This window comes from Actinospineispora eucalypti (assembly GCF_039543365.1).
Taxonomy (GTDB): Bacteria; Actinomycetota; Actinomycetes; order Mycobacteriales; family Pseudonocardiaceae; genus Pseudonocardia; species Pseudonocardia eucalypti.
This window is the reverse complement of sequence record NZ_BAABJP010000037.1, coordinates 1-168,493: the sequence shown is the minus strand read 5'-3', so window position 1 is coordinate 168,493 and position 168,493 is coordinate 1. Positions and strand designations below refer to the sequence as shown.

Genomic DNA, 168,493 nt, shown 5'->3' with positions numbered 1-168,493 from the left:
AGCCGTTCCAGCCGGGCATGGTCGGTGACGACAACACCGAGGTGGTTTCCGGTCTGCGCGAGGGCCAGCCGATCCTGCTCCCGCAGGCGCAGGTGGCCCCGGGCGGCCAGGCACCCCGCTAACCCGGGCGCCGGGTTTCGCCACCCCGGGTGGCGGACCCGATCAGGCAAGGAGTAGACCCGAAGTCAGACGTCCCCCGGTCGCGGCGGTCAGTCCGACCGAAGCGACCGGGGGTTGGCTTCAACATCACTGAAGTTTGGCTTGGAGGGCATCAATCCATGTCCACAGGACTTGCGGACACCCCCACCTCGGCCGTTGACGAGATCAACAGCATCGCCGAGGTGACGAACGACCAGTGGGCCATCGAGACCGACGCGATCAAGGCGGCGCTGACCGAGTACTTCGGCGCCGACCTCGCCGGCAGCGAGATGGTCCCGCCGAACGACCCGGCCGAGCTCCGCGCGCGCCTGCGCGCGGCCGCACCCCAGCTCACCGGGCTCACCGACCACGTGCGCGAGCTGTTCGCCGGCGGCGCGTGCGGCATCCTCTACAGCAAGCTCGGCCTCGCCCAGCTGGACGTGGACGACCAGCGCAAGGTGATCTACGCGCTGTCTGCGCTGCTCGGCGACGTGGTGTGGACCCACCCGGTGGACAACCGCGTGGTGTGGGACGTGCGGAACCAGGAGATGACCGGGTCGCCCGGCCCCAAGCACTCCAGTTTCTCGGAGAACGACCGCGAGGCGGAGTACCACACCGACGCCTCCTACTCGTCCTTCCCCGACCGGTACTTCCTGCTCTACTCGACGCGTGCGGCCGAGTGCGGTGGCGGGGAGACCTTCCTCACCGACGGCCGGGTGCTCAAGCGGGAGCTGGAGCGCACCGAGGAGGGCCGCGCCGCGGTCCAGGTGCTGTCGAAGACCCGGCTGCCCATGCGGGTCCCCAAGGCGTTCCGCAAGGGCGCGACCGTGGACGAGGCCGGGTACAGCCACGATCTGATCCTCGGCGAGTCGCCGATGTGGAAGTTCCGCAAGGACAAGATCGAGAACGGCCTGGCCAAGTTCCCCGAGCACGCCACGCCCGAGGTGCGCAGCGCGCTGGACGTGCTCTACCGGGAGATGGACGGCCACGCCGACGAGTTCTGCGCGGCGATCCCCACCGACGCGGTGCTGATCGTGGACAACCACCTCGCACTGCACGGTCGGACCGGCTTCACGGACAGCCGCCGGCACCTGCTGCGGGCGCGGTTCCACGCCGCTCCGGCCTCCTAGAAAATCTCTTAGCGCTAAGCAATCTCTCGAACCGGGCCGTACCCCCAGGGGTGCGGCCCGGTTTCGCGTCCCGGCCCCGCGAGGGTTGGCCGTCACCCGCCCGTTCGGGGGTCCGACACGCCGCAGACGGGGCGGCATAGCCCCCGACCGCGCGATGTGGGCCACCTACTTCACCCCGTAGCATCGGATATCCGAGGGTGGCCGTGAAGGCGGTCGCTCCGGAGGCTCACCGAACCGGCTCCGCAAGACCAAGAACTTGAAGAATCAACTACCTGACAGCAAAGGTATTTTCACGCTCAATCGCGTGCAGATGCACTTGCATTCGTCACCGACATCAGGAAAAATTGCCGGCACGGATGGAGATCGACCAGGCGCCGCCGACCGATTCTCCGGGTCCCCCGGGGCACGAGCCTGCGAGCGACGGGAGCAAAGATGTGCAGTGATCGTCACGCCGAGCGGGCAACGCCCGGACGGTCGGGCGCGCACACTCTTCTCCGCCCACCGGAGGGACGTCCGGCATGAAGCGGCGCGCCGAGCGTGACGACCTCACCATGGCCTACATGCGGTACCTGGCCACCTGGCTGCACTCCTGGTCCACGCGGCGGAAGTTCGAGTTCCGCCGGCAGCGGCGCCCCGCCGCCGAAGTAACCCCGGTGCGCCTGCACGTGGTTGTCACCGAACACGACCCGTCGGTCATGCGTTCGGACGAGCCCCGCGCCGCCACCGCATAATCAATTCGACGACATAACTGAGGCCCCGTGATTCCGAGAATCGCGGGGCCTCAGTCGGGTTGCCACTTCGCGCCGGTCGTGTGGCGCGAATAACAGCCTAGTCGATCATGTCGTCGAACTCGCCGGCCTTCGCACCGGCCAGGAAGGCAACCATCTCGCCGCGGGTGAAGTACAGCGTGCCGCCCTCCGGGTCGCGGGAGTTACGGACCGCCAGCTGGCCGTCGGTGAGCTTGGCAACCTGAACGCATTCCCCGCTCGGGTTGCTGCGGGTGCTCTTTCGCCAACCCATGGCCAGGGAAGCCGTCGAGTCAACGTCGCTGTGGGACATCTCTACCCCTCTCCGGGTGTTTCGATCTCGACACCTCATTGGTTTCCCACGAGGCACGAGCACGCTCGGAGATCAAGCGACCCGGCGGCCGTCCAGATCGCCTCCGGCGCGTGCTTCGAGATAACCATAATTGATTTGATAGCTACAGGTGCAAGTGCAACTGACGATGCAGGCGCACGGGACGCTGAACGGTCACCTGGCGTCGCCGACCCGTCACTCGGTGAATTTCGTGCGGGCTCAACTAGCTCCGAACGGTCGTCCACTCGCTGACACAGATGGCCTTTTGCCTGGTCACAGCGGTTATGGAGCACCTCGTGGGAGTCGCGACAAACGGCCCCGGGTCGAAGGTGACCCGGGGCCGTCAGGCGAGCGGTGAGCTACATGCTGCGAATGAGCTTGGCCAGCAGCTTGCGCGTCTCGACCGGCGAAGCCGCCTCGGCGCACAGCCGGTCCATGACCATGAGGTAATTGTCGACGTCGACGCTCTTGTCCAGATAGAGCGCACTGGTCAGCTGTTCCAGATAGGCGACGTCGTTCACGTCCGGGTCGGAGAAACGCAGAATGCTGAATGGCCCGCCGGCCGCCGCGTGCCCGCCGGCCTGGAATGGCACGGCCTGCAGGGTGACATTCGGCAGCTCGGTGAGTTCGACCAGGTGTTCCAATTGGGAACGCATGATGCTGGCCCCGCCGACCGGCCGGCGCAGCGCGGCCTCGTCGACCACGACCCAGACGCGCGGCGCGTCGCCGGCGGTGAGAATCTCTTGGCGCGCCAATCGCAGGTCGACCCGGAGATCGACATCGTCGGGCGGCGCTCCGGGGTGGCCGAGAAGCGTGACCGACCTCGCGTAGTCGGCGGTCTGGAAAAGGCCCGGGACGAACTGAACCTGGTAGCTACGAATTACCGACGCGGCCTGCTCCAGCCCGACATACATTTCGAACCAGGCCGGCAGCACGTCGCTGTACTTGTTCCACCAACCCGGGGAGGACGCCTGCTGGGCCAGCGTCAGAAAGGCCTCGCGCTCGCGTTCGTCCTCGACCCCGTAGAGGGTCAGGAGATCCGCGACGTCGCGCTGCTTGTAACCGACCCGGCCCAGTTCCAGGCGGCTGATCTTCGCGTCGGAAGCACGGATTGAGTAGCCGGCATCCTGCCGGGAGATGCCGCGCGCCTCACGCAACCGGCGCAGCTGCGCACCCAACATGAGCCGCAGAACCGTCGGACCGCCCCGTCGCATCCCGTCGCCCGAACCCGGCCCCAACGGGGACTCGCCCCGCCGAACCACGTCGACCAACCCACCCACCTCCAGGACCGGAGCCCGAGTTCGAAGCGTCCCAAAACCAGCACTATAACAACTGCCAACAGCTGGCAGACTTCAGCAGATCAGTCGACCTGGCCAGGCTCACACCCGGTGCGGCAAAATCCGCGGCCCGGGTGACCTGGATCGTTACCGTACCACTCTTTACCCCTCCGATGGGTGATACCCGCGGCGGTATCCACGGTCGATACCGAACGGTGTCCTAATCCCCTGACCGGCGCCCGGGCCGGCCCGCCCGAGCCGGCCCGCGCGCGGGCTGGGCACCCCCCGAAGCCTGACCGGCAAGAGATCTACCTGCCGCATCGACCCGACCCGGGCGGCCGTCGCGACCCTCGCCCGGCCGCGTCTCCGGCGCCGCCCGCCCCGGTCGCCGCCGGCGCCACCCCGCCCGGGGAACACCCTTGCCCGATAATCCGAACGCGCACGAGTCGCGCTGCGTAGGCCCCCACCCCGACCGGGCGACACCTTGGCACACCGGTGCCGCCTCCCGCACCGGCGTCAGTGAGCGTTTCGCGACGGGTTGACCTGAAACCCGAGCCGGCGGTACAGGGACACGTTGCCGGCCAGCGAGGTCTCCAGGTAGCACGGTATGCCCTGGGCGTCGGCGGCGAGCAGCCCGGGTTCGATCACCGGCGAGGTGGAGCTTCCGCACGGCGGCCCGACGACCTGGACCATGTCCCGCCCGCCCGGCCCGCTCAGAGCCTGACCGCCACCTGGATGCCGTCCGCCATCGGCAGCCGCAGCGCGACGTAGCCGTCCCCGGCCAGGTACTCCAGCAGCGGGCCGTGCACGTCGGCGCCGAAGTTCATCTCCACGTCGTCCACCAGCACCAGCGACCCGGGCCGCAGCGCCGGCTCGACCACCCGCAGCACGTCCAGCCCCAGGTCCGGCCAGCCGTCCAACAACAGCAGATCCACCGGCCCTGGCAGGTCACGCAGGGTCTCCCGGGCGTCCCCCACCCGCAGCTCGATCTCCCCGGCCAGCCCGGCGGCGGCGAAGCTGCGGTTGGCCCGGGCGGCCTTCTCCGGCTGGATCTCGGTGCCGATCACCCGGCCGCCGCCGTTGTCCCGCACCGCGGCGGCCAGGTAGATCGCCGAGATGCCCAGCGACGTCCCGTACTCCACCACCGTGCGGGCCCCGGTCGCTCGGGCCAGCAGGTAGAGCAACCGCCCGCCCTCGGCGGACACCGACATGTAGACGTCCTTCAGCAGGTCGGCCCGGCTGGCCGCGTCCAGGTGCAGCGGAAAGCTCTCGCTGCCGGTCAGGCCGCTGGCGGCGATCGCGTCGAGGTCTCCGCCGCGCTCGGCCTCGAGCAGCCCGCCGAGCACACCAGCGGTGGGCTCCTGATCAAGAGTGGTTGGCATACCGCCACGCTAAGGTCCTCCTTGATTGACGACCAGTGCATTCCTCGTCATGGAGAGTTGTCCAAAGTGGAATCCAAACTGGACCTGAACCTGTTGACCGCGCTGCACGCCCTGGTGGAGCACGGCAGCGTCACCGGCGCCGCCGAACACCTGCACACCTCGCCCCCGGCGATGAGCCGCACCCTCGCCCGGTTGCGCCGGGCCCTGGGTGACCCGGTGCTGGTCCGCGCCGGGCGCGGCATGGTCCCCACGCCCCGGGCGGTCCAGCTGCTGCCCCGGGTGCGCGCGCTGCTGGACGAGGCATCGGCGCTGTTCGTGCCGGCCGTGCCGGTGGACCCGGCCGCCCTGCGACGGGAGTTCGCCGTGCAGGTCGGCGACCTGGTGTTCAGCGGCATCGGCCCCCGGCTGCTGCGGCGGGTACGGGAGGCAGCCCCCGGCGTGACCCTGCGGTTCATGGCGGAGAGCCACGAGGACACCCCCTCGCTGCGCGACGGCAGCGTGGACCTGGAGCTCGGCCGGATCAACGTGCGCGAACCGGAGATCGAGCTGGAGCCGCTGCTCACCGAGGACGGGGTCGGCGTGCTGCGCGCGGGGCATCCCCTGGCCGACGGCCCGGTGGACCTCGCCCGGTTCGCCGCCGCCGACCACATCTCGGTATCCCGCCGGGGCCGGTTGCGCGGCCCGATCGACGAGCTGCTGGCCGGGCACGGGCTGCGCCGCCGGGTGGTGGCCTGCACGCCGACCCTGGCCGGCGGGCTGTTCCTGATCGGACAGAGCGACCTGGTCGGCCTGGCCCCCCGCCGGCTCGGCGCGGCCGCCGTCCGGGCGCTGGGGCTGGGCACCTTCGTGATCCCGCTGGAGCTGCCGGCGGTCGAGGTCAGCATGGCCTGGCACCCCCGGCACTCGGCCGACCCCGAACACGCCTGGTTGCGCGAACAGGTGCGGAGCGTGGTGTCGGAACTCATATGATAACGACTTCCATTATCATGTAAGCTCCGCGTCATGAAGGTGCGCAACTCGCTCCGCTCGCTGAAGAGCAAGCCCGGTTCGCAGGTGGTCCGCCGCCGCGGCCGCGTCTACGTGATCAACAAGAAGAACCCCCGCTTCAAGGCCCGCCAGGGCTGATCCCCACGGCGGCGAGTCGGTGAGCCCGCTCCCGGCTCGCCGCCACTACCGTCCCGAGCATGGCCAGCAAGTTCACCGAGCTGGGGATCGACTGCGCCGATCCCGACGGGCTCGCCCGGTTCTGGTGCTCGGTACTCGACTACGAGGTGCGGGGCGAAGAGGACGGGTTCGTCACGATCGGCTCCCCCGAGGTGCCGGAGGGCCGGAGCCGCCCCGGCCCGGTGCCGCCCACGTTGGCCTTCGCGCGCGTGCCGGAGGGCAAGGCCGTCAAGAACCGGCTCCACCTCGACCTCAGCCCGACCGACCGGGACCAGGCCCAGGAGGTGCGCCGCCTGCTCGACCTGGGTGCGCGGCTCGCCGACGTCGGCCAGGGCGATCAGAGTTGGATCGTCATGGCCGACCCGGAGGGGAACGAGTTCTGCGTCCTCGCCGGTCGCCACCCCTGACGGGACGGGATCTTCGACGGCAGAATCCCAGGCATGCCGCCAGCCGTCGCGGACCAGCCGCAACGCACCATGGGCCTCAATCGCATCGCGCTCGGCGCGGCCTGGCTGGCGGTGGGCGTGGCCGTTCTGGTCAGTCGGCCGGGGCTCACCCGGCCGACGCCGCCGCCCAGTCGATCTCCGGCAGGGTCTCCCCCGTCTCCATCAGCGTCTTGAGGTCGGAGAGCAGGTGCGGCCAGCCGGTGCCGACCATCTCCAACATGGTGCTGCCCGGCTCGAACCCGTCGTGCACCACGGTCAGCTTGACCAGCTCGCCGACCGGCTCGATGTCGAAGCTGACCTTGGAGATCGGTTCGGCGGCCAGCTTCTCCCGTACCTCGTCCTCGATCTCCACCGACTTGGCGAACTCCGGGGTCACCACGTGCCAGGTGAACGCCAGCCGCCGGTAGGGGTCGGCCTCGAGCACCCGCTGCCGGGGGTCGCTGATCCGCACGCCCTTGTTCAGCCAGGTCATCGGTGAACCAGGCTTCCAGTCGGTCTCGAACTCGTTCTCGCCCCAGTAGCGGCGGGTGAACGACGGCTCGGTCAGAGCCTGCCAGAGCTTCTCCGGGCTGGTGTTGATGTAGGTGGTGTAGACGAACTCCGGCTGGCCGGTCATGGCTGGTGCCTCCAGGGCGGTCTTGAGGTCGGCGAGGGCTTGAATCCGCCCCCGGTGGTACTGGTTGATCCAGCGATCGGAGATGGCGTTGATCGGCTCCGGGTTCAGGTAGTGCAGCTTTTCCCGACCCCGTCGCGCGGTGGTGACCAGGTTCGCCGCCTCCAGCAGCGCGAGGTGCTTGCTGACCGACTGCCGGGCCATGTCCAGCCCCGCGCACAGCTCGCGCAGGGTCTGCCCGTTGCGGGCGTTCAGGCTGTCCAGCAGCCGGCGCCGGCTGGGGTCGGCCAGCGCCTTGAACACCTCGTCCATCGCCTTCTCCTCTGAAGTGCAGCCTTCTGGCTGCCTTTTGCAGCATAGGCAGCCGCATGGCTGCATGTCAAACCTCTGATGGAACCGCCGAGTCGCGCTTACGAAACCGCCGACTCGCGGGAGAGGAGGGTGCGGAGGTAGTGGCGGAAGGCGGGGGCGTCGGCTTTTTCGATCACCGTGGCGTTGGGTTCGAGGGTGTGGACGCCCCAGGACATGGCGGAGTATCCCCTGGTCAGTTCGCCGGCGGTTTCCACGTCGACGTGGTAGCGCCCGGCCGAGGTGACCAGCTCGGGGTGCAGGGCCAGCGCGGCGGTGAGCGAGTCGGGGTGGGTGGTGCCGTCGATGCCCACCCGGCGGTCGAACTCCAGCGTGGCCGCGCACACCCGGGTGAAGAAGCGGGCCAGCGGGGTGTCCAGCGCGGCGATCCGGTCCAGCACCGGCTGGTCGAACACCGCGTCGCGCAGCGTCACCGGGTCCCAGGGCAGCACCACCACGTCGAACCCGGCCCGGAACACCGCCCGCGCCGCCTCCGGGTCCACGTAGAAGTTGAACTCGGCGGCGGCGGTGATGTTGCCCCGGCCGTTGTTGGAGCCGCCCATCACGTACAGCTTGCGCACGTTGCCCACGAACTCCGGGTCCTTGAGCATGGCCAGCGCGATGTTGGTCAGCGGGCCGATCGCCACCACGGACAGCTCACCGGAGTGCTCGGCGGCCAGCCGGATCAGCGCGTCCACGGCGTGCTCGGCGGCCGGCGCGGCGGCCGCCAACGACGGGTGGCGGGCGGCCAGCTCGGCGGCCAGGCCGCCGGTGCCGTCACCGTGCACGTCCGAGGCGTCCACCGCCTCGCGCACCAGCGGCCGGCGCGCGCCCAGGTGCACCGGCACCTCGCCGAGCCGGCCGGCCACGAACAGCGTGGCGAAGGCGTTGCGCACCTGCTGGTCGAAGCCCAGGTTGCCGGCCACCATGGTGATCGCCCGCAGGTCGGCCGCCGGGTCGAGCAGGCCGACCAGCAACGCGATGCAGTCGTCCTGGGCGGTATCGGTGTCGATCACCAGGGGAACGGGCACGGATGGCGAGTCTAGGCGGGGTGGACGCGGAACCGGTCCAGGTAGGTCCGCCAGTTCCAGCCGGCGAGGAAGTGCTCGGCCGCCGCGTAGCCGTCGTCGTGCAGCGCGCGAACCTGTTCGGGCGTGATGTTGAAGTCGGTGAACCCGGCGGCGGTGGAGTTCACCGCGATGGTGCGCGCCTCCACCCAGGGCTTGTGCTGGTAGGCCTGGTCGCGGCCGATCACGGCGGTGGTCACCACCCGTTCCAGCAGGCGCACCGGGGCGGGAATGATCCGGCTCAGCCAGCCGGGCAGCAGGCCGTTGTCCCCGCCCGGGATGTCCGGCAGCAGCGTGATGCCGAAGGTCGGCCAGCGCGGCGGCTTCCCGTCCGTGCGGTCCAGGGAGTCGATCGGGAAGTTGGACACCACCCCGCCGTCCACCACGGTGGACCGCCGCCCGGTGTCCGGGTTGGTCAGCGTCACCGGGCGGAACAGCAGTGGCAGCGACATCGACGCGCGCACCGCGTCGGCCACCGACTGGCGGTCCGGGTCCAGCCCGTACACCGCCCGGAAGTCCCAGGGCAGCCGGATCTGCCGGCCCAGCGTGACGTCCGCGCAGGTCACCACCAGCCGGTAGCGCTGCTCGGGCGGCAGCTGGTCGTCGTCCAGCCGCAGGTCACCGAAGGTGTGCACGCCCAGTTCGGCCAGTTCCCGGGCCACCCACTCGCGGGCGTAGTCGCCCCGGTAGAGGCCGTCGTCGGCGAGCAGCGCCAGGCCGGTGCCGACCAGCGGGATCCTATCCAGCGGCACCCGGTCGGCGAACTTCTCGTAATCCATCCGCATCGCGGTCTCGGACAGCGTGTCGCCGGTCAACCCGGCCGCGACCAGCGCCCCGACGATCGCCCCGGCGGACGTCCCGGACACCCGCCACGGCCGGTACCCGGCGTCGGTCAGCGCGGCAACCGCGCCGGCCAGTGCGATGCCCTTGACCCCGCCACCGGAGAGCACCAGGTCCGCCACCAATGATCCACCAGCCACGCCCCGCATCCCACCACACGTAGGGTTTGGGGCATGACCGAGACCCAGGCGCGGCGGGGCCGACCGCCGGGGGCGGACGGGGCGGCGACCCGGGAGCGCATCCTGCGCGCGGCCCGCAACGTGTTCAGCGCGACCGGTTTCGACCGCGCGACCATGGAGGAGATCGCCCGGGAGGCCGGGCTGACCCGCAACGCGATCGCCAACTACTACTCGAACAAGATCGAGCTGCACCGCGCCGCGTTCCGGTCCATCCAGCAGGAGGCGCTGACCGAGATCATGGCCGGAGTGCCCGGCCCGGACCGCCCGGCCACCGAGCGCATCTACGGCCTGTTCGAGGCCGCGATCCGGGTCAACGACACGGACAACACCTTCGTGCGGTTCTGGGTCACCTCGACCCTGGACGCGGTGCACCACCGGGAGCTGCGGGAGCAGTCTCGGCGGCAGTTCAACCAGGTCAGGCAGTACTTCGTCGAGTGCGTCGAGACCGGGCTGCGGCGCGGCGAGCTGAATCCCGAGCTGGTGCCGGCGGACGTCGCCCAGGTGCTGGTGGACCTGGTCTGGGGGCTGGCCCTGGACTCCGGCTTCCAGTCCCCGCCGGAACGGATCCGCCAGGTGCTCGGTGCGTTACGCATGCTGTTGAACGGATCCCTGGTTTCCGGACAGCGTTCGGTTTAAAATGGCACGATGGACACTTCTGGGCTGCCGGTAGCCGTCGTGGGATCCGGTGCGGCCGGGTTGGCCGCCGCGTTCCGCCTGCGGCGGGCCGGCCACCAGGTGCGCCTGTTCGAGCGGAACGACCAGGTCGGCGGGCGGATGCGCACCGTGGTCCGGGACGGATTCATGATCGAGGAAGGGCCGAGTGTGATGGCCCGGAGCTACCGCAGCATCCTCGGCATCGCGGAGCAGGCCGGGCTGGGTTCGGAGATCGTCCCGGCTTCCGGGGTGCTCGGCTTCCCCGGCCGGGACGGCCGGGTGCACTACCTGGACTCGGCCCGGCTGGTGCGCGACGGGCTGCGCACCGAGCTGGTCTCCGCGCGGGCCAAGCTGGGGCTGCTACGGCTGGCGGCGGACCTGGTCCGGTACCGCAAGAAGGCCTCCGTCGAGGATCTGTCACTGCTGTGCGAACTGGACCACCTGTCGGCCGAGGAGTACGGCCGCGCGCGGCTGGGCGAGGAGCTGTTCGACTACCTGGGCGACCCGTGCGTGCGCGCGCTGGTCGGCTGCCCCTCGGCGGACGTGTCGGCGGTGGACCTGCTGTACGTGTTCGGCGCGTTCATGACCGGCGAGCGGTTCGTCGCGTTCCGCGGCGGCATGCGGTCCTACGCCGAGCTGGTCAGCCGCGAGTTCGACACCCGGCTGGGCGCGACCGTTTGCTCGGTCGAGGAGCGGCCGGACGAGGTGGAGCTGACCTGGCGGGACGCCACCGGTGAGCACACCGAGTCGTTCGCCGGCGCGGTCCTGGCCTGCCCCGCCGGGGTCACCGCGGAGATCCACACCGGCCTGGACGCCCAGCGGCGGGAGTTCCTGGCCAACGAGGTGGCCTACTCGTACATCACCGTCTGCAACGTCGCGGTGGACGTGGCGCCGGACATCCGGTCCTGCTACATCTTCCCGCCCGCGCGCGACTACCCACGCCTGCTGGCGATCGCACTGGAGCACAACAAGGTGCCCGGCCGGGCGCCGGCCGGGAAGGGCAGCGTCGGCCTCTACCCCTCCTCGGACTGGTGCCGCGAGCTGTACGAACAGGACGACGAACTGGTCGCCAAGACCCTGATCGAGGCCGCCGAACCGCTGGTCCCCGGGCTGGCCGACCACGCCGAGTTCACTCACGTGACCCGGGCGCACCCATGTGTCATGCAGTCCCGCCCCGGTTACTGGACCGCGATGCGTTCATTCCAGTCGCGGTCCGCCGGGGACCGGCGGGTGCGGCTGGCCGGGGATTACTTCTGCGTTTCCAGCCTGAACACCGCGAGCGCTTCCGGGGAGCGGGCGGCTCGGGAGTTGCTCGGGGCTCTTTAGGGTTTCGGGCGGCGGTTCAAAGATCCGCTTGGACGGCTCGGCGTGGGCTGGTCTGCCGCGGCTGGGGCGCGGCCGTTGCGGCTCGTTCGTGGCGCGGCTCGAGTGGTCTGCCGCGGCTCGCCGGCCGTTGCGTTTTCATGATCAGCAGGCACTCACGGTTGTTTCGGCCGTCCGAAACCGCGCTGAGCGCCTGATGATCATTAATTTCATGGTCATCAGGACACCAGGGTCGCCTGGCGGCCCGGAAAACGACCGCTATGTCCTGATGACCATGAAACAGGCGCCGGAACCGCACCATTCGTCACTCTGGTTGCGCAAGGGAGACACCATAGGGGTTCGATCTTCCGACAACCCCCACCATGTTCCCCTCACGAAACGGAAGTGACAATCGCGCCGCAAGAGAACGCAACCGGCCCCACCCCAGCCGCGGCAGACCAGCCCACGCCGAGCCGTCCAAGCCAATCCCTGAACCGCACCACACGGAATCGCAATGGGCGGCACCCCGGCCACGGCAGACCACCCGAGCCCGCGCCAGGAACGAGCCGCAACCGGCCGGGCCAAGTCGCGGCGGACCACCCCGGCCGGCGCCGTCCAAGCCGGTCTTTGAACCGCCGCCCGAAACCCTCAGCGAGCCCGCAGGAGCTCCGCCAACGACCCGTCCTTGCCGGTCTCGGCCCGCGCCCATTCGGTCAGCTGAGCCAGGTCGGGATCGCTCGACGAGGCAGGTGAAGCGGTCGGCAGCGCGCCGTCGTAGATCACGCCGGCGGTGCCGTCCACCGTCACCACCCGGCCGCCGAGCGAGGTGACCGTGCCCGCGCCCGTACCCACCACGCAGGGCACACCCAGCTCGCGGCACACCACGGCGGCGTGCGAGGTGGACCCGCCCAGCTCGGTGACCACGGCGGTGCACACCGACATGCCGGGCACGTCGTCCGGGTCGGTGGTGGGGCGGGCGAGCACCACGTCGACGCCCTCGTCGGCCTGGTCCTGTGCGTCGTCGGCGTCGGTCACCACGGTGCCGACCGCGACGCCGGGACAGGCCGGTTTCCCGGTCGCCAGGACAGCCGCCGAACGGGCCGCGCGGGCGTCCACCCGGGGCTTGAGCAGCGTCTCCACCTGCTCCGCGGTCACCCGGTCCAGCGCCTCGGCCGGGGTGATCAGGCCCTCCCGGACGAAGGAAACCGCGTGCCGCACGGCCGACTCCGGCGCCCGCTTCGCCGCCCGCGTCTGCAGCAGCCACAACCGGCCGCGCTCCACGGTGAACTCGATGTCCTGCACGTCCCGGCCGTCCAGCTCGAGCCGCCTCGTGGCGTCCATCAGCGCGGCGTGCACCTCGGGCATGGACCCGGCCAGCTCGGCCAGCGGCAGCGCGTCCATCCGCCCGGAGACCACGTCCTCGCCCTGGCCCCGGGGCAGCCACTCGCCGTACACCTCGGCGCCGCCGCCCAGCGGGTCCCGGCTGAACAGCACGCCGGTGCCGGACCGGTCGTCCACGTTGCCGAACACCATGGCCTGCACCGTCACCGCGGTGCCGCCGTCCTCCGGGATGCCCCGGTCACGCCGATACGCGCGAGCCCGCGTCGACTGCCAGGACCGGAACACCGCCGCCACGGCCAGCCGCAGCTGCGCCCACGGGTCGGCCGGCGCGGGCTCGCCCACCACCTTCTCGAACTGCTCGTGGAACCGCCGCCACACGTCCGACGCGTACTCCGGGTCGCCGGACTCCGCCGCGAGGGCGTCGCGCACCGCCTCGGTCATGCCCAGGTTGAGCACCGTGTCCATCATCCCGGGCATGCTGACCGCCGCACCCGACCGCACCGAGACCAGCAGCGGACGATCGCCCGAGCCGAAGGTGCGCCCGGTGACCCGGCCCAGCTCGGCCACCGCCGCCGGCACCTCGGCCCACACGTCGGAAGGCACCGAACCGTCGCCGTCCGCCGGGTCGTAGAACCGCCGGCACACCGCCGTGGTCAGCACGAACGCCGGCGGGACGTCGATCTCCAGCCGGCGCATCCGCTCGACGCTGGCCGCCTTGCCACCCAGCAGCACCCGGTCCGCGCCGGTCCGGCCGTCCAGGGCCAGCAGCGACGGCTGGGACGTAGCGGTCATTCGGCCCGCCCCGCGGCCGCCTCTTCGGCCCGGGACAGCCCGAGCAGCCCGATCAGGTCTTCGTGCAGCTCGAACCAGACCGTGTGGTAGCTGTCGATCAGCGGCCGGGCCAGCCAGCCGTGGTCGCCGGCGCTCACCTTGGCCAGCGCGTCGGCGAACCGGGGCGGGTAGTGCGCCAGCCGGGGCGCGAGGCCGACGATCCGGTCCACCAGCGGCGCGAACCCGGTGTGCAGCTCGCCCAGCCGCGCGACGATCTTCGCGTCGTAGTCGGCGTCGGTGTGGTCGTTCGGGGTCCCGCCGTCCTTCAGCTGCCAGTCGGTGACCAGCTGCTTGAACGCGCTGTTGTGCGTGTCGAACTCGTGGTAGGCCGCCGAGAGCGCGTCCTGGTCCACCCCGGACCGCTCCCGCGCGATCATCCCCCGCAGGTGCGCCCGGCCGTCCGGGGTCAGCTTGAACCGGTCCTTGGCCTCCTCGGCGTGCCCGGCGGCCTGCGCGGCGGCCAGCACCGGGGTAGCCTCCGCCTCGGACAGCCCGGCAGCCGACGCGATCATGTCGGCCTTGGCCCGGCCCTTCAGCCGCAAGGCCTGGAGCACTCGAATCTCGATGGTCAACGCCGACCTCTCCTCATTCCCCGCGGGCGCCGAATGTACCGGATGCTATCCACCGGTCTCAATACTATGAGGTTAGTACGCACCACAAGTACCGCCACTCCGTCGGGACGCCTCAATCTAACGCCATATGGTTATGCTCCCAAGCATGCATCCCGAAGGTTGTTCCGCACTGGTCACCGGCGGGGCGTCCGGGCTCGGCCTGGCCATCGCGCGGCGGTTGATCGACGAGGGCGCGCGGGTGGTGATCTGCGACCTCCCCCGGTCGGACGGCGCCGAGACGGCGCGCCGGATCGGCGCGGTGTTCGCCCCCGCCGACGTCACCGAGGAGGCGGACGTGCGCGCGGCGGTGCGCGCCGCCACCGAGCTCGGCCCGCTGCGGATCGTGGTCAACTGCGCCGGCGTGCCGGACGCCACCAAGGTGCTGGGCCGCGACGGCGCGGCCACCCCGCTGGCCGGTTTCACCCGCACGGTGACGGCGAACCTGATCGGCACGTTCAACGTGATCCGGCTGGCCGCCGAGCCGATGGCCGGCAACCAACCGGTGGACGGCGACCGGGGCGTGATCGTCTGCACCTCCTCGGTGGCCGCCACCGACGGGCAGATCGGCCAGGCCGCGTACACCGCCGCCAAGGCCGGGGTGGCCGGGATGACCCTGCCGATCGCCCGCGAGTTCGCCCAGCACGCGATCCGGGTGGTCACCGTGGCGCCCGGCATGTTCGAGACGCCGCTGCTGCTCGGGCTGCCCGAGGCGGCGCAGCGCTCGCTGGCCCGGCAGGTGCCGCACCCCAGCCGGATGGGCGACCCGGCCGAGTTCGCCGACTGCGTGGCGTTCATCGTGCGCAACCCGATGGTCAACGGCGAGACGATCCGACTGGACGGAGCGATCCGGATGGCCCCCAAGTGAGCGATCTACTAGTAAATGACGAGGACGGGCTGCGCACGATCACGCTGAACCGGCCGGCCAAACGCAACGCGATCACCATGGCGATGTACGCCGGGCTGGCCGACGCGCTGGCCGAGGCCACCGAGAACCCGGACATCCGGGTGGTGCTACTGACCGGCTCCGGCGGCTCGTTCACCGCCGGCAACGACCTGAAGGACATGGCCGCCAACCCGCCGACCGGGGACGACGCGCCGCCACTGCGCTTCCTGGCCGCGCTGCACGCGCTGCGGCCGGTGCTGGTCGCCGAGGTGGACGGGCCGGCGATCGGCGTCGGCACCACCGTGCTGCCGCACTGCGACCTGGCCTACGCGAGTGCGCGCGCGGTCTTCCGGCTGCCCTTCGTGGACCTCGGACTGGTGCCCGAGGCGGCGTCTACGCTGCTGCTCCCCCGCCTGGTCGGGGCGCGGAAGGCGGCCGAGCTGATGCTGTTCGGCGAGCCCTTCGACGCCGCCGAGGCGCTGGGGATGGGCCTGCTGAACGCGGTCGCGCCGGATGCCGAGGCGCTGCGTGAAATGGTGAGCGGCCGGGTGGCGGCGCTGACCGGCAAGCCGTCCGCCGCACTGGCCGCTACCAAGCGACTACTCAGAGATGAACAGGCCGGAACCGTCTCCGAGCGGCTCGAGCTGGACCGGAAGGTGTTTCAGTCGCTGCTCAGAGGGGTGAAACCGCCGGACGCGCACCCCTAGCGCGCGCCCTTTAACAAGTGACACTTGGTAGCGTACCGAGGACCCCGATCCGCGGACGAGGAGCACACCGGTGGCGCGACCCAGAACCGCCCTGATCTCCAAGCGCAGAGCGCTCGAGGTCGCCCTGGAGATCATCGACAAGGAGGGCATCGAGGCGCTCAGCATCCGCCACCTGGCGGACCGCCTGAAGATCAACGGCGCCACGCTCTACCACCATTTCGAGAACAAGGAAGAGATCATCGTCGGCGCGGCCCGGCTCGCGCTGGAGGCCGTGCGCACCCCGCAGAGCCCGGACGAGCCGTGGCGGGTCTGGCTGATGCGCAACGTGCGCAACCTGCGCCAGGCCTTCCGGGACCACCCCGACCTGGTGCCGGTGATGCTGGGCCGCCAGCCGCTGGGCATCGGCGCGGCGCAGCTGGACGCCACGGTCGCCCTGCTCTGGGCGGAGAACGTGCCGGTCGGCGCGATCGCCCCGATGCTGGAGGCGCTCGAGCTGTACGCCATCGGCAGCGCGCTGCACGAGGCGCGGCGGGGCATGTCCACCGAGGTCGTCGACGCGGCGGCCACCCCGTACCTGACCGACGCCGCGGCGCGCAGCGCGCTCACCCCGGACGAGCTGTTCGACCTGGTCTGCGAGCGGATCATCGACAGCGTGGTGCTGGCCGCCGTGGAGCGCGCCGGCTCGACCCAGGCGCCGCCGATACCCAACCCGGCGCCCCAGCCGCACGTCCCGCCGCAGGTGCCCGCGCCGGCCGTCGTGCCGCCGCGCGACGGCACCCGGGCCAGTGCATAGCCCAGCCAACTAGATAGCCACTGCTACCGATTGCCTCAGCAGGCTGTTCGCGACCTGCTGGACCTGGTTGGAAACGGTCCACTAAGATAGCGATTGCTCCGGTCGGTCACTCGGTTCGAAATGAGCGAGCATGACGCACGAGGCCTTCTGCTTCCTCTGTGAAACCTTCGCGCCCACGCTGGACGACGGCCGGTTCCGCTCGCACGACCCGCACCGGCGGTACGGGGACAACGTGGTCGACCTCCGATGCTGCCCCGGCTCGGAGCTTTCGCCGATCCTGACCAGGGGAATCGCCGCGCACCACGCCCTGCGCGGCCCCCGCGTGTCCCCGGAGGCCGCCGCGGCACCCCTCGGCGCCGGCCCGGTCTCAGCCGGCCGGGAAGCCGCCCGCCCGGGGCAGTAGCGCGGGCACCGGCCGCCCGAGCGCACCGGCCAGGAACCCGGCGGTGTCGATCAGTGCGGCGAGGTCCAGACCGGTGCGCAGGCCGCTGCGTTCGAGCAGGTAGACCAGGTCCTCGGTGGCGATGTTGCCGGTAGCCCCGGGCGCGAACGGGCAGCCGCCGATGCCGCCGGTGCTGGCGTCCAGCCGGGTGACCCCCAGGTCCACCGAGGCGACCGCGTTCGCGTAACCGGTGTTGCGAGTGTTGTGGAAGTGCATGCGCAGCGGGGGCGTCCCGTCCCCCAGCTCGGCGCGCAGTTTGTCCACCAGCCCGCGCACCTGGGCCGGCACCGCCACCCCGATGGTGTCGGCCAGGGCCAGCTCGGCCGCTCCGGCCCGCGCCGCGCGCACCCCGAACTCGACCACCCGCGCCGGGTCCACCTCGCCGGAGAACGGGCAGCCGAAGGACACCGCCAGGGTCACCGAACCGGGCAGGTCCCGGCCGGCCGCCTCGGCGACGACCTCCTCGGCCATCTCGATCAGCGCCTCGGCGGAGGCGTTCTGGTTGCGCCGGGCGAACTCGTCGGTCACCGGCACCACCACGTTGATCTCGTCGACGCCGGCGTCCACCGCCCGCGCCAGGCCCCGCCGGTTCAGCACCAACCCGATGTAGGACACCCCGGGGCGGCGGTCCAGCCCCTTCATCACCGCTTCCGCGTCGGCCATCGCCGGCACCGCGTCCGGCCGGACGAAGGAGACCGCCTCGATTCGGCGCGCGCCGGCCGCCGCCGCCCGTTCGATCAGCTCGATCTTCGCCCCGGTGGGCAGCGCCACCGGCTCGTTCTGCAGCCCGTCCCTCGGGCTGACCTCGATGACATCGATCACCGGGCAGTTCCTCCCTCCAATAACCAAACACTGAATGGTAAGGTACTGGACCGTGACGCCGGAACGGACCAAGTACCGCCGTACGCCTTACCTGATCGTCACCCGCGAGCGGGTTGCGCGGAAGGACGTCTACGGCAGCATCGACGACCACGTGGTGCGCCAGGCGCAGCTGCTGCGCGGCGAGCGGGACTCGGACACGGTGATCGTGGCCATGCACCCGATCGGCTCGCCGGCCTACCTGCCACTGTTCCCCGAGCTGGCCCGAACCGGCCTGCACGTGATCGGCTCGGCCAACCGCTACTCGACCGGCGACGCCGCGCTGCAGATGGAGAACGTGCTGCTGGACCTGGCCGCCTGCGTGCGCGACGCGCGGGAGCGGCTGGGCTACCGGAAGGTGGTGCTGGCCGGCTGGAGCGGCGGCGGCTCGCCGATGATGGGCTACCAGGCCGAGGCGGAGCAGCCGAAGATCACCCACACCGCCGCCGGCGAGCCCAGCCCGCTGGCCGAAACCGAGCTGCCCGCCGCCGACGGGGTCCTGCAGCTGGCCGCGCCGCGCAGCCGGCACCGGCTGCTCACCGAGTTCCTGGACGCCTCGATCACCAACGAGCTGGAGCCGGAGCGGGACCGGGACGCCGAGTTCGACCTCTACGACCCGGCCAACCCCAACCAGCCGCCCTACTCGGCCGACTTCCTGGCCGCCTACCGGGAACGCCAGCGCGCCCGGTCCCGCCGGATCACCGATTTCGCCCGGGACAAGCTGGCCGGGTTCGCGGCCGCCGGGCATCCCGAGCGGGAGCACGCCTTCGTCGTGCACGGCACCATGGCCGACCCGCGCTGGCTGGACCCGGCGATCGAGCCGAACGGCCGCAGGCCGGGCTGGAGCTACCTGGGCGACCCCGCCGTGGCCAACCACAGCCCCGGGGCGCTGATGCGGTTCACCACCGCCCGCGGCTGGCTGTCCCAGTGGAGCCTGGATGCCGCGCAGGTGGACGCCGGCGACGCCGCGCCCCGGGTGAGCGCGCCGGTACTGGTGGTCCGCAACGGGTGCGACGACGCCGTCCCGGTCAGCCACCAGCAACAGGTGTTCCAGGCGATCGGCCACCCGGACAAGGAGCTGGCCGAGCTGCCCGAGGCCAACCACTACTTCAGCGGCGCCGACCAGCGCTCCCACCTGGCCACCGCCGCCGACCTGGTGCACGGCTGGATGCACCGGCACGGCTTCATGGACAAACACTGACAAAACCTAACGCTGTTTGGTAGAGTGTCGGCAAGACCTCCCGAAGCCCGGAAAGGCCCGTCCATGAAGCTCAGCCTGATGACCCTCGGCGACCTGGTGACCGACCCGGTGACCGGGTACCGCGAGACCCACGCCGAGCGGCACCGGGGCGTGGTGGAGGCGGCCGCGGCGGCCGACGAGGTCGGCTTCCACGGCGTGCACATCGGCGAACACCACGGGCTGGAGTACACCTTCTCCTCGCCGCCGGTGATGCTGTCGGCGATCGGTGAGCGCACCCGGCGACTGCGGCTGTCCACGGCGGTCACCCTGGCCGCCAACCTGGACCCGGTGCGGGTGGCCGAGGACTACGCCACCGTGGACGTGCTGTCCGGCGGGCGCTGCGAGGTGGTGGTCGGCCGGGGCAACTTCTTCGTGTCCACCTACACCCTGTTCGGGCAGAAGATCGAGGACTCGCACGAGCTGTTCCACGACGCCGTAGAGCTGCTGGTACAGCTGTGGAGCGGCAAGGAGGTCAACTGGCCGGGCTCGGCGCACCGCGCGCCGATCGAGGAGTTCGTGCTCCAGCCGCCGCCGGTCGGCGTGCTGCCGCTGTGGATCGGCGGCGGCGCGTCGGAGTCCACCGCCGAGCTGGCCGCGCGCCTCGGCCTGGACCTGATGCTGCCCAGCGCGTTCGGCAACCCGGAGATGTTCAAGCCGGTGGTGGCCACCTACCGGGAGCGGTTCGCCTCCTACGGCCACCCGCACGAACCGAGGGTCGGCGCCTGCTGGCACGTGAACGTGGGCGAGACCAGCCAGGCCGCGCGAGCCCGCTGGGAGCCCCGCTACCGCGCCTACTTCGAGCTGATGAAGGAGATCATCCCCCGGGTCAACCCGGACCCGCCGGCCTTCATCCGCAAGCCCTTCGACTTCGACTTCCTCACCACCCGGGGTCCCGCGTTGGTAGGTAGTGCCGACGAGGTGGCCGACCGGCTGAACACCTGGTCGGAGATGCTCACCACGGACACCAACCTGCTCTACCTGGACATGGGCGGCCAGCCGGCGGGCGAGTTCCGCGACATGGTCGAACTGATTGGCTCCCGCGTGGTTCCGCAACTGGACTGAGCGCGGTGCCGGTTCTAAAAGACGGCTTGGACGGCCGCGGTTGGGTTGGCCTGCCGCGGCTCAGGTGCGGCCCGTTGCGGTTTACATGGTCACCATGACATCACAGTCGCTCCGGACGCCCCAGAGCGACCACCATGTCATGCTGATCATGGACTGGGCGCCGCTGCCGCACCATCCGTCACTCTGGTTTCACGAGGGGAACACCATGGGGTTCGATCTTGCGCCAACCCCCACCATGTACCCCTCGCGAAACGCAAGTGAAACCAGCCGCCCGCCCCGAACCGAACGCAAGAGGCCGCGCCCGAGCCGCGGCAGACCACCCCACCCGCGGCCGTCCAAGCCGATCTTTAAACCGAGCCCTACCGGGCGTGACCGGGCAGCACGCACGCCGTATCGAGACCGAGCACCCGGTTCAGCCGCCCAAAAGCCAGCCACGACCCGATGCTCATGCTCAGCTCCACGATCTCCCGCTGGTCGTAACTCCCGGTCATCCGAGCCCAGAACTCGTCGTCGAGTCCGTGATGATCGACCGCGTAGCGCTCGGCGTACTCGGCGGCCAGCCGGGTGCGGTCGTCGAGGACGCCCGCGGTGCGCCACCCCGCGACCGCCTCCGCGAAGCCTTCCTCGACCTTCTCCCCGTCCCGTTCGGTCCGCCAGTCCTGACAGAACAGGCAGCCGTTGATCTGGGCGATGCGCAGCCGGGCGGCCTCGAACTCGCGCAGCCCGAGGGTCGAGTCGGCGTAGACCGCCATGGAGAACTTCGAGGCGGCGACCCCGATGCCGGGGACCATCTCGCCCCACACGTACTGGATCGGGTCCTTGCCCTCGGGCACGTCGATGATCATCGTGGTTTTCTCTCCAGCTTCCCGGGGCGGAGCGGGACGTCCAGCGCGTCGTAGAGGCCCGGCGCCGCACCGGCGAGCCAGTCGATGGCGTTCACCAGCCGGCCGACGGCGGTGGCGTTCCCACCGGCCGAGCGGTTCTCCCCCTCGTCGGCCGCCTCGATGGTGACCTCGATGCGCGGGCGGCCCTCGATGATCACCCGGTGCGCCCCGGTGCCGTCCGGCGGCATCGGCCATTCGGGCGCGCAGGACGGGTGGATGCGGGTCACGTGCTCGACCACGATGCGCGGCTCGCCGTCCACTATGCCCTGCACCTCGAACCGCACCGCGCCCTGCGTGCCGGCCTCGAACTCGCCCATCATCGCGGTGCCGACCGTGGCGTCCAGCGAACGCCGGTCGCACGTCTCGCGGATGTCCTCCAGTTCGACGCCGAGTGCACGCGCCATCAGCCGCAGCTGGCCGCCCCACACCATGGTCGGCACCGAGGGCATGAGCATGGGTGGCTGGTAGTCCATCGGCTGGCCCATGCCGACCAGGTAGCGCACGGCGTCGGGCTGGTCGTAGGTGGAGTAGTCGAAGATCTCCTGGCAGCGGATCACCTCGACCACCGTGCCGAGCCCGCTGACCAGCAGCGGCAGCACGTCGTTGGCCCAGCCGGGGTCGACCCCCGAGACGAACAGCGAGCCGCCGCCGGCCGCGATCGCGGCGAGCACCGGGTCGCGCAGCTCCTTCGGCGCGCTCCGGTGGTCGTACAGGGCGTACAGCGACGGGGTGACGACCACCGCGCCGGCCCCGATCGCCCGGCAGATGTCGGCCAGCGCGTCGTCCGGCCGGATGTCCCCGGACGCCGCGTACACCACGGCGCGCGGCTTCCCGGCCAGCACGGCGTCCACGTCGTCGGTGGCGGGCACGCCGAGCCGCCCGTCCAGGCCGGCCAGCTCGCCGGCGTCCCGGCCGACCTTGTCCGGGTTCCGAACGACGACGGCAACGAGTTGCAGCTCCGGGTGGGCGGCAACGGCGCGGATGGCCGCACGGCCGACGTTGCCGGTGCCCCAGACCACGGTGGAGATCACCCGGTCGAGCCTATTGAAGACGCGCCGGAAAAACTAGAACAAGTTTCATTCAAGCCCGAGCAGCCAGGCGGCCGCGGTCGACGTGCCTGCCGTGCGCCGCCTTCGAGGGGCTTTCAGCCGGCGCCCCGCGCCCCGTGAGTGATTTGTGTGGCTATAGCCACACAAATCACTCACGGGCCTCGCGCTCCTTGCGCGCCTGGTAGTGCGGGGAGTGGTGGCCGACGCCCTCGTAGTCCGGCACCTGGGCCGGGGTGTCGTCGGCCAGCAGCTCGGCGGCCTCGCGCTCGTCGGCCTCGGTCAGCGGCTGGGTGTCGTAGGTGAACTCGACCAGCGTGCCGTCCGGGTCGCGGGTGTAGATCGAGTGGATGAACTCGTGCTTGACCTCGGAAACGTGGTAGCCGTGGTCCAGCCAGCGCTGCTTGCACGCCTCCAGACCGCCGATGTCGTGGCAGTCGAAGGCCACGTGGTTCACCCAGTAGGGCAGGCCGTTGCCGATGCCGCCCTGCCAGTCGCCCTCCTCGATCACCACGCCCTGGATGCCGGTCAGGTCCCAGATGGCGAACAGCCCGTTGCCGGTGTCATAGAAGATGTGCTTGGTCCAGCCGCCGACCGGCGTCTGCCGCTTCACCACCTTCTTCAGCGTGAAGCCCATCGCCTCGGTGTAGAACCGGTGGGACCGCTTGACGTTCTTGGCCGCGATGGCCACGTGATGGAACATCGTTACCTCTCCTCTCGGTGGACGGCACCAGGGCGGTCTCCCGGCTCACCGAGGCGACCAGCCGCCCCAGCGGGGAGTAGAACCGCCCGGTACCGAAGGTGCGGTGGTCGGCCGCCGACGGGTAGGTGCACTCGTGCAACAGCCAGTCGTCGGCGCGGAAGGTCTGGTGGACGCGCACCGACAGGTCCAGGTTCACCGCGCGCCCGTCCGCCCACTCGTCTCCGGGATCCACCAGCAGCAGGTCGGCGGCGAAAACCAGCGCGGCCAGGTGCGGCAGGACCAGGTCCGGCAGCTCCTCGGTGATGCGCACCCAGTGCCGGCCGGGTTCCAGGCAGCGCACGTCGATCGGCACCCCGGCCGCTCCCGGGCCACCCAGCAGACCGTGCGGGTCCGGCGCGGACGACGGCTCCACCCGCTGGTAGCGCGGCGCGCGGCCGGGCCGGGCCAGCTGGAACGAGACGGTGGCGGACAGCAGGGGAGTGCGGCCGCAGGTCGCCAGCACCCGGCGGGTGGACAGGTGCTCGTCGTCCCGCAGGCACTCCACGGCCAGCTCCACCGGCCCGTCCGGCGACTGTTCGGCCAGGTGGGCCAGGTGTACGGAGTGGGCGAGACGGTGGCGGGTGTCCACCGTTCCGCCCGCCGCCAGCACGGCGTGCGCGGCTACCAGCCCGGTGGATCGCGGGTCGATCTCCCCGAGCCGCAACCCGCCGAGGAACCCGTCGGCTGAGTCGATCACGATCACCTCTTCCTCAATTAATCTAACAGCATTTGGATCTGGTCACAACGCCCCTCCGAGGGCGTCGGGGGGATCGGCCAGGATGGTCGCCCATGGAGCGATTCATCGAGGTGGAACCGGGCGTGCGGCTGTGGGCCGAGGAGTCCGGGAAACCGGACGGCGAGCCGTTGCTGCTGGTCATGGGGGCCAACGCGGCCGGGTTGGCCTGGCCGGACCCGCTGGTCGCCGCGCTCGGCCGGGAGCACCGGGTGATCCGCTACGACCACCGGGACACCGGCCGGTCCAGCCGGGTGTTCCACGATCAGCCCTACCCGATCACCCGGCTGGCCTCGGACGCGATCGCCGTGCTGGACGGGCTCGGCCTGGCCCGGGCGCACGTGGCCGGCATGTCCCTGGGCGGCACGCTGGTCCAGCTGCTAGTGCTCGACCACCCGGACCGGCTGCTCACCGCCACACTGTGGAGCACGGCGGCGCTGGGTGCCTGGTCCCCCACCGACGGCGAGTCGCGGGCGCTACCCGGTCCGGACCCGGCACTGCTCGAGCTGTGGCAGCACATGGCCGACCCGCGCGACCGGGAGGCCGAGCTGGACTGGCGGGTGGCGCACTGGCGGCTACTGCGCGGGGACGGGCCGTTCGACGCCGACGAGTCCCGCCGGCTGGAGGAACGGATCATCGAGCACTCCGGCGGCCACGAGAACCCCGCCGCCCACGCACTCGCCGATCCTTCAGGCCTCGACCGCGGCCCGGAGCTGGCCAAGGTGCGCACCCCGACCCTGGTCATCGACGCGCGGAAGGACCCGGTGAACCCGCCGCCGCATGCTGAGCACCTGGCTTCGGTCATTTCCGGTGCGCGGCTGGTGGTGGTGCCGGAGTTGGGCCACGCGCTGGGTTCGGATGTTGTGCCGGCGTTGACGGAGGAGATTTTGCGGCATACCCGCCGGTGAGGTGCCGGGTTGGGTTTTCAAGAGCGCTTGGACGGGGAGGGTGGGCAGCGGGCTCGGCCGGGAGGCCGGCCGGCGGTTGCGTGCGGCTCCGGGCGAATCATCGGCTAATCGGCGTTCACCGCGTGGTGCTTCGTCGAGAGTTGGCTGAGTCGCCTTTGATCATGAGAAAAAGGGGACTCAGCCACCACTCGATGACATACGGCTCGGCTAAGGCCCCAGGACGCTGCCGCGCCGACCATCCGAGCCAACCTCAGCGGGAACTTTGATATCAAAGGCACCAATACCATCAAAAAGTGACCCGTGATTAGCCAGCTAGTCGGAAAAGCAACGGGCGGCGCCCGAGCCGCCGGCGCCCGGAACCGCGCCCGTCCAAGCAGATCTTGAAAGCGCTCGGGTGGCGCACAAGGCGACCAGCGCACAGGATCGACCGCAACGACACGGGAGGCGCAGTGGAGAACAGGGTGGCGCTGGTCACCGGGGGCAGCCGGGGCATCGGGCGGGCGATCGCGCTGCGGTTGGCCGCCGACGGGGCGGCGGTGGCGGTCAACTACCGGCGGGACGCGGACGCCGCCGAGGACGTGGTGAGCCGGATCAAGGCGAAGGGCGGCACGGCGAAGGCGTTCGCCGCCTCGGTGGACGACCCGGAGCAGGACCGGGCCATGGTGGACGCGGTGCTCGCCGAGTTCGGCAAGGTGGACATCCTGGTGCACAGCGCCGGCATCGCCAGCCGGGGCCTGCCGGTGACCAGGACCGACCCGGGCGAGCCGCTCAAGGTGATGGCTACGCACGCGTTCGGCGCGCACCACCTGTGCCGGCTGCTCATCCCGCAGATGCGCGAGCAGCCCCGGGGCGACGTGGTGTTCATCTCCAGCGTGGCCGGCATCAACCCGATGCAGAACGGTGCGCCCTACTCGATGGCCAAGGCCGCCCTGGAGTCGCTGGCCGTGACGCTGGGCAAGGAGGAGCTGCGCAACGGCATCCGGGTCAACGTGGTGGCCCCCGGCCTGGTGGAGACCGACATGGGCGACCGGCTGGCCCGGGCGCTGAGCGATGCACCGGACGCGGCGGGGCTGGACCACCTGGCCCCGTTCGGGCGGGTGTGCCAGCCGGAGGACGTGGCCGACACGGTGGCGTTCGTGGTCGGCACCCGGTACGTCAACCTGCAGCGGATCGGCGTGGACGGCGGCGGCTCCCCGACCGCCGCGCTGCGCTAAAGCGCTCGGGCCAGGTCGCAGAGGAAGTCGACGTGGTCGGCCGGGGTGAGCGACGCGCCGAACGGCGGCAGCAGGGCGAGCGTGGCGATGTCCACCCCGGCGTCGGTGTACTCGCGCACCCGGCGGGCGCACTCGGCCGGCGAGCCGATCAGGAAAAGGTCGTGCACCACCTCGTCCGGGATGAGCCGCACCGCCTCGGCCCGGTCGCCGGCTTCCCAGGCCGCCTGCATCGGCGCCAGCGCCTCGCCCCGGCCCAGCCAGCGCTGGTAGTTGGCGTACACCGGCACGGTCAGGTAGGCGGCGATCATCCGCCGGGCGGCCAGCTCGGCACCCTCCCCGGTGCCCGGCACCACGAACACCCTGGCCTGCACGGCCATCGGCTCGGGCAGCGCCCTCGGCACGTCGGCGGCGGCCTTGCGGACGGTGGTCAGGTCGGCGGCGGCCAGGAAGTTCAGCGCGACGCCGTCCGCCTCGGCCGCCGCCAGCCGCTGCATCCGGGGGCCGAGCGCGGCGACCACCAGCGCGGGCGGGCGCTCCGGCGGCCGGGCCAGCTTGAAGTCCTCGATGCCCAGCGCCTCGGCGGACTCGGCGGCGGCCGACGCCCGCTGCCCGGACAGCGCCGCGCGCAGCACCCGCAGCGTGTGCGCCACCCGGGAGTACGGCTTGTCGAACGGGATGCCGTTCCAGCCCTGCACGATCCGGTCCGATCCGGCGCCGATGCCGAACCGGGCCCGCCCGGGTGCCGCCTCGGCCAGTGCGGCCGCCGTGCTCGCCATGATCGACGGCCCCCGGGTGAACGCGGAGACCACCGACACGGAGAGGGTCAGCTCGGGGCGCCACGCGGAGGCCAGCAGCAGCGGGCTGAGCCCGTCCAGCCCGTTCGACTCGCCGGTGGACACCTCACCGATGCCGGCCTCGGCCAGCCGGTCCACCGCCTCCCGGTGCTGGTGCAGCGGCAGCCCGTCGATGGGCAGGGTCACTCCAACCAGGCTCATACCCTCCGACGATAAGGGGCGCCTCCGGAGTTCGCTGGTTACGATCTCGGCCGTGTCAGGCTTGGAGACCGCCGTGGAAGCCGTGCTCGCGCGCACGTGGGGGCACCCCGTCACCGTGCGCGAGGCCAGGCAGCTGGCTGGCGGGGCCAGCCGGGAGATCTGGTCGTTCCTGGTGGAGGGGGACGGGGCCAGGCGGCTGGTGATGCGCCGGGACCCGGAGGGCGCGTTCCACCCGATGGACATCGACCGGGAGGCCGGCGTGCTGGTGGCCGCGCACGAGGCCGGCGTGCCGGTGCCCCGGCCGCACGCGTTCGGCGACGGCGGCGACGAGGTCGGCCGGTCCTACGTGCTGATGGACCACGTGGACGGCGAGACCATCCCCCGCCGGCTGCTGCGTGACCCGGAGTACGCGTCGGCGAGGGCGTCCCTGGCCGCCGAGCTGGGCCGGGTGTTGGCCCGCATCCACGCGATCCCGCTGGAAAAGCTTCCGGACCTGGGCGACGCGGTCGACCCTTTGGATGAACTGGTCGCCATGCACGAGGAGTTCGGCGAGCCCCGGCCGGCACTGGAGGTGGCGTTCCGCTGGCTGGCCGAGAACCGGCCGCCGGCGGCCGGGCCGGCCCTGGTGCACGGGGACTTCCGCAACGGCAACCTGATGGTCGGCCCGGAAGGGCTGCGCGCGGTGCTGGACTGGGAACGGGCCAAGGTCGGCGACCCGGTGGAGGACCTGGGCTGGCTGTGCGTGAAGGCCTGGCGGTTCGGTGCGCCGGCCGCGGTGGGCGGGTTCGGCGACCGGGGCGCGCTGCTGGACGGCTACGCCGAGGTGGCCGGCTGGCGGCCCAGCGACGAGGCGCTGCGCTGGTGGGAGGTGTTCGGCACGGCGAACTGGGCGGTGATCTGCCGCCGGCAGGCGGAACGCCACCTCTCCGGGGCGGAGCGGTCGGTGGAGATGGCGGTGCTCGGCCGTCGGGTCTGCGAGTCGGAGCACGACGTGTTGTTGGCCCTGGGCCTTACCGAAGCCGGGCCCGTGGACGACCCGCTGGAGTCCGTCGAACCGGCGCCGGCCGACCCGCACGACCCGCCGTCGGTGGACGGGCTGCTCGCCGCCACCGCTGATTTCCTGCGGGCAGAGCTGGTGGACGGGCCGGCCGCCGGCGCCGACCAGCGGGTCCGGTTCCACGCCCGGGTGGCCGCCAACGCGCTGGCCATCGCCCGCCGGGAGCTGCGGGTGGGCGGCGCGCAACGGGCGGCGCACGCGGAACGGCTGGCCGCGCTGGGCTGCGCCTCGGACGCCGAGCTGGTGGCCGCGATCCGGTCCGGCTCGCTGGACGGGCGCTGGCCGGAGGTGTTGGACGCGGTGCGTGCGCTCACCATCGCCAAGGTCACCGTGGCGAACCCCCGCTACCTGGCCCATCCCGGCGCCTGACCCGCCGTCGCCCGTTCGCCAGCACCACCGCCACCCACTGCAGCGGGCCGGTGATGATGAGGATGATCAGCCCGAGCAGCCACGCCCGGTGGTAGAGCGAGCCGCCGACCGCCAGCCCGAGCAGGTGAATCGTCATGATCACCGTGTAGACCCGGCGGCGGTGGCGCAGCTCGTCGTCCGCCGGCGGCGCCGCGTCGGTGATCAGCGGCGGCGGGTCTCGGCGACGCGGCCACATGCCCCGACGGTACGCCTGGGCATGACAGTGATCACAGCGTTCCGGCCGTACCGGCGGTTATGTTGAGGCGGTGAGCTCCCCCGCGGTCCGGCTGTACACCGAGTTCGCCCTCGCGCCGATGCGCGCCGCCACGTCGATGATCACCCACTGGACGGCCTACGCCTCGGCGAACCTGCCGGCCACCCCGATGCGGGTGAGCGCGGACCTGGCCCGCTGGGTAGCCGCGACCAGTGTTCGCGAACGCCCGCGCTGGGCGCACGAGGCCACGGTGGCGCGCACCTGGCCGCTGGCCCGGCTGCGCGACTACTCCACGTCGGAGGACGGACAGGTCCCCACCCTGGTGCTGCCGCCCCAGGCCGGCCACGACTCCTGCATCGTCGACTACGCGCCCGGGCAGAGTCAGCTGATCACCCTGCGCGAGGCCGGCCTCACCCGGCTGTTCTGCCTGGACTGGCGGGGCGCCACCGAGCAGACCGCCGACGCCGGCATCGAGGACTACCTGGACCTGCTGAGCGAGACCGTGGACCTGCTGGGCGGCCGGGTGAACCTGGTCGGCGACTGCCAGGGCGGCTGGCTGGCCACCCTGTGGGCGGCGCTGCACCCGGCGAAGGTGAACACGCTGACGATCGCCGGCGCACCGATCGACTTCCACGCCGGCGGGTCGGGGATCCGCGACTGGCTGCGGGTGTTCGGCGCGCTCGGCCGGGCCGCCGGGGCGACCGAGCTGGCCGCCTACCGGGCCATGGTCGACCGGGGCGGAGGCGTGCAGCGTGGCGCCAACCAGGTGCTCGGCTTCAAGCTGCTGGAGCCGGTGGCCGAGCTGGACCGCAACCTGGCCCTGTGGGCGAACATCCGCGACCCCCAGTACGTGTCCCGGCACGTCGAGTTCACCAACTGGTTCGAGTGGATCCAGGACATCCCGGGCCCGTTCTACCTGTGGATCGTGGAGCACCTGTTCGCCGGCAACGAGCTGGTGGCCGGCACGCTGGCCGCCGGCGGCCGCCGGGTGGACCTCGGCGCGATCGACTGCCCGGTATTCCTCATCGCCGGCTCCAAGGACCACATCACCCCGCCCGCCCAGGTCTGGACACTGGCCGACCACATCGGCACAGACCGGGTCACCCGCCGCGAGGTGGACGCCGGCCACCTGGGCCTGTTTATGGGCCACGAAGCCCTCCGCGAAGCCTGGCTCCCCCTCATGCAAGAGGTCCGCGCCCTCTCCACCCCCCTTTAGCTCTGCGTGGAAAAATGCAACACCACGATTCTTCGGGCTGTTGGGCGTGGGTTTAAAGATCAGCGTGGACGGGCCGGCTTGGGCTTCTTCCGGGCCTGGGTGCCGCCCGTCACCTCGGGTCGCGGAGCGTGATCGCCCGCTGTCGGGTTCTCCGGGTTCGGGTCACCGAGTGGTAGCGCAGTCGGCCTGTTTCATGATCAAAAGGCGCCTGGGCTACCGCTCGGCGAGGCCGCCACCCTAGCCCGCCGGCAGGCCTGGACAAGTGCTCACCCTGAGTGACCACTCTGTGACACATGCGGCAGATGTGACCGTGAGGCGGGCGACCGCGCCGCCTCGCCGCGCCGACCGCAAGCTGAGTCCGGTTCGATCATGGCGGCGACCGGACTCACCCTGCGCTCGGCGACGAGCGGCAACCACGTTCGGTGACCGCCCGCCCGCCTACCCACACCCGGGAAAGCCCTGGCCGGCCCGTCCAAGCTGATCTAAAGAAAGTGACATCCGCCGCCGGCCGTCGACAGCGGACCACGCGGCATGTCACGATGACTTGAATTCAAAGTGCGCGAGGGAGCGGGGGAAAGGTCCGGAATGCCCAAGCGGTACGGCGTAAAGGACAAGGACGTGGCCGTCGCGCACATCGTCTCCGGGCTGCTGGACGGCAGCCTGCGCCCGGGCGACCGGATCGACCGCACGGAGATCGCGGCGACCCTGGGCATGAGCCGGGTACCCGTACAGGAGGCGGTCAACCAGCTGGAACGCGACGGCATCGTGAGCATCCCCTACCACCGGGGCGTCTTCCTGGAGCGGTTCGACGCCGACGTGGTGCGCGAGCACTACGAGATCTACGGGATGCTCAGCGGCATCGCCTCCGCGCGCGCCGCCGCCCGGGGCAGCGACCAGCTGAAGGGCCAGCTGCGCGAGCTGGTGGACAAGATGTCCGGCGCACCCGACCAGGCGGAGTTCGAGAACCTGGTCTGGGACTTCCGCCGCGCGATCAACCAGGAGGTGGCCGGGCCGAGGCTGCGCGCCTCGATCGGCACCTTCCAGGGGTTCATGCCCACCGCGTTCTGGCTGGCCTGTGCCGACAACCGCACCAACCACCAGAGCCACATGCTGCCGACGTACGCCGAGGAACTGGCGGCCATCGAGCGCGGCGATGCCGAGGGCGCCAAGGCGATCGTGGTCGAGCGCTGCGCACGAATGGCTGAGACGGTCAACGATGAGCTGCGCCGGCGCGGCGTCTTCGGCTGGGATGGGGGTCCGGAACCGCAGGACCAAGTCCCGAAGGCGAGTGAGTACACCCGATGAGCGAGACCATCGTTGGCGCGGGCGGCACCGTGCGAGCCGTGATCGACGGCGGCGTTGCCGACGTCCGGCTGAACCGGCCGGAGAAGCTGAACGCGCTGAACAACGCCATGTTCGAAGACCTGCTCGAGGTCGGCCTGACCGTCCGCCGGTGGCGGGGCATCCGGGCGGTGGTGCTCTCCGGCGAGGGCCGGGCGTTCTGCGCCGGCCTGGACTACTCGGCGTTCTCCGCGATGGCCGCCGACCAGGACTGGCGGGAGCCGGAGACGGACCGGCGCGAGCTGTTGGACCCGGACGACGACCTGGTCGAGCTGAACCGGGGCCAGCGGGCCGCCTGCGTGTGGGACACCGTCCCCGCGCCGGTGATCGCCGCGATCAACGGGCCGGCGTTCGGCGGCGGGCTGCAGCTGGCGCTCACCTCGAACATCCGCATCGTCGCCCCGGAGGCCACGCTGAGCGTGGCCGAGGTGCGCTGGGGCCTGATCCCGGACATGGCGGGCACCCAGCTGCTGCCCCGGCTGGTCGGCATGGACGTGGCCATGGAGCTGACCCTCACCGGCCGGGTGATCACCGGCGAGGAGGCGGCCCGCAACGGCCTGGCCACCCGGGTGGCGGACAACCCGCGCGAAGAGGCGCTCGCGCTGGCCCGGGAGATCGCCGAGAAGAACCCGGACGCGGTGCGCGCCGCCAAGTCCCTGCTGGACAGCGCCTGGTACCTGACCATCGGCGAGGGCCTGGCCGGCGAACGGCGGGCCATGGCCAAGATCGCCCGCAGCCCCAACCAGCGCGAGGCGGTGGCCGCCCGGCTGGCCAAGCGCAAGCCGGTGTTCTCCGACGACTCAACGCTTTCCGAACTACCGACGTAACAGACCCCCAGGAGAGGATCCGTCATGCCCGAGGCCGTCATCGTCGAGGCCGTGCGCACGCCCATCGGCAAGCGCAACGGCGCACTGTCCGAAATCCACCCGCAGGATCTCTCCGCGCTGGTGCTGAACGCGCTGGTGGAACGCACCGGGGTGGACCCGGCGACCGTCGACGACGTGGTCTGGGGCTGTGTCAGCCAGGTGGGCGACCAGTCCAGCAACATCGGCCGGTACTCGGCGCTGGCCGCCGGCTGGCCGGAGACGGTGCCGGGCATCACGGTCAACCGGGCCTGCGGGTCCAGCCAGGCGGCGATCGCCCAGGCGGCGCACGGGGTGATCGCCGGCCAGTACGACCTGGTGGTGGCCGGCGGCGTGGAGTCGATGAGCCGGGTGCCGCTGGGCGCGGCCCGCACCACCGGCCAGCCGTACGGGCCGAAGGTGGCCGAGCGCTACGACAACTTCCCGTTCAACCAGGGCACCGGCGCCGAGCTGATCGCGCAGAAGTGGGGCCTCTCCCGCAACGACCTGGACAGCTTCAGCTCGCGCTCGCACGCGCGCGCGGCCGCCGCGATCGACGCCGGGGCGTTCAACGGCCAGATCGTGCCGGTTGCCCGGCCCGACGGCGGGGTGTTCGACACCGACGAGGGCCTGCGCCGGGGCACCACCCCGGAGACGCTGGCCAAGCTCAAGCCGTCCTTCAAGGAGGACGGCGTGATCCACGCCGGGAACGCCTCGCAGATCTCCGACGGCGCCGCCGCACTGCTCATCACCACCCCGGAGAAGGCCCGTGACCTGGGCCTGAAGCCGATCGCCCGCTACCGGGCCACGGCGGTCAGCGGTGCCGACCCGATCATGATGCTGACCGGGCCGATCCCGGCCACGGAGAAGCTGCTGGCCCGCACCGGGATCGCCATCGGCGACATCGGCGCGTTCGAGGTGAACGAGGCGTTCGCCCCGGTCCCGATGGCCTGGGCCACCGAGCTGGGTGTGAACACGGACGCGCTGCAGGAGCGGCTCAACCCGCTGGGCGGGGCGATCGCGGTGGGCCACCCGCTGGGCGCCTCCGGCGCCATCCTGATGACCCGGCTGGTGCACCACATGCGGGCCAACGGCATCCAGTACGGCCTGCAGACCATGTGCGAGGGCGGCGGCACCTCGCAGGCCACCCTGGTCGAGCTGATCTGATCCTTTCTTGGTCGCGCACGGGGCCGCCGCCGGAGTGGTTTGGCGGCCCCGTGCGCCGCTTTCAGTCGTTGCTGTTGTTCTGCTCGCAGCTGCCGTTGTGCTTGTCCTTGTTGTGCACGCCGCTGGACAGGATGCCCAGCGCCCCGGTCAGCAGGCTGTTGTTGCACGCCTGGATCGGAGCCTGCACGCCCAGGCCGTTGATGTTGATCAGACCCGACTGCACGTTGGACTTGCGGTCCCTACGGTCCCCGTCGTGGTCGTTGTCGTCGTCGCACTTGTGGCACTTCTTGCCGCCGCGATCGTCGTCGTCTCCGTTGTAGTCACCGGCGAATGCCAGCGGACTGACCGATAACAATGCCGCGACGGTCGCGGCGAGAACGATCCCCACCTTCTTGACCATGTAAAACACCTCGTTCCGGAACTGGGGGAGCTTGGGAGCCGCAGCGAAATTAGCCCAGGAAAATTTGACCGCAAAAGCATTCAGCGGCCCCGTTGGGCGTTACCGAAAATGGCGCGTCTCTCTCGGTGATTATTGCGAGTCCCGAACGACGCAACTGCTCCGTTCGGGGAGCTCCCGACCCCCCTCCCCGGGTCCGCTCCGGGGAGCCCTCGATCGGCGGTGCACCACCCACTCGGCGGCACGCCGACCACTCGCAGCTACGGGAGAGCCATTCGGCTCGGCAAAACGGGTAGTTCTACTGAATCCCTCGGCCGCGGTACCGGCTAGCGTTCGGCCCATGGAATCGAGCGCATCCGGCGGGTCCCCCACGCAACCTCGCCGCGCCTGGGTGGTCCTGTTGTACTTCTACCTGGCCGCACTGGTCGGCCTCGGCTTCGTGATCACCGGGGCGACCAACATGTTGTTCGGCGCCAAGGCGGTGGCCTTTCCCGAACTCGAGGTGGCCTCGTACAACTACGACTCGTCGCTCCGCCGCGACCCGCAGGGCAACATCGTCGCCAGCGACCCGGAGCGGGAGGCGGCCCGGCAGCGGGCGATCGACGACCAGCGCCGGCAGGGCCTGGACGACGTCACCGACGGGATCATCCTGGTCGTGGTCGGCGCGCCGACGTTGATCTGGCACTTCCGCCGGGGCCAGCGCACCGGGCGCGAGCCGAACTAAGCGTAACCTTGCCAAGGCCCGATGACGGCCGTCAGTATGTCGCGATGAACCTGACGCGCCCGCCGTCCGGCAACCGGCTGCTCGTGGTGACACTCTGCTCGATGGCCATCGTCATCGACGGCTACGACCTGATCGTCTACGGCACCGTTGTCCCCACCCTGGTGGGCGGCGGCGCCGAGTGGAAGCTCACGGCAACGCAGGCCGGTCAGATCGGCGCGTACGCGCTGGCCGGCATGCTGATCGGCGCCATCGGCATCGGCACCATCACCGACATCGTCGGCCGCCGGCGCATCATGATCGTCTGCGTGGTGTGGTTCTCCCTGGCCATGGCGCTGACCGCGGCCAGCCCCACGGTCGAGGTGTTCGCGCTGACCCGGTTCCTGGCCGGGCTGGGCCTCGGCGGGGTCATTCCCACGGCGATCGCGCTGACCATCGAGTACGCCCACCCGGACCGGCGCAACGCCACCAACGGCGCGATGTTCTCCGGCTACTCGGTCGGCGGCATCCTGGTCTCGCTGATCGCCATCGCGGTCATCCCCGAGCTGGGCTGGCGGGCGATGTTCTGGATCGGCGCCGGCCTGGGCCTGCTGCTGGCCCCGGCCATGTTCTGGCTGCTGCCCGAGTCGCCCAACTATCTGCTGGCCCGGGGCCGCCGGGAAGAGGCGGTGCGGTTGGCCGAGCGGTACGGCATGCAGCTGACCGAGCTGCCCGAGTCGTCCGCGCGGGAGCAGGGGGCGCTGGGCAAGCTGCGGGCGCTGCTCGGCGCCCGGCTGCGCACCGGCACCCTGCTCTTCTGGCTGGGCACCGGCATCGGCCTGCTGCTGGTGTACGGGTTGAACACCTGGCTGGCCCAGATCATGCGCACCGCCGGGTATCCCCTGGGCGCGTCCCTGGGCTTCCTGCTGGCGCTGAACCTGGGCGCCATCCTGGCCACCCCGCTGCTCGGCGCGCTGGCCGACCGGGTGGGCTCGAAGGTGGTCACCAGCGGGATGTTCCTCACGGCGGCGCTGTGCATCGTGGCGCTGACCGTGCGGTTCCCGGCGCCGGTGCTCTACGTGCTGGTCGCGGTGGCCGGCGCGTGCACCATCGGCACCACGATCCTGGTGAACGCCTACACCGCCACGTTCTACCCGGACCACCTGCGCGCCACCGGCGTCGGCTGGACCCTGGGCGTGGGCCGCCTGGGCGCCATCATCGGCCCGTTGTACGGCGGCCTGGTCATGTCCTCCGGCTGGGGCGTCGACGCCAACTTCTACGCCTTCGCCATCCCCGCCCTCCTAGGCGCCTTCTGCATGCTCCTCATCCCCTCCGCCCGCGTCCAGGAACCTCACGCCGACAAGGTCCCCGACACCACCTGACATATCGCGCCCCCCACCACCCCGTGTCGCTGCTTTTGCCAGGCCGTGTCGCTGCCTCTGCCAGGCCGTGTCGCCACTTTTGCCATGGCGAAACCCGCGACACAGCCTGGTGAAACCCGCGACACGGCACGGTGAAACCCGCGATATGACACGGTGGGGGGCGCGATATGGGGTGGTGGGGGGCGCGATATGGGGGTGGGGGTTAGCGGGGGGCCATGCGGATGGAGCCGTCGAGGCGGATGGTTTGGCCGTTGAGGTAGGAGTTCTCCAGGATGTCGGCGGCGAGTTTGCCGAAGTCGGCGGGGTCGCCCAGGCGCTTGGGGTGCGGGACCGAGGCGGCCAGGCCGTCGCGGATGTCCTCGCGCAGGCGGCCCAGCATGGGGGTGTCGAACACCCCGGGGGCGATCGTGTTCACCCGGATCTGCCAGCTGGCCAGGTCCCGCGCGGCGACCAGGGTGATGCCGTGCACGGCGGCCTTGGACGCGGTGTAGGACGTCTGGCCGATCTGGCCGTCGAACGCGGCTACCGACGCGGTCATCACCACGGCACCCCGGTCCCCGTCCAGCGGCTCGTTGCCGGACATCCGCGCGGCGGCCAGGCGCAGCGCGTTGTAGGTGCCCACCAGGTTGATCCGGAGCACCTCCTCGAAGGTGTCCAGGCCGCCGGGTACGCGCTGCCTGTCGATGATCCGGGTGCGGTCGCCGCCCCGGCCGGCGCAGTGCACCACGGCACGCAGCGGGCCGTTCGCCTCGGCCGCGTCCAGCGCGGCGTTGAACGAGTCGGTGTCGGTCACGTCGGCCGGCACGAAGCTGGCCGCGTCACCCAGGGAAGCGGCGGCCTCCTCACCGGGCGAACCCTTCAGGTCGGCGAGCACCACCTTCGCGCCGCGCGCCACCAGCACCCGCGCGCTGGCCAGCCCCAGCCCGGACGCCCCGCCGGTGACCAGTGCCGAAATCCCGTCGATGCGCATTTCCGCGTCCCCTCTACAGCCCGAGTGACTTGCTGATGATGGTCTTCATGACCTCGCTGGTCCCGCCGTAGATCCGGGTGACCCGCGCGTCGGCGTACATCCGGGCGATCGGGTACTCCAGGATGTAGCCATAACCGCCGAACAGCTGCAGGCAGCGGTCCACCACCCGGCCCTGCAGCTCGGTCAGGTACAGCTTCACCTTGGCCGCGTCGGCCGGGGAGAGCTCGCCGGCCACGTGCTCGGCCAGCGCCCGGTCGGCCATCGCCTGGCCGGCCTCGATCTCGGTGGCCATCGCGGCCAGCTCGAACTTGGTGTTCTGGAACTCGGCCACCGCCTTGCCGAACACCTTGCGTTCTTTCACGTACTCGATCGTGGTGTCCACCGCCGCCCGGGCCATGCCCAGCGAGCCGAGGGCGATGGTGAGGCGCTCCTGGGGCAGGTTGTGGCCCAGGTAGTAGAAGCCCTGGCCCTCATCCCCGAGCCGGTTGGCCACCGGCACCCGGACGTCGGTGAAGGACAGCTCGACGGTGTCCTGCACCTTGAGGCCGATCTTGGCCAGGTTGCGGCCCTTGGTGAACCCGGGCATGCCGTCCTCGACCACCAGCAGGGTCAGCCCGTTGCGCCGGTTGGTCTCGTCCCGCGAGGTGCGGGCCACCACGATCACCAGGTCGGCCTGCGCGCCGCCGGTGATGAAGGTCTTCGCGCCGTTGAGGACGTAATGGTCGCCGTCCAGTACCGCCGTGGTGCTCATCCCGGCCAGGTCGGACCCGGTACCCGGCTCGGTCATCGCGATGGAGGTGAGCAGCTCGCCGCTGACGAAGCCGGGGAACCAGCGCTGCTTCTGCTCCTCGTTCGCGTAGGCCAGGAAGTACGGGATGTTGATGTCGATGTGCACCCGCAGCGAGCCGAGCGCGATCAGCGCCCGCGCCGCCTCCTCGGAGAGGATCGCGTTGTAGCGGAAGTCCTCCAGGCCACCGCCGCCGTACTCCTCGGGGATGGCCATGCCGGTGACGCCCAACTCGCCGAGCTGGCGGAAGAACTCCCGGGGCACCAGGCCGGTCTCCAACCACTTGTCGAAGTTGGGCACCGCCTCGCGGGCCAGGAAGTCCCGGATCATCGCCCGGAAGTCCTCGTGCTCGGTGGTGAAACCGGTCCGCCGCATCGCCCCGCCGCCCTTTCGCCCGCCGTTGGTTGGCCGGGCAAGTATGGCGGTTTGAATTCAAACCTGTAAACCAAGCGCGGTGCAGGTCACTAGACGGGGTTCTAGTCCGGGATCTCCCGGCAGAGCCAGGCGGGGATCTCGCCGCTGCGGCAGCGGTCCTCGAACGGCGACTTGGTCGGCCGTTGCCGCTTGGTGGTGGTCCGATGGGGCTCGGCCGGCTTGGGGTGCGGCTTGGCGGCGGGCGTCTCGGGTACCGGCCGCGGCGTCGGGCTGACCGGAGCCGGAGCGGGCGGCGGCGGGGTCGGGCTCACGTCGGTGGCCGGCGGCGGACTGAGCACCGGCGGCACCACCCGGGGCACCGCGCTCTCCGTGGCCTTCCCGAGCAACCCGATCAGCACGATGGCGTTGGCCAGCAGGACGCCACCCGCCAGCACGCCCAGGATCAGCCGGGCGGTCGGGTGGGTCAGAAACCGCGACATCGTTTCGCCTGCTCCAGAGACGGCGAAAGGCGCCGAGCCACCCCTGTGGCCCGGCGCCTTTCAGCCAGATTCAGCTATCGCTCGAGGACTTGCTCAGTTCTCGGCGCTGTTGTCCTGGTCGCAGTCACCGTTGTGCTCGTCCTCGTTCTCGAGGTCCTTGGCCAGGATGCCAACGACGCCCTCGACGACGGAGTTGTTGCAGGCCTGGATCGGCACCTGCACGGCGGTGCCGTTCAGGTTCAGCAGGCCGTGCTGCTCGTTGTCAGAGTCGTCATCGTGGGCGAAAGCCAGTGGGCTCAGCGCCAGCAGACCAGCAGCGGTAGCGGCGACGACGATTCCAGCCTTCTTCAACACGAGGTCTCTCCTTGTCCTATTTGTGGTGCGGGACCGCCCCCGTAGAAGTCAGCAACTCCCGCCGGGCCGAAACCCTCAACCTGGCCAACGAGGTCGATGGGAACCGGGTTACGGGTGGGCCACGGCATTTTTCGATCTGCTATCAACGGTCGATTTTCCGCGCCGACCGTGCGATATCGGCGGTATCCGCTGGTCAGCGCACCGCCCGATCGGAGGAACCGAACGGTTCGCCGACTACACCGAACCGCTCAACCGCGGATTCACCCATTTGACGCAATGAGTGAACCGTTTGCATCGCCTGTGGCCTGGCTCTCATTCCATTCGCCGGTGCCCAACAGCCACAGACCGGTGATAGAGGTAGCTATCCGTCCATCGGCGCGCATCAGCTCGGTGCGCAGCGTGCGGAACCGCCGACCCCGCCGCACGTAGGCCGTCCGCACGGTCAGCTCCGGGTCCTCGATCGGCGCCGGACGCAGGTACTCCACCTGCACGCTGAGCGGGTGGAGGTGGCCGGCGGTGGCCAGTTGCGCCCGGCGCTGGGCCAGCTGGCCGATGGCCAGCAGTACACCCCCTTGCACCTGGCGGCGGGCGTTGGCCATCCGGGTGGTCACCGGCAGCCGCCATTCGGCGGGGTCCGGTTCGGTGTCCGGTTCGGTGTCCGGTTCGGTGTCCGGTTCGGTGTCCGGGAGCAGCGGCGTGAGGTCGTCGAGCAGTGCCTCCGGCCGGTCCCGGTCCCGCTTGTCCACCGCGATCGGGCCACCGGGGATGTTGTCGATCGGCGCGATGCCGTCGTTGCGCACGTAGTGACCCTGGCCCCGGGCGACCAGTCGTCCGGTGTCGTCCCGCACCGTGATCATCGAGTAGGCCACGCCGGGGCCGGTGTGCGAGACCGTCGCCTCGGCCAGCAGCTCGCGGGCCTCCGGTGCCGGCGGCCCGGCGTGGTCGATGCGCAGCTCGACGGTGGGGGCGCCCAGGCCGGCCGACTGCAGCACCACCACGCTCAGCCCGCCGGCCACGTCGGCCAGCACGGCGAGGACGGTGACCAGGCCGATCTCCCGCCGGTGCGCCGACTCGGCCGCCGGGATCGGCATGCGCAGGGTCAACGAGTCCGGCCGACTGCCGGCCAGCCGGAGGCCGAGGCAGCCCTCCACCGGTGACGCCATGATCCGCTCGCAGAGCAGCTGTACGTCCTCGATCTTGGAAACCGCCAGGTCAGTCACCGCATACCCCTCTTCGCCCATGGCCCTCAGGGACCAGGGTGGTGGACCTTCCGACCCCTCGCCCCGTTGACCGGGCAATCTCACATTGACGCGCCTTCTCTACTCTGAGGGTGTGTCGTTATTGCGCCAGGCCGAAAAATGTGCAGCGATCGGGGTCGGCACTGCGTCGCTGACCGCGACCGCGATGCGCGCCGTACTGGTCGGCGCGACCACCGCGGGCATGGGTCTGCTGGCGCGTGCGGCGTGGGGCCTGCCCACCGCGCTGGGCGCCGCGCCGGCGGCGATCAGACGGGTGGCCGAGGGGTCCCCCCGCTACGTCGACGGCGCGTTCCAGAACACGCTGCCGAGCACGTTGGTCGGGCCGACCAGCGTGCCGGCACTGCTCACCGAGATGCTCACCCGCGGCCGGGACGGGCTGCCCACCGGCGCGGTACCGCTGCGTGTGCCGCGCCACCCGGCGGTGGCCGACCAGCTCGCGGTGACCTGGTACGGCCACTCCAGCGCGTTGGTGGAGATCGACGGGCGCCGGGTGCTGGTGGACCCGGTGTGGAGCGACCGGGTGTCCCCGTCGCCGCTGATCGGCCCGAAACGGCTGCACCCCACGCCTACCCCGCTGGAGGCGCTGCCGCCGCTGGACGCCGTACTCATCTCGCACGACCACTACGACCACCTGGACCTGGCCACCGTGCGCGCGCTCAGCCGGCGCGAGCGGGTGCCGTTCGTGGTGCCGCTGGGGGTCGGGGCGCACCTGCGCGCCTGGGGCGTGCCGGACGAGCAGGTGATCGAGCTGGACTGGGGCGGCCAGGCCCGGGTCCGCGAGCTCACCCTGACCTGCACCGAGGCCCGGCACTTCTCCGGGCGGATGTTCACCCGCAACAGCACTCTGTGGGCGTCCTGGGTGATCGCCGGCCCGCAGCACGGCGTGTTCTTCGGCGGCGACAGTGGCTACACGCCCGCGTTCGCCGAGATCGGCGCCCGGTTCGGCCCGTTCAACCTCACCCTGCTGCCCATCGGCGCCTACCACAGCCAGTGGCCGGACATGCACATGACGCCGGAGGAGGCGGTCCGCGCGCACGGCGACCTCGGCGGCGGGTTGCTGGTGCCGGTGCACTGGGCGACCTTCCGGCTGGCCTTCCACGGCTGGTCCGAGCCGGTACACCGGCTCATGGCCGCCGCCGACCGGGACGGCGAGGCCCGGGTGGCGGTCCCCGTCCCCGGCGAGCGCTTCCCGGTCACCACCCCGCCCACCCAGGACTGGTGGACCCCGCTCACCTAGGCCAAGGCCTCGACTTCGGCGCGGGTGCGGGTGGGGTCGGTGCCGGGGATGTGGGCGGGGAGGGTGTGCGGGCGGTCGGTGCCGCCGGAGACCCGGGCCCGGGCCTGGCGGAACTCGCGCAGCGGGCCGGTGGTCGCGTGCAGGCCGTTCAGCGCCAGCCAGAACGCGGTGCGCCGGGCATAGACCTCCACGTCGCGCGGGCGCCGGTGCATCACCATCCGGGCGGCCCAGGTGGGCAGCGTGTCCCGGACCATCCAGTCCACGAACGGGCCGTTCAGCGGGCCGGTCGGCACGTCTCGCAGGTTGGGGCCGGTGCGCGCGGCCTGCGCCGAGGTGATCGCCAGCCGGGGCAGGTAGGACTTCAGGCAGTCCAGCGTCTCCGCCTTGGTAGCCGGCAGGTCGGTGCCGCCCAGCGCCTGGCCGACCCGGGTGAACTCGGCGTAGTAGCGCCCCAGCGCCTCGCCGCGCAGCGGCCGGTAGTGGTAGCGCTCGTGCGCGGTGGCCAGGCCCCACACCACGGTGGCGTAGTTCCAGCGCAGCCAGTCGGGGTCGTCGGCGTCGTAGGGCAGCCCGTCCGGGCGGGTGCCCTTCACCGTGTGGTGCATCGCGCGCACCGTGCGGGTGAGCCGTTCCGCGGTCGCGGTGGAGCCGTAGGCGGTGCCGATGAAGAACGACAGCGAGTGCCCGAAGCGGACCGCCGCACCCTCCTCGTCGATCCTTTCCGTGGACCGGCCGTCCTCGTCGCGGGCCAGCAGCCGGGAGTGGTCCGCACCCATGGCCACGATGCTCGGGTCGAACCCCTCCAGATAGGCCGCGCAGACCAGGCCGAAGACCAGCGTCGGCAGGTGGGAGTGCACGTACCAGACCGCACTGTCCGGCCCGAACCAGCCGGGATCCCCGCGCGGCCCGGCGAACTCCAGGCCCCGGAAGTAGCGGGACCTGACCTGCGTCTCGAAGATGCGGTCGAACTGGTCGGCCAACAACTCGTGCGGCAGCGGCAACATCGCGCCTCCCGACTCTGGATACGCCTGTAGCCAGAATAGACGAGAACTGGCCACGTGTGTAGTCAGAGTTCCCGGCCTGTACGCCCTAAGCTGGGCGGATGGCGGGCGAGGAGCCGAGCGCACCGGGCCGGTGGGCCGGGGTGCCGCTGACCGACCGCCCCGCCGAGCGGCGCGCGCTGCTGGTGGACGCCGCGTACGAGCTGTTCGGCACCGGGGCCGAGGCGGCGGTCACCGTCCGCGCGGTGTGCCGGCACACCGGGTTGCACAGCCGGTACTTCTACGAGAGCTTCGCCGACACCGACCAGCTGCTGGGCGCGGTCTACGACCGGGTGGCCGAGGCGGCCGGCGTGGAGGTCACCGCCGCGCTGGCGGCGGCCGGCGCCGACCCGGTGGCCCGGCTGCGCGCGGGAATGCACGGCGTGCTCGGGTTCAGCTCGGCCGACCCCCGCCGGGGCAAGGTGCTGTTCACCGAGGCGCGCACCAACCCGGTGCTGGCCGACCGGCGCTACGCCGCCCAGCTGGCGCTGATGGAGGGCGTGCTGCAGGAGGGCGGGCGGACCCGGCCGACCATCGACCCCCGGCTGGCCAAGGTGGGCGCGGCGATGTTCACCGGCGCGATGGTGGAGTTGGTCGGCCAGTGGCTGGCCGGCAACCTCGGCGATGACCTGGACGCCGTGGTCGACCACGCGCTGGAGCTGTTACTGGCCGGGCTGCTCGCCCCTGCGCTGGGCGGGTAGCCCGGCCGGCTCGGCCCATTCGGCCGGGCGCACGGGCAGGCCGAGCACGGCGTGCGCCGCTTCCGCGAGCCGCCGGGTCAGTTGGTCACGGGGCAACCCGGACTCGAAGTGCAGGCTGGCCTGGATGGCGCCGATCGCCGCGTGCACCGCGACCCGGGCGGCCACCTCGGTCAGCTCCGGGCGCAGCCGCACCAGCAGGTCCACCCACCGCTCGATGTACTGCCGCTGCATGCGCCGCGAGCGGCGCCGGTCGGCCTCCCGCAGGGTCAGCTGTTCGCGCAGGTAGACGACCAGGAGCGGGCGCTCGTCCAGCACGAAGTCGATCTGCCCGGCGACCAGCGCGGCCAGCGCCTCCGCCGGGTCGGCGGCGTGCTCGACGGCGGCGGCGGCCTCGGCCAGCAGCCGCTCCATCACCCGGTCGGCCAGCGCGCCGAGCACCGCGTTCTTGGACTCGAAGTGCCGGTAGATGCCGGAGCCGACGATCCCGGCCGCCGCGCCGATGTCCGCCATGGTCACCGGGTGGTAGCCCCGCTCGGCGATCAGCGTGGCCGCCGAGGTGAGGATCCGCTCCCGACGCGCGGGGTCGCGGACGCGGGTCATGAGTTCTCGGCTGACACCGGCTCGGCGTCGGTGGACACGGGCTCGGCATCGGTGGAGACGGGCTCGGCGTCGGTGGACACGGGCTCGGCGTCCGTGGAGACGGGCTCGGCGGAGACGACGGCGAGCACCTGACCGGTGTGCACCTGGTCGCCCGGCCGCACGGACAGCTCGGTCACCCGGCCGTCCCCCGGCGCGGCGACGGTGTGCTCCATCTTCATCGCCTCCAGCACCACCAGCGGCTGCCCCTCGGTGACCAGGTCGTCCACCGCCGCCAGTACCCGCAGCACACCACCGGGCATCGGCGCGAGCAGCGAGCCGGCCGCCGTGCCGGCGGTCGGGTCGCCGAACCGGGGCACCCGGGTGAACGCGGCGGCGCCGTCCGGCCCGTCCACGTACACCTGGCCGGCGCCGTACGTGGCCACCCGGTAACGCCGGCTCACCCCGTCGACCTCGAGCGTCACGCCCTCGGCCGAAGTCCCGCGCGCCCGCACCGACTCGCCGAGCGGTTCGCCGTTCACCGCCACCCACACCCGGTCCCGGTCGAAGTGGTAGGCCACCTCGAACGTCTGCTCGCCGAGCGTGTAGTCCACCCGGTGGGGCTGCGAGCGCACGTTCCGCCAGCCCGAGGGCAGGCCGGAGAGGACCGGCGCGGCCGCTCGGTTCGCCGCGGCGGATGCCAGGGCCGCCGCGGCGGCCCTGGCCCGTGAGTGATTTGTGTGGCTATAGCCACACAAATCACTCACGGGGCGCGCACGCGCCAGATATCCGGTGTCGGTGCGGCCGGCCAGGAAGTCCGGCTCGCGCAGGATGGCCACCAGCAGGTCCCGGTTCGTGGTGACGCCGTGCAGGCGGGCACCGGCCAGCGCCCCGGCCAGCCGGCGCGCGGCGTCCGTCCGGGTCCGGCCGTAGGCGATCACCTTGGCCAGCATCGGGTCGTAGTGCGGACCGACCACGGATCCGTCGGCCACGCCGGCGTCCACCCGCACCCCGGGCAGCTCCGGCACCTCGAACCGGTGCAGCGTGCCGGTGGCCGGCAGGAACCCGGCCGGCACGTCCTCGGCGTACAGCCGGGCCTCGATGGCGTGCCCCTCGATCCGGGCTTCCAGCACCGGCGCCGGCAGCGGCTCGCCCTCGGCCACCCGCAGCTGCAGCTCCACCAGGTCCAGGCCGGTGACCAGCTCGGTGACCGGGTGCTCCACCTGCAGCCGGGTGTTCACCTCCAGGAAGTAGAACTCGCCGGTAGCCGCGAGCACGAACTCCACGGTGCCCGCGCCCACGTAGCCGATCGCCTTGCCGGCGGCCACGGCGGCGGCGCCCAGCGCATCGCGCAGCTCGTCGTCCACCGCCGGCGACGGGGACTCCTCCACGACCTTCTGGTAGCGCCGCTGGATGGAGCACTCGCGCTCGAACAGGTGCACGACGGTGCCGTGGGTGTCGCCGAAGATCTGCACCTCGACGTGCCGGGGGTCCGGCAGGAACCGTTCCAGGAAGACCGTGCCGTCGCCGAACGCGGCCTCCGCCTCGCGCCGCGCCGAGGCCACCGCCTCGGCCAGCAGGGTGCCGTCCGGCCCGGGCTCGGAAACCACCCGCATGCCCCGGCCGCCACCGCCGAACGCGGCCTTGACCAGCAACGGGAACCCGACCCGTGCGCCCGCCTCGCCGAGGTCGGTGCCGTCGGAGACCGTCGCCCCCGGCAGCACCGGCACCCCGGCCGAGTCCATCAGCCGCTTGGCCCGCAGCTTGTCGCCCATCGCCGCGATCGCCTCCGGCGGCGGTCCGACGAAGAGCAGCCCGGCATCCGCGCAGGCGCGGGCGAACCCGGCGTTCTCGGAGAGGAACCCGTAGCCGGGGTGCACCGCGTCGGCGCCGGTCGCCCGGGCCGCGTCGATGATCTTCTCCAACCGCAGGTACGTGTCGGCCGGAGCGTTCCCCGGCAGCCGGACCGCCTCCTCGGCCAACCCGACGAACGGCAGCTCGGCGTCCGCGTCGGAGTGCACCGCAACGGTGGGAATGCCCAGTTCACGAGCGGTGCGCATGACCCGGGCGGCGATCTCGCCCCGGTTCGCGACCAGCAACTTCTTGATCATTGGCAGGCTCACATCCGGAAGACGCCGAAGCCGCGCCGGCCGGCGACGGTGTTGGAGTGCACGGCGGACAGCGACATGCCGAGCACGGTGCGGGTGTCGCGCGGGTCGATGATCCCGTCGTCGTAGAGCCGCGCGGTGACGTAGAAGGAGTCCGACTCGGCCTCGATCTGGGCCTCGATGAACTGGCGCTGGGCGGCGTCCTTCTCCTCGTCGAACGGCCGCCCGGTGGCCTTCGCCGACGCCCGGCCGACGATGGACAGAACCCCGGCCAGCTGCGCGGCGCCCATCACGGCCAGCCGCGCGCCCGGCCAGGCGAACATCAGCCGAGGGTCGTAGGCCCGGCCGGACATGCCGTAGTTGCCCGCGCCGAACGAGGAGGCCATGTTGATCGTCAGGTGCGGCACCTCGCTGTTGGCCACCGCGTTGATCATCTTGGCCCCGTCCTTGATGATCCCGCCCTGCTCGTAGCTGGCGCCGACCATGTAGCCGGTGGTGTTCTGCAGGAAGATCAACGGGGTGTCGGTCTGGTTGGCCAACAGGATGAACTCGGTGGCCTTCTTCGACTCCTCGCTGAACAGCACGCCCCGGTGGTTGGCCAGCACGCCGACCGGGTAGCCGTGGATGCGCGCCCAGCCGGTGACCAGCGCGGTGCCGTAGCGGGGCTTGTACTCGTCGAACTCCGAGCCGTCCACGGTGCGCGCGAGGATTTCGCGCGGGTCGAACGGCACCTTCACGTCGGCGGAGACGATGCCGAGGATCTCGTCCGGGTCGTAGTTCGGCGCCGGGGCGTGCGGGGACGGCGGCGGGCCGAGCTTGCGCCAGTTCAGCCGGGACATGATCTCCCGGCCGATCCGGATGGCGTCGGCCTCGTCCACCGCGAAGTAGTCGGCCAGCCCGGAGACGCGGGAGTGCATGTCCGCGCCGCCCAGCGACTCGTCGTCCGACACCTCGCCGGTGGCCATCTTGACCAGCGGCGGGCCGCCCAGGAACACCTTGGCCCGCTGGTCGACCAGCACCGCGTAGTCGCACATCCCCGGCACGTAGGCCCCGCCGGCGGTCGAGTTGCCGAACACCAGCGCGACGGTCGGGATGCGGGCCGCCGACATCGCGGTCAGCTCGTGGAAGATCCGGCCACCGGGCACGAAGATGTCCGACTGGGACGGCAGATCGGCGCCGCCCGACTCGACCAGGTTGATGACCGGCAGGCGGTTGGTGCGGGCGATCTCCAGCACGCGCAGCGTCTTGCGCAGCGAGTACGGGTTCATCGCGCCGCCGCGCACCGTCGGGTCGTGGGCGAGCAGCACGCACTCCACCCCGGACACCACGCCGATGCCGGTGACCTCGGCGGCGCCCACGGTGAACTCGGTGCCCCAGGCGGCCAGCGTGGACAACTCCAGGAACGGCGAGTCCGGGTCCAGCAGCAGCTCGATCCGCTCGCGGGCCAGCATCCGGCCCCGCTCCCGGTGCCGCTGCTGGTACCGCTCGCCGCCGCCGGCCTTGGCCAGCTCCAACTGCTCGTCCAGCCGGTCCAGCAGCGCCAGCTGGTTGGCCCGGTTGGCGCGGTAGACCTCGCCGCCGGTGTCCAGCGCGGATCTGATGACCGCCATGGTCCTCCCTCGAAGCGCCGCGCCAAGTGATTGGCCATTCACTAACGACGTGCACGTTAGCGCGCCGAAGCATCCTTGGAAAGGCACCCGGGAGGATCTGGTCACGCCTCGGGTCATGCCCTAGGGCCGCGACCGGCGGGTCCGGCGAGATCATGCCCCCATCACACGATCTCGCTCTCGGACCGGCTGGCCGCGACCCGGGTAAACCATTTCTAGCCGAGCCGGGTCGGGAACCCTCCCGAATTGGGTATCCCCTACTGAGGGGAGTCGGTCGCCTTGGTGGCTTCCGCCGCGCGTTCGTGCAGGCGGGCGCGGATTTCCTCCGGGGTGTACGCCCGGCGCTGCCGTTCGGAGCGGGCCAGCACCACCCCGGTCGCCGCCACGCCGGCGAGCCCGGCGAGGCCGATCACCTTCCACCATCGCATGGCGCAATACGCTACCGCTGTGCCCGACCAACCACTGGACCTCGACACGGCCGTCGACCTGACCCGCACCGGTGACATCTGGCTGTTCCGGGGCAGCTCGACCGCCGACCGGGCCATCCGGGTCACCACCAACAGCCCGGTGAACCACGTGGGCATGTCGGTCGTGCTGGACGACCTGCCGCCGCTGATGTGGCACGCCGAGCTGGGCCGCTCGCTGCCGGACATGTGGACCGGCGGCCACCACCGGGGCGTACAGCTGCACGACCTGCGCGAGGCCGTGGTGGTCTGGGCGCGGCGGTACGGGCAGCGGGGCTGGCTGCGCCAGCTGGACCCGCCGGCCACCCGGGAGATGGAGGACGGCGCGCTGCGCGCGGTGGCCCGGCTGGACGGCACGCCCTTCCCGTCCACCGCGAAGCTGGCCGGCCGCTGGCTGGCCGGCCGGGCGCCCCGGCTGCCCCGGGGCCGCAACGACGCCGAACGCGCCGCACTGGAGACCGCCTACTGCGCCGAGGTGGTCGCGCTGACCTACCAGTTCATGGGCCTGCTGCCGGCCGACCGGCGACCCAGCTACTACGACCCCGGCCGGTTCTGGAGCGGTGACGGCCTGGACCTCACCTCCGGCCACCACCTCGGCGGCGAGATTCCCATCCGCATCCCCCCACCCCCCGATTCAGTCACTCCAGCAGGCTGATTCAGTCACTCCAGCAGGCTGGTTCAGTCGGTTCAGCACGGTGATTCAGTGGGTTCAGCAGAAGCGCGGCTCCGGGTCGCTTCTGGTAGGTCCGCACGGCCGAGCCGAGGGTCAGCCGTCGCCGACCACGGAGGACACCGGGAGCCCCTGCTGAAGTGACTGAACCAGCATGCTGAAGTCACTGAATCGGCGGGGTCGTTGGGTGGCACTCGTCAGCGACTTCTCGGGTTGCTCACAGGAAGAGCACAGGCTGCCGGCCGACCCTTGGTGTCATGGACACCAAACCGGCCGGTAGCCCGATCCCCTACCAGACAACCTCATCCGGTACCAGCACGCCGTACGGCCAGCTGCCTCCGCCGCCGATGCCCCCGCCTCCCGGCCTGCCGAACGGTCCGTCCCCCGCACCCCGCCCGAAGGGCCGGCGGCGCGTCGCCGAGCTGGCCGCCATCGCGGTGATCGCCGCCGCGGTGGGTGGCGGGGTCGGGGCCTGGGTGGGCGGCCCCTCCGACGGCCCCGCCGGCAGCGCCCCGGCCAGCACCGGCACGCTCGCCCAGCGGGCACCCACCCCAGGCGACCTGCCCGCCGGACCGATCAGCGAGGTGGCCCAGCGGGTGCTTCCGAGCGTGGTCCAGCTGGTCGGGTCCACCGGCGAGGGCTCCGGCGTGGTGCTCTCCGCCGACGGCCTGATCCTCACCAACGCCCACGTGCTGGAGTCCGCGCGTGACGGCGGCCAGCTCACCGCGAAGTTCCAGGACGGCTCCACCGCCCCGGTCACCGTGGTCGGCCAGGACGCCCGCGCCGACGTGGCCGTGGTCCGGGCGCGCGGGGTCTCCGGGCTCACCCCCATCCAGCTGGGCAACTCGGACGGGCTCCAGGTCGGCCAGCAGGTGGTGGCCATCGGCTCGCCGCTCGGCCTGGCCGGCACGGTCACCAGCGGCATCGTCAGCGCCCTGAACCGGCCGGTGGTGACCCAGCAGGAGCAGCAACCGCGGTCCCCGCTCGGCGGGCTGGACCCCTTCGGCACCGAGCAGCAGCAGGCGCCGGCACAGACCTCGGCGCTGGACGCGATCCAGACCGACGCGGCGATCAACCCGGGCAACTCCGGCGGCCCGCTGGTGGACATGCAGGGCCGGATCGTCGGGCTGAACTCCGCGATCGCCTCGCTGGGCGGCTCGGGCACCCGGCAGAGCGGCTCCATCGGCCTCGGCTTCTCCATCCCGATCAACCAGGCCAAGCGCATCGCCGACGAGCTCATCAACACCGGCCACGCCAACCAGGCCCAGCTCGGCGTGAGCATCCGGGACGGGCAGCCCACCGGTGCCCAGCTGGCCGGCGTGGCGCCCAACTCGGCCGCCGCCAAGGCCGGACTGCAGCCCGGCGACGTGGTCACCAAGATCGGCACCCGGCTGATCGAGGACGCCGACGCGCTGGTCGCGGCGGTCAACTCGGCGCCTCCCGGCGGCACCATCTCACTTACCGTGACCAGCGGCGCCGGCTCGCCACGCAACGTGTCGGTCACCCTGGACAGCGTGCCGGCTCAGTAGTGCGCAAACGGCGTTTCGTTACGTAATGTCGAGAGCATGGGCATGAAGGTCCGCATCGGTGTCAGCGCGATTCCGGTCGAGGGGGAGAGCGCCCAGGTCGGCGCCGGTCTCGCCGAACTGATCGACGAGCTCGAGGCCCACTCGGTCGACTCCATCTGGCTGTCCGACCTGGTGTCCTCGCCGGCCAGCGCCGACCCGCTGATCGGGCTGGCCTATGCGGCCGGCCGCACCGACAAGCTGAAGCTGGGCACCGGCGTGCTGGTGCTGCCCGGGCGCAACCCGGCGCTGGTCGCCGCGCAGCTGGCCGGGCTGGCCGCGCTGGCCCCCGGCCGGGTACTACCGGCGTTCGGCGTGCGCCCCGCCCTGCGGGCCGACCGGACCCTCTTCCCGGTGCCGGACGGCCGGCGGGCCGAGGCGTTCGAGGAGGCGCTGGTGGTGGTGCGCGCACTGCTCTCGCAGCCTTCGGTGACCCACCACGGCGAGTTCTACCACCTGGACGACGCGACGGTTTCGCCCCTGCCGGCCAAGCCGCTGGACCTCTGGCTGGGCGGGCGGCTGCCGGTCGGCATGCGCCGGATCGGGCGGCTGGCCGACGGCTGGCTGGGCAGCTTCGTCACACCGGCCGAGGCCGAGGTCTGCCGGGCCCAGATCGTCGACGCGGCCACCGAGGCCGGCCGGGAGGTGGAGGAGGACCACTACGGCACGAACCTCCTGGTCGCGGTGAACGACTCGGACCTGGACGCCGTGCTGGCCCGGATCGCCAAACAACGCCCCGGAGTGGACCCCGACCGCCTGGTCTGCAAGGGCTGGCAAGCCGCCCGCACGCAGTTGACCCAGTTCGTGGACGCCGGCCTGACCAAGTTCGTGGTCCGCCCCGCCACTCCCGTCACATCCCGCCGCGACTTCCTCGACCAACTGGCAACCGAACTCCTCCCCCTCCAAACCTGACCCATATCGCCCGTCCCGCCTGCCCATGTCGCGCGTCCCGCCTGCCCATGTCGCGGGTTTCGCCTGCCCATGTCGCGGGTTTCGCCAGGCCATGTCGCGGGAAAGCCACCAGCGGACCGCCCGTTGCACCGCGCACGACGCGGCAAAATCCGCGATATGGCCCGGCGAAACCCGCGACATGGGCGGGCGGGACGCGCGACATGGGCAGGCGAGACCCGCGACATGGGCAGGCGGGAGGCGCGATATGGGTTAGGGGGATTCGGTTAGGGGGAGGCGGATTTGGAAGCGGGTGTCGCCGGGTTGTGACTCCACGGTGAGGTCGCCGTGGTGGCGGTTGACCACCACCCGCCAGGAGACGTCCAGGCCCAGGCCGGTGCCCTCGCCGACCCCCTTGGTGGTGAAGAACGGCTCGAAGACGCGTTTGCGGTGCTCGGGCGGGATGCCGGGGCCGGTGTCGCCGATCTCCACCAGTAGCCACTCGCCGTCGGGCGCGGTGCGGACCGTCAGGACGCCCGAGCCGGCCATCGCGGCCAGCGCGTTGTCGATGATGTTGGTCCACACCTGGTTCAGCTCGGCCGGGTAGCCGGGGATCTTGGGCAGGGTGCGGTCGAAGTCCTTGACCAGCTTCACCCCACCGGCGCCGGAGGCCGCGAACTTGCCGGCGAACATCACCAGCGTGGCCTTCAGCCCGTCGTGCACGTCGATCATCTGGTAGGGCGCGCGGTCCAGCTGGGAGTACTGCTTGGCCGCGCCGACCAGCGCGGTGATCCGGTTGGTGGAGTCGGTGATCTCGCGCAGCAGGCTTTCCGTCTCCACCGTGTACGCCAGCCAGCGCACCGCACCACCCAGCGACTCAGCACCGGCCGCCACCAGCACCTTCTCGAGATCGGACACCCGCAGCCCGGCCGCCACGAACACCGGGGCGAGGTCCCAGCCGCCGCCGATGCCGTGGTCGGTCAGCCAGTCGCCGAGCTCGTCCTCCAGGTCGCTGCTCTCCAGCGGGGACAGCTCGGGCGCCTCGGCCACCCGGTCGGCGAAGTCCTCCTGCAGGCCGGTCAGCGCGAGCAGGGCGTCGGTGTCCAGCTTGCCCTCGGCCAGCATGGCCAGCTTGTGCCGCATGCCGGCCACCCGGTCGCGCAGCGTGGAGGTGGCCCGTGCGGCCGCGGCGGCCGGGTTGTTCAGCTCGTGGGTGAGCCCGGCGGACAGCTTGCCCAGCGCCAGCAGCCGCTCCCGCTGGCCGGTGATCGCCTGCCCCCGCCGGGTGCCGAGCACCATGCCCTGCAGCAGGTGCACGGCCATCGGGAACCAGTCCCGGAACGCCGCCGCGAACGGCCCGACCGGCAACGCGAGCAGCCGCACGTCGGTGACCGCCCGGGCGGACGTGGGATAACCCTGTTCCAGCGACTCGGGCAGGTAGAACGACACCGCGCCGAAGTAGACGCCGACCTGGTCGGTGCGCGCGGTCTCCACCCGCTCACCGCCGATCACCCGGCTGGTGGCCACCGTGCCGGAAAGCAGCACCCAGAAGCACTTGGCGTCGTCACCCTCGGTGAAGATCTCGGTGTCGGCGGCCACCTCCACCTCGTCGGCGTTCAGCGCTATCCAGCCGAGCTGCAGATCGGAAAGATCGGCGAACAGGAACAGCTCGCGCAGTTCCGCGTGCGACAGCGTGACACTCACTGCTCCCCCAGATACCGATGTACCAAGGTCACCGCCATCGCACCCTCACCGACGGCGGAGGCCACCCGCTTGACCGACTCGGCGCGCACATCGCCCGCCACGAAAACGCCCGGCACGCTGGACTCCATGAAGTAGGGCTCCCGGTCCAGTGTCCACCCGGGGGGCCGGGATTCGCCACGAATCAGGTCCGGACCGGTGCGCACGAAGCCACGCTCGTCCCGGACCAGCACGCCGTCCAGCCAGTCGGTGCGCGGCGCCGCGCCGATGAACACGAACAGGTAGCCGGCACCCACCGTCTCGCTCTCGCCCCCGGACCGCAGGGTGAGCCGCTCCAGGTGCTGCTCACCGTGGGCCTCGGCCACCTCGGTGTGCGTGCGCACCGAGACGTTCTCGATCGCCTCCAGCTGCTGGATCAGGTAGTGCGACATCGACGCTTCCAGCGAGGAACCCCGGATCAGCAGCACCACCCGCTTGGCGTGCCGGGAGAAGAACACCGCCGCCTGCCCGGCCGAGTTGGCCCCGCCGACGATGTACACGTCCTGGCCGGCGCAGGCCGGCGCCTCGGTCACCGCCGAGCCGTAGTACACCCCGCTGCCGGTCAGCTCCGCGACCCCCGGCGCGTCCAGCGTCCGGTAGGACACCCCGGTGGCCAGCACCACGGAGTGGGCGGCGATCTCGGTTCCGTCGCCGAAGTGCACCACCCGCGCCGAGCCGCGCACCTCCAGCCGGGTGACCTCACGGGCGGACAGCGTCTCCGCGCCGAACTTGCGGGCCTGCCGGCGAGCGCGGTCGGTGAGCTGCGCGCCGGACACCCCGTCCGGGAAGCCCAGGTAGTTCTCGATCCGCGAGCTCTGGCCGGCCTGGCCTCCGGTGGCCTGGCGTTCCACCAGCACGGTGCGCAGACCCTCGGAGGCGCCGTACACCGCCGCGCCCAGCCCGGCCGGCCCGGCGCCGACCACCACCAGGTCGTAGAACTCGGCGGCCGGGTTGGTGGAGAGGCCGACGGCGGCGGCGATCTCCGTGTTGGACGGTTTGCACAGGCACACGCAGTCCGGGGTGATCACCACCGGCACGTCGTCGGCGGTCTTCCCGGCCGCCTCGAGCAGCCGCTCGCCCTCCGGTTCGTCCACGCTGTAGTACCGGTACGGCACCGCGTTGCGGGCCAGGAAGTCGCGCGCGGCGAACGACGGTGCCGACCACCGGTGGCCGATCACCTTGGTCTCCTCGACGGCGCTGTCCCCGGTGGCCCGCCAGGTCTCGATCAGCGCGTCGACCACCGGGTAGAGCTTCTCCTCCGGCGGGTCCCACGGCTTGAGCAGGTAGTGGTCGACGTCCACCAGGTTGATCGCCTGGATCGCCGCGTCGGTATCCGCGTACGCGGTGAGCAGCGCCCGCCGCGCCCGCGGGAACAGGTCCATGGCCTGCTCCAGGAACTCGATGCCGTTCATCCGGGGCATCCGGTAGTCGGCCAGCATGGCCGCGACCACGTCGCCGCGCAGCTTCAGCTCGCGCAGCGCCTCCAGCGCGTCCACCGGGGAGTCCGCCCGGACGATCCGGAACTCCTCGCCGTAGCGCCGTCGCAGGTCGCGGGCGACCGAGCGGGACACCCCCGGGTCGTCGTCCACGGTCAGCAGTACCGGCTTACCCAACTCACACCGTCCTCGTCACGTGCTCGCCCACCAGCATCGTCGCTCCTCGGCGCCGCCCGCCATGCCCGATCGGCATGAACACGGGTATTGGACCGGCGCATCGGTGCACTGATTGCCTGGTTCGGTGTCCACCCAACCCTCTCAACTCTCCCGGCGCAAAGCATTGGCCATCGGCGCCGCCGGAGTGGCCGGCATCGCCGCCGGAGCCGCCGGCTCGCTGGCCGCCCACCAGTCGGGCGCGCCGGCCCCTGACCAGCGGTTCGCCGGCAAGGTCGCGCTGATCACCGGGGCGACCTCGGGGATCGGCGAGGCCACCGCGCGGGCGATGGCCGCGCGCGGGGCGAAGGTGTTCTTCTGCGGCCGGCGCGCCGAGCTGGGCCGCCGGGTCGAGGCGGACATCCGCGCGGCCGGCGGGGACGCCACCTACCGGCGGGCCGACGTGCGCCACGAGCCGGAGGTGCGCGACCTGGTCGCCGCCTGCGTGGACCGCTACCAGCGGCTGGACATCGCGCTCAACAACGCCGGCATCGAGAGCCCACGCGCCGCCCGGCTGCACGAGCAGACCCTGGAAGACCTGGAGCTGGTCTGGCGGACCAACACCGCCGGCGTGTTCCTCGCCATGAAGTACGAGATCCCCCGGATGCTGGCCGCCGGGGGTGGCGTGATCATCAACACCGCGTCCATCTCCGCCGAGGTCGGGTTCGCCACCATCGCCCCGTCCAACGCCAGCAAGCACGGCGTGCTGTCGCTGACCAGGGTGGCCGCGCTGGAGTACGCCGCGGCGGGCATCCGGGTGAACGCCTTCGCCCCGGGTGCGGTGGACACCCCGATGCTGCGCCGGGCCGCCGCCGCGTTCGGGGTGAGCTACGAACAGATCGCCCAGGACTACCCGGTGCGCCGGATCGTCCGCGCCGAGGAGATGGCCTCGGTGGTGATGTGGCTGGCCTCCGACGAGGCCGGCGCGGTGCACGGCGCCGACGTGGACGCTTCGGGCGGCTACCTGGCCGGCTGACCCTCCGCCGGGCCGGACCCGATGGCCGACGCGGTGGCCTCGCGCAGCCGGCGCAGCGCCTCGCGGTTGTCGCCCCGCCGCCAAGCCAGCACCAGCCGGCTCGGCCCAACCCCGGTGACCGGCCGCACGGCCACCCCGTCCAGGTCCAGCGCCGGGGCGTTCCCACTGGCCAGCAGGCAGACCCCGAGGCCGGCGGCCAGGCATTCCACGGTCTCCTCGACGCTGGCGACCTCGGCGCCGACCACCGGTTCCCGGCCGCCCCGGGCCTCGGTGGCCAGCCAGTAGTCCCGCAGCACCCCGCTGCTGGCCGGCAACGCGAGGAACGGCTGGTCCAGCAGCTCGGCGATGTCCAGCTCGGCCCGGTCCGCGAGCGGGTGGGCCGAGGGCAGCGCGACCAGCCTCGGCTCGCGCGCCACCTCCAGCCAAGCGAACCGCTCGGGGTGGGGCAGCGGCAGCCAGACGAACGCCGCGTCGGTCCCCTCCCCGCCGGCGTCGGCCAGGCCGCCGGTCGGGTCGCCCCAGCCGACCTGCCGCACGTGCAGCTGGATCCTCGGTGCCAGCTCGGCCAGCCGGGCCCGCACCGCCGGCAGCAGGCCCCGGCCGAGGCCGGTGCTCATGCCCACGCGCAGCGTGCCGCGCTGCACCGCGGTGGCGGCGGCCAGGTCGGCCTCGGCGGCGGCCCACGCGTCCAGTACCGCGCGCGCCCCGGGCAGCAGCGCCGCGCCGGCCGGGGTGAGCGCCACGCCCCGCCCGTCCCGGTCGAACAACCGCACCCGCAACCGCTGCTCGAAGCCCCGGATCTGCTTGGACAGCGCCGGCTGGCTCACGTACAGCGCCTCGGCGGCGCGGGTGAAGTGCAGGTGCTCGGCGATGGCCACGAAGTAGCGCAGGTGCGCGTCCATGCCATCTGGTTATCACGCCAGGTCTTGGACGTCCAGGGGTCGCGCGAGCCAAGGTTGCGCCATGACTTCCACATCACGGGTCTGGCTGGTGACCGGGGCGTCCAGCGGCTTCGGCCGGGCGATCACCGAGGCGGCGCTGGCCGCCGGGGACGTGGTGGTGGCCACCGCACGGCGCCCGGAGACGCTGGACGACCTGGTCACCAGTCACCCGGACCAGATCGAGGCGGCCCGGCTGGACGTGACCGACACCGCCGCCGGCGCCGCGCTGGTGGCCGACGTGCAGGCCCGCTACGGGCGGATCGACGTGCTGGTCAACAACGCCGGCCGGGGCCAGGTGGGCGCCGCCGAGGAGACCACCGACGGCGAGCTGCGCGACCTGTTCGAGCTGCACTTCTTCGGTCCGGCCGCACTCGCCAGGGCGGTGCTGCCGGGCATGCGCGCCCGGGGCAGCGGGGCGATCGTGCAGATGTCCTCGTTCGGTGGTCGGGTGGCGCTGCCCGGGTTCTCCGCCTACTGCGCCACCAAGTTCGCGCTGGAGGGCTACTCGGAGGCCCTGGCCGCCGAGGTCGGGCCGCTGGGCATCGCGGTGCTGGTGGTCGAGCCCGGCTCGTTCCGCACCGAGCTTTCCGGCGCCAACCTGGTGCGGAGCGCCCGCATCGACGACTACACGCCGACCGTCGGCTCCACCCGGGAGATGATCACCGGTATCCGCGGCGTGGAGCCCGGCGACCCGGCCCGCGCCGCCGCCGCGATCCGCACCGCCCCGGACGCGGACACCACCCCGCTGCGCCTGCCGCTGGGCGCGGACGCGGTGGACGGCATCCTCGCCCACCTGGACGCCGTGCGCACCGAGCTGCGCACCTGGGAGCCGGTCTCCCGGGACACCGCGCTGGCCGCCGGCTGAGTGCGGTGCCGGTTCCAAGACGGCTTTGACGGCGCGGCTGGGGGGCCTCTGCGGCTTCGGCGCGGCCTCTTGCGTCGACCGCGGTGCCGCCGCGTCTGGTTACCTTCTGTAGTCAGCAACCGTCCCGGCGCGGAGCGTTCCGGCGTTCGGCGCGCGTGGTATGTGATCAACTAAACACCAGAGACGTTCTACTGGCCAGTAAGGTCTCCCATGTTTAGTTGATCACGAAGGGCACGGAAGGCAGGCCCCAGCATCGTCACGGAAGGTGACCAGCCGGCGCGGCAGCCCGCCCGACGCAAGAGGCCGCGCCGAAGCCGCGAAAGCCCCCAGCCGCGCCGTCCAAGCCGTCTTGGAACCGGCACCGCGCACGACCGCCACCCCATCGCGCCCTAACCTCGGGGTGTGAGCGGTCCGTATCTGGAGATGGATCTCGGGGTGGTGCGCGCCCGGTACGCCGAGCTGCGGGAAGCGCTGCCCGAGGCGCGGGTGTTCTACGCGGTGAAGGCCAACCCGGAGCCGGCCGTGCTGCGCGCGCTCGCCGAGGCCGGCAGTGGCTTCGACGTGGCGTCCCCGGGGGAGATCGCGCTGCTGGACGGCCTCGCCGGCATCCCCGTCGGGTGCCAAACCGGGCGCCCTCCCGAGACCGGCCTCGCCGGTGTCCCTGCCGGGCGCCAAACTGGGCGCCCGACCCATGCCGGCTTCGCCGGGGAGCGGTGCTACGCCAACCCGGTGCGCAAGCCGGCCGAGGTGGCCGCCGCTGCCGCCGCTGGGGTCCGGCTGTTCGTCACCGACAGCGCGGAGGACCTGCGGGTGCTGGCCGCGAACGCGCCGGGGGCCGCCGTGCTGGTGCGGATCGCGGTGGACGAGGCCGGGTCGGCCACCCCGTTCGGCGGCAAGTTCGGCTGTGCCGAGGAGGAGGCGGTACGCCTGCTACAGGACGCGGCGCGGCACGGGCTGGACCCGGCCGGGGTGGGCTTCCACGTGGGTTCCCAGCAGACCCGGCCCGCTGCCTGGGCGGACGCCATTGCCGGCGCCGCGCGGGTCGCGGGCCGGGCGGGAATGCCGATCCGGCTGCTGGACGTCGGCGGCGGGTTCCCGGTGCCCTACCGCGAACCGGTGCCGGGCATCGCCGAGTACGCGGAAGTCATCCGCGACGCGGTGCGGCGCCATTTCCCGGGCCGGGCGCCCGAGCTGGCCGTCGAACCCGGCCGGCTGCTGGTCGCCGAGGCCGGCACGCTGCACGCGGAGGTGGTCCGGGTGTCGCGGCGGCACGACGGCCGGCGCTGGGTGTACCTGGACATCGGCCGCTACGGCGGCCTGGCCGAGACGGAGGGCGAGGCGATCGGCTACCGGCTGGCCACCCCGCACGACGGCGGCCCGGTCGGGCCCGCCGTGCTGGCCGGCCCGACCTGCGACGGCGACGACATGCTCTACCGGGAGGTGCCGCTGCCCCTGGCGTTGCGCGCCGGCGACCCGGTGCGGCTGCTCGCCGCCGGCGCGTACACGGCCAGCTACGCGTCGGTGGGTTTCAACGGCCTGCCGCCGCTGCCCGTGCGGTGCACCGAGCCGGTGGCGGCGCGATGAAGTTCGCCGGGCGGCACGTGCTGGCCGAGCTGCACGGGGTGCCGGCCGAGACGCTGAACGACCAGCCGGCGCTGCGCGCGGCCCTGCGCGACGCGCTGACCGGAGCCGGGGCGACGGTGCTCCAGCTGGTGGCGCACCAGTTCAGCCCGCGCGGGTTGACCCTGCTGGCCATGCTCGCCGAGTCACACGCCTCGGTGCACACCTGGCCGGACGCCGGTGCCGCCTTCGTGGACGTGTTCACCTGCGGCGACGCCGCCGACCCGGACCGTGCCGTGACCCTGCTGGCCGAGGCGCTCGGCGCGCGGCGGGTACACCGGCAGTCCGTGCCGCGCGGGGAGACCGGCCAGGTCGAGGAGCCGATGGGCGCCGGGTTGCACCGGGTGTGGCAGGTGTCCGAGGTGCTCTGGTCCGGGCACACCGGGTTCCAGGACGTGCTGATCGGGCGAACCGCGCACGGCGTCACCCTGTTCTGCGACGACGAACGGCAGAGCGCCGAAGCCAGCCAGCTCGTGTACCACGAGGCACTGCTGGTCCCCGCCCTGCTGCTCGCGCCCCAGGTGGACCAGGTGCTGGTGATCGGGTCCAGCGAGGGCGTGGTCAGCCAGCTGGCCGTGGCCGCCGGCGCGCGCCGGGTGGACCACGTGGACATCGACGCCGAGTGCGTGCGGGCCTGCGCCCGCCGGCTGCCCTACGGGTACACCCCGGAGGCGCTGGCCGCCGCCGAGCGCGGCGACGGCCCGGTGCACGTGCACTACGCCGACGGCTGGGCCTACCTGGCCGAGACCGACCGGCGCTACGACGTGGTCGTGGTCGACCTGCCCGACGAGCGCCCGGAAGACCCGGCCGCGCAGCACAACCGGCTCTACGGGGTGGACTTCCTGCGCCGGGCCTCCTCGGTGCTCACCGACGGCGGCGTGCTGGCCGGCCAGGCCGGCTGCGCCACCCTGTGGCGGAGCGAGACGCTGCTGCGCTCGGTCGAGCGGTTCGGCGAGGTCTTCGCAACGGTCCTGCACTACGGCTCCGACGAGCACGAATGGTCCTTCCTGGCCGGCACCCACCGCGCCGTCGAGGACCCGGTGCGCACGGTGACCGCCCGCCTGCCCGAGCTGCCGTACCGCCCGGTGACCCTGGACGCCGACGCCCTGCGCCGAGGCGCCGTCCTCCCCCACGCCACCCGCCGACCCAGGTAGGCCGTGTTTCAGAAGTCCTCGATCGCGGTCTTCGCGCCCAGGCGGTCCCCGGCCGCGTTGTCGGCCGGCCACGTACCCCGGTACGAGGCCATGCCTCCGCCTTGCCGGAAACCACCTGGATCACGAAGCCCATCGACCGGGACTCCTGAAACACGGCCTAGTTCTCAGCTTTGCCGGAATAGGATTCGGGCATGTTCTCCGGCGCCGTCTCGCCCAGCCATGTCCTGATCGTGCTGCTGATCTTCGTCCTGCTGTTCGGTGCGAAGAAACTGCCCGAGGCGGCCCGGGGGCTGGGCCGCTCGGCGCGCATCTTCAAGGCCGAGATCGGCGGTCTGCAGGAGGACGACGCCAAACGCGCCGAGGCCAAGCCCTCGTCGGAGAGCTGATCAGCGCCGGGGAAGGACTTGCTCCTCCGACTGGACTCGAACCAGTAACCCTGCGATTAACAGTCGCATGCTCTGCCAATTGAGCTACGGAGGATCGCTCTTACCGGCCCGTACCGCTCGCCGGTGTCCATAACTATAGACAACGCCATCGGGGCATCGCCGCGGGGTTCCCCACTCCCCGGATGAGGCAAGATGGTAGGGCGAGCCAACCCCTGGGAGGACACCGGATGATCCAGTTCGTGCTCGGCGCCGCGATCGGTTACGTGCTGGGCGCGCGGGCCGGACGGGAGCGCTACGAACAGATCGCGCGCACCTACCGGAGGCTCGCCGACCACCCGGCGGTGCAGGGCGCGGCCGGCATCGCCAAGGCCCGCATGCTGGACTCCGTGAGCGGCAACCGCCCGCCGGCCCGGCACACCGCCAACGGCAACCACTAAGGGCTTTCCAGCCACACCTCGTCGCCGAGGCCGACCTCTCCCGGCCGGACCACCTCCGCGTACACGCCGAGGCTGAGCTGGTGCGGCGCCAGCACCTTCAACAGCCCGGAGCACGAGCCGAGGCCGAGCTGGTCCTGGGTCACCATCACGCAGCGCACGGTCTCCGCGACCACCTCGAGCAGCGTCGAGCCGACGCGCAGCCGGCGCCCGATCCAGCCGTCCTCCAACCGGCCGGGAGCACCGTCCGGGGTGGTGACCACCAGGTTGGGCCGGGCACGCTGCCAGGCCACCTCGGCGCCGGGTCCCTGCTCGGACCACCAGTCCAGGGTGGCCGAGGTGACCAGGTGCACCGGGGCGACGTCGTAGTGCGGCCCCTCGCCGAGCTCGGTCAGCACCACGGGCCGGCCCACCACGTCGCTCAGCACCCCGGGCAGCTCGGGCGCGGCGAGGTCCAGCTCCCGGCCGTCGGGCAGGCGCAGCAACGCCCGCTCGCCGGTGTAGCGGGCGGACATCTCCAGCATGTGGTTCAGCCGGGCCCAGCGGTCGGTGTTCTTGCCCGAACCGCGCTTGCCGTCCTCGGTGCGCAGCGCCCAGGTCCGGTCCCCGACCACGCCGTGCGGCTCCAGGCGCAGCCGTTCCGGCCGCTCGCCCTGCACCGACTTGACCGGGTAGCGGGCGCACACGGTGACCGTGCCGACCGGGTTCACCCGCGTGCCACCACGAAGATCCGCCGGAACGGGAACCAGGTGGTGCCGTCCGCCCGCTCCGGGTAGGCGGCACGCAGCCTCGGCGCCAGCTCGGCGCGGAACTCCTCCCACTCCGGGTCGCTCAGCGCCGCGCGCACCGGGCGCAGCGCGGTCCCGGTGATCCAGTTCAGCACCGGGTCCGGCCCGGTGAGCCGGTGCAGGTAGCTGGTCTCCCAGGCATCCACGGAGGCCCCGGCGGCGGCCAGCGACTCGGCGTACCGCTCGGGCGAAAGCACGGCGTCCTCGTGGCGCAGGGTCACCCGGCCCCGCCAGCGCTCCCGCGCCGCCAGCTCGCGCACCAGCGCGTGCGACTGGGCGCCGAAGTTGCCCGGCACCTGCATGCCGAACCAGGCGCCGGGGTTCAGCGCCCGCACCCAGCGGACCAGCAGCTCGGGGTGCTCGGGCACCCACTGCAGCACCGCGTTGCACACAACCACGTCGTCCCGCTCGCCGGGCGACCAGTCCCGCACGTCGGCCTGCTCGGCGGCGATGCCCCGGGCGCGCGCGTCGGCCACCATGTCCGGCGAGGAGTCCAGCGCGGCCACCTCGGCGCCCGGCCAGCGCGCGGAGAGCACGCCGGTCAGGTGGCCGGGGCCGCAGCCCAGGTCGACCACGCGGCGCGGCGCGTCGGCGCCGATCCGGGCCAGCAGGTCGTAGAACGGCCGCGAGCGGTCGTCGTCGAACGTCAGGTACACCGCCGGATCCCAGCCGACCCCTGTGCTCAAGCTTCGTCCCCCACTTCCTTGACTCGCCTCGCCACCTCGCCGGCCACCCGGCGGACCAGCTCGGGATCGGTGCCCGGGTCCGGCCGCACCTGCATCACCAACCCGTCCCGCCCCGGCACGCCGCGCCGCACGAACCAGGCGCCGCCCCCGGGCAGCTCGCGCCGGTGGCGGAACCGGATGGAGCCGGTGACCCGCTTGTGCACGATCTCCGGCACCGCGCCCGGCTCGGCCAGCGCCAGCCGGAGCGGGCGCAGGTCACGCAGCAGCACCGTGTCCTCGTCCAGCGTGTCAGCCACCTCGGCCTCGGTCACCACAATTGCGCCGTCGCCCCAGGTGGCCTTGCTCACCAGGTGCCAGTCGATCCGCCGGCCCTCGGCCAGCCACAGCCCGGCGTCGGTGGCCACCAGCGGCTGGCCGCCGGCCAGCCGGGCCACCGCGAGCACCCGTTCGCCCGGGTCGAGCCGGCCGGCGAAACCGTCGGGCAGCCGTTCCCGGCCGAGCAGCCGCGCCAACCGGTCCGACCAGGTCACGCGGCGCCCGTGGTCTGGTTGCGTAGCGCGATCTTGTACTGCTCCAGCGGCACCAGGTCGCCGAACAGCGCGTGGTACTCGTCCGGCTGCTCCACCGGGTTGGTCCGCTGCAGCTGCGACTTGATCTCGGCGATCTGCTTCTCCACCAGGGCCAGGCGCACCCCGGCGAGCACGCTGCCCACGTACCGCGCCTCACCGGAGTTGCGCTTCGGCAGGTCCAGCGGCTCCACGGCCAGTTCGGTGAGCAGCGAGCGCAGCGTGGACGGGCACTCCGAGGCCACCGCCTCCAGCAGGTCGGTACCGGTCAACCCGGTCGCCGTGCCGCCGGCCTTCCGCAGGCCCTGGTGCGCGGCCAGGTAGCTGGGGTGGGTGAAACACGCGTCGGGCAGCTCGTCGTACCCCGAGCCGGCCAGCGCCGGCAGCTGCAGCGCTGACTTCAACGCCTCTCGCTGCAACCGCAGCTGCGGGTCGCGGGCCGGCGGGGCGGAAGGGCCGCCCCGGGCGGTCACCCGCTGCCGGCGCGCCGGCACGCCGGCGATATCGCGCACCCGCTGCACCACGGTGGACTCCTCCGGCCAGCCGGTCCAGCCGGCCAGCCGGGCGGCGTAGCGGTCCCGCAGCCCGTGGTCCTTGATCTGCGCCACCAGCGGCACGGTCTTGCGCAGCGCGGCCACCTGCCCCTCGGCGGTGTCCAGGTCGTAGTCCCGCAGCAGGCTGCGGATGGCGAACTCGAACAGCGGCTCGCGGCGGGCCACCAGGTCCCGCACGGCGCTGTCGCCGGAGCGCTGCCGCAGCTCGTTGGGGTCCAGCCCGTCCGGGGCGATGGCCACGAAGGTCTGCCCGACGAACTGCTGCTCGCCCTCGAAGGCCTTCAGTGCGGCGGCCTGTCCGGCGGCGTCCCCGTCGAACAGGTAGATCATCTCGCCCCGGTCGAACGAGTCGTCGCCGAGCAGCCGGCGGAGCACGGAGATGTGCTCGGCGCCGAACGCGGTGCCGCAGGACGCCACCGCCGTGGTCACCCCGGCCAGGTGCAGGGCCATCACGTCGGTGTAGCCCTCCACCACCACCGCCTGCCGCCGCTTGACTATCTCCCGCTTGGCCAGGTCCAGCCCGAACAGCACGTGCGTCTTGCGGTACACCGGGGTGTCGCTGGTGTTCAGGTACTTGGCCTCGATCGGGTCGTCGTCGAACAGCCGGCGGGCGCCGAAGCCGACCACCTCGCCGCCCAGGTCCCGGATCGGCCACAGCAGCCGCCGGCGGAACCGGTCGATCGGGCCGCGCCGGCCCTCCTTGGACAGCCCGGCCTTCATCAGCTCGTCCAGGCTGAACCCGGCGGCCAGCAGGTGCTTGGTCACCCCGTCCCACTCGGCGGGGGCGTAGCCGCAGCCGAACGTGGCGGCCGCCGCCGAGTCGAAGCCCCGGCCGGTCAGGAACTGGATCGCCGGCGCCGCCTCCGGAGTGCGCAGCCGCTCGGCGTAGAACTCGGCGGCCCGCCGGTTGGCCTCCAGCAGCCGGGTGCGGGTGCCCTTCTCCCGCTGCACCGAGGAACCGCCGCCCTCGTAGGTGAGCCGCACGCCGACCTTGTCGGCCAGCCGCTCGACCGCCTCCACGAAGCCCAGGTGCTCGATCTTCATCACGAAGTCGATCACACTGCCGCCCTCGCCGCAGCCGAAGCAGTGGAAGGTGCCGTGGGTGGGCCGGACGTTCATCGACGGCGTCTTCTCGTCGTGGAACGGGCACAGCCCCTTCAGCGAGCCGGCGCCGGCCCGGCGCAGCGCCACGTACTCGCCGACCACTTCGTCAATCCGGGCGCGCTCGCGGACCTGGGCGATGTCCGCGTCCCTGATCCGGCCTGCCACGCGGCGAGTCTATGCCCGTGCCACCGGGGTGCTACTCCAGCACCAGACAGAACGGGTGGCCGGCCGGGTCCAGGTAGACGCGGAACTTCTCGGACGGCTGGTAGTCGGCCTTGCGCGCGCCGATGGCCAGCACCCGCCGCTCGCCTTCATCCAGGTCGGGCACGTCGAAGTCCAGGTGCAGCTGCTGCGGCCGCTCGTCGCTCGGCCAGTCCGGCGGGCGCAGGCCGGGCGCCCGCTGGAAGGCGATGGTGGCGCCCCCCGGCGAGCGCAGCTGCACCCAGCCGTCGGCGTCCTGATCGACCGGCCAACCGGTGATCCGGGCGTAGAAACCGGCCAGCGCGCGGGGGTCCGGGCAGTCCAGCGCGACCAGGCTGAAAGTGGCGATCGGGGTTTCGGTGACGGTCATGCCGGGAACGTATCCACTGAGCCCGACACAAAACGTTCGTCGCGGCCAACGGCCCGCCTGGCGCCGGCACCCCGTCGATCAGCGCGGGTGCCGGCCAAAGCGGTTTCAACTGTGACGGACGGGGCTACCTTGCCTTTTGTGTCGATCGCTCCCGACATCGAGGAGCACCGCGCGCACCTGCTCGGGGTCGGCTACCGGATGACCGGCAGCCTCGCCGATGCCGAGGACGCGGTGCAGGAGGCCTGGCTGCGGCTCAATCGCCTCTCCGAGGTCGAGCGCGCCTCCATCCGGGACCAGCGGGCCTGGCTGACCACGGTGGTCGGCCGGCTGTGCCTGGACCGGTTGCGTTCGGCCGGGGTCCGCCGGGAGACCTACATCGGCCCGTGGCTGCCGGAACCGCTGATCAGCGGCACCAGCGAGGACGACCCGCTGGCCCTGCTGGTCCGCGACGAGGAACTGCGCATGGCGGCCATGGTCGTGCTGGAGCGGCTCACCCCGCCGCAGCGGGTGGCCTTCGTGCTGCACGACGCGTTGAGCCTGCCGTTCGAGGAGGTCGCGGCGGCGCTGGGCTGCTCGCCCGCGACCGCCCGCCAGCACGCCACCCGGGCCCGCCGCGCGGTGCTCGAGGCGCGGCCCGCCCCGCGCGCGGAGGTCGCCGAGCAGCAGCGCCTGATCAAGGCGGTGACCCACGCGCTGAGTGCGGGCGACGCGCAGGCCCTGGTCGAGCTGCTGCACCCGGACGTGGTGATGGTCAACGACAGCGGCGGGATGGCCCCGGCCGCCCGGCGGGAGGTGCACGGCGCGGAGAAGGTGGCCCGGCTGCTCATCGGCCTCACCCGCCGGTACGGCGTGGACGAGCTGCTCCGGGACTGGACGCCGGTGCTGGTGAACGGCGAGCAGGGCTACCGCCACGGCGGGCACAGCGGCATTCCCGAGTCGGTCACCGTGTACAGCCTGCGAGAGGGCCGGATCGCCGCGATCTACGGCGTGCTCAGCCCGGCGAAGTTGGCCCGCGCGTTCTACGGCGCGCGATGAGTTTTGCCCCTCGCCCGTGTCTAACCCGGTATGACCTACTCCCTTGAACCGGCCGCCGCGCGGATCGCCACCCTGGTAGGTGCGGTCACCGAGGACCAGCTGGACGCCGCCACACCGTGCGCCGACTACACCGTCCGTGACCTGCTCGGGCATCTGCAGGGCCTGACGGTCGCCTTCCGCGGCGCGGCCCTCCGGGCGCCCGACCCCGGCGGCCCGGACCAGCAACCGGGCAAGCTGCTCGCCGACGACTGGCGCACCCTCATCCCGGCCCGGGCCGCCGAGATGGCCGAGGCCTGGCGCGACCCGGACGCCTGGCGGGGCGAGACCGCCGTCGGCGGCCTTTCCATGCCGGCCGAGCTGGTCGGCAAGATCGGGCTGAACGAGCTGCTGCTGCACGGCTGGGACCTGGCCAGCGCCATCGGCCGGCCGTTCGACGCCGACCCGGCGAGCGTGGCGGCCTCGCTGGAGTTCACCACGCTGGTGAACAGCCCCGCGTGGACCGTCGGCCGGACCGGGCTGTTCGGCGACGTGGTGGAGGTGCCGGCGGACGCACCGCCGCTGCACCGCACGCTCGGGCTGAGCGGGCGGAACCCGCACTGGGGGGTTGACCTCAAGACCACTTGAGGTTGCAACATTAGTTCATGAGCAGCGCGACGAGCACGCGGGCGGGCACCGAGTGGGAGATCGACCAGGTTGACCTGGACGCCTACCTCGCCAGGATCGGCCACCATCGGGTGCCGCCCACGCTCGCCGCGCTGCACGGGTTGACCAGGGCGCACACCCTGGCCATCCCGTTCGAGAACGTGGACGTGGTGCTCGGCACCCACCGGGGCCTCGGCCTGAGGGAGATCACCGACAAGATGGTGCACCGGCGGCGGGGCGGGTACTGCTTCGAGCACGCGCTCCTGTTCGCCGCCGTCGCGGAGCAGCTCGGCTACCGGGTGCGCCGGCTGATGGCCCGGGTGCAGCCGAGGCGGGCGGGCGGGCCGCGCACGCACATGGTTCTCGCGGTCACCCCGACCGACACGGACGGGCTGCCCCACCTGGTGGACATCGGCTTCGGCGCCGGCATGATCGCGCCGATGCCGCTGCGCGACGGCGCACTGGTCGACCAGGCCGGCTGGCCCCACCAGCTGGCGCGAACCGCGGACGGCCTCTGGACGCTGGCCAAGCTCGACGACGGCGACTGGCAGGTCATGCACGAGTTCGACGAGACCGAGCAGCGGCTGATCGACTACGAGGTGGCGCACCACTACACCTCCACCCACCCGCACTCCCCGTTCGTCGGCCGGCTGGTGGTGATGCGGCTGGCCGACGGGGTGGTCCGGCGGATGGTCGGCGACCAGCTCACCGTGGAGCACGCGGACGGGCGGGCGGAACGCACGCCGGTCAGCCTGGAGCGCCTCGGCGAGGTGCTGCGCGAGCTGGGCGTGCAGCTGGACCCGGCCGAGCTGGCCGAGCTGCGCGCCCGCGTGGGTTGTTCCTAGCGGGTCAGGCCGGCGTGTGACAGCACCCGGTCGACCAAGGTGGCCACCCGGCGCCGGGCACCGTCCGCGTCGGCGGCCATCCGGCCGAGCATCTCCTCCGGGTCCCGCCCGATCTTGTCCAGGGAGAGCCGGTAGCCCCGTGCCCACGCCCACGCGACGTCCAGCGTGGCCTCCGGGTGGAACTGCACGCCCAGGTGCCGCCCGACGCTGAACGCCTGGGTGCACACCTCACTGCGGGCCAGCTCGGCCGACCCGGCCGGGGGCGTCATCACGTCCTCGTGCCAGACCAGCCACGGACCCGACTCCACCGTCGTGGCGCCGTTGGCCACCGCCACCCGCATCCAGTCGATCTCCGGTCCGTTCCGCGCCGGCGCCACCGAGCCGCCCAGAACCCGGCAGAGCAGCTGCGCGCCGAAGCAGATGCCGAACACCGGCACGTCGGCCCGCACCGCGCCGTCCAGCAGCTCCGCCTCGGCCCCGAGGTAACCGACCGTTTCGTCGGCCACCGAATCGTCCGAGCCCAGCGGCACGATCAGGTCGAACCCGGTGGGATCGGGCAACGGGCGCCGGGGGTCCACCACGTCGATCCGCGCGCCCAGCTCGGTCAGGCGGTCGCCGACCAGGCCGGGCGGACAGTCGTCCTGGTGCTGCACGAAGAGAACCCGCACCGTGTCCAGCCTACGACCAAGGGAAGGGCGAGTGGCTGACCGGATGCAGCCGCCCGGTGCGGTACCGGTCGAACCGGAACGGCTCCAGGAGGCTCTGTGGCTGGTCGGTCAGCTCCTTGGCCACCAGCTCGCCGATGCCGATCATCTTGTAGCCGTGGTTGGAGTCGGCGATCACGTACACGTTCTCCCGGAACCGGTCGAACACCGGGAAGCTGTCCGGGGTGAACGCGCCGATCCCGCCGGACGGCTCGCGCAGGTACCGCGCCCGGCAGCCGGCGAACCGCTCGTGGCAGTGCCCCAGCGCGGCGGTCCACATCCGGACGAAGTCGTCGCCGACCACGAACTCCGGGCTCTGCGTGCCGTACGGGTCCACCGCGACCTCGTTGGCGGGTCGGGGCACCTGTACCGGTGCGGCCCCGCCCTGCACGCCGCCGAAGGAGAAGTCCGGCTTGTAGTAGATGCCCCACATCTGGTCGGTGACCAGGCCGTCCTCGTCGTGCAGAGCTGCGTCCGAGTCGATGTGCACCACCGGCGGCAGCGCGCCGGCGTTGTCGGTGAACTCGCTGGGGTCCACGCCGAGGGTGCCCTCCTGGAGCGCCCAGTAGGTCCACATCGGGCGGTCCGGGTGCACCGTGCCGTCCGGCCCGGTGACGTCGATCGACTCCGGCAGGTCCAGCATCGACCAGAAGTCGCGCACCCATGGCCCGGCGGCCACCACCAGCTGTTCGCAGTCGATGTCACCGGCGTCGGTGTGCACCCCATTGACGGCGCCGGACGCGTCCGTTCGGATGCCGGTGACCCGGACCCCGGAGCGGATCCGCACGCCCTCGGCCTCGGCCTTGGCGGCCAGCCCCTTGAGCGAGGCGACGTTGTTGGCGTACCCGCCGCGCTTCTCGTGCAGCACGCTGGTGATGCCCTCGGCGCGCCAGTCGTGGAACAGACCTTGCAGGTAGGCGCGGCACTCGCGTTCGCCGAGCACCAGCTCGGACTCGTAGCCGATGGCCCTCTGTTCTTTGAAGATCTGCTCCACGTCGGCCCGCATCACCTCCGGCGCGGCCTGCAGATAACCGACCGGATGGTAGGCGAACGCCTCCGGGTCGGACTCCCACACGCCCACCGAGTGGGCCATCAGCTCGCGCATCGCGGGCTGGAAGTAGTTGTTCCGGATCACCCCGCAGGCCACGCCGGAGGCGCCCGCGCCGATCCCGGACTTGTCCACCACCAGCACGTCCTCGCCGCTGCCCGCGCCGGTGGCGCGCAGCCGGCGGGCGAGCTGCCAGGCCGTCGCCAACCCGTGGATCCCGGCGCCGATGACCAGGAAACGCACCATGACCAGCACCTCCGTGCTAATATCCATTACGGCAATGCCATATCCATGTGACGTAGGAGACTTTACTATGGCGCGCACCGGACGACCAGCCACTCGTCAGGTCGGTGCGGTCGCCCGGGCCGTCGAGGTGCTGGACGCGCTGGCCGAGGCCCGGGCCGAGCTGGGCACCAACGAGATCGCCCGGCGCACCGGGATCAACGTGAGCAGCATTTCCCGGCTGCTCTCCACGCTGGTCTCCGCCGGCCTGGTGCAGCACCTGCCCGCCTCCGGCCGCTACCGGCTGGGCGTGCGGATCCTGCAGCTGGCCAGCGCGGCCCGCGACACCCTGGACCTGCGCACCGTGGCCCGGCCGTACCTGGAGGAGCTCACCGAGATCACCGGCGAGACCAGCACCCTGTCCCTGCCCGGCGAGCACGACCTGCTCACCATCGACTTCGTCCAGAGTCCGCGCTCGGTGCGCAGCGTGGCCGAGATCGGGCGCAACAGCGTCGCGCACGCCACCGCCGCCGGCAAGGTGTTCCTGGCCTGGGGCGGCACCCTGCCGACCGGCGAGCTGCCCGCCTTCACCGAGCAGACCATCGTGGACCGGGCCGCACTCACCGCCGAGATCGCCAAAGTCACCGAACGCGGCTGGGCACAGGCCCTCGGCGAGCGCGAGGACGACCTGAACGGCGTCGCCGTCCCGGTACGCGACCGCACCGGCACCCTCCGCGCGGTCCTCGGCGTACAAGGCCCGGCGATCCGCTTCCGCCCCCGAGCCATGCGCGCCGCCGTAGACCCCCTCCAAACCCGAGCCGCCCTAATAGCCGAAACCACCTAACCCCCTTCCGCGAGTCGGGAATCCAGGTACGGCGAGTCGGGGATCTGAGTACTGCGAGTCGGGAATTCGGGTACGGCGAGTCGGGGACCCAGGTACGGCGGTGGCCCGAAAGACGCTTGCACGGCGCACCCCGGGGCGGTCCTCCGCCCCGGGGTGCGTGGCCTCTCGCCCTGTTCCCTCGCGGGCCGGTCGGCCAGGCCCCAGTCCTGGAGGGCGCGGACTACGATGCGAGCGCCGGCCCCCGTCTCTCCACGAGATCCACCCTGAGCGGTTTACCAGTCGTGATCGAATCCCGCTCAGGTAGATCTCGGTGACTCGGACGACCGCCGCCCCGCCCAGAAGCCTCACGGGACGTCGGCGTACCCGAATCCCCGACTCGCCGTACCTGAATCCCCGACTCGCCGTACCTGGATCCCCGACTCGCGGGAGCTGTAGGGGCACGGACGGCTGGGTTGCGAGTAGAGACTTAGGGTGAGATAGTCGATCTCGTGGATGAGGCGATACTGGTGACCGGTGCGGGCGGCGGGGTGGGCAGCGTGAGCCGGCGGGTTGTGCGGCAGCTGCGGGAACGCGGGCACAGCGTCCGCGCGCTGGTGCGCACCGACGACGAACGGGCCGAGCCGCTGCGCGCGCTCGGAGCGGAAGTGCTGGTCGGCGACCTGACTAGGCCGGACGACGTGGCGCGCGCCCTCGACGGCGCGCGGCGGATGTTCTTCAGCATGGCCGTCGCGCCCACCTACCTCGAGGCCACCGCCACGGTGGCCACCGTGGCGCGCGAGCTCGGCCGCCTGGACGCGCTGGTCAACATGTCGCAGATGACGGTTTCCCAGATGACCGTGACCAGCACCGAGGAGTCGCACCAGCAGCGGCTGCACTGGCTGTCCGAGCGGGTGCTGGCCTGGTCCGGGCTGCCCGTGGTGTTCCTGCGCCCGACGTCCTTCCTGGACAACCCGCTGTTCACCACGGTCGCCGCGCACACCATTGCGGAGGACGGCACGCTGCGCCTGCCATTCGGCGACGGGCGCACCTCACCGGTAGCGGCGGCGGACGTGGCCGACGTGGTCACCGCCGTGCTCGAAGACCCGACGCCGCACCTCGGCGAGGTGCTCGAGCTGACCGGCCCGGCCAGCCTGACCATGACCGAGATCGCGCGGGCCTACGCCGAGGCGCTGGGCCGCCCGGTGTGCTACGTGGACGTACCGCTGGACGGCTGGGCCGAGACCGTGCTCGCCCAGGCCGGCCTGTCCGAGCACGCCCACCAACACATCCACACGATGGCCCGGCTGCACCGGGAGAACCGCTACAACCGGCTGACCGACACGGTGCACAAGATCACCGGCCGGCCCGCTCGATCCGTCCGCGAGTTCGTTCAGGGCAACGCCAGCCTGTTCGGTGCGCCGTAAAAACCCGACTCGCCGTACCCAGATCCCCGACTCGCCGTACTCAGATCCCCGACTCGCCGTACTCAGATCCCCGACTCGCCGTACTCAGATCCCCGACTCGCGGGGAATCCTTACTCGGTGCGGAGGAAGGTGGCGAGGGTGTCGTCGGGTTCGGTCCACCAGGGGGTGTGGTGGAGGGGGGCCTGGGAACCCGTGCACGGTGAGGTGAAGGCGCGGTCCCGGTAACCGGTGATGCTTTCCTCCTTGTGGTGTTCCCACACCTTGAAGTGGCGCCGGGTGAGGTCGAGGTCGAAGTCCGGGTAGTCGGTGTCCTTCATCAGGTCGCGCAGGTAGTCGGCCTGATAGTCGATCTCCTCTTCCGGGTTGGCCAGCGTCTGGAGCCGGGCCGTCCAGCCGTCGATGTGCGCGGCCATGTCCTCACGGGGAGGCACCGGCAGCCGGCCCAGGATCACGTCGCGGGCGTACCAGGCCTGCAGGTCGAACATGGAGAACGTGTAGTACTGGTCCTGCATGCCCAGGTACATCATCCGCGGGTTGTCGATCCAGAGCACGCCGTTGTAGAGGTTCGGCGTGCACAGCAGGTTCGCCGTGCGCAGCCGCAGGTCGTCGGCGATGAACGGGAAGCTGTGCTGGTAACCGGTGCACAGCACGATCGCGTCAACCTCGCGGGAGGTGCCGTCGGTGAACACCGCCGTCCGCCCGTCCATCCGTTCCAGCCCCGGAACCTCCGAGATCCCGGACGGCCAGCCGAAGCCCATCGGCGCGGACCGGTAGCTGATGGTCACCGACTTCGCGCCGTACTTGGCCGACTGCAGCGCGATGTCCTCCGCCGAGTAGCTGCTGCCCATCACCAACAGATCGCGACCGGCGAACTCGCTGGCGTCCCGGAAGTCGTGCGAGTGCATGATCCGGCCGGGGAAGGTGTCGAAGCCCGGGTACTCGGGCACGTTCGGCGTGGAGAAGTGGCCGGTGGCCACGATGACGTAGTCGAACTCTTCGGTCCGCGAACCGGTCCGGTCGTCCACCGACACCGAGAACCGCGACCCGTCCCAGGACACCCAGCGCACCGCCGTGTTGAACCGGATCTGGTCCCGCACGCCGCTCGCCCGGGCGCGCCCGGTGATGTAGTCGTAGAGCACCGCGCGCGGCGGAAAGGACGGGATGGGCTTGCCGAAGTGCGTGTCGAACGGGTAGTCGGCGAACTCCAGGCACTCCTTCGGCCCGTTCGACCACAGGTAGCGGTACATGCTGCCGTGCACCGGGTCGCCGTGTTCGTCCAGGCCGGTGCGCCAGGTGTAGTTCCACAGCCCGCCCCAGTCGCCCTGCTTCTCGAAGCAGACCACTTCAGGTACCTCGATGCCGGCGCGCGCGGCGGTGGCGAACGCCTGCAGCTGGGCGAGCCCGCTCGGCCCCGCGCCGATCACGGCGACTCGTGTCATTTGCTCCTCCTTCGGTGGAGCTCGTGAGTGGCGAGTGTCGCTATAGCGCTACTCGCCACTCACGAGCAGCGTCAGCTGCGTGGCTTGGTCTTGTCCGGGTCGTAGAACGGGAAACGCACCACGGTGGCCGGGATGCGTTTCTGGTGGCCGTCGAGCTTGCCCACCTCCACCTCGGTGCCCAGCGCGGCGTGCTGGACGGCCATCCGGCACAGCGCAATGTTCTTGCGCAGCACCGGTGACCGGGTGGCGCTGGTGATCACGCCGACCTGGGATCGCCCCAGGTGAACGCAGTCGCCGTGGGCGGCGGGTTCGTTGCCGGCCAGCTCGAGGCCCACCAGCGTGCGCTGCGGGTGGGCCTTGCGTTCCAGCAGCGCCTCCCGGCCGACGAAGTCGTCCTCCTTGGTCTTCAGCGGCACGGTGAACCCGATGCCCGCCTCGAACGGGTCGGTCTGGTCGTCGAAGTCGTAGCCGGCGAACACCAGGCCGGCCTCGATCCGCAGCATGTCCAGCGCGTCCAGGCCGAGCGGGGTCAGCCCGTGCGGCTCGCCGGCAGCCGTCACCGCGTCCCACAGCGCCGGGGCGTCGGCGGGGTGCACCCACAGCTCGTAGCCCAGCTCGCCGGAGTAGCCGGTGCGGGAGACCAACAGCGGTATCCCGTTGTGGTCGTTCAGCCGGCCGATGGCGAACCGGAACCAGGTCAGGTCGCCGAACGCGGCCTGCGTGGGCGGCGTCCAGATCAGCGAACGCAGCAGGTCCCGGCTGGCCGGCCCCTGCACCGCGATGTTGTGCAGCTGGTCGGTGGAGTCCTTCACCCAGACCCGGTCCAAGCCGAGCCGGGAAGCCTGCTCGCGCAGCCAGACGCCGTCGTACTCGTCGCCGCCGACGAACCGGAAGTTGGTGTCGCCCAGCCGGAAGACCGTGCAGTCGTCGATCATGCCGCCGGTCTCGTTGCACACCGCCGAGTAGACGACCTGGCCGTGCGAGAGCTTGCGGATGTTGCGGGTCACCGTGGCCTGCAGCAGCGCCTCGGCGTCCGGCCCGAGCACCTCGAACTTTCGCAGCGGCGAGAGGTCCATCACCGCCGCGCGCTCCCGGCAGGCCCAGTACTCCTCGGTCGGGCCGTGGTTGTCGAAGCTGGACGGCAGCCAGTAGCCGCGGTACTCGGTGATCTGCCGGGTCAGCGCGGTGATCCGGGGAGCGAAGCCGGTCTCGCGGGTCAGCCGGGCTTCGGCGTCGGGGGTCACCCGGTGGGCGATGGCCATCGAGAACTTCCTCTCCGCGTCGTACACCCGCACGTGGATGTCGGTGGGCACCCAGGCGTTGGCCGGGTCGATGTCGTCCGGGCAGGCCGAGGAGGCGCACACCAGGTCGGCGGAGGCGCGCATCAGCACGTAGTCGCCGGGGCGCGACCACGGCTCGTCGAAGACCAGCAGGTTGTTCGCGTCGAACGCGGTGTTGTAGAAGAGGTTCAGCGCCGGCCAACCGGCCCGCTCCGCGATGCCGTACCCCCGGAGCTGCCGGTTGAAGTTGTCGGTGCAGTTGACGTGCCCCGGGTAGCCCATGTCGGCGTAGTACTTGGCGTTGCAGGCCAGCCCGAAGGTGTCGTGCCGGCCCACGGTGTCCCGCACGATCTCCACCAGCGGCTGCGCGTCCTCGTCGTAGAACTTCCCGAACAGGCCGGGCTGGGGGTAGGCGTTGCCCATGAGGTAGCGGGTGGTGGTGGAGTCCAGCCCGCGCTCCACCCCGTCGTCCAACCGGCGCGCGGAGAACGCCAGGAAGTCCGAGCACTGCCGGCCCTCGACGTCGATCACCTGGACGTACTGCCCGGCCTTGACCTGGTACGACAGCGCGGTGGCGGCGTCGATGCGCAGCTCCGCGACCGGTTCGGCCAGCGGCGGGGGCAGCTCGCGCGGCTCGTCGGAAGGGCGCGGGGCGGCCCGGTGCAGCTCGAGCAACAGGTCGCTCGGCGGGTTGGCGTCCGGGTCGGCCACGCTCATCCGGGTGTCCGGCACCGCGACCCTGGCCACCGCCTCGGCGGCCACGGTGATCGTCTCGGTCGCGCCGGCCGGGGACCACTCGCCGAACAGCCGCTCGTCCCGGGCGTCGGCCGGGTCGGCGCCGCGCACGGTGAGCTCGGCGGTTTGGCGGCCCTGAGGGTCGGTCACGGTGAGCCGGTCGCCCGGGTGAAGCGGCACGGTGGTCGAGCCGCCGGGGCGTACCCGGTAGCGCTCCCGCATGGGGTCTCGGGGCAGCAGCCCGGGCACCAACAGTCGCGGTCGTTCGGGCGCCTGGGTCATCCGCGTGCCTCCTCGTCCGCTCCTCCGGACGCCCGCGATCCGCCCGGCTCGCTCAGCCCGTCCGCTTCGGCCAGCAGCCGTCGGGCCAGCGCGCGTTTGCCCTCGGCATCCAGCTTGCGGGTCTCGGCGGCGAGCACCCGCTGGTCCACCCGTTGGTTCCAGTAGTCGATCGCGTCGAAACCGAGCAGCACGGAACGCCCGACGAACTGCCGGAGCACCTCGTTGGACGGCCCCATCACCCAGCCCGCCTTGCCGTCCCGCAGGTAACGCTCGAGCTCCATGTCGCGCCGGTACCCGGAGCCACCGCACGCGTGCAGCATCTTGTCCACCACGTGCGTCACGTTCTTCGCCGCGCTGAACTTCACCTGCCAGCACCAGTGCAGGTAGTCCGCGCGCGCCCGCTCCCCGGGTTCGAGCACCCGCTGGTTGTGCTCGGTGGCGCCGTCGAGGGCGCCGGCCAGCGAATATGCGGCCAGCCGGGCCGCGTTGGTGTCGATCACTGCCTCGCCCACGTAGTCCTGCACCGTCGGGTAGTCGGCCACCCGCATGCCGGTGTCCTCGTGCACCTTCCCGGTGGTGTGCCGCTTGGCGATGTCGACCGCGCCGAGCGCGATGCCGTTCCACACCGAGGACGAGCCGAGCAGGAACCACGGGTCGACCACCTCGTCGTTCGACTCGGCGCCGTCCCCCAGCGGCCCGACCAGCCGGTCCGGCGGCAGCAGCGCGGCGGCCACCTCGACCGCGCCGGACTGGTTGCCGCGCAACCCCAGCGCGTCCCACATGGACGGCTTGGCCGCTACCGCCTCGGCGTCCACCACGAACACCGACAGGTCGTGGTAGCCGGTGAAGTCCGGGCTGGTGGTCTGGATGACGTAGAAGTCGGCGAAGCCGCCGGACGTGGTCCAGGAGGAGCTCTTGCGCACCCGGTACTGCCCGTCCACCCGTTCCGCCGCCGAGGACATCGGGAACCAGAAGTGCCCACCGGTGCGCGGGTCGGAGTAGGACAGCGTGCCGATCCGGCCGGTGTTGAGCGGGCGGATGTACCGGTCGACCAGGGCGGGCGTGGGCCGCAGCATGATCGCCTGCACGGCCGCGACGTGCATGACGTAGCACATCGCGGTGGACGCGCAGCCGTACCGAGCGATCGCCTCGGCGACCAGGGCGAACGACAGGTGGTCGCCCCCCAGGCCGCCGTAGCGCTCCGGCACCGTGAGGCCGAGGAAGCCGTGCTCGCCCAGCAGCTCCAGGTTGCGGCGGGGGAAGCGCAGCTCGTCGTCCGAGCGCTCGGCGTTGGCCCGCATCTCCTGCGCGCACAGTTCGATGATCTTCTCGCGGAGCTCGCGGTGTCGTTCGGTGAGCAGCCAGTCCGGGTTCCAGTCCGGCGCCACCCCCCATGCGGTGAGGTCGGCCGCCGTCACAGCTTCTTCACGAACGTCCGCGCGTGGTAAAGGGCCAGCGCGGGCAGGCCGATGAACAGGATCACCATCAACGTCTCGCCGCCCGAATAGGCGAAAAACTCGTTCACTGTTGTGCCCCCTCGGTGAGCAGTCCGGACTGGCGCATGCGTTCCCGGCCGAAGTCGTTCACCCGGAACCGCACCCGCAGCCGGTCGCCGTCCTCGGCGATCCCGGTGTCCACCTCGTCCAGCAGGCCACCGGAGTACAGGTCGGTGAGGGTGAGGCGGACGGTGCCCCGCCAGTACTCGCCGGTCAGCCCGTACTCGGTGCAGACCAGGTCGCACAGCTCGTCGTCCCAGAGCGCGTCACCCCGGGCCAGCACGTGCAGGATGTGTCCCTTGATGTGCAGCATCTACTACGCCTCCCCACCGGAAACCGCGTGCCGGCGGGTGGCCGGGACCGCGCGGATCACCTCGAGCACGTCCCGCTTCTCGGTGAACAGCACGAAGCTGCCGATCACGGCGACGATCGCGCCGATGACGAACTGGATGCCCGGCGGCTTCAGGTTGAACACGTACAACCAGACCAGCGCGAGCGGCCCGTACAGCGCCGCGATCGCCTGCCCCCGGCCGACCCCGATCAGCGGGAAGGACTTGTACCAGGACACGTAGCAGAAGCCGAAGGTGAGCCCGAGCAGCACCAGCAGCAACAGCACGTTCGGGCTGGCCAGCGCCGCGCCCACGGTCTGCCAGAACTGCGCGCCGGCCAGGCCGGCGGCGATCGGCACCGCGACCACCAGCCAGATCACCACCTCGGCGGTGAACCGCAGGGTGATGCCGACGTCCGGGTCACTCACGTCCAGTGCGCGCCCGGCGATGGCGCCCTCGATGCCCCACCCGACGAACGCCAGCGCGCCGCCGACGTAGCCGAGCATGCCGCCGGTGCCGGCGCCGGTCAGCTCACCGACGATGCCCGGCGCGAAGATGACCACGCCGCCGGCCACGATCACCAGGATCCCCAGCGCGGCCCGGCGGGTGATGTTCTCGTGGTACCAGACCCGGGCGACCAGCGCGCCGATGATCGGGTAGAGCAGCGCGGCCACGGCGGAGAACTGCGGCCCCACGTACGCGATGGCCAGGATCGACCCGAAGATCGCCAGCATGCCGGCGAGCCCGGCGGGCGCGTACCAGCGGGAGATCTTCACCTGGCGCAGGGTGCGGACGTAGTCGCTGGTCTTGCCGAGCACGGCGACCCAGATGAACAGGGCTATCAGCACGGCGATCGCATTCAGCACGGTGATCACCAATGCGGCAAGCAGGTAGTTGTCACTCAGCCCGGCGAACGGTTCTTCCAGGTAAATGATCGTGCCGGGCACGTACCAGGCGCCCCATAACACCGCGCACCAGATCGCCCAGATGAAACCCCAGCGAACCTGACGGTTTCGGTACTCGACGCGCAATTGGTCGAGCCTGCCTGAATCCACCATCGCCACTCCCGCGTGCCAGGTCCACGCGTGCGACCGGCGGGTTTGCCGCCATCGCACGCGGGGGGATGTATCGGATGTGACGTCCATCATGTCGGTCACCGTTCACCCTGTAAACCCCCAATGGAGAGACAATTGCCAGTTTCACGCACTCGGAATACTGGTCAATCTCGTCGAAACACTCAGTAAGAACCCACACATATCCATTGCGGCAATTAATCCTTTAGCTTCCGGCAACCGTCGAGCGCTGGCTCAGTCCGATTTCGATCAAGAAATCAGCGGACTCAGCCAGCACTCGACGTCCGGGAGCTGAGCCGGCACCGCGATCACGTGACGCCGCACGAGCCGCACCGGATGCGGCGGTCTCGGCCCGCTGGACGTCAGGTGGCGTGCGCGGGGACCGGGTCAGGCTTGGGTGGCTGTGTCGGCGTGGCGGCGCGCGGCGGTGGCGAGCGGGTCGGTGGGGCCGACGTTGATCTCCACCAGCTCGGCGGCGGACCGGGTGGCCGCGCCGGCCAGCAGCAGGGCGGTGCGGGCGTCGCCGACCAGGTTGCGGTTGCCCTGCGTGGCCAGCCGCGCGGCCAGCTCGGCCACCTGGGCACCGGCCGCCGCGATGTCCAGCGGGACGGCGGCGGCGGCGCGCAACGCCGCCCGCTTCCGCTCCGGATCCCTGGCGGCCAGCACGTCGGCGTACGCGACCGCGTCCGCGTCGGCCAGCCGCAGTGCCCGCGCCCGCAGCTCGTCCGCCGGCCCGGCCAGCGCGATCAGTTCCTCGGCCCGCGCGAACCGGGCGGCCATCGCCGCCAGTGCCGCCGCGGTGGCCACGGTCAACGCCGCCGCCGCACCCCCGGATGGCGCCGGCCGCCGAGCCGCCAGCTCCTCCAAGAAACCCGCGACGGTCCGCTCGCTGTAGGACTCGCTCACAGGAGTTCGAACCCATCGGTGGCCGCGGCTTCGCGGAGCGTCTTGTCGAACGCCAAGAAGCGCTTGACCTCCGGGTCGGCGGAACGCACCGCGCGTGCGGTGGCCAGCTGCACCGAGTCGTAGGCGCGCAGCCCGCGGGTCCCGGTGAGGTGGGCGGCGTCCTCGACGATCAACGAGCTCATTCGAACGATCTCGAAACGACGCGGGGCGTCCTCGGTTCCGAACCAGTCGGCTTCAAACTCCGCGACGAGCAGCGCGGCCTGCTCTGTCGTCAACTCGCCCATCCGCCGCTTGCGCCACAGCGCGGCCGGCACCTCGACCCGGGCGAGCTGCGCCACAACGATCTGCTCCAGGGACCGCACATCCTCGTGGCCCGGTTCGTCGGCGTAGAGCTTCACCAGCGCGGAGGAATCCGCGAACCAACTCACCCTCGGTCGTCCTCGACCAACTCGGAGAGCGGGGTACCCCGCCCCGCCGCGGCGCGAGCGACGGCCACGGCGTCGGGGTCCGGACGCTGGCGTGGTGGCCCCGGTGGCACCAGCAGGCCGGCTCTGGTCAGCCGCTCCCTGGTACGAGCGGCATCGTCGCCGGCGAGATCCGGGTCGGTGGCCGCCTCGGCCAGTCGCGTCAGGTACTCGTTGACGCTGCGATCCGCCGCGGCGGCGGCGGCGCGCACCCGCTCCATCAGCTCGTCGGGCAGCCGCCAGGTCACCTGAGCCATGCCTACATGCTAGCAGGCATGCAGGCATTTCCCTCAGGAGAGGCCTACTATCTCGCCGTTCTCGTCCAGGTCGATGTGGTGGGCGGCGGGGTCGGCGCCCAGGCCGGGCATCGTTCGCATGTCGCCACAGATGGGGTAGATGAAGCCGGCGCCCACTGAGGCGCGGACCTCGCGGACGGGCAGGCGCCAGCCGGTGGGGGCGCCCTTCAGCGAGGCGTCCGAGGAGATGGAGAGGTGGGTCTTGGCGATGCACACCGGCAGGTTGCCGAAGCCGTTCGCCTCGTAGCTGTCCAGCTGGCGGGACGCGCTCAGGTCGTAGTCCACGCCGTCCGCGCCGTACACCTTCCCCGCCACGATCTCGATCTTCTCCCGCAGCGAGGCCTCGTCCGGGTAGAGGAACCGGAAGTCCGATGGCTCCTCGGCCGCCTCGGCCACCGCCCGGGCCAGCTCGGTGGCGCCCGCGCCGCCGTCCGCGAAGTGGGTGCACACCGCCGACCGGGCGCCCATCTCCTCGGCGATCGCCGCGATCGCCGCATGCTCGGAGGGGTGGTCGTCCGGGAAGGCGTTGATCGCCACCACCGGGGACACCCCGTGCAGCCGGATGTTCTCGATCTGTTTGCGCAGGTTGGCGCCGCCGGCGAGCACCTCGTCCGGGTTCTCCTCGAGCAGCGCGGGCGGCAGCGGTTTGCCGGCCACGATGCGGTGCACGCCGGAGTGCGCCTTCAGCGCGCGCACCGTGGCCACCACCACCGCCGCGTCCGGCTTCAGCCCGGACGCCCGGCACTTGATGTTGAAGAACCGCTCCGCGCCCATGTCCGCGCCGAAGCCGGCCTCGGTGATGAGGTAGTCGCCGCCGTGGATGCCGATCAGGTCGGCGACCACCGAGGAGTTGCCGTGCGCGATGTTGCCGAACGGCCCGGCGTGCACCAGCACCGGCGTGTTCTCCAGCGTCTGCATCAGGTTCGGCTTCAGCGCGTCGCGCATGATCACCGCCATGGCGCCGGCGCCGCCGATGTCCTCGGCGGTGACCGGTTCACCGGTGCGCGTGTAGCCGACCACGATCCGGCCCATCCGGGCGCGCATCTCCGGCAGTGACCGGGCCAGCGCGAAGATGGCCATCACCTCGGAGGCGGCGGTGATGTCGAAGCCGGTCTGCCGGGGCACCCCGTCCAGCCGGGAACCCAGGCCGACGATCACATTGCGCAGCACCCGGTCGTTCACGTCCAGCACCCGCCGCCAGGTGATCCGGTGCTGGTCGAGGCCGCGTTTGTTGCCCTGGTAGAGGTGGTTGTCCAGCACGGCGGAGAGCATGTTGTGCGCCTCGGTGACGGCATGGAAGTCGCCGGTCAGGTGCAGGTTCAGGATCTCCATCGGCACGACCTGGCTGTAGCCGCCGCCGGCCGCGCCGCCCTTGATGCCGAAGGTCGGCCCCATGGACGGCTGGCGGATGGCCACGGTGGCCTTCTTGCCGATGTGCCGCATGGCCTGGCCGAGACCCACCGTGGTGGTGGTCTTGCCCTCGCCCAGCGGGGTCGGGGTGATCGCGGAGACCACCACGTACTTGGCCCGCGGCGCCTCGGCCAGCTCGTCGATCGCCTCCAGCCGGATCTTCACCACGTCCCGGCCGTACGGCTCGAGCAGGTGGCCGCCGATGCCCATCTCGGCGGCCACGTCCTCGATCGGTTTGAGCTGAGCGCCTCGGGCGATCTGCAGGTCACTCGGGAACGGCATGGTCGTGTGCCCCCTCATACTTGTTGGACGCCGAACTCCGCGCCGGCTTCGAGCAGCGCCCCCCACAGGTACTGGCCCGAGGAACGCTCGCAGTGCAGCAGGTAGCTCGGTGTGTCACCCCGATCATCCCGGACCAGGTCGGTCACCAGGCGGGCCACCGAGGTGCGCAGCGCCGCGCCGTCCGGGGTCACGTCGTCGGCCAGGTCGATGGCGCACACCTTGGCCAGCAGGTCGGCGGCGCGCTCGCCGGTCAGCCGGAGCAGCGCGCGCCCGTGGGTCAGGTCCACCACGCCGACGCCGTCCTCGGTGGCCAGCTCGGTGGTGAGCCGTTGGGCCAACCCCGGCGCACCGAGCACCAGCCACTCACCCGGGCCGGAGCCGACCACCAGGGTGTCCGCCGGGCCGCGTGCGGTCCGGCCGAACCGGGTGCCCAGTGCGGCGCCGACCGGCCCGTCCGGGGCGGCCCGGACCTGCACCTTGGTCAACGCCGACTCGTCGGTGAGGGTCAGCGTCCCGGTGCCGTCCCCCGCTGAACCGACTGAACCACCCTGCTGAACGGACTGAATCAGGGTTGTTGGTTGGAAGGGGGATGCGGGCGGAGGGAGGGTGAAGGTGCGGGCGGGGCCGATGGGGGCGCCGGTGTCCAGTTGCTGGCGCTTGCCCTCGGGGTCGACGGCGGCCAGCTCCTCGGTGACCTCGGCGTCCGTGTGGGTGCCGTCCGGGAGGCGGATGGTGACCCGGCTGCCCGGCTCCGCGACCGAGGCGTCCACCTGGCCCAGGCACACCGCCCGGCCCAGGGTCGGGGACATCCGGCTGGACGTGACCCGCCCGAGGATTCGGCCCGCGGCGACGATCTGGCTGGCCTCCGGCGGCACCACGGCGGCGGACAGCGGGGCCAGCCCGACCAGCCGGGGGCCGTCGCCGCGCTCCGCCTGCCAGGCCAGCTCCGGGCGGCCCACGAAGTCCGGCTTGTCCAGCTTGACCGCCCAGTCCAGGCCGGCGGAGTAGGCCCTGGTCAACCCGTCGGTGTCCTGCCCGACGATCAGGTGCCCCTTCTCCAGCCGCAGGATCCGCTGCGCCTCCACCCCGAACGGGGCGACGCCCAGGTCCTCCCCGTGGGCGAGCAGCGCCTCCCACACGTGCAGCCCGTAGCCGGCCGGCACGTGCAGCTCGTAGGACAGCTCGCCGGTGAAGCCGATCCGCCACAGCACGCAGTCCGGCACACCGGCCACCGTGCCGGTGCGCACGTTCATGTAGCCGAACGCCTCGGCGGACAGGTCCACATCGCCGACCAGCCGGCCGAGCAGCTCCCGGGACCGGGGGCCGGCCACGTTGATGCTGGCGTAACCGGTGGTCACCGGCGTGACGTGGACCCGCCAGTCCGGGTGCTCGGTCTGCAGCCAGTTCTCCACCCATTCCCACACCGCGCCGGCACCGGAGGAGGTGGTGGACATCAGGTAGTGGTCCTCGCCCAGCCGGCCGGTGACGCCGTCGTCCATGACCACGCCGTCCTCGGCGCACATCACGCCGTAGCGCACCCGGCCGATGCCCAGCTTGGACCACTTGTTCACGTAGAGCAGGTTCAGCAGCTTGGGCACGTCCGGGCCGCGCAGGTCCAGCTTGCCGATCGGGGTGACGTCGATGATGCCCACCCGCTCGCGGACCGTGCGCACCTCGCCGGCCGGGTCGCCGTAGTGGTCCGGGCGCACCCACTGGCCCGCGACCAGCGGTTTCGCTCCGTGCGCCGCGTGCCACGGCTGCATCGGCGAATACCGCACCGGTTCGAAGATCCGCCCGGCCAGCGCGCCCAGGGTGACCGGCACGTGCATCGGGCGCCAGGTGGTGGTGCCAGTCTCGGCGATGCTCCGGCCCGTTGCCTCGGCCAGGACCGCCACGGTGTTCACCGTCTCCAGCTTGCCCTGGACCGGGCCCATGGTCGCGGTGGTGTAGCGCTTCACCAGCTCCACCGAGTCGTAGCCCTCGCGCGCGGCGCTGAACAGGTCCTTGGACGAGACGTCCTCGGAGAAGTCGACCATGCCGTGGGTGCGGGCGCGGAACAGCTCGGGATGCTCGGGCTCGGCCAGCGGCGGGATCCGCACCGGAGCGACCACCGGTTCCTCGGGCGGCGAGGCCGCCCGCGTAGGCAGGAGTGCCAACCGGGCGGTCCGCCAGCCCAGTGCGCGTCGCGCGGCCTCGGCGCCGACCGCCCTCGCGTGTCCGACCAGCTCGTCGCGGGAACCGTCGCCGGCCAGCCCGCCGGCCACCATCACCGACTCGCCGTGCTCGCCGCCCGGACGGAACCGGGCCGCGCGCGGCGAGTAGACCGGACGGTCGCCGGCCATGTTGAGCAGGGCGGTCGGCGCGGTCCAGCCGGTCGCGGTGACCAGCAGGTCGGCCTCGACGCGCCGCCCGTCGGCCAGCTCAACGGCGCGTACTCCGGAACGCCCGCGTACCAGGGAAACGCCCCCGCCGGCCCGCGCGTCCACCAGCTCGGCCACCTCGACGCCGGCCCGGCGCAGGTCCTCGGCCGCCGCGTCGCCCTCTTCATTGGCGGAAAGCACCACGGCCCGCGAACCCGGCCGCACCGAGTACAGGTTCACCAGCCGGCGCACGGCGGTGGACAGCATCACGCCCGGCACGTCGTTGCCGGCGAACACGTACGGCCGCTCGATCAGCCCGGGGGCCACCACGAGCACCCCGGCCCTGGCCTTGACCAGCCGTTCCATAGCGGCGCCCCGTTGCACCACGGCGACCCAGTTGTCGTCGTAGCGGGCCAGCACCGACGAGTCGGTGAGCACCTCGATGCCCTCGTCGCGGGCCACCTCGTCGCGCAGCTGCGCCAGCGCGGCCAGCTCGCCCGGGCCGCCCCAGCGCAGGTGCCCGCCGAGCTGGTGCTCCTCCTCCACCAGCATCACCCGCGCGCCCGCCCCGGCGGCCGCCACCGCGGCGGCCATGCCGGCCGGGCCACCGCCGGCGACCAGCACGTCCGGGTGGGCGTACCGCTTGTCCGGGTGCTCATGCCCGCCGAAGCCGGGCGCACCGATCGCGCCGCCGTGCGCGAACCGCTGCAGCACCCGCTCGTAGACCGGCCACAGCGGCGCCGGCGACATGAACGTCTTGTAGTAGAAGCCGGCGGAGAGGAACCGCCCGGCCAGCTCATTGGCCGCCTTCACGTCGAAGCGCAGCGACGGCCAGGTGTTCTGCGAGCTCACCCGCATGCCCTCGGCCAGCAGCCGGTGCGCGGCGCGCACGTTCGGCTCGTCGCCGACCTGCAGGATCGTCCCCGGGTCGTGCATGTTGGCGGTGAGCAGGCCACGCGGGCGGTGGTACTTGAAGCTACGGGAGAACACCCGCTCGCCGGCGGCGGCCAGCGCGGACACGATCGTGTCGCCGGGGTGGCCGGTGAACGGGCGGCCGTTCCAGGTGAACGCCAACGAGCGGGACCGGTCGATCACTTCCCCGGGTTGGGCGGGCAGGCGGGTCATCGGGCCGGCCTCGTTTCGTTGGTGACGGTGTGCCGGTTCAGCCGGAAGTACCGCCGGCAGCCGGAGCCGTGGTACCACGTCTCCTCGGTCCAGCCGCTGGTGTTGCGCCGCAGGTAGAGGTACTCGCGCCACGCCTCCGGGGTCACCGTCTCCGGGTCCGGCCGGGCCACCACCTCACCCACGTGCCGGAACTCCGAGACGTTGCGCGGCCCGCACCACGGGCAGGGCAACAACACCATCTGTCCTCCCTTCGGTCGGACCCGTGAGTGGCGAGTAGCGCTATGACGTCACTCGCCACTCACGAGCGAAGCATCAGTGGCCCACCGCGGCGGCGCCCTTTTCCCCGACCAGTTCGCCGCGCTCGAACCGGTCCAGCCCGAACGACCCGATCAGCTCGGCGGGGCGGCCGGTGGCGATCGTCTCGGCCATGGTCTCCCCGGAGACCGGGCCGGCCTTGAACCCGTAGGTGCCCCAGCCGACGTCCACGTAGAAGCCGTCCACCGGGGTCGGCCCCATGATCGGCGAGTAGTCCGGGGTCATGTCGCACAGCCCGGCCCACTGGCGCAGTAGCCGCATCTTGGACAGCGCGGGCATCAGCTCGAGCACGTGACCGGCCAGCCCCTCCACGAAGTCCAGCGAGCCGCGCATCGAGTAGGAGGTGAACGGGTCCACGCTGGCCCCGAACACCAGCTCGCCCCGGTCGGTCTGGCTGACGTAGACGTGCAGCGTGCCGGACACCACCACGGAGTGCAGGAACGGCCGGACCGGCTCGGTGACCGCCGCCTGCAGCGGCGAGGTGGTCACCGGCATGCGCACGCCGGCCATGTCGGAGATCAGGGAGGACCAGCCGGCGGTGGCGTTCAGCACCGCGCCGGTGGCGATGTCGCCCCGGGTGGTGCGCACCTTGGCGACCCGCCCGCCCTGCACGTCGATGCCGGTCACCTCGGTGCGCTGGTGCAGGTGCACGCCCAGGGCGTCGGCGGCGCGCGCGTACCCCCAGTTCACCGCGTCGTGCCGGATGATCCCGCCGGGCGGGTGGTAGAGCGCGCCCATGATCGGGTAGCGGGTGTGCGGCGAGGTGTCCAGGTACGGGACCAGTTTCTTGATCTCGTCGGGGTCGATCACGCTGGAGTCCACGCCCTGCAGCTTGTTCACCTCGGCCCGCCAGTGCATGGTGCGCCGCGAGCTGTCGTTGTGGGCCAGGGTGAGGTGTCCGCGCCGGGAGAACATGACGTTGTAGTTCAGCTCGGCGGCCAGGTTCCGGTACAACTCCATGGACCGGTCGTAGAACCGGACGCCCTCCGGGGTGAGGTAGTTGGACCGCAGGATCGCGGTGTTGCGCCCCGACCCGCCGCCCCCCAGGTAGCCCTTGTCCAGCACGGCGACGTTGGTGATCCCGTGGTTGGCGGCCAGGTAGTAGGCGCAGGCCAGGCCGTGCACGCCGCCGCCGATGATCACCACGTCGTACCGGTCGCGCAGGTCGTGCTCGCGCCACGCCCTCGGCCAGTCCTGGGAAGGCCGCAGGCCGTGCCGGAGCAGGGCGAACGCGGAATATCGCTTGGACTTGGACCGGGTTGCCACGGCGCCGCCTCTCGTCTCTCGACGAGTTTGGAGGCTACGACATGGAGTGAACTTTTTCTACTGCCAGTTGACTCGATCCTCAATCTCGCGCCCCCCGGCGACAGCGTCAGGCGAGCGGCGGTGCCGGCTTAAAGATCGGCTTGGACGGCCCGGCTGGGCGGTCTGGCGCGGCTTTGGTGCGGCCCGTTGCGTTTGTCCGGGCACCCGACCCACCCCCTTCGTGACACACGGTGACGACGAAGAGGGCATCCGAACGGTCCGGGACCACCTCAACTCGCCGAGAGCTGGTTCAGTCCCCTCTGATCATGAAAAATACCGGACTGAGCTAGCTCTCGACGAAGACGGCCACGCAGCCGCCCGCAACCTGACGACACTCCGTAACCAACGCACGAAACCCTCGCCCAACCTCACGCAACGGGCCGCACCAAAGCCGCGCCAGACCACCCAGCCGCGCCGTCCAAGCCGATCTTTAAACCAAGACCCGGTCCACCCGACGCCGCACAAGAAGCCGCGACGCCGCACAGCTCGCACCATGTGCGACGCCACGGTCCGCTGTGCGGCGCCGGAGCGGGGCCGGTCGGGGCGCCGGAGCAGGGCGGTCGGGGCGCCGGAGCGGGGCGGTCGGGGCGTCGGAGCGGGGCGTCGGAGCGGGGCGTCGGAGCGGGGCGGTCGGGGCGCCGGATCGGGGCGCCGGAGTCGGGGCGCCGGAGTCGGGGCGCCGGAGTCGGGCGTCGGGCTACTGGCTGGGGGTCACCGACTTGACCGCGAGGAACTGGATGGGCAGCGTGATGAGCTCGCCGGGACCGTGGGTCACCTCGCCGATGAACTGCAGCGCGTCCCCCGGCTCCAGCAGGTAGCGGGCGCTGCCGCAGCAGTACTCCATCTTGCCGGCGATCATGAAGATCAGCTCGGTGCCGGCGTGCTGGTAGAGCGGGAACGGGTCGGCGTCCCTGGTGGTCAGGGTGACCAGCATCGGCTCGAGGCTGTCGTGCGGGGCGCGCATGGTGCCCAGCGTCTGGTAGCGGTGCCCCACCCCGGACCGCCGGTGCTGGATGTCGATCCCGCTGCCCGCCTTCACCAGGATCACGTCCTGCTCCTCGGACAGCCCCCGGAAGAACGCGGTGACCGGCACGGACAACGCCTCGGACAGCCGCGCGAGCGTGGCCAGACTGGGCGAGGTCTGCGCGTTCTCGATCTTGTAGAGCATGCCCTTGGAGAGGCCGCACTCGTCGGCCAGCTGGTTCACCGTCCAGCCGTGCCGCCGCCGGAACTCGCGCACCCGTTCCGCGATGACCGCACCGAGGGCGGCCTCGATTTCTGACCCACCGGAGCCCGTCGGCTCGCGCTCCGGCTCGGCCGCGATCGACTCGACGCTCATCGGCTCCCCCGTCCATGACGCTCGAGTTAAAACTCTCGGCTAGCGGTTGTCTCTTCTGACGGCACAGAGTTTACTGCTTGTCTACGGACGTGACCCACCACACAGCCGAGAGGCGACGATGCCCACTGCTCTGGAACAGTTCCTTGCCCAGGACGGCCGAGACGAGGCTATCGAGCGGATCCGCCGCCAGATCGACGAGTCGGGCGTCAGCTATATCTACTACCAGTTCGTCTCGGTCACCGGCCGGATCATGGGCAAGGGAGCCCCGGCCGCGCACTGGGAACGGTTCGCCACGCACGGGTTCCAGCTGGTCTACGGCTCGACCGCGAACCTGTTCATCGACCGTCACGGGGATTACATCGGCTACGGCCCGGAGTCCCGCGAGCTGGTCGGGCTGCCCGAGGCGGAGACGTTCTGCGTGCTGCCGTGGGACCCGAAGACCGCGCGGGTGTTCTGCACCCTGTTCCGGGGCCGCGAGGAGGAGGACGACCCGGGTGGCCACCTGAGCTCGGACTGCCGGGGCAACCTGAAGCGCATCCACGCCGAGTTCGAGGCGGAGACCGGCTACCACCTGCGCGCCGGCACCGAGCCGGAGATGATGTGGCTCAAGCTGAACCCCGACGGCACCCCCTCGGTGGAGGGCAAGACCAAGCCGTACTGCTACCACATCGACCAGTTCTCCGAGCTCCAGCCGCTGATCCACAAGGTGATGGAGTACGCCGGGGCGATGGGCCTGGACATGATCCAGGGCGACCACGAGGACGCGCCCGGGCAGCTGGAGCTGAACTGGCAGTTCGACCGGGCCGAGTACACCGCCGACCGGCTCACCACCTACCGGCAGATCTGCAAGCAGGTGGGCCGGGAGATGGGCGCGTTCCCGTGCTTCATGCCCAAGCCGTTCATGGGGGTGTCGGCGAACGGCTGCCACCACAACATCTCGCTCTGGCAGGGGGACACCAACGTGTTCCTGCCCGAGGGCGACAACCCGCGCATGCCGTCCAAGCTGGGGCTGGCCGCGATCGGCGGCGTGCTGCACCACCTGGACGCGCTGACCTGCCTGACCTCGCCCACGGTGAACTCCTACCGGCGCATGTGGGACACCGGCTTCTGGGCGCCGCTGTACGCGGACTGGGGTTACCAGAACCGCACCACCGCGCTGCGGGTCAGCTCGCCGGACCGGTTCGAGTACCGCTCGGTGGACTCCTCGGTGAACCCGTACCTGTCCATGGCCGGGCTGCTCAAGGCGATGGGTGACGGCATCCGACGCAACCTGGACCCCGGGCCGCCCGAGGAACGCAACATCTACGAAGCGATGGCCGAGGGCAAGGAGGTCCGCAAGATCCCCATGACGCTGGGTGACGCGCTGGCCGCGCTGGAGCAGGACGACGTGATCAAGGCCGCCCTGCCCGGCGAGATGTACAGCGTATTCAGCCACTACAAGCGGGACGAGTGGGAGCGCTTCTGCGCGACGGTGACCGACTGGGACGTCAAGGAGTACCTGGACATCCTGCCCTAGGGAGGGGGACCCATATGTGCGGAATCGCGGGGATAATTTATCTCGGCCAAGGAGGTCGCGAGCCTTCCGGCGACCACCCCAACCGGGGGCAGGAAGGTCCGCTGGGCCACGACATGGCGCGCATGCTGCACGCCATGCGGCACCGGGGGCCGGACTCCACCGGCTACGCGCTGTACGGGCCGCCGAGCGAGCTGATCGTGATGCGGTTCAAGCTGGCCGACCCGACGGACAAGCGGGACTTCGACTTCAGCGAGCGGCTGGAGCGCAACCGGCGCGAGGTGGAGGCCCGGCTGGCCAAGCTGGGCGCCACCATCGACCGGGTGGAGGGCGAGTCCGAGTACGCCTACCGGGCCACCTTCCGCTACACCGGCGAGCTGAAGCCACTGGCCGACTTCGTGGAGGACGTGCCGGGGGCCGAAGTGCTCTCCCTCGGCCACTCGCTGGAGATCGTGAAGGACCTCGGTGACGCCAGGACCGTCGCCGAGCAGTACCGCCTGGAGTCCTTCCGGGGCACACACGCCATCGGGCACGTGCGGATGGCCACCGAGTCGGACGTGGACATCGCCGGGGCGCACCCGTACTGGGCCTACCCGTTCTCCGACGTGGCCGTGGTGCACAACGGCCAGCTGACCAACTACCACCAGTGGCGGCGCCGGCTGGAGCGGCTGGGCCACCGGTTCCAGTCCGAGTGCGACTCGGAGATCATCGCGGTGTACATCGCGCAGCGGATGGCCGACGGGGACTCCCTGGAGACCGCGATGAAGCAGAGCCTGGACGAGCTGGACGGCGTGTTCACCTACCTGGTGGTCACCGAGAACCAGCTGGGCGTGGCCAAGGACGAGATGGCCGCCAAGCCGCTGGTGCTCTACGAGGCCGACGACATGGTGGCCATGGCCTCCGAGGAGGTCGCCATCCGCGCGGTGGTGAACCGGGAGATCGACACCTACGACCCCTACGAGCGGGAAGTGAGGGTGTGGAGCCGATGACGACCAGCACCCGCGCGGTGGACCACCGGGGCCTGGCCGAACCGGACGCCGAGGCGCCTTGCACCGCTACCATCACCGGCCACAGCGCCGAGTTCGACGCCGCCGAGCTGACCCCCCGGCTGATCAACCTGGAGCTGCGCCGGCTGCTCTACACCGAGGGGATCACCGAGGTCACCGTGCGCAACCCGGGCGCCCGCCACTCGGTGGCGGTCGGGCTGCTCACCCGCTGCCGGATCACCATCGACGGCAGCCTGGGCTACTTCGGCGTCGGCCTGATCGACGGGCCGGAGATCCACATCACCGGCCGGGTGGGCTGGTCGGTGGCGGAGAACATGATGTCGGGCGTCGTGGTGATCGACAAGAACGCCGGGTCGCTCACCGGCGCCGCGCTGCGCGGCGGGGACCTGGTGGTGCGCGGTCACGTGGGCGCGCGCACGGGGATCGACCAGAAGGGCGGCACGATCATCGTGGGCGGCAACGCCGGCTCGATGACCGGGTTCATGATGCAGCGCGGCCGGCAGATCATCTGCGGCGACGTCGGCCCGGGGCTGGGCGACTCGATGTACGACGGGGCGATCTACGTGGCCGGCAAGGTGGCCTCGCTGGGCGTGGACTGCGTGGAGGCCGAGTTCACGCCCGAGGACCAGGAGCTGGTCGACCGCAAGTTCGGCATCTACCGGATGGACCGGCCGGAGAAGTTCCGCAAGTTCGTCTGCGGCCGAATGCTGTGGAACTACGACAACCTCGAACCCAGCGAGCGGAAGTTGGTCCTCTGACGTCGTCAGAGGACCCCGTGAGTGGCGAGTGTGGCTATAGCCATCTTCGGCACTCACAGGCGCCGGAGGCGCAAGTACTCCTGTGAGTGCCGAAGATGGCTACCGCTTCGCGGCGCCGAAGGCGTAGCCACACTCGCCACTCACGGGCCCGACCAGAGGGAGGGCATATGGCAGACGACAAGCACGTGCTGGGGCACAGCCGGATCTTCACCCCCGAGGTGATCAACGACATCCACACCAAGTCCGAGCTGGGCCGGTACCGGATGCGCGGCTTCTCCATGTTCAAGCCGATCCCGCACTGGGACGAGCTGATGTTCCTGCCCGGCACGCTCACCCGGTTCGTGATCGAGGGCTACCGGGAGAAGTGCGTGACCAAGACCGTGCTGGGCGCCCGCTTCGCGCGCAAACCCCTCGAGCTGGACATTCCGGTCTACATCACCGGGATGAGCTTCGGCGCCCTGTCCCTGGAGGCCAAGATGGCGCTGGCCAAGGGCGCCTCCATGGCCGGCACCGCGACCTGTTCCGGCGAGGGCGGCATGATCCCGCCCGAGCGGGACCTGTCCACCAAGTGGTACTACCAGGTGATCCAGAGCCGGTACGGGTTCAACCCGCACCACCTGATGCTGGCCGACGGCGTGGAGTTCTTCATCGGCCAGGGCTGCAAGGTCGGCCTGGGCGGGCACCTGATGGGGCAGAAGGTGACCGAGCAGGTCGCCGAGATGCGCTCGCTGCCCGCCGGTATCGACCAACGGAGCCCGGCGCGGCATCCGGACTGGCTCGGCCCCGATGACCTGTCGCTGAAGGTCCAGGAGATCCGCGAGGCCACCGACTACCAGGTGCCGATCCAGCTCAAACTGGGTGCCGCGCGGGTCTACGACGACGTCCGCATGGCCGCCAAGTGCGGGCCGGACATCATCTACCTGGACGGCGCCGAAGGGGGCACCGGGGCCGGGCCGCACATCGCCGCCGAGGAGACCGGGGTGCCGCTGATGGCGGCGATCCCGGAGGCGCGCCGCGCGCTGGAGGACGTCGGGCTGGCCGACGAGATCGACCTGGTGGTGGCCGGCGGCATCCGCAACGGCGGCGACATCGCCAAGTGCCTGGCGCTGGGCGCCACGGCGGTGGCCATCGGGCACTCGGCGCTGATGGCGCTGAACTGCAACAAGGAGATCCCCGGGGTCACCGACTACGAGGGAACCGTGGGTGTTCCGGCCGGCAAGTGCTACCACTGCCACACCGGCCGCTGCCCGGTCGGCGTGGCCACCCAGGACGTCGAGCTGCGCCGGCGGCTGGAGGTGGACTCGGCGGCCGAGCGGGTCTACAACTTCCTGCACACCCTCACCCTGGAGGTGCAGATGTTGGCCCGCGCCTGCGGCAAGACCAACGTGCACAGCCTGGAGCCGGAGGACCTGTGCGCGCTGACCACCGAGGCGGCCGCGATGGCCAAGGTGCCGCTGGCCGGCACGTCGTACATCCCCGGCGTGACCGAGGAGGCGACCCTGGTCGAGATCAAGGAGCTGCTGGCCAAGCAGCTGGCCAACGGGAGTCGCGATGCGTGAGAGCAGCGCCGGCGGAACGAACCTCGGCACCGAGTCGACCGAGCCGAAGGCGCCGAGGGCGCCGAGGGCGCCGAGGGCGCCGAGGGCGCCGAGGGCGCCGAGGGCGAGCATCGACACCGAGGAGCTCACCGGGCGCACCTTCCCCTACCAGTTCGACCGCTCGCTGGTGGACGACGTGGATCTGCTCGCGGCCACCCCGGGCGAGGACCTGAACTGGCTGGAGGACGTGCACCTGATGACCGAGGACGGCATGCCGGCCGTCTTCGACCGCTACACGAACGCCTTCCTGAAGATCCACTTCGATATTCCGGAAGGACGGGGGGACGAGTACGCCCGCAAGGTGCTGATCAAGCACCTGCGGGAGGGCAACTCGTACGGCATCTGGTTGAAGCACGCGCACGCCAAGTTCCCGCAGCCCGAGCTGGGTTCCTGGCTGGCCGGGTCGGCCACCGTCGGTACCGAATGGAAGCCGCCCGTACTCCCCGGCTGGGAGCCACCCGCCGGTCACTAAGGTCCCTCAACCCCGTCAACGGAGCCGGCAATGCGCGAGACGACCAAGCGTTCCTCCACCGAAGCCGACGCGGGCGAGCTGCCCCGCTCGATCACCTGGACCGGCGCGTTCTGGGTGGCCAGCGGGGTGCCCGCGCTGGTGCTGTTCTCCATCGGGTCCATCGCGTCCACCACCGGCACCATCTCGGTGCTGGTCTGGGCGATCTCGGTGACCCTGGGCCTGATCCAGAGCTTCACCTACGCCGAGATCGCCGGGCTCTACCCGAACAAGTCGGGTGGCGCCTCGGTGTACGGCGCGATGGCCTGGGTGCCGTACTCCAAGTTCATCGCCCCGGTATCGGTGTGGTGCAACTGGCTGGCCTGGTCGCCGGTGCTGGCCATCGGCGCCGGCCTGGGCGCCGGCTACCTGCTGACCGCGCTGTTCCCGGCGGACGCGGCGATCAACACCTGGTCGGTGCAGCTGGTCGACCTGGGCATGCTGAAGGACGGGCTGGCGCTGCGGTTCAACGCCCAGTTCCTGATCGCGGCGGGGCTGCTGCTGCTGGTGTTTGCGCTGCAGCACCACGGCATCCTGCGCGCGGCGCGGGTGCAGACCGTGGTCGGGCTGGCGGTGCTCATCCCGCTGCTGGTGGTCGGCGTGGTGCCGATGCTCACCGGGGACGTGCTGGCGTCCAACTTCCAGCCGTTCGTGCCGGTGTCCGGGGCCTGGGACAACGCCGGCTGGACGCTGTTCGCCGGCGGGTTGTTCCTGGCCGCGTGGTCGGCGTACGCCTTCGAGACCTCGGTCTGCTACACCAGCGAGCTGCGCGACCCGGCCCGTGACACCCCCAAGGCGATCTTCTCCGCCGGGCTGGCGTGCCTGCTAGTTTACCTGCTGGTGCCGTTCGCCTTCCAGGGCACACTCGGCCTGGACCGGCTGGCCAGCAAGGAGATCGTGGACAACACCGGCGTCGCGGCGGCGATGGTGGACATGGTCGGCGGCGGAGCGGTGATCGGAAACCTGCTCACCGTGATGCTCATCCTGGCCGTGCTCCTCTCCATCATGACCACCATGGCCGGCTCCTCCCGGACGCTCTACCAGGGTTCGGTGGACGGCTGGCTGCCCCGCTACCTCGGCCGGGCCAATCGGCACGGCGCCCCGACCAGGGCCATGTGGACCGACCTGGCGTTCAACCTGGTGCTGCTGCTGATGAGCGACTACGTGTTCGTGCTCGCCGCCTCCACGGTGTGCTACATGATCTTCAACTTCCTCAACCTGAACGCGGGGTGGTTGCACCGGGTGGACAACGCCGACCGGCCTCGGCCGTGGCGGGCCCCTACCGTGTTGATCGGGGTGGGTGGGGTGCTCGCGTTCTTCAACGCGTTGCTGCTCGGCTGGGGCGCCAACGTGTGGGGCGGCGGGGCACTGCTCACCGGGTTGGTGTTCGCGGCGCTGGTCATCCCGGTTTTCGCTTATCGGCACTATCTGCGTGACGGTGGTCAGTTTCCGGCGTCCATGGTGGAGGCTGGAGTGGCGACGGTGAAGAAGGCCGGCGTTCTGCCGTATTTGGTGCTGGTCGGCGGGGCGGTCATGGTGGTCATCGGACAGGTATTGGCCGGCTGATTGGGGTTTCGGGGTGGTTCGGCGCCGCGCTGCGGCGCCGGACCGTTCGGATGTCTCCGACATCCGACGGATCGAAAACCCTTTCTCCACCTTTGTTGTTGGTTCTTTGGACCGGACCACAGCCAGGAAACCCGCTCCAGAAGCCGTGGTTCCGGTTCTGACTTGCGTTCCAAGCCGGGTACGGCACACGACCCACACCTCCATTTCAATCATTTTGCTCAAGCGGCGCAATCTACGCTATCATGAACACATGTTCGAGCTACGCGTTGAAGAAGCGGCCGCAGCAGTGGCCGCCCTCCGCGCGTACCTCGGCACCGCCGACGGCACCACCCAGATCGAAGGGCTCAAAGCCATCGAACGCCTCGGGCGCGACCTGTCACACCTGAGGCTGTCGTTGGTCGCCCGCTTGGACCAGTCGGGGGAGTTTGACCAGCGTTGTGTCACCACCCGCGCCGCGATTGCCGACCTACTGGGCTATCACCCGGGGCGGGCGCGACGCATGGTCGCGGTGGCCCGCGCGGTCTTTCCGACGACCTTGGATGGGCAACCGGTCGAACCGGTCATGCCCGCCACCGCCACCGCGTTGGGTGCCTTCACCATCGACCAGTCGCACGCCGATGTCATCGAGAACCTGTTGAACTCCCCGACCGGGCGGCGGCTGGACCCGGGTGTGTGGCGCGGCGCGGAGAAGCAGCTGGCCGAGTGGGCGGCGACCTGCCGGCCCGATGAAGTACGCCGCCTCGGCACCCAACTGCTGAAAACCCTGGATCAGGACGGCCCGGAACCCGAGGACGAGAAACCACAGCTGAACGAGCTGTACCTGTACCGCTGCCGCAACGGCCAAGGCGGGCGGGTCAAAGGTCAGCTCGACACCCCGACCTTCACCGCCCTGTCTCTGGCGTTGGAAGCACATCGCACCAGCGGCGATGACGACGACAAGTCGCTGCCCGAGCGTGACGCGGATGCCCTCGGCGCCCTGTGCGTCCAGGCACTCAACCACGGGGCCCTACCTGTCCAGGGTGGGGAACGGCCGCATTTCACCGTCATCGTGCAGGAGAAGGACCTGCGGGAACGGATGCGCGGGGCCACCCTCGGACTCGGCTGGGCCACCGCCGCGCAAATCCGCCAACTCGCGTGTGACTGCAAAGTCCTGCCCGTGGTGATGGACGGCAACAGCAAAGTCGTCGACGTGGGGCAGATCCGCCGCACCGTGGATCACTACCAACGCCGCGCCATCGCCGCCCGCGACCGGGGTTGCGCCTGGCGGGGTTGCAACAAGAACCCTCGCCATTGCGAGGTGCACCACATCATTCCCTGGGCGCACGGCGGCCGCACCGACCTGAACAACCTCGTGATGCTGTGTTGGGCGCACCACCGCATGATCCACCACGCCGGATGGGAGATCCGCATCCACAACGGATGGCCCGAGTTCACACCCCCGAAATGGATAGACGCCAGCCAGACACCACGCCGAAAACCCCGAACACCGCTCACCGCATAAAGATGTGGACGGAGTCGCGGGAGTCGCTTTCTAATGACAGTCTCTCCCGGCATCGGTGTACCCTCGGTCGTCATGGAGCCGACGCTGCGCGAGCGCAAGAAGCAACGCGCGCGGTTGGAGCTGGCCACGGCGGCGATGCGGCTGTTCCGCGCCAAGGGGTTCGAGGCCACCACCGTGGAAGAGATTGCCGCGGCGGCCGACTACTCGCCGAGCACCTTCTTCCGGCACTTCGGGTCCAAGGAGGACGTGGTCTTCCTGGACATCCGGGAGGACCTGGCGGCCTTCGAGCGGGCGCTCGAAGGGCGGCCGGCCGGCACGTCCATGTGGCAGCAGATCCGCCAGCACATCCACCTCACCATCGATCGGTTCGGCGAGTCCGGGGCGGAGTTCGAGGCGTCCAGTGTGGCCGTCTGGCTCACCGACCCGGCGCTGCGCGGGCCGTTCCAGCTGTTCTGCGCGGACTGGGAGCAGGTGATCGCGCAGGCCTGGGCGGCGGCGCACGGCACCCAGGACCCGGACGCCGATCTGGAGGCCCAGTTGGTGGCCCGGGGCGTGGTCAGCGCCTGCCAGGCCGCCTTCCACGTACACGTGCACACCGGCGGCGACCTGCAGGAGCTGATCAAGCAGGTGTTCGACGCGCTGGACCGGGGCCTGGACCGGGCGGCGCTGACCGGTTAGGCCACCGATCGGGTGGTGTCGCTTTTCCGCCAGCCAGGGCGCCGGGCAGTGGTAATTCTGTAGGCATGCACTCCCCGCACGAGGACACCGAGCGCTGCGTCCGGACCGTCCAGTCCAAGGATGCCCGGTTCGACGGCTGGTTCTTCACCGCGGTGCTCACCACCGGCATCTACTGCCGGCCCAGCTGCCCGGTGGTGCCGCCCAAGCCGAAGAACATGCGCTTCTATCCCAGCGCGGCCGCCGCGCAGCAGGCCGGCTTCCGGGCGTGCAAGCGCTGCCGGCCGGACGCCAGCCCGGGTTCGCCGATGTGGAACGAGCGGGCCGACCTGGTGGCCCGGACCATGCGGCTGATCGCGGACGGCGTCGTCGACCGGGACGGGGTGAGCGGGCTGGCCCGGCGGCTGGGCTACAGCGTGCGGCAGATCCAGCGGCAGGTGCAGGCCGAGCTGGGCGCGGGGCCGCTGGCACTGGCCAGGGCGCAGCGGGCGCAGACCGCCCGGGTGCTGATCGAGACCACCGCCGTGCCGCTCGGCGAGGTGGCGTTCGCGGCCGGCTTCGCCAGCGTGCGCACGTTCAACGAGACCGTCCGGGAGATCTTCCACCGCACCCCCACCGAGCTGCGGCTGCGGGCCAACCGGGGGCAGCGCTCCAGCGGGGGCGGGTGGCTGAACCTGCGGCTGCCGTTCCGCGCGCCGCTATGCCCGGACAACCTGTTCGGCCACCTGATCGCCACCGCCGTGCCCGGCGTGGAGGAGTGGCGGGACGGGGCCTACCGGCGCACCCTGCGGCTGCCGCACGGGCACGGCGTGGTGGAGCTGCGCCCCATGCCGGAGCACGTGGACTGCCGGCTGCGCCTTTCCGACCTGCGCGACCTGGCCACCGCGATCAGCCGCTGCCGCTGGCTGCTGGACCTGGACGCGGACCCGGTGGCGGTGGACGACCAGCTGGCCGACGACCCGTTGCTCGCCCCGCTGGTGCGCAAGCACCCCGGACGGCGGGTTCCCCGCACGGTGGACCCGGCCGAGTTCGCGGTGCGCGCGGTGCTCGGCCAGCAGGTGTCCACGGCGGCGGCGCGCACCCTGGCCGCCCGGCTGGTGCTGGCGCACGGCGAGCCGGTCGAGGACCCGGACGGCGGGCTCACCCACCTCTTCCCGGACGCGGGCACGCTGGCCACCCTGGACCCGGAGGCGCTGGCCATGCCGCGCACCCGCCGGACCACGCTGACCACACTGATCGGCGCGCTGGCCGGCGGCGAGCTGGAGCTGGGCGTGGGCAGCGACTGGGTGCGCGCCCGGGAACAGCTCACCGGGCTGCCCGGCCTCGGCCCGTGGACCATCGAGACGATCGCCATGCGCTCGCTGGGCGATCCGGACGCGTTCATCCCCACCGACCTGGGCGTCAAACGGGCCGCCGAAGGGCTCGGGCTGCCCGGCAACGCCGCACTGGTCAAGCACGCCAGGGCCTGGCAGCCGTGGCGGGCCTATGCCGTGCAGTATCTGTGGGCCACCGGCGACCACCCCATCAACTCCATCCCGCACTGAGGAGAAGTTCCAGTGTCAGACCGCACGCACACCGTGGTGGACAGCCCGGTCGGGCCGCTCACCCTGGTCGCCACGGACGGCGCCCTGTCCGGGCTGTACATGGAGAACCAGCGGCACCTGCCGCCGGTGGAGACGTTCGGCGAGCCGGACCCGGCGGCGTTCGGCGACGTCCGCGCCCAGCTGGCCGAGTACTTCGCCGGGGAACGGACCGAGTTCGACCTGCCGCTCAACATGGCGGGCACGCCGTTCCAGCTCACCGTGTGGGAAGGCCTCCAGGAGATCCCGTACGGGGAGACGATCAGCTACGGCGAGCTGGCCGCCCGGATCGGCCGCGAGCCGACCGCCAGCCGCGCGGTCGGCCTGGCCAACGGGAAGAACCCGATCAGCATCATCGTGCCCTGCCACCGGGTGGTCGGCAGCACCGGCGACCTGACCGGCTACGGCGGCGGCCTGGACCGCAAACGCCACCTGCTCGACTTCGAACGCCGCTCGACGATGCTGGTCTGACCGGGTTTCAGCGGGCCAGGGCCATCGTGGAGCAGATCTCGTAGGCGACCGTGGCCGCCGCGAGGGCGGTCACCTCGGCGTGGTCGTAGGCCGGGGACACCTCCACCACGTCGGCGCCGACGATCGGCAGGCCGGCCAGCCGGCGCAGCAGGTGCAACAGCTCGCGGCTGGTGAACCCGCCCATCTCCGGGGTGCCGGTGCCGGGGGCGAAGGCCGGGTCCAGGACGTCGATGTCCACCGACAGGTACACCGGGTGGCCGGCCACCCGGCGGTGGATCCGGTCGGCGACCTCGGCCAGCCCGAGCAGGTCCAGCTCGCCGGCCCGGATGATCTGGAAGCCGAAGCGGGCGTCGTCGAACAGGTCGGACCGGTCGTACAGCGGCCCCCGGATGCCCAGGTGGATGTTGGCGTCCGGCGCGAGCAGGCCCTCCTCGTAGGCCCGGCGGAACATCGTGCCGTGGGTGACCGGCGCGCCGAAGTAGGTGTCCCAGGTGTCCAGGTGCGCGTCGAAGTGGATCAGCGCCAGCGGGCCGTGCACCCGGTGCGCGGCCCGCAGCAGGGGCAGCGCGACGGTGTGGTCGCCGCCGATGGTGATCAGCTTGCGGCGGTCGGAGAGCAGCTCACCCGCGTGCCCCTGGATCTGGCCGACCGCGTCGTCGATGGAGAACGGGTTCACCGGCACGTCCCCCGCGTCCACCGCCTGGATGGTGGCGAACGGCGCGATCTCCAGTTCCGGGTGGTAGGACGGGCGCAGGTGCCGCGACGCGGTACGCACGGCCAGCGGGCCGAACCGGGCCCCCGGGCGGTACGAGGTGCCGCCGTCGAACGGCGCGCCCAGAAACGCCACGTCGAAATCGCTGACCCGCTCCACACCGGGCAGCCGGGCGAAGGTGGACGGCCCCGCGAACCGGGGCACCTCGGTGCCGAGCACCGGGCCGATGGGGTGTCCGAGCCGGGGGACCTCGGCGCCGGGCGTTGAGCCGTTCGGTTGTTCGGACACGGTTGCCTTTCAGTCGATTTCCGGGCGGGGGAAGTGGCGCGGTTGGAGGCCGAGCCCCCGGGTGTGCGCGGCGATGTCCGCCAGGGTGGTGATCCACAGCCCGTCCAGCGAGGTCATCAGGTCGATCAGCCGGTCCAGCGCGCGCATCCGGCCGGGCCGGCCGGTGAGGAACGGGTGGCAGGTGAGCACGAAGCAGGCGCCCTCGGCGTGCGTCGCCTCGAGCTCCCAGGACCACATCTCCAGCGCCTTGGCCGGGCTCTCGATCAACCCGCTGCCCACCAGGTCGGGCAGGTAGGCGTACTGCTCCCAGTCGTCCAGCGCCCAGTGCGGCGGGACCTCGACGATGTCGCCCTCACCGACTCCGAGCAGGTACGGGACGTCGCAGTCCATCAGGCTGCTGTCGTACTCGAAACCCCGCTCGACCAGCAGCTCCGGGGTGTGCCGGTTCATCTCCCACATCGGCGCGCGGTAGCCGACCGGCCGCACGCCGGCCACCTTGTCCAGCGCGTCCAGGCCCCGGTCCAGCATGGCGGCCTCGGCCGCCCGGCTCATCCCGCGCACCGACTCGTGCAGGTAGGAGTGATGGGCCAGCTCGTGCCCGTCGCCGGCGATGGCGGCCACCACGCTCGGATACCGCTCGGCGGTGAACCCGGGCACGAAGAAGGTGGCGCGCAGGCCGCGGCGGCGCAGCAGGGCGAGGATCCGGGGCACCCCGGTGAGCGGGCCGTACGCCTGGTGGGTCATCACCATCAGCCGGTCCGCGCTGGCCGGGTCGGCGGTCAGCATCACCGCCTCGGCGTCCAGGTCGAAGGTGAGCGCGGCCGCCGCCCGGTGGCCGTCCGGCCAGGTGATCGGGTCGGCCGGCCGGGTCGCGTCGGTCAGCCCGGTCATGGCGCGTCCCGCCAGCCGGGCTCGCCCCGGCGCTGGAAGTCGATCTCCTCGGTGGCCCCGTCCAGCCAGGTCAGCGCGGTGACCCTGGGTGGGGTGGTGGCCAGGATCCGGCCTCGGGAGACCACGTGCGAGGGCGCCACCTGGCGGCGGACCGCGTCGAACCGGTCGGTGGCCGGCAGCAGCAGGAAGTTGGCCGGGCGGCCTTCCGCCACGCCGTACCCGTCGCCGAGGCCGAGCACGGCCGCCGCCCGGTCGGTGACCATGCGGAAGCACTCGGCGACCTCGGCCGGCGCGGTCAGCTGGGTGGCGTGGGTTCCGACGTGCGCCACCTGCAGCGGGTTGGCGGTGCCCAGCGGGTACCAGGGGTCCATCACGTCGTCCCCGCCGAACGCCACGTTGATCCCGGCCGCGAGCAGCTCCTTCACCTGGGTCAGCCCGCGGCGGCGCGGGTAGCCGTCCAGCCGGCCCTGCAGGTGCAGGTTGACCATCGGGTTGCACACCAGGTTGATGCCGGAACGGGCGATGATCCGGTGCAGCTTCTGGCTGTACGCGGCGTTGTAGGAGCCCATCGCGGTGGTGTGGCTGGCGGTCACCCGGTCACCGAGGCCGCGCCGGTGCGCCTGGGTGGCCAGTACCTCGATGAACCGGGAGTGGTCGTCGTCGATCTCGTCGCAGTGCGCGTCCACCCGCACGCCGTGCCGCTCGGCCAGCTCCACCGCGATCTCCACCGAGCGGACGCCGTCCTCCCTGGTGTCCTCGAAGTGCGGGATGGCGCCGATCACGTCGACGCCCCGGCGCGCGGCCTCGGCGAGCAGCTTCTCCCCGTCCGGGAACGAGCAGATGCCCTCCTGCGGGAACGCCACCAGCTGGAGGTCCAGCACGTCGCGCACCCGCTCGCGCAGGGCCAGCATGGCGTCCAGCGCGACCAGGTCCGGGTCGGTCACGTCCACGTGGCTGCGCACGTGCAGTGCGCCGTTGGCCGCGTACCAGCGCAGCACCTCCTCCGCCCGCCGCGCTACGTCGTCGCCGGTCAGCGTGGCCTTCCGCTCGGACCAGCAGGCGATGCCTTCCCAGAGGGTGCCGCTGGCGTTCCACCGGGGCTGGCCCGCGGTGAGGCAGGTGTCCAGGTGCACGTGCGGTTCCACGTAGGGCGGGGTGAGCAGCGCGCCGGCCGCATCCAGCGTCTGCCTGGCCTCCGGGGCATCGGTGCCGGCCGGCCGGACGGCGACCAGCCTTCCGGCGTCCACGTGCAGGTCGACGGGCCGGTCGCCGTCCAGCGGGCGGGCGCCCCGCACCAGCAGGTCGATCACTTGGCCGCCTCGGCGGGGGCGTCGGTCGGCACGGCCGGGCGGGCCGGGCGTAACGCCAGGTAGACCCCGCCGGCCACCACCGAACCGGCCAGCCAGGACAGGTCGACGCCCCCGATGGCCACGGCGACCGGCCCCTGCAGGAAGGTCGGGATGCCGTACTCACAGGACCAGGTGGCCACCATGCCGACCACGAAGGCCACCAACGCCGGCCAGGAGAAGTCCGGGATGCGCCCGCGCCCCGGCGGGTCGAACAGCGCCGCCACGTTCACCCGCTGCCGGGCCACCCGGTAGTAGTAGATCAGCATGATCGACGCCCACGGGGCCACCCAGGTGACCAGGCCGGCCAGCCAGGCGTCCAGCGCCTCGGCGAAGTTGCTGCGCAGGATCAGGTAGATGGTGAACGCGAACGCCGCCACGCCGACCCCGTAGGACAGCCGGCGCCGGTCCACCGGCCAGTCCACGGTCTGCGCGCACAGGCCGCAGGAGTAGATGTTCAGGATGTTGGTGGCGATCGGCCCGTGCAGCACCAGCAGGATCACCGGGACGGCCAGCGCGCCGAACGCGGACACCACCAGCTCCCCCGGGTCCACCTGCTGGGACACCGTGGCCAGGGTCGCGCCGAAGATGCCCAGCCACACCGTCGGGATGAACTGGCCGAGCACGCTGGCCAGGTAGACCTTGCCGCGCGGCATGTCCGGCGGCACGAAGCGGGAGTAGTCCGAGGCGTAGGCGAACCAGGTGATGCCCCAGCCGATGCCGATCGCGGTCATCACCGTGCTCAGGGCGCTCCACAGCGGGGCGCCTTCCAGGATCTTGCCGGGGTAGTTCCACTGCACACCGGTGCCGGTCCAGGCGATCACCGTCATGGCCAGGAACACCACGAAGGTGACCGGCACCGTCCACCGCTCGAACCGGGCGATCGCGCGGAACCCGACCGCCGCGATCCACACCTGCGCGACCATCAGCAACGCCGCCACGGTGATCTTGAAACCGGTGCCGCCCTGGTAACCCAGCTTGCCGAACAGCGCGACCACCAGGTCCAGGATGATCCAGGTGTTCACCGCGCACCAACCGGCGGCCAGCAACCCCTGCAGCACCGCCGGCAGGTAGGCACCGCGCCGGCCGAAGGCGCCCCGGGAGAGCACCATCTGGCTCACCCCGGTGCGCTGCCCCATCAGCACGAACAGCCCGAACACGGCCATGCCGACCAGGTTGCCGAGGACCAGCACGGCGATCGTCTGGCCCAGGCTCAGGCCCAGGTGGATGCCCAGTGCGCCGAGCACCCAGTTGATCGGGGCGAGGTTGGCGCCGGCCCAGATCCAGAACTGGTGCGCGGCGGTGGACGTCCGGGCCTCGACCGGGACCGGTAACAACGAGTGTTCGGCAACCTCGGTGGCTTCGAGGGATGTCATGGCCGCCTCCAGGCATTCGGTGTACTCATCGTGGGCGCGGCGTGGGCGTGGTCACAATGTGCAAAGTGTCAGTAGTCTGGGCCGGGCTTATGGACGGAGTGTCGTGTCGATCGTGCTGGCGGACGTGCTGCGTAACCCGGTCTTCCTGCGCACGAAACCCGACCTGGCGGTCGGCGAGGACCAGCTCGGTCGGCGGATCCGCTGGGTGCACTCCACCGACGTCTTCGAGGCCGCGTCCCTGCTGCGCGGCGACGAGCTGCTGCTCACCACCGGCATCGGGCTGGCCGGCGCGGACGCGCAGCGCCGCCGCCGCTACGTGCGCGGGCTGGCCGAGATCGGCCTCGGTGCGCTGGCCCTGGAGCTGGGCTGGGTGTTCGCCGAGCTGCCGCCGGACATGGTGGACGAGGCGGCCGAACGCGGCCTGCCGTTGATCGCGTTGCGCCAGCTGGTGCCGTTCGTGGAGATCACCGAGTCGGTGAACTCGGCCATCGTGGACTCCTCCATCGTCGGGCTGCGCTTCGCCGACGCGCTGTCCCAGGCGCTGTCCGACGCGCTGGCGCACGGCGCCACCGCCGAGGTGCTGCTGGCACGGCTGGGCGAGCTGGTCCGCGCGCCGGCCATGCTGATCGGCCCGGACGGCGCCCCACTGTGCTGGACCGGAGACGGGACCGGTGGCGCCGACGCGCCGCCCAGCTCGGCCGAGCTGCTGGACGGCGGCGGCTGCGGAGCCACGGTCAGCGTGGACGGCGTGCCGTTCGCCACCCTGGTGGTGGGCAAACCCGGCGCGCAGAGCCGCGATGTGGTGCGCGACGCGCTGGACCGGGCCTGCCCGGCGTTCGCGTTGCAGCTGCTCAGCGACCGGGCCGGGCTGGCCACCCGGCTGCACGCCAGCCGCCAGCTGCTGCACCGGCTGGCCGCCGCCGACGCCTCGCCCGGCGCGTTGCGCGCCCTGGCCGGCGCGGTCGGGTTGCCCGTCGAGGGGTCCGACTACCTGGTCGCGCTGGTGGACGGCGGGCAACCGCGCGGCCCGGCACTGCTGCGCGAGGTGGCCGCCCGGCTGGGTGCCCGGCACGCGGTCACCGCGCTGGACGAGCAGGCGGTTCTCCTGGTCGCCGTTCCCACCGGCTCGGTCTCCGCGCCACCGCTCGACGACCGGGTGGCCGACCTGCTGGCCGGGCTGCTCCCCCGCACCGAGCAGCCCCGGGCCGCGGTGGGGCCGGTGGCCACCGACCTGGCCGGCGCGGCGGCCAGCCTGCGCCAGGCGCGGGCCGCGCTGCGCGCCGGCGGGGTGGTGCCCGGCACCGGACCGGTCGCGGTGGCCAGCCGGCTGACCGCCGAGCGGATGCTGCTGGACCGCCCAACCGCCGAGCTGGACCAGCTGGTCGCCGAGCACCTCGGCGGCCTGGTCGCGCTGCCCCCGCCGCGGCGCGAGGAGCTGCTCGCCACCCTGGAGAGCTACCTGGACACCGCCCGCTCCAAGGCCGCCACCGCCCGCCGGCTGCGACTACACCGGCAGACCCTCTACCAGCGGCTGCGCCGGATCGAGCAGGTGCTCGGCCGGGACCTGGACGACCCCCGGATCGCCACCGGCCTGGCGCTGGCCGTGCGCGCCTGGCGCATCCGGTCGAATGTCCCAGTCACCCGGGACCCGTGAGTGGCGAGTAGCGCTATAGCGTCACTCGCCACTCACGGGTCGGCTCACCGCCGGGCGCCCAGGCGGTTGGCGGGGTGGGCGTCCGGGAAGTTGGGAAATGAGGACGGCTCGTGTCGGGCCGGGCGGGCGTAGTCGCGGTCGGCGTAGAGCAGCGGCACGGCGGCCCCCGGCGACCCGGCCACGTCCAGCGCGGTGACCCGGCCGAGGAGCACGTGGTGGGTTCCGGCGCGGACGATGTCGTGCAGCTCGCAGTCGAACCAGGCCAGCGGGTCCACCAGGCGGGGCGAGCCGGAGGGTGCGGCGGTCCAGTCCCCGCAGCTGAAGTCCCAGCGGTCCTTGCCCGGCCAGGGGCGCCCGGCAAAGGTGTCCGCGACGTGGTCGTGGTGGGTGGCCAGTGCGCTCACACAGAACCGTCGGCCCCGCGTCACGGCGGCCACCAGCGGGCTGCGCTCGTGCACACAGGCCAGCAGGATGGGCGGCTCGGCGCTGACCGAGCACATCGCGCTCACCGTCTGCGCGGTCCACTCCCCGACCGAGCCGTCGCCCGAGGCGCCGACCACGGTCACCCCGGTGGCCAGTTTGCCCATCGCGGCCAGGTAGCTCGACGCATCGACCATGCGCCTCAGCATCCGGCGCGAGCCGAGCATCGGTCCAGCGCATCTTTTACTCTCTATGCATCGGTTTTGCCGATAACCTGGCCCGATGGCCAACTTCACGCTGATCCAGCTGCGCTACTTCGTCGCGGCGGCCGAGCTGGGCAGCATGACGGCGGCCGCGCGGCGACTGGTCATCTCCCAGTCGGCCATCTCGACGGCGGTGGGCCAGCTGGAGCGGGAGCTGGGCGTGCAGCTGCTCATCCGGCACCACGCCAAGGGGCTCACCCTCACCCCGTCCGGCGAGCACTTCCTCGCCTCGGCGCGCGGCCTGCTCCAGCACGCCGAGGAGGTGTCCGACGGCGCGCACGGGCTGGGCCGGGCGCTGGCCGGCGAGCTGGTGGTCGGCTCGTTCACCACGTTGGCCCCCTTCCACGTGCCGCGCCTGCTCGCCGACTTCTCCGAGCACCACCCCCGGGTACGGGTGGCCGTGGTGGAGGGGCAGACCGCCCAGCTGTGCGCCGCGCTGCACCGGGGCGAGATCGAGCTGGCCCTGCTCTACGACCTGGACCTGGACCCGGAGATCGAACGCGAGCCGCTGGCCCTGGCCCCGGCGTATGCCCTGGTCGCCCCGGACCACCGGCTGGCCGCCCAGGGTGAGATCCACCTGGCCGAGCTGGCCGAGGACCCGATGGTGCTCCTGGACATCCCGCAGAGCACCGAGTACTTCCGCTCGCTGGCCATGTCCGCCGGCTTCGAGCCGAGGGTCAAGCACCGCACCGGCAGCTACGAGGCGGCCCGCTCGCTGGTCGCGGGCGGGCACGGCTGGTCGCTGCTCAACCAGCGCCCGGTGCACGACACCACGTACAACGGCGGGCGGGTGGTGGCGCTGCGACTGCGCGACGGCTTCGCGCCACTGGAGATCGTGCTGGCCAGCCGCCGGGGCGTCCGGCCCACGGCCCGGGCGCTGGCCTTCGCCGGCCGGGCGCGCGCCGTCTTCAAAGCATAAGAAAAACAGATCCAGGACGCCAGTTTTCCGCGCTGTACAGATAGTCGCTGGCAGCTCAAGGTGAGTCGAGTTCGCAACGGCCGAGCCACCAGGAGCCAGTGACCGATGATTCGCACCGCCGAGGAGTACCTCGAGTCCATCCGGGACGGCCGCGAGGTCTGGATCGACGGCGAGCGGGTGAAGGACGTGCCCGACCACCCGGCGTTCGCGCCGGCGGTGCGCAACCGGGCGCGGATCTACCAGCTCGCCCATGAGCCGGACACCCAGCCGACGATGACCTACCTGGACGAGCAGACCGGCCAGCGCAACGCCATCGGCAACAAGCTCCCCCGTAGCCAGCGGGACTGGTGGGACAAGCGCACGGCCGTGGACACCGTGCTGGACGACCTGCGCGGCGTGGTCACCCGGGTCGGCGACGAGACCGTCGGCGAGATGTGGTCGCTGTTCGACGGGCAGGACGTGCTGAACGAGGTGGACCCCCGGTTCGCGGCGAACATCCGCACCCACATCGCCCGCTCGGTGCAGGGCGACCCGTTCCACGTCTCGGCCAACACCGACCCCAAGGGCGACCGGTCCAAGCGCCCCCAGGACCAGGACCCGGACATGCTGCTGCACGTGGTCCGCGAGACGGACAGCGGAATCGTGGTGCGCGGCGCCAAGTACGAGACCGCCGCCGCCTACGCCAACCAGGCGTTCACCAAGCCGACCATCGCCAACTGGGGCAGCGACGAGCTCTCTGACTACGCGGTCGGGTTCATCGTGGACATGGGAGCGCCGGGGCTGCGGTTCATCTGCCGCTCCGGGTTCGCCGGCCGGGGCACCCCGAGGGACTACCCGCTGGCCAACCGGGTCGACGAGATCGACAGCCTGGTGATCTTCGACGACGTGCACATCCCGTGGGAGAACGTGCTGTTCTACCGGCACACCCGGGCCGCCGCGTACATCCGCGCCACCCTGCACCGCTACAGCGCCTTCGCCTACACCCAGCGGGTCGAGCGCCTGGCCGACCTGATGATCGGCGCGGCGCTGTGGAACGTGAAGCAGACCGGCCTGCACCACCAGCCGGCCGTGCAGGAGAAGCTGGCCGACCTGGCCATCTACCGGGAGGGCATCAACGCGCACCTGACCGCGTCGATCGCGCTCGCGCAGGAAAGCCCCGGCGGGCTGCTCATGCCGAACCAGTCGCTGCTCTACACCGGCCGGGTGCTGGCCACCCGGGGCCTGCCCGGCGCCATGCACACCGCGCGCGAGCTGTGCGGCGGGCAGATCTGCATCACCCCGGACGCGGCCAGCTTCGACGCCCCGGAGATCGCGCCCTGGCTGGAGAAGTACTACTCGATCAACGAGAACTGGCTGGCCGAGGACCGGCGCAAGCTGCTCGCCTTCGCCCGTGACCTGGTGAACAGCGACTACGCCGGGCACCGGCTGACCTTCCAGCTGTTCGCCCAGTCGCCGCCGTTCGCCAACCTGGGCGCGGTCTACCGGAACTTCGACTTCGACGGACCCCTGGACCTGGTGCGCCGGGCCGCCGACCTCTCCGACCGGGTGGCCGCCAAGTGAGCAGCCACACCAGGATCCGCAAGTTCAACACCCGGGACACCTACCCCGAGCAGAACCTGGACAACGACCTGTGCCAGGCGGTGGTCGCCGGCAACACGGTCTACCTGCGTGGGCAGATCGGGCAGAACCTGGACACCTCGGAGTCGGTCGGCATCGGGGACGTCGAGGCCCAGGCCGAGCAGGCCATGGCCAACATCGACCAGCTGCTGCGCGAGGCCGGCTCCAGCCTGGACCACCTGGTCAAGGTCACCGTCTACCTGGTCGACCCGCGCTACCGGGAACCGGTGTACCGGGCCATGGGCCGCTGGCTGACGGGGGTCTTCCCGGTTTCCACCGGGCTGGTGGTCTCGGCGCTGGCCCGGCCGGAGTGGCTGGTGGAGATCGACGCGATAGCGGTGCTGCCGGCATGACGTTCTCCCTGGTCGCCCGGGATCCGGGCAGCGGCGCGTTCGGCATGGTGGTGTCCTCCTCCAGCCCGGCGGTGGCGGCCCGGTGCGTGCACCTGCGCGCCGGGGTCGGCGGGGCCGGCTCGCAGAACATCACCGACCCCCGGCTCGGGCACTGGCTGCTGGACCTGCAGGCGGCCGGGCTGGGCGCGGCCGACGCGCTGGCCAAGGTGGTCCGGGACACCCGGCACATCGAGTACCGGCAGCTCACCGTGGTGGACGCGGCCGGCCGCGTGGCCGGGTACTCCGGCCGGCGCACCCTGGGCACCCACGCGCTCGTCCGGGGTGACGCGGCGGTGGCCGCCGGCAACCTGCTGGCCAACGACGGGGTGCCGGCCGCCGTGCTGGCCGGTTACACGTCGAGTACAGCGGGCGAGTTCGAGGAACGGCTGCTGGCCGGGTTGCGCGCCGGGCTGGCCGCCGGCGGGGAGGCGGGGCCGGTGCACTCGGCCGGCCTGGTGGTGGTCACCGACCAGCCGTGGCCGGCCACCGACCTGCGCGTGGACTGGTCCGACGACCCGATCGACGACCTCGAGGCCCTCTGGCGGGTCTGGGCACCCCAGCGCGACGACTACGTGCGCCGCGCACTCGACCCGGCCGCCGCCCCCTCCTACGGCGTCCCGGGGGACCGGTGAGCGGGCGGCGCCGGTTTAAAGATCGGCTCGGACGGCGCGAGTTGGGCGGTCTGCCGCGGCTTCGGCGCCGCCCCTCGGGTCCGGAGCTTGCCCAATTACGCACCATAACCGCAGATCGCGGCGGCGGAGGCCGATACGGGCGGCGGCCTCATCGACATCGACACCAGTCTGGTCCTCACCATGATCGAACCAGACTCACGTCGATCTCGATGCCCCCGCCGCTCCTAAGGCCCGGTTCGACCGTCACGCAAAGTAACCCGAACCGAGGAGGCACCTCCCAAACGCAACCGGCGCCACCCAGGCAACGGCAGACCACCCAAACCGCGCCGTCCAAGCCGGTCCTTGAACCGACACCACACCCAACCGGCGGCCAAAGTGGTCCGCGCTCCGGTGAGCACGCACCGGTCGGGGGCACGAGGTGAGCCGCGCCAAAGAGGTAGCGCGCGCCGGTGGGGGCGGAATGAGCCGCCTCAAGGATGCGGCCAGCGCGGCCGTCGCCGACCGGGCCGACGAGCTGGTCGAGCTTTCGCACCGGATTCATGCGCATCCGGAGCTGGGGTTCGCCGAGCACCGGGCGGTGGGCTGGCTGGGTGAGGCGCTCACCGGGCTGGGCTACCGGGTGGAAACCGGCGTGGCGGACCTGGACACCGCGTTCCGGGCCACGATCGGCGACGGGCCGCTGCGGGTGGGCATCTGCGCCGAGTACGACGCGCTGCCCGGACTGGGCCACGCCTGCGGGCACAACATCATCGCGGCGTCCGCCGTCGGTGCGGCCGCCGGGCTGGCCCCGCTGGCCGACGAGCTGGGGTTGACCGTGTCGGTGCTCGGCACGCCCGCCGAGGAAGGGGGCGGCGGGAAAATCCTCATGCTGGAACGGGGTGCGTTCCGGGACCTCGACGCGGCGCTGATGGTCCATCCGGGGCCGCTGGACGTGGCCCGGGCCGAGCCGTACGCGGTGGAGCACACCCGGATCCGCTACCGGGGCGCGGCGGCGCACGCCGCCGCGTACCCGGAGCGCGGGCGCAACGCCGCCGACGCGTTCACCGTGGCCCAGGTGGCCATCGGGCTGCTTCGCCAGCAGCTGCCGGCCGGCGTGCGGGTGCACGGCGTGGTGACCAACGGCGGCGAGGCACCGAACGCCATCCCGGAGCGGACCGAGGGCCGCTGGTACGTGCGCGCCGGCTCGCTGGAGGAGCTGGCCGAGATCTCCCCCCGGGTGCGGCGGTGCTTCGAGGCGGGGGCGCTGGCCACCGACTGCGAGTTGCACACCGAGCCGGAAAGCGCGCCCTACGCCGAGTTCCACACCGACGAACGGCTGCTCGCGCACTACGTCCGCAACGCCGAGGCGCTGGGCCGGCGGTTCACCCCGCCGGACACCCCGGAGGCGCGGATGAACCGGGCGTCCACCGACATGGGCAACGTGTCGCACGCGGTGCCCGCCATCCACCCCTACATCGGCATCGACTCGCTGCCAGCGGTGAACCACCAACGAGAGTTCGCCGCGCACTGCGTCACCCCGGCCGCCGACCGGGCACTGCTGGACGCCGCCACCGCGATGGCGTGGACGGTCACGGACCTGGCCCAAGGAGGACAACGATGACCTCGCCCGAACAAGCACCCCTGCTCGAGCGGCACACCATCGGCTACGTGCCGCCCACCGAGCGGCACGGCCGGGTGCGCGACCTGTTCACCCTGTGGTTCGGCACCAACATCGCCCCGCTGCCCATCGTCACCGGGGCGCTCGGCCCGGCGCTGTACGGGCTGGACCTGTGGTCCAGCCTGACCGCGATCGTGGTCGGGCACATGGTCGGCGGCGTGTTCATGGCTCTGCACTCGGCGCAGGGGCCACAGATGGGCATCCCGCAGATGATCCAGAGCCGGGGCCAGTTCGGCTCCATCGGCGCGCTGCTGGTGGTGGCCATCGCCGGCGTGATGTACGTCGGCTTCTTCGCCTCGAACATCATCCTGGCCGGCAAGTCCCTGCACGGGATCACGCCGGCGGTTCCGCTGAACGCCGGGATCATCATCGGCGCGCTCGGCTCGGCGTTGATCTGCGTGATCGGCTACAAGCTGATCCACATCCTGAACAAGATCGCCACCTGGGTGCTCGGGCTGGGCATCCTGGCCGGGTTCGTGGCCATCGTGGTGCACGGGCTGCCCGCCGACTTCGCCAGCCGGGGCCACTTCACCTTCGCCGGCTGGCTGGCCACCGTGGCGCTGGGCGCGCTGTGGCAGATCGCGTTCGCGCCGTACGTGTCGGACTACTCCCGGTACCTGCCGGAGGACACCGGGGTGGCCAGCTCGTCCTCGGCCACCTACTTCGGCTGCGTGCTCGGCTCCGGGCTGTCCTTCGCGTTCGGCGCCGTGCTCGCGCTGGCCGCGCCGGAGGGCACCGACACGATGGTCGCCGCGCAGACCCTCACCGGCGGGTTCGGCGCGGTTCTGCTCCTGCTGTTCCTGCTCAGCGTGATCAGCCACAACGCGTTCAACCTGTACGGCGCGGTACTTTCGCTGATCACCACGGTGCAGACGTTCCGGGCCGGCTGGACCCCGGGGGCCCGGGCTCGTGCGGCGGTGTCCGCGCTGGTGCTGGTGGTGTGCGTGATCATCGCGCTGGGCGCCTCGGCCGACTTCGTCACCCAGCTGGTGCACCTGGTGCTCGCGCTGCTCATCGTGCTGGTGCCGTGGACGGCGATCAACCTGATCGACTACTACCTGATCCACCGGGGCGACTACGACATCGAGTCGATCTTCCGGCTGGACGGCGGGATCTACGGCCGCTTCAACCCCCGGGCGCTGATCGCCTACGCGGTGGGCATCGCGGTGCAGATCCCGTTCATGAACACCGACGTGTACGTCGGGCCGGTGGTCGGGCTGGTCGGCGGCGCGGACCTGTCCTGGCTGGTCGGACTGGTGATCACTGCGCCTCTTTACTACCTGCTGGCCCGTCGGACTCGTGCCCGGGAGCATTCGGTGGCGCTGTCACCCGCTGGATGAACGCGCCGGCCTCGATCAGCGCGGCGGTGGCTTCCGGGAGCAACCCGGCCAGCACCGGGAACGCGTGCACCTGGCCCTGCCAGATCTGCAGCGTGCAGTCCACCCCCGCGCCGGTCAGCCGGGCGGCCATGTCCTCCGCGTCGCAGCGGAGGAACTCGCCCGCCGCCACCTGCATCAGCACCGGCGGGAGGCCGCGCAGATCGGCCTCCACCGGGGAACGGGCCGGGTCCGGTTCGGCCGCCACCATGCCCAGTACCAGTGGCAGCCGGGCGCCCGGAATGTACGCGTCCCGGCGCAGGTTCCGGTGCGCCAGCTTGGCCGTGCAGTCCCAGTCCAGCAGCGGGGAGAAGCCGACGATCCCGGCCGGGGCCGGCAGCCCCGCCTCCCGGGCGGCCAGGGCCACGCGGAACGCCAGGTAACCGCCCGCCGAGTCGCCGGCGAACACCACCCGGTCCGCTCCCCGATCCAGCAGGTGCCGGTAGGCGGTGAGCCCGTCGGCCGTCGATCCCGCTGGGTCGGCCACCGGGTACTGCCGGTACGCCACGGACAGCACCGGCAGCCGGGACGTCCGGGACAGGGCCGAGACGCAGCGCCGGTGCGTGCCCACCCCGCCGATCACGAACCCGCCGCCGTGCAGGTACAACACCGCGCCGGTGTCCCCCGGCGTAGCCGGCACCGAGCGGGCGCCCAGTTCGGTGCCCGCGGGAAACGCCCGCGCGGCCGGCACCGAACGGGCGCCCAGTCCGGCGCCCGCGGGAACGTCGCGGACGCCGTCGGCCCGCACCCACTCGGAGTCGAAGCCGTTCAGCCGCACCGGCTCGGTGCGGGTGCCGGCCGGCGCCCGGCGCAGCCCGGCCACCCGTTCCAGCAGCGGCGCGACCCGCAGCGCCGCCGGGGTGAGCGGCCAGTACCGGAACACCGGACGGGCCACCAGCCGGGCCGCCCCGTGGATCACCCTGGCCCGAGCACTGAACCGCGCCCGCCGCTCGACGCCGGGCATGGGCTAACGCCCCTGTGAGTGATTTGTGTGGCTATAGCCACACAAATCACTCACAGGCACCTCGCGCAAGCGAGCGTGCAGGATCTTCCCGGTGGCGTTGCGCGGCAGCTCGTCCAGCAGCACCAGCTCGCGGGGCACCTTGTAGCGCTCCAGCCGGGCCCGGACGTAGTCCTTCACCTCGTCCAGGGTGATGGTGGTGCCGTCCCGGGGCACCAGGTACGCACGCATCCGGCTGCCCAGGTCCTCGTCCGGCACGCCGACCACCGCCGCCTCGGCCACGTCGGGGTGGCCGGCGAGCACGTCCTCCACCTCGTTGGTGAAGATGTTCTCCCCGCCGGAGACGATCATGTCGTCGGCCCGGCCGACCACGAACAGGCGCCCTCGGTCGTCCAGCCGGGCCAGGTCGCCGGTGCTCAGGTGGCCGTCCACCTCCTCCTTGCGCTCGGTGCCGCCGGTGTACCCGGCGAACATCATCGGGCCGCGGGCGAACAGTTCGCCCACCTCGCCCGGCGGCGCCTGGGTGCGGTCCGGGCGCAGGATGCGCAGGGACACCCCGGGCAGCGCGCGGCCCACCGTTTCCGGGCATTCCCGCAGGTCCTCGGGCGCCGCCAGGGCCAGAACGCCCAGTTCGGTGGCGCCGTAGGCGTTCACCAGCACCGGGCCGTAGCGCTCCTGCAGGCGCCGGCTCAGCGCCGGGGAGACCGGTGCCGCGCCGGTCAGCACCAGCCGCACCGACGAGGTGTCGTACCGCTGCCCGTCCGGCAGGTCGAGGATGCGCTGGTGCATGGTGGGCACCCCGGGCAGCACGGTCACCCGGTGCCGCTCGACGGCTTCCAACACCCGCGACGGGTCGAACGACCGCCGGGTCACCACGGTGGCGCCCAGCGCCAGCCCGGCGGTCAGCATGCCGAACCCGTAGAAGTGGAAGAATGGCGGCGCCGCGTAGATCACGTCGGTGGTTTCCAGGGCCAGCACCGGCAGCGCGCCGGCCATGGACAGCCCGGCGGCGATCCCGGTCTGCCGGGGCGCGCTCTTGGCCAGGCCGGTGGTGCCCGAGGTGAGCATGGTGATCGGCCCCTGCAGCCGCCCGCGCGGCGCGTCCAGGCCGGAACCGGCCAGCGCCTCCAGCGTGATCCCCGCCCCGGGACCCGGCGCGTCTCCCTCTCCGGGTCCCAGCGCGATCACCGTCGGCCCGGCATGGGCCGACGAGGGTAGCTTCTCGAAGAACTCGGCGTCGGCCACCAACAGCTCCGGCCGGTGCCGGGCCAGGATCCGGGCCAGCTGGTCCGGGGCCAGCTCGGTGTTCAGCAGGACCAGCTCGGCGCCCAGCCGGGAGGCGGCCAGCACCGCCTCCGGGAAGTGCCGGTGGTTGCGGGCCAACACCGCCACCGCGGAACCCGGCCCGATGTGCCACGCCTCGTGCATCGCCCCGGCGACGGCCACCACCCGCCGGTGCAGCTCGGCGAAGCTGATCTCGCCGAACTCGTCGATCATCGCCGGCCGGTCGGGGAAGCGCGCCGCGGCCAGCTCGGCCAGCAGCGCCAGGGTGCCGCCGTTGCGGGCCAGGGCCAGCACGGTCCGGGGCAGCCGGTGGGGCGGCGGCAGCAGCCCGCCGCGCAGCACCGGCGGCACCGCAGCCGCGACGGCCAGCGCCAGCTCGGCCCGGCCTCGCAACGCGGCGCCGATCGACCCCGTACCGATCGAGCCGATCATGACGCCTGCCCGGGCAGCGAGTCGTCGTCCAGCACCAGCGGGGTCTGCGGTACGGCGGACATCCGGCTCTCCCGGGTCTCCGCGATCCGCGAGTACGGCTCGACCAGCCGCTCCACCGGCACCCTGACCGCCTCCAACAACGGGTGCGCGAGCAGCATCGGGCGGAACGCCGCCGCGCTCGGCCGGCGCACCATGGCCCGGGCGACCCCGCGCGCGGCCTCCTCCGGGTACTGCCCGGGCAACCAGCGCAGCAGCCGGTCCGGCGCGCTCATCCGGGTGTACACGTGGCCCAGGTAGTACTGGGTGCAGGCCACCCCGTCCGCCCGCACCTCGGGGGCCAGCGAGCGCAGCCACCACTCGAACGCCTTCTTGGTGGACAGGTAGAACCCCCAGCGCGGCGCGGGGAAGGCCAGCGCGCCGACCGTGGAGATGTTGATGATGTGCCCCCGCCCGCGCTCCCGCATGTAGGGCAGCAGGGCCAGGGTGAGCCGGACCGGGCCGAGGTAGTTCACGGCGGCCATCGAGTTCAGATCCTTGGGCCGGCGGTAGGAAAGGTCGATCGCCCGGTTCATCGACTTGCCGGCGTTGTGGACGAGCACGTCCACCCGGCCGTGGTCGCGCAGCACCCGGGCGGCGAACGCGCGGACCGCGCGCTCGTCGCCCAGGTCCACCACGTACGGGTAGGCCCGGCCGCCCCGGGCCCGGATGGTCTCGGCCACCTCGGCCAGGCGGTCCTCGGTGCGCGCGCAGATCACCACGATCGCGCCCGCGTCGCCACACAGCTCTGCCAGCGCGGCGCCCAGCCCGTACGACCCGCCGGTGATCAGTACGACCCGCCCGTCGATGACCTTGGCCAGCTTTCCGCTGTCGGCGTTGCGCAGCATCCTCGGCGAGGTCAGCCGGCCGAGCAGGCGCCACGGCACGCCGCGGCGCAGCGCCGATTCGCGGCTCACCGCCGGGCCTTCGCCTTCGAAGCCGCCGCGTTCCGGTCGGCCGCCGCCGAAGCCGCCCTCGGGGCCACCGCGTTCGAAGCCGCCGCGTTCGAAGCCACCACGTCCGAACGCACCGCGTTCCGTTCGGCGGTGGACGTGCCCAGCTCGCCGAGCGCGCCGAACATCCGGTCCAGCACGCCCCGCGCGGCGGTGGCCAGCAGCAGGTCGGCCGCCGCCGAGTTGATCACCGGACGCAACCAGTGCAGCAGCGCGCCGGCCTCCGGCACGTAGACCCGGCGGGCCCGCCGGCGGATGCCGCGCACGAACGCGTCCGCGCACTCCTCGGCGGTGCGCGCGCCCAGCAGCCGGCTGGCCGGGCCGTTCACCAACCGCTCCACCAGCGGCATCTCGTCCGCGACGTCACCCACCAGGTCGGTGCGAATGATCGACATGTGGGTACTGCCCACCGCCACGCCCCGGCCGCGCAGCTCCAGCCGCAGCGCGTTGGCGAACGCCTCCACGCCCGCCTTGCTCGCCCCGTACGCGCTCCCCCCGGGCAGCGGGATCAGCGACGCCAGCGAGGCCACGACCAGCACGTAGCCCCGGCTTTCCAGGATGGCCGGCAGCGCGGCGCGCACGGTGCGGAACACCCCGGTCAGGTTGATGTCCACGGTGCGGGCGAACGCGTCGATGTCCGTGCGGTCGGCGGTCTGCCAGCTGGCGATGCCGGCGTTGGCCACCACCACGTCCAGGCCGCCGAACTCGGCCAGCACCTCGGCCACCGCCTTGTCCAGCGCGGCGGAGTCGGTGACGTCGGCAACCACGCCGAGGTGACCGGAGTCGAGGTCGGCGGCGACCTGGCGGACCCGGTCCTCCCGGTCCAGCAGCGCCACCCGGGCGCCCTCGGCGGCCAGCCTCGCGGCGGTGGCCGCGCCGATGCCCCGCCCGGCACCGGTGATCAGTACTCGTTTCCCGGTCAGGTCGCTCATCGGTTTGCGGCTCCTTCGGCGTGGATATCGAACTCGTGCGTGTGGGGGTCGGCGAGCATCGCGGTGTGCCGCCCGGGCGACCACGGCCACACCTCGGGCTGCCCGTCCTGGCCCAGGTACCAGCTCTGGCAGCCGCTGGCCCAGACCGTCCCTGGCATGGCCTCGCGGATCCCTTGGTTGAACCGCTCGGTGGCTTCCGGGCTCGGGGCGGCGGTGGCGTAGGCGCCGCGCCGCCAGCCCTCGATCCAGCGCAGCGCGTAGTCGGCCTGCGCCTCCGCGATGGGTACCAGGGAGAAGTTGCCGATCGGGCTGTGCGGGCCCATCAGCATGAAGAAGTTGGGGAAGTCCGGCAGGGCCACCGTGCGGTACGCGCGCGGCCCCTCCGCCCACGCCTCGCTGAGTGTGCGCCCGTTGGGGCCGGTCAGCTCGATCGGCCGCAGGTAGGCGCGCGCGTCGAAGCCGGTGGCCAGGACCAGGACGTCCAGCTCGTGCAGCCGGCCGTCGGCGGTGACGATGCCGCGCGGCTCGACGTGGTCGATCCGGTCGGTCACCACGTCCACGTTCGGCCGGGACACCGCCCGGTAGAACCCGTTCGAGATGACCAGGCGCTTGCACATCGGCTGGTAGTCCGGGGTGAGCTTGGCGCGCAGCTGCGGGTCGCGCACGGTGCGCAGGTTCAGCCGGCAGGCCTCGCTGATCAGCGTGCGCTGCCAGCCGGGGCGCAGCATGCCGGCCACCAACACGTTGAACGCCTGTTTGACCACCTCGTACTCGGCGGCGGTGAGCGCGGGCACCCTGGCCCGCAGCGCGCGGCTGAGCGGGTCGTTGCGCCAGTTCGGCAGCGGCAGCACCCACTGGGCCGTGCGCTGGAACAGGCGCAGCTCGGCCACCCTCGAGGCCAGCCGGGTGACGATCTGCACCCCGGTGGACCCGGTGCCGACCACGGCCACCCGTTTGCCGGCCAGCGGCACGGTGTGGTCCCAGCGGGCGGAGTGGAACGCGGCGCCGCCGAACTCGTCCAGGCCCGGAATGTCCGGCTGCACCGGCCGGTGCAGCACCCCGGTGGCCGAGACCAGGAAGTCCGCCTCTCGAACGTTCCCGGCCGCGTCACGGACCCGCCACCGGCCGCCGGTGAACTCGGCGCCGACCACCTCGGTGCCCAGCCGGATGTGCTCGTCCAGTCCGTGCCGCTTGGCCACCGAGCGGAAGTACCGGTGGATCTCCGGTCCGGCCGAGAACCCGTGCGACCAGCGCGGATTCCGCGCAAACGTGTACTGGTAGAAGGCCGAGGGGACGTCGCAGCGCAGCCCGGGGTAGGTGTTGTCCCGCCAGGTGCCGCCGACGTCGTGCGACTTCTCCAGCACGGTGAAGTCGGTGATCCCGGCCCGTTTCAACTTGACCGCCATGCAGATTCCGGACATGCCGGCGCCGAGCACGATCACCTTCGGCTGGCGGAGTCGCTGTGTGGCCATGGGGAAAAGTTAGGCGCGCGGACCGCCGGGGCTCGACGACCGCGGCGGCCAACTTTCTTGACCGAACCGATCACGAACCTGGTAGCTTCCGCAAGCGTGGAGGCCATTCCGGCCAGCTTCGTGCTCGCCGCCGCCGGCATCGCCGCCCGCAAGGGCTGGGACGTGCCGGCGCTGCTGCGCGCGGCCGAAGTCGCGCCGGCCCAGTTCGTCGCGCCCCGCCCGGAGATCACCGGCGACCAGCTGATCCGGCTGGTCCGGGCCTGCTGGCGGCAGACCAACGACGACCTGCTCGGGCTGGGCAGCCGGCCGGTGCCGCCCGGCACGCTGCGGATGATCTGCTTCGCGATGGCCAGCGCGCCGGACGTGGAAGCGGCGATCGCCCGCCTGCGCAAGTTCGGCGACGCGCTGCCCGGGTTGTCGCCGATATCGCTGTCGGTGGACGGCGAACTGGCCACGCTCACCATCGACACCGGCCGGCTGGACGACCCCGACCACTTCCTCACCGTGCTGCACCTGATCGCCGCGCACCGGGTGATCGGCTGGGCGACCGGCCGGAGCGTGCCGCCGCGGCGCGTCGAGCTGCCCTTCCCGACGCCGCCCCACGCCGCCGACCTGGAGCTGGTGTTCGGCCAGCGGCCCCGGTTCGGCGCGCCGACGGCGACGCTGGTGCTGCCCCGGGAGATCCTGCGCGCACCGATCGTGCGCACCGAGGAGGCGATGCTGGCCTTCCTGGAGACCGCGCCGGCCGACCTGCTGCTGAACCGGCCGGCCGACTCCGTCTCCCAGCTGGTCCGGCGGGCCGTGGAACGCGGCGTGCGGGACCGGGACCCGGTCACCGCCGCCCGGCTGGCCGAGCAGCTGGCGATGAGCGAGCCCACGCTGCGCCGCCGGCTGCGCGAGGAGGGCACGTCGCTGCGGGAGATCCGCGACGAGGTGCTGCGCGCCGCCGCCATCGCCAGCCTGGAACGCGGCCAGGAGCCGATCGCGGCGCTGGCCGTGCGGCTGGGCTTCTCCGAACCCAGCGCGTTCACCCGCGCCTTCCGCCGCTGGACCGGCCGCTCCCCCCTCGCCTACCGCCGCGGCGCCTGAGCCGAGCGGGCGAGCCGAATCAGCGGCAGAGGCGGGTGTGCCAGGAGTGCGCCTGCTGGTCGGTGAGCGAGGCCACCTGGTCGATCACCACGCGCAGCCTGGCCGCGTCCTCGCCGGCCGCCCGCCACGCCTCGCGCAGCGGGCCGTCCAGGCTGTCCGGGGCGCCCGCCACCACCGCCTCCACCAGCTCGCGCAGCAGCTCGCGCTGGCCCGCCTGCATGCGCAGGCGGGCCGGGTCGGCCATCACGTAGCGCACCGCCATCGCCTTGAGCAGGGCCACCTCGGCGGCCACCGGCGGCGGCACCACCAGGTCGGCGGCGTACCGGCCGAGCGGCCCCGGGCCGTACACCTCCCGGGTGCCCCGCGCCGCCGCGCCGACGAACCGGCTCACCAGCTCGCTGGTCATCCGTTTCAGCGCGATCTGTGCCTCACTGGACCCGGGGAAGCCCGGTGACCGGGCCACATCGGCGATCACCGGCAGGGCCATCAGCCGCTCGCCGGCGTCCGCGCAGGCGTCCGGGTCGGCGCCGAAGTTGGCGCCGGCCAGCCCGGCCAGCGCCTTCCGCTCCCCGGGATCGGCCAGCGCCGCCAGGCCGATCCGGCCGGCCAGGATGCCGTCCTCCACGTCGTGCACCGAGTAGGCCACGTCGTCCGACCAGTCCATGACCTGCGCCTCGAGGCAGCGCCGCCGGTCCGGTGCACCCTCCCGCAGCCACGAGAAAGCGGTGAGGTCGTCGGCGTACACGCCGAACTTGCGCTCACCGTCCCGCCGCACCCACGGGTACTTGCAGCAGGCGTCCAAGGACGCCCTGGTCAGGTTCAACCCGGCCCCGACGATCTTCGGCTCGAGCCGGACCAGGGTGCGCAGGGTCTGCGCGTTGCCCTCGAAGCCGCCGTACCCGGCGGCCGCCTCGTCCAGCGCCTTCTCCCCGTTGTGCCCGAACGGCGGGTGCCCGATGTCGTGCGCCAGCCCGGCGGTGTCCACCACGTCCGGGTCGCAGCCCAGCTCCTCGGCCAGGCCCCGGCCGATCTGCGCCACCTCCAGCGAGTGGGTCAGCCGGGTGCGCGGCATGCCGGTGATCTCCGCGCCCTCGCCCGGCCCGACCACCTGGGTCTTGCCGGCCAGCCGGCGCAGCGCGGCGGAGTGCAGCACCCTGGCCCGGTCCCGGGCGAACGGACCCCGGTGCGCCGCACGACCCGACCCGCCGTCCAGCCCGGACACCTTCGGCGGCTCGGCGCACATCCGGGCCCGCTCGGCGGCGGAGTAGTGGAAGGTCACCCCAACCCGTATCCCTCGTTCTCCAGCGACGAGTTGGTCAGCCAGTAGTAGAGCAGCGCCCCGGTCTCCCGCACGATGTACCGGACCTGCGTCTCCCTGGTCTGCACCACCGGGCCGCTGCGGGTGGGCGAGGTCCACGCCTCCAGGCCGAAGTCCCGGGCCATGGTGCGCGCCCGCAGCGAGTGCCACGGGTCGCTGACCAGCAGCGAGGTCCGCCAGCCCTTGCGGGTCGCATCGGCCGCCGCCGGGCGCAGGCTCTCCAGCGTGCTCGAGCCGGCGCCGATCGACGTGACCACATCGGCCGGCACGCCGCGCTGCAACAGGTAGCGGCGGCCCGCGTCGGCCTCGGTGAAGCCGTCCCCGGCCTTGCGCCCGCCGACCGTCATGATGTGCGTCGCGATGCCCTGGTTGTACAGCTGCTGGGCGTGCCGCAGCCGGGCGGCGAAGATCGGGCTGGGCGACCCGTCGTACTGCGCCGCGCCGAGCACGATCACCACGTCAACCGGCCGGCGGTCGTCCAGCCGGGCCACCTGCCAGACCCGGAACGCGGTCCCGGCCAGCACCAACGCCGCCACCAGGAGCAACCCGGCGACGACGCGCAGGAACCAGCGCTTCTTCCGGCGGGGCGGTTCGGCCGGCTGACCGGGGGGTCGGGCGGGGGCGGGTCGGGTGAGGCGTAACGGCACGGTCAGGCGCCGATCCGGCCGGCCGCGCCGGCCAGTGCGGACCCGGTCCGTCCGGCCCGCTCGGCGATCACCTCGGCCACGACGGAAACCGCGGTCTCGGCGGCGGTGCGCGCGCCGAGGTCGAGGCCGACCGGGCCGTGCAGCCGGGCCAGCTCCCGCTCGGACAGCCCGGCGGCGAGGAGCCGCTCCCGCCGCGCGGCCTGGGTGCGCCGCGAACCCAGCGCGCCGATGAAACCACGCCCGCCGGTGATCCCGTCGAGGAGCAACGCGTCGAACGCCGGCGCGTGGTCCAGCAGCACCAGCACGTCGGCCTCGGTGAACCCGGCCAGCGCGGTGCGCGCCTCGGCCAGCTCGGTGACCGCGCGGCCGGCCCAGCCGAGCAGCTCGGCCTGGGCCAGCAGCGCGCCGCCGATCGCCCCGGAACCGACCACGAGCAGCGTGGGCACCGGCACCCACAGGTCCAGCAACAGGTCCACGCCCTCGGCGGTGAGCCGCTCGGTACTGGTGGCGCCCCGGCGCAGCAGTTGGCGCGCGGCTTCCCCGGCCGCACCGTCGGCGGCCTCGGTACCGAGGCCGCCGTGCGCCTCGGTCAGCTCCGCACCGGTCAGCACCAGGTGCGCGGTGCCGTCGGCGGTGCTGGCCAATGCGGCCGGCCGGCCCTCGGCCAGCGCCGCGCCCAGCGCCTCGGCCAACTCGGCCGGCAACGCGTGCCCGAGCAGGGTGGCCCCGCCGGCGCAGGCCAGCCCGGCGGCCACCGCGTCCGGTTCGGTCACGTGGGCGTCCGCCACCCTCGGCCGGCCGGGCGCGGCCTCCCGGGCCAGCGGCACCGCCACCGGGTCCAGCGCGCCGAGCAGCAGTCGGCCGGCGGTCTCGCCCTCGGCGTTGCCCGCCAGCAGCTGGCCGGGCTCGACGGTGCCGAACCCGTGCCGGTCCAGCACCCGGACCACTCCCACCCCGCGCGCGGCCCACTGCCGCAGCGCGCTGCCGAGCCGGCGGGTGTGCTCCGAAGCCGGTCGGTTCGCCGGCCGAGGCATCGGCTCCGAAGGGGAAAGGTCGACCACGCAACCAGCGTACGGGTCGGACGGGACCGGAACGGGGGCGGACGCCCCGCGCTGCCACTCCCGTCACACAATCTTGACCTCAACTGTTGTTCAGGTCGGAGCCTCAGGGACATGACTCTGACCGAACCTCCCCGCGCCGGCTGGGGCGCGCTGCTGAGCCGCCGGTACCTCGGCGTGCTGGTGGTGCTGGCCGGCGGCGTCGCGCTGTACGCGACGAACGTGTACGTGACGATCAGCCTGCTGCCGTCGGCCGTGGCGGACATCGGCGGGGAACGCCTCTACGCGTGGAGCACGACGATCTTCCTGCTCGCGTCGGTCGGCTCCGCCGTGCTGGTCAGCAAGGTGCTCGCCGGCCAGGGCGCCCGGCGGGCGTACCTGATCGCGCTGGGCCTGTTCGTGGCCGGCACCGTGGTCTGCGCGGTCGCGCCCAGCATGCCAGCGCTGCTGGCCGGGCGGGCGGTGCAGGGCGCGGGCGGCGGCCTGCTGGCCGGCCTGGGCTACGCGCTGATCCGGTCCACGCTGCCGGCGCCGCTGTGGGCCAGGGCGAGCGCACTGGTCTCCGCGATGTGGGGCGTCGGCACGTTCGTCGGCCCGGCCCTGGGCGGGGCATTCGCGGAGTTCGGCGTGTGGCGCGGGGCGTTCGTCGCGCTGGGACTGGTCGCGGTCGGGGTGGCGGCCGTGGTGCCGCGCGCGCTGCACGGCGAGCGCGGCGACGCGCCGGCGCAGCCGTTCCCGGTGGTCGCGCTGGTGCTGCTGGCCGCCGCGGCGCTGGTGGTGAGCACCGCCAGCCTGTTCCCCGTGCTTTCGGTCAACCTGGTCGGCATCGTCGCCGGGCTGCTGCTGATCGCCGGTTTCGTGGCCTACGAGCGGCGGGCCGGGGTGCGGGTGCTGCCGGCCGAGACGTTCCGGGGAGGTTCCCGGCTGCGCTGGATCTACGCGGCCATCGCACTGGTGTCCATGACCGCGATGGTGGAGGGGTTCATCCCGCTGTTCGGCCAGCGCCTGGCCGGCCTGGCCCCGCTGGCCGCCGGCTTCCTCGGCGCCGCGCTGGCCCTGGGCTGGACACTGGGCGAGATCCCCAGCGCCGGCGCGGAACGTCCCGCCGCCACCCGGCGGATCATCATCGCCGGCCCGCTGGTCATCGCTCTGGGCCTGGCCGCCGCCGCACTGACCATGCGCCAGGACCCGGGTGGCTGGCTGCTCGCCGCCTGGGTGGTGGCCTTCCTGGTCACCGGCGCGGGCACCGGAATCGCCTGGCCGCACCTGGCCACCTCGGCGATGGCCAGCGTGACCGACGCCGGGGACGGCACAGAGGGCGACAAGGCGTCCGCCGCGATCAACACCGTGCAGCTGGTGGCGAACGCGTTCGGCGCCGCGCTCACCGGGGTCGCGGTGAACCTGGGCGAGCCGGACCCGCTGCGCTCCGCGCACTACCTCTTCGCCGGCTTCCTGCTGGTCGCCGCCCTGGGCGTGGCCGCAGCGGTCCTCAGCACCCGCCGCAACCACCCTGATTCAGTCACTTCAGCACCCTGACTCAGTCAACACTGTTTACTGAAACAGTGTGCTGAAGTGACTGAATCGGCGGGATGGGGTGACCTGGCTCAGTCGGCGAGTTCGGCTTCGGCGCGGGCGATGGCGGCGAACTCCTCCTCCGGCGCGTTGGCCACCAGCCGGTGCCGGCTGTAGAACCAGAAGTAGCCGAGCGCGACGACGAAGATGCCGGCGGTGATCGCGGCCGCCTTGGGGTCCACCACGAAGGTGGCCACCACCGCCGCCGCGGCCAGCACCAGGGCGACGCCGCTGGTCAGCACGCCGCCGGGGGTGCGGTAGGGCCGGGCCATTCCCGGCTCCCGCACCCGCAGCACGATGTGCGCGACCATCATCAGCACGTAGGACACGGTCGCCCCGAACACCGCGATGTCGATCAGCAGCGCGCCGTTCTTGGTGACGGCGGCGAGCACGAAGCCGATGGTCGCCGGCACGATCAGGGCCAGGTACGGCGTCTTGCGCCGGCCGGTCACCGACAGCTTCCTCGGCAGGTAGCCGGCCCGGGAGAGCGCGAACAGCATGCGGGAGTACGCGTAGATGATGGAGAAGAAACTGGCCACCAGGCCGGCCAGGCCGACGTAGTTGACGAACTGGGCCAGCCAGGTGTCCGTGCCGAAAGCGACCCGCAGCGCGTGCGGCAGTGGGTTGTCCGACTCCTTCATCGCCGACGAACCGGCCGCCCCCGGGCCGACGAACAGCATCAGCGCGGCGAAAACCAGCAGCACCGCCATCGCGCCCAGGATGCCGCGCGGCATGTCCCTGGCCGGGTCGCGCGCCTCCTCGGCGGCCAGCGGGACACCCTCCACCGCGAGGAAGAACCAGATCCCGTAGACCAGCGCGGCGAGCACCCCGGCCACCCCGAACGGCAGGAACGCGCTGGCCCCGAGCGCGTCGGTCGCCGGGATGTCCAGCAGCTTGCCGAACTCGAACCGGGGCAGCATGCCCACCACGAAGGCGATCAGCGCGAGCACCGCGATCACGGTGATCACCATCATCACCTTCAGCGCCTCGCCCACGCCCCACAGGTGGATGCCCACGAAGACCAGGTAGCAGACCAGGTACACCGGCCAGCCGTTGGTGATGCCGAACAGGCCGAGCGACTCGATGTACCCGCCGATGAACACCGAGATCGCGGCGGGCGCGATGGCGTACTCGATCAGGATGGCGGTGCCGGTGGCGAACCCGCCCAGCGGGCCGAGCGCGCGCCGGGCGAACCCGTAGCCCGCCCCGGCCACCGGCATCGCGGTGGCCATCTCGGCCAGCGCGAACACCATGCAGGTGTACATGGCGGCCATCAGCACCGTGGCGATGGCCAGACCGCCCCAGCCGCCGTGCTGGAGCCCGAAGTTCCACCCGGCGAAGTCACCGGAGATGACGTAGGCGACGCCCAGCCCGGCCAGCAGCACCCAACCGGCGGCACCCCGGCGCAGCTGTCGCTTCTCCAGATAGTCGGCCTGTACCTGGTCGTACTCGACGTGTTCCCGCTCGCGACCGGCCACGGACGTACCCCGTTCTACTAGCTGAGAGAGCTAGATTCGGGTATCCGCAACCCGCCGTCAACGACGGCGGGGAATCAGCAGCCGATCAGCCGACCGGCCAGGTAGGACTCCACCTGGTCCAGGGCCACCCGGTCCTGCGTCATGGTGTCCCGCTCGCGCACGGTGACCGCGTGGTCGGTGAGCGTGTCGAAGTCCACGGTTACGCAGAACGGCGTACCGACCTCGTCCTGACGGCGGTACCGGCGACCGATCGCGCCGGCGTCGTCGAAGTCCACGTTCCAGTGCTTGCGCAGCGCGGCGGCCAGGTCGCGGGCCTTCGGCGAGAGGTCGGCGTGCCGGGACAACGGCAGCACCGCCGCCTTCACCGGGGCCAGCCGGCGGTCCAGCTTGAGCACCACCCGCTTGTCCACGCCGCCCTTGGCGTTGGGGGCCTCGTCCTCGGCGTAGGCGTCCACCAGGAAGGCCATCAGCGAACGGCCGACGCCGGCGGCCGGCTCGATCACGTACGGCCGGTAACGGCTGCCCGACGCCTGGTCGTAGTAGGACAGGTCCACGCCGGAGTGGTTGGAGTGGGTGGTCAGGTCGAAGTCGGTGCGGTTGGCGATGCCCTCCAGCTCGCCCCACTCGGAGCCGGTGAAGCCGAAGCGGTACTCGATGTCCACGGTCCGCTTCGAGTAGTGGGAGAGCTTCTCCTTGGGGTGCTCGAGGTGCCGCAGGTTCTCCGGCTTGATGCCCAGGTCCGTGTACCACGCGGTACGCGTGTCGATCCAGTACTGGTGCAGCTCCTCGTCGGTGCCCGGCTCGACGAAGTACTCCATCTCCATCTGCTCGAACTCGCGGGTGCGGAAGATGAAGTTGCCCGGGGTGATCTCGTTGCGGAAGCTCTTGCCGATCTGGCCGATGCCGAACGGCGGCTTGCGCCGGGAGCTGGTCAGCACGTTCAGGAAGTTGACGAAGATGCCCTGCGCGGTCTCCGGGCGCAGGTAGTGCAGGCCATCCTCGGACTCCACCGGGCCGAGGTAGGTCTTGAGCATCATGTTGAAGTCGCGCGGCTCGGTGTACTCGCCCCGGGTGCCGCAGTTCGGGCAGGGCACGTCGCTGAGGTTGTCCTCGGCCGCCTCCTTGCCGGTGCGCTCCACGTACTCCTCGGCGAGCTGGTCCGCGCGGAACCGCTTGTGGCAGCTGGTGCACTCGACCAGCGGGTCGTTGAACACGCCCACGTGGCCGGAGGCCACCCACACCTGGCGGGGCAGGATGACCGAGGAGTCGAGGCCGACGATGTCGTCCCGGCCGGTCACCATCGAGCGCCACCACTGGCGCTTGATGTTCTCCTTGAGCTCGACGCCCAGCGGACCGTAGTCCCAGGCCGACTTGGTACCGCCGTAGATCTCACCGCACGGGAATACGAACCCTCGGCGCTTGCAGAGGGCTACGACGGTGTCGATCGTGGTGGAGGACGGCTTGCTGGGCACGGGATAAGGCTCCATGGTTGCGGTACAACTACAAATGCACGACTCCGCAAGCGTACCCAGCCGACACCACCGGGTTACCGGCCGGCCGACCAGTTGACGGGAGCGCCCGTTTGTCCAGTCCCCACTCGGTGCCCGGCACGGCGGAGGCGGTCCCCGGGCCGACCGACGCCGAGCGGGCGCGAACCCTGTTCGCCGAGGCCCGCACCGGCACCCTGGCCACGCTCGCCGTGGACCCGGCCGGGGTGCCGTTCGCCTCCCTGGTCAGCCAGGTGGCCGACGACCTGGGACGCCCCGTGCTGTGCCTCTCCGACATGGCCGAGCACACCCGCAACCTCGCCGCCGACCCGCGCGCCTCGGTGATGGTGAGCGAGGTGGGGGCCGGTGACCCGCTGGCCCGGGGACGGGTCACCCTGCTCGGCGAGATCGGCCGGCTGGCCGGCGACGAGCGGGCGGCCGCGCTCACGCTCTACCGGTCGGCGCACCCGGAAGCGTTCTACGTGGACTTCGACGACTTCCACGTCTATCGGCTGGCGGTGGCGTCGGTGCGCTACGTGGGTGGGTTCGCCCGTATGAGCTGGGTGGACCCCGCCGAGTACGCGGCCGGCGTGCCCGACCCGCTGAGCGCCCACCGGGCCGGCATCGTCGACCACATGAACGACGACCACGCCGACGCGCTGGTCACCTTCTGCCGGGTGTTCGCCGGCCGCCCGGACACGGCTCTGGCGCGCATGCTGGACGTGGACCGGTACGGCTTCTCCGTGCTCGCCGCCGACGCACCGGACGCGGACGGGCACACGGTGCGGCTCAGCTTCGACGAACCGGCCGACACCCCACTGGCGGTCCGCTCCGCGATGGTCGCCCTGGTCCGCCGCGCCCGCTCCTGACCCCCGGGCGGAAGAGGGTCACGCTATAGCGCATTATTCGGCGAGCAGGCTGGGGTGCTCGGTGACCGCGCCGGCCTCGCCCTCGAGCAGGGTCTCGTAGGCGCCGGGCTCGTCGGCCAGCGCCTCGGCCAGCAAGGGGATCACGTGTTCCCGCACCTCGAACGGCGACAACGCCCGCCGGTAGGCGACCACCGACTCGAACCGCGCCACCAGTACCCAGCGATCTTGCCGGTCCACCGCCCGGCCCAGCCCGACGTGCCGCGCGCCCGGTGACCCGCTGAGCAGTTCCACCGCCCGGCGGGCGCGGGCGAGGAAGACCGGTTCGTCACCCGGAGGGACCTGGAAGCGGCAGACCAGCAGCACGATCGCGCACAATAGTGAACAGCCCGGTGACGCCTAACATGTGTGGTAGATACAGACCGTCCCGGCGCCGGCGAGGAAGGGATCCGATGACCGACATCGATACCGTCAACGTCCCAGTGCTGGACGACTCGCCCGAGGTGCACTCGCCGGAGCGCCCGCCCGCCCCGCCGGCGCCGGCTCGCCAACCCGCTACCCTGGCCGCGGCCGGTGATCTGCTGCGCGCGCTGGCCGCCCCGGTGCGCATTGCCATCGTGCTGCAACTGCAGGAGTCCGAGCGCTGCGTACACGAGTTGGTGGAGGCGCTCGAGGTGACCCAGCCTCTGATCAGCCAGCACCTCCGGGTCCTCAAGGCGGCCGGGGTGGTGGCCGGGGAGCGGCACGGGCGGGAGGTGCTCTACCGGCTGGTGGACGAGCACCTGGCGCACATCGTGCGGGACGCGGTCGCGCACGCCGAGGAGGGCGCGTGACCCGACCGCCCCGAGCCACCAAGCAGCGCGCGGCGGTCTCCGCGCTACTGGACCGGCTGGACGACTTCCGGTCCGCGCAGGAGATCCACGAGGAGCTGCGCCGGGACGGCGAGGGCATCGGCCTGACCACCGTCTACCGCACCCTGCAGACCCTGTCCGAGTCCGGCGACGTAGACGTGCTGCGCACCGACACCGGCGAGGCGGTCTACCGGCGCTGCTCCAACCACCATCACCACCACCTGGTGTGCCGCAACTGCGGCCGCACCGTCGAGGTGGAGGGACCGGCGGTGGAGAACTGGGCCCAGCGGATCGCCGAGGAGCACGGGTTCACCCACGTCAGTCACACCGTGGAGATCTTCGGCATCTGCGCCGACTGCACCGCCGCCGCCCGGCGCTGAGGCGTCAGCCGAGCAGCTCGGTACGAACCTGCGACGCGGTGGACACCACCAGCATGAGCAGCGTGCCCATGGGTTCGGCGGCCAGGCCGCCGGCGGGGAACACGTAGCGCAGGGTGACGTCCCAGCCCTGGTCGGTGCGCACCGCGCCGAGGGTGCCGAACATGCCCTGCCCGGCCCGCTCGGCCAGCCGCAGCGGGGCCGTCGAGTCGGCGGGCAGGTCCCAGGCGACCACGCAGGTCAGGCTGAGCACCACCAACCCCTCGGCCAGCTCGATGCCCTGCAACGCGCACGGCACGTCGCCGTGCCGGAAGGACAGCGCGCCGTCGTCGTCCACCCGCACCTCGTGGAAGCGTTCCAGCGCCTGCCGGGCGGTGTCCAGCATGCCGGCGGTGGCCGCCCCGCCGCTCACGGGCCCACCACCGACGATGCCTTGTCCACGGCCCCGCCGAACCGCCGGTTGCGGCCGGCGAAGATCTCGCACGCCTCCCAGATGTGCCGCCGGTCGAAGTCGGGGAACAGCGTGTCCAGGAAGACCATCTCCGCGTACGCCGACTGCCACAGCAGGAAGTTGGAGGTGCGCTGCTCGCCGGAGGAGCGCACGAACAGGTCCACGTCCGGCATGTCCGGCTCGTCCAGGTAGCGGGCGATCATCCGCTCGTCCACCCGGTCCGGCTTGATCCGGCCCTCGGCGGCCAGCCGGGCGATCTGCTTCACCGCGTCGGCGATCTCCGCCCGGCCGCCGTAGTTGACGCACATGGTCAGCGTCAGCACGTCGTTGTGCCGGGTCTTCTCCTCGGCGATCTCCAGTTCCTTGATCACACTGCGCCACAGCCGGGGGCGCCGGCCGGCCCAGCGCACCCGGACCCCCATGGAGTGCATCTCGTCCACCCGGCGGCGGATCACGTCCCGGTTGAAACCCATCAGGAACCGCACCTCGTCGGGGCTGCGCTTCCAGTTCTCCGTGGAGAACGCGTACGCGGACAGCCACCGCACGCCCAGCTGGATGCACCCGCGCGCGACGTCCATCAGTGCGGCCTCGCCCATCCGGTGGCCCTCGGTGCGGGGCAGCCCGCGCGCGTTCGCCCACCGGCCGTTGCCGTCCATCACCAGGGCGATGTGCTTCGGGACCTGGTCCTTCGGGATCTCCGGGGGGAGGGCGCCGGACGGGTGCGGGGCCGGGGCTTCGGGGTGGGCGGGTTTAGAGGCACGCACGGCCGTGAGCCTACGTCTCGCGCGCGGCCGTCGTGCACCGTGTACCGTCGGGAACGGTTGCGCCTAGGGTTCCGCCGGCCGCCCGACTGGGATTGACAATCAGGGCGGCGGGGGCCGGTCCGAGCGGCGCCAGGACACCGACGTGTGATCCACACCTGACGGGACAAAAGCCCTGAGGGCTCCTTATCGTGCGCGCTCGCCTACCGGCGGGCCCAACCCGAGGAGCCTCCCGGTGACCCCGTTGATCGTGTTTGCGGTACTCGGCTCGGCCCTGTTGCACGCCATCTGGAACTCCCTCGCCCACGCCGTGCCGGACCGGCTGGTCTGCATCTCGCTGATCGGCCTGGTGGATGCGGTCGGCGGGGCGGTCATGATCGCCTTCGCCGGGCTGCCGCCGGCCGGCGCGTGGCCGTTCATCATCGCCTCGGCGGTGCTGCACGTCGCCTACGCCCTGCTGCTCGCGGCCAGCTACGAGCTCGGCGAGTTCAGCCAGATGTACCCGCTGGCCCGGGGCACCTCGCCGTGGGTGGTGGCGCTGGTCTCGGTGTTCCTGCTGGACCACCCGCTGCCGCCGGCCGAGCTGCTCGGCGTGCTCGCGGTGTCCGGCGGGCTGCTCGGGCTGGTGCTGGTCGGCGGCCTGCCGGGACGAAAGCAGCTGCCGGCGCTCGGCGTGGCCACCCTCACCGGGTTGATGATCGCCGGGTACACGGTGGTCGACGGCCTCGGGGTCAACCAGGCCCCGCTGCTCGCCTACTCCGGCTGGATGTTCCTGCTCGAGGGGTTGCCGATGCCGCTGATCGCGCTGGCCCGGCGGCGGGGCGGCGCGCTGGCGTCGTTTCGCGCGTGCGCGGTGCCCGGGGTGGTCGGCGGGGTGGTCGCGCTGGCCGCCTACACCATCGTGCTGTGGGCGCAGACCAGCGGCGCGCTGGCCCCGGTCGCCGCGCTGCGGGAGACCAGCATCGTGTTCGGCGCACTGATCGGCTCGCTGTTCCTCGGCGAACGACTGGGCCACCGGCGCGCGGTGGCCGCCGCGGTGGTGCTCGCCGGGGTGCTACTGATCAGCCTTTGACGCGGCTAGCGGCGCTCCACCAGGGGAAGGGAGCGCAGCTGCCGCTCCAGGTGCCACTGCAGGTGCGCGGCGACCAGCCCGCTGGTGTCCCGGCGGACCGGGGAGGTGGCCGCGTCGGCGATCGACCAGTCGCCGTGCACCAGGGCGTCCAGCAGCACGAACGTCTCCGGCGACGGCGTCACCGAGCCGGCCGGGCGGCACCGCCCGCACACCGCCCCGCCGGCCGCCACGTTGTACGCGCGGTGCGGGCCGGGCTCGGCGCAGCGGGCGCATTCGGTGATCGCCGGCGCCCACCCGGCGTAACCCATCGCGCGCAGCAGGAACGCGTCCAGGATCAGCGCGGCGTCCCGCTCCCCGCCGGCCAGTGCGCGCAGCGCGCCGACCAGCAGCAGGTACAGGCGCAGCGCCGGCTCGCCCTCCTCGGCGGCCAGCCGGTCGGTGGTCTCCAGGATGGCGCAGCCGGTGGTGTAGCGGGTGTAGTCACCGATCACGCCGGCCCCGAACGCGTCCACGGTCTGCGCCTGGGTCACCACGTCCAGGCTGCGGCCCACGTAACACTGCACATCGACGTGGTTGAACGGCTCCAGCCGCGCCCCCCAGCGGGACCGGGTGCGCCGCACGCCCTTGGCCACCGCGCGCACCTTGCCCCGGCGCCGGGTGAGCAGCGTGGCGATCCGGTCCGCCTCGCCCAGCTTCTGCACCCGCAGCACCACGCCGGTGTCGCGCCACAACGTCACCCGTCCATCGTCCCACTACCCGCCCCGACCCGGACACATGCCAACATGGTTCTCCCCGGGCAGCGCAAGGAGCATCGCCATCACCGCCGAACCCCCGCCGAGCTGGTCCCCGCCGCTGGTTCAGCCGGACCCGCCGATCAACGTGTTGGCAATCGTCTCCCTGGTTCTGATCTTCGTATTCTGGCCGGCCGGAATCGTGTGCGGGATGCTGGCCCGCAAGCAGATCCGGGAGCGGGACGAACGGGGCGCCGGCCTGGCCCTCGCCGGCGTGATCATCAACGGCGTGCTCACCGTGTTCGCGGTACTCGTGTTCGCGCTGCTCATCCTGTTCTTCGGCCCCGGCATCCTGACCGCCCGAACGGACATCTAGAAACCCAGTTTGCGGAGCTGTTTGGGGTCGCGCTGCCAGTCCTTGGCCACGGTGACGTGCAGGTCCAGGTAGATCTTGGTGCCGAGCAGCGCCTCGATCTGCCGGCGCGCGGCGGTGCCGACCTCTTTGAGCCGGGCGCCGCCCTTGCCGATGATGATGCCCTTCTGGCTCTGCCGCTCTACGTAGATGATCGCGTGCACGTCCAGCATGTCGTCCCGGCCCTCGTGCGGGATCATCTCCTCGACCAGCACGGCCAGCGAGTGCGGCAGCTCGTCGCGCACCCCTTCCAGCGCGGCCTCCCGGACCAGCTCGGCCACCAGCGTGGCCTCCGGCTCATCGGTCAGCTCGCCGTCCGGGTAGAGCGGCGGCCCCTCGGGCAGGCGGGCGACCAGCAGGTCGGACACGGTGTTCAGCTGGAAGCCGTCCACCGCCGAGCAGGGCACGATCTCCGCGAAGTCCATCAGCTCGCCCAGCTGGACCAGCCGCTCCGCCACCACCGGCGGGGCGGCCAGGTCGGTCTTGGTCACCACGCCGATCACCGGGGTGCGCCTGGCCACCGACCGCAGCTCGTTGACGATGAACTGGTCGCCCCGGCCGACCGGCGCGTCCGCCGGCACGCAGAAGCCGATCACGTCCACCTCGGCCCAGGTCTCCCGGACCACGTCGTTGAGCCGGCTGCCCAGCAGCGTGCGCGGCTTGTGCAGGCCCGGCGTGTCCACGATGACCAGCTGGGCGTCCGGCCGGCGCAGGATGCCCCGGATGGCGTGCCGGGTGGTCTGCGGGCGGCTGGAGGTGATCGCCACCTTCCCGCCGACCAGCGCGTTGGTCAGGGTGGACTTGCCCGCGTTGGGGCGGCCGACGAAGCAGGCGAAGCCGGACCGGTGTTCGGAAGACACCCGCTGAGGGTAGTCATGCCATCGTCAGGCCCCCGCTGACACTCACCGTCTGGCCCGTGAGGAAGCAGGCCTCGTCGGAGGCCAGGAAGGCCACTGTGTTGGCGATGTCCGCCGGCTCGGCCAGCCGGCGCAGCGGGATCGCCCTGATCAGCGACTCGCGCAGCTTCGGCTGGTCCCCGCCGAGCGAGGCGAACAGCGCGGTGTCGGTCGGGCCGGGGCAGACGCAGTTCACCCTCGGCCCGCTCCGGGCCATCTCCCGGGCCATGGTCTTGCTGAACGCGATCACGCCGCCCTTGGCCGCCGAGTAGACCGCCTCGCCGGAGGAACCGACCCGACCGGCGTCCGAGGCCAGGTTCACCACCGCGCCGTAGCCGCGCTCGGCCATGAGCGGCAGCACCGCCCGGCTGGTGTGCAGCACCCCGTACAGGTTGATCGCGATGATCCGGTCCCAGTCGGCCGGGTCGGACTCCGTGAACGGCCCGATCTTGTCCCAGCCGGCGTTGTTCACCAGCACGTCGATCCGCCCGAACCGGCGATGCACCTCGGCGGTCACCTCGGCCACCGCCGCGCGGTCAGTGACATCCAGCACCAGGCCCACCGCGCCACCACCGATCGTCTTGGCGGTGTCCGACGCGGTCTCCCCGTCGATGTCCAGGGCGACCACGGTGGCCCCCTCGGCGGCGAACTTCTCCGCGATGGCCCGCCCGATGCCGCGCCCGGCGCCGGTCACCATGGCGATCCGGTCTTCCAACCTGCCCATTTCGCGCGTCCCCTCAGTGTCCGACGACGTGGCGGGCGAAGTCGGGCTTGCGCTTCTCCGCGAACGCGGCGGCGCCCTCCAACCCTTCCGGGGACGCGGTGAACAGGTCCAGCGCGGACATCGCCAGGTTGCTCAGCCCGGCCTGGTGGTCGGTGTCCGCGTTGAACGACTGCTTGAGGAAGCGGATCGCCGTCGGGCTCTTCTCCGCCACCTCGAACGCCCACGCCTTCGCCTCGTCCAGCAACCGCTCGCCCGGCACCACCGCGTTCACCAGGCCCATCCGCTCGGCCTGCGCGGCGTCGTAGAGCCGGCACCAGTACCACATCTCCCTGGCCTTCTTCTCGCCGACGACCCTGGCCAGGTAGGCGGAGCCGAAGCCGGCGTCGAACGACCCCACCCGGGGTCCGGCCTGCCCGAACCGGGCGTGCTCGGCGGCGATGGACACGTCGCACAGCACGTGCAGCACGTGCCCGCCCCCGACCGCGAGGCCGTTCACGGCGGCGATCACCGGTTTCGGCACGTCCCGGATCAGCTTGTGCAGGTAGCCGATCTCGAACATGCCGCTCTCCGTCGGCCCGTAGTCGCCGGTCTCGGCCCGTTGCTTGACGTCACCGCCGGTGCAGAACGCCTTGTCCCCGGCGCCGGTGAGGATTACCGCCTGGATCGACCGGTCGGCCCACGCCGCGCGGAACGCGGCGACCAGCTCGTCCACGGTGCGCCCCCGGAACGCGTTGTAGCGCTCCGGCCGGTCGATGGTGATGACGGCGACCGGACCGTCCGGTTCGTAGCGGATGTCGGTGCAGTTGCTCGGGTCCCATGCCATTTGACCAGGCTGCTAAATTTTGAATTAGAAGTCAATAGCTGAACATGACTTCAAAGTGATACCGTCGGGTCGATGTCTGACCGGGTGGAACGCAAACGCGGACGGCGGATCCAGGAGATCCTGACCGCCGCCGCCGAGCTGTTCGGCGAACGCGGCTACGAGGGCGTCAGCCTGGAGGACGTGGCGGACCGGCTGGACGTCACCAAGGGCTCGCTGTACTACTACTTCGCCAGCAAGGACGAGCTGGGCACGGCCGCCATCGAGACCCTGGGCAACGACTGGACGGACCGGTTGGAGGCCCTGCCGGCGGAGGGGTCCGCCACCGAACGGCTGCGCGCGCTGCTGCGCGAGCACAGCCGGATCGCGGTGTGCGAGTACCCGGCGGCGCTGCGGCTGTTCCTGGCGCCCCGGGAGTGGCCGGCGGAACATCGCGCGCGGATCAAGGAGATGCGCCGCCGGCACGACCGGGTGTTCCGCGTCATCGTGGAGGAGGGCGTGGCGACCGGCGAGTTCACCGTGACCGGCGTGGACCCGGCGCTGCGCTGCATGCACGCCGCCATGTCCCAGGCCCCGGCGTGGTGCTCGGGCCGCACCGGCGCCGACCTGGAAACCGCCCTCGACGAACTGGCCGACACCCTCCTGATGCTGGTCGGCCGCCTCCCTCGTTAACCCGCCAGGCGCGCGGCGATCTCCCGTCCGATCGGGAGCGCGGCGGTCGCGGCCGGGGAAGGCGCGTTCAACACGTGCAGCACCGGGCCGTCCGGCACGAACAGGAAGTCGTCCACCAGCGTCCCGTCCGGGCGCACCGCCTGCGCGCGCACGCCGGCGCCGGCCGGCTCCAGGTCCTCGGCGCGCACGTCGGGCAACATCCGGCGCACCCGCTCGGCCATGACCTGGCGGGACAGGGAACCACGCACCTCGTCCACACCCAGGCGCCAGTGCCGGCGGGCCAGCCGGTGCAGGCCCGGGTAGGCCAGCGTGGCCGCCAGCTCGCCCGGCCGCACCACTCCCCACCGGTAGCCCTCCCGGGCCAGCGCGAGCACCGCGTTCGGCCCCACGTGCACGTGCCCGTCCACGCCCCGGGTGGCGTGCACGCCCAGGAACGGCAGCCCCGGGTCGGGCACCGGGTAGATCAGCTCGCGGACCAGGTCGTCGACGAGCAGCTCGGCGTACTCGCCCCGGAACGGCACGATGCGCACCCCCGGGTCCGCCCCGCTGCCCCGGGCCAGTTCGTCGCAGCGCAACCCGGCGCAGGCCACCACCCGCTTCGCCAGCAGCTCGCCCCCTCGAGTGCGCACCACCACGTCGGCCCGCCGCCGCACCAACCGGGTCACCCGGCGGGCGAGCAGCAACGTGCCGCCGCCCTCCTCGAACAGCTCGGCCAGCCGAACCGCGACCAGCCGGAAGTCGCAGACCCCGGTGCCCGGGACGCGCAGGGCGGCCAGCGCGCGCACGTTCGGCTCGTACCGGCGCGCCTCGGCGGCGGACAGCTCGTGGCACTCCACCCCGTTGGCCATGCCCCGCCGGGCCAGCTCGGCCAGCCGGGGCAGCTCCTCGGCCTCCGTCGCGACCACCAGCTTGCCGGCCACCCGGTGCGGCAGGTCGTGGGTGCGGCAGAAGGCCACCGTCTCGTCCCGGCCGGCCACCGCCAGCCGCGCCTTGTAGCTGCCCGGGCGGTAGTACAGCCCGGAGTGGATCACGTTCGAGTTGTGCCCGGTCTGGTGCGCGGCGACGGTCGGTTCGGCCTCCACCACCGCGACCGTGCGACCGGCCGCGAGCAGGGCGCGCGCGGTGGCCAGGCCCACGATCCCCGCGCCGACGACCACTACGTCAAAGCGCGGGGTGCTCAAGGAGCGAGCACCGAGCGGACCTCCCCGGCGGCATCGGCCAGCAGCACCGGTGCGGCGGGCGCCAGGTCCCGCACCGCCGCCACCGAGGCGTCGTCCGGCGCACCGGCTTCCGCGTTGACCACGGCGGCCGCCTCCAGCCCGGGCGCCCCGCTGGACACGGCGGCGGCCACGGCGGCCTGCAGCGCGGACAGCTTCAGCGAGGGCAGCGAGACGGTGGCGGCGGAGTAGGTGCGCCCGTCGGTGTCCCGGATCGCCGCACCCTCGGCGGCGCCGGTGCGCGCGCGCACCGCCCGGGCCAGCGTGACTATCTTCTGGTCTTCCGGGTCCAGGCCGTCAGCTTGCGACATCGCTCCCCTCCCGCCGCTCGGACGCACCGGCGGCTTCGGTCTTCGGCTCAGGGTCCCCGCTCACCGGGGTGACCAGCACGGTGGTGATCCGGATCCGGCCGCGCGCGTCCTTGCCGCCCTCGGCGAGCAGGCGCAGCCCGGCCACCTCGGCCCGCGAGCCGGGCAGCGGCACCCGGCCCAGCCGCTGGGCCAGCAGGCCGCCCACGGTGTCCACGTCGGCCTCGGTCAGCTCCGGTTCCATCCCGGTGCCGAACAGCTCCGCGAGGTCGGCCACCGGCAGCCGGGCGGCCACCCGCACGGCGTGCTCGTCCACCTGCTGGACCGGCTGGATCTCCTCGGTGTCGTACTCGTCGGTGATCTCCCCGACGATCTCCTCGAGGATGTCCTCGATGGTCACGACGCCGGCGGTGCCCCCGTACTCGTCCACCACGATGGCCATGTGCGAGCGGCTGCGCTGCATCTCCTTGAGCAGGTCGCCGGCCGGCTTGGAGTCCGGCACGAAGGTGGCCGGGCGCATCACGTCGCCGACCGTGCGCCCGGCGTTTTCCTCGGTGTCCTCCCCGGCGGCGGCCAGATCCTTCAGGTAGGCCACGCCGACCACGTCGTCCACGCTCTCGCCGAGCACCGGAATGCGCGAGTAGCCGCTGCGCAAGGCCAGGGTCAGGCCGTCCCGCACGCCCTTGTCCCGCTCGATCCAGATCAGCTCGGTGCGCGGCACCATCACGTCCCGGCAGGGCGTGTCGCCCAGCTCGAACACCGAGTGGATCATCTGCCGCTCGTCCTCGGCCACCACCCCGCGCGCGCCGGCCAGGTCCACCGCCTCGCGCAGCTCCACCTCGGTGGAGAACGGACCCTCGCGGAAACCGGGTCCGGGGGTGATCGCGTTGCCCACGATGATCAGCAGCCGGGTGAGCGGGCCGAGCAACGCGGCCAGTGCGCGCACCGGCGCGGCGAGCAGCAGGCCGATGCCGTACGGGTGCTGCCGGCCGATGGTGCGCGGACCCACCCCGACCAGCACGTAGCTGACCACCAGCATGATCGCCCCGGCGGCCACCGCACCCAGCCAGCCGGGGGTGATCAGCTGGACGGCCACCACCGTGGCCAGCACCGTGGCCACCGTCTCGCAGGCCAGCCGCAGCAGCAGCAACAGGTTCACGTACCGGGGGCGGTCGGCCACCACGGCGGCCAGCTGGCGCGCGCCGGTGCGGCGCGCCCGCACCAACGCGTCCACCCTGGCCCGGGACACCTCGCCCAGCGAGGCGTCGGCGGCGGCGAACAGCCCGGCCAGCGGCACCAACAGCACGGCGAGCACGATCTGCCACACCAGTGCGGTACTCATCGTTCGCTCATCGCTCGGGGGTGTCGAACGGCTCCAGGCCGGCCGTGCCGAGCACGTGCGAGTCCGCCCGGTGCTGGCGGGCGGCGGCCTCGGCGGCGGCCCGCTCGGTGCGCCAGCGCTCCAGGACCTGGTTCTGCAGGGCGAACATCTCCCGCTCCTGGTCCGGCTCGGCGTGGTCGTAGCCGAGCAGGTGCAGCACGCCGTGCACGGTGAGCAGGTGCAGCTCGTCGTCCAGCGAGTGGCCGGCGGCGTGCGCCTGCTCCTTGGCGAACTCCGGGCAGAGCACCACGTCGCCCAGGATCGACTCCGGGTCGTCCAGCGAGTCCGGCCGCCGGGAGGCGTCCAGCTCGTCCATCGGGAAGGACATCACGTCGGTCGGGCCGGGCAGCTCCATCCAGCGCTGGTGCAGCTCGGCCATCACGTCCAGCTCGACCAGCAGGACGCTCAGCTCGGCCAGCGGGTTCACCCGCATCGTGTCCAGCGCGTAGCGGGCCACCGAGGCGATCGCCGGCTCGTCGACCGCGACCCCCGACTCGTTGCAGATCTCGATGCTCATGGCAGCTCAGACGGTACTGCGCGGCGTCAACGACGTCGCCGGCGGTCGGCCCGGTTCGGCACCAGGCGGCCATCCGACGGCTGGTTGGCGTCCCACCGGGCGTAGGCGTCCACAATGTCCGACACCAGCCGGTGCCGAACCACGTCGGTGCTGGTCAGTTCGGCGAAGTGCACGTCGTCCACGTCGCCCAGGATGTCCCGCACCACCAGCAGCCCGGACCGCGAGCCACCGGGCAGGTCGATCTGGGTGCTGTCCCCGGTGACCACGATCTGCGAGCCGAAGCCCAGCCGGGTGAGGAACATCTTCATCTGTTCCGGCGTGGTGTTCTGCGCCTCGTCCAGGATGATGAACGCGTCGTTCAGGGTGCGGCCGCGCATGTACGCCAGCGGCGCCACCTCGATGGTGCCGGCGGACATCAGCTTCGGGATGGACTCCGGCTCGATCATGTCGTGCAGCGCGTCGTAGAGCGGGCGCAGGTACGGGTCGATCTTCTCGTACAGCGTGCCCGGCAGGAAGCCCAGCCGCTCCCCGGCCTCCACCGCCGGTCGGGTCAGGATGATCCGGTTGACCTGCTTGTTCTGCAGCGCCTGGACCGCCTTGGCCATGGCCAGGTAGGTCTTCCCGGTGCCGGCCGGGCCGATGCCGAACACGATGGTGTGCTGGTCGATCGCGTCCACGTACCGGCGCTGGTTCAGCGTCTTGGGCCGGATGGTGCGGCCGCGCCGGGACAGGATGTTCAGGCTGAGCACCTCGGCCGGCGACCGGCCGCCCGCCTCCGGGTCACTCACCTCGCGGTCGGACAGCATGGAAACCATGCGCCGCACGGTGTCCGGGCCGAGCTCCTGCCCCCCGCTGGCCAGGGTGATCAGTTCGGCGAACACCCGCTCGGCGAAGGCCACGTCGGCCGGGTCGCCGGTGAGGGTGAGCTCATTGCCGCGCACGTGCACGTCGGCGGACAACAGGTCCTCGGCGGCGCGCAGGTTCTCGTCTCGGGAGCCGAGCAACGGCAGCAACGCGGAATCTGGAATGGCCAGACGGGAGCGCGCGGGGGTGCCGTTGTTGGACTGCTCCGGTTCGGTACCGGTCACGTGGTGTGCTGCCCTGCTTCCCGCTCGCTTGACGGACGATCCCCATCGATGTTAGCGGCCGACGGTCGGCGGCGCAGTCAAGTAACCCCCTTCGAGCCAACGGGCCCGAACGGACCGTGCCGCGGCGACCGTGGGGGGACGTCCGCCGCGGCACGGCGGCCGCCGACAAAGGGGGACTCGACCGGCGGCCACACCGGGTGTCGCACACCCGATGACAGTGCCTCCAGGGTGACCCGATCGTCGGACCCACCCCGAGGTGAAGAGTGCACAGATCGTAGCTCTTCGACTGGCCGATAACGGCCGCTGCTCACCCGAATGGCCTCCGGCTCTGTATCCATTCGGTTACTTAAAGTGGTTGAATGTGACCTTGTGTGACTGTCTGGTCACGCGGTTGCGTCGGGAGTGACTGGAGTTCTATTCGCGGGTTTCGGCCGGTTTGTGGTGCGGGTTCGCGGCGTGCGTTCAGGTGGAGGTTGGGTTTTAGAGATGGCTTGGACGGCGCGGCTGGGGATGTGGCTTGGTTCGGGTCCGCCCGAGGCGTTGGGTGGGCCGTTTCGCCGGGTTGAGTTACTCAGCGTGGTCCTGTTTCCGGGGTTGAACGGGGTCGCCACGTCGAGGGTGTGCTCAGTCGGGTTCCGCCCATGATCAAAGGCGACTCAGCCACCACTCGGCCAAGAGGGCGGCCCAGCAGGCCGCAGATACGCTAACTCCGCGTAGTCGGGTGGCCGCACCGGGGCCGGAGGGCACCCGGACGCGACGGAGCACCGGACGCGACGGGCGGGACCCGAACCAGCCACACCCCCAGCCGCGCCGTCCAAGCCATCTTGAAAACCCAACCCTCACCCGAAACGCCGGCCGCGAAGAGCGGCCCGAGCCCGGAAGCGTCAGCCGGGGACGGACCAACGGCCGGCCAGCGCACCCAACGCCCCCAAAGCGACCGCCGCGGCCGTGGATGCGCGCAGCACCTCCCGACCCAGCCGGACCGGCCGGGCGCCGTGCCCGGTCAGCGTCTCCAGCTCGTCGTCGGCGATGCCGCCCTCGGGGCCGACCACCAGCAACAACCGGGTCGCCGACACCAGCTCGGGCGCCAAGTCGGCCAGTCCGACGCCGGCCGACTCGTGCAGCACCAGCGGCAGGGTGCCACCTTCCGCGCACCGCGAAGCCAGCTCTCGGGTTCCGACCGCCGGGGTTACCGGGGGCAGCCAGGCCCGGCGGGACTGTTTGGTGGCGGCCAGCGCGGTGGAGCGCCAGCGGGCCAGGGCCTTGTCCCCGCGCGGGCCGTCCTCCCAGCGGGCCACGCAGCGCGCGGCCCGCCAGGGCACGATCTCGTCCACCCCGGCCTCGGTGGCCAGTTCCACCGCCAGCTCACCCCGGTCGCCCTTGACCAGCGCCTGGGCCAACGTCACCGGTGGGGCGGCGGGCGGGACGGCGCGGCGGGACAACACCCGCACCCGCAGCAGATCCTTGCCCACCACCTCGGTCACCTCGGACTCGGCCAGCCCGCCCCGGCCGTCGCCGAGCAGCAGGCACTCGCCGACCCGGGTGCGCCGGACGGTCACCGCGTGCCGGCCCTCGTCACCGGTCAGCTCGCCGAACTCGCCACCGGGGAGCCGCGAGACCAGGTACAGCGGCGGGGTCAGCGCGACCTCACCGGCCGCCCCGGCTACCCCGCAGCCGGGCGAACAGGCCTCCGCCGTTGCGCCCGCCCACCGTCAGGTCGGGCTGCTCGTCGCCGCGCAGCGCGGCCAGCTCGCGCAGCAGCTCGGCCTGGCGGGTGTCCAGCTTGGTCGGCGTGAGCACCTCGATGTGCACCATCAGGTCGCCGTGGCCGTCCACCCGGCCGCTGGAGCGCAGCCGGGGCATGCCCTTGCCGCGCATCGTGCGGACCGTGCCGGTCTGGGTGCCCGGCTCGATGTCCAGCTCCAGCTCCTCGCCCTCGACCAGCGTGGGCAGCCGGACCGTGGTGCCCAGCGCGGCGGTGGTCATCGGCAGGGGCAGCACGCAGTGCAGGTCCACGCCCTCCCGGGTGAACACGTCGTGCGGCTCCTCGTCCACCTCGACGTACAGGTCGCCGGCCGGCCCGCCGCCGGAACCGACCTCGCCCTGCCCGGCCAGCCGCACCCGCATCCCGTCGGCCACCCCGGCCGGCATCTTCACCTTCACCGTGCGCCGCGCGCGGACCCGGCCGTCGCCGCCGCACTGCCGGCACGGGTCGGTGATCACCTCGCCCATGCCCCGGCAGTTCGGGCACGGGCGGCTGGTCACCACCTGGCCGAGGAAGGAGCGCTGCACGCTCTGCACCTCGCCCCGGCCGTGGCAGATGTCGCACATGGTCGGCGAGGTGCCGGGAGCGCAGCCGGAACCGGTGCACTCCGAGCAGAGAACCGCGGTGTCCACGGTGAGATCCCTGGTCAGGCCGGCCGCGCACTCCTCGAGGGTGAGCCGCATCCGGATCAGCGCGTCCGCGCCCGGCTGGACCCGGTTGCGCGGCCCCCGGCCGGCGCCGCCGCCGGTGGTGGCGCCGAAGAAGGCGTCCATGATGTCGCCGAGGCCGCCGAACCCGGCGAACGGGTCGCCACCGCCACCGCGCCCTCCGCCGTTGTCCAGCGGGTCCCCGCCGAGGTCCACGAGCCGCCGCTTCTCCGGGTCGGAGAGCACCTCGTACGCGGCCTTCACCTCGGCGAACCGCTCCCGGGCGCCCGGATCGGGGTTCACGTCCGGGTGCAGCTCGCGAGCGAGCCTGCGGTACGCCCGCTTGATCTCGTCGGCCCCGGCGTCCGTACTGACCCCGAGCGCCCCGTAGTAGTCCCTGGCCACCCTTGCGTTCCTCATGTCCCTCTGGCTGCGTGCTCGTCCCCCGCGCGGCGTAGCTGCCTACCGCCCCGTCAGGATCTCACCTACGTATCTGGCCACCGCATGCACCGCGGCGATGTTGGTCGGATAGTCCATCCGGGTGGGACCGACCACGCCCATGCCACCCAGCAACATCTCGCCCGGCCCGTAGCCGATGGACACCACCGAGGTGGCGCGCAGGTCCTCGGACTCGATCTCCTCGCCGATGCTTACCCGCACGGTACCCGGCTGGCGCGCCGAGGCGAGCAGCTTGAGCACCACGACCTGCTCCTCCAGCGCCTCCAGCACCTGGCGCAGCGAACCGGGGAAGTCGGCCACGTTCCGGGTCAGGTTGGCCGTGCCACCCAGCACCAGCCGTTCCTCGGGGTGCTCCACCAGCGCGTCGATCAGCACCATCGCCAGGGTGGTGAGCGTGTCCCGGAGCTCGTTCGGCGCGTCCTCGGGCAGCGCCGCGACCAGCGCGGACGCGTCGGAGAGCCGGCGGCCGACGATCGCCGAGTTGAGCAGCGCGCGGACCCGGGAGAGGTTGTCCTCGGCCAGGATGTCCCCCAGGTCGACCACCCGCTGGTCCACCCGGCCGCTGTCGGTGATCAGCACCATCATCACCCGCGCCGGGGTGAGCGAGACCAGCTCCAGGTGGCGCACCGTGGACCGGGTCAGCGTGGGGTACTGCACCACCGCCACCTGCCGGGTGAGCTGGGCGAGCAGCCGGACGCTGCGCCGCAGCACGTCGTCCAGGTCCAGCGCGCCGTCCAGGAAGGACTGGATGGCCCGCCGCTCGGCGGTGGACAGCGGCTTGACGTCGCTCAGCCGGTCCACGAACCGGCGGTAGCCCTTGTCGGTGGGGATCCGGCCGGCGCTGGTGTGCGGCTGCGCGATGTAGCCGTCCTCCTCCAGCGCGGCCATGTCGTTGCGCACGGTGGCGCTGGAAACCCCCAGGTTGTGCCGCTCCACCAGGGTCTTGGAGCCCACCGGCTCCTGGGTCGCGACGTAGTCCGCGACAATTGCGCGCAGCACGTCCAACCGGCGTTCCTCGGCGTTCAACCCTGGGACCTCCTGACCAGCCTCCGCCGTCCAGTCTACGTTTCCGGAGGACCCGGTGGCCCCGTGACGCTTACCCTGGTTGCGTGCCAGTTGCGTCTGCCACCGGCCTCACCGAGGTCTGCGTTGTCCCCGCACGCGCCTAACTGGGCGCGTGCTCGATGAGCGCGCTCCGCGCGGTGTTGGCCGGGCGGCCGTTGGTCGCGCTCACCGGGGCCGGGTTGTCCACCGACTCGGGGATCCCGGACTACCGGGGACCCGGGTCGCCGCCCGCAACCCCGATGACCTTCGCCGAGTTCCGGTCCGGCGAGGCGGCCCGCCGGCGGTACTGGGCGCGCAGCCACGTCGGCTGGGCCCGCATGGGCGCCGCCGCGCCGAACGCCGGGCACCGGGCACTGGTTTCGCTGGAACGGGCCGGCGTGCTGCGCGGGCTGATCACGCAGAACGTGGACGGCCTGCACCGCGCCGCCGGGCACCGATCGGTGATCGACCTGCACGGACGCCTCGCCGGGGTGGTCTGCCTGGACTGCCGCCGCCGCAGCCCGCGCTCGGGGCTGCAGCGGCGGCTGGCCGAGCTGAACCCCGGCTTCGCCGAGTCCACCGGGGCCGACGTGGCCAGCGCGCCGGACGGGGACGCCGTGCTCTCCACGGTGGCCGGCTTCCGGGTCGCCCCGTGCGCGGTGTGCGGCGGGGTCCTCAAGCCGGACGTGGTGTTCTTCGGGGAGCACGTGCCGCCGGAACGGGTCGCGCTGGCCTACGCCCTGGTGGAGTCGCTGGTCCCCGAGTCCGGCCCGGTCGGCGCGCTGCTGGTCGCCGGCAGCTCGCTGACCGTCCAGTCCGGGCTGCGCTTCGTACGCCGCGCCCACCAGCGGGACATCCCGGTCGTCATCGTCAACCGAGGCCCCACCCGAGGCGACCCCCTGGCCACAATCAAGGTGGACGCCGGCTGCTCCGAAACCCTCACCCAACTCGCCACCACCCTGATTCAGTGACTCCAGCACGCTGATTCAGGTGGGTTCAGCACGCTGATTCAGTCACTTCAGCAGGGTGATTCAGGCGACCCACCCGATCTCGACGGTCGCGTTGGGGCTGGGGCTTCCGGGGTGGCCGGCTTTCAAGATCGCTCGGACGGCGCGGCTCGGGTTTGTGCTCAGCTTGGGTGCGCCCTCGGCGGCCCGGTTCAACTGCGCCGAGTACGGAGCGTAAGCGTACGTGCGGGCTTGCCCGGCTCTCCGTTCGCCGAGCGCAAGCTGAGTCCGTTTCGATCATGGGCGGAATCGGACTGAGCCTGCGCTCGAATGCTGTTCTGTGGCAGATATGCCCAGATTTGTGTCCATGTGGGCGAACGTAGGTGATCGTTCGATAGAGGGCCAGCGTCCCAGGATGGCATGGTTCGTAGTTGGGTGGGCCGGTTCGCGCGGGAGCAACTGTCGGCGAGTAGGCCCTGTCCAGGGTGGAATTTTCTGATGCTCAACCCGGCTCGCTCACCCCCGATCGAGTGGCCACGCAAACCGAGTCGGCGCGCAACCGGTCTCGGGCGGCCATTCAACCGGCGCTCGATGGGCTCGACTGGGTGGTCTTCGCGCTCAGATCGGCTGCCAGCCCGCCGGCTCCCTACCCTGAACCGATCCACACGGCCGGTCGCAGACGGTAGCGCACGAGAGGAGGTCTCAGGTTGAACAAGACCGAGTTGATCACTGCGGTGGCGCGACGCCTGGGCACCGACCAGGAAACGGCTGCGGCGGCGGTGGACGGCGTGCTCGGGATCGTCATGCGCGCGGTCGGCGATGGCGAGTCGGTGTCATTGTCCGGTTTCGGCGTGTTCGAAGCCCGCGAGCGGCCGTCCAGGGCCGGGCGCAACCCGCGCACCGGCGAGGTGATCACGTTGGCGGCGCGGACGGTGCCGGTATTTCGACCTGGACTGCGATTCCGCCGCGCGCTCGGCGGCGCACCCGAACCCACGGGGCCAACTCGGCCTTCCGGACCGGTGGCAGGCGTGCGGGTCATCATCGAATCGACCCCGGCCAGCGAGAACCAGGCCCGACCATCCGGCAAGGCAAAGACAGCCGGCAAAGCGGCGAAGAAGGCCAAAGACGCCACGCGCGGTGTGAAGGCGGGCAAGGCGGCCACGCCGCGATCGGGCACCGCTCAGAAGCGCGGGAAGAAGGGCGGCAAGAAATAGCGGCAGGTGAGCATCCTCTGATGGGAAACCAACACGACGCCAGCACGTTCGTCCGGCAGCATCACAAGCAAGCGATCACCCTGCCCGTTGAGTTGAGCCCTCGCGTGCACCGTCAGCTCATCGCCTGGTGTCAGGACACCGCCGAAGCGCTCGACGTGCGGGCACAACGACCCCGGCTCACCGCGAAACCTGACCGATGGTGAGTTGAGGCGGGCTACTGATCGAGTTCCTTGCGCGCAGCACGCTCGACCAGGATGGGCAGGAACGCATGAATCCGGGCATCGGCAAACCGACCACGAACAACCCTCACCGTGTCGACCACGCGATCGTCGGTCCACCCCGGCCTTCTGCCGTACTCCGAGACAAGCCGTGACTCAAGATCATTGAGATGCCGGGCGACCTGCCGCTCTTCCAAGGTCTCTAGTGTCGGATGGTTCGCCATCAGACCTCCTAGATACGCCAGCACTACCAGCCGATTATCCCCACAGAATGCACCGCTGGGTTCGGTCGGACCGCTGACCGCGCCGTTCTTTCTGCCGCCGGGTTGACCCGGGCCGCCTACATCGGTACCGAGGCCGCCAGTGCTCTGACCATGCATCTGACCAAGATCGCCACCTATGGCGCCGGGGACCTGCTGACCAGCACCGTGGTTGTCTACGGGGTTCGCGTTCACTGCCGCCAGCCTGCTCGGCACCTGGGCTGGGAAGAAGATCGTCACCCCCCTGAGCGAAGGCATCTTCGTCATCGTCGTTGAGGTCGGTCTGCTGGCCGCCGGACTGCTGTTCCTGATCGGCCTGTGACACCCCGCCGCCGGCCATGTTCGGGCGGTGGGGTGGGGTTGGTTCGCGGGTCAGAACCCGTCATCTGGTTCGTCCATCGCGACGACGAAGTTGTGGATGTACCCGTGCGCGGTGGTCCGGGTGTCGTGGCCGGAGGTGTTGGTCATCGCCATCCAGTCGGCGGCGAGCGCCACCAGGTGCTCGTGGCTCATGCGCGGCAGGATCAGATCGGCGATCTCGCTCGCGTCGGCGGTGGGGTGTTCCCGCCGCGTCGCCTTGTAGTGCGCGCTGAGCTGCTTGATCGGTTCTGGCGTGCTCATCGGTTCCCGCCGCGGCCGGAGGCAGCGCCTCACATCAATATGTAGGATCGCTACTGTAGCGGTCCGGCATCCGCCCGGATCGGCGGCCCTGACTGGGACCGGGGCGACGGAGCGAGCGTGAATGCGCAGCTTGCCGGGGTGATCGAGGTTCTGCGCGGGCTCGGCTCATGGAGCGATGCGGGGTACTTGTTGGCCGTTCCGGTGATGGCGGCGGTGTCCGTCCTCGATGGTCGCGATGGTGCCCCGTGGGTGCGCTGGCGCGGTTTCTGGCGCGGCGGGTGGACCTCGTTGGCCGGTGACGCGCACCGTGGCCGTGCCGAAGCCGCTGGATGCGGTGACCGACCGGTTGGCCGGGTTCCACAACGTGACCGTGTGGCATCCGCGCGCGGTGTGTTCTGTCCGGCTCGACACCGGGCCGGCGAGGGTGGGTTCGTGTTGGCGCGTGTGGTTGCGCGGCTCGCGGGCACGGTTCGCGGTGGTGTACACACTGGTGCGGCGCGGACGCCACTGGATCACACTGACCGCCCGGCGGGGCCTGTTCACGGTGACCCTCGACTACGCGTGCACCGATCTGGATGACGCCACCGAGGTCCATGTCTGCGTGCGATGTGTGCTGCGCGGGCCGGCCATCCTGTTGCGTCCGCTACTCACCGGCACCTTCACGGCCCTCGCCCACAACGCGATCGCCGAACTGGGTCGAGACCTCGCGGATTGACTCGGATTGACGCGGCCGACCGCGCCATCCGCCCAAAAAAACCCTGGCGGCTGTCGGATGTCGAGGCGGGGTTGGCCGTGGGTTTAGTGTGCGCGGGCCAGACGCGCGGTCGCGAACAGCGGTCGAACCACGGCGGGCGTGGTAGCGAGGGTGAGCACGCCGGCCAGGATCACGGCCGGCCAGATCAGGGAGGCCGGGGCGAGCGCACCCCGGATAGCCAGATACGCGGTCGCCTGCATCGCGGTGATCACGCCGAGGGTCGCGCTGGCGATACTGGCCCGGATCGCCCACCGCTGGCATTGCGGCCTCCACCGCACGCAAGAGCGCAGATGAGTGGGCGCCACCAGCAGCAACAATCCGAGCGCGGCCAGGCCCAACGCGGCGGGAGCGGTGTATTCGGCGCCGCTGTCGAGTGCGAGCAGCGCGACCGGGCGGGTGTTCACCGGCCAGGGCATGGGCGGGGCGTGATCGAGCACAATGCGCCAGCCCAGACCAACGACCGCGCCGACCAGCAGCAGCACCGTGGCGAGCTGATGCAGGTACGGGCGCAGCAGCTCCGCGCGCATCGCCGGCCCGATCGCCGCGGGGAGACCGAACTCGCGCACCGCGGTCGCCACCGCGTGCTCGGCCGGTGCACCGGTGCACACGAGGTGTTCGGCGTGGCTGAGCACATGGTCATAGACCTCGTCGAGCAGGTCAGCCCCCGCCGGGACGCTCGCGTGCGCGCACAGTTGGGCACGCAACTCCCGCAGGTAGGAATCGACCGCCCGCGCCAGGTCCGGCTTGTCGCGGAGGTTCAGCTCGGGTTCCATGACGGCCTCACCCCCGCCGGGGCAACCACACCGGACAGATCGGCGACCAGCGTGCGCCACCGGCCTGGGTGATCGACTAGGCAGCGGCGTCCCCGCCGCGTGAGCTGGTACTCCCGGCGACGCCGACCAGGCCCTTCGATCCATGTTCCGGCGATCAACCCGTCATCCTCCAGTCCGCGCAGCGCGCGATACAGCGTACCGCCATCCACACGCGTCACACTGATGTCGTGCCGGCGCAGCGCAACCATCAACGCATAGCCGTGTGCGGGCCCGGCCGCCAACGCGGTCAACAGCAACGCTTCCAACTCTCGCGCCCGCGCGTCGTCCGGCATCGGTGCATCCCCTCACCACGACCAGATATGTAGGATCACTACTGTAGTGGTTTCCGGCACGCGCGGTATCAGAGAGGGCACTCCAAGTGGCGGTTTGCTTGAACCCAGCACGGGTGATCGCAACGTTGCCGGTCACCCGCGGTCCTCACCGCCAGCAGAACTCCCATCGGGCACCGGTGAGCGGTTGGGCGCGGTGGTGAACGCCGTCGTGAGATTCCCGGTCGTCGTGCAGGACAAGGCTGTGGTGCGGGACAAGGCGGCCGTGCGGCGCGCTCTAGCCGCGGTTGAGCAGTGGCTGTCCACGCTGGAACCAGAAGACCCGGAACTCCTCGAATCCGGCGCCGATGACCTGCGGCATATCGGTGAGCTGATGTTGACCGGCGCCGGTAAAGCCGAACTCGCCGACGCGGTGGCGGCGGCCCGCGCCGCCGGCTGGGCCTGGTCGCCAATCGCCATGCTGCTCGACACCAGCCCCGACCAAGCCCGACGCTCGTTCAGCTAGCCCGCCTTCACGCCCAGCGCGAGAAAGAGGGTCCAGATGAGACCGGTGACGACGTTGAGCGCGCGGAAACCATGACAGGCCGGTGGTGGCTGGACACGCTCATCGGAGTCACCGCGGCGGTACTGGTCGCGTGGCTGGCCTTGATCGTCGCGCTGATGATCGTCCGACCCCACGACCGACTGTTGAGCGAGGCCGTGCGACTGCTGCCCGACGTGCTGCGCCTGGTGCGCCGCCTGGCCACCGACCCGGCAATGCCTACCGGCGTACGGGTCCGCCTGTGGCTCCTGCTGGCCTACCTCGCCGTCCCCTTCGACCTTGTCCCCGACTTCATCCCCATCCTCGGCTACGCCGACGACGCAATCATCATCACCGCCGTCCTGCGCTCGGTAATCCGCCGCGCCGGCCTCCGCGCCGTCCAAGCGCACTGGCCAGGAACCGACAGCGGGTTCACCGCGCTCACCCGCCTGACCGGGCTCACACCCCCCACCGACAACCCGCCACCAACGCGCCAACCCACACCCCCCGAATGACCATCAGGGGGTGATCACCTCGGGGTCGACATGCGCCCAACGGGTGTCAAGCCCTCACCAACAGAACGGGACTGTCCGATTGTTCGGACAGTCCCCTCGACCCCTGGGCAGCGTGTGTGTTGGCGCTGACCTTTCGTCGCGGTGTTGTGCCCGCTTATCGCTCGCGCTCTCAAATGCCTCGAAGAAGAGGTTGACGGCGCTGGGGGTGGAGACTAGAACTGTCGCCGCGAGTGAGAGTGGACAACGGAGAATGCGTCGCACGAGGCGACGCGACCGGAGGTACACAAAGGATCGAAAGAGGTCGAGGAACGGTCTGTAGTTGGAGGTGATCGCCGCGGCATTTCGGTGGACATCAGACACGAGACAGGTTCATTCCCTCTGAGTGGGCCGGCCTGGCCATTTCGCTGGGCCGGCCCCTCCTTTTCCTTTGTTTTGGTTGTTGCGTTGCCGGGCGAGGGATTGAGTCAAGGCTTTGGCGAGGGCGCTCAAGATCAGCTAGTGACGGCAGACCTTACCCTCCCCCCGCGCTCTAAGGTCAAGGCGCGGTGTGCACGTCTTGACGAGCACAGGAACGCGGCGCAACCTAGCGACGTGGACGTTGAAACCGTGCTGCGCAGCGGTACCGAAAGCCAGCTCCTGGAAATCTGGAGCAGCCATCAGCGGGCTTCATGGGAACCTACCTCGGTATCGACTGGTGCCAGCGACATCACCCACCGACGTGCGAGCGATCCCGAAAATGCCGAACGGCGGCAGGTGAGCGCACTGGACGCGCTGCGGGCGAACGCAGAGCTTGTTGATCTACTGACAGGCCGGCGCTGGATGGTCATACAAGATGCCAGGGAAGCAGGCGCCACTTGGGAACAGATCGGCCAAGCCCTCGGCATGAGTCGGCGCGCCGCCCGAAACTGGTACAAACACAAGATCCGCGACCAAGAGCAGTACGTCGAAGACCGACACGACATCCGCCGAGGACGAGACGCTGTCGGTAAGGCGACCAACTGAACCTATCCACCTCACAAAGGCCATGACGAGGCAGTTGCGGTTGCGCACAGGGACGTACCCTTCTATCGGGCACGCTGGCAAACCTGGTGCGCCATGCGCTGCCTGATACCATTTGCGCCGCAACTCGCGGGGTAACCACAGAATCCGGTATCGGTCGCGCTCCCGCCGGCAGCGGGCAGCGGTATCGGCGGCGATGTGGCCGACGGTCTCGTTGTCGATGTGGGGCTGCCAGTCGGGATAGACGAGCTGGACCTTAGCCGTCGATCACTGCTCAGTTTTCAGCCGTTGACGACAGGAGTCGTCGCCTCGGGAGTCGGGGGACAGTTCCCCGGGCGACGACCCCCTCAGGGGCGCTGCGCGTCCGCAACGAATGGACAAGGTACCCGCCGCTCTTGGTGCCGCCTTGTCCAAGGACGCGTCGTGAACGTGTCTCGTGTTCACGGTGGCCCCCCACTGCTGGGTCCGGGCGCTGGTGAGACTCGTTCTGGGATGGGCCTTGCGTGGCGTACGGCCTGGGCACTGTCGGGTGCGAGCGGCACCGGCGGTAGAGCCTGGCGAGGTAGCACGCCGCGACGTTGATCATTCTTGGTCTACTGGTACGCCGGGTCGTCTGGGCTCACCGTGGGCGACACACTGGTTGATGGACAGTGACGCGTGGCTGTGGCTCGCGTCGGCGGCGGCGGGTGCACCGTTCATCGGATCGGCATTTCCGTGATTCCACGAGGGCGAATTCGGAAGCGACCTAAGCTCAACCTTCACAGTTGTCACTCGCATACCAAGATCATTGCTTTGTGTTCAGCAGGGCGCTAGCTTCGATGCTCGCGACGCGCGGAAACCCTTTGAGGGGCGTTCCTATTTCAGTGGCGCGTGATGCTCGGGGGGCGTCACCCGTGTTGAGGCAACGAGGTGAGCATCCTGTGGCTAGTGACCGGCAAGCAGCCCGCGAGCTTGAATCCGACACCCTTAAACGGTGGTCCAAAATGTCCGAAGACGACATCGAGCACGATGCGCACGACTTACTTGATGATGACCAGTAACGACTCGCCCGGCGGCGATCACGCATCTTGGCGATGTCGGCAACATGGACGGTCTCCGCTGAGAGGCGGAATCGTAAACGGCCAGAATCCCTACATGCGGCGTGGCCAGAGGATCTACCGGAACGACGCTGATCAGCGCCTGACCCGGCCGGTGCATCGTTGTGCAGTCTCCTCAGCGCCACCTAGCGCGATGCCTCGCCCCCGGACAGGCTTGCGCAGGTAGGCGGGGGTTGCCTGTGTGGCGCGCGGGAAGCTGTCGCCCGGACCCCGCACGGGTATAGGCGACAGCCCCTCCCCCGACCGGCTCACGACTCCCCGAGTGAGCTGTAGCGGATTCAGCAAGTGTAGAGCCATGCCGATCACTTTCACGACAAGGGTTGGAATGACGGGCCGTGCGGTCCAGTCGAAATGGTTTGAGGATGCTGATTGCACGGTGAAGCAGCCGAAAGGGTGTCTTTCCCTTTCGCGGTGAGCGTATCGAGTCAGGCGGCCCCGGATTAGCCGCTCTCTGCCCTCTTCTGCCGAGGTCGGGAGGCGGCCATCCGTGCCTATTCTCGGTGAATCAGTAGCCCACATGAGTGTGTTCCGACCGACCAGTACCGGCTCCTTGATCACCGGACCGACGTAGCCCAGCTCGATCAGCAAATATGTGGATGAACCCACCGCCAAGCGTTGCGCCTAGTGCAACAAATCTTCGACGCCACCGTCACCCGGTTCGGGGCGGCTCGATGGAGCGTTCAACAACGCGGCGACGTCCCAACCGGGGCACCTCTCGACACCATCGCCGAAGAAGACGTCGACCAAATCATGGCCGTGAACGTGAAGGGCACATGGCTGTGCCTAGGCAAGGAGGTGCACGTCATGGAGCGTCAGGGCTTGGACGCTATCGTCAACGTGAGCAGCATCGGAGGGCTCCGCGGCAGCCCTGGCATGGGTGCCTACCAGGCCACCAAACACGCCGTCATCGGTCTGACCCGCACCGCCGCGCACGACTTCGGACCGATCGGCATCCGGTGAACGTGCTGGCTCCCGGCCGATCGAGACCCCGATGCTCGACCTGTTCGAGCCCGACCGGAAGAGCAACTTCGATTACACGCGCCGCTCAGGCATGGTGGTGGGCGCTCGAATTCGCCACCCGTAGATCGCCGCTCCCCGGCGCTGCGGCCGGGCCATGCGACTACTTGTGCCGGCGTCGTCTGAGTCTCTCGCGGAAAACTCGCCCAGCATGGGGTTAGCGGTCGGTGAGCCGAGGGCAGGCGGCGGAATGCCCGGGATCGCTGTGAATCTCGTCCGGCAGATGGAGTTCTTCCGCGGCCTCGGCCGTGCGTAGGGTCCGGGCGCGTTTGGGCGGCCCGACACCGGCTAACCGGAGAGTGTCCGACCAGCCGTGACCGCACGAAGGGAGCGGGACATGGGCCAGTGCGAGGTGTGCGGCAACGACTACGACCTGGCGTTCGAGGTGCGCGCACAGGGCGCGGTGCACGTCTTCGACAGTTTCGAGTGCGCGATACACCGGATGGCTCCGGTGTGTAACCACTGCGGCTGCAAGATCGTCGGGCACGGTGTGCAAGCCGACCAGATGATCTTCTGCTGTGCGCACTGTGCCCGGGCGGCCGGTACCACCGCCCTGCGTGATCGCGCCGGGAACAGCACGGCAGACAGCGGCGGATAACCGAGGGGGCGGTTGCCGGTGGGTTGGGATGTCCGCACCGTCGGCCAAAGACCCGCCCCGGACGACGCGGAAAGCGCTGGTGCGCATCCGCCGGTGAGCCAGTTCGCCGGTTCGCCGGAACGCGGGTGGTGTAGTCACCGAGCCGCCGGGTAGGCGATGGGGATGGCCGAGAACCTGACCAAGCGGGGCAGCCCGGTGACACCCGTGACGGAACGCACCGCACGCGCCGGCGAGGACGACCGGGTGCACCTCGTGGATGCGGCGCCCGTCGACGTCGTCGACCCCGCCCGGCTGCGCACCCGGTGCGGTATGGGCGTCCTGGAAGTCTTCAACAGCCCTCAGGAGGTGACCTGTATCCGCTGCGCATCACGGCCCTGACCCGCCGGCGCGGGCAGACCGCGGCGGGTGGTTACCGAGCCTCCTGGCGGGGCACCTCCGGGCGATGACCGAAATATCGCTCCGGGTCGATGGGGTGGACCGGACGCTGGCGGTGGATCTCCGACGGACCGTCCTGGATGTGCTGGGGGAGCAATCGGCGAGATCGGCGTGGTTGGCACCGCCACCGGGTCAACCGGCGAGACCGGGTCGACCGTCGAGGGTAACGATCCGGCCGCCGGCGAGCACCGCCTCGACCTGGCGCGGGGAGAGCCGGTGCCGTACCTGGTACTCGCGGCCCTTGGTGGCGTTGCGCACGGTCACCTCGGCCGACCGTCGGACCACCGCACCCACGTCGTCGATCTCCAACTCGTCGCCGAGGTCGATGTCGTCCAGGTCGCCGCCGTCGGTGAACTCGAGAGCGAGCACCCCGAAGTTCGCCAGGTTCTGCCAGTGGATGCGGGCGAACGAGCGAGCGATCACCACTGCCAGCCCGAGGTAGCGCGCCGTGATCGCCGCGTGCTCCCGGGATGAGCCCTGGCCGTAGTTGTCCCCGGCCACCACCGCGTGCGGGCCGGTGTCACGCGCCTTCGCCGGGTACGCCTCGTCGACGCCGGCGAAGGTGAACTCGGCCAGCTCCGGGATGTTCGACCGGTAGGGCAGCGCCCGCGCTCCGGCCGGCGAGATCTCATCGGTGGAGACGTCGTCACCCATCTTCAGCAGCACAGGCACCCTCAAGCTCTCCGGTAGGGGCTCGGGGTCGGGCAGCCTGGAGATGTTCGGGCCACGTTCCAGCTTCTCGCGCCGCGCCTGCGCCCCGGGCAGCGGCGCGACCAGCATGGACGTGTTGATCGAAGCCTTCTCCGGCAGCTTCAGCGCGGGCGGCGCCATGTCCAGCTTCGCCGCCAGATCCCTCGGGTCTGTGATCACTCCGGTCAGCGCGGCGGCCGCCGCGGTCTCCGGCGAGCACAGCCAGACCCGGTCCTCCTTGGTACCGGAACGACCCGGGAAGTTGCGGGGGAAAGTGCGCAGCGAGTTGTGCCCCACAGCGGGCGCCTGCCCCATGCCGATACAGCCCATGCAGCCGGCCTGGTGGATGCGCGCCCCGGCGGCGATCAGCTCGAACGTGGCCCCCATCCGGGTCAGGTCCTCGAAAATCTCCCGCGACGACGGGTTGACGTCGAAACTGACCGCGTCGCTGGCCTGCCGGCCGTTCACCATCGCGGCCACCATCGCGAAGTCCCGCAGACCGGGGTTCGCCGACGAACCCACCACGACCTGGCTGACCGGCTCCCCCGCCACCTCGCGCACCGGAACCACGTTGCCCGGCGAGGACGGCCTCGCGATCAACGGCTCGAGCGTGGACAGGTCGATCTCGTCGGTCAGGTCGTACCCGGCGCCGGGGTCGGCGGCCAGCTCGACGAAGTCGTCCTCCCGGCCCTCGGCGCGCAGGAACTCACTGACCGCGTCGTCGGCGGGGAACACCGTGGTGGTTGCGCCCAGCTCGGCGCCCATGTTGGCGATGACGTGCCGGTCCATCGCGGACAGCCCGGTCAGGCCTGGGCCGTGGTACTCGATGATCCGATTGGTCGCGCCCTTGACCCCGTGTCGGCGCAGCATCTCGAGGATCACGTCCTTGGCTGACACCCAGTCCGGGAGCCGGCCGGTCAGTTTCACTCCCCAGATTTCCGGCATCCGCAGGTACAGCGGCTCGCCGGCGATGGCCATGGCCACCTCGAGACCACCCACGCCGATCGCCAGCATGCCCAGCGACCCGGCCGCGCAGGTGTGCGAGTCCGACCCGACCATGGTCTTGCCCGGCACACCGAAACGCTGCATGTGCGTCGGGTGGGACACCCCGTTGCCCGGTTTGGAGAACCACAGCCCGTAGCGGCGGGCCGCCGAGCGCAGGAACGCGTGATCCTCCGCGTTGCGCTCGTCGGCCTGCAGCAGGTTGTGGTCCACGTACTGCACGCTGACCTCGGTGCGCGCCCGGTCCAGGCCCATCGCCTCCAGCTCCTGCATCACCAGGGTCCCGGTGGCGTCCTGGGTCAACGTCTGGTCGATGGCCAGGGCAATCTCCTCCCCCGGCGCCGCCTCGCCACCGACCAGGTGGCCGTCAATCAACTTCCGGGTCAAGCTCGCCGACATCTCCCGCTCCTCAACCTCGGCGTCGGGCCACGGCCGGCAGGCACGTATCTGCTTGATGGCCAAGCCTGGTCACCGCCGCTACGCGGCGTCCGAAGCCGGCGTGGTGAAGTCCAGCCGGCGGGTGACGCTGCCGTCCAGCAGCATGCGGCGCAGTTGGTTGTCCGCGTGTTGTTGGATCACTAAGCAACCGGGTGATATCGACCGAGCTACCCCGCCCCGGCGCGGACGCACCGAAGAACTGCGCCAGAAACCCGTCAAATGGACTGCCACCGGGGCCCATGAAGCCGGTCATCGCCCTCCTTCCGACGAACACGGGCAAGGTTCGGCTTGCCGCAACGGAGCGAGGCGAAACATTCCTGTCGGCGTTGAGCCGGGGGATGGCGGTCAACGTGGTCAACTTCCGGGGCTGCTGCATGGCAGGACCTGGCAATCAGCCGCTCCGGTACTCGTCCGGGTCATCCGGGTCGTCCACCGGGGAGCGCTGTTCCAGCGCGTCGGCTTCGTCCGCGTCGTTCGCCAATTCCTGGTCGAGCTCGGGAACCGGCTCGTCGGGCCGCAGCGCTCGCCGCTGTTCCAGCACGTCGGACTCGGGCTGCTCGCTACTGGTCATATGGGGTCGGCTACCCGGCAGGCGCCGGCTCACACATCACGGGGTGGACCGGACAGAGGCGCGGAGGTGGACTCAGCCGGTCCCGCCGGCGGTTTCGGCACGAAGGATGGCCCCGACCCCGTCCACGGGCCGGCGCTCCACCAGGTCGGCGCCTTCCTCGTCAAGCAGATGGAGGGTCGACCCGGTCCCGGCGGCGGCCCGGACCAGGGCATCCGCCGAGGGCACAGGACCGGAGGCGCACAGGCCAAGCTCCAGCAGAGGCTCGGGCACGGCGGACACCTGTCCCGGTTCCGCGCCGATCCACGCCTCCCGCCCGGCCAAGGCGGACGGATCCAGGTAAAGCGCGTCGACCAGGCCGGCCTGGAAGGCGTCGAACACCGGCTGCAGCCCCTCGACCGCCATGTGTTCGTGTCCCCCCGCGTGGCGCTGCCAGCGCTCGAAGGCCGTCCGCCGCTCGTCAGCGATCCGGCCGTCGACCAGCCGGGCCACCTCCTCAGCGAGCGCGTCGTCGTCGGAGCCGGGAGCACGGCCACCGTGTTCCGCCTGCTCCACCACCGCACGCGCCCGACCGGTCAGCTCCCGGTACACCCGCGAGCGGCTCTGCGTCTCACCGGCGAGCACCAGCAGGTCGCCACCCACGTTGGACACCTCGGCCTCCAGAGCATGGGCCACCCGCCGGGCCGAGGCGCGTTGGTTCTCCTCCACCCGCCGGCGCATGGGCAGGTGCGCCAGGCCGCCGCCGTGCACCGGGTGCAGCGGGTGGCGGCCGGTGTCCAACTGCCGAACGTGCTGGCCGACGCTGATCTCCGCGCCCTGCGCGTCAACCACGGCCAGCACCAGCTCAACCGGTTCCGGCAGCTCGATGAGCGCGGGCAGCACATCCGGCACCATCGCCCAGCGCGCCCTGGGCGGATCCGGTGCATGAGGCAACGCCCGGCACAGCCGAACCGTGCCTTCGGCGGCAACCAGCAGCCAGCCGGTCCAACCCGGGTCCCGCCGTTCGGCCCGCGCGATCGACGCAACCACATCGTCGAGTGCGCCGAGGGTCGCCTCGTCGGCGCCGTCGGACCGCAAACCCGCGCGGGCGTCCCGCCAGGCCAGCTCGATCGCCTGGGTCGCCCCCGGGTCCTGGTGCGAACCGTCCAGGTACACCGTGGCGAACGGGCCTGCCGCCCTGACCACCTCGCGTAGCCAATTCAGTCGCACTGGGTAACCGCCTCCTGGTCCTCTCGGGTGTGTGAATTCCGCCTACCCAGCCAGGCCGGAGCCATACCGAGGGTCACCCTGTCGACACACCCGTGCGGGTCAGTCCGCGGTCCGCCACGGCCTCCTCGTGCGTGGCCGGCGACGCCGCTCGCGGTCAGCTCAGCGCGTGGCCCGGCGCAGCTTTCGCCGCTCCTGCTCGGTGTGACCGCCCCAGACTCCCTCGACGATCCCGGCGGTGAGTGCCCAGTTGAGGCACTGACCGACCAGCGGGCAGCGCGCACACCGCTTTGGCCGCCTTCACCTGGGAGCTGGCGTACTGCCCGTCGCCGACCGGGAAGAACGCTTCGGGGTCCGCATCCCGACAGGCCGCGGCATGCCAGTCGATCCGGCCCGCGTCCCTCTCGAACATCCGGTTGAACACGATGTCCCGGTCCGGCATCGTCCTGGCGCGGGGGTGCCGTGTCCGCCGTCCGCCTCTCTCCACGGGGGTCCTCGCTGGGTCGACATCCAGTCCTGCGGGGCCTTCCCGGCAGATCCGGCCTGAAACCCGGCGAGGCCGTTTTCCTGGCCCCCGTGGTGGGGATTGGCTTGGGGCTAGGGGTCGGTGGCCCGTCGGATGGCTTCTTCGTTGAGTTCTCCGACCTGCACGACTTGCGAGGCGATCCGGCGTAGCTTGATGTTCAGGCGTTGGGACGCGCCGGCGAGCACGTCGAATGCCTCGGCCCGGGTGAGTTTGCCCTGGGCCATGAGGATGCCCATGGCGGTGCCGATCTCCCGGTTGCTGTCCAGTGCGACGCGTAGCCGTTGGTTGTTCTGCCGGTCCCGCGCGGCGGTGAGCGCGATAGTCGCGTGCACCGCCAGGATGGCGCCCTTGGCGTGCGCGTTGTCGTCGAACGCTTTTGGTTCCCGCGAGTACAAGTTCAGCGTGCTGTGCGAGTCTGGGTCGACGAGCAACCGAAATGACACCATGCCGCGCACGCCGGTTTCCTCGGCGACAGGCCGGGAAAACAGCGGCCATCTCGTATCCGAGGCCAGGTCATCGATCACGATGCTGTGCCGCTCGCGGATCGCCTCCAGGCATGGCCCTTCCCCCGCCATCTGCAGTAGGTGGCCCACCGCCTTGGGTACCGCGTCTGTGGACGCGTCGTCGGTGATCTGACCGGCCTGGACGATCAACACACCCGCGTGATCGCAGCGCGGTACCGTGCGCACCGCCGCGCGGGTGATCGCCCACAACATGGCTTCGGGAGTCTTTTCGGTCTCGAAGGCGTGGGCGATCTCAGTGAACGCTTCCACCAGCCGCGGCTCATCTGGAGGGTTGCTCACTGACCAACCGTAGCGGCCGGCTACCCGCTTGGCGATCTGCGCGGCCGTTCGGTTCCTCAGCCATCGGACGGCCCCGGTCGCGGGCAACCATTTGCGGCTGAGGACCGCCGGTCCAGCACGGTCGCGCCGCTGGTGGACGGGTTGTCGGGGGGTCTCTAGGCTCGGCGGAGTGCGTGAGCTATTTCATGGTCAGCTTGAGCGGCTCGGCGACGAACTCGCCGACATGGCCGGGTTGGCGTGCACGGCCATGGAACAGGCCACCCGGGCGTTGCTGGACACCGATTCGGCTCTCGCGGAACAGGTCGTCTCGATCCGTGTCGAGATCGACCAGCGGGGCAGACGCTGTGAGGAACACGCCTGTGTGCTGCTGGCGCGGCAAGCGCCGGTCGCCAGGGATCTGCGGGTGGTGGTAACCGCGATCCGGATGTCAGAGATGATCGGGCGGATGGGCCAGCTGGCCGCACACATCGCCGAACTCGTCCGGCTGCGCCACCCGAACCCGGTGCTACCGATCGAGCTGGTGGGCCTGTTCGAGCGGATGGCAGAACTGGCGGTACACGAGTCGCGGCTGGTCGAGCACACCATTGCCGCACCCGCCGGAGTCCACCTGCCCGAGATCGAACGGCTGGATGACGAGCTTGATCAGATTCACGGCGAGGTGTTGGGCCAGGTCGGCCGCACCGACCCGCCGTACCCGGTCCAGTGCGGCATCGATGTGGCGTTGCTGGCCCGCTATGTCGAGCGGTTCGCCGACCAGGCCGTCTCGGTGACCCGCCAGCTCGACTATGTCGCCACCGGCCACACGCACCGCGACAGCCCGCTGTAGCGGGTGGACCGTGGCCAGGTGGTGGTGTTCATCACCACGAGCGGGCAATCAGTGCAACAATTGCATTTCTCCGGGCGCGGCAACCTGGCTGATGTCTTTTGACTCTCTATCCAAGTCACAAAACTAACGCCGATCGTGTCGCAGACGGATATCGCCGCCCCGGGATAGCGTTGATCGACTTTCGCTTCCGCTTTCCGCGAGAGTCGCCGGTGCGGTTGGTGTGGCGCCCATCAAATGAGCTGATGGAGGTCAGTGGCGATGGAGGACTTGCGGGTGCGGGTCCGCGACATTGTCGGCGAAGCCCTGATCGTGTACGTCAGCGGAGAGATCGACCTCCACACCACGCCGACGCTGGAGGCGGAGTTGACGCGGGCGTGTTGCCGCGCTGATCGGCAACGGATCGTGGTCGATCTGGGCGGGGTGGATTTCCTCGGTTCGGTCGGGCTCGCGGTGCTGGCCAGCACCGCGCGGCTGTGCCGGTGCTGCAACGTGGAGTTCCGGGTGTGCAATCCCAGCCGCGACGCGCGGCGCGCGTTCCAGGTAATCGGCTTGGAGGGCCTGCTTTCATTGCGGCCCGGGTCAGCTCAGGTCGGCCACGGTGACCTGTGGGTGAGCGAATCGGGAGATGATGCGCGCCTGGCGGGCGTTTTCGGCGAGATCGCCCACGCGTTCGACGCCGAGAAGAGCCCGGCAGCCGTTTTGCGGGCGATTACCCGCGCGGCGGTGCGGACCGTACCGAGATGCGACCATGCCGGGGCGGTCAGCATTGGTACCGATCAGGGACAGTTTTCCTCGGTGGTAACCGAGGCGTCCAGCGACGCGGTGGCCGAGGTGATGGACTTGCTGCAGGAGCTGGTCGGACAGGGGCCGTGCCTGGATCAAATCCGGAAACAAAAGAGTTTACTGATCGATGATCTGGCCACGGACCCGCGATGGCCCGTGTTCGGTCGACGCGCCGCCGACGAGGTTGGTGTAAGCACCATGCTTTCATTTCGGCTTTCGGTGCGAAAGGCTTCGCATGCCGCGCTGAACCTGTATTCGCGGCAAGCAGGGGCGTTCGACGACAACGCATACGCCAAGGGAGCGATCTTGGCCGCACACGCGACGATCGCGCTGACCGCCGCCCGTGCTCGGCAGACCACGGAACAAATGCGTGCCGCATTGGACAGCAACCGGGAGATCGGTATGGCCATGGGCATTCTGATGGCCCGAGGCGAACTGTCCCAATCGGAAGCGTTCGACCTGCTCGCCGGCGCGTCCCAACGCCTGAATGTCAAGCTGCGCCGCGTCGCCGCGCAGGTTGTGCGGACCGGTGAACTCGACGAAGCAGCTCTCGCTGACGCGGCTGTCCGTAGCTCGACGATCGATCACCATGGGAGCCGTTGAGCGCGTAGGCACTCGGCAACCCAACATCGAACAACCGCACGGCCTTCGCCTGGCCCGTGTCCGGACACGGCCGTCGCGCAGCCCGGTTCGATTCGGTCCGCCGGGGTATCCGAGGGCCAGGAGCAAGCAAGCTGGACCAACCGACCGTAGTTGTCGGTTTCGAGCCGAGAAGGAGACCACATGAGCCGCGCGGAGCACCCCGTTCCACCGGGTCCCGACCCGCTGCCGAAGCCGCCTCCGGGACCCGGCCCAGACCCGTCGCCCCCAGGCCCGGCGCCTCCGGTGCCCGAACCGCCCGGACCGGCGCCCGGCCCGTTCCCACCGATGCCCGAACCGCCCGCCCCGGACAGGCCGCCGCCGGTGCCTGGCCCCAAGCAGGCCTGACTCCCGGATGGCCAGCCACGGCAATGATCGCTGGCATCTCTTCTCCTCTCCAGCCTCGGCACATTGGTCAGGCAGGCCTCGGTGAGCCAGGTGAGGTTGTAGTCCCGGGACCGCACATCGCGCTCGGCCTTGGCCAGCGGGGGTCTCGCTGACCCGCGCGGTTCGTGCATGCCGACGACTGGGCGGCCGGACAACGGGTACCCGTGGAGCAGGCAACCACAAGGAGGAGGTCTGCTATGGGCATCAGCGCGAGCATCGTCATGATCGCACTGGGCGCCATCCTCGAGTTCGCCCTGCCGGGCAGCGTGCTGGGCGTCAACCTCGGCGTCATCGGGACGATCCTGATGGTCGTCGGAGCGATCGGGCTCGTCGTCCCCCTGGTGGTCTGGGGACCGTGGGGGCGCGGTGCGCGCAGCACCCGCCACCCCGCCCGCGATGCGTGGGCAAGGGCCGTCGGCCGAGGTGTTCACACGGCCGTCATGACGACTGGTGAACATTGACGGTTGGCGGTGTGGGTGCGGTCACAATCGCATGCGTGTGGCGGCTCGGACCGGAAATGTGGCTGGCGGGAGCGCATGCGCGGGTGCGCGCGATGATGTGCGCAAGTGGCGGCCTATAGCCGCCCATAGCCCTGGCCTCCTCAACAATCTCTCCATCTGTCGATTCGTGGCCCTGTGGGGTCGTGGGAGGAGCCCGTATGAGCACTACCACGAGCACGGCCGAGACGACGCCGGTGACCGCGCACCTGTCCGAGTCTGATTTCGAGCGCATCGGCGAGGAGCTGGATGCGATCCGCGCCGAGGTGATGGACGATCTCGGCGAGGCCGACGCCCGCTACATCCACCGGGTGATCGCGGTGCAGCGGGGGTTGGAGGCGAGCGGGCGCGGGCTGCTGCTGGTCTCGCTGTTCCCGCCGGCGTGGGCCGCTGGCACGGCGGCGCTGGCCGTGGCGAAGATCTTGGAGAACATGGAGATCGGGCACAACGTGCTGCACGGGCAGTGGGACTGGATGGGCGACCCGGAGATCCACTCCACTACCTGGGAGTGGGACTCGGCGTCGGTCGCGGAGGGCTGGAAATACTCACACAACTATGTCCACCACACCTTCACGAACGTGCTGGGCAAGGACCGTGACCTGGGGTACGCGGTGATGCGGGTGGACCCCGAGCAGCCGTGGAAGCCGATCTATCTGTTGCAGCCGCTGTACAACATGGGGCTCGCGCTCGGGTTCGAGTACGGCATCGCCATCTACGACATCGAGCTGGAGGAGGTTGCCGCCGGGCGCAAGCCGTGGTCGGTCGCGAAGAAGGAGCTCGCCGGGCTGTGGCGCAAGGTCCGGGGCCAGCTGGTCAAGGACTACGTGGCGTTCCCCCTGCTGTCCGGGCTGGCCGCCCCGGCCGCGTTGCTGGGCGGCCTGGTCGCGAACCTCACCCGGAACGTGTGGGCGCATACGGTGATCTTCTGCGGCCATTTCCCGGCCGGCGCGCAGACTTTCACCGAGGACCAGCTCGACGGTGAGACCAGGGGGCACTGGTACGTGCGCCAGTTGCTCGGCTCGGCCAACATCGACGGGTCGGCGCTGATGCACGTCATGACCGGCAACCTGAGCCACCAGATCGAGCATCACTTGTTCCCCGACATGCCCTCCAACCGCTACGCGCGGGTGGCGCCGAAGGTCCGTGAGGTGTGTGAGCGATACGGGCTGCCCTACACCAGCGGTCCGTTGTACAAGCAGTACGCCGAGGTGCTGGGCACCATCGTTCGCCTTGCCCTGCCCGGCGGCGCCCCCGCCGCCGCTGCCGCTGCCTAGGAGCGCCCCGACAATGCGTGCGCTGCTGTATGGCGCGGCGGCCCGGCTGGCCGCGCCGTTGCTGCCCGATGACTACCTGTCGATGGTCAACCCGTTGTGGTCGGCTCGTGAGCTGCGGGGCAGGGTCACCAGGGTGGTCCCGGAGACCGAGGACGCCGCCACCCTGGTGATCGAGCCGGGCTGGGGTTGGCGCTTCGAGCACCGGCCCGGGCAGTACATCGGCATCGCGGTCGCGGTGCACGGTCGGTTCGTCTGGCGGTCGTACTCGCTGACCTGCCCGCCAACCCACCACCGGAGCCAGCTGACCATCACCGTCAAGGCGATGCCCGAAGGGGCGCTGTCCTCTCACCTCGTGAGAGGGCTCGAGCCCGGCACGATCGTGCGGCTCGCCCCGCCCCGGGGCGAGTTCGTACTGCCCGACCCTCCGCCGCCGAAGCTGCTGTTCGTCACCGGCGGCAGTGGCATCACCCCGGTCATGGCGATGCTGCGCACGATGGACGGCCGGGGTGCGATGCCCGAGGTCGTGCACGTGCACTCGGCCCCGGACGTCGAGGCCGCGTTGTTCCGCGACGAGTTGCACGACCTCGTCCACCGCCATCCCGGCTTCGCCCTTTACGAGCGGTTCACCCGCCGGGACGGGCATATGTCACTGCCCGTCGACTTGCCGCGGGTCTGCCCGGACTGGCGGGAGCGGGAGGCGTGGGTGTGTGGCCCGAGCGCCATGCTCCATGAGGCGGAGAAGGTGTGGGCCGACGGCGGCCTGTCCGGGTCGCTGCATGTCGAACGGTTCGGCACCGCGTTCGTCGACGCCGAGGCTCAGGGCGGCACGGTGCGCTTCACCGGCTCCGGCCGCTCGGTCGAGGTCGACGGCGCGACCACGCTGATGCAGGCGGGCGAACGTGCCGGCATTGCGATGCCGTTCGGCTGCCGCATGGGTATCTGCCACACCTGCGTGGTCCCGCTAGCCGAGGGCCGGGTGCGTGACCTGCGCGACGGCACCGAGCACGGCACCGAACACGGGAAGATCCAGACCTGCGTCACGGTGGCCGCCGGTGACTGCGTCCTGGATCTCTGACCCCCGTTCAGCACCGCCGGCTCCGAGCTGGTCGTTGATCCAATGAACAGTCGTGCACACTGAGTCGGTCGGCGCTGGCCGGGCTCCGTCGTGGTTGCCTCGGGATTCGATGGGTGGCGTGTCTGCCGGGCCGGTCGAGGGTTGCGCCGTCACTCGGGGGTTCAGCTGCCGCGGGGGGCTCGTAGCAGCCATCCGGGCAGCCATGTGGGCAAACCATGGTGACCTCCAACGAGGGTTGCCACGGAATCTGTACCCAGCGAACAACATCGTTTAACCCATCTGGTGGCCAGCCGACAGCCCGCGCCTCCACGCCGACTCCCACCGTGTCCAGTGGGAGCCAACAAAGATCTCTCAGCGCCCACCACCGCAGGTCGTGGACCCGTCGCCTCACACACGCTCGGTATAGTTCGCCAACCACTGACCGGCTGCGCGCCGACCAGCCTGGACGCGATGGCGCGCCGCGCGCAGCCCGACACCACCGGCGCGTAAAGCTTGTACCGCGGTATGGCGCAGCAGCTTGATCGCCGCCGCACCTCCCGTCAGGTACAGCCGCGCCAGATCCAGCGCTACCAGCGAGAGGCCACCCTGACTCCGTTGTTGCTCCACAATTCGGATGACTTCGGGGCCAGCGCCACTGGTCGGGGTTGGTTCAACGCTCCTCAAGCGTGCCATGTCCGGGCATGTCTTCCGTTGCGTCGGTCGCATCAGAGTGACCCCCGCTCATCGATCCATTCATCCCCGCGGTTGGTCGGTGCTACTCCGAAGTACCCGAGCTGGGCTCGGGCAACACAGGCAGGCATCTTGTGTTCTTGTGCCCTTCCCGGCCGAAGGTGTGGTTCGCTGCTGAGACGCCGAGATACACCTGACCCGCACCGAGTTCCGCCTGCTCGTTGAGCTGGCCGGCGCGCAAGGGCGGGTCGTCAACCGAGAAGAGCTGCTACAACGGGTGTGGGGCTACGACTACTTCGGCGACACCCGCCTGCTCGACGATGATCGCCGCGCTGTTCGCCCTCACCACCTGGAACCGCGCGTCGGGCTACATGCTCAACCAACGCGAGCTCAGCGCCAGTCGCCAAGCGGCCTGCTGGAGTCTGTGATCTCACCCAGATTGTGGAACAGGCCCTCGCCTCAAGCCACCAGGACCTCCCGCTGCACACCCAGAACCCACCACCCGCCGTCGCCGCCGACCGGCGACGCCTCGACCGCGTCATCGCCAACCTGCTCGACAACGCCGACCGCCACGGCGGCGGGGTGATTCGCGTGGCCGTGCTGCGCGGCCGCGGCCACGCGCGCATCGAGGTCGATGACGCCGGCCCCGGTGTGCCCACCGAGCTACAGGTGGAGTCGGCGCTCGCGGTGGTCGACCGGATCCGGGTGCTCGTCCTCATGGACGAGACGTTCGGTCACCGCCCCGCCGCCGCGTCCGACATCGAGGTCAGCGTGGGTCACCGCGTTCGGCGCAGCCGTCCTGGCGGCGCGACGGCGATGTTCAGTGCGGCGGACGAGGTGGCGGCGCCGTGTCGTGGAGCCAGTTCCGGAGCGCACGGTAGACCAGCGGGTGATTCAGTAGGTCGAAATGGTGGGCCGGCGCGATGCGCAACCGGTCCCCGACGCCGATGTCCGCGCTGCGCGAAGCGACAAGCAGATCACCCAGCAACCGACTCACGGGGTGTCGTTCGGAACCGGTCAGCTCGGCCACCACACTGTGGTGCCTGGCCGAGGGCAACAACGCCGAACCGGCCGGCGGCACACCGCCGGCGAGGTCCCCGATTCCGGCCGAGCGCAAGTCCAAGAACTCCGCCCAGGCCTCTGTGGCGGGCCGCGCGGAGAGCAAGCCGGACACCGCCGTGACGGACCTGGCCAAGGATGCACCAGCGTGCGGGCTACCCAGATAGACCACATGCCGGACCAACTCGGGCCAGCGGGCACCCCGAGCCACCCCGTGTGCGCAGGCCAACCGGACAACCAGCCCACCCATCGAGTGGCCGATCAGGTCGACCCGGCCCACCGGGACGGGCCAACCCGCCAAAAGGGCCTCCACCAGGTCACACAAGGCCGAGGCATTCGTCGCCAGCGACCGACCGGTGTTGTAGCGCACATACAGCGGCGTGGCACCGAGGTCGACGGCCAGGCGAACGCCGTAGTCGGGGCCGGCCGGGACACCACGGGACCGGCGGAAACGCCAGGCATGCTCGGTCTCCCCGAGGCCAGGGACCAACAACACCAAGTGAGAGCTCGCACCGGGATAGGCGGCACGCAAATCCGCGGTCCGCACCGGCAGGTCCCGGCCGGCGTGCCGCAACGACATGCCCAGGTCCAGGTCGTTGGCCTGCGCCGCCAGCCGGTCGCCGAGCAACCCGTTGACGGCCGCGACCACACCCGACCCGGCCACCGAACCATCCAGCGACATACGCGGCCGCCCCAGTGCCGAGGTGGCCGCCACCGCCTCACCCGCCAGCAACGCGGTACCCCGCACCGCCCCGTAACTCATCGCCGCGATCACATCGTGACCCACCCGCACCGGGCCGGCGACCGACCCCAACATCCCGAAAACGCGATCGGCGATCAGCTGGTGAGTGCGCTCGACCGGGCGCGCGACGAAACCGACCGCCTGCGCCACCACCTTCGCCGCTCCACCCAGCTCATCCCGCACAGCCATACCAGCGACCCGCCGAGTCGACCCGTCCACACGACCAAGACTGACACAGGTCGAGCTTCCTACTCGACGGGCAATACCCCCGCGATGATGGGCACCCCGTGCCGGCGCGCAAAGTCGGCCAGCTGCGTCTCGTCGCACAGATCCACTCCACCCTGCTTGGTCGTCAGCAGAGTGGAGTGGATGAACCTCGCAATGATCTCGACGCGGTGCGGTGATGTCGGTTCGGGCCGCCGGACCGGCCACCTCCCCGACCTGCTCAGTCACCGGCAATGGCGGCACAGGCACGACCCGCTGGCCCCTCGACGCCCAGCACATGCCGGCTGGTAGCCAGCCCCGCAGGGACTGTTCCAAGATCGGTGTTTCCGGCCCGACGCGCCGGGCTGAGGTCCGGCGAGATGGGC

Annotated in this window: 169 protein-coding genes, 1 tRNA gene and 4 pseudogenes; 81 read left to right on the top strand and 93 right to left on the bottom strand. The window is 71.3% G+C overall.

What is annotated here, in order from left to right:
* Positions 1-278 precede the first annotated feature (278 nt).
* Together ABEB12_RS29815 and ABEB12_RS29810 are read left to right on the top strand one after the other, a co-directional pair.
* Positions 279-1,268 (top strand): TauD/TfdA family dioxygenase, encoded by a 990-nt coding sequence (locus tag ABEB12_RS29815; protein WP_185059900.1) that lies wholly within the window; start codon positions 279-281, stop codon positions 1,266-1,268.
* Between the two features lie 518 nt (positions 1,269-1,786).
* Positions 1,787-1,999 (top strand): hypothetical protein, encoded by a 213-nt coding sequence (locus tag ABEB12_RS29810; protein ID WP_185059899.1) that lies wholly within the window; start codon positions 1,787-1,789, stop codon positions 1,997-1,999.
* Positions 2,000-2,096: 97 nt separating this feature from the next.
* On the opposite strand, the gene ABEB12_RS29805 is transcribed toward ABEB12_RS29810, so the two are convergent.
* The 4 genes from ABEB12_RS29805 to ABEB12_RS29790 form a co-directional block, all read right to left on the bottom strand.
* Entirely contained in the window at positions 2,097-2,327 is a 231-nt protein-coding gene (locus tag ABEB12_RS29805) for a DUF397 domain-containing protein (RefSeq protein ID WP_221497607.1), read from the bottom strand.
* Positions 2,328-2,704: 377 nt separating this feature from the next.
* Positions 2,705-3,526 (bottom strand): helix-turn-helix domain-containing protein, encoded by an 822-nt coding sequence (locus ABEB12_RS29800; protein WP_345703255.1) that lies wholly within the window; start codon positions 3,524-3,526, stop codon positions 2,705-2,707.
* Between the two features lie 612 nt (positions 3,527-4,138).
* Complete coding sequence (locus ABEB12_RS29795; RefSeq protein ID WP_185059898.1) at positions 4,139-4,315, bottom strand: hypothetical protein; 177 nt, start codon at positions 4,313-4,315, stop codon at positions 4,139-4,141.
* Positions 4,316-4,335: 20 nt separating this feature from the next.
* Positions 4,336-5,004: a class I SAM-dependent methyltransferase gene (locus tag ABEB12_RS29790; RefSeq protein ID WP_185059897.1), complete on the bottom strand. Its 669-nt coding sequence runs from the start codon at positions 5,002-5,004 to the stop codon at positions 4,336-4,338.
* Between the two features lie 66 nt (positions 5,005-5,070).
* Here ABEB12_RS29790 and ABEB12_RS29785 point away from each other — a divergent pair, with 66 nt between their 5' ends.
* Genes ABEB12_RS29785 through ABEB12_RS29775 form a run of 3 tightly spaced genes read left to right on the top strand, consistent with a single transcriptional unit; the run spans position 5,071 to position 6,575 of the window.
* A complete protein-coding gene (locus tag ABEB12_RS29785) occupies positions 5,071-5,973 on the top strand; it encodes a LysR substrate-binding domain-containing protein (protein WP_185059896.1) in 903 nt (300 codons plus the stop codon).
* A 33-nt stretch (positions 5,974-6,006) separates the two neighbouring features.
* Complete coding sequence (gene ykgO, locus ABEB12_RS29780) at positions 6,007-6,129, top strand: type B 50S ribosomal protein L36 (RefSeq protein ID WP_185059895.1); 123 nt, start codon at positions 6,007-6,009, stop codon at positions 6,127-6,129.
* A gap of 59 nt (positions 6,130-6,188) precedes the next feature.
* Positions 6,189-6,575, top strand: coding sequence for a VOC family protein (locus ABEB12_RS29775; protein WP_185059894.1), 387 nt, complete (start codon positions 6,189-6,191; stop codon positions 6,573-6,575).
* A 145-nt stretch (positions 6,576-6,720) separates the two neighbouring features.
* On the opposite strand, the gene ABEB12_RS29770 is transcribed toward ABEB12_RS29775, so the two are convergent.
* The 3 genes from ABEB12_RS29770 to ABEB12_RS29760 form a co-directional block, all read right to left on the bottom strand.
* A complete protein-coding gene (locus tag ABEB12_RS29770; RefSeq protein WP_185059893.1) occupies positions 6,721-7,539 on the bottom strand; it encodes a metalloregulator ArsR/SmtB family transcription factor in 819 nt (272 codons plus the stop codon).
* Positions 7,540-7,637: 98 nt separating this feature from the next.
* Complete coding sequence (locus ABEB12_RS29765; RefSeq protein WP_185059892.1) at positions 7,638-8,606, bottom strand: nucleoside hydrolase; 969 nt, start codon at positions 8,604-8,606, stop codon at positions 7,638-7,640.
* A gap of 11 nt (positions 8,607-8,617) precedes the next feature.
* On the bottom strand, positions 8,618-9,622 hold the full coding sequence (locus ABEB12_RS29760) for a patatin-like phospholipase family protein (protein ID WP_345703254.1): 1,005 nt from the start codon (positions 9,620-9,622) through the stop codon (positions 8,618-8,620).
* 33 nt (positions 9,623-9,655) lie between these two features.
* Between ABEB12_RS29760 and ABEB12_RS29755 the strand changes: the two genes are divergently transcribed.
* The 3 genes from ABEB12_RS29755 to ABEB12_RS29745 all read left to right on the top strand — a co-directional run bounded on the left by ABEB12_RS29755 (position 9,656) and on the right by ABEB12_RS29745 (position 12,026).
* Positions 9,656-10,297 carry a TetR family transcriptional regulator gene (locus tag ABEB12_RS29755; protein WP_185059890.1) on the top strand — a complete coding sequence of 214 codons (642 nt, stop codon included), beginning with the start codon at positions 9,656-9,658 and terminating at the stop codon, positions 10,295-10,297.
* Positions 10,298-10,306: 9 nt separating this feature from the next.
* Complete coding sequence (locus ABEB12_RS29750) at positions 10,307-11,641, top strand: FAD-dependent oxidoreductase (protein ID WP_185059889.1); 1,335 nt, start codon at positions 10,307-10,309, stop codon at positions 11,639-11,641.
* An 88-nt stretch (positions 11,642-11,729) separates the two neighbouring features.
* The gene (locus tag ABEB12_RS29745; RefSeq protein ID WP_185059888.1) at positions 11,730-12,026 is read left to right on the top strand and encodes a hypothetical protein; all 297 of its coding nucleotides are present in this window, start codon (positions 11,730-11,732) and stop codon (positions 12,024-12,026) included.
* A 239-nt stretch (positions 12,027-12,265) separates the two neighbouring features.
* Here the strand turns inward: ABEB12_RS29745 and ABEB12_RS29740 are convergent, their stop codons facing one another.
* Together ABEB12_RS29740 and ABEB12_RS29735 are read right to left on the bottom strand one after the other, a co-directional pair.
* Complete coding sequence (locus ABEB12_RS29740; protein ID WP_185059887.1) at positions 12,266-13,750, bottom strand: pyruvate, phosphate dikinase; 1,485 nt, start codon at positions 13,748-13,750, stop codon at positions 12,266-12,268.
* A complete protein-coding gene (locus tag ABEB12_RS29735; protein WP_185059886.1) occupies positions 13,747-14,361 on the bottom strand; it encodes a hypothetical protein in 615 nt (204 codons plus the stop codon). The genes ABEB12_RS29740 and ABEB12_RS29735 overlap by 4 nt, the downstream gene beginning before the upstream one ends.
* A gap of 145 nt (positions 14,362-14,506) precedes the next feature.
* Here ABEB12_RS29735 and ABEB12_RS29730 point away from each other — a divergent pair, with 145 nt between their 5' ends.
* From ABEB12_RS29730 to ABEB12_RS29715, 4 genes are all read left to right on the top strand, one after another.
* Positions 14,507-15,265 (top strand): SDR family NAD(P)-dependent oxidoreductase, encoded by a 759-nt coding sequence (locus ABEB12_RS29730; protein ID WP_185059885.1) that lies wholly within the window; start codon positions 14,507-14,509, stop codon positions 15,263-15,265.
* The gene (locus tag ABEB12_RS29725) at positions 15,262-15,990 is read left to right on the top strand and encodes an enoyl-CoA hydratase-related protein (protein ID WP_185059884.1); all 729 of its coding nucleotides are present in this window, start codon (positions 15,262-15,264) and stop codon (positions 15,988-15,990) included. The genes ABEB12_RS29730 and ABEB12_RS29725 overlap by 4 nt, the downstream gene beginning before the upstream one ends.
* A gap of 70 nt (positions 15,991-16,060) precedes the next feature.
* The gene (locus ABEB12_RS29720; RefSeq protein ID WP_185059883.1) at positions 16,061-16,783 is read left to right on the top strand and encodes a TetR family transcriptional regulator; all 723 of its coding nucleotides are present in this window, start codon (positions 16,061-16,063) and stop codon (positions 16,781-16,783) included.
* Positions 16,784-16,913: 130 nt separating this feature from the next.
* Positions 16,914-17,186: a hypothetical protein gene (locus ABEB12_RS29715; RefSeq protein ID WP_185059882.1), complete on the top strand. Its 273-nt coding sequence runs from the start codon at positions 16,914-16,916 to the stop codon at positions 17,184-17,186.
* Here ABEB12_RS29715 and ABEB12_RS29710 read toward each other — a convergent pair.
* Positions 17,151-18,047, bottom strand: a complete 897-nt coding sequence (locus ABEB12_RS29710; RefSeq protein WP_185059881.1) for a hydroxymethylglutaryl-CoA lyase — start codon at positions 18,045-18,047, stop codon at positions 17,151-17,153. The genes ABEB12_RS29715 and ABEB12_RS29710 overlap by 36 nt on opposite strands.
* Before the next feature lie 52 nt (positions 18,048-18,099).
* Here ABEB12_RS29710 and ABEB12_RS29705 point away from each other — a divergent pair, with 52 nt between their 5' ends.
* Positions 18,100-19,284 (top strand): alpha/beta hydrolase, encoded by a 1,185-nt coding sequence (locus tag ABEB12_RS29705; protein WP_221497605.1) that lies wholly within the window; start codon positions 18,100-18,102, stop codon positions 19,282-19,284.
* 63 nt (positions 19,285-19,347) lie between these two features.
* Complete coding sequence (locus ABEB12_RS29700; protein ID WP_185059879.1) at positions 19,348-20,385, top strand: LLM class flavin-dependent oxidoreductase; 1,038 nt, start codon at positions 19,348-19,350, stop codon at positions 20,383-20,385.
* A gap of 359 nt (positions 20,386-20,744) precedes the next feature.
* On the opposite strand, the gene ABEB12_RS29695 is transcribed toward ABEB12_RS29700, so the two are convergent.
* The 4 genes and pseudogenes from ABEB12_RS29695 to ABEB12_RS29680 all read right to left on the bottom strand — a co-directional run.
* Positions 20,745-21,230, bottom strand: a complete 486-nt coding sequence (locus ABEB12_RS29695) for a carboxymuconolactone decarboxylase family protein (protein WP_185059878.1) — start codon at positions 21,228-21,230, stop codon at positions 20,745-20,747.
* Positions 21,227-22,300, bottom strand: coding sequence for a dihydrodipicolinate reductase (locus ABEB12_RS29690; RefSeq protein WP_185059877.1), 1,074 nt, complete (start codon positions 22,298-22,300; stop codon positions 21,227-21,229). The genes ABEB12_RS29695 and ABEB12_RS29690 overlap by 4 nt, the downstream gene beginning before the upstream one ends.
* 166 nt (positions 22,301-22,466) lie before the next feature.
* On the bottom strand, positions 22,467-23,018 hold the full coding sequence (locus ABEB12_RS29685) for a VOC family protein (protein ID WP_185059876.1): 552 nt from the start codon (positions 23,016-23,018) through the stop codon (positions 22,467-22,469).
* 49 nt (positions 23,019-23,067) lie between these two features.
* Positions 23,068-23,754 (bottom strand): annotated as a pseudogene (locus ABEB12_RS29680) (acyl-CoA thioesterase); the annotation flags it as partial.
* Positions 23,755-23,846: 92 nt separating this feature from the next.
* Between ABEB12_RS29680 and ABEB12_RS29675 the strand changes: the two are divergent.
* Both ABEB12_RS29675 and ABEB12_RS29670 read left to right on the top strand, forming a co-directional pair.
* Positions 23,847-24,698 (top strand): alpha/beta fold hydrolase, encoded by an 852-nt coding sequence (locus ABEB12_RS29675; RefSeq protein WP_185059875.1) that lies wholly within the window; start codon positions 23,847-23,849, stop codon positions 24,696-24,698.
* A 449-nt stretch (positions 24,699-25,147) separates the two neighbouring features.
* Positions 25,148-25,912, top strand: coding sequence for an SDR family NAD(P)-dependent oxidoreductase (locus tag ABEB12_RS29670; protein ID WP_221497603.1), 765 nt, complete (start codon positions 25,148-25,150; stop codon positions 25,910-25,912).
* Here ABEB12_RS29670 and ABEB12_RS29665 read toward each other — a convergent pair.
* Complete coding sequence (locus tag ABEB12_RS29665; RefSeq protein ID WP_185059874.1) at positions 25,909-26,907, bottom strand: LLM class F420-dependent oxidoreductase; 999 nt, start codon at positions 26,905-26,907, stop codon at positions 25,909-25,911. The genes ABEB12_RS29670 and ABEB12_RS29665 overlap by 4 nt on opposite strands.
* A 52-nt stretch (positions 26,908-26,959) precedes the next feature.
* Between ABEB12_RS29665 and ABEB12_RS29660 the strand changes: the two genes are divergently transcribed.
* Positions 26,960-28,333, top strand: coding sequence for a phosphotransferase family protein (locus tag ABEB12_RS29660; RefSeq protein ID WP_345703253.1), 1,374 nt, complete (start codon positions 26,960-26,962; stop codon positions 28,331-28,333).
* Here the strand turns inward: ABEB12_RS29660 and ABEB12_RS29655 are convergent.
* A complete protein-coding gene (locus ABEB12_RS29655) occupies positions 28,290-28,568 on the bottom strand; it encodes a DUF3099 domain-containing protein (protein ID WP_185059872.1) in 279 nt (92 codons plus the stop codon). The two genes, ABEB12_RS29660 and ABEB12_RS29655, sit on opposite strands and share 44 nt — an antisense overlap.
* A gap of 70 nt (positions 28,569-28,638) precedes the next feature.
* Here ABEB12_RS29655 and ABEB12_RS29650 point away from each other — a divergent pair, with 70 nt between their 5' ends.
* The 4 genes from ABEB12_RS29650 (at position 28,639) to ABEB12_RS29635 (ending at position 33,152) form a co-directional block, all read left to right on the top strand.
* Positions 28,639-29,802, top strand: a complete 1,164-nt coding sequence (locus ABEB12_RS29650; RefSeq protein ID WP_221497602.1) for an alpha/beta fold hydrolase — start codon at positions 28,639-28,641, stop codon at positions 29,800-29,802.
* A gap of 585 nt (positions 29,803-30,387) precedes the next feature.
* Positions 30,388-31,107 (top strand): GntR family transcriptional regulator, encoded by a 720-nt coding sequence (locus tag ABEB12_RS29645; protein ID WP_185059871.1) that lies wholly within the window; start codon positions 30,388-30,390, stop codon positions 31,105-31,107.
* Positions 31,104-31,970, top strand: coding sequence for a crotonase/enoyl-CoA hydratase family protein (locus ABEB12_RS29640; RefSeq protein ID WP_185059870.1), 867 nt, complete (start codon positions 31,104-31,106; stop codon positions 31,968-31,970). The genes ABEB12_RS29645 and ABEB12_RS29640 overlap by 4 nt, the downstream gene beginning before the upstream one ends.
* Positions 31,971-31,994: 24 nt before the next feature.
* Positions 31,995-33,152 (top strand): acetyl-CoA C-acyltransferase, encoded by a 1,158-nt coding sequence (locus ABEB12_RS29635; protein WP_185059869.1) that lies wholly within the window; start codon positions 31,995-31,997, stop codon positions 33,150-33,152.
* Positions 33,153-33,213: 61 nt separating this feature from the next.
* Here ABEB12_RS29635 and ABEB12_RS29630 read toward each other — a convergent pair whose 3' ends face one another.
* Positions 33,214-33,552, bottom strand: coding sequence for a hypothetical protein (locus ABEB12_RS29630; protein ID WP_185059868.1), 339 nt, complete (start codon positions 33,550-33,552; stop codon positions 33,214-33,216).
* Between the two features lie 337 nt (positions 33,553-33,889).
* On the opposite strand from ABEB12_RS29630, the gene ABEB12_RS29625 reads away from it, so the two are divergent.
* Positions 33,890-34,273 carry a hypothetical protein gene (locus tag ABEB12_RS29625; protein WP_185059867.1) on the top strand — a complete coding sequence of 128 codons (384 nt, stop codon included), beginning with the start codon at positions 33,890-33,892 and terminating at the stop codon, positions 34,271-34,273.
* 44 nt (positions 34,274-34,317) lie between these two features.
* A complete protein-coding gene (locus ABEB12_RS29620) occupies positions 34,318-35,631 on the top strand; it encodes an MFS transporter (protein ID WP_221497601.1) in 1,314 nt (437 codons plus the stop codon).
* Between the two features lie 202 nt (positions 35,632-35,833).
* Here ABEB12_RS29620 and ABEB12_RS29615 read toward each other — a convergent pair whose 3' ends face one another.
* The 5 genes from ABEB12_RS29615 to ABEB12_RS29595 all read right to left on the bottom strand — a co-directional run bounded on the left by ABEB12_RS29615 (position 35,834) and on the right by ABEB12_RS29595 (position 39,816).
* On the bottom strand, positions 35,834-36,601 hold the full coding sequence (locus ABEB12_RS29615; protein WP_185059866.1) for an SDR family NAD(P)-dependent oxidoreductase: 768 nt from the start codon (positions 36,599-36,601) through the stop codon (positions 35,834-35,836).
* A 13-nt stretch (positions 36,602-36,614) separates the two neighbouring features.
* Positions 36,615-37,763, bottom strand: a complete 1,149-nt coding sequence (locus tag ABEB12_RS29610; protein WP_185059865.1) for an acyl-CoA dehydrogenase family protein — start codon at positions 37,761-37,763, stop codon at positions 36,615-36,617.
* A gap of 101 nt (positions 37,764-37,864) precedes the next feature.
* Positions 37,865-38,242 (bottom strand): hypothetical protein, encoded by a 378-nt coding sequence (locus ABEB12_RS29605; RefSeq protein ID WP_185059864.1) that lies wholly within the window; start codon positions 38,240-38,242, stop codon positions 37,865-37,867.
* Between the two features lie 93 nt (positions 38,243-38,335).
* Positions 38,336-38,596, bottom strand: coding sequence for a hypothetical protein (locus tag ABEB12_RS29600; RefSeq protein WP_185059863.1), 261 nt, complete (start codon positions 38,594-38,596; stop codon positions 38,336-38,338).
* Positions 38,597-38,856: 260 nt separating this feature from the next.
* Positions 38,857-39,816 (bottom strand): hotdog domain-containing protein, encoded by a 960-nt coding sequence (locus tag ABEB12_RS29595; protein ID WP_185059862.1) that lies wholly within the window; start codon positions 39,814-39,816, stop codon positions 38,857-38,859.
* 112 nt (positions 39,817-39,928) lie between these two features.
* Here ABEB12_RS29595 and ABEB12_RS29590 point away from each other — a divergent pair, with 112 nt between their 5' ends.
* Positions 39,929-41,092: an MBL fold metallo-hydrolase gene (locus tag ABEB12_RS29590; RefSeq protein ID WP_345703252.1), complete on the top strand. Its 1,164-nt coding sequence runs from the start codon at positions 39,929-39,931 to the stop codon at positions 41,090-41,092.
* On the opposite strand, the gene ABEB12_RS29585 is transcribed toward ABEB12_RS29590, so the two are convergent.
* Positions 41,089-42,096, bottom strand: coding sequence for an oxygenase MpaB family protein (locus tag ABEB12_RS29585; RefSeq protein WP_185059861.1), 1,008 nt, complete (start codon positions 42,094-42,096; stop codon positions 41,089-41,091). The genes ABEB12_RS29590 and ABEB12_RS29585 overlap by 4 nt on opposite strands.
* A gap of 98 nt (positions 42,097-42,194) precedes the next feature.
* Here ABEB12_RS29585 and ABEB12_RS29580 point away from each other — a divergent pair, with 98 nt between their 5' ends.
* Positions 42,195-42,833: a TetR family transcriptional regulator gene (locus ABEB12_RS29580; RefSeq protein WP_185059860.1), complete on the top strand. Its 639-nt coding sequence runs from the start codon at positions 42,195-42,197 to the stop codon at positions 42,831-42,833.
* On the opposite strand, the gene ABEB12_RS29575 is transcribed toward ABEB12_RS29580, so the two are convergent.
* The 4 genes from ABEB12_RS29575 to ABEB12_RS29560 all read right to left on the bottom strand — a co-directional run bounded on the left by ABEB12_RS29575 (position 42,795) and on the right by ABEB12_RS29560 (position 47,552).
* Positions 42,795-43,433, bottom strand: coding sequence for a TetR family transcriptional regulator (locus ABEB12_RS29575; protein ID WP_185059859.1), 639 nt, complete (start codon positions 43,431-43,433; stop codon positions 42,795-42,797). The genes ABEB12_RS29580 and ABEB12_RS29575 overlap by 39 nt on opposite strands.
* A complete protein-coding gene (locus ABEB12_RS29570) occupies positions 43,430-45,520 on the bottom strand; it encodes an ATP-binding protein (protein ID WP_185059858.1) in 2,091 nt (696 codons plus the stop codon). The genes ABEB12_RS29575 and ABEB12_RS29570 overlap by 4 nt, the downstream gene beginning before the upstream one ends.
* Before the next feature lie 8 nt (positions 45,521-45,528).
* The gene (locus ABEB12_RS29565; RefSeq protein ID WP_185059857.1) at positions 45,529-47,127 is read right to left on the bottom strand and encodes a carboxyl transferase domain-containing protein; all 1,599 of its coding nucleotides are present in this window, start codon (positions 47,125-47,127) and stop codon (positions 45,529-45,531) included.
* Positions 47,128-47,381: 254 nt separating this feature from the next.
* Positions 47,382-47,552 carry a hypothetical protein gene (locus ABEB12_RS29560; RefSeq protein ID WP_185059856.1) on the bottom strand — a complete coding sequence of 57 codons (171 nt, stop codon included), beginning with the start codon at positions 47,550-47,552 and terminating at the stop codon, positions 47,382-47,384.
* A gap of 19 nt (positions 47,553-47,571) precedes the next feature.
* Here ABEB12_RS29560 and ABEB12_RS29555 point away from each other — a divergent pair, with 19 nt between their 5' ends.
* The 3 genes from ABEB12_RS29555 to ABEB12_RS29545 all read left to right on the top strand — a co-directional run bounded on the left by ABEB12_RS29555 (position 47,572) and on the right by ABEB12_RS29545 (position 50,735).
* Positions 47,572-48,243: a hypothetical protein gene (locus ABEB12_RS29555; protein ID WP_345703251.1), complete on the top strand. Its 672-nt coding sequence runs from the start codon at positions 47,572-47,574 to the stop codon at positions 48,241-48,243.
* Between the two features lie 272 nt (positions 48,244-48,515).
* Positions 48,516-49,787, top strand: a complete 1,272-nt coding sequence (locus ABEB12_RS29550) for a trypsin-like peptidase domain-containing protein (RefSeq protein ID WP_185059854.1) — start codon at positions 48,516-48,518, stop codon at positions 49,785-49,787.
* A gap of 36 nt (positions 49,788-49,823) precedes the next feature.
* Positions 49,824-50,735, top strand: coding sequence for a TIGR03854 family LLM class F420-dependent oxidoreductase (locus ABEB12_RS29545; RefSeq protein ID WP_345703250.1), 912 nt, complete (start codon positions 49,824-49,826; stop codon positions 50,733-50,735).
* A gap of 249 nt (positions 50,736-50,984) precedes the next feature.
* Here ABEB12_RS29545 and ABEB12_RS29540 read toward each other — a convergent pair whose 3' ends face one another.
* Together ABEB12_RS29540 and ABEB12_RS29535 are read right to left on the bottom strand one after the other, a co-directional pair.
* Positions 50,985-52,415 (bottom strand): ATP-binding protein, encoded by a 1,431-nt coding sequence (locus ABEB12_RS29540; RefSeq protein WP_185059853.1) that lies wholly within the window; start codon positions 52,413-52,415, stop codon positions 50,985-50,987.
* On the bottom strand, positions 52,412-54,064 hold the full coding sequence (locus ABEB12_RS29535) for an FAD-dependent oxidoreductase (protein ID WP_185059852.1): 1,653 nt from the start codon (positions 54,062-54,064) through the stop codon (positions 52,412-52,414). The genes ABEB12_RS29540 and ABEB12_RS29535 overlap by 4 nt, the downstream gene beginning before the upstream one ends.
* A gap of 124 nt (positions 54,065-54,188) precedes the next feature.
* Between ABEB12_RS29535 and ABEB12_RS29530 the strand changes: the two genes are divergently transcribed.
* Complete coding sequence (locus ABEB12_RS29530) at positions 54,189-55,076, top strand: SDR family NAD(P)-dependent oxidoreductase (protein WP_345703249.1); 888 nt, start codon at positions 54,189-54,191, stop codon at positions 55,074-55,076.
* On the opposite strand, the gene ABEB12_RS29525 is transcribed toward ABEB12_RS29530, so the two are convergent.
* A complete protein-coding gene (locus ABEB12_RS29525) occupies positions 55,061-55,978 on the bottom strand; it encodes a LysR substrate-binding domain-containing protein (protein WP_185059851.1) in 918 nt (305 codons plus the stop codon). The genes ABEB12_RS29530 and ABEB12_RS29525 overlap by 16 nt on opposite strands.
* Before the next feature lie 61 nt (positions 55,979-56,039).
* On the opposite strand from ABEB12_RS29525, the gene ABEB12_RS29520 reads away from it, so the two are divergent.
* The 4 genes from ABEB12_RS29520 to tatA all read left to right on the top strand — a co-directional run bounded on the left by ABEB12_RS29520 (position 56,040) and on the right by tatA (position 60,042).
* Entirely contained in the window at positions 56,040-56,882 is an 843-nt protein-coding gene (locus tag ABEB12_RS29520) for an oxidoreductase (protein ID WP_185059850.1), read from the top strand.
* A gap of 402 nt (positions 56,883-57,284) precedes the next feature.
* Positions 57,285-58,466: a type III PLP-dependent enzyme gene (locus ABEB12_RS29515; protein ID WP_345703248.1), complete on the top strand. Its 1,182-nt coding sequence runs from the start codon at positions 57,285-57,287 to the stop codon at positions 58,464-58,466.
* Entirely contained in the window at positions 58,463-59,656 is a 1,194-nt protein-coding gene (gene speD, locus ABEB12_RS29505) for an adenosylmethionine decarboxylase (RefSeq protein WP_185059849.1), read from the top strand. The genes ABEB12_RS29515 and speD overlap by 4 nt, the downstream gene beginning before the upstream one ends.
* A 191-nt stretch (positions 59,657-59,847) precedes the next feature.
* Positions 59,848-60,042, top strand: coding sequence for a Sec-independent protein translocase subunit TatA (tatA, locus tag ABEB12_RS29500; protein ID WP_185059848.1), 195 nt, complete (start codon positions 59,848-59,850; stop codon positions 60,040-60,042).
* A gap of 21 nt (positions 60,043-60,063) precedes the next feature.
* Here the strand turns inward: tatA and ABEB12_RS29495 are convergent.
* A tRNA-Asn gene (locus tag ABEB12_RS29495) sits at positions 60,064-60,136 on the bottom strand.
* Positions 60,137-60,269: 133 nt separating this feature from the next.
* Here ABEB12_RS29495 and ABEB12_RS29490 point away from each other — a divergent pair.
* Positions 60,270-60,479 carry a hypothetical protein gene (locus tag ABEB12_RS29490; RefSeq protein ID WP_185059847.1) on the top strand — a complete coding sequence of 70 codons (210 nt, stop codon included), beginning with the start codon at positions 60,270-60,272 and terminating at the stop codon, positions 60,477-60,479.
* On the opposite strand, the gene ABEB12_RS29485 is transcribed toward ABEB12_RS29490, so the two are convergent.
* From ABEB12_RS29485 to ABEB12_RS29465, 5 genes are read right to left on the bottom strand one after another with little or no spacing between them, the layout of a single operon-like run.
* Positions 60,476-61,186, bottom strand: a complete 711-nt coding sequence (locus ABEB12_RS29485) for an MOSC domain-containing protein (protein WP_185059846.1) — start codon at positions 61,184-61,186, stop codon at positions 60,476-60,478. The two genes, ABEB12_RS29490 and ABEB12_RS29485, sit on opposite strands and share 4 nt — an antisense overlap.
* Positions 61,183-61,950, bottom strand: coding sequence for a trans-aconitate 2-methyltransferase (locus ABEB12_RS29480; protein ID WP_185059845.1), 768 nt, complete (start codon positions 61,948-61,950; stop codon positions 61,183-61,185). Before ABEB12_RS29480 ends, ABEB12_RS29485 begins: the two co-directional genes overlap by 4 nt.
* Positions 61,947-62,480, bottom strand: a complete 534-nt coding sequence (locus ABEB12_RS29475; RefSeq protein ID WP_185059844.1) for a hypothetical protein — start codon at positions 62,478-62,480, stop codon at positions 61,947-61,949. Before ABEB12_RS29475 ends, ABEB12_RS29480 begins: the two co-directional genes overlap by 4 nt.
* Positions 62,477-64,339: a DNA primase gene (dnaG, locus tag ABEB12_RS29470; RefSeq protein WP_185059843.1), complete on the bottom strand. Its 1,863-nt coding sequence runs from the start codon at positions 64,337-64,339 to the stop codon at positions 62,477-62,479. The genes ABEB12_RS29475 and dnaG overlap by 4 nt, the downstream gene beginning before the upstream one ends.
* A 31-nt stretch (positions 64,340-64,370) precedes the next feature.
* Complete coding sequence (locus tag ABEB12_RS29465) at positions 64,371-64,745, bottom strand: VOC family protein (RefSeq protein WP_185059842.1); 375 nt, start codon at positions 64,743-64,745, stop codon at positions 64,371-64,373.
* A 138-nt stretch (positions 64,746-64,883) separates the two neighbouring features.
* Here ABEB12_RS29465 and sigJ point away from each other — a divergent pair, with 138 nt between their 5' ends.
* The 3 genes from sigJ to ABEB12_RS29450 are packed head-to-tail and all read left to right on the top strand — an operon-like array spanning position 64,884 to position 67,267.
* Entirely contained in the window at positions 64,884-65,780 is an 897-nt protein-coding gene (gene sigJ, locus ABEB12_RS29460; protein WP_185059841.1) for an RNA polymerase sigma factor SigJ, read from the top strand.
* A gap of 30 nt (positions 65,781-65,810) precedes the next feature.
* Positions 65,811-66,404 (top strand): TIGR03086 family metal-binding protein, encoded by a 594-nt coding sequence (locus tag ABEB12_RS29455; RefSeq protein WP_185059840.1) that lies wholly within the window; start codon positions 65,811-65,813, stop codon positions 66,402-66,404.
* 17 nt (positions 66,405-66,421) lie between these two features.
* On the top strand, positions 66,422-67,267 hold the full coding sequence (locus tag ABEB12_RS29450) for an arylamine N-acetyltransferase (RefSeq protein WP_185059839.1): 846 nt from the start codon (positions 66,422-66,424) through the stop codon (positions 67,265-67,267).
* Here ABEB12_RS29450 and ABEB12_RS29445 read toward each other — a convergent pair.
* On the bottom strand, positions 67,264-67,935 hold the full coding sequence (locus ABEB12_RS29445) for a glutamine amidotransferase-related protein (protein ID WP_185059838.1): 672 nt from the start codon (positions 67,933-67,935) through the stop codon (positions 67,264-67,266). The two genes, ABEB12_RS29450 and ABEB12_RS29445, sit on opposite strands and share 4 nt — an antisense overlap.
* A gap of 10 nt (positions 67,936-67,945) precedes the next feature.
* On the bottom strand, positions 67,946-69,292 hold the full coding sequence (locus tag ABEB12_RS29440; protein WP_221497600.1) for an FAD-dependent oxidoreductase: 1,347 nt from the start codon (positions 69,290-69,292) through the stop codon (positions 67,946-67,948).
* 40 nt (positions 69,293-69,332) lie between these two features.
* On the opposite strand from ABEB12_RS29440, the gene ABEB12_RS29435 reads away from it, so the two are divergent.
* A complete protein-coding gene (locus ABEB12_RS29435; protein WP_185059837.1) occupies positions 69,333-70,085 on the top strand; it encodes an IclR family transcriptional regulator domain-containing protein in 753 nt (250 codons plus the stop codon).
* Positions 70,086-70,573: 488 nt separating this feature from the next.
* A complete protein-coding gene (locus ABEB12_RS29430) occupies positions 70,574-71,488 on the top strand; it encodes an NmrA family NAD(P)-binding protein (protein WP_345703247.1) in 915 nt (304 codons plus the stop codon).
* A 110-nt stretch (positions 71,489-71,598) separates the two neighbouring features.
* Here the strand turns inward: ABEB12_RS29430 and ABEB12_RS29425 are convergent, their stop codons facing one another.
* From ABEB12_RS29425 to ABEB12_RS29365, 13 genes are all read right to left on the bottom strand, one after another.
* Positions 71,599-72,927, bottom strand: a complete 1,329-nt coding sequence (locus ABEB12_RS29425) for an NAD(P)-binding domain-containing protein (RefSeq protein ID WP_185059836.1) — start codon at positions 72,925-72,927, stop codon at positions 71,599-71,601.
* Positions 72,928-72,998: 71 nt separating this feature from the next.
* A complete protein-coding gene (locus ABEB12_RS29420) occupies positions 72,999-75,224 on the bottom strand; it encodes a DUF1989 domain-containing protein (protein WP_221497599.1) in 2,226 nt (741 codons plus the stop codon).
* Positions 75,221-76,642: an acyl-CoA dehydrogenase family protein gene (locus tag ABEB12_RS29415; protein WP_185059835.1), complete on the bottom strand. Its 1,422-nt coding sequence runs from the start codon at positions 76,640-76,642 to the stop codon at positions 75,221-75,223. Before ABEB12_RS29415 ends, ABEB12_RS29420 begins: the two co-directional genes overlap by 4 nt.
* 103 nt (positions 76,643-76,745) lie before the next feature.
* Positions 76,746-77,033 (bottom strand): hypothetical protein, encoded by a 288-nt coding sequence (locus ABEB12_RS29410; protein ID WP_185059834.1) that lies wholly within the window; start codon positions 77,031-77,033, stop codon positions 76,746-76,748.
* A 3-nt stretch (positions 77,034-77,036) separates the two neighbouring features.
* Positions 77,037-78,080, bottom strand: coding sequence for a DMT family transporter (locus tag ABEB12_RS29405; RefSeq protein ID WP_221497598.1), 1,044 nt, complete (start codon positions 78,078-78,080; stop codon positions 77,037-77,039).
* A gap of 429 nt (positions 78,081-78,509) precedes the next feature.
* Entirely contained in the window at positions 78,510-79,028 is a 519-nt protein-coding gene (locus ABEB12_RS29400; protein WP_185059832.1) for a cyclodeaminase/cyclohydrolase family protein, read from the bottom strand.
* A complete protein-coding gene (locus ABEB12_RS29395) occupies positions 79,025-79,456 on the bottom strand; it encodes a PIN domain-containing protein (RefSeq protein WP_185059831.1) in 432 nt (143 codons plus the stop codon). The genes ABEB12_RS29400 and ABEB12_RS29395 overlap by 4 nt, the downstream gene beginning before the upstream one ends.
* Positions 79,453-79,749, bottom strand: a complete 297-nt coding sequence (locus ABEB12_RS29390) for a transcriptional regulator (RefSeq protein ID WP_185059830.1) — start codon at positions 79,747-79,749, stop codon at positions 79,453-79,455. Before ABEB12_RS29390 ends, ABEB12_RS29395 begins: the two co-directional genes overlap by 4 nt.
* Positions 79,750-79,782: 33 nt before the next feature.
* Positions 79,783-81,480 carry a formate--tetrahydrofolate ligase gene (locus ABEB12_RS29385; protein WP_185059829.1) on the bottom strand — a complete coding sequence of 566 codons (1,698 nt, stop codon included), beginning with the start codon at positions 81,478-81,480 and terminating at the stop codon, positions 79,783-79,785.
* Positions 81,481-81,494: 14 nt separating this feature from the next.
* On the bottom strand, positions 81,495-84,965 hold the full coding sequence (locus tag ABEB12_RS29380; protein WP_185059828.1) for a 2Fe-2S iron-sulfur cluster-binding protein: 3,471 nt from the start codon (positions 84,963-84,965) through the stop codon (positions 81,495-81,497).
* Positions 84,962-85,204 carry a sarcosine oxidase subunit delta gene (locus ABEB12_RS29375; RefSeq protein WP_185059827.1) on the bottom strand — a complete coding sequence of 81 codons (243 nt, stop codon included), beginning with the start codon at positions 85,202-85,204 and terminating at the stop codon, positions 84,962-84,964. The genes ABEB12_RS29380 and ABEB12_RS29375 overlap by 4 nt, the downstream gene beginning before the upstream one ends.
* Positions 85,205-85,277: 73 nt before the next feature.
* On the bottom strand, positions 85,278-86,546 hold the full coding sequence (locus ABEB12_RS29370; RefSeq protein WP_185059826.1) for a sarcosine oxidase subunit beta family protein: 1,269 nt from the start codon (positions 86,544-86,546) through the stop codon (positions 85,278-85,280).
* Between the two features lie 736 nt (positions 86,547-87,282).
* A complete protein-coding gene (locus tag ABEB12_RS29365; protein ID WP_185059825.1) occupies positions 87,283-87,924 on the bottom strand; it encodes a helix-turn-helix domain-containing protein in 642 nt (213 codons plus the stop codon).
* A gap of 118 nt (positions 87,925-88,042) precedes the next feature.
* Here ABEB12_RS29365 and ABEB12_RS29360 point away from each other — a divergent pair, with 118 nt between their 5' ends.
* The 10 genes from ABEB12_RS29360 (at position 88,043) to ABEB12_RS29315 (ending at position 99,101) form a co-directional block, all read left to right on the top strand.
* Positions 88,043-89,440, top strand: a complete 1,398-nt coding sequence (locus ABEB12_RS29360; protein WP_185059824.1) for a type I glutamate--ammonia ligase — start codon at positions 88,043-88,045, stop codon at positions 89,438-89,440.
* A 14-nt stretch (positions 89,441-89,454) separates the two neighbouring features.
* Positions 89,455-90,426, top strand: a complete 972-nt coding sequence (locus ABEB12_RS29355) for a class II glutamine amidotransferase (RefSeq protein WP_221497597.1) — start codon at positions 89,455-89,457, stop codon at positions 90,424-90,426.
* On the top strand, positions 90,423-91,202 hold the full coding sequence (locus ABEB12_RS29350; RefSeq protein WP_185059823.1) for a GltB/FmdC/FwdC-like GXGXG domain-containing protein: 780 nt from the start codon (positions 90,423-90,425) through the stop codon (positions 91,200-91,202). The genes ABEB12_RS29355 and ABEB12_RS29350 overlap by 4 nt, the downstream gene beginning before the upstream one ends.
* Before the next feature lie 167 nt (positions 91,203-91,369).
* On the top strand, positions 91,370-92,761 hold the full coding sequence (locus ABEB12_RS29345; protein ID WP_185059822.1) for a glutamate synthase-related protein: 1,392 nt from the start codon (positions 91,370-91,372) through the stop codon (positions 92,759-92,761).
* Complete coding sequence (locus ABEB12_RS29340) at positions 92,754-93,272, top strand: hypothetical protein (RefSeq protein WP_185059821.1); 519 nt, start codon at positions 92,754-92,756, stop codon at positions 93,270-93,272. Before ABEB12_RS29345 ends, ABEB12_RS29340 begins: the two co-directional genes overlap by 8 nt.
* 30 nt (positions 93,273-93,302) lie before the next feature.
* Positions 93,303-94,874, top strand: a complete 1,572-nt coding sequence (locus tag ABEB12_RS29335; RefSeq protein WP_185059820.1) for an amino acid permease — start codon at positions 93,303-93,305, stop codon at positions 94,872-94,874.
* Between the two features lie 250 nt (positions 94,875-95,124).
* Positions 95,125-96,375, top strand: coding sequence for a DUF222 domain-containing protein (locus ABEB12_RS29330; RefSeq protein WP_185059819.1), 1,251 nt, complete (start codon positions 95,125-95,127; stop codon positions 96,373-96,375).
* A gap of 72 nt (positions 96,376-96,447) precedes the next feature.
* Positions 96,448-97,053 (top strand): TetR family transcriptional regulator, encoded by a 606-nt coding sequence (locus ABEB12_RS29325; RefSeq protein ID WP_185059818.1) that lies wholly within the window; start codon positions 96,448-96,450, stop codon positions 97,051-97,053.
* A 65-nt stretch (positions 97,054-97,118) separates the two neighbouring features.
* Positions 97,119-98,594 carry an AlkA N-terminal domain-containing protein gene (locus ABEB12_RS29320; protein WP_185059817.1) on the top strand — a complete coding sequence of 492 codons (1,476 nt, stop codon included), beginning with the start codon at positions 97,119-97,121 and terminating at the stop codon, positions 98,592-98,594.
* A gap of 12 nt (positions 98,595-98,606) precedes the next feature.
* Positions 98,607-99,101, top strand: coding sequence for a methylated-DNA--[protein]-cysteine S-methyltransferase (locus ABEB12_RS29315; RefSeq protein WP_185059816.1), 495 nt, complete (start codon positions 98,607-98,609; stop codon positions 99,099-99,101).
* 7 nt (positions 99,102-99,108) lie between these two features.
* On the opposite strand, the gene speB is transcribed toward ABEB12_RS29315, so the two are convergent.
* Genes speB through ABEB12_RS29295 form a run of 4 tightly spaced genes read right to left on the bottom strand, consistent with a single transcriptional unit; the run spans position 99,109 to position 103,714 of the window.
* The gene (gene speB, locus ABEB12_RS29310) at positions 99,109-100,101 is read right to left on the bottom strand and encodes an agmatinase (RefSeq protein WP_185059815.1); all 993 of its coding nucleotides are present in this window, start codon (positions 100,099-100,101) and stop codon (positions 99,109-99,111) included.
* A gap of 9 nt (positions 100,102-100,110) precedes the next feature.
* On the bottom strand, positions 100,111-100,992 hold the full coding sequence (locus tag ABEB12_RS29305; RefSeq protein WP_185059814.1) for a polysaccharide deacetylase family protein: 882 nt from the start codon (positions 100,990-100,992) through the stop codon (positions 100,111-100,113).
* Positions 100,989-102,302, bottom strand: a complete 1,314-nt coding sequence (codA, locus tag ABEB12_RS29300) for a cytosine deaminase (RefSeq protein ID WP_221497596.1) — start codon at positions 102,300-102,302, stop codon at positions 100,989-100,991. Before codA ends, ABEB12_RS29305 begins: the two co-directional genes overlap by 4 nt.
* Positions 102,299-103,714 (bottom strand): cytosine permease, encoded by a 1,416-nt coding sequence (locus ABEB12_RS29295; RefSeq protein ID WP_185059813.1) that lies wholly within the window; start codon positions 103,712-103,714, stop codon positions 102,299-102,301. Before ABEB12_RS29295 ends, codA begins: the two co-directional genes overlap by 4 nt.
* A 103-nt stretch (positions 103,715-103,817) precedes the next feature.
* Here ABEB12_RS29295 and ABEB12_RS29290 point away from each other — a divergent pair, with 103 nt between their 5' ends.
* Positions 103,818-105,368, top strand: a complete 1,551-nt coding sequence (locus ABEB12_RS29290; RefSeq protein ID WP_185059812.1) for a PucR family transcriptional regulator ligand-binding domain-containing protein — start codon at positions 103,818-103,820, stop codon at positions 105,366-105,368.
* A gap of 44 nt (positions 105,369-105,412) precedes the next feature.
* On the opposite strand, the gene ABEB12_RS29285 is transcribed toward ABEB12_RS29290, so the two are convergent.
* On the bottom strand, positions 105,413-105,985 hold the full coding sequence (locus ABEB12_RS29285) for a flavin reductase family protein (protein ID WP_345703245.1): 573 nt from the start codon (positions 105,983-105,985) through the stop codon (positions 105,413-105,415).
* 85 nt (positions 105,986-106,070) lie between these two features.
* Here ABEB12_RS29285 and ABEB12_RS29280 point away from each other — a divergent pair, with 85 nt between their 5' ends.
* The 6 genes from ABEB12_RS29280 (at position 106,071) to ABEB12_RS29255 (ending at position 112,608) form a co-directional block, all read left to right on the top strand.
* Positions 106,071-106,970 carry a LysR substrate-binding domain-containing protein gene (locus ABEB12_RS29280; RefSeq protein WP_185059811.1) on the top strand — a complete coding sequence of 300 codons (900 nt, stop codon included), beginning with the start codon at positions 106,071-106,073 and terminating at the stop codon, positions 106,968-106,970.
* A gap of 105 nt (positions 106,971-107,075) precedes the next feature.
* Positions 107,076-108,530: a 4-hydroxyphenylacetate 3-hydroxylase N-terminal domain-containing protein gene (locus tag ABEB12_RS29275; protein ID WP_185059810.1), complete on the top strand. Its 1,455-nt coding sequence runs from the start codon at positions 107,076-107,078 to the stop codon at positions 108,528-108,530.
* On the top strand, positions 108,527-108,940 hold the full coding sequence (locus ABEB12_RS29270) for a Rid family hydrolase (protein WP_185059809.1): 414 nt from the start codon (positions 108,527-108,529) through the stop codon (positions 108,938-108,940). Before ABEB12_RS29275 ends, ABEB12_RS29270 begins: the two co-directional genes overlap by 4 nt.
* Positions 108,937-109,611, top strand: coding sequence for a DUF1028 domain-containing protein (locus tag ABEB12_RS29265; RefSeq protein ID WP_185059808.1), 675 nt, complete (start codon positions 108,937-108,939; stop codon positions 109,609-109,611). Before ABEB12_RS29270 ends, ABEB12_RS29265 begins: the two co-directional genes overlap by 4 nt.
* 460 nt (positions 109,612-110,071) lie before the next feature.
* Positions 110,072-111,211: an amidohydrolase gene (locus tag ABEB12_RS29260; RefSeq protein WP_185059807.1), complete on the top strand. Its 1,140-nt coding sequence runs from the start codon at positions 110,072-110,074 to the stop codon at positions 111,209-111,211.
* Positions 111,208-112,608 (top strand): cytosine permease, encoded by a 1,401-nt coding sequence (locus ABEB12_RS29255; RefSeq protein ID WP_185059806.1) that lies wholly within the window; start codon positions 111,208-111,210, stop codon positions 112,606-112,608. Before ABEB12_RS29260 ends, ABEB12_RS29255 begins: the two co-directional genes overlap by 4 nt.
* Here ABEB12_RS29255 and ABEB12_RS29250 read toward each other — a convergent pair.
* Genes ABEB12_RS29250 through ABEB12_RS29230 form a run of 5 tightly spaced genes read right to left on the bottom strand, consistent with a single transcriptional unit; the run spans position 112,529 to position 118,714 of the window.
* Complete coding sequence (locus ABEB12_RS29250) at positions 112,529-113,608, bottom strand: alpha/beta hydrolase fold domain-containing protein (RefSeq protein ID WP_185059805.1); 1,080 nt, start codon at positions 113,606-113,608, stop codon at positions 112,529-112,531. The genes ABEB12_RS29255 and ABEB12_RS29250 overlap by 80 nt on opposite strands.
* A gap of 3 nt (positions 113,609-113,611) precedes the next feature.
* Positions 113,612-115,321: an AMP-binding protein gene (locus tag ABEB12_RS29245; protein ID WP_185059804.1), complete on the bottom strand. Its 1,710-nt coding sequence runs from the start codon at positions 115,319-115,321 to the stop codon at positions 113,612-113,614.
* Entirely contained in the window at positions 115,318-116,274 is a 957-nt protein-coding gene (locus ABEB12_RS29240; protein ID WP_221497595.1) for an SDR family NAD(P)-dependent oxidoreductase, read from the bottom strand. Before ABEB12_RS29240 ends, ABEB12_RS29245 begins: the two co-directional genes overlap by 4 nt.
* Positions 116,271-117,242 (bottom strand): short-chain dehydrogenase/reductase, encoded by a 972-nt coding sequence (locus tag ABEB12_RS29235; protein WP_185059803.1) that lies wholly within the window; start codon positions 117,240-117,242, stop codon positions 116,271-116,273. The genes ABEB12_RS29240 and ABEB12_RS29235 overlap by 4 nt, the downstream gene beginning before the upstream one ends.
* Complete coding sequence (locus ABEB12_RS29230; RefSeq protein WP_185059802.1) at positions 117,239-118,714, bottom strand: NAD(P)-binding domain-containing protein; 1,476 nt, start codon at positions 118,712-118,714, stop codon at positions 117,239-117,241. The genes ABEB12_RS29235 and ABEB12_RS29230 overlap by 4 nt, the downstream gene beginning before the upstream one ends.
* A 96-nt stretch (positions 118,715-118,810) precedes the next feature.
* Between ABEB12_RS29230 and ABEB12_RS29225 the strand changes: the two genes are divergently transcribed.
* On the top strand, positions 118,811-119,803 hold the full coding sequence (locus tag ABEB12_RS29225; protein ID WP_185059801.1) for an AraC family transcriptional regulator ligand-binding domain-containing protein: 993 nt from the start codon (positions 118,811-118,813) through the stop codon (positions 119,801-119,803).
* Positions 119,804-119,822: 19 nt separating this feature from the next.
* On the opposite strand, the gene ABEB12_RS29220 is transcribed toward ABEB12_RS29225, so the two are convergent.
* The 3 genes from ABEB12_RS29220 to ABEB12_RS29210 form a co-directional block, all read right to left on the bottom strand.
* Complete coding sequence (locus ABEB12_RS29220; protein ID WP_185059800.1) at positions 119,823-121,082, bottom strand: deoxyguanosinetriphosphate triphosphohydrolase; 1,260 nt, start codon at positions 121,080-121,082, stop codon at positions 119,823-119,825.
* Positions 121,079-121,684 (bottom strand): ElyC/SanA/YdcF family protein, encoded by a 606-nt coding sequence (locus tag ABEB12_RS29215; RefSeq protein ID WP_185061206.1) that lies wholly within the window; start codon positions 121,682-121,684, stop codon positions 121,079-121,081. Before ABEB12_RS29215 ends, ABEB12_RS29220 begins: the two co-directional genes overlap by 4 nt.
* An 86-nt stretch (positions 121,685-121,770) precedes the next feature.
* Positions 121,771-122,829 carry an XdhC family protein gene (locus tag ABEB12_RS29210; protein WP_345703244.1) on the bottom strand — a complete coding sequence of 353 codons (1,059 nt, stop codon included), beginning with the start codon at positions 122,827-122,829 and terminating at the stop codon, positions 121,771-121,773.
* 111 nt (positions 122,830-122,940) lie between these two features.
* Here ABEB12_RS29210 and ABEB12_RS29205 point away from each other — a divergent pair, with 111 nt between their 5' ends.
* On the top strand, positions 122,941-124,362 hold the full coding sequence (locus ABEB12_RS29205; RefSeq protein ID WP_185059799.1) for an MFS transporter: 1,422 nt from the start codon (positions 122,941-122,943) through the stop codon (positions 124,360-124,362).
* 68 nt (positions 124,363-124,430) lie between these two features.
* Here ABEB12_RS29205 and eat read toward each other — a convergent pair whose 3' ends face one another.
* A complete protein-coding gene (eat, locus tag ABEB12_RS29200; protein WP_185059798.1) occupies positions 124,431-125,876 on the bottom strand; it encodes an ethanolamine permease in 1,446 nt (481 codons plus the stop codon).
* Positions 125,877-125,950: 74 nt separating this feature from the next.
* Complete coding sequence (locus ABEB12_RS29195) at positions 125,951-127,363, bottom strand: glycine--tRNA ligase (protein WP_185059797.1); 1,413 nt, start codon at positions 127,361-127,363, stop codon at positions 125,951-125,953.
* A 95-nt stretch (positions 127,364-127,458) separates the two neighbouring features.
* On the opposite strand from ABEB12_RS29195, the gene ABEB12_RS29190 reads away from it, so the two are divergent.
* The gene (locus ABEB12_RS29190) at positions 127,459-128,232 is read left to right on the top strand and encodes a DUF2470 domain-containing protein (RefSeq protein WP_185059796.1); all 774 of its coding nucleotides are present in this window, start codon (positions 127,459-127,461) and stop codon (positions 128,230-128,232) included.
* 33 nt (positions 128,233-128,265) lie between these two features.
* On the opposite strand, the gene ABEB12_RS29185 is transcribed toward ABEB12_RS29190, so the two are convergent.
* Entirely contained in the window at positions 128,266-128,595 is a 330-nt protein-coding gene (locus ABEB12_RS29185) for an antibiotic biosynthesis monooxygenase (protein ID WP_185059795.1), read from the bottom strand.
* Between the two features lie 86 nt (positions 128,596-128,681).
* On the opposite strand from ABEB12_RS29185, the gene ABEB12_RS29180 reads away from it, so the two are divergent.
* Positions 128,682-129,062: a metalloregulator ArsR/SmtB family transcription factor gene (locus ABEB12_RS29180; RefSeq protein ID WP_221497593.1), complete on the top strand. Its 381-nt coding sequence runs from the start codon at positions 128,682-128,684 to the stop codon at positions 129,060-129,062.
* The gene (locus ABEB12_RS29175; protein WP_185059794.1) at positions 129,059-129,460 is read left to right on the top strand and encodes a transcriptional repressor; all 402 of its coding nucleotides are present in this window, start codon (positions 129,059-129,061) and stop codon (positions 129,458-129,460) included. The genes ABEB12_RS29180 and ABEB12_RS29175 overlap by 4 nt, the downstream gene beginning before the upstream one ends.
* 4 nt (positions 129,461-129,464) lie before the next feature.
* Here ABEB12_RS29175 and ABEB12_RS29170 read toward each other — a convergent pair whose 3' ends face one another.
* Complete coding sequence (locus ABEB12_RS29170) at positions 129,465-129,842, bottom strand: hypothetical protein (RefSeq protein WP_185061203.1); 378 nt, start codon at positions 129,840-129,842, stop codon at positions 129,465-129,467.
* 23 nt (positions 129,843-129,865) lie between these two features.
* A complete protein-coding gene (locus ABEB12_RS29165) occupies positions 129,866-130,672 on the bottom strand; it encodes an isoprenyl transferase (protein ID WP_185059793.1) in 807 nt (268 codons plus the stop codon).
* A 232-nt stretch (positions 130,673-130,904) separates the two neighbouring features.
* On the opposite strand from ABEB12_RS29165, the gene ABEB12_RS29160 reads away from it, so the two are divergent.
* Positions 130,905-131,741 carry an EamA family transporter gene (locus ABEB12_RS29160; RefSeq protein WP_345703243.1) on the top strand — a complete coding sequence of 279 codons (837 nt, stop codon included), beginning with the start codon at positions 130,905-130,907 and terminating at the stop codon, positions 131,739-131,741.
* Positions 131,742-131,746: 5 nt separating this feature from the next.
* Here ABEB12_RS29160 and recO read toward each other — a convergent pair whose 3' ends face one another.
* Positions 131,747-132,478, bottom strand: a complete 732-nt coding sequence (recO, locus tag ABEB12_RS29155; RefSeq protein WP_185059792.1) for a DNA repair protein RecO — start codon at positions 132,476-132,478, stop codon at positions 131,747-131,749.
* 37 nt (positions 132,479-132,515) lie between these two features.
* Here recO and ABEB12_RS29150 point away from each other — a divergent pair, with 37 nt between their 5' ends.
* The gene (locus tag ABEB12_RS29150) at positions 132,516-132,848 is read left to right on the top strand and encodes a DUF4190 domain-containing protein (protein WP_185059791.1); all 333 of its coding nucleotides are present in this window, start codon (positions 132,516-132,518) and stop codon (positions 132,846-132,848) included.
* Here the strand turns inward: ABEB12_RS29150 and era are convergent.
* The 3 genes from era to ABEB12_RS29135 are packed head-to-tail and all read right to left on the bottom strand — an operon-like array spanning position 132,845 to position 135,327.
* Positions 132,845-133,744 carry a GTPase Era gene (era, locus tag ABEB12_RS29145; protein ID WP_185059790.1) on the bottom strand — a complete coding sequence of 300 codons (900 nt, stop codon included), beginning with the start codon at positions 133,742-133,744 and terminating at the stop codon, positions 132,845-132,847. The genes ABEB12_RS29150 and era overlap by 4 nt on opposite strands.
* 13 nt (positions 133,745-133,757) lie before the next feature.
* Positions 133,758-134,504 carry a glucose 1-dehydrogenase gene (locus tag ABEB12_RS29140; protein ID WP_185059789.1) on the bottom strand — a complete coding sequence of 249 codons (747 nt, stop codon included), beginning with the start codon at positions 134,502-134,504 and terminating at the stop codon, positions 133,758-133,760.
* Positions 134,505-134,517: 13 nt separating this feature from the next.
* Positions 134,518-135,327 (bottom strand): enoyl-CoA hydratase-related protein, encoded by an 810-nt coding sequence (locus ABEB12_RS29135; RefSeq protein ID WP_185059788.1) that lies wholly within the window; start codon positions 135,325-135,327, stop codon positions 134,518-134,520.
* Positions 135,328-135,399: 72 nt separating this feature from the next.
* Here ABEB12_RS29135 and ABEB12_RS29130 point away from each other — a divergent pair, with 72 nt between their 5' ends.
* On the top strand, positions 135,400-135,996 hold the full coding sequence (locus ABEB12_RS29130; RefSeq protein ID WP_185059787.1) for a TetR family transcriptional regulator: 597 nt from the start codon (positions 135,400-135,402) through the stop codon (positions 135,994-135,996).
* Here ABEB12_RS29130 and lhgO read toward each other — a convergent pair.
* The 8 genes from lhgO to hrcA form a co-directional block, all read right to left on the bottom strand.
* Complete coding sequence (lhgO, locus tag ABEB12_RS29125) at positions 135,993-137,177, bottom strand: L-2-hydroxyglutarate oxidase (RefSeq protein WP_185059786.1); 1,185 nt, start codon at positions 137,175-137,177, stop codon at positions 135,993-135,995. The genes ABEB12_RS29130 and lhgO overlap by 4 nt on opposite strands.
* Positions 137,174-137,524: a cytidine deaminase gene (locus tag ABEB12_RS29120; protein WP_185059785.1), complete on the bottom strand. Its 351-nt coding sequence runs from the start codon at positions 137,522-137,524 to the stop codon at positions 137,174-137,176. The genes lhgO and ABEB12_RS29120 overlap by 4 nt, the downstream gene beginning before the upstream one ends.
* Positions 137,511-138,863, bottom strand: a complete 1,353-nt coding sequence (locus ABEB12_RS29115; RefSeq protein ID WP_185059784.1) for a CNNM domain-containing protein — start codon at positions 138,861-138,863, stop codon at positions 137,511-137,513. Before ABEB12_RS29115 ends, ABEB12_RS29120 begins: the two co-directional genes overlap by 14 nt.
* Positions 138,864-138,870: 7 nt before the next feature.
* A complete protein-coding gene (ybeY, locus tag ABEB12_RS29110) occupies positions 138,871-139,419 on the bottom strand; it encodes an rRNA maturation RNase YbeY (RefSeq protein ID WP_185059783.1) in 549 nt (182 codons plus the stop codon).
* A gap of 26 nt (positions 139,420-139,445) precedes the next feature.
* Positions 139,446-140,507, bottom strand: a complete 1,062-nt coding sequence (locus ABEB12_RS29105; protein ID WP_185059782.1) for a PhoH family protein — start codon at positions 140,505-140,507, stop codon at positions 139,446-139,448.
* Between the two features lie 884 nt (positions 140,508-141,391).
* Complete coding sequence (locus ABEB12_RS29100; RefSeq protein WP_185061201.1) at positions 141,392-142,147, bottom strand: 16S rRNA (uracil(1498)-N(3))-methyltransferase; 756 nt, start codon at positions 142,145-142,147, stop codon at positions 141,392-141,394.
* A gap of 7 nt (positions 142,148-142,154) precedes the next feature.
* Positions 142,155-143,324: a molecular chaperone DnaJ gene (dnaJ, locus tag ABEB12_RS29095; RefSeq protein ID WP_185061200.1), complete on the bottom strand. Its 1,170-nt coding sequence runs from the start codon at positions 143,322-143,324 to the stop codon at positions 142,155-142,157.
* 57 nt (positions 143,325-143,381) lie between these two features.
* Positions 143,382-144,404, bottom strand: coding sequence for a heat-inducible transcriptional repressor HrcA (gene hrcA, locus ABEB12_RS29090; protein WP_185059781.1), 1,023 nt, complete (start codon positions 144,402-144,404; stop codon positions 143,382-143,384).
* Positions 144,405-144,562: 158 nt separating this feature from the next.
* Between hrcA and ABEB12_RS29085 the strand changes: the two genes are divergently transcribed.
* Both ABEB12_RS29085 and ABEB12_RS29080 read left to right on the top strand, forming a co-directional pair.
* Positions 144,563-145,393 carry an NAD-dependent protein deacetylase gene (locus ABEB12_RS29085; RefSeq protein ID WP_185059780.1) on the top strand — a complete coding sequence of 277 codons (831 nt, stop codon included), beginning with the start codon at positions 144,563-144,565 and terminating at the stop codon, positions 145,391-145,393.
* A gap of 683 nt (positions 145,394-146,076) precedes the next feature.
* Positions 146,077-146,583 (top strand): HU family DNA-binding protein, encoded by a 507-nt coding sequence (locus tag ABEB12_RS29080; RefSeq protein WP_185059779.1) that lies wholly within the window; start codon positions 146,077-146,079, stop codon positions 146,581-146,583.
* Between the two features lie 214 nt (positions 146,584-146,797).
* On the opposite strand, the gene ABEB12_RS29075 is transcribed toward ABEB12_RS29080, so the two are convergent.
* Entirely contained in the window at positions 146,798-147,025 is a 228-nt protein-coding gene (locus ABEB12_RS29075; RefSeq protein WP_185059778.1) for a three-helix bundle dimerization domain-containing protein, read from the bottom strand.
* Between the two features lie 208 nt (positions 147,026-147,233).
* On the opposite strand from ABEB12_RS29075, the gene ABEB12_RS29070 reads away from it, so the two are divergent.
* Positions 147,234-147,383 (top strand): hypothetical protein, encoded by a 150-nt coding sequence (locus ABEB12_RS29070; RefSeq protein WP_185059777.1) that lies wholly within the window; start codon positions 147,234-147,236, stop codon positions 147,381-147,383.
* A gap of 50 nt (positions 147,384-147,433) precedes the next feature.
* Here ABEB12_RS29070 and ABEB12_RS29065 read toward each other — a convergent pair whose 3' ends face one another.
* Positions 147,434-147,682: a hypothetical protein gene (locus tag ABEB12_RS29065; protein WP_185059776.1), complete on the bottom strand. Its 249-nt coding sequence runs from the start codon at positions 147,680-147,682 to the stop codon at positions 147,434-147,436.
* 295 nt (positions 147,683-147,977) lie between these two features.
* Between ABEB12_RS29065 and ABEB12_RS29060 the strand changes: the two genes are divergently transcribed.
* Positions 147,978-148,397, top strand: coding sequence for an SRPBCC family protein (locus ABEB12_RS29060; protein ID WP_185059775.1), 420 nt, complete (start codon positions 147,978-147,980; stop codon positions 148,395-148,397).
* A gap of 83 nt (positions 148,398-148,480) precedes the next feature.
* Here ABEB12_RS29060 and ABEB12_RS29055 read toward each other — a convergent pair whose 3' ends face one another.
* Entirely contained in the window at positions 148,481-149,209 is a 729-nt protein-coding gene (locus tag ABEB12_RS29055) for a hypothetical protein (protein WP_185059774.1), read from the bottom strand.
* Positions 149,194-149,541: a helix-turn-helix transcriptional regulator gene (locus tag ABEB12_RS29050; protein WP_185059773.1), complete on the bottom strand. Its 348-nt coding sequence runs from the start codon at positions 149,539-149,541 to the stop codon at positions 149,194-149,196. Before ABEB12_RS29050 ends, ABEB12_RS29055 begins: the two co-directional genes overlap by 16 nt.
* Positions 149,542-149,725: 184 nt before the next feature.
* Between ABEB12_RS29050 and ABEB12_RS29045 the strand changes: the two genes are divergently transcribed.
* The 6 genes from ABEB12_RS29045 (at position 149,726) to ABEB12_RS29020 (ending at position 154,662) form a co-directional block, all read left to right on the top strand.
* Positions 149,726-150,043 (top strand): hypothetical protein, encoded by a 318-nt coding sequence (locus ABEB12_RS29045; RefSeq protein WP_185059772.1) that lies wholly within the window; start codon positions 149,726-149,728, stop codon positions 150,041-150,043.
* A 71-nt stretch (positions 150,044-150,114) separates the two neighbouring features.
* Positions 150,115-150,573 carry a DUF1232 domain-containing protein gene (locus tag ABEB12_RS29040; protein ID WP_185059771.1) on the top strand — a complete coding sequence of 153 codons (459 nt, stop codon included), beginning with the start codon at positions 150,115-150,117 and terminating at the stop codon, positions 150,571-150,573.
* A 591-nt stretch (positions 150,574-151,164) separates the two neighbouring features.
* On the top strand, positions 151,165-151,575 hold the full coding sequence (locus ABEB12_RS29035; RefSeq protein WP_345703242.1) for a helix-turn-helix domain-containing protein: 411 nt from the start codon (positions 151,165-151,167) through the stop codon (positions 151,573-151,575).
* Between the two features lie 1,718 nt (positions 151,576-153,293).
* Positions 153,294-153,629, top strand: coding sequence for an SDR family oxidoreductase (locus ABEB12_RS29030; protein ID WP_345703241.1), 336 nt, complete (start codon positions 153,294-153,296; stop codon positions 153,627-153,629).
* Positions 153,630-154,023: 394 nt separating this feature from the next.
* On the top strand, positions 154,024-154,284 hold the full coding sequence (locus ABEB12_RS29025) for a hypothetical protein (RefSeq protein WP_185061198.1): 261 nt from the start codon (positions 154,024-154,026) through the stop codon (positions 154,282-154,284).
* A gap of 162 nt (positions 154,285-154,446) precedes the next feature.
* Positions 154,447-154,662 (top strand): hypothetical protein, encoded by a 216-nt coding sequence (locus tag ABEB12_RS29020; RefSeq protein ID WP_185059770.1) that lies wholly within the window; start codon positions 154,447-154,449, stop codon positions 154,660-154,662.
* A 189-nt stretch (positions 154,663-154,851) separates the two neighbouring features.
* On the opposite strand, the gene ABEB12_RS29015 is transcribed toward ABEB12_RS29020, so the two are convergent.
* The 5 genes and pseudogenes from ABEB12_RS29015 to ABEB12_RS28995 all read right to left on the bottom strand — a co-directional run bounded on the left by ABEB12_RS29015 (position 154,852) and on the right by ABEB12_RS28995 (position 159,952).
* Entirely contained in the window at positions 154,852-156,810 is a 1,959-nt protein-coding gene (locus ABEB12_RS29015) for an aconitate hydratase (RefSeq protein ID WP_185059769.1), read from the bottom strand.
* A gap of 430 nt (positions 156,811-157,240) precedes the next feature.
* The gene (locus ABEB12_RS29010; RefSeq protein WP_185059768.1) at positions 157,241-157,420 is read right to left on the bottom strand and encodes a hypothetical protein; all 180 of its coding nucleotides are present in this window, start codon (positions 157,418-157,420) and stop codon (positions 157,241-157,243) included.
* A 72-nt stretch (positions 157,421-157,492) separates the two neighbouring features.
* Entirely contained in the window at positions 157,493-158,626 is a 1,134-nt protein-coding gene (locus ABEB12_RS29005) for a baeRF2 domain-containing protein (RefSeq protein ID WP_185059767.1), read from the bottom strand.
* Between the two features lie 159 nt (positions 158,627-158,785).
* Positions 158,786-158,899, bottom strand: a pseudogene (locus ABEB12_RS42265) (WhiB family transcriptional regulator); the annotation flags it as partial.
* Between the two features lie 321 nt (positions 158,900-159,220).
* Positions 159,221-159,952, bottom strand: coding sequence for a GAF and ANTAR domain-containing protein (locus ABEB12_RS28995; RefSeq protein ID WP_345703240.1), 732 nt, complete (start codon positions 159,950-159,952; stop codon positions 159,221-159,223).
* 28 nt (positions 159,953-159,980) lie between these two features.
* Here ABEB12_RS28995 and ABEB12_RS28990 point away from each other — a divergent pair, with 28 nt between their 5' ends.
* From ABEB12_RS28990 to ABEB12_RS28970, 5 genes are all read left to right on the top strand, one after another.
* Positions 159,981-160,778, top strand: coding sequence for a phosphate signaling complex PhoU family protein (locus ABEB12_RS28990; protein WP_345703239.1), 798 nt, complete (start codon positions 159,981-159,983; stop codon positions 160,776-160,778).
* Positions 160,779-161,036: 258 nt separating this feature from the next.
* Positions 161,037-162,164, top strand: a complete 1,128-nt coding sequence (locus ABEB12_RS28985; protein WP_345703257.1) for an anti-sigma factor antagonist — start codon at positions 161,037-161,039, stop codon at positions 162,162-162,164.
* 620 nt (positions 162,165-162,784) lie between these two features.
* The gene (locus ABEB12_RS28980) at positions 162,785-163,048 is read left to right on the top strand and encodes a hypothetical protein (protein WP_185059763.1); all 264 of its coding nucleotides are present in this window, start codon (positions 162,785-162,787) and stop codon (positions 163,046-163,048) included.
* Positions 163,049-163,245: 197 nt separating this feature from the next.
* Positions 163,246-164,358: a fatty acid desaturase gene (locus tag ABEB12_RS28975; RefSeq protein WP_185059762.1), complete on the top strand. Its 1,113-nt coding sequence runs from the start codon at positions 163,246-163,248 to the stop codon at positions 164,356-164,358.
* 13 nt (positions 164,359-164,371) lie between these two features.
* Entirely contained in the window at positions 164,372-165,433 is a 1,062-nt protein-coding gene (locus tag ABEB12_RS28970) for a 2Fe-2S iron-sulfur cluster-binding protein (protein ID WP_185059761.1), read from the top strand.
* Positions 165,434-165,820: 387 nt separating this feature from the next.
* Here ABEB12_RS28970 and ABEB12_RS28965 read toward each other — a convergent pair whose 3' ends face one another.
* Positions 165,821-166,039 (bottom strand): hypothetical protein, encoded by a 219-nt coding sequence (locus tag ABEB12_RS28965; protein WP_185059760.1) that lies wholly within the window; start codon positions 166,037-166,039, stop codon positions 165,821-165,823.
* Positions 166,040-166,286: 247 nt separating this feature from the next.
* Between ABEB12_RS28965 and ABEB12_RS28960 the strand changes: the two are divergent.
* Positions 166,287-166,442: pseudogene (locus ABEB12_RS28960) on the top strand (winged helix-turn-helix domain-containing protein); the annotation flags it as partial.
* Positions 166,443-166,561: 119 nt separating this feature from the next.
* Here the strand turns inward: ABEB12_RS28960 and ABEB12_RS28955 are convergent.
* On the bottom strand, positions 166,562-166,720 hold the full coding sequence (locus ABEB12_RS28955) for a hypothetical protein (protein WP_345703238.1): 159 nt from the start codon (positions 166,718-166,720) through the stop codon (positions 166,562-166,564).
* Between ABEB12_RS28955 and ABEB12_RS28950 the strand changes: the two genes are divergently transcribed.
* Entirely contained in the window at positions 166,652-167,284 is a 633-nt protein-coding gene (locus ABEB12_RS28950) for an ATP-binding protein (RefSeq protein ID WP_345703256.1), read from the top strand. The two genes, ABEB12_RS28955 and ABEB12_RS28950, sit on opposite strands and share 69 nt — an antisense overlap.
* A 19-nt stretch (positions 167,285-167,303) precedes the next feature.
* Here the strand turns inward: ABEB12_RS28950 and ABEB12_RS28945 are convergent.
* A pseudogene (locus tag ABEB12_RS28945) lies at positions 167,304-167,741 on the bottom strand (esterase/lipase family protein); the annotation flags it as partial.
* Between the last annotated feature and the right edge of the window lie 752 nt (positions 167,742-168,493).

Excerpts from the sequence above, each read along its gene's own strand:
- ABEB12_RS28975 (WP_185059762.1), top strand. The coding sequence starts at position 163,246 with ATGAGCACTACCACGAGCACGGCCGAGACGACGCCGGTGACCGCGCAC.
- ABEB12_RS29620 (WP_221497601.1), top strand. The coding sequence starts at position 34,318 with ATGAACCTGACGCGCCCGCCGTCCGGCAACCGGCTGCTCGTGGTGACA.
- ABEB12_RS29055 (WP_185059774.1), bottom strand. The coding sequence starts at position 149,209 with ATGGAACCCGAGCTGAACCTCCGCGACAAGCCGGACCTGGCGCGGGCG.
- ABEB12_RS29790 (WP_185059897.1), bottom strand. The coding sequence starts at position 5,004 with ATGCCAACCACTCTTGATCAGGAGCCCACCGCTGGTGTGCTCGGCGGG.
- ABEB12_RS29135 (WP_185059788.1), bottom strand. The coding sequence starts at position 135,327 with ATGGCATGGGACCCGAGCAACTGCACCGACATCCGCTACGAACCGGAC.
- ABEB12_RS29570 (WP_185059858.1), bottom strand. The coding sequence starts at position 45,520 with ATGATCAAGAAGTTGCTGGTCGCGAACCGGGGCGAGATCGCCGCCCGG.
- ABEB12_RS29450 (WP_185059839.1), top strand. The coding sequence starts at position 66,422 with ATGAGCAGCGCGACGAGCACGCGGGCGGGCACCGAGTGGGAGATCGAC.
- ABEB12_RS29250 (WP_185059805.1), bottom strand. The coding sequence starts at position 113,608 with ATGCCCGGCGTCGAGCGGCGGGCGCGGTTCAGTGCTCGGGCCAGGGTG.
- ABEB12_RS29560 (WP_185059856.1), bottom strand. The coding sequence starts at position 47,552 with ATGCGATGGTGGAAGGTGATCGGCCTCGCCGGGCTCGCCGGCGTGGCG.
- ABEB12_RS29775 (WP_185059894.1), top strand. The coding sequence starts at position 6,189 with ATGGCCAGCAAGTTCACCGAGCTGGGGATCGACTGCGCCGATCCCGAC.
- ABEB12_RS29285 (WP_345703245.1), bottom strand. The coding sequence starts at position 105,985 with ATGGTCGATGCGTCGAGCTACCTGGCCGCGATGGGCAAACTGGCCACC.
- ABEB12_RS29770 (WP_185059893.1), bottom strand. The coding sequence starts at position 7,539 with ATGGACGAGGTGTTCAAGGCGCTGGCCGACCCCAGCCGGCGCCGGCTG.
- ABEB12_RS29455 (WP_185059840.1), top strand. The coding sequence starts at position 65,811 with ATGACCTACTCCCTTGAACCGGCCGCCGCGCGGATCGCCACCCTGGTA.
- ABEB12_RS29340 (WP_185059821.1), top strand. The coding sequence starts at position 92,754 with ATGCGTGAGAGCAGCGCCGGCGGAACGAACCTCGGCACCGAGTCGACC.
- ABEB12_RS29730 (WP_185059885.1), top strand. The coding sequence starts at position 14,507 with ATGCATCCCGAAGGTTGTTCCGCACTGGTCACCGGCGGGGCGTCCGGG.
- ABEB12_RS29130 (WP_185059787.1), top strand. The coding sequence starts at position 135,400 with ATGTCTGACCGGGTGGAACGCAAACGCGGACGGCGGATCCAGGAGATC.
- ABEB12_RS29295 (WP_185059813.1), bottom strand. The coding sequence starts at position 103,714 with ATGACATCCCTCGAAGCCACCGAGGTTGCCGAACACTCGTTGTTACCG.
- ABEB12_RS29385 (WP_185059829.1), bottom strand. The coding sequence starts at position 81,480 with ATGCCGTTCCCGAGTGACCTGCAGATCGCCCGAGGCGCTCAGCTCAAA.
- ABEB12_RS29740 (WP_185059887.1), bottom strand. The coding sequence starts at position 13,750 with ATGACCGCTACGTCCCAGCCGTCGCTGCTGGCCCTGGACGGCCGGACC.
- ABEB12_RS29665 (WP_185059874.1), bottom strand. The coding sequence starts at position 26,907 with ATGAGCCTGGTTGGAGTGACCCTGCCCATCGACGGGCTGCCGCTGCAC.
- ABEB12_RS29525 (WP_185059851.1), bottom strand. The coding sequence starts at position 55,978 with ATGGACGCGCACCTGCGCTACTTCGTGGCCATCGCCGAGCACCTGCAC.
- ABEB12_RS29565 (WP_185059857.1), bottom strand. The coding sequence starts at position 47,127 with ATGGCGGTCATCAGATCCGCGCTGGACACCGGCGGCGAGGTCTACCGC.
- ABEB12_RS29120 (WP_185059785.1), bottom strand. The coding sequence starts at position 137,524 with ATGTCGCAAGCTGACGGCCTGGACCCGGAAGACCAGAAGATAGTCACG.
- ABEB12_RS29615 (WP_185059866.1), bottom strand. The coding sequence starts at position 36,601 with ATGCGCATCGACGGGATTTCGGCACTGGTCACCGGCGGGGCGTCCGGG.
- ABEB12_RS29440 (WP_221497600.1), bottom strand. The coding sequence starts at position 69,292 with ATGGATATTAGCACGGAGGTGCTGGTCATGGTGCGTTTCCTGGTCATC.
- ABEB12_RS29330 (WP_185059819.1), top strand. The coding sequence starts at position 95,125 with ATGTTCGAGCTACGCGTTGAAGAAGCGGCCGCAGCAGTGGCCGCCCTC.
- ABEB12_RS29245 (WP_185059804.1), bottom strand. The coding sequence starts at position 115,321 with ATGATCGGCTCGATCGGTACGGGGTCGATCGGCGCCGCGTTGCGAGGC.
- ABEB12_RS29015 (WP_185059769.1), bottom strand. The coding sequence starts at position 156,810 with ATGTCGGCGAGCTTGACCCGGAAGTTGATTGACGGCCACCTGGTCGGT.
- ABEB12_RS29305 (WP_185059814.1), bottom strand. The coding sequence starts at position 100,992 with ATGACCGGGCTGACCGACGCGACCCGGCCGGCCGACCCGATCACCTGG.
- ykgO (WP_185059895.1), top strand. The coding sequence starts at position 6,007 with ATGAAGGTGCGCAACTCGCTCCGCTCGCTGAAGAGCAAGCCCGGTTCG.
- ABEB12_RS29625 (WP_185059867.1), top strand. The coding sequence starts at position 33,890 with ATGGAATCGAGCGCATCCGGCGGGTCCCCCACGCAACCTCGCCGCGCC.
- ABEB12_RS29420 (WP_221497599.1), bottom strand. The coding sequence starts at position 75,224 with ATGACCCAGGCGCCCGAACGACCGCGACTGTTGGTGCCCGGGCTGCTG.
- ABEB12_RS29695 (WP_185059878.1), bottom strand. The coding sequence starts at position 21,230 with ATGATCATCGACGTGCCCGAGGGCAAGGACCCGATCCAGTACGTGTGG.
- ABEB12_RS29380 (WP_185059828.1), bottom strand. The coding sequence starts at position 84,965 with ATGACCCGCCTGCCCGCCCAACCCGGGGAAGTGATCGACCGGTCCCGC.
- ABEB12_RS29025 (WP_185061198.1), top strand. The coding sequence starts at position 154,024 with ATGGGCCAGTGCGAGGTGTGCGGCAACGACTACGACCTGGCGTTCGAG.
- ABEB12_RS29010 (WP_185059768.1), bottom strand. The coding sequence starts at position 157,420 with ATGACCAGTAGCGAGCAGCCCGAGTCCGACGTGCTGGAACAGCGGCGA.
- ABEB12_RS29195 (WP_185059797.1), bottom strand. The coding sequence starts at position 127,363 with ATGGAGCCTTATCCCGTGCCCAGCAAGCCGTCCTCCACCACGATCGAC.
- ABEB12_RS29040 (WP_185059771.1), top strand. The coding sequence starts at position 150,115 with ATGACAGGCCGGTGGTGGCTGGACACGCTCATCGGAGTCACCGCGGCG.
- ABEB12_RS29800 (WP_345703255.1), bottom strand. The coding sequence starts at position 3,526 with ATGTTGGGTGCGCAGCTGCGCCGGTTGCGTGAGGCGCGCGGCATCTCC.
- ABEB12_RS29180 (WP_221497593.1), top strand. The coding sequence starts at position 128,682 with ATGACCGACATCGATACCGTCAACGTCCCAGTGCTGGACGACTCGCCC.
- ABEB12_RS29580 (WP_185059860.1), top strand. The coding sequence starts at position 42,195 with ATGGCGGGCGAGGAGCCGAGCGCACCGGGCCGGTGGGCCGGGGTGCCG.
- ABEB12_RS29050 (WP_185059773.1), bottom strand. The coding sequence starts at position 149,541 with ATGCCGGACGACGCGCGGGCGCGAGAGTTGGAAGCGTTGCTGTTGACC.
- tatA (WP_185059848.1), top strand. The coding sequence starts at position 59,848 with ATGTTCTCCGGCGCCGTCTCGCCCAGCCATGTCCTGATCGTGCTGCTG.
- ABEB12_RS29350 (WP_185059823.1), top strand. The coding sequence starts at position 90,423 with ATGACGACCAGCACCCGCGCGGTGGACCACCGGGGCCTGGCCGAACCG.
- ABEB12_RS29375 (WP_185059827.1), bottom strand. The coding sequence starts at position 85,204 with ATGGTGTTGTTGCCCTGCCCGTGGTGCGGGCCGCGCAACGTCTCGGAG.
- ABEB12_RS29335 (WP_185059820.1), top strand. The coding sequence starts at position 93,303 with ATGCGCGAGACGACCAAGCGTTCCTCCACCGAAGCCGACGCGGGCGAG.
- ABEB12_RS29605 (WP_185059864.1), bottom strand. The coding sequence starts at position 38,242 with ATGTCGCGGTTTCTGACCCACCCGACCGCCCGGCTGATCCTGGGCGTG.
- ABEB12_RS29715 (WP_185059882.1), top strand. The coding sequence starts at position 16,914 with ATGACGCACGAGGCCTTCTGCTTCCTCTGTGAAACCTTCGCGCCCACG.
- ABEB12_RS29435 (WP_185059837.1), top strand. The coding sequence starts at position 69,333 with ATGGCGCGCACCGGACGACCAGCCACTCGTCAGGTCGGTGCGGTCGCC.
- ABEB12_RS29575 (WP_185059859.1), bottom strand. The coding sequence starts at position 43,433 with ATGACCCGCGTCCGCGACCCCGCGCGTCGGGAGCGGATCCTCACCTCG.
- ABEB12_RS29635 (WP_185059869.1), top strand. The coding sequence starts at position 31,995 with ATGCCCGAGGCCGTCATCGTCGAGGCCGTGCGCACGCCCATCGGCAAG.
- ABEB12_RS29585 (WP_185059861.1), bottom strand. The coding sequence starts at position 42,096 with ATGTTGCCGCTGCCGCACGAGTTGTTGGCCGACCAGTTCGACCGCATC.
- ABEB12_RS29355 (WP_221497597.1), top strand. The coding sequence starts at position 89,455 with ATGTGCGGAATCGCGGGGATAATTTATCTCGGCCAAGGAGGTCGCGAG.
- ABEB12_RS29260 (WP_185059807.1), top strand. The coding sequence starts at position 110,072 with ATGAGCCGCCTCAAGGATGCGGCCAGCGCGGCCGTCGCCGACCGGGCC.
- ABEB12_RS29685 (WP_185059876.1), bottom strand. The coding sequence starts at position 23,018 with ATGTTCCATCACGTGGCCATCGCGGCCAAGAACGTCAAGCGGTCCCAC.
- ABEB12_RS29320 (WP_185059817.1), top strand. The coding sequence starts at position 97,119 with ATGCACTCCCCGCACGAGGACACCGAGCGCTGCGTCCGGACCGTCCAG.
- ABEB12_RS29280 (WP_185059811.1), top strand. The coding sequence starts at position 106,071 with ATGGCCAACTTCACGCTGATCCAGCTGCGCTACTTCGTCGCGGCGGCC.
- ABEB12_RS29365 (WP_185059825.1), bottom strand. The coding sequence starts at position 87,924 with ATGAGCGTCGAGTCGATCGCGGCCGAGCCGGAGCGCGAGCCGACGGGC.
- ABEB12_RS29700 (WP_185059879.1), top strand. The coding sequence starts at position 19,348 with ATGAAGCTCAGCCTGATGACCCTCGGCGACCTGGTGACCGACCCGGTG.
- ABEB12_RS29170 (WP_185061203.1), bottom strand. The coding sequence starts at position 129,842 with ATGCTGGACACCGCCCGGCAGGCGCTGGAACGCTTCCACGAGGTGCGG.
- ABEB12_RS29810 (WP_185059899.1), top strand. The coding sequence starts at position 1,787 with ATGAAGCGGCGCGCCGAGCGTGACGACCTCACCATGGCCTACATGCGG.
- ABEB12_RS29085 (WP_185059780.1), top strand. The coding sequence starts at position 144,563 with ATGAGCGCGCTCCGCGCGGTGTTGGCCGGGCGGCCGTTGGTCGCGCTC.
- ABEB12_RS29075 (WP_185059778.1), bottom strand. The coding sequence starts at position 147,025 with ATGGCGAACCATCCGACACTAGAGACCTTGGAAGAGCGGCAGGTCGCC.
- ABEB12_RS29755 (WP_185059890.1), top strand. The coding sequence starts at position 9,656 with ATGACCGAGACCCAGGCGCGGCGGGGCCGACCGCCGGGGGCGGACGGG.
- ABEB12_RS29795 (WP_185059898.1), bottom strand. The coding sequence starts at position 4,315 with ATGGTCCAGGTCGTCGGGCCGCCGTGCGGAAGCTCCACCTCGCCGGTG.
- ABEB12_RS29815 (WP_185059900.1), top strand. The coding sequence starts at position 279 with ATGTCCACAGGACTTGCGGACACCCCCACCTCGGCCGTTGACGAGATC.
- ABEB12_RS29115 (WP_185059784.1), bottom strand. The coding sequence starts at position 138,863 with ATGAGTACCGCACTGGTGTGGCAGATCGTGCTCGCCGTGCTGTTGGTG.
- ABEB12_RS29205 (WP_185059799.1), top strand. The coding sequence starts at position 122,941 with ATGACTCTGACCGAACCTCCCCGCGCCGGCTGGGGCGCGCTGCTGAGC.
- ABEB12_RS29640 (WP_185059870.1), top strand. The coding sequence starts at position 31,104 with ATGAGCGAGACCATCGTTGGCGCGGGCGGCACCGTGCGAGCCGTGATC.
- ABEB12_RS29410 (WP_185059834.1), bottom strand. The coding sequence starts at position 77,033 with ATGCTGCACATCAAGGGACACATCCTGCACGTGCTGGCCCGGGGTGAC.
- ABEB12_RS29425 (WP_185059836.1), bottom strand. The coding sequence starts at position 72,927 with ATGACACGAGTCGCCGTGATCGGCGCGGGGCCGAGCGGGCTCGCCCAG.
- ABEB12_RS29750 (WP_185059889.1), top strand. The coding sequence starts at position 10,307 with ATGGACACTTCTGGGCTGCCGGTAGCCGTCGTGGGATCCGGTGCGGCC.
- ABEB12_RS28980 (WP_185059763.1), top strand. The coding sequence starts at position 162,785 with ATGGGCATCAGCGCGAGCATCGTCATGATCGCACTGGGCGCCATCCTC.
- ybeY (WP_185059783.1), bottom strand. The coding sequence starts at position 139,419 with ATGAGCATCGAGATCTGCAACGAGTCGGGGGTCGCGGTCGACGAGCCG.
- ABEB12_RS29265 (WP_185059808.1), top strand. The coding sequence starts at position 108,937 with ATGACGTTCTCCCTGGTCGCCCGGGATCCGGGCAGCGGCGCGTTCGGC.
- ABEB12_RS29255 (WP_185059806.1), top strand. The coding sequence starts at position 111,208 with ATGACCTCGCCCGAACAAGCACCCCTGCTCGAGCGGCACACCATCGGC.
- ABEB12_RS29360 (WP_185059824.1), top strand. The coding sequence starts at position 88,043 with ATGCCCACTGCTCTGGAACAGTTCCTTGCCCAGGACGGCCGAGACGAG.
- ABEB12_RS29065 (WP_185059776.1), bottom strand. The coding sequence starts at position 147,682 with ATGAGCACGCCAGAACCGATCAAGCAGCTCAGCGCGCACTACAAGGCG.
- ABEB12_RS29390 (WP_185059830.1), bottom strand. The coding sequence starts at position 79,749 with ATGGCTCAGGTGACCTGGCGGCTGCCCGACGAGCTGATGGAGCGGGTG.
- ABEB12_RS29630 (WP_185059868.1), bottom strand. The coding sequence starts at position 33,552 with ATGGTCAAGAAGGTGGGGATCGTTCTCGCCGCGACCGTCGCGGCATTG.
- ABEB12_RS29520 (WP_185059850.1), top strand. The coding sequence starts at position 56,040 with ATGACTTCCACATCACGGGTCTGGCTGGTGACCGGGGCGTCCAGCGGC.
- ABEB12_RS29655 (WP_185059872.1), bottom strand. The coding sequence starts at position 28,568 with ATGTGGCCGCGTCGCCGAGACCCGCCGCCGCTGATCACCGACGCGGCG.
- ABEB12_RS29550 (WP_185059854.1), top strand. The coding sequence starts at position 48,516 with ATGGACACCAAACCGGCCGGTAGCCCGATCCCCTACCAGACAACCTCA.
- speD (WP_185059849.1), top strand. The coding sequence starts at position 58,463 with ATGAAGTTCGCCGGGCGGCACGTGCTGGCCGAGCTGCACGGGGTGCCG.
- ABEB12_RS29275 (WP_185059810.1), top strand. The coding sequence starts at position 107,076 with ATGATTCGCACCGCCGAGGAGTACCTCGAGTCCATCCGGGACGGCCGC.
- ABEB12_RS29805 (WP_221497607.1), bottom strand. The coding sequence starts at position 2,327 with ATGTCCCACAGCGACGTTGACTCGACGGCTTCCCTGGCCATGGGTTGG.
- ABEB12_RS29235 (WP_185059803.1), bottom strand. The coding sequence starts at position 117,242 with ATGAGCGACCTGACCGGGAAACGAGTACTGATCACCGGTGCCGGGCGG.
- ABEB12_RS28985 (WP_345703257.1), top strand. The coding sequence starts at position 161,037 with ATGGAGGACTTGCGGGTGCGGGTCCGCGACATTGTCGGCGAAGCCCTG.
- ABEB12_RS29610 (WP_185059865.1), bottom strand. The coding sequence starts at position 37,763 with ATGCGGCGGACCGGTTTCACCACCGAGCACGAGGACTTCCGGGCGATG.
- ABEB12_RS29150 (WP_185059791.1), top strand. The coding sequence starts at position 132,516 with ATGCCAACATGGTTCTCCCCGGGCAGCGCAAGGAGCATCGCCATCACC.
- ABEB12_RS29020 (WP_185059770.1), top strand. The coding sequence starts at position 154,447 with ATGGCCGAGAACCTGACCAAGCGGGGCAGCCCGGTGACACCCGTGACG.
- ABEB12_RS29325 (WP_185059818.1), top strand. The coding sequence starts at position 96,448 with ATGGAGCCGACGCTGCGCGAGCGCAAGAAGCAACGCGCGCGGTTGGAG.
- ABEB12_RS29645 (WP_185059871.1), top strand. The coding sequence starts at position 30,388 with ATGCCCAAGCGGTACGGCGTAAAGGACAAGGACGTGGCCGTCGCGCAC.
- ABEB12_RS29675 (WP_185059875.1), top strand. The coding sequence starts at position 23,847 with ATGGAGCGATTCATCGAGGTGGAACCGGGCGTGCGGCTGTGGGCCGAG.
- ABEB12_RS28970 (WP_185059761.1), top strand. The coding sequence starts at position 164,372 with ATGCGTGCGCTGCTGTATGGCGCGGCGGCCCGGCTGGCCGCGCCGTTG.
- ABEB12_RS29490 (WP_185059847.1), top strand. The coding sequence starts at position 60,270 with ATGATCCAGTTCGTGCTCGGCGCCGCGATCGGTTACGTGCTGGGCGCG.
- ABEB12_RS29345 (WP_185059822.1), top strand. The coding sequence starts at position 91,370 with ATGGCAGACGACAAGCACGTGCTGGGGCACAGCCGGATCTTCACCCCC.
- ABEB12_RS29545 (WP_345703250.1), top strand. The coding sequence starts at position 49,824 with ATGGGCATGAAGGTCCGCATCGGTGTCAGCGCGATTCCGGTCGAGGGG.
- ABEB12_RS29230 (WP_185059802.1), bottom strand. The coding sequence starts at position 118,714 with ATGGCCACACAGCGACTCCGCCAGCCGAAGGTGATCGTGCTCGGCGCC.
- ABEB12_RS29140 (WP_185059789.1), bottom strand. The coding sequence starts at position 134,504 with ATGGGCAGGTTGGAAGACCGGATCGCCATGGTGACCGGCGCCGGGCGC.
- ABEB12_RS29465 (WP_185059842.1), bottom strand. The coding sequence starts at position 64,745 with ATGACCGTCACCGAAACCCCGATCGCCACTTTCAGCCTGGTCGCGCTG.